This is a genomic window from Pseudomonas sediminis, from assembly GCF_002741105.1.
Taxonomy (GTDB): Bacteria; Pseudomonadota; Gammaproteobacteria; order Pseudomonadales; family Pseudomonadaceae; genus Aquipseudomonas; species Aquipseudomonas sediminis.
This window is the reverse complement of sequence record NZ_NIQU01000001.1, coordinates 956,292-1,186,977: the sequence shown is the minus strand read 5'-3', so window position 1 is coordinate 1,186,977 and position 230,686 is coordinate 956,292. Positions and strand designations below refer to the sequence as shown.

The window sequence follows — 230,686 nt, the reverse complement described above, 5'->3', positions numbered from 1 at the left end:
TGCTGGCCTTTGAGCAGGCTCCACAGCGCCTGTATCGAAGCCAGGCGCTCACGCTGGCCGCCGGGCGCCGACAGCGCCTGATGGCCGAGCGCAGTAGCCACGGGACCATGAATGGCTGGCAGCCCCCGTTGGGCAAAGGCCTCTAGCAGAATCGACAGATCGGAGAAGCCGATCAGCGGGCGTGGGCTGGCCTGGCTTAGCAGCGTCCAGTCGATATCCGCCACGAGTTGTGCGCAGCCGTAGCCGCCACGCAGGCACCACACGGCGCTGATATCCGCCAGGGTAAAGGCCTGGTGCAGGTCGTCCAGGCGCTGCTCCGGCGTGCCCGCCAGGTAACGATGGCGGGCGCGCGCGTGCTGGCCCAGGTGATAGCGCACGCCGAGCACGTCGAGCTGCGCCAGGGTCGCTTCCAGTACGTCTTCGGCAATCGCCGCCGCGGGGGCGATCAGCGCCAGGCGGCCGTCGAACACTTGGCTCATCCGCGCCCTCGGGTGCGGGTCTGGCCGGGCTCTGCGTTCTTTTCCAGGTACTGGATGATCATGCCGGCGACATCCTTGCCGGTGGTGGTCTCGATACCTTCCAGACCAGGGGAGGAGTTCACCTCCATCACCAGCGGGCCATGGTTGGAGCGCAGGATGTCGACACCGGCGACGTTGAGGCCCATGACCTTGGCCGCGCGCACCGCCGTCATACGCTCCTCCGGGGTGATCTTGATCAGGCTGGCGCTGCCGCCGCGGTGCAGGTTGGAGCGAAACTCGCCAGCCTTGGCCTGGCGCTTCATCGCGGCAATCACCTTGTCACCGACCACGAAGCAGCGAATGTCGGCGCCGCCGGCTTCCTGGATGTATTCCTGGACCATGATGTCCTGCTTGAGGCCGAGGAAGGCCTCGATCACCGACTCGGCCGCCTTGTGCGTTTCGGCCAGCACCACGCCCATGCCCTGGGTACCTTCCAGCACCTTGATTACCAGCGGCGCGCCACCCACCATCTGGATCAGGTCGGGAATGTCGTCGGGGGAGTGGGCGAAGCCGGTCACCGGCAGGCCGATGCCCTTGCGCGACAGCAGTTGCAGGGCGCGCAGCTTGTCGCGCGAACGGCTGATGGCCACCGACTCGTTGAGCGGGTAGACGTCCATCATCTCGAACTGGCGCAGCACCGCGCAGCCATAGAAGGTCACCGAGGCGCCGATGCGCGGGATCACTGCGTCGAAGCCGTCCATGGCCTGGCCGCGATAGTGGATCTGCGGTTTGTGGCTGGCGATGTTCATGTAGGCGCGCAGGGTGTCGATCACCACCATTTCATGGCCCCGCTGCTGGCCGGCCTCCACCAGACGGCGGGTGGAATACAGGCGCGGGTTGCGCGACAGCACGGCGATCTTCATTGGGCACCTGGAAGGGCAGAGGAAAGTGAGGGTTTGTCCTGCACATAGCTGAGTGCCGGATTGACCACCAGTTGGCCGGTGATCAGCGCCTTGGAGCCAAGTAGTACGCGATAACGCATGGTCTTGCGACAGGCCAGGGTGAATTCCACCGGCCACAGTAGATCACCGAGGGCCAGGTGGGTGCGGATCACATAGCGGCTCTGCGCCTGGCCATTGGAACTCTTGATACGTTTGACCGAGACCAGCGGCGCCTCACAACGGTGGCGGCGCTGCACCTGCGTGCCGAGGTAGGCAGTGAAGCGTACCCAGTCCTCGCCGTCACGTTGGAACGGCTGGATATCGCTGGCGTGCAGGCTCGAGGTGCTGGCGCCGGTGTCGATCTTGGCGCGCAGGCCGATGATGCCGAGCTCAGGCAGATTGATCCACTCACGCAGGCCGATCACGCTGAGCTGGTCGAAAGTCTTCAAGGTGAGAGTGTCCCCTGCGGCCGACAACGCCTATGATTCCGCGCATTCTAGTTGTGTCGTGTGACAACTGCATCTGCCGCGCGTGCGAATAGCAGAACCCTTCAGAGAGTGAGATGAGCGAAAAAGACGACGACAAGATCCGCCTGGACAAATGGCTGTGGGCGGCACGCTTCTTCAAGACGCGCGCCCTGTGCAAGGCGGCTATAGAAGGTGGCAAGGTCCATCATCGTGGCGAGCGTTGCAAGCCGGGCAAGGAGCCGAAGATCGGTGATGAGTACGTGCTGCGCACCGGCTTCGATGAGCGCACCGTGGTCGTGCTGGCATTATCCAGCGTCCGCCGTGGTGCGCCCGAGGCGCAACTGCTGTATCGCGAGACGGAAGAAAGTATCGCCCGCCGCGAGCAGGCCGCGGCCATGCGCAAAGCTGGCGCCGTGGGCATGCAGACCGATGGTCGACCGAGCAAGAAGCAACGCCGGCAGATCCATCAGTTCAACGAGCAGCAGGAAGGTGGCCTGCGCCACCCCTGGGCGGATGAGGATTAGGCGCAAGCCTGTTGGAGCGAGCTCTGCTCGCGAATGCGAACGACGGTAAAGCTTCGCGAGCAGAGCTCGCTCCCACTTTCTCGCTCAACGTCCGCTGACGATGCTCATGCGGCCCAGCAGTGGCAGTTTGGCCAGGCGCGAGGTGATTGGCAGGGTGACCTTCTCCAGCCATTCGCTGGCGTGATAACCCAGCGGGGTGTAGCAGCTCCAGGCCAGGGCCAGCAGGCTGAGGAATACGCCGCCGACGAAGGCATCCGCCCCCCAGTGAGCACCGGCCACCAGGCGCGGCAGGATGCCGATCACGGTAATGGCCCAGACCAGCAGCAGACGCCAGCCGCGGGCAAAGAAGCTCATGAAATAAGCCCAGATCAGCAGCACCGAGGCGTGGTCACCGGGGAAACTGCGGCTGGCGCTGTCCTTCAGGTCCCAGCGTTCTTCCCAGGCCGGGAACATCTCGGTCAGGCGCGCGCTGCCCTCTACTACCAGCGAAGGGCTGGCGTGCTGCCAGCCCATGTATTCGACCAGGTCGGCGAACAGCACGCGCATCAGCAGCATCACGATCAGGGCGACCAGAAAGGCGAACAGTGCTCGGCGTACCTGCGGCCCGGTAAATACCAGATCGGCCTTGAGCATGACCGCCAGCATCACTACGCCGACACCAGCATCGACCGGGCGCATGCTGCCGATGGCCCAGATGTGTGCCCACAGGCCGCCGGCATGGACCGGGTCGTTGAGCAGCTTGAACAGCCACACATCGAAGAAATTCCACAGCTCGCGGGTAGGCTGCCACAGCCAACTGACGAGCAGCACGACGGCCACGACATGGCAGACCAGCATGGCGCGTGGTTGCCAGTGACGATTGATGAACGTGCTCGACATGGGAAATCCCTTTGCAGATTTATGACAGGCCTGACCTCAGGCGCGCGGATGATAGGCAGTGCTGGCGCCTAAACAAGGGCGGCAGCACAGTCGTTCAGCCAAGGTTCAGCGGCTGATTCCTGCTGTGTGAACACGCTCACATGACGTTCGGGCCTTGGTTGTGCTGGCGTTTGTGCATAAAATCGCCAGCCTTTTATAGACCCTGGGCCAGCCGCCATGAACGACTTCAGTCAACGCTTTCTCTTCGACGACACCGACGTGCGAGGCGAAATGGTCGCGTTGCGCGAAAGTTACGCTCATGTGCTGGCCAAGCACGCCTACCCGCAGCCAGTGGCGCAACTGCTCGGCGAGATGATGGCCGCCGCCGCCCTGCTGGTCGGTACTCTCAAGTTCGACGGCCTGCTGGTGCTGCAGGCACGTTCGGAAGGCCCGCTGTCGCTGCTGATGGTGGAATGCTCGAGCGCTCGCGAGCTGCGCGGTATCGCCCGCTATGAAACCGAGCAGATCGGCGCCGATGCTGACCTGCAAAGCCTGATGCCCAATGGCGTGTTGGCCATCACCATCGACCCGACCCGGGGCCAGCGCTACCAGGGCATCGTCGACCTCGAAGGCGTCGACCTGGCCGAGTGCCTATCCAACTACTTCGCCAGCTCCGAACAGCTGCCGACACGTTTCTGGCTCAAGGCCGACGGCCAGCGTGCGCGCGGCCTGCTGCTGCAGCAACTGCCGCCACACCATCAGACCGAAGCGGAAGAGCGCGCCGAGAGCTGGAACCACGTGCTGACCCTGGCCGACACCCTGACCGCCGAAGAGCTGCTGGGGCTGGACAACCCGACCCTGCTGCATCGCCTCTACCACGAAGAGAATGTGCGCCTGTTCGATGAACAGCCGTTGCAGTTCCGCTGCAGCTGCTCGCGTGAGCGTTCGGCCACTGCCCTGGCTAGCCTCGGTCAGGCCGACGCCGAACTGCTGCTGGCCGAGCAGGGTGGCAGCGTGGTGATCGATTGCCAGTTCTGCAACGAGCGCTATGCCTTCGACGCCGCCGACATCGCCCAGCTGTTCGCCGGTGCCGGTAGCGAGGCGCCGTCGCAGACGCGGCATTGATGAACTTTTCTAAACGATAGCCGTTCTCTATCAGATCGGAGGCTGCCAAGCAGTTCGCTTTTCTGGCATACTCCCGCGACTTTTTTACCGTGTAGTGCAGTTGCCCCTGTACTACACAACGTTCGGAAGACTCGGCCAGCGGCCGACGGGGACCCTCATGACGCAAGCCAACAACGCCGTGTACACCGACATCAGCGCCGCGCAACTGGTCGAAGAAGCCATTCGCCGTGGTGAAGGGGAACTGGCCGCCAACGGCGCGCTGGTCGTACGTACTGGTCATCGCACTGGCCGCTCGCCGGCTGATCGTTTCATCGTTCAGGAGCCGAGCACCGAGGCGCAGATTGCCTGGGGCGCCATCAACCGTCCGTTCCCGGCCGACAAGTTCGATGCCCTGTGGGATCGCGTCGCCGCGTTCAACGCCGCTCAGGAGCACTTCGTCTCCCACGTTCACGTCGGTTCTGCCGAAGAGCACTACCTGCCGGTGAAGATGACCACCGCGACCGCCTGGCAGAACCTGTTCGGCCGTCAGCTGTTCATCAACCCGACCACCTACAACCAGGCTGGCAAGGCCGAGTGGCAGATCCTCAACGTCGCCAACTTCGAGTGCGTGCCCGAGCGTGACGGCACCAACTCCGATGGCTGCGTGATCATCAACTTCGCTGCCAAGAAAGTCCTGATCGCCGGCATGCGTTACGCCGGTGAAATGAAGAAAGCCATGTTCTCCGTGCAGAACTTCCTGCTGCCGGAAAAAGACGTGCTGCCGATGCACTGCGCTGCCAACATCGGTGAAGAGGGCGACGTGACCTTGTTCTTCGGCCTGTCCGGCACCGGCAAGACCACCCTGTCCGCCGACGAGTCGCGTTACCTGATCGGTGACGACGAGCACGGTTGGGGCGAAGGCGTGGTGTTCAACGTCGAAGGCGGCTGCTATGCCAAGTGCATCGACCTGTCCGAGAAGAACGAGCCGGTGATCTGGAAAGCCATCCAGTTTGGCACCGTGCTGGAAAACGTCGTGCTCGACGACAGCCGTACCCCGGATTACGCCGACGACAGCCTGACCCAGAACAGCCGCGCCGCCTACCCGCTGGAGTACGTCGAGAAGCGCAGCGAGAAGAACCTGGGCGGCGAGCCGAATGCCGTTATCTTCCTGACCTGCGACCTGACTGGCGTGCTGCCGCCGGTATCGATCCTCAACAACGAGCAGGCGGCCTACCACTTCCTGTCCGGCTACACCGCGCTGGTCGGTTCCACCGAAATGGGTTCGGGCGGCGGCATCAAGTCAACCTTCTCCACCTGCTTCGGCGCACCGTTCTTCCCGCGTCCGGCTGGCGTTTACGCCGAGCTGCTGATCAAGCGCATCAATGCCTTCGGCTCCAAGGTCTACCTGGTCAACACCGGCTGGACTGGCGGCGGCTACGGCGTCGGCAAGCGTTTCAACATTCCCACCACTCGTGGCGTGATCGCTGCCATCCAGAGTGGCGCGCTAATCGGTGCCGAGACCGAGCACCTGCCGATCATCAACCTGGACGTGCCCAAGGCCGTTCCGGGCGTCGAGACCAACCTGCTCAACCCGCGCAACACGTGGGCTGACAAGAATGCCTACGACGAAGCCGCCAAGGGCCTGGCCAAGCTGTTCATCGACAACTTCCAGAAGTTCGATGTCAGCGACGCCATCAAGAGCGCCGGCCCGCAGCTGTAAGCTGAGCCGCGCTCTCTGACAAAGCCGCCTTCGGGCGGCTTTGTCGTTGTTGGAGGCTGCGTCCAGCGTAGGGCGGGTGCACACAGCGAAGTAGGGTGTACTCGCCGCAGGCAGTACGCAATGGCTGCCACGTGCAGATTGCGATGCCGAGCATGGCACGGCGGCGGGCTGTTCGCTGGCGCTCCTGAGCCCGGCCTACACAGGTGCAACACGTCAGTGCGCATGGCGCACCCCACGCAACCGCGTTATGGTCAGGTGCCATTCAGCGGTCAAAGGAGTGACAGCGCATGTCCACCCTCAAACGCGTCTTCGGTTTCGATAAGCTGCGCCCCGGCCAGGAAACGGTGATCAGCGCCGTGCTCGCCGGTCGTTCGGCGGCGGCGATCTTCCCTACCGGCTCGGGCAAGTCGCTGTGCTACCAGCTGCCGGCCCTGCACCTGCCGCACCTGACCCTGGTCATCTCGCCGCTGCTGGCGCTGATGCAGGATCAGCTCGCCTTCCTGCATGCTCACGGCATTGCAGCGGCCAGCATCGATTCGGCGCAAAGCCGCGAGCAGGCGATGGAGGTGATGAATCGTGCGCGCAGCGGCGAGCTGAAGATTCTGATGATCTCGGTGGAGCGCCTGAAGAACGAGCGCTTTCGCAACTTCATCGCCCAGGTGCCGATTTCCCTGCTGGTGGTCGACGAGGCGCACTGTATCTCCGAATGGGGTCACAACTTCCGCCCGGATTACCTCAAGCTGCCCGACTATCAGCGCCAGTTCGGTATCGCGCAGGTGCTGCTGCTGACCGCCACGGCCACGCCTAAGGTGATCGCCGATATGCGCGAGAAGTTCGCCATCGCCGAGGCGGACGTGGTCACCACCGGTTTTTACCGGCCCAACCTCAACCTGCTGGTCGAGCCGGTGCCTGGCGGCGCCAAGATGCAGCGTCTGCAGCAATGGCTGGCGCCGCGACGCGGCCAGGCGAGCATCGTCTACGTCACCCAGCAGAAGACCGCCGAGCAGGTGGCCGAGCACCTGGCGCGCGATGGTCTGGCGGTCAGCGCCTACCACGCCGGTATGGCCCATGAGGTACGCGAGTCGATCCAGCGCCGTTTCATGGCCGGTGAGCTGGAATGCATTGTCGCCACCATCGCCTTCGGCATGGGCATCGACAAGCGTGACATCCGCAACGTGGTGCACTTCGACCTACCCAAGTCGGTGGAGAACTACAGCCAGGAGATAGGCCGCGCCGGGCGCGATGGTCAGGCTTCGGACTGCCTGGTGCTGGCCAGCCGCGATGGCCTCAGCGTGCTGGAGAACTTCGTCTATGGCGATACGCCAGAGCTCTCCGGCATTCGCGCCGTGCTCGACGACTTGCGTGTGGTCGGCACGGGCGGGCAATGGGAGCTGATGCTCAATCAGCTGTCCGAGCTGAGCAATATCCGTGCGCTGCCGCTCAAGACCCTGCTGGTGCAGCTGGAGCTGCGCGGCATCATCGCGCCACGCTATGCCTACTTCGCCGAGTATCGCTTCAAGCTGTTGCTGGACGACGAGGCCTTGCTGGGACAGTTCGAGGGCGAGCGGCGCCAGTTCGTCGAGGCGATACTGGCCTGCTCGAAACGGGCGCGCACCTGGTCGACGCTGGACTTCGACGCACTGTATCAACAGTACGGCGCCGAGCGCGCGCGGGTGGTCAAGGCGCTGGATTACTTCCAGGAAAGGGGTTGGCTGGAGCTGGAAAGCAAGCAGATGACCGAGGTCTATGCCGTGCTCGATGGCGACTTCGATGTCGATGCCCTGGCCAATGATCTGCACGCACATTTTCGCAGCCACGAGGCCAGCGAGATCGCCCGTATCCAGGCCATGCTCGCGCTATTCGAAAGCAACGAGTGCCTCAGTCGCCGCCTGGCGCTGTACTTCGGTGACGGGCAGGCGCCCGAGCATTGTGGGCACTGTTCGGTGTGCCGGGGCCAGGTCGCCACATTGCCTTCGCCATCGGAACTGCCGTCGCTGAGCGGTCGGGATGCGAAGGCGCTGTGCGCCGCCTTCGTCGAGAAGCACCTGCAGTACGCCGGACACGAACCGAGCCCCGAGTGCCTGACGCGTTTTCTCTGCGGCGTGACCACGCCCTTGTTCACCAAGCTCAAGGCACGCCAGCTGGCCGGCTTCGCTGCGCTTGAGGATTACCCCTATGCCGAAGTGCGCAACTGGCTATCGTAGGGATGATCGCCTGTGAAATGCCTGGTGCGCACGGCGCACCTTACTGGGCGACGCGTTGGCCTTCGGCCAGTGTCCAGTCCACCAGTTCGCGGGACAATTGATCGGCAGCCTTGCCGAACGCAGCCACTACTGCGGTAATCGAGGTATCGCCTGCTGCTTGGCTGACGCTGAAGCGGCGGCTGGCGATGATCTTCTGGCTGCGCGTATCCACCAGGTTGACCTCGAGGCGGATCAGCGCGTACGGGATGCCGTCACGGTATTCGCTATGGAAGCTGCGCAGATCGCTGACCAGTTCCAGGTCGGCCTGCAGGCGCTGGTCCTCGTTGCTCAGCGCCTGAATCCGGCCATCATCCTGAAATGCATCGAGCAGTCGCGCACGCAACAACTGTGGCGTGCGCTCGCTCCAGCGCACGCCCTGATAGGTGTTGACTCGTCCGGGTTCGGGCAGCACGACGATACGTGTACCGTCTAGCAACTGGTTGCTGACCGGGCTGTTGACCCGCAGCGACCAGTCGACACGCTGTGTCTGTGCCGGCAGCGTCGTGGCCGGTAGCAGGTAGATATCCAGCGGTTCGCTCTGCGGCAAGATCGAGCAGGCGCCGAGCAGGGCGGCCGCCAGCAACAGGGTAAGACGCTTCATGGTTGGAACTCCTTGATGCTGTCGCTGCGCAGCAGGTAGCCGCTGGGGTCCTGCTCCAGGCGGCGAGAGAAACCGCGCAGGGCGCCGAGGGTTTCGCGCAGCTCGCTGATCGTCGGGCCCAGATCGCTCAGGCCCTGCATGCCGCTGTCCAGTGCGCCGCGATTGTTCTGCAGCAACTGCTCGATGGTTTGGCTGCTGCGTTCCAGTGAGACCATCAGGCGTTCGGCGCTTTCCAGCACCTGGCTGCCCTGGCTGTCGAGCAACTGATTGGCGTTCTTCATCAGTGCGGCGGCTTCACGTGTGGCGGCGCTGGTCTGGCGCAGGGCTTCGCCCAGTTCTTCACGCTGGTCGGCGATGCCGGCGGTGGCCTGCTCGAGGTTTTCCAGGGTGCGTGACACACGCTCGGCGTTCTCGCGCGAGAGCATGCGGTTGGCGCGGTTGAGCAGGCGGGTGATGTTGCTGACCAGGTCCTCGCCGTTGGCCATCAGCCGTGATAACGGCGATCGGTCGGCGATGATGATGCCGGGTTGGCCGTCCTTGCCCTCCAGTGGTGGGCTCTCGGGGCTGCCACCGTGCAGCTGTATGACTGCCAGGCCGGTGATGCCGGTGATAGCCAGGCGGGCACGGGTGTCCTGCTTGATTGGGGTATTGCCGACGATACGGATGCGTGCGCGCACCGTGCGCGGATCATCTGGATCGAGCCCGAGGCTGACCACGTCGCCAACCTTGATCCCGCTGTACTGCACGGCGCTACCCTGCGACAGGCCGGTGACCGCTTCGTTGAAGATCACCTCGTAGTCGGTGAATGCACGATCCGCCCCGGCCTTGTTCAGCCACAGGCCGAACAGCAGCGCCGCGCCTACCGTGAGCACGGTGAACAGACCGATCAGCACATGATGGGCTTTGGGTTCCATTCATTGCCTCCCTGCCGCCGCAGCGGCCTTTGCGGCCGCGCGTCCACGCGGGCCGTGAAAATATTCCTGAATCCAGGGATCGTTGGTAGCGGCCACCACGTCCAGGCGGTCGGCTACCAGCACCTTCTTCTGCGCCAATACCGCGACCCGGTCGCAGATGCTGTAGAGCGTGTCCAGGTCGTGGGTCACCAGAAATACACTCAGACCCAGGCTGTCACTGAGGGTGCGGATCAACTGGTCGAAGGCCGCCGCACCAATCGGGTCGAGGCCGGCGGTGGGCTCGTCGAGGAACAGGATTTCCGGGTCGAGCGCCAGGGCACGGGCCAGGGCGGCGCGCTTGACCATGCCACCGGACAGGGAGCTGGGGTATTTGCTGCCGGCATCCTGGGGCAGACCGGCCAGGGCGATCTTGACCCGAGCCAGGCGTTCGGCCTCGGCGCGTGACAGGCCGGCATGCTCGATCAGTGGCAGGGCGACGTTCTCGCTGACGGTCAGCGAGGAGAACAGTGCGCCGCGCTGATAGAGCACGCCGAAGCGCCGCTCCAGTTGCGAGCGGCGCTCGGCCGGCAGGCTCAGCAGTTCTTCGCCGAACACGCGCACGGTGCCGGCATTGGGTTGGCGCAGGCCGACGATGCTGCGCAGCAGCACGGATTTGCCGGTACCGGAGCCACCGACCACGCCGAGGATCTCGCCGCGATAGAGATCGAAATCCAGGTGCTCGTGCACCACCTGGCTACCGAAGCGATTGCTCAGGTCGCGTACCTCGATGACGGTTTCCTGGCTCACCAGCCCATCTCCATCAGGAACAGCGCGGCCAGGGCGTCGAGCAGGATGACCACGAAGATCGACTGCACCACTGCCGAGGTAGTGTGTTCACCCACCGATTGTGCGCTGCCGCTGACCTTGAAACCTTCCAGGCAGCCGATCAGGGCGATCAGGAAGGCGAAGATCGGCGCCTTGAGCAGGCCGACCAGGAAGTGCCGCAGCAGGTCGCTTTCCTGCAGGATCGACAGGTACATGGCCAGCGGAATATCCAGTGACAGCGCGCAGACCAGTGCGCCGCCGAGCATGCCGCTGAGCATGGCGATGAAGGTCAATATCGGCAGGGCGATGAGCATGGCGAAAACGCGCGGCAGCACCAGCAGTTCGATGGGGCTCAGGCCGAGGGTGCGGATGGCGTCGATTTCCTCGTTGGCCTTCATCGAGCCGATCTGTGCGGTGAAGGCGCTGGCGGTGCGGCCGGCCATGAGAATCGCAGTGAGCAGCACGCCGAATTCGCGCAGGAAGGAGAAGGCCACCAGATTCACCGTGTAGATGCTGGCGCCGAAGTCGGCGAGGATGGTCGCGCCGAGAAAGGCCACCACGGCGCCCACCAGAAAGGTCAGCAGGGCGACGATGGGCACGGCATTGAGCCCGCACTGCTCCAAGTGCGCGGTCAGCGAGGTCAGGCGCCAGCGGGTCGGCCGCACCAGTATCGCCAGCATGCTGGTCAGGGTCAGGCCCATGAACCCGAGCAACGCGCGGCCCTGGTGCCACATGCTTTCGACCACTTCGCCGATGTGCCCGAGCACCTCACGCAGCACCGACGGCTCCGGCGGCGTCTGAGCCTGCTGGCTGTCGGCCATGGCATCGGCCACTGTCAGCAGCAGTGCGCGGCGTTGCTCGTTGAATTCGCTTTGTTTGCTGAGCTGGCGCAGGCGTTCGCTGCCGAACAGTTCCACCAGCAACGCGGCGCCGGCGGTATCCAGCGCGGCCAGGTCGCTCAGGTCGACGGACTCCTTGCCCTGCAGGCGTTCGCGTAGGGCCAGCACCTGGGGTTCGAGCTGGCTGTAGTGGGCCAGCGTCCAGTCACCACCCAGCCGCAGGCTGCTGGCGGCGTCCGTGCTGCTGGTCTGCTGCGAGGTCAGGTAGGGAGTGGTCATCGCCACAGCTTAGCGCTGCTCGGGCGCCTGAGGCCAGTCGTGGCGCTCACTCGAGGTTCTGCGCCTCTTCCCGAGCGACCCCGCAGGCCATTGCTGATGGCCCGTATCGCGCAGGCTTTGCAGCTGCTGCCAGCGCAGGGCGAGCGCGTGCCATGGAATCTGCTCCAGCATCACCTGCCCGATGTGGCACTGCTGCACTACGGCAAACTGGAAGACCATTAGCTGATGTTTTCCACCCCTCGGAAAGAGCCGCAAGCGGAGTCAGCGCAGCGCTGATGTGACGGGGGGGGTATAGCGAATGTCCTACAAGAAATTACATAATCGCGCCGCTTTCTTTCCTGGCATTGCGCCACTACCATTTTGCGATATGTGTCACGGATGAGCCACTGGGTGCAGTGTCACCCATTACATGAGGAATCGGCCATGAAGGAACAGCGCCACCTGCCCGCATTGCGTGCGCATATCGAGCAGCTATTGAGCAAAGGTTGGGTGATCGCCAGTCGCAACCCTCTGACTCTGCAGAACGGTCATCGCTGCTTTCTCGTCTCCCACGGCATGCTGATCAGCGACTCTTCTTCGCGCGCAGCCTGATAACTGTTTCCCGACCGCTGCGCCGTTATCCCGCCTGGCGCAGCGGCGTTTTTGGTTACCGGATATTGCGTCCGTAGCCTGCCGCATTTCCCCTCCTGCGCCCGTCACTGCCGGCCTCCGGCGGATTCCCTTGCTGTCTTTCTCGGTCGATAGCGAATCGGTCGCGGATGTAACGCCTTGGTCTCAGCGCGGTCAGTGCCTATAACCAACCGGTCACTGTTAGAGGAGCCACGTCATGCCTACTCGTCGCCGAGTCCTGCAAGGTAGCGCCAGCCTGGCAGCGTTAGCTGTCCTGATGCCCTGGTTACCGTCCTCCGTCTTCGCCGCCGAAACACTGCTGAGCCGGGCGATTCCCAGTAGCGGTGAACTGCTGCCGGTGATCGGTCTGGGTACCTCACGCACCCACGATGTGGCGATGAGCGACGAGGCGCTACAGCCCTTGCGCGAGGTGTTGCAGGCACTGGTCAACGGTGGCGCCAGCCTGGTGGATACCGCGCCGAGCTACGGGCGGGCCGAAGCGGTGTGTGGCGCTCTGGCCGCAGAAGGCGACATGCGCAAAAAGCTGTTCCTGGCCAGCAAGGTGTCCTCCACCGGGCGTTCTGCTGGCGAGCGGCAGGTCGAAGCCAGTTTCGCCGCGCTCAAGACCGACACCATCGACCTGATGCAGGTGCATAACCTGCAGGACACCAGCACTCAGCTTGGCCTGTTGCGCGAGCTGAAAGAACAGGGCCGGGTACGCTACATCGGCGTGACTCACTACCTGGATTCCGCCCACGAGCGCCTGCTCGAGGTCCTGCGCAAGGAACCAGTGGATTTCGTCCAGTTCAACTACTCCATCGGCGAGCGCAACGCCGAGCGCGAGCTGTTGCCCTACTGCGCCGACAAGGGCATCGCAGTTTTGATCAACCGGCCTTTTCAACGCTCGGCCCTGTTCGATCGGGTCAAGGGCAAGAGCCTGCCGGACTGGGCTGCGGTGGAGCTCGATGCCACCTCTTGGGCACAGCTGATGCTCAAGTACATCCTCGCCAACCCGGCGGTAACGGCGGTGATCCCGGCCACCTCCAACCCACGCTATATGGCTGACAACATCCTCGCCGGCCAGGGCCGCCTGCCCGACGCGGCGCAGCGCCAACGCATCATCGAGCTATTCGCCTGAGATGCAGGCGCTCACCCGGCGCCTGGCGCGTGCGATCAATGCCGAAGGTGAGGAGCTGGCTGCGGTGCTGGCCGGTTTTGCCTTGTTCTTCTGTCTGTTCGCCGGCTATTTCATGTTGCGGCCGATCCGTGAGGCGATGGGCATCACCGGTGGTGTGAACAATCTGCAGTGGCTGTTCACCGCGACCTTTGTCGTCATGCTGCTGGCGGTGCCGCTGTTCGCCTGGCTCAACTCGAAAGTCCCGCGTATCCATTTCATCGACTGGGTATACGGCTTCTTCTGCCTCAACTTGCTGGCCTTCGTCCTGCTGTTTCGCATCGACCACGACAGCGTATGGCTGGCGCGGGTGTTCTACGTGTGGATCTCGGTCTACAACCTGTTCGTCGTCTCGGTGGCCTGGAGCCTGATGGCCGACGTGTTCGATGGCGCCCAGGCGCGGCGGCTGTTCGCCTTCATTGCTGCAGGCGCTAGCGTTGGTGGGCTCTGTGGACCGCTGTTGAGCGCCTTGTTGATCGGCGCTATCGGTGAGTCCGGGTTGATGCTGATGGCCGCCGTGCTGCTCGGTGCGGCCATGGCGCTCAAGCGTTACCTGATGGAGTGGCGCGAGCGACAGGGCGCCGGGCGGTCTGCAGGGGCAGCCAACGAGAGCCCGCGCAGGCCGGTGTCAGGCAATCCGTTCAGCGGGCTGACGCGTATGCTCGGTTCGCGTTACCTGCTGGGTATCGGCGCGTTCATTTTGCTGCTCACCTCGGTGAGCACCTTTCTCTATTTCGAGCAGGCGCGCCTGGTGGCTGAGCTGTTCCCGGATCGCGCCGCCCAGGTGAAGGTGTTCGGTGTGATCGATTTCGTCGTGCAGGCCGGTGCCCTGGCTGCGCAGTTGTTCATCACCGGGCGGGTGGCGCAGAAGCTGGGCGTACGTGTGTTGCTGTCGCTAGTACCGGCACTGGTGTGTCTGGGCTTTATCGGCCTGGCGCTGGCGCCGACTTTCGCCATGTTGGCTGGGCTGATGATCGTGCGGCGTATTGGTGAGTATGCCTTCGTGCGGCCGGGGCGGGAAATGCTCTTCGCCCCGCTCGACGCCGAGAGCAAGTACAAGGCGAAGAACTTCATCGACACCGTGGTCTATCGCGGTGGCGATGCCCTCAGCGGCTGGGCCAAGGCCGGGCTGGACATGCTCGGCCACGGCGCCTGGCTGGTGGCCATGGTCGGTGCTCTCTGTGCAGCGCTGTGGGGAATGTTAGGTTGGTATCTGGGCGGACGCGCCGATAGGCAGGCGGAAAGACAGGACGGGTGACTGGGTAATCATCCCGCCACCGCGACGATCTCCTCGATCAGCCATTGCAGCGCGGCATCGCGTTGGCGTTGTGCCAGGCTGACTACCTCCAGATGGAAAGGCCCGAGGGTGAAGGGCAGGTCGAACAACTGCAGTGGCAGCAGCGTGGCGAAATGTCGGGCGAGGGCGGTGGGCAGCACTGCCGCCAGCTCGCTGCCAGCGACGATATGCGCCGCCTGCAGGTAGTTCGGTGTGGTGTAGAGAATCTGCCGCGACAGCCCCTGTTCCCCCAGCCATTGATCGACCATGCCGCGGGTCTGCCCACCATGCACCCAAAGGTGGCGCAGGCGCAGGAAGGTATCCAGATCCAGATTGCCCTGGCGCAGCAGCGGATGATCGCGGTGTACCGCCAGCTTGAGTGTCTCGCTCATCCAGTGGTGACGGGCGAAGCGCGCCGGCATCTCGTCGAAGCGGCCCAGCACCAGATCCAGCTCGCCCTTGTCCAGCGCCTCCATCGGCAGGCTCGGGCTGAGGTGGCGAATGTCGATGCCGATGCCCGGCGCTTTATGGCTGATGCGCTCGAGCAGGCGCGGCATGCATACCAGCTCCACGTAGTCGGTGACGGCGATGCAAAAGCGCTGGCGGCTTTCGCCCGGCTCGAAGGTCTCGCCGGCGCTCAGGCTCTGTTCCAATTGGCGCAGGGCGCTGCGGATCGGGGCTTCCAGCGCCAGTGCTCGTGGCGTCGGTTGCATGCGCCGGCCCACGCGCACCAGCAGCGGGTCGCCGAGCAGCTCGCGCAGGCGCCCCAGCGCATTGCTCACGGCGGGCTGGCTCAAGGACAGGCGCTCGGCGGCGCGCGACACGTTCTGCTCGCGCAGCAGAGCGTCCAGCACCCGCAGCAGGTTGAGGTCGAAATTGCTGAAATTCATCTGCTGAATACGTTGTATCACAAGACTAAATTTCAAAAATAGTAGCGGCTTGCTTATCGTGACCCAAGCTTCTGGGTGCCTTTAAAAACGTAGGCGAGGCAGTCAGCGCAAGGCGAAAACAGGCGAAAAAGCGGAGTTTACGGGTTGTAAATGAGCATTTTGAGCCTGTTTTTAACGCAGCGATGACAACGCAGGTAGTTTTTAAGGGGGCCCAGCCTGTTCGTGCACGAGAGGAACAACAATGAACAAAGTCGTCTCGCCGCTTCGCTGTGCCGCTGTGATCGGCGCCGGCACCATGGGCCGCGGTATTGTCATCAGCCTGGCCAATGCCGGCTTGCGCGTGCTGTGGCTGGATAACAATCCGCAGATGGTCGAGCAGGGCCTGGCGATGGCCGAGGAAACCTGGGCGCATAACGTCGCCAAGGGTCGTATCGACTCACTGGAAGCGGCAGCGCGACGCGCACGTATCGAAGCGGTGGACAGCTATGCGGCGCTGGCCGACGCCGACCTGGTGATCGAAGCGGTGTATGAAAACCTCGAACTCAAGCAGCGCATCTTCCGCGAGCTGGACGCGGTGATGAAGCCCGGCGCGATTCTCGCCAGCAACACCTCGGCGCTGGATATCGATGCCATCGCCGCCGTCACCACTCGGCCGGAAGCCGTGCTGGGCCTGCACTTCTTCAGCCCGGCGCACATCATGAAGCTGCTGGAGATCGTCCGCGGAGGCAAGACCGCGCCAGCCGTGCTGGACGCCGCTCAAGAGCTGGGCGAGCGCATGGGCAAGGTGGCGGTGGTGGCCGGTAACTGCCACGGTTTTATCGGCAACCGCATGCTGCACACCTACGTGCGTGAGGCGCGCATGCTGCTGCTCGAAGGCGCCTGGCCGCACCAGGTGGACGCGGCGCTGCAGGGCTCCGGCTTCGCCATGGGGCCGTTTCGCATGTACGACGTGGTCGGCATCGACCTGGAATGGCGTGCCCGTGAACTGTCCGGCCAGGGCCAGGACGACCCGGCGGTACAGGTGGACAACCGCCTGTGCGAACTGGGCCGCTTCGGCCAGAAGAGCGGCAAAGGCTATTACCTGTATGCGCCCGGCAGCCGCCAGGCCGAGCATGACCCGGTCGTCGACGGGCTGGTGCAGATGCAATCGGAGCGCCTGGGCTTCAGTCGCCGTGATATCGGCAACGAGGAGATTCTCGAGCGCTGCATGCTGGCACTGGTCAACGAGGGGGCGAAGATTCTCGAGGAGAACATCGCCGCCACTAGCCACGACATCGATCTGGTCTATCTCAACGGTTACGGCTTTCCCGCCGAGCGTGGCGGCCCGATGAGCTGGGCCGACGGCGAGGGTGTCGCTGCGATTCACCAGCGTCTGTTGCAACTGACCGAGCGCTTCGGCGCGCATTGGCAATCGGCGGCGCTGATCGAGCGGCTGGCTGCCGATAACAAGCGCTTCAGCGACGTGCAGGAGGGCCGGGTATGAGCTATCAGGCGCCTTTGCGCGATATGCGCTTCGTGCTGCACGAACTGTTCGACGCTGCCGGCCACTGCGAGCGTCTGGGTAACGGCCTGGATCGCGAGTTGATCGACGGTGTGCTGGAGGAGGCTGCGGCCTTTGCCGCAGGCGAGGTCGCGCCGCTCAATCGCAACAGCGATGAGGAGGGTTGTCACCTGGAAAACGGCCAGGTCAGCACGCCCAAGGGCTTTGCCGAGGCCTACCGGCAATACGTGGACAACGGCTGGGCAAGCATGACCGGGCCGGTGGAATATGGCGGCCAGGGCTTCCCACAACTGGTGGCCTTCGCCTTTCACGAGATGCTGATGGGCGCGTCGTTGTCGTTCCGCGTCTACTCCGGGCTGACCGAGGGCGCCGTGCTGGCGCTGCACAGGCACGGCAGCGAAGCGTTGAAGCAGCAGTATCTGGGCAAGCTGGTCAGCGGTCAGTGGACGGGCACCATGTGCCTGACCGAGCCGCAGGCCGGCACCGACCTGGCTCTGCTGCGCACCCGCGCCGAGCCGCAGGCCGACGGTAGCTATCGCGTCAGCGGTAGCAAGATCTTTATCAGCGGCGGCGAACAGGATCTGTCGGAGAACATCATCCATCTGGTGCTGGCGCGTCTGCCGGATGCACCTGCTGGCGTGAAGGGCATTTCGCTGCTGCTGGTACCGAAATTTGTCGCTGCCACCGACGGCACACCGGGTGAACGCAATGCGCTGAGCTGCGGCGCTATCGAGCACAAGATGGGCATCAAGGGCGCCTCCACCTGCGTGATGAACTTCGACGGCGCCACCGGCTGGTTGGTAGGCGAAGCCAACCAGGGCCTGGCCTGCATGTTCACCATGATGAACGACGCGCGCTTTCAGGTCGGCCTGCAAGGCTTGGGGATAGGCGAGGCAGCCTTCCAGGGCGCGCTGCGTTATGCCCGTGAGCGCCTGCAGTCGCGGGGACTGACCGGCGTGCAGGCGCCGGACAAGGCGGCCGATCCGATCATCGTTCACCCCGATGTGCGGCGCATGCTGCTGACGCAGAAGACCCTGGTCGAGGGCAGCCGCATGCTCGCCGCCTACACCGCGCACCAGCTCGACCTGGAGCATGGCGCCGAGTCGGCCGAGGCATGTAAGGCGGCCGGTAAGCGCGCGGCGCTGCTGATCCCTATCGTCAAGGCGTTCTTCACCGACATGGGCCAGGAAGTAGCCAGCCATGGCGTGCAGGTCTATGGCGGCCACGGCTTCATCCGCGAGTGGGGCATGGAACAACTGATGCGCGACAGTCGCATCACCCAGCTATACGAGGGTACCAACGGCATCCAAGCGCTGGACTATATCCGCCGCAAGTTGCTCGGCGACGGTGGGGCTGAGCTGTCTGCGCTGCAGGCCGAGTTCAGCGCGCTGTGCGATGCCCAGGCAGAGCGCCCGACGCTGAAGGGTATGGCGACCGTCGTGCAGGCACGTCTGGGTGAATGGCGCGAGCTAAGCGCAGAAGTGATTGCCGTCTGTCAGCGCGACCCGCAGGAGATCGGCGCTACTTCGGTGGATTTTCTCCAGTACTCGGCTTATGTGCTGCTCGCCGGTTTCTGGCTGCAAGCGGCGGCGCGGGCGCAGGATGTCCTGGAAACGGGCAGCGGCGAGGCGGCGTTCTACCAGGCCAAATTGCACAGCGCCGATTTTTATCTGCGCCGTGTACTGCCGCGAGCCAGTGCACACCGCGAAGCCCTGCTGGGTGGTTCGCAGTGCCTGATGGCCATGGATGAGGACAGTTTCGCGTTCTAACGCGGGTTATTGGTGCGCACGGCGCACCCTACGTCTTCAGGGTGCGCCTCGTACGTAGGGTGCGCTGTGCGCACCATCTGCCACCGATTGCACGATCTACCTCGGATTTCATCCGGGCTACAAAAAGAGGAGCACCCATGCACCCATTCAGCTTCGCCACCACCGCGCAGATTCTTTGCGAGTCCGGCGCCAGTCTGCGTCTGGCCGAACTCTGCCGCGAGCGCGACGCCCGGCGCGTGCTGATCGTCACCGATCCCGGCATCACCCGTCTCGGTCTGCTGGAACCGCTGCTGCCAGGATTTTCTCGCGCTGGCATGAACGTGCGGATATTCGATCAGGTACTGGCCGACCCGCCGGAAGCTGTGGTGCTGGCCGCTGTGGCGCAGGCTCGTGAGTTGCAGGCCGAACTGGTGGTCGGCTTCGGTGGTGGCAGCTCGATGGATGTGGCCAAACTGGTGGCGCTGCTGGCGTATCCCGACTGCGGCCAGGCGCTGAGCGAGATCTACGGTGTGGGCAATGCCCGCGGTCGGCGTCTACCACTGATTCAGGTGCCGACCACCGCCGGCACTGGCTCGGAAGTGACGCCAATCGCCATCGTCACCACCGGCGAGACCACCAAGATGGGTGTGGTTTCGCCGCTGCTGCTGCCGGATCTGGCTCTGCTCGATGCCGACCTGACTCTCGGCCTGCCGGCGACGGTCACCGCCGCCACCGGCATCGACGCCATGGTGCATGCCATCGAGGCCTACACCAGTGCGCTGAAGAAGAACCCGCTTTCCGACTTGCTGGCGCGCGAAGCGCTGCGTCTGCTTGCGGCCAACCTCGATGAGGTAGTGAGTAACGGCAGCAACCGCGAGGCGCGTCAGGCCATGTTGCTCGGTGCCTGCCTGGCTGGACAGGCCTTCGCCAACGCGCCAGTGGCGGCGGTGCATGCCCTGGCCTATCCCTTGGGCGGGCATTTCCATATTCCTCACGGGTTGTCCAACGCCTTGGTGCTACCGCAGGTACTGGCGTTCAACGCACCAGCGGCCGCGCCGCTGTATGCCGAGCTGGCGCCGCTGGTATTGGGCGAGCAGTTGCGGGCCGGCAGTGCAGCGGCGCAGACCGAGCAACTGATCGAGGCCCTGGCCGGCTTCAGTCAGCGCAGCGGCCTGCCGACGCGGTTGCGCGACGCCGGAGTGAGCGAAGCCATGTTGCCCACGCTGGCGGCGGACGCCATGCTGCAGCAGCGTCTGCTGGTGAACAATCCGCGCGAGATGAACGAGCAGCAGGCGCTGGCCATTTATCAGGCTGCTTACTGAAACCAGATTGCCATTGGTGCGTATGGCGCACCCTACGCTCGGCGTTATTTCGCCGTAGGGTGCGCCGCGCGCACCGAAGCCACCCCAAGGACCCTCGATGAGCCAACCCCAACACCTGCGTGGCGACTACCGTCACTTCCAGCCGATCACCACGCGCTGGCACGACAACGACATCTACGGCCACGTCAACAACGTGACCTACTACAGCTACTTCGACAGCGCGGTGAATGCCTACCTGATCGCCGAGGGTGGTCTGGATATCCATGGCGGGGAAGTGGTCGGCTTCGTGGTCAGCTCGGCTTGCGACTACTTCGCCTCCATCGCCTTCCCCGATGCCATCGAGGTGGGGCTGCGCGTCGGCAAGCTGGGTAACAGTTCGGTGCAGTACGAGCTGGCGATTTTCAAGGCCGGCGAGGATCAGGCCTGTGCCGCTGGGCGCTTCGTGCATGTGTTCGTCGACCGGACGAGCAATCGCCCAGTAGCGATCCCCGAGACCTTGCGTGCTGCGCTGGAGCGCTTGCTCACGACCTAGTCCGGCCTGCTAGGCTGTGGGCAGTCATTTGCCAGGGAGTGCCCATGTCCGATCTCGAGCGTGAGCAGGCGCAACAGCGTGCCGCTCGCATCGCGGCCTTCCGCGAGGAGCTGGCGGAGTTGCGCCAGGAGCAGGTGTTGCAACTGAGCGCTGCACAGGAACAGGCCGTCACCGACCATCATCGCCAGTTGCTGGCGCACTTTCGCCAGGCGCTGGATATCGACGCCGATGCTCGCGCACGCCAGCTCTCACTGGGGATGCGCCTGGCCTCACTGTTCGGCGCGCTGGCGCTGGCGGCAGGATTATTCTTTCTGTTCTACCAGTTCTGGGGACTTTTCGACGCCTTCGCGCAGGTCGCCATCTTGGTAGGCAGTACCCTGGGCAGCCTGCTGCTGTGCTTTTGGCTGCAGGCTCGCGACACTTCGGGTTATTACGCCAAGCTGGCCTCGGTGCTGGCATTCGTCTGCTTCGTGCTGAACCTGTCGATGCTCGGGCAGATCTTCAATATCACGCCGTCGGACAAGGCCCTGCTGCCCTGGGGAGCGTTGGCGCTGCTATTGGCTTATCAATGCCGCCAGCGTCTGTTGCTGGTGGTGGCATTGCTCTGCTTCGGCCTGTTCGTCGCGGCTCGCCTGGGTGATTGGGCGGGCTGGCACTGGTGGTCGCTGGGTGAACGGCCGGAGCTGTTCATACCGCTGGCGGCGCTGTTGCTCGTGCCGCAAGTGCTTGAGCAGCGGCGTTATTCGGGCTTTGCCGCCTGCTACCGAGTAGTGGGGCTGCTCTACTTGCTCGGTCCGGTGCTGGTGCTGTCCTACTGGGGAGGCGGCAGCTATCTCGACTGGTCGACGGGCTGGATCGAGGCGTTCTACCAGACGCTCGGTTTCGTCCTCGCCGGGTTGACGATATGGCTCGGCATTCGCCGCGGCTGGGGCGAGGTGGTCAACACCGGCCTGGTTTTCGCGTTGATCATGCTCTTCGCCAAGCTGTTCGACTGGTGGTGGCAGTTGCTGCCGCGCTACCTGTTCTTCCTCCTGCTTGGGTTGATCGCCGTGCTACTGCTGGTGATGTTGCAACGCTGGCGGCGCAACGCGCCGGGAGGTGCGCAATGAAGCGGGCAGCATGGCTTGGCCTTGGTGTGGTGCTACTGAGCAATGCCGTCGCCCTGGGCGGCGTCTGGTACAACCGCAGCGGCGAGCCCGAGGCGCAACTGCTGCTCAGCGAGCGTGAGTTGCAACGCGTCTACGGTGGCTGGTTGCGCGATGATGACGATGGCGTACTGCGTCTGCAACTGAGCTGGCAGCGCCCCGGTGATGGTTGGCAGTTGCCCTGGCTGGACGAGGCCAAGCTGCGCGAGCTGGGTTTCTCCGCTACCGATGAGCAAACCTTGAACAGACAGCCGGCACGCCAGGTCTGGCTGGTGCTGGAGCTGGATGGGCCGTTGTACCAAGGTCAGGTCGAAGAGGCGCGGCAGGCTCTGAGCGGGGCCGAAGCTGAATTGCACGCCAAGCCAGAGAGCGAGGTGTTACAGCAGGAGCGCGATGAGCGTCAGCGTCGCCTTCACTTCGTCGAGCAACAGGCCAGCCGTTTGATGCTTGTGGATGCGGGCGTGGATGCACAGGTGCTGCGCCAGCGTTGGCCGGATCGGCAGCGTCAGGTGTTACTGGCCGGGCGTATCGAGCCCTATCGCCACGCTGCAGAAGCCGGCTATGGCGCCACCATTCGCTTGGAGAATGACCGCCTGAGTGTGCCCTACGCCTATCGCGAGCTGGCGCGCGGCTGGGAGCGCAGCTACGAGCAAACAGGGTTCAAGGCGCAGGTCGAGGTGGCCTTCGGTCGTCGCCATGAACCCTGGGTGCTCAGCATCCGTCAGTGACGGCGCCAGTGTTTGTGGTGCTTCTTGTGCTTCTTGCCATGGTGTTTGTGATGCTTGCCGCGACGATCATCGTCGTAGCTGGCGTTGCCCATGTAGTTGCCCAGCGCGCCACCAGCGCCGCCGCCGACTGCTGCACCGACCACGCCACCGGTGTTACCACCTACCTGCTGGCCGACGACGTTACCGCCCGCTGCGCCCAGGGCGCCGCCAATGGCGGCTTCGGTGCGGCTGCGGCGATCCGCACCGACCATGCTGCCGGCAGCGCCACCGAGACCGGCACCGACCGCAGCGCCAGTGTTGCCACCAACCTGCTGACCAACCATCGCACCCACTGCGCCACCTAGTGCGCCGCCCAGGCCGGCCTCGGTATTGCCGGCAAAGGCAAAACCGCCGCTAGTCAGGCCAAGGGAAAGAAAGAAGAGTTGCAGAGACTTCATGGACACCTCGATAACAGAAACCGCCAGATGGCGAGCGTTACGCCATTGACCAGCGATTTCTGTACGAGGTTCCTGGCCGCCGGTCAGCTTGCTGCGCTGCTGCCCAGCAGATTGCCGCCGCTGGCAGCCTGCAGGCGGATGGCGACGAACTTGCTGGTCGGTGTGCTGCTGCCGACGCCGGCGCTTTCCAGCGGCACCAGCGGATTGGCTTCGGGGAAGTAGGCAGCGGCCTGGCCGGCCGGGATATCGAAAGCGAGCAGGGTGAAACCGCTCACCCGGCGTTCGATGCCATCGTTCCACAACGAGCGGATGTCCACCTTCTGACCTGGCTTGAAGCCCAAACGAAGGATGTCCGCCTCGTTGGCGAAGAGCACATCGCGCTGGCCGCGTACGCCGCGATAGCGGTCGTCGAGGCCGTACACCGTGGTGTTGTACTGATCGTGCGAGCGCAGGGTCTGCAGGATCAGATCCGGCGTCTCTCCGCTTTCGCGCACCTGCGGAGGCAGCAGGTCGTCGAGCAGCGCATTGGCCTTGAAGTTGGCCTTGCCGGATGCCGTTTTCCACTGCCGCGCGCCGGCCGAGTTGCCGAGGTAGAAACCGCCGGGGTGAGCGACACGCTGGTTGAAATCCTGGAAGCCGGGGATGGTGTCGGCGATCAGCTCGCGGATGCGGTCGTAATCGGCGATCAGCGCGTCCCAGTCCACCGGGTGGTTGCCCAGGGTGGCCTTGGCGATCCCGGCGACGATGGCCGGCTCCGAACGCATCTCGCTGCCGGAGAGCGGTTCGAGCTGGCCGTAGGAGGCGTGGATCATGCTGAACGAATCTTCCACCGTCACCGCTTGCGGGCCACCGGCCTGATGGTCGATGTCGGTACGGCCCAGGCACGGCAGGATCAGCGCGTCGCGGCCAACGGTGAGATGGCTGCGGTTGAGCTTGGTGCTGATCTGCACGGTGAGGTCGCAGCTCTGCAGCGCCTTGTGCGTACGCGGGCTGTCTGGTGTGGCCTGGGCAAAGTTGCCGCCGAGGCCGATGAATACCTTGGCCTGGCCGTCGATCATGGCGTTGATCGCCTCGACGGTGTTGTGGCCATTCTCGCGCGGTACCTTGAACTGAAAGCGCTTTTCCAGGGCGTCGAGCAGCGTGACCGGCGGGCGGTCGTTGATGCCCATGGTGCGGTCGCCCTGCACGTTGCTGTGGCCACGTACCGGGCACAGGCCGGCGCCGGGGCGGCCGAGGTTGCCGCGCAGCAGTTGCAGGTTGACGATTTCCTGGATGGTAGCCACTGAATGGTGGTGCTGGGTGATGCCCATGGCCCAGCAGATGATCACACGCTCGGCACGGCGGTACATGCGCGCCGCCTGTTCGATTTCCAGCAGGCTCAGGCCGGACTGGGCTTCAAGCGCCTCCCAGGTGGTTTCGTCGAGCAGCTTCAGGTAGGCCTCGACACCATCGGTGTGCTCGGCGATGAAGGCATGGTCGAACACCGCGGCCTCACCCTTGGACTGCGCCTCGCGCTCCCACAACAGCAGGAACTTGGCGATGCCGCGCATGGCGGCCATGTCGCCGCCCAGGGCGGGACGGAAGAACGCGGTGTTCAGCGGCTCGGAGCCGTTGGTGAGCATCTCCAGCGCGTGTTGCGGATGCTGGAAACGCTCCAGGCCGCGTTCCTTGAGCGGGTTGAAGCAGACCACCTGGGCGCCGCGTTTGACCGCTTCACGCAGCGGTTCGAGCATGCGCGGGTGGTTGGTGCCGGGGTTCTGGCCGAGGACGAAAATGGCGTCGGCATGCTCGAAATCGTTGAAGGTCACGCTGCCCTTGCCGATGCCCACGCTCTGGCCGAGGGCGACGCCGCTGGCCTCGTGGCACATGTTCGAGCAGTCGGGGAAGTTGTTGGTGCCATAGGCGCGCACGAACAACTGGTAGAGGTATGCCGCCTCGTTGCTGGCCCGACCGGAGGTGTAGAACTCGGCGTGATCCGGACTCGGCAGCGCCTTCAGATGCCTGGCGATCAGGGCGAAGGCTTCGGCCCAGGTGGTCTTCGTGTAGCGATCGGTGCTGGCGTCATAGCGCATCGGGTGGGTCAGGCGGCCCTGGTACTCGAGCCAGTAGTCGCTCTGCTCGCGCAGTTGGCTGACCGTGTAGCGGGCAAAGAAGGCCGGGTCCACGCGGCGTTTGGTGGCTTCCCAGTTGACCGCCTTGGCGCCGTTCTCGCAGAACTTGATATGGCCGTCTTCGGGCGAATCACCCCAGGCGCAGCCGGGGCAGTCGAAACCGCCGTTCTGGTTGGTCTTGAGCAACGCGCGCAAGTTCTTGAACGGCTGCTTGCTGTCCAGCCAGAAGCGGGTCACGGCGTTCAGTGCACCCCAGCCAGCGGCTGGGCCTTTGTAGGGCTTATAGCGAGGATTGACGGGTTGCAGGCTCATGGTCGTTCTTCTTCGTCAGGCGCAGGGCTGTAGACCCGCGGCGTGCTGTGATGGGGCAGGTGGATCAGGTTGAGGCGATGGCGCCGCGCCCAGTCCACGGTCAGTGCGGTGGGCGCGGACAGGCTCACCAGGGTGCCGATGCCGGCACGTACCGCCTTGTGCAGCAGTTCCAGGCTGCAGCGGCTGGTGACCAGGGCGAAGCCACCGTGAGTGTCGATACGTTCGCGGGCGATGGCGCCGATCAGCTTGTCCAGGGCGTTATGGCGACCGATGTCTTCACGGCACAGGCGAATCTCACCGCTGGCATCGATGAACAAGGCGGCATGCAGCGCGCCGCTGTGGCGTGCCAGTTGCTGCTGCTCACCGATGCGCTCGCGCAGGCCGCTCAGGTGTTCCAGCGGTGGCAGGGCGGCGCCTGGCAAAGCCGTCAGGGCTGGCAGGGCCTGCTCCAGCGCATCCACACCGCACAGGCCGCAACCGCTGGTGCCAGCCATTTGCCGGCGTTGCTGCTTGAGCGCCCAGAAGGCGCGACTGCTGACCTGCAAGCGGGCTTCGCGGCTGTCACCAAGACCGCGCAATTGGATGTCATAGATGTCGTCGATTGACTTGATCAGGTCGTTGCCAAGACTGAAGCCGACGGCAAAATCTTCCAGGTGATGGGGCGAAACCATCATCACCGCCTGGTTCAGGTCGTTGTAGCTGATCGCCAGGGCACATTCTTCGGCCAGTGCAGCGTGCTGCGCGCGACCGTCACCGAGTTCGGCGTAGGTATAGGCACTGGCAATGTGCGGCTGGGCGGCTGGCTTGGCCATCGAGGCGCGCTCTGTGACAGATTGACACAGCTAAGCCTAGGCCCATGGGCGGGGAGCGTCTAATCGTTGGCTTTGATGTGTTGATCGAGCAAATCTATCAAGCGTTCGCCAGCCACTCTCGTGCCTCTTCGAAACAGGCTTGCGCGAGCGGTGAGGCAGGGGCGCTACGGCGCATGATCAGGCCCTGAGGTGCCAGGGTATGAGCGTCCTCGATGGGTAGCAGGCGTAGATGACCGTCGGTCGGAGCGCCGTCGGTCGGCAATGGCATAACGCTGCAGCACAGACCGGCGCTGACCGCTTGAGTCAGGTGATGCACGGCATCAGCCTCCAGGCGTACCTGCGGGCTCAGGCCGCGAGCACGGAAGCTGTGATCGATGGACTGGCGAAAGTGCATGCCAGTCGAGAGCAGGCCCAGGGGCAGGTTGGCCAACTGCTCCCAGCGCAGACTGGCGCTGACGAAGTGGAAGTGGCGCTGATCGTAGAGCAGGCCCATTCGCGCCTCAGCCAGTTCCAGGCTGGCGAAATGCTCGCGGTCAAGGCGATCGAGATAGGACAGGCCCAGGTCGAGCTGATTGCGGACCAGCCCCTCCAGAATCTGATCGCTGCTCAGCGCGTGCAACTGGAAACGCAGCCCGGGGTGACGCTCGGCGAACAGACTGATCAGGCGCATCGGGTCGAAACTGGCCAGCGGCACCACGCCCAGGCGCAGCGTGCCCACCAGGTGCCCACGACAGGCTGCAGCTTCGGCGAGCAGGCCATCCTGTGCGGCCAGCACACTGCGTGCCCAGGCCAGGATACGCTCACCTTCGGCGCTGAAACCCTCGAAACGCTGCCCGCGACGGACCAGTTCCAGGCCCAGTTCATCTTCCAGCTGGCGCAAACGCATGGACAGCGTCGGCTGGGTCACGTGGCAGCGCGCAGCGGCCTGACCGAAGTGGCGGGTCTCGTCGAGGGCGACGAGGAATTTCAGCTGCTTTATGTCCATGGGGGCTCCTGGTTTGCCCGGATTCTAATGCGCGAACGCTAATCAGGGGTGTTTCCTGAACTAGACTTTGGTCTCCGGGCGGTTTGCCCGGTCATTCACAAGGAACGAGAGGAATCGCCATGAGTCTGTTTGCCTTTGTCAAAGACGCCGGGGTCAAGCTCTGGGAGTCGCTGGTGGGTCAGGAGGCACAGGCCGCCGAATCGCTCAAGGAGCATGTCGCCAAGGTTGGCCTCGGCAACCCCGACATCGAGGTCAGCGTCGAGGGCGACAAGGTCATCGCTCGCGGCGAAGTGGCCAGCCAGGAGGAGAAGGAAAAGATTCTCCTGGCGCTGGGCAATGTGGCCGGTGTCGGTGAGGTCGATGATCAGATCAGCGTGACCACACCCGCGCCCGAAGCTCGCTTCGTCACAGTGAAGAAGGGCGACACGCTGAGCGCTATTGCCAAGGCCGAGTACGGCAATGCCAATGCCTACATGAAGATATTCGAGGCCAACAAGCCGATGCTCAGTCACCCGGACAAGATCTATCCGGGACAGGTATTGCGGATTCCCGAGTAAACCCGTGCTCAGGTGCTGCGGGGGCTTGGCCTTGGCGATGATCGGCGTCATTCGCGATCGCCGGCAAGCCGGCTCCTACAGCGAGGGCGTCGCAGGCAGTCCGTGCACCAACTCCCGGTAGTCCTCCACTGCGGCGAACTCCTCGGTATCTTTAGGCCCGGCCTGACTGTCTGGCTGGCGCACGGCGAGCAGATGGGCAACACCGAACTGCCCGGCGCTGCGCAGGATCGGTAGGCTGTCGTCGATGAACAGGCTGCGGGCCGGGTCGAAGTCGACATCCTGGCGCAAGGCGAACCAGAACTGCTGATCCTCCTTGGGGAAACCGTAATCGTGGGAGCTGATCAGGCGCTCGAACCAGGGTGTCAGCTCGACGCGTTCCAGTTTCAGCGACAGCGAATCGCGGTGCGCGTTGGTGATCAGCACCACGCGCTTGCCAGCTTCGCGCAGGGCACGCAGAAACAGTTCGGCATCCGTACGCAGGGCGATCAGGTGCGCGACCTCGCGCTTGAGCTCGCGGATCGACAGGCGCAGCTCGCGGCTCCAGAAGTCGGTGCAGTACCAGTTCAGCGTACCGGCATGCTGGCGAAACAGCGGCAGCAGTTCGGCCTGGGCCAGCGCCAGGCTGACGCCATGGTGCTCGGCGTAGCGCTGCGGCAGGTGGGTGAGCCAGAAGTGGTTGTCGAAGTGCAGGTCGAGCAACGTGCCGTCCATGTCCAGCAGGACGGTGTCGATCTGCTGCCAGGGTAGTACGGGCATGCTCATCTCTCTGATCGGGAACAATTGTTCCGTGGCCTGTTTCGCCTTGATGCAATCTCGGCCACGGATAATGGCGAAAGCCGCTGTATGATAACCCGCTCGGTCCCGCCAAGGAGTCGCCTCATGCGCCAAAAACCCACGGTTCTCGCTCGCGAAATTGTCGCCAGCAGCCGTCTGTTTCGTGTCGAGGAAGTGCAGTTGCGCTTCTCCAACGGCACGGAGCGCATCTATGAGCGACTGGTCGGCAAGGGCTCGGGCTACGGCGCGGTGATGGTGGTGGCGATGCTCGACGCCGAGCACGCGGTGCTGATCGAGGAATATTGCGGCGGCACCGATGACTACCAGCTGTCGCTGCCCAAAGGCCTGATCGAGCCGGGTGAAGACGTGTTGGTGGCAGCCAACCGCGAGCTCAAGGAAGAGGCCGGTTTCGGCGCGCACGAACTGGAGTACATCACCGAACTGAGCCTGTCGCCCGGTTACATGAGCCAGAAGATTCAGGTGGTGCTGGCGCGCAATCTTTACGAAGAGCGCCTGCCGGGTGATGAGCCCGAGCCGATGCGGGTCGACCGCATCAGCCTGCGCGAGCTGTCCAGCCTGGCCCAGCACGAACAGTTCAGCGAAGGCCGTGCGCTGGCTGCGTTGTACCTGGTGCGCGATCTGCTGACTCAACGGGGGGACTACCGTCCGTGAGTCATCCCTTTATTCCCCAGGTGATCGAACTGGTTCGTGCGGCGGGCGCGGCGACGCTGCCGTACTGGCGCAGCGGTGTGGCAGTGACGGAGAAGGCCGATGCCTCGCCGGTGACCGCTGCCGACCTGGCCGCGCACCATATCCTGCTCGATGGCCTGCAGGCGCTGGCACCGGAGGTGCCGGTGCTGTCAGAGGAGGCCGCCGACATTCCGCTGGCTGAGCGCGCCGCCTGGACGCGTTGGTGGCTGGTCGATCCGCTCGATGGCACCAAGGAATTTATCGCCGGCTCCGAAGAGTTCACGGTCAATGTCGCGTTGATCGAACAGGGACGAGTGGTCTTCGGTGTGGTCGGCATTCCTGCCAATGGCCGCTGCTATTACGGCGGCGCTGGTTTGGGCGCCTGGTGCAGCGATATGCCGGGCGAGGAGCATTCGATCAGCGTGCGCCTGGCGCCCGCGCAGGGCTTTACCCTGGTGGCCAGCAAGCGCCATTCGAGCCCAGCGCAGGAAACTCTACTCGCAGGTCTGGCCCAGCGTTTCGGTGAGCCGGCGCTGGCCAATATCGGCAGCTCGCTGAAGTTCTGTCTGCTGGCTGAAGGCAATGCCGACTGCTATCCGCGCCTGGCGCCCACCTCGCAGTGGGATACCGCAGCCGCGCAGGGCGTGCTGGAAGGGGCAGGTGGTGAAGTGTTGGATCTGGCCGGCGAAGTGCTGACCTACGAGGCGCGTGAATCCTTCCTCAATCCTTCGTTCCTGGCCTTGCCGGCCGCCGCCGAGTGGCGTGGCGAGCTGATCGAGCTGGCGCGTAGTCTGTAGCCTTGACACTTTACCTGTAGGAGCGAGCTCTGCTCGCGAACCCTGGTGACCCAGAAGCTTCGCGAGCAGAGCTCGTTCCTACGGTTTGTGCGTCGTTGCTGCTTCGCTCAATCGAGCATATCGCTGTAACGAGCGTCCTTCCGGAACACCAGCGGCTGGTCGAAGCCAGGCACCTTCACTTCTTCGGTGGTGATGGAGATCGCCTGGTCGTCGATCATGTCGTTGCCGAAGTTGTAGATGATGTCCAGCTTGCCCTGCAGAGCAAGTTGGTCATACGCGGTTGCGGCGGCACGGGTGCTCTCGCGGCGTGCCAGGTAGGCGTCGAAGGCGGCCTGGCCGTGGCGTTTGCGCAGCATGCGCTCGGTCACGTGTGGGGCCAGCACCAGGGCGCTGGCGTTATTGCCGCCAAAGCCCTTGGAGTTGATGAAGGCCACGTCCAGCGCCTGCTCACCCATCTTACGGTCTTCGGTGGACAGGCTCAGGTGATCCTGGTGCACGTCGCCAGCGACTGCGTCGATGGTCTTCAGGCCCGGCACGATGCCGTACTTGAAGGCGCCGAGTGCGCCGATCACCTGGTCGCCGCTGGCGGTGGCCAAGGAGTGGCCAACGAAAGCCTTCACTGCGGTGACCGGCCATTGCTCGATGCCGAAGGCCGCCGCGACGCGGTCAAGGATTTCCGACTCGGTGACGCGGTTGGCCGGGGTGCTGGAGCCATGGGCGTGGACGAAGCTGCGGTTGCGCACGGCGTCCAGGCCGAGCAGTTGCACGGCGCTGGCCACGGCCTTGGCCACGGTCAGGTAATTGCCCGGGCCGGGGGCGGAAATGGATTTCTTGAAACCATCGGCGTTGATGAACACGTCCGGCACGGCGCCGTGGATATCGGCACCCAGCTCCAGGGCCAGCTCATCGTCCATCAGCACCACGAACTGACAGGCTTCGGCCAGGGTGAAACCGCAGTTGTCGCCGAACGGGCGGCTTGCGCGGCGGAAGTCCACCTCGCTCTTGCCTTCGATCTGGCGTAGGCCTTCCTCGGTGGCCAGTGCGCCCATGGCGCCGTAGCCCTCGATGCATTCCTGGTTGATCGGCGCCTCGCTGCTGCCGACGATGACCACGCGCGCCTTGCCGGAGGCGATCTGCTCGATGCCCTTCTGCAGGTTGTAGAGGAAGGTGGCGCAGGCACCGGTGATGCTGCCGGTGGTGCCGACGCTACCGAGCACGTAGGCGTTGATGAAGTCGGCCGGCATGGTGTTCAGGCCTAGAGCCAGCTGCTTGGCGGTGACGCGGCCGCCTTTGAGGCGCGACTGCATCATGCCGCCGAAGCCGTTCTCGTCGAGCTGACTCATGATGCAGCTGGCGAACACGGCGATCTCGTCCGGGGCGACGTGCTGGACGATGCGCTGCCAGTCGATGCCCACCGAGCGCAGGGCGTCGGTGACGCCGACCACGGTCATGGCCAGGCCGCGCGGGTGAAAACGGGCGTTGTACAGCTCGCTTGGCTCGAAGCCGGTGGGCAACTGGCCGGCGGATTTCACTGCCAGCGGGCGATAGCTGTCGACCTTGAATTCGCAACTGTCATGCAGGGTGACGCGTACTTCGTTGCCTTCGAGCTCTTCGACCGACCAGTTGGCCGGCAGCGGCTCGGGCAGTTGCTTGCGCTGGGTGATGAAGCTCAGGTTGGCGCCATTGACGGGGGCGAGGCTGATGCTCTTCTGCCAGTGGGCGGCGTCCGGGTCCAGGTGCTGCTTCTCGAGACGGCGTACCAAGGTGCCAGCGAGGATCTCCTTGGCGTAGCGGCTTTCGATGTCGGCGAGGCTCAGCGCCTGGCCGTCCTGATCCTGGTACTGGCCATCGACCACGCGCACCAGTTTCATCATCTGCGCCAATCCGGCCAGGGTTTCCTGGCGCGCCTGGGGTTCCAGCGACTCCTGCACGGTGCGACGGAAGCCATGGTGGAAGGAGCTGCGCCCGGCTGCGTTGTAACCCCCAAAACCCACGATCACAGGTAAGCGCGACATAAATCAAAAGCTCCTGAACAAGGCCAGCGCGACGCCAGGCCGGCGCCTTTGGGCGCGAGCGGGGTCATAGGGCGGTGGCATTTGGAAAATTTCGGCTGCTTAACCTGACGTGGATCATGACCGTCGAGTCACTACTTCGTCCAATGTCGTGGCAAGAGCGGGGCGTGTCGCGGATGGGAAGGTCGCCTGGACGTAGGGTGCGCCGTGCGCACCGCGGCCTTTAGCGGTTGGTGCGCGCGGCCTGAGCGACCCCGCGACACCCTACGGAGCTGGCGAGCCCGCCGGGTGGCGGGCTCGTATCGGTTCAGCCCTGGTAGCTGATATGCCCGTCGACCAGCGTGTAGCGCACCGCGCCCGGCAGGCAATGGCCGATGAACGGGCAGTTGCTGCCCTTGGAGTACCACTGCTCGCCGGCGATGGTCGAGGCCTGCGCATCGAACAGCACGATATCGGCGGCGCCGCCGACGTTCAGGCTGCCGGCTGGCAGGCGCAGCGCGGCGGCGGGGCCGTTGGTCAGGCGCGCCAGCAGTGTCGGCAGATCCAGCAGGCCGTCCTGCACCAGGCTCAGGGCCAGTGGCAGCAGCAACTGCACGCTGCTGATGCCCGGCTCGGTGGCGGCGAAGGGCGCCAGCTTGGCATCGCGCTCGTGCGGCTGGTGGTGACTGGAAATGGCCGAGATCACCCCGGCTTTCACCGCTTCGCGCAGACCGTCGCGGTCGGTGCGCGAGCGCAGCGGCGGTTGCACGTGATAAAGGCTGGAGAAGTCGATCAGCGCCTCGTCGGTGAGGATCAGCTGGTACAGCGCGACATCGGCGGTCACCGGCAGGCCGCGGGCCTGGGCGGCGGCGATCAGCTCGGCACCACGGGCGCTGGTGATCTGGCTGAAGTGCGCGCGCACGCCGCTCTGTTCCACCAGCAGCAGGTCGCGAGCCAGGGCCACGGTTTCGGCGGTTTCCGGGATGCCGGCCAGGCCGAGGAAGCTGGCGGTCGGGCCTTCGTGCGCCAGGCCGCCTTCGGCCAGATCGGCATCCTGCGAGTGGAAGATCACCTGCAGGTCGAAGGTGGCTGCATATTCCAGCGCACGGCGCAGGGTACGGCTGCTGCGGAAGTTGTCCAGGCCATTGCCGAAGGCCACGCAGCCAGCGTCGCGCAGGGCGACCAATTCGGCGAGCTGCTCGCCAGCCAGGCCCTTGCTCAGTGCGCCGATGGGAAAGACCTTGGTGTGCCCGGCTTCGCGGGCGCGGTCGAGGATCAGCTCGGCCACCGCCGAGGTGTCCAGCACCGGCTTGGTGAACGGTGGGCAGCACAGGCTGGTGACGCCGCCGGCCGCTGCTGCCAGGGTTTCCGTGGCGATGCTGCCTTTGCGGCTGTAGCCAGGCTCGCGCAGGGCCACCGACAGGTCGACCAGGCCGGGCGCTGCGATCAGACCTTGGGCGTCGAGACTGTTGTCGGCAACGAAGCCGGCCGGCGCTTGACCAGTGGCGACCAGCTTGCCGCCATCTATATAGAGGTCGGTGACCTGATCCAGGTCGCTGGCTGGATCGATCACGCGGGCGCCGAGGATTGCGGTACGCATCAGTTGGCCTCCTCGGCGTTGAGTTGACGTTGGGCGTTCTGCCCGCTCATGGCCATCGACAGCACGGCCATGCGGATGGCGATGCCGTAGGTGACCTGGTTGAGGATCACCGACTGCGGGCCGTCGGCCACTGCCGACTCGATTTCCACGCCGCGGTTGATCGGCCCCGGGTGCATCACCAGGGCATCCGGCTTGGCCAGCTTGAGGCGCTGCTCGGTCAGGCCGAACAGGCGGTAGAACTCACCCTCGCTGGGCAGCAGCCCGCCCTGCATGCGCTCGCGCTGCAGACGCAGCATGATCACCACGTCGACGTCCTTGAGGCCTTCGTTGGCGTCGCTGAATACGCGCACGCCGTAGCTTTCTTCCAGACCAATGGGCAGCAGAGTCTTCGGCGCGATCACGCGGATGTCCGGGCAGCCCAGGGTCTTCAGCGCCAGCATGTTCGAGCGTGCCACCCGCGAGTGCAGGATGTCGCCGACGATGGCCACCGAGAGGTTCTCGAAGTCGCCCTTGTGGCGGCGAATGGTGAGCATGTCGAGCATGCCCTGGGTCGGGTGCGCATGGCGGCCGTCGCCACCGTTGATGATCGCCAGGTTCGGGCACACATGCTCGGCAATGAAGTGCGCGGCGCCGGAGTCGGCATGGCGCACGACGAAGATGTCGGCGGCCATGGCCTCGAGGTTGCGCAGGGTGTCGAACAGCGTCTCCCCCTTGCTGGTGGAGCTGGTCGAGACGTTGAGGCTGATGACGTCGGCCGACAGGCGTTGGGCGGCCAGCTCGAAGGTGGTGCGGGTGCGCGTGGAGTTCTCGAAGAACACGTTGCACACGGTCTTGCCGCGCAGCAGCGGGACTTTCTTCACCGCCCGCGCGCCGACTTCGAGGAAGGAGTCGGCGGTGTCGAGGATTTCGGTCAACAGCTCGCGGGGCAAACCGTCGAGTGAGAGGAAGTGACGCAGCTGACCTTGGTCGTTCAGCTGCAGCGGGCGCTTGGCGGCGAGTGGCGTCATCGCGGGGGTCTCAGTTGGCGAGCGTCTGGAGTTCGAGGGTCAGCGGCGTGGGGCCGGACAATTTTACCCGCTCGTTGGCTGCCAGCGACAGGGTGGCACCGACCACGTCGGGACGAATCGGCAACTCGCGGGCATCGAGGTCGAGCAGGCTGACCAGGGTCACACTGGCCGGGCGGCCGTAGTCGAACAGTTCGTTCAGCGCAGCGCGGATGGTGCGGCCGCTCATCAATACGTCGTCGATCAGTACCAGGTGCTGGCCTTCGATCTCGAACGGCAGCTCGGACGGTTGCACCTGTGGGTGCAGGCCGTTCTGGGTGAAGTCGTCGCGGTAGAAGGACACATCGAGCACGCCCAGCGCGTCGTCACGATGCAGGGCCTGCAGCAGGGCCTGGGCGACCCAGACACCGCCAGTGCGGATGCCGATAAAACGCGGTTCGCTGATCTGGCGCCGATTCAGATGCTGGGTCAGGGCGCTGGCCATGGCCGGTAGTAGATCGTTGGGGTTGGGTAGCATGGCGAAACTCCTTGGTGCGTGCTGACTCGATCAGCCCGTGCAGTTTTCCTCTAACCAGCCCTGTAGCAACAAGGCTGCAGCAATGGCATCGACGGGGCGCTCGCGATAGCCGCCACTCTGGCCTTCGCGCAGGCGCTGGCCCTTGGCCTCGAAGGTGGTCAGGCGTTCGTCGTGGGTGTAGGCCGGCAGGTTGAAGCGGCCGTTGAGGCGGCGGGCGAATTTCTCGGCGCGGGCGCTCATCTCGCTGGGCGTGCCATCCATGTTAAGTGGCAGGCCGACCACCACGGCGTCCGGCTGCCATTCCTTGATCAGCGCTTCGACGCGGCTCCAGTCCGGCACGCCGTTCTGCGCCTTGAGCACACACAGTTCGCGGGCCTGGCCGGTGATTACCTGGCCGACGGCGACGCCGATCTGCTTGGTGCCATAGTCGAAGCCCAGCAGCAGGCGCAGTGGCTTGTCGCTCATCAGGCGTGCCCGACCTGTGAGGTCAGCAGGCTGAGGTTGACCCCCAGGCGCGCAGCTGCGGCATTCAGGCGTTGGTCGAACGGCAGGTCGAAGAGAATGTTGCTGTCGGCGGGGCAGGTCAGCCAGGCGTTGTCAGCCAGTTCGGCCTCCAGTTGCCCGGCATCCCAGCCGGCGTAGCCGAGGGTGATCAGGTAGCGATCCGGGCCGCTGCCGTCGGCGATGGCGAACAGCACATCCTGCGAGGTCGAAAGCCCCAGTTCGCCCAGCTCCAGGGTCGCCTGGAACTGCGGGCCAGCTGGATGCAGGACGAAGCCGCGGTCAGTCTGTACCGGGCCGCCGGCGAAGATCGGCAGGCTGTGGCACAGCGCCGCGGGCTCCTCATCGGGGCGTAATTGCTCCAGCACATCGGCCAGGTTGAGGCCATTGGGCTTGTTGATCACCAGGCCCATCGCGCCCTGCTCGTTGTGTTCGACCAGGTAGGTGACGGTCTGCGCGAAATTCGGATCGTCCATGTGCGGCATGGCGATCAGGAAGTGGTGCTTGAGCGAGGTAGGGGCTGAACTCTTCATGTCGGCTAGTTTGAAGCCGCAAGCTGCAAGCGACAAGCATCAGCAGAAGAACCTCCGTCGCGGTTCTCCGTATTGAGGCTTGTCGCGGCTCTGGCTAGTTGCTCGACAGGCGGTCGCCGCGCTCGAAGCGCCAGGTGCGGATGATTTCCAGGCGGTCGATATCGGCCAGGTCACCGGTGAAGGGCGCATAGGGCGCGGCCAGGCGGACGATGCGCTGCGCTGCCTGATCGAGCATGGCCTGGCCGGACGATTCCAGCACCTGGACCTCGTACAACGAGCCGTCACGGTTGATCGACACCAGCAGGCGCAGGCTGCCGTAGATGCGCTGACGACGAGCATCGTCGGGATAATTGAGGTTGCCGATGCGCTCGACCTTCTTGCGCCATTCATCCTTGTACCAGGCCCCCTTGTCGCGCATGGTCGAGGCAGCATTGAGGCGGTGGATCTTCGGGCGTTTGGCGTACTGCTGAACCTCTTGGGCAAGCTCCGCCTCCAGGCTGGCGATTTCGGCGGACAACTGAGCGGAGTCGAACACTGGCGCAGGCTGGGTTTGAGGCACCGGCTTGGTTTCTTCGCGTTTGACCGGAGTTTTTTGCTGCTGTGGTGCACGTGTAGCGACCGCGGCCTTGGGGGCTTCCTGTTTGGTGGCGGGCTGTTGCGGGGTGGCGGGCGGTGTGACCTTGCGCACCTCGCTGTCCTGGAAGGGCGCCTGTTCGGTGGTCTTGGGGGCGGCTGCGTGTTCCAGCGTGCCGCTGCCTTGCTGGTTGTCCTGCGCCAGGAAATCCGCTTCTTTGGGCTTTTCTTCGCTCTTGAAGGTGGAAAGCGTGATTTCCAGCGTCTTGCTGATTTCCGGCGGCGACTCCAGGGTAAAACCGACGCCGAGGATCAGTGCCGCGTGCAGTGCAGCCGCGAGAAACAGGGTGAATCCCAGGCGGTCCGCCGGTCGTGCGTTGGCGGAGGAGGTGGTCGGTGGGGAGGCTGCTGCGTTCATCGCGTATAGGGTCTGCTTTCGAATGTCGCGCAGTCTGCCGGGTAGCAGTGGGCGCCTGCAAGTTGCAGGCACCAGGCTGCCACCTGCGTCAAGCTTTTAACCCGCGCTTGCGTGCAATGCAGTCCATCAGTTGTTCGCCGATGCGGGTGTCGAATGCCGCATCGATCTCGCGGATACAGGTCGGGCTGGTGACATTGATTTCTGTCAGATGGTCACCGATCACATCGAGCCCAACGAAGATCAGGCCTTTTTCGCGCAGGGTCGGGCCGACTGCGGCGGCGATCTCACGATCACGTTCGGTCAGTGGGCGTGCCTCGCCACGGCCACCTGCGGCCAGGTTGCCGCGGGTCTCTCCGGCAGCCGGAATACGTGCCAGGCAGTAGGGTACCGGTTCCCCGTCTATCATCAGGATGCGTTTGTCGCCGTCCTTGATCGCAGGCAGGTAGGCCTGCGCCATGATCTGCTGGTGGCCGTGCAGGGTCAGGGTCTCCAGAATCACCGAGAGATTCGGGTCGCCCTCACGGTGGCGAAATATCTGCGATCCGCCCATGCCATCAAGGGGTTTGAGAATGATGTCACGGTGCTCATCGGCAAACTGGCGCACAATGTCGGGGCGCCGGCTTACCAGAGTCGCAGGTGTGTATTGAGGAAACTGGGTGGCGAAGAACTTTTCATTGCAGTCGCGCAGACTCTGCGGCCGATTGACCACCAGTACGCCGTCGCGCTCGGCCTGCTCGAGCAGGTAGGTGGAGTAGACGAACTCGTTATCGAAGGGCGGGTCCTTGCGCATCAGGATCACGTCCAGTTCGGCGAGCGGCGTGTCCTGTTCCGTACCAAGGGTGAACCAGCGCTGCGGATCGTTGAATACTTCCAGAGAGCGCAGGCGGGCGCGAGCCTGACCGCGAACCTGATAGAGATCCTGCTGCTCCATGTAGAACAGCGACCAGCCGCGTGCTTGAGCGGCCAGCAACATGGCCAGCGAGCTGTCTTTCTTGAAGGAGATGCTGGCAATAGGATCCATGACGATCCCGAGACGAAGGCTCATGGGGGATAAACTCCGTGAGATGAGGGTGAAGGCCGGGCTGACCGAGCCGAATGACGGCTCTCAGGGTGGCGCCGGCCGGGCCGCGTGGTCAAGGGCGGAGCTGCCCGGGAAGCCTTATAGATTGCATCTGGAGAGTGTGCTAAAAAGGCCCGACGATTGGGTCAAGACCCATCGAAGACTGGGCCTCAGGCATACTGATAACGCGAATATAACGACTCACCGAGGCGATGGTAGGGCAAACATGGAACAGCATACCGAGGGTTTGAAAGTGATGGTGATCGACGATTCGAAAACGATTCGTCGCACCGCTGAAACTCTGCTGAAAAAAGTGGGTTGTGATGTCATCACTGCGGTCGATGGCTTCGATGCCCTGGCCAAGATTGCCGACACGCATCCCAGCATCATCTTTGTTGACATCATGATGCCGCGTCTCGATGGGTATCAGACCTGTGCCCTGATCAAGAACAACAGTGCTTTCAAGTCCACGCCAGTGATCATGCTGTCCTCCAAGGACGGTCTGTTCGACAAGGCCAAGGGGCGTATCGTCGGCTCCGACCAGTACCTGACCAAGCCTTTCAGCAAGGAAGAACTGCTCGGTGCTATCAAAGCCCACGTGCCTGACTTCACCCCAGTGGAACAAGCCTCCTGACGTTCCGGCCTGACCGCCGTACGCCACTTCTTTATTGGGAAACACCATGGCTCGAATTCTGATTGTTGATGACTCACCGACCGAGATGTACAAGCTGACCGCCATGTTGGAAAAGCATGGGCATCAGGTACTCAAAGCGGAAAATGGCGCCGATGGCGTAGCTCTGGCTCGCCAGGAAAAACCCGATGCGGTGCTGATGGACATCGTCATGCCGGGCCTCAACGGTTTTCAGGCGACCCGTCAGCTGACCAAGGACGCCGAGACCAGCCACATCCCGGTGGTCATCGTTACCACCAAGGATCAGGAAACCGACAAGGTCTGGGGCAAGCGCCAGGGCGCGAAGGACTACCTGACCAAGCCGATCGATGAAGATACCTTGCTGAAGACTCTCAATGCGGTGCTGGCCGGCTGATGCCGTGCTGCTCGCGTACTAAATAAAAAGAAGGCCAAGGCTGGCATGTCCGTGCAGACTCCTTTCCAGATTCTCCTCGAGATCGACCAGCGTTGCCGAGCCCTGGCGGCCGGACTGCCGTCGCAGCAAGCGGCGGTACAGACCTGGAGCGGTATCGGCTTTCGCATGGGCGAGCGATTCTTCGTCGCGCCGATGGGGGAGGTGGGTGAGGTACTGCACGAGCCGCGCTACACCCTGCTGCCGGGTGTCAAAGGCTGGGTCAAAGGGGTGGCCAACGTGCGTGGCCGCCTGCTGCCGATCATGGACCTGTGCGGGTTCTTCGGTAATGAGCTGTCGCCGCTGCGCAAGTTGCGGCGAATTCTGGTGGTCGACTATCAGGAAATCTTCGCTGGCCTGACGGTCGATGAAGTTTTCGGTATGCAGCACTTCCCCGTGGATGCATTTTCAGAACAACTGCCGCCTCTCGAGGCGAGCATTGCGCCGTTTATCCACGGTGTCTTTCAACGAGAACAGCCCTGGTTGGTGTTCAGCCCTCATGCGCTGACGGCCGATCCTGGCTTTCTCGATGTGTCCTTTCAGTAGATTTTCGGTTGGGTCGGTTCTTCCGGCCCTTTGGCGTTACATGGGAACCGTAGTGCGGTCGGTCCAGGCGGGGGCCAGAAAATGAAAAAATTCAATGCAGGTAATTTGTTGGTCGGGGCGCGCAGTAGCACGCTGATCGCGACGCTGTTCGTCGTGCTGATCGTGTCCATCGTGTTGTTGTTTGCGAACTTCGCCTACATCAACACCCAGTCCAACTACGATACCGAGTACATCAGTCACTCCGGTGAGCTGCGCGTACTGTCCCAGCGTATCGCCAAGAACGCCACGGAAGCTGCGGCAGGTAAAGCCGAAGCGTTCGGCCTGTTGCGCGACGCGCGTAACGACTTCCAGCTGCGCTGGGGGTATCTGACCGATGGTGATGCCAGCAGTGGCTTGCCTTCGGCGCCCGCGTCGGTGCAGGCGCAGATGGCTGCGGTGCAGCAGGACTGGGATAGCCTGCGGCAGAATACCGACGCCATTCTGGCCAGTGAGCAGACCGTACTGTCCCTGCACCAGGTAGCCGCCACCCTGGCGGAAACCATCCCGCAGTTGCAGGTCGAGTACGAGGAAGTGGTCGACATCCTGCTGGAAAGCGGCGCGCCGGCTGCCCAGGTTTCTGTAGCCCAACGCCAGTCGCTGCTGGCCGAACGTATTCTCGGCTCGGTGAACAAGGTACTGGCCGGTGACGAAGACTCGGTACAGGCCGCCGACATGTTCGGCCGTGACGCCAGCCTGTTCGGCCGTGTACTGGCTGCAATGCTCGAAGGCAACGCGGCGATGGAAATCAGCCAGGTGACCGACGAGGAAGCCCTCGAGCGTCTGGCCGAGATTTCCGAGCTGTTCGAATTCGTATCCGGCTCGGTGGACGAGATTCTCGAAACCTCGCCAGAACTGTTCCAGGTACGTGAATCGGCGAACTCGATCTTCACCGTGTCGCAGACCCTGCTGGACAAGGCCTCCGAGCTCGCCGTCGGCTTTGAGAGCCTGGCCTCGGGCCGTGCCATCAACACCCTGTTCGGCTACGTGCTGGGTGGCCTGGCGCTGGGCTCGATCATCCTCATCGGTCTGGTGATGGTGCGTGAAACCAACCGCCGTCTGGCTGAGACCGCCGAGAAGAACGAGCGTAACCAGGCCGCGATTCTGCGTCTGCTCGACGAAATCGCCGACCTCGCAGACGGTGACCTGACCGTGGCCGCGACGGTAACCGAAGACTTCACCGGTGCCATCGCCGACTCCATCAACTACTCCATCGACCAGCTGCGCGACCTGGTAGCCACGATCAACCTGACCGCCGTTCAGGTAGCCGGTGCTGCCCAGGAAACCCAGGCCACGGCGATGCACCTGGCGGAAGCTTCCGAGCACCAAGCGCAGGAAATTGCCGGCGCCTCCGCGGCGATCAACGAAATGGCGGTGTCGATTGACCAGGTATCGGCGAACGCCTCGGAATCCTCCGCGGTAGCGGAACGTTCCGTAGCCATCGCCAACAAGGGTAACGAAGTCGTACACAACACCATCACAGGCATGGATAACATCCGTGAGCAGATCCAGGACACCTCGAAGCGAATCAAGCGCCTCGGTGAATCGTCCCAGGAGATCGGTGACATCGTTAGCCTGATTAACGACATTGCCGACCAGACCAACATCCTCGCACTGAACGCCGCGATCCAGGCCTCCATGGCCGGTGATGCAGGCCGCGGCTTCGCCGTGGTAGCGGACGAGGTACAACGCCTCGCAGAACGTTCCTCGGCGGCAACCAAGCAGATCGAGGCGCTGGTAAAAACCATTCAGACCGACACCAACGAAGCCGTTATCTCCATGGAGCAGACGACTTCCGAAGTGGTGCGCGGTGCTCGCCTGGCGCAGGACGCCGGGGTGGCACTGGAAGAGATCGAGAAGGTATCGAAGACCCTCGCGGCCCTCATCCAGAACATTTCCAACGCCGCGCGTCAGCAGGCCTCTTCGGCCGGCCACATTTCCAACACCATGAACGTGATCCAGGAGATCACCTCGCAGACGTCCTCGGGTACCACCGCCACCGCGAAGAGCATTGGTAACCTGGCCAAGATGGCCAGTGAGATGCGCAAGTCGGTGTCCGGTTTCACCCTGCCAGACGCCTGATAAAGGAGTGCGAAGGCTGGCGGCAGCCTTCGCTACATAGCCATGACTCAGGGCGAAGGTATGCAGTCAGCGGGCGTTTGGGCATTGCGCCCGGTGGCCGATATGTCGCAAGCCGATTTTCACGACTGGCAGACGTTGCTCGAGGCGCGTACCGGTGTGGTGATCAGCGAGCAGCGGCGCGCCTTTCTGCAGACCAACCTGAGTGCGCGCATGCGCGAACTGGGCGTCACGGATTACGCCAGCTATTACCGCCAGGTCACCGATGGCCCGCGTGGCGCGGTGGAGTGGTCGACCCTGCTGGATCGTCTGACCGTGCAGGAAACCCGCTTCTTCCGCCACCCGCCGTCCTTCGAGGTGCTTTCGCAGTACCTGCAGGAGCGTCTGGCGGCGGGCCTGGGCAAACCCTGGGAGTTCTGGAGCGTGGGTTGCTCCAGTGGTGAAGAGCCTTACTCGCTGGCGATTCAGGCCGCGGATGCGCTTCAAGGCAGCGAGTTGCCCGAGCATTTCGCGGTAACCGGCACGGATATCAGTCAGGGCGCGCTGAGCAAGGCACGCGAGGCGTGTTATTCGGTGCGACGCCTGGAGCAGGTGAGTGACGAGCTGCGCGAGCGCTACTTTCTCGCACAGGCCGATGGACGCTTCAAGGTAGTACCGAGCCTGGCTGCGCGTGTGTGCTGCGCCAAGCTCAATGTGCTGGAACTGGCCAAGGCGCCGATGTCCGGCATGGATGTGATTTTCTGTCAGAACTTGCTGATCTATTTCCGCCGCTGGCGTCGCCGCGACATCCTCAATCGCCTGGCCGAAAGCCTGGCGCCGGGTGGCCTGCTGGTCGTGGGCGTGGGCGAAGTAGCCGGTTGGCAGCACCCGCAACTGGTGCCGGTGGCCGACGAGCGAGTTCTGGCGTTTACCCGCAAGGGATAAGGCCAAGTTTATGAGTGGAGTGGCTATGGGTGATCGGCATGATTATGTCGCCCTGGAGTGGGTCAAAGGCGAGATCGGGGAAACCCTGAAGCAGGCGCGGCAAGCCCTGGAGGCGTTCGTCGAGAACCCGCAGGACCCTACGCGCATGCGCTTCTGCCTGACCTACGTGCACCAGGTTCACGGCACCTTGCAGATGGTAGAATTCTACGGCGCCGCGTTGCTTGCCGAGGAAATGGAGCAGTTGGCCAAGGCGTTGATGGAAGGTCGCGTAGCCAATCAGGGCGAAGCCCTGGAAGTGCTGATGCAGGCCATCCTGCAACTGCCGGTGTACCTCGACCGCATCCAGACCGCTCGCCGCGACCTGCCCATGGTCGTACTGCCGCTGCTCAACGACCTGCGTGCCGCCCGTGGCGAGAAGCTGCTGTCGGAAACCAGCCTGTTTTCCCCGGACATGTCCGCGCGCCTGCCAGCGCTGCCATCCGACAGCCTGGCACGCCTGCGTACCGCCGAGCTTCCCGTGCTGTTGCGCAAACTGCGGCAGATGCTGCAAATGGCCCTGGTCGGCGTGATCCGCAATCAGGAGCTGGCGACCAATCTGGGTTATATGGCGCGCGTCTTCGCGCGCCTGGAAACACTGTGCAAGGACGCCCCGCTGGGCGGCCTGTGGCAGATCGCTTCCGGCATGGTCGAAGGTCTGGCCAACGGCAGCGTGGTCAACGGGACGTCGGTGCGTACCCTGCTGCGTCAGGTCGATAAGGAGCTCAAGCGCCTGGTCGAACAGGGCGCCGATGGCATCAACCAGTCTGCGCCCGATGAGCTGACCAAGAACCTGCTGTTCTACGTCGCCAAGGCGCCGGCACAGTCCCCACGCATTCGTGCGCTGAAGGAACAGTACCGCCTCGACGAAGCACTGCCTGACAATGAGGTGGTGGACGAAGAACGTGCTCGCCTGGCCGGGCCAGACCGTGACGCCATGCGTTCGGTGGTCGCCGCGCTGTGCGAGGAACTGGTGCGTGTCAAGGACAGCCTCGATCTGTTCGTGCGCAGCGATCGTAGCCAGCCCGGTGAGCTGGACGCCCTGCTGGCACCGCTCAAGCAGATCGCCGATACCCTCGCGGTGCTTGGCTTCGGTCAGCCGCGCAAGGTCATTCTCGACCAGATCGACGTCATCCATGGTCTGTCCCTCGGCCAGCGCGAACCGAACGATGCGGTGCTGATGGACGTCGCTGGCGCGCTGCTCTATGTCGAGGCGACGCTGGCCGGCATGGTCGGCCCGAGCGATGACGGCCCGAACGAACAGAGCCATCTGCCGACCACCGACGTGGCGCAGATCCACCAGCTTGTCATCAAGGAAGCGCGCAATGGCCTGGAACAGGCCAAGGACGCGATCATCGAGTTCATCGCCTCGCAGTGGAACCACGAGCACCTGGCCCGTGTGCCCGAACTGCTGACCCAGGTCCGTGGCGGCCTGGCGATGATTCCGCTGCAGCGTGCTGCCGATCTGCTCAATGCCTGCAACCGCTACATCCAGGAACAACTGCTAGCGCGCAAGGCCGTTCCCAACTGGCAGAGCCTGGACACCCTGGCCGATGCCATCACCAGCGTCGAGTACTACCTCGAACGGCTGTCCGAGGACCATGGCACGCAGGGCGATCTGATTCTCGACGTTGCCGAGGAAAGCCTGGAAACCCTGGGTTATCCGCTCAAGGAAAAACCGTCGATCCTCGACCGTGTCGAGCCGCAGGAAGAAACCCTGGCACCGCTGGCTGACCCACTGCAAGAAATCGAGCTGCTGGGTGCCGAAGACGAACAACTCGAAGAGCCCCTGGCCGAGAGCGAGGCGCTGACATTCGATGTGGGCGAGCCGTCCAGCGATGAGGTTGCGGACCTGCAACTGCTGGACGCTGAGCCCGAGCAGTCGGACGCCCGTGAGACTGCCGACAGCTTTACCTTCGAGCTAGACGAGCTTGAAGAGCTACCCGCCCTGCAGGACGAAGAGACTGTTGCCGCACCGCTGCTTGACGCTGAGCCGGAGCTTGAGCTCGAAGAGCTGAGCCTGGACCAACTGGCCGAGCCGGCGCAGTGGGATGAGCTGGAACTGGCCGATCTGGAACTACCGGAAGTCGAGCTGCCCAGCGCACCGCAGGTGCAGGAACTGCCGGATGAACCGGCAGCGGAGAAGCCGCTGTCGATGGCCGATGTCATGGCCGCACCGGTCCAGGCGATCAATCCGCCTGCCGCCGATGTGCCGCCGAGCCTGTTGCCGCCGCCTGCCGATGAAGAGCCGGTGGACGAAGAGCTGCTGGAAGTCTTCATCGAAGAAGTCGGCGAAGTGCTGGAAACCATCGGTGAGTACCTGCCGCAGTGGCAGGCCGATACCGACAACAAGGACGCGCTGATCGAAGTTCGTCGCGCCTTCCACACGCTCAAGGGCAGCGGGCGCATGGTTCGCGCGCTGATCATCGGTGAGCTGGGCTGGTCCATCGAGAACCTGCTCAACCGCGTGCTGGACCGCAGCATCGAGCCGAACGCGCCTGTGCAGCAGGTGGTACTCGATGTCGTGGCCCTGATGCCGGCGCTGGTCGACGAGTTTGCCGCCAAGGCGCAGCGTCAGCGCGACGATGTCGATCTGCTGGCGGCCACCGCGCATGCCCTGGCCAAGGGGCTGACGCCCCCAAAATCTAACGCCCCGGCCACCCAGCAGGTAGCCGAGCCCGTGGGCGTTGACGACGCTACCGAGGTCGTCGAGCTGGACGAGTCGGCCAACGACCAATCGCTCGATGGTGAGCCCCTCGACCCGCAGTTGCTGGAAATTTTCCGCAACGAGGCGGAAACCCATCTGGATACCCTGGTGGGCTTTCTTGCCGACTGCGCACAGGAACTGCCGCAGCCAGTCACCGACGACCTGCAGCGTGCGCTGCACACCCTCAAGGGCAGCGCCTATATGGCCGGGATCCTGCCGGTGGCAGAAATCGCGGCGCCGCTGGAAAAGCTGGTCAAGGAGTTCAAGACCAACCTGATCCAGGTGGATCTGGCGGCTGCCGAGCTGTTGAGCAGCGCCGAGGGCGTGTTCCGTATCGGTCTCGACAATCTCGAGACCCAGCCTCTGGCACCCATTCCTGGCGCAGAGGCACTTCTTGCTCGCGTCCAGGCGTTGCATCAGGAGCGTCTCGCCAGCGCCGAAGACGAGCGTATGGCGCAGAGCGGCGAAAGTCGCGACCCGCAGATGATCAGCATCTTCCTCGCCGAAGGCATGGATATCTTGCTGGACGCCGAGGACCTGCTACGCAAATGGCGTGAGCATCCGTCCGAGCGCCAGGAGCTGTCCGCGCTGCTGGAGGAGCTGACGACCCTCGGCCGTGGCGCCGAAATGGCCGAGCTGCCGCAGATCGACGAGCTCTGCGAAGCCCTGCTGGATCTCTATGGCGCCGTCGAAGAAGGCAGCCTGGCGGTCAGCGAGCGCTTCTTCGACGAGGCGGAGAAGGCCCACGAAGCGCTGATCGGGATGATGGATCAGGTCGCTGCGGCCTTGCAGGTCACCCCGCAACCCGAGCGGGTGCAGGCGCTACGTGATCTGCTGAGCGAAGCCATCGATCCGCATACCTTGGCCTTGCTGACGCCTGGCGTCGAAGGGCTGGAAGTCATCGAGTTGGACCAGGCCACTGCCGAGTTGGAACAGGAAGCCGAGGCTGAGCCGGTGCTGTGGCAAGAGGCACCCGCCGAACCGGAAGTCGCCGAAGACATTGATCTGGAGTCGCAGTTCGAGGCCGAGCTGGGCTTCAGCCCTGTCGACGCCGATCTTGATGAGGAAATGGTCGAGATCTTCCTCGAAGAGGCTGTGGATATTCTCGATAGCGCTGGTCAGGCGCTGGAGCGCTGGCTCAGTGAGCCGGACAACACCATGCCGCTGTCCTCACTGCAGCGCGACCTGCACACCCTAAAGGGCGGTGCGCGCATGGCCGCGATTCGCCCGATTGGTGATCTTGGCCACGAACTTGAGTCGCTCTACGAGGGCTTGGTCGACCGCCGTTACAACCATTCGCCGGCGCTGGGCAATCTGCTGCAGCAAAGCCATGATCGCCTGGCGCAGATGCTCGATCAGTTGCAGGCCCGACTGCCGTTGGTCTCTGGTGACGACCTGATTCAGGCAATTCGTCAGTTCCGCCAGGGCGGTACGCCGCAGAGCCTGTCGGCGGCTGTCGCCCAGGTTGAGCCGGAGCTGGACGACGAACTCGTCGAGCCGATTGTGGTGGTGGAGCCGGATAGCTTCGAGCTGCCGCCCTTGGCGCTGGTCGAAGACGAAATCGTGCTCGACGAAGTGCCACAGGCAGAGCCAGAGGCAGTGTTGCCGCTGATCGACGAAGTCGAGCTGGTAATACCCGAAGACGAACTGCCTGTTGCCGAGCCCGAGCCGCAGGGTGCGACGCTGGCCAACTGGCATGAAGAGCGTGATCCCGAACTGGTGGAAATCTTCCTCGAGGAAGGTTTCGACATCATCGACAGTGCTGGCGCCGCTCTGCAGCGCTGGATGGGCGATGTTGACAACAGTCTGGAGCTGGAAGCCCTGCAGCGTGACCTGCACACCCTCAAGGGTGGTGCGCGCATGGCTGAAATTCGTGAAATCGGTGATTTGGCCCACGAGCTGGAATTCCTGTACGAAGGTCTCGGCGGTGGTCGCCTGAGGGCTAGCCAGGAGCTGTTCACCCTGTTGCAGGCCTGTCAAGACCGCCTGGCCGAGATGCTCGAAGCCGTGCGAGATAAGCGGGCAGTGCCGCAGGGCCATGCCCTGATCGAGACGATCAAACGCTTTCGTGCCAACCCTGACGAGCAACTGAGCATGCCGTCGGCGGTACAGCTCAGGGCGGTGGTCGAGAGCGACGAAGCCGAAGAGGCTGACAGCGACATCCTCGATATCTTCCTCGAAGAAGGCGATGACCTGCTCGAGGCGATGGAGGTGTCGATCGGGCGCTGGGAAGAACAGCGCGATGATGTCAGCGCCATCGACGAAATGCTGCGCACGCTGCACACCCTCAAGGGTGGTGCGCGTCTGGCTGGGCAGAAACGTCTTGGCGATCTGAGCCACGACCTGGAACAACATCTCAGCGAGGCTCTGCTGCAGGGCGCCCCCTGGCCGGAGAGCCTGTTGCTCGACGTGCAGTCCGGTTTCGAAGGGCTGCAGAATGAGCTCGACGTGCTGCGCCAGCGTCTTAGCGCCAGTCTCGGTGATGAGCCGGTGGCGGCCGATGCCGAGGTCGAGCCAGCGGCGGCGCCTATGAGCAATCTGCTCAACCCGATCGTTGCTGCCAGTGACGTGCCAAGCCAGTTGCAGGCGCCGAAGGTGCTGCCGTTCGTACAGCGTGCGCAGGAGGCCGCACTGGAGGCAGCGTCCCGCCGTGCGCCACAGGAGCTGGTCAAGGTGCCAGCCGAGCTGCTCGAAGGCCTGGTCAACCTGGCCGGTGAGACGTCGATCTTCCGCGGACGTGTCGAGCAGCAGGTGAGCGATGTCGGTTTCACCCTGAGCGAGATGGAAGCGACCATCGACCGCGTACGTGATCAGTTGCGCCGTCTCGATACCGAGACCCAGGCGCAGATTCTCAGCCGCTACCAGGCTGAGGCCGAGCGCGCCGGTTATGAAGATTTCGACCCGCTGGAGATGGACCGCCACTCGCAACTGCAGCAGCTCTCGCGCGCGCTGTTTGAATCGGCCTCCGACTTGCTCGATCTGAAGGAAACCCTGGCGGCGAAGAACCGCGACGCCGAGACCCTGCTGCTGCAACAGGCGCGGGTCAATACCGAGCTGCAGGAAGGCTTGATGCGCACCCGCATGGTGCCGTTCGACCGCCTGGTGCCGCGTCTGCGTCGCATCGTGCGCCAGGTTGCAGGCGAATTGGGCAAGCAGGTGGAGTTCGTCGTCGGCAACGCCGAAGGGGAAATGGACCGCACGGTGCTCGAGCGCATCGTCGCGCCGCTGGAACATATGCTGCGTAACGCCGTCGATCACGGCATCGAGCTGAGCGATGTGCGTCGCGCGGCTGGCAAGTCGGAGACCGGCACCATCCGCCTCAATCTCGGTCGTGAGGGCGGCGATATCGTTCTTACCCTGGACGATGACGGCGGTGGTATTCGCCTGGAAGCCGTGCGGCGCAAGGCCATCGAGCGTGGGCTGATGGACGCCGACAGCGACCTGAGCGATCACGAAATCCTGCAGTTCATTCTTGAGGCGGGTTTCTCCACTGCCGAGAAGGTCACGCAGATTTCCGGCCGTGGTGTCGGCATGGACGTGGTGCACTCGGAGGTCAAGCAACTCGGCGGTGCGATGAGCATCGACTCGACGCTGGGCCAGGGCACGCGCTTCACCATTCGCCTGCCGTTCACCGTGTCGGTCAACCGTGCGCTGATGGTGTACTCCGGCGAAGACCTCTACGCCATCCCGCTGAACACCATCGAAGGTATCGTGCGGGTGTCGCCGTTCGAGCTGGAGGCCTATTACGCGCCTGACGCGCCGCGCTTCGAATACGCCGGACAGGCCTACGAGCTGAAGTACCTGGGCGACCTGCTGAACAATGGCCAGCATCCCAAACTGGTGGGTCAGAGCCTGCCGCTGCCGGTGATTCTGGTGCGCTCCAGCGAGCACGCCGTGGCGGTGCAGGTAGACAGCCTGGCCGGCTCGCGCGAGATCGTGGTGAAGAGCCTCGGCCCGCAGTTCGCCGGGGTGCACGGGATCTCCGGTGCGACCATCCTTGGTGATGGCCGCGTGGTGGTGATTCTCGATCTGCTGGCGACCATTCGTGTGCTGCATGCACATCTGCAGAATCAGCTGATGCCGCGCCTGGCTTCGCGTCAGGCTTCGGCCAGCGAAGAGGTGGAGATCGACCGTCCGACGCTGGTCATGGTGGTCGACGACTCGGTCACCGTGCGCAAGGTCACCAGCCGTTTGCTCGAGCGTAACGGCATGAACGTGGTCACCGCCAAGGACGGGGTCGACGCTATTGCCCAGCTCCAGGAACACAAGCCTGACATCATGCTGCTGGACATCGAAATGCCGCGCATGGACGGCTTCGAGGTGGCCACGCTGGTGCGCCACGACGAGCGTCTGAAGGACCTGCCGATCATCATGATCACCTCGCGTACCGGCGAGAAGCACCGCGAGCGGGCCATGTCCATCGGCGTCAACCAATACCTCGGCAAGCCCTATCAGGAGTCCTTGCTGCTTGAGACCATCGCTCAGTTGGTGGATAGCCATCGGGTCAAACGGACATGACAGACAAAACCTCCGCGCGTATTGCAGTAATCGCCGACACCTCGCTGCAGCGCCATGTGTTGCAGCAGGCATTGGCTGGTGGCGGTTATCAGGTAGTGCTCAACAGCGACCCGGCGCGGCTCGACGAGGAGCAACTGGCAGCCTGCGAAACCGACCTGTGGTTGGTGGACCTGGCTCAGTCGGAAGATTCGCCGCTGGTCGACAGCCTGCTCGAGCGTGTCAGTGCCCCGGTGCTGTTCGGCGAGGGGCATGCGCCCGAGCGTCATTCGGAGAACTACCCACGCTGGGAGCGCAGCCTGTTCGGCAAGCTCAAGCGCCTGGTCGGTGATCCGACTCAGGCGGTCGGGCCCAGCCTGCAGGCACTGCTCGATGAAGCGCAGCGTCCAGCGCGTCTGGAGCTGCCGCAAGCGCTGGCCAATACGCCGCTTAAAGCTGGCGAGCCGGCACGCCAGGTCTGGCTGCTGGCTGCCTCGTTGGGTGGCCCGGCAGCGGTCAAGGCATTTCTCGATGCCTTGCCGGGTGGCCTGCCCATCGGTTTCATCTATGCCCAGCACATCGACGCCAGTTTCGAGGCGGCCTTGCCACAGGCGGTCGGTCGACACAGCCAGTGGCACGTCAACTCGGCACGTCATGGCGATCCGGTGCGTTGCGGTGAAGTGGTGGTGGTGCCGATCAGCAATGAATTGGGCTTTGCCGAAGACGGTGCGATGCAGATTGCCGAACGCGGTTGGCCGGAGCCTTACAGCCCTTCCATCGATCAGATGATGCTCAATTTGGCGCAGCAATTTGGTGGCCTGTGCGGTGTGATCGCGTTCAGCGGCATGGGCAGCGATGGCAGTGCCGCTGCCGCTTACGTCAAACGCCAGGGTGGCTTGATCTGGACCCAGCGCGCCGACAGTTGCGCCAGCCCGAGTATGCCCGACAGCCTGCGCGAGGGCGGCTATAGCAGTTTCAGTGCCGACCCGCGTGAGTTGGCCGTGGCCCTGGTCAATCACCTCGCCGAACATTGCAGTTGAGGACGTTTCAATGAGCCAAGCCGTCGCCACCCAGAACAGCGCCGCCAGCCTCACCGGCTTGCTGGTGCCGCTGGCCGACCGCACTTTGCTGCTGCCCAACGTGGCGGTGGCGGAGCTGATTCCCTATCGCGCGCCGCAGACGACCGAAGGTACTCCCGACTGGTTTCTCGGCCAGATCGCCTGGCGTGACCTGCGCCTGCCGCTGCTCTCCTTCGAGGCCGCCAGCGGTGGTCAGGCACAGGTTGCCAGTGGCGCTCGCGTTGCGGTGATCAATGCCCTGGGCGGTCGTCCCAAGGTCAAGTTCATCGCCTTGCTGGTGCAGGGTATTCCGCGCTCGCTGAAGGTCGGCAGCGACCTGGCGGCGGCGGATGTCGAACTGGCTCCGCTGGAACTTGGGGCTGCGCGCGTCGGTGACGACGTGGTGCGTATTCCTGATCTGGCGGCACTGGAGCAACTGCTCGCCGATGCTGGCCTGATCTGAAATAACCCAGCGCGATCGCATCGCCCATGAAAAAGCCCCGGCACTGGCCGGGGCTTTTTCGTTACTGCCTTGAGGTGATCAGCGCTGTGGTTGCTGCGCTGCGGACTTCTCTGCAGTCAGGTTGTCGTCTTTAGACGGAGCCTGCTCCCAGTAGTCGGCATTGGTGATGCCAAGCTTCTCGGGGTGGAAGACCGGGTCTTTGCCCTCGTCCAACTGCTGCTCGTAATCCTTCAGGCACTTGTAGGCGACCTTGTGCATGAGCAGGATGGCGATGATGTTCAGCCAGGCCATCAGGCCCACACCGAGGTCACCCAGATCCCAGGCGAAAGTAGCGGTATGCACGGTGCCATACACGGTAGCCGCGATGATGCCGAATTTCAGCAGCAGGGTGAGGATGGGGCGCTTCACCTTGCGGTTGATGTAGGCAATGTTGGTTTCGGCGATGTAGTAGTACGCCAGGATGGTGGTGAAGGCGAAGAAGAACAGGGCGATGGCAACGAAGGCGTTACCGAAGCCGGGCATCATGTTCTCCATCGCGGTCTGCACGTAACCCGGGCCTGCGGCTACGCCAGCGATACCGGTGAACAGCGCGCTACCATCGGGAGCCTGAACGTTGTACTGGCCGGTGATCAGCAACATGAACGCGGTTGCGGAGCAGACGAACAGGGTGTCGATGTAAACCGAGAAGCCCTGAACCAGGCCCTGTTTGGCCGGGTGGCTGACCGCTGCGGCCGACGATGCATGCGGGCCGGTGCCTTGGCCTGCTTCGTTGGAGTACACGCCGCGTTTCACGCCCCACTGAATGGCCATGCCGACGATGGCGCCGAAACCAGCTTCGAGGCCGAAGGCGCTCTTGAAGATCAGTGCGATGACGTCCGGCAGTTGGCTGATGTTGAGCAGGATGATCACCAACGCCACCAGGATGTAGCCCAGCGCCATGAACGGCACGACTACTTGGGTGAAGTGGGCGATACGCTTGACGCCGCCGAAGATGATCAAGCCGATCAGCACGGCCAGCACAGCTGCAGTCACGTTCGGGTCGATACCGAAGGCGGTATTCACGCTGGAGGCGATGGAGTTGGCCTGTACGCCTGGCAGCAGCAGGCCGCAGGCGAACACGGTAACCACGGCGAACAGCCAGGCGTACCACTTCAGACCCAGGCCGCGCTCGATGTAGAAGGCCGGGCCACCACGGTATTCACCGTTGAGCTTTTCCTTGTACACCTGACCCAGAGTGGACTCGACGAACGCCGAGCTGGCGCCGAGGAAGGCCACCATCCACATCCAGAAAACGGCACCCGGACCACCGAAGGTGATCGCGGTGGCCACACCGGCGATGTTACCGGTACCGACGCGACCGGCGAGGGTCATGGTCAGGGCTTGGAAGGAGGTGATGCCATGTTCATCGGTCTTGCCGGTGAACATCAGGCGAATCATTTCTTTGAAGTGGCGAACCTGGAGGAAGCGTCCGCGCAGGGAGAAGTAGAGACCAACGCCGAGACATAGATAGATCAGCGCCGGGCTCCAGACCAGACCGTTTAGGGTCGAGACCAGTTCGTTCATGCAATGCTCCTGGGCATGCGGCCGCCTTTTGGGCGGGGCCGAGGCCCGTTGTTTGTTATTGGAAGAGAACGACGCTGCGGGGCGCCGGCCTCGGCCGCGCGCGGGTTGCTGGTGAGCGGGTCGCGCGTGCGGCGCGCAGAGCATGACAAAGACTGTCGGTCTTGCAATCTCTTGAGGTCACAATTTGTTACGTCAAGGCGACATTTTGCGCTTACAGGTCGCCCCACAACTGCTGAGCGACACTCAGGGCCACTACTGGCGCCGTTTCCGTGCGCAAAACTCGGGGTCCGAGGCGCGCGGCGTGGAAGCCGGCACTCTTTGCCTGATCGACTTCAGTATCGCTCAAACCACCCTCCGGGCCGATCAAAAAAGCCAGGGAGCGTGGTGGGGCATGGCCGATCCAGGGCTCGGCGACCGGGTGCAGTACCAGCTTCAGGTCGGCTTCGATCTGCTGCAGCCAGGCGTCCAGTTCCAGCGGCGGATTGATTACCGGCAACACCGAGCGGCCACATTGCTCGCAGGCGCTGATCGCCACCTGACGCCAATGGGCCATGCGCTTGTCGGCGCGCTCGTCTTTCAGGCGTACCTCGCAGCGTGCGGAGACGATCGGGGTGATTTCGCTGGCGCCCAGTTCGGTGGCTTTCTGGATCGCCCAGTCCATGCGCTCGCCGCGTGACAGCCCCTGGCCCAGATGGATACGCAGCGGCGATTCGTTCAGCCCGGCGATAGACTCGCGCAGCTCGACACGCACACTTTTCTTGCCCACCTCGATCAGTTCACCGAGGTATTCCTGGCCGCTGCCGTCGAACAGCTGCACGGCATCACCCACCGCATGGCGCAGCACACGGCCGATGTAATGGGCCTGCGCTTCGGGCAGGTCGTGTTGGCCGAGGGAGAGCGGGGCATCGATGAAGAAGCGGGACAGGCGCATGACGTATCAACCTTGAGCAGAGGCGCGAATTCTAGCTGTAGGGTGCGCTGTGCGCACCGCTCCTGAGTCAGCCCGGATCGCGATGATCGGGGTAACGGTTGTCCACTGCCACGCTGACGGACTCTCGGGTGGCGATATCGATGCCCTCGCTGGCCACCTCGGCGAGGAAGTCGATCTCTTCGGGTGTGATCACGTAGGGCGGCAGGAAGTACACCACGCTGCCCAGTGGGCGCAGCAGCGCGCCGCGCTCCAGTGCGTGCTGGTAAACGCGCAGGCCTCGCCGCTCCTGCCAGGGGTAGGCTGCCTTGCTGGCCTTGTCCTGCACCATCTCGATGGCCAGAGCCATGCCGGTCTGGCGCACTTCGGCGACATGCGGATGGTCGGCCAGGTGCGCGGTGGCGCTGGCCATGCGCGCGGCCAGGACCTTGTTGCGTTCGATCACGTCGTCATCGCGGAAGATATCCAGCGTCGCCAGGGCGGCGGCGCAGGCCAGCGGGTTGCCGGTGTAGGTGTGCGAGTGCAGGAAGGCGCGCAGGGTGGCGTAGTCGTCATAGAAGGCGCCATAGACCTCATCGGTAGTCAGCACCGCTGCCATCGGCAGGTAGCCGCCGGTCAGCGCCTTGGACAGCACCAGGAAATCCGGGGTGATGCCAGCCTGCTCGCAGGCGAACATCGTGCCGGTACGGCCGAAACCGACGGCGATTTCGTCGTGGATCAGGTGCACGCCGTAGCGGTCGCAGGCCTCGCGCAAGAGTCTGAGGTAGATCGGGTGGTACATGCGCATGCCGCCGGCGCCCTGGATCAGCGGCTCGACGATTACCGCGGCGACCTCATGGTGATGCTCGGCCAGCGTTTGCTCCATGTGGGCGAACATGACGCGCGAATGTTCTTCCCAGCTCACGCCCTCGGGGCGCAGGTAGCAATCCGGGCTAGGCACTTTTAGGGTGTCGAGCAGCAGCGGCTTGTAGGTGTCGGTGAACAGCGACACGTCGCCCACCGACATTGCTGCCACGGTTTCACCGTGATAGCTGTTGCTCAGGGTGACGAAGCGCTTCTTCTCCGGTCGGCCGTTGTTGAGCCAGTAGTGGAAGCTCATCTTCAGCGCGACTTCGATGCCCGAGGATCCATTGTCGGCGTAGAACACCTTGTTCAGGCCTACCGGGGTGATCTGCACCAGGCGCTCGGACAGCTCGATGACCGGTTGATGGGTAAAGCCGGCGAGCATCACGTGTTCGAGGTTTTCCAACTGCTCGCGGATGCGCGCGTTGATACGCGGGTTGGCGTGGCCGAAGACATTGACCCACCAAGAGCTGACGGCATCCAGGTAGCGTTTGCCGTCGAAGTCCTCCAGCCATACGCCGGAGGCCTTGCGGATCGCGACCAGCGGCAGGCGCTGGTGATCCTTCATCTGGGTGCAGGGGTGCCACAACACGCCGAGGTCGCGTTGCATCCAGTGGTCATTGAGGCTCATGAAAAATCTCCCTGTGTTCGGCGGCACAGCCTACCAGAAGCGGCCTGTGAGACGCGGCCGATGCCGTTGGTCTGCCGCAATATGCCGTCTGCTCCTGAGGTGGCGAACTTTGCCATGCAGGCTTCGCACTAAGCTGACCGACTTGAATGCGTCGGGATGAGATATCGCATTTCTCGATGTTTCATAGCGAAATTTTCCGCTTTAAATCGATATATTTGCCGTTAGTCTTGCTCGGACACTGAATTAGGGAAGCCCCCCATGCAATGGCGCAATACCTCTGCTCGTTATGGTCTGGTCAGCGTCGTGCTGCACTGGCTGGTGGCGTTGGCCGTGTTCGGTCTGTTCGCCCTCGGCTTCTGGATGGTGGGGCTCAGCTACTACGACCCGTGGCGGCAGAGTGCACCGGACTTGCACAAGAGCATCGGTATCCTGCTGTTCGCGGTGATGCTGCTGCGCGTGCTGTGGCGTTTGCTCAATCCGGCGCCAGCGGCACTGAGCAATCACGGCCCGCTCACTCGCCTGGCCTCCAAGCTGGGTCATGGCGTGCTCTATTTCGGTCTGTTTGGTGTGATGATTTCCGGCTACCTGATTTCCACTGCCGATGGCCGTGGCATCGAGGTATTCGGCCTGTTCAGTGTGCCGGCCACCCTGACTGGTATCGCGCAACAGGAAGACATTGCCGGAGCGATTCACGAATACCTGGCCTGGGGCCTGGTGATTTTCGCTGGCCTGCATGGCCTGGCCGCACTCAAGCACCATTTCATTGACCGCGACAGCACCCTGCTGCGGATGTTCGGGCGCTGAAGCCATTCATAACCGGGCCAATGCCCACCTAGATCGACAACCTCGCAAGGAGAACACCCATGTTGAAGAACGCCCTCGCTGCACTGGTTCTGGGTTCCGCTCTGATCGGCGGCCAGGCCACGGCGGCTGACTACGCCATCGACAAGCAAGGCCAGCACGCCTTCGTCAATTTCAAGATCAGCCACCTGGGTTACAGCTGGCTGTACGGCACCTTCAAGGACTTCGACGGCAAGTTCAGCTTCGATGCTGCCAACCCTGAGGCGAGCAAAGTCAGCGTGACCTTGAAGACCGCCAGCGTCGACACCAACCATGCTGAACGTGACAAGCACATCCGCAGTGCCGACTTCCTCAATGCGAGCAAGCACGCTACTGCCACGTTCGAATCCACTTCGGTCAAATCCACTGGCGAAGGCACTGCCGACGTGACCGGCAACCTGACCCTGAACGGTGTGACCAAGCCGGTGGTGATCGCTGCCAAGTTCATCGGCGAGGGCAAGGACCCGTGGGGCGGCTACCGCGCCGGCTTCGAGGGCACCACCACCTTGACGCTGAAAGACTTCGATATCTCCATGGATCTCGGCCCGGCTTCGCAAACCGTGGAGCTGATCATTTCGGTCGAAGGTGTACGTCAGTAAGAAAAGGAGCGAGGCGAGTCATCGGTGCGCACGGTGCACCCTACGTAACGGACAAACCAGCGCACCAACAAAAACGCCACCCCATGGGGTGGCGTTTTTGTTTGCGTGGCAGCTTACTCTTCGCGGTTACGCGTCAGCAGTGCCGGCTTCTCGCTACGTGGACGAGTGCTGTTGCTCAACTCGTCGAGCTGCTCGGCGCTGGGGAAGCGATCCAGTCGCGAGCCCTTGTGCACGATGATCGGCTGCTTCTCGCGCGGGTTGCGCACGGCCGCTTCGGCGCGTGGCAGCTCGTCGCGGTCCAGCGAGGTGATGCGACCATCCGCCTGTCGGCCACGGCCCCCGCCGTTGCGGCCTTGACCACCCTGGCCACCTTGACGGCGATTCTTGCCGGGATTGCCTGGGTTACCGCCATTGTTGCCGCGGGGCTGCCTGTTGTTGCTGTTGGCTCTCTGACCTTGGCCCTGAGCAGCGCCATTGCCAGATGCACCGCCGCCTGAGCGGCGGCCACGACCTTGCGGCTTGTTCTGCACCGGGACGTAATCGGCGCGGTTACCGAAGTTGTCGATTTCGTCGTCGAGAAACTCTTCCGGGTCGCGATCAGGCGGCAGTGCGGGAACGGCCGAGGCTGCGCCACGATTCTGGTTGCGAGGCTGCTGGCCACGGCGGTTCTGGCCCTGGCCTTGCTGTTGCGGCTTGGCTTTTTGATCCTTGCCGCCATCCTTGCCCTTGTCTCTGCGCCCGCCGTTATTACGGTCGCCCTTGGGCTTATCGCCGCCTTCGGCCTTCTGCTTCTTCTGGCCGCCATTACGTGGTTGGCGCGGCTCGCGCACTTCCGGACGCTCCGCTTCCACAGCGCTAGCGTCGAAGCCCATCAGATCGCCATCGGGGATCTTCTGCTTGGTCATGCGCTCGATGCTTTTCAGCAGCTTCTCTTCGTCCGAAGCGACCAGCGAGATTGCCTCGCCACTGCGGCCGGCACGGCCAGTACGGCCGATACGGTGAACGTAGTCTTCCTCGACGTTGGGCAGCTCGAAGTTGACCACGTGCGGCAGTTGGTCGATATCCAGGCCGCGTGCGGCGATATCGGTGGCCACCAGGATGCGTACCTGGTTGGCCTTGAAGTCGGCCAGGGCCTTGGTGCGCGCGTTCTGGCTCTTGTTGCCATGGATCGCAGCGGCCGGCAGGCCATGCTTGTCGAGATACTCGGCCAGGCGGTTGGCTCCGTGCTTGGTGCGGGTGAATACCAGCACCTGTTCCCAGGCACCTTGGGTGATCAGGTGAGCGAGCAGGGCACGCTTGTGGCTGGCAGCCAGGCGGAACACGCGCTGTTCGATGCGCTCGACCGTGGTGTTTGGCGGCGTGACCTCGATGCGCTCGGGGTTGTGCAGCAGCTTACCGGCCAGGTCGGTGATGTCCTTGGAGAAGGTGGCCGAGAACAGTAGGTTCTGGCGCTGTGCGGGCAGTTTGGCCAGCACCTTCTTGACGTCGTGGATGAAGCCCATGTCGAGCATGCGGTCGGCTTCGTCGAGGACGAGAATTTCGACGTGAGACAGATCGATGGCTTTCTGATTGGCCAGGTCGAGCAGGCGGCCGGGGCAGGCCACCAGGACATCGACGCCCTTGGCCAGGGCCTGGACCTGCGGGTTCATGCCGACGCCGCCGAAAATGCAGGCGCTGACGAATTTCAGATCGCGGGCGTAGACCTTGAAGCTGTCATGCACCTGAGCGGCCAGCTCGCGAGTGGGTGTCAGCACCAGCACGCGCGGTTGTTTCGGGCCGTGCCGTTGTTCGCGATCCGGATGACCGCCCGGAAACAGGCGCTCGAGGATCGGCAGGGCGAAACCGCCCGTCTTACCTGTACCCGTCTGGGCCGCCACCATGAGATCGCGACCTTGCAACACGGCGGGAATGGCCCGCTGTTGCACCGGAGTGGGCTGGGTGTAGCCGGCGGACTCGACCGCACGGACTAGAGCCTCGGAGAGACCGAGGGAGGCAAAGGACATGAGCAATCCTGTACTAAGTGAGGGCGTGGCCCTGGGGGTGTAGAGCCTGGCTTGAATCACACGTGGGGGGCGTGATCCCGTCCGGTACTGCTGGCCTCTGGGAGCTAGCATCCGGGCGCAAGCCTGGCGGGAATATCCGAGTATAACAGAGCTGAGGCCGTGCGCAGCTACCAGCCTGTCGGTTGGTTCACGGCTTTAAGCGTTCAGGGCTGGCGTAACGCAGTTGTAACTGTGCGTAGGCGGGCTCGCGTTTGAAACGGCGCAGTTCGGCAGCGAAACCCGCGGCCAGGCGCGCCAGCTTGGGGTCGTGACGCAGCGCCAGGTACATGCGGTCATGGCCGACCGCTTTGCGGTTGTAATCGACCTGTTGTTGCAAGCCCAACTGCGTCGTCAGATAGAGGCCGGCGCGACGGTCATTGATGACCAGGTCGACGCGGTGGCGGATCAGTTTGCCCAGATTGGCCTCGTGAGTCGGAGCCTCTTCGCGACTGAACAAGGGCGAGTTGCGGAAGGTTTCGTCGTTGTACCAGTAGCCCGGCGAGATGCCGATCACCAGGTCGCGCAGGTCTTCCAGGCTCTCATAGGGGTAGGGGCGGTTACGTGCGTAGAACAGCACGAGTTCGACGTCACTCAGCGGCTCTTCGACGAAGAGCATGCTCGCCTCGCGCTCGGGCAGATGGAAAATATCCAGAATGCCGTCCGCATTGCCCAGTTCCAGCTCCAGCAGGCAGCGCTTCCAGGGCAGGAATTGCAGGTCCAGCGTTACCCCCAGGCGCTGCAGCACCTCGCGGGTTATTTCGTAGTCGAGGCCTGCGGCTTGGCCGTTGTCCTCGTAGACATAGGGCGCCCAGGCATCCGTGACCAGGCGCAGCGTTTCGCCGCGGGCGGCGAAAGCGCAACAGCATAGCAAAAGAGTGGCGATAATCTGGCGCTGGAATAATGACATCGCGCCAGGTTAGCGATTTTGCAGGTGCCTTGAAAGTGCGTCTTGCGCAGCCTCAGTCGACTACCCGATAGCAGGGCTCATAAGCGCTGCCACCCGGCAGTTTCATGCGGTGTTGCTCGACGAAGGCCTGCAGCAGGCGATCCAGCGGGCGCATGATGGTGGTTTCGCCGCGAATCTCGTAGGGGCCGTGCTCCTCGATCAGGCGGATGCCGTTCTCCTTGACGTTGCCGGCGACAATGCCGGAGAACGCGCGACGCAGGTTGGCAGCCAGCTGATGCAGTGGCTGCTCACGGGTGAGGTTGAGGCTGGCCATGGCTTCGTGGGTCGGCTCGAACGGGTGCTGGAAGCTCTCGTCGATCTTCAGCAGCCAGTTGAAGTGGAAGGCGTCGTTGCGCTCGCGGCGGAACTGACGCACGGCCTTGATGCCGACGGCCATTTCACGAGCTACTTCGGCCGGGTCGTTGACGATCATGCTGTAGCGCTGCTGCGCAGCTCCGCCCAGGGTGGCGCCGATGAAATCATGCAGCTGCTGCAGGTACGGGCCAGCACTCTTCGGCCCGGTAAGAATGACCGGGAAGGGCAGATCCTGGTTGTCCGGGTGGGTGAGGATACCCAGCAGGTAGAGGAATTCTTCGGCAGTACCGGCGCCACCCGGGAAGATGATGATGCCGTGGCCGACGCGAACGAAAGCCTCCAGGCGCTTTTCGATATCCGGCAGAATCACCAGCTCGTTGACGATCGGGTTTGGCGCTTCGGCGGCGATGATCCCCGGTTCTGTCAGGCCCAGGTAGCGGCCGGTGAGGTTGCGCTGTTTGGCGTGGCTGATGGTGGCGCCTTTCATCGGCCCCTTCATCACGCCTGGGCCGCAGCCGGTGCAGATGTCCAGGCCGCGCAGGCCCAGCTCGTGACCGACCTTCTTGGTGTATTTGTATTCCTCGGTGCTGATCGAATGGCCGCCCCAGCACACCACCATCTTCGGCTCGACGCCGCTGCGCAGGGTCTGTGCGTTGCGCAGCAGGTGGAAGACGTAATCGGTGATGCCTTCGGAGCTGTCCAGGTCGATGCGCTTGTGCTCCAGCTCGCTTTGCGTGAAGACGATGTCGCGCAGGGCGCTGAACAGCATCTCGCGGGTGCTGGCGATCATCTCGCCATCGACGAAGGCGTCGGCCGGGGCGTTGATCAGCTCCAGACGGATGCCGCGATCCTGCTGGTGAATCTTCACTTCGAAGTCCGGGTAGGCTTCGAGGATGGTCTTGGCGTTGTCGCTGTGCGAACCGGTATTGAGGATCGCCAGGGCGCACTGGCGGAACAGGCGGTAGACGCTGCCCGAGCCGGTCTCGCGCAGTTGCTGCACTTCGCGCTGGGAGAGGGTTTCCAGGCTGCCCTTGGGGCTGACGGAGGCGTTGATCGTGGTGCGTTTGAGCATGAGGGGCGATCCTTCGGCGGCAAGGCGGGAGGGTGGAGCGGGCAGGCTGCCCAGGGTGGGCAGCCTGTGAGTAAGCGGCCTGTTAGCGCGGCAGCTTGAGATTGTTCCAAATGGACAGGCTGGGCCCGGCCAGGTTCATGCTGTAGAAGTGCAGGCCGGGCGCGCCGCCTTGCAGCAGACGTTCGCACATCTCGGTGATGACCTGTTCGCCGAAGACGCGAATGCTGTCGGCATCGTCGCCGTAGGCTTCCAGCTGCTTGCGAACCCAGCGTGGGATTTCAGCGCCGCAGGCGTCGGAGAAGCGCGCCAGCTTGCTGTAGTTGGTGATCGGCATGATGCCTGGCACCACTGGAATGTCCACGCCCAGTTTCTGCACGCGCTCGACGAAGTAGAAGTAACTGTCGGCGTTGAAGAAGTATTGGGTGATGGCACTGTCGGCACCGGCCTTGGCCTTGCGCACGAAGTTGGCGATATCGTCCTCGAGGTTGCGTGCCTGCGGATGCATCTCCGGGTAGGCGGCAATTTCGATGTGGAAGTGATCACCGGTTTCAGTGCGGATGAACTCGACCAGTTCATTGGCGTAGCGCAGCTCACCGCTGGCCATGCCCATACCCGACGGCAGGTCGCCGCGCAGGGCAACGATGCGCTTGATGCCGGCATCCTTGTACAGGTTCAGCAGCTCGCGCAGCTCTGCTTTGCTGTCGCCCACGCAGGACAGGTGCGGTGCGGTGGGTACCTTGATCTCGCCATCGAGTTGCAGCACGGTATTGACGGTACGGTCGCGGGTCGAACCGCCGGCGCCATAGGTGCAGGAGAAGAAATCGGGGTTGTAGGTCGCCAGCTGGCGCGCCACATCCATCAGTTTTTCATGCCCGGCTTCGGTCTTGGTAGGGAAGAACTCGAAGCTGTAGCGGCGTTGTTGGCTCATAGGGTTTCTAGCCTTGGAGACTTAGGGTGGATGGCGTTTACCCATCCACCTTGCTGGAAGTCGGCGGTGGATAAGCCAGGGGCTTATCCACCCTACGCATTAGTAGCGGTAAGCGTCCGGCTTGAACGGACCTTCCACGGTCACGCCAATGTACTCGGCCTGCTGCTTGGTCAGTTGAGTGACCACGCCGCCGAAGCCCTTGACCATTTCCAGGGCGACTTCTTCGTCGAGCTTCTTCGGCAGCACTTCGACGGTCAGGCGCTCGGCCTTCTTCTCGGCGGACAGATCAGCGAACTTCTGCTCGAACAGGAAGATCTGCGCCAGCACCTGGTTGGCGAAGGAGCCGTCCATGATGCGGCTCGGATGGCCAGTGGCGTTGCCCAGGTTCACCAGACGGCCTTCGGCCAGCAGGATCAGGTAGTCGTCGTTGGTCGGATCGAAGCTGCCGGCACCGGTGCGGTGAATCTTGTGCACCTGCGGCTTGACCTCTTCCCACGCCCAGTTCTTGCGCATGAAGGCGGTGTCGATCTCGTTGTCGAAGTGACCGATGTTGCACACCACGGCGCGCTTCTTCAGGGCCTTGAGCATGCCGGCGTCGCAGACGTTGACGTTACCGGTGGTGGTAACGATCAGGTCGATCTTGCCCAGCAGCGCAGCGTCAACGCTGGCCTCGGTGCCGTCGTTGATGCCGTCGATGTACGGCGAAACCAGCTCGAAGCCATCCATGCATGCCTGCATGGCGCAGATCGGGTCGATTTCGGAAACCTTGACGATCATGCCTTCCTGACGCAGCGACTGCGCCGAGCCCTTACCCACGTCACCGTAGCCGATAACCAGCGCCTGCTTGCCCGACAGCAGGTGGTCGGTGCCGCGCTTGATGGCGTCGTTGAGGCTGTGGCGGCAACCGTACTTGTTGTCGTTCTTGCTCTTGGTCACGGCGTCGTTGACGTTGATCGCCGGGACTTTCAGTGTGCCGGCCTTGAGCATGTCGAGCAGGCGATGCACACCGGTGGTGGTCTCTTCGGTGACGCCGTGGATGCGCTCGAGCATCTGCGGGTATTTCTTGTGCAGGATCTCGGTCAGGTCACCGCCGTCGTCCAGCACCATGTTGGCGTCCCACGGCTGGCCGTCCTTGAGGATGGTCTGCTCGATGCACCACTCGTACTCTTCTTCGGTCTCGCCCTTCCAGGCGAATACCGGGATGCCGGCGGCGGCGATGGCGGCAGCGGCCTGATCCTGGGTGGAGAAGATGTTGCACGACGACCAGCGCACTTCGGCGCCCAGGGCGGTGAGCGTCTCGATCAGCACGCCGGTCTGGATGGTCATGTGGATGCAGCCGAGGATCTTCGCGCCTTTCAGCGGTTGGCTGGCGGCGTACTTGCGGCGCAGGCCCATCAGTGCCGGCATCTCGGACTCGGCGATGATCAGCTCTTTGCGGCCCCAATCGGCCAGGGAAATGTCGGCGACTTTGAAATCATTGAAAGACATGCAATAGCACTCCATTCGTTGTCTGCGAATGGGCGCCGTTGATGCGTATGGTTAACGCCCCATCCGAGCCTGACAGTCTGGAAGGCTGATTCGAATCTGCCGCGAAGCATTGTTGCAATGCAGGGCTTGGGGATTCGAAACAGATCTTTCAGGCTGCTGCAGCGCCCCTCGGACAGGTGGCGGGCACAACCGGAGCGGTGCCGGTTGCGTGAAACCGGCAAATTATAGCCGTGTGTGCGGCGCAGCCCAAGGCTTTCCGTCGCATTTGCCTGGCTATGATTGTCATAGCCAGCGATGCAACGACAAGCGCAGCGCTGCGGGCGCATCATGGGCGCCCAATCTGGCACGGAGGACACTGCATGAATTTCCATACTCGCAAGTGGATCAAGCCCGAGGATCTCAACCCCAACGGCACTCTGTTCGGCGGCAGCCTGCTGAAATGGATCGATGAAGAAGCAGCGATCTACGCCATCGTCCAGCTCGACAATCAGCGCGTGGTGACCAAATTCATTTCCGAGATCAACTTCGTCAGTTCGGCGCGTCAGAGCGACATCATCGAGCTGGGCATCACTGCTACCGAGTTCGGCCGCACCTCCATTACCCTGCGCTGCGAAGTGCGCAACAAGGTAACCCGCAAGAGCATCCTGACCATCGACAAGCTGGTGTTCGTCAATCTGGGCGAGGACGGTCAGCCGCAGCCGCACGGCAAGAGCGCGATCACCTACGCCAGAGATCGCTTCACGGACTGAGCGCCGCTGGCGCGGATGGCTGCCGGCTTGGCCGAAGCGCCGGCATCATTGGCGGGTGCGGCCATGGACGGTAACGGGGCGCTCGCTCAGGCTTGGCTTCCCGACCTTTCGAGTGAAGCCACACCATGACCCTTGCCTACTGGTGCGTACTGATCGCCATCTTTCTGCCCTACCTGGGCACTGCCACTGCCAAGTTTCTTGGCCCCGGCTACGGGCCGCGCGCCAATCAAGACCCGCGCGCCTTCCTGGGCACGCTGGAGGGTTGGCGCAAGCGCGCCAACAACGCCCAGCTCAATGGCTTCGAGGTGACTCCGGCGTTCGCCGCCGCAGTGATCATCGCGCACCAGGCCGGTGGCGCCGAGCAAGCGCTGCTCGACCAGTTGGCCATGGCATTCATCGTCAGCCGTGTGCTGTATTTCATCTGCTACCTGGCCGACTGGGGTCCTGTTCGCTCGCTGGTGTGGTTCGCCGGGATGGGGCTGATTGCGGCGTTGTTCGTGGTGTCCGCTAGCTGAACACCGGCTGACTGCCGGGTAGGAAAGGCATCCGTTGTGACAAGAGGTCGCTTGGCCCGACCGGGGCTAGCCGCGATACTGACGGCCCCTTGTCGCCTGGAAGTCGTGTCGATGACCTTGAAGAAACTCCTGCTGCTCACCTGCGTCTGCCTGACCCTGGCTGCTTGTGGTGGGGTCGACCCCGACTCGCCGTTGGGCAAGCGCCAAGCCGCGTTCAAGGAGATGCTCAAGGTCAGCGAAGACCTCGGTGGTATGTTGCGCAATCGTATTCCCTACGACGAAGCCGCATTCATCAGCGGGGCAGCCGAGCTCGAGCGTCTGTCGCACGAGCCCTGGCAGCACTTTCCGCAGGTACGTGACGACGAGCGCAGCAAGGCCAATCCAGAGGTCTGGCAGCGCCAGGAGCAATTCCAGAAGATGGCGCGTGAGCTGGAGCAGGCCACCGTCTCACTGGTTCAGGCGACGACCGCGCCGCCGCTACGCCGCTCCGCGCTGGAGCCGGCAGTGCAGGCCGTCGAGGACAGTTGCGAGGCCTGCCACAAGGCGTTTCGCGCTTACTGATCGGCGCGCGCTTCGGCCTCGGCCTGTTCCAGTTCGGCGCGCGCCTCGGCCAATTTGGCCTGACGCTTGGCGATCTTTTCCTGATCGCCCTTGCCCATGGCTTCGCGCAGATCCATCTCGCGCTCCTGCACTTCCTCACGGGCTTCCTTGACGCTGGCCAGGCGATCACTGTGCAGGGTGGCGTCGTCGCAATTCATTTCCACATTGCCTAGCGCCCTTTGTAATCCATCCAGTTGCTGCGTGTTACCGTTCTTGCGCGCGGCCTCGATCTTTTCTTCGATGACCTGGCGCTTGGCCGCACAGCCACCGTCGCCTTCCGCAGCGAGGATGGGCGTGACGTTGAGATTGGCGGCCAGCAACAGGCCGAGCAAAGCGGTTTGACGAATCATGGTCTGTCCTCGTGTAGGTCTACTTCGAAGTGACCCTGGTTACCGCGCGAGGTTCGACCCGAGTGAGTCATCTGCTGACCTGGGTCAACCGCGCGGAGAGTTTTCCTGCGGCAGGAAACCGACGGTGCCGGCCTCCTGCAATTGCGTGCCCAGGCGCTGAACCTCGGGGTGGCTGAAGAACGCCAACAGGCGCTCTGCGCTCTTCTGGCTCACGCCGGGTTGCTGCATCCAGTCGGCGTGGCTGCGGCCCAGTAGCGTGGCCCAGTCATCCTCCGCGCCTATCTGGATACCAGGTGGTGCGCCGAGGGCCTGCAGCCATTGTTGCAGTGAGCGCCGCTGGGCCTGGGCGAAGGCCTGCTGCAACTGCGAGGCGCGCCGTGGACCGATACCTGGCAGTTGTTGCAGGTGTTCGCTGTCGAATTCCAGCCAATCGAGCAGGCCATGCAGTTTCTGCCCCGCCAGTAACGTGCTCCAGGTGCCTGGTCCCACGCCGGGCAAGTTCAGCCCCTGTTTGCCGGCGAGCCAGTTCAGGCGTGCCTGGAACTGTTGCTGGCACTCGTCGCTGAGTCGCCAGCAACTCATGGCATGGTATCGATTAGGGTCAGGTGCCTGCACCGCTGCGCGCTCCTGGCTGCGCCAGATCACCTGTTCGAGGCGCGGTATGGTCAGGCCAGCCAGGCGTATCGCCACCTGATCGCCGGGGCGAATGTCCAGCTCTTCCCAGGCTTGCAGCGAGCCGAGCGCGACCCGGCTGATGCGCCGCTCGTCGAGATCGACCGGCTGCAAGCGCAGGATCGGCGTGATGCGCCCAGTGCGGCCGATACTGAAATCCACCGCCTGCACCACGGCCAGCGCCTGGGCGGCCGGGTATTTCCAGGCAATCGCCCAGTGCGGCGCTTCTGCCTGCCAGCGCGCGCCGGGTGGCCGCATGCCCTGACGCAGGACCACACCATCGCTGGCAAATGGCTGCGGCTGATCGAACCAGCGCTGGCGCCACCTGTGGGCTTCCTTGGCGTTTTGCAGGGGCTTGGTGTAGTGCAGGCTGTCGGCGAAACCCAGTTTCTGCAGGGTATGCAGGCGCTCTGGCATGTTCGCCGGGCCATCCGGCCAATCCCAGACGAACAGGCCGATGGCATCGAGCTGTTGCGGTTCGAGCGTTTGTCGCGCCATCAGACCTGCCACCTTGCCACGGGCTCCAGCACCTCCGTCGCGACCCTGCACGTGGTCGTCCAGGCGCCAGTAAAGCTCGCCTTGCAGCACTGCATCGAGTGGCTGTTGCAGGCGCGTGGGGATGGCCGGTAGCTGTCTGGCACGGGCCGTCCAGTCTTGCCCATGGCGCCCATCGCCGCGGCTGATGGCTTGTTGTAATGAGCCGTTTCGATAGACCAGGGTGATCGCAACGCCGTCGACCTTGGGCTGAATCCACAGATCGTCGCGGCTGTTGATCCATTCGGCCACTGCCGCGTCGTTCAGTTTGCGCAGTCCCGTCTGCGGCACCGGATGGGCGATCGTTCCGCTGCTGCCAGCCAGCGGGTCCGCCAATGCCGCATGGGCAGTCGGGAAGCACTGATGCCAGGATTGCAGGCGCTCGCGTGCCTGGTCATAGATTTCATCGGCCACTAGCGAGCGGCCGTGATTGTGGTAGGCGTCGTCCCATTCGGCTATTTGCAGGCTGAGCGCGGTGAGCTCGGAATTGGCGCGACTGGAGGGCCAGTCGGGGCAGGGGCTGGCCTGGGCGGTGAGGGGGAAAAGCAGCAGAGCGATCCAGCGCTTCATGTTGAGCATCCTTGCTCCGATTGGTCGAGTGGCCTGGGCCTGTGATTGCAGTACCAAGTCGAGATACTGGGTAGTCTAGACCAGTGTGGGCTGCTCACCAGGCTGGTGTAGATGCGCAAACATGATCAGGGCACGGTAAGGCGCGGGCCATGTCTACTACCCTGTTCGACGGCGGCCCGCTCAGGGTTGGTAAGGAACTCGTTCATTCAGAGGGACGTTCATATGCAGGATATGCGTTTTACCAAGCGAGTCACTCCGCTGCTGGCCATGGCCATGCTGATCGGTTGTGGTGAAAGCGCTGACAAGCAAGTCGCAAAGGCCGACGCTGTCAGCGAGGAAGCGGTTGCCGCGCCTGCCGAGGCATCTCCAGCAGTGGCAGCATCCAATGGCGGCAGTGCGGCCTGTCTCGATGTGCCCGCTCTACGTACGGTCGACAATACCTGGACGATCACCACCGACGGCCAGCGCGACGTCAATACGGTTGCAGAGCTGGCCGACTATCGTGGGCAGAGTGCTTATCGCACTCATACCGAGAACAGCGTGGGAACGGTGGCGGACGCCTACGGCAATGTCGTCGATGGCGTCGTCCATTGGTATGGAAGTGTGATGACCCAGCCGGCCATCAATGAAAGCTATAACCAGCCGAGCTTTTCCGTGCCTGCGGATTTGCCCCAGGACCAGACCCATTCGGTCAGCTTCGACGCGATCACGGTGCAGCCAGGGGCGGAGCCCTTCGCCATGAAACTGACCAACACAGTGACGTACCGAGGGCGTGAACGCATCGAGACGGAGTTCGGCGCCTTCGATACCTGCAAGATGGAGTTCTCGACCGAGGGCGCCATGGTGCCGAAAACTACCTGGCAGCAGTGGATCATCGCCTCAGGCAAGTTCGCCGGCTTGCCCTTGCGCATGAGCAATGTGCAGGGCACCACGCAGGCCAGCAGTATCGAGGTGAGCTGGTAAGCCGCTGCGATCTGCAGGCATGAAAAAACCGATGCCGTTGCCGGCATCGGTTTTTTGTTTTCGCGTAGCGCTGCGGGCTTACAGGCCAGCGGCGGCGCGCAGGTCGGCAGCCTTGTCGGTGCGTTCCCAGGTGAAGGTGGTGAAGCTGTCGTCGCCAACGGTTCTGGACTGCGGCGTGCGGCCGAAGTGGCCGTAAGCTGCGGTGTCCTGGTACATCGGGTGCAACAGGTCGAGCATCTTGGTGATGGCGTACGGGCGCAGGTCGAACACGTCACGCACCAGTTTGATGATCTTCTCTTCAGCGATCTTGTGGGTGCCGAAGGTGTTGATCGAGATGGAGGTCGGCTGGGCCACGCCGATGGCGTAGGACACCTGGATCTCGCAACGCTCGGCCAGGCCGGCGGCGACGATGTTCTTGGCCACATAGCGGCCGGCGTAGGCAGCGGAGCGGTCGACCTTGGATGGGTCCTTGCCGGAGAACGCGCCACCGCCGTGACGGGCCATGCCGCCGTAGCTGTCGACGATGATCTTGCGCCCGGTCAGGCCGCAGTCGCCCACCGGGCCGCCGATGATGAACTGGCCGGTCGGGTTGATGTGGAACTGGGTGTCCTTGTGCAGCAGTTCGGCCGGCAGCACGTGCTTGACGATCAGCTCCATCACGCCTTCGCGCAGGTCGTCGTATTTCACTTCCGGGTTGTGCTGGGTGGACAGCACCACCGCGTCGATGGCTGCGACCTTGCCGTTCTCGTAGCGGCAGGTGACCTGGGATTTGGCATCCGGGCGTAGCCACGGCAGCAGGCCGGACTTGCGCGCTTCGGCCTGACGCTCGACCAGGCGGTGCGAGAAGCAGATCGGCGCCGGCATCAGCACGTCGGTTTCATTGCTGGCATAACCGAACATCAGGCCCTGGTCGCCTGCGCCCTGATCTTCCGGCTTGGCGCGGTCGACGCCCTGGTTGATGTCCGGGGACTGCTTGCCGATGATGTTGAGCACGCCACAGGTGGCGCCGTCGAAGCCGACGTCGCTGCTGGTGTAGCCGATGTCGCAGATCACGTCGCGAACGATCTGCTCCAGGTCGACCCAGGCGCTGGTGGTGACTTCACCGGCAACGATGGCCACACCGGTCTTGACCAGGGTTTCCACGGCCACGCGGGCGTGTTTGTCCTGGGTGATGATGGCGTCGAGCACCGCATCGGATATCTGGTCGGCGATCTTGTCCGGATGCCCTTCGGACACGGACTCGGAGGTAAACAGGGAATATTCGCTCATCTATCGGTTCCTTTCTTGCCGGAGGCTGAAGGCGCTGTGCGCATCGGGTTTGGCAAAGTGCCGTAATTGAATCTGAAAGCCGTTTTTCAGGCCTATGTAGAGGCTTTCGCCAGGCGTCAGGCCGGCGGCCGTCGCCCAGCGCGCCAGGTCTTCCTGTTCGAAGCCGAGCCAGAGGTCGCCGCACGCTTCGCGCGCCCAGCTCTGGTCGTGGCTGCACAGTTCGCTGAGCAGCAGGCTACCGCCGGGTGCGACCAGGCCAGCCAGCTTGCGAAAGGCCTCGGCCGGGGTGGCGAAGTGGTGCAGCACCATGTTCAGTACCACGCAATCGGCCGTGACTGGCGCGTCCTGCAGCGCATCGGCCAGTTTCAGCTCGACGTTATGCAGGCTTTCAGCGGCGCAGCGCTGGCTGGCCAGTTCGAGCATAGCCGGGCTGTTGTCCAGTGCCGTGACTTGGGCGAAGCGCCGCGCCAGTTCGGGCAGGAAGGCGCCATCGCCCGGGCCGATTTCCAGCGCGCTGGCGCTGGGGGCGAATTGCAGGGCATCGAGCAGCGCCAGCAGGCTGTCGCGGTACTGCGGCAGGCCGGCGATCAGGTCCTGCTGGGCCTGGAAGTTGCTGGCCATGCGTGCGAAGAAATCGCGACTGACGGTGGCGCGCTGCTGGTGAACGGTGGCGATGCGTGCCTGTACATCGCCGGGCAGCGGCAGTTCGTCGATATCGTCCAGCAGGGCGGCATGCAAGCGGCCATTGGGCAGGGCGCGGCGATAGAAAATCGCGTTGCCTTCGCGGCGCGTGGCCACCAGCCCGGCCTGGGCCAGTACCTTGAGGTGATGGCTCATGCCCGACTGGCCGATGGCGAAGATTTGCGCCAGCTCCAGCACACCGAACGAATCGTTGCTCAGGGCGCGCAGCACGTTCAGGCGCAGCGGATCGCCGCCGGCCTTGCACAGGGCGGCGAGCTCGTCGCAGGGGTCGAATTCCAACTGGGGGGCGCGTAGGGTCATGGTGGCGCAGTCTAGTCGGTCATTTTTTATGCAGCAATACCAATATCAAAAAGTTTTGATATTGGTATTGCTGTTACTCCGACGTTTGAGTCAACGCCAGGAAAGCCGCGGGTGCCGGGCTCAGGCTGGCACCTAGGCGCCACAGCACATGCAGCTCGCGCTCGATCTGCAGGTCCTGTACCGGCAGATGGCGCAGTTCGCCGCTGGCCAGTTCGCGCTCCACCACTCGCTGCGACAGCCAGGCAATGCCCTGGCCGTCAGCGAGCAGACGCTTGAGCGCCTCGGTGCTGCCGATGGCCATGCCGGCACGTGGTTCGAGGCCGTGCACGCGGTAGGCCTGCTCGACGCTGACGCGCGCGCCGGAGCCCGGCTCGCGCATGTACAGCGGGTAATCCTGCAGTTTCTCGGCGGCGAGCGTCTGGCTGGCGGCCAGCGGATGGTGCGGCGCAACCACCGGCAGCAGGGCGTCGCGCGCCAGCAGGCGATGGGCGTAGTCGGTGCGGACGAATGGGCCTTCGACGAAGCCCAGGCTGATGTGGCCTTCGTCCAGTTGCCGGGTGACGGCGTCGGTGTTGCTCACGTCGAGGCTGACGAATATCTGCGGATGCAGGGCGCGGAAGCGGGTGAGCAGGGGCGGCAACAGGTAGGAACCGAGGGTGGCGCTGGCGCCCAGGTGCAGTTCGCCTTGTTCCAGTTGGGCGAAGTCCCGCAGGTCGCGTTCGGCGGCGCGTTCCAGGCTGAAGATGCGCTGGGCGTAGTCGAGCAGGCGCAGACCGCCCTCGGTCAGTTGCACGCCGCGCGGCAGGCGGTCGAACAGGCGCAGGTCGAGGTTGGCTTCGAGGTCGCGAATTTCCCGGGTCACCGCCGGCTGGCTGATGTGCAGGCGCTCGGCGCCAGCGCTAATGCTGCCGGCCTCTGCTACGGCAAGGAAGACCTTCAGGTGATGGAGGTTCATGGTTCATGCATAAGTGAAAGGCATGGGTAGAATGCTGAATATGTATTTTTAATATGGCAAGCCAATTCTTAACCTTGCGCTATCACTCATGTCACGGGACAACCCGATTCATGCCGCGCCCTTTCAGTCGTTTGCCCGAGCCGCTCGCATTCATTCGTCACTTCACGCCCAACTGGTTCGCCATGACCATGGGCACCGGTGTGCTGGCACTGGTTATCGCCCATCTTCCCTGGCGTCTGCCTGGTCTGGCGCTACTGGCCGAAGGCCTGTGGTTCTTCGCTGTCAGCCTGTTCGTCCTGTTCATGGCACTGTTTCTGCTGCGCCTGGCACTGTTTCGCGACACCGTATGGCCGATGCTGCTGCACCCGGTGCAGTCGATGTTTCTCGGCGCGATCCCGATGGGTCTGGCGGTGCTGATCAAGGGCCTGTTGCTGTTCGGCGTCCCGCGTTGGGGCGAGGGCGTCTATGCGCTGGCGCATGCCTTGTGGTGGCTGGATGCGGCGCTGGCGCTGCTCGGCGCCCTGCTGGTGCCCTATCTGATGTTCACCCGCCAGCATCACGCACTGGAAAAGCTCACGGCAGTCTGGCTGCTACCTATCGTCGCACCCGAGGTCGCTGCCAGCACGGCGGGAGCGTTGGCACCGCACCTGGACGCTGCGGCCGCGCAGCAACTGCTGGTCGCCGGCTTCATCCTCTGGGGATTGTCGCTGTCGCTGGCGTTCTCGCTGATCACCCTGGTGCTGCTGCGCCTGGCCCTGCACAAGTTGCCGGATACCGATTTTGCCGCCACCAGCTGGCTGCCGCTGGGGCCGCTGGCGACCGGCTGCCTGGGGCTTCTGAGCATGGGCCAGGCCGCGCCGCTGGCGTTCGTCGGCACACCCTTGGCCAGCGCTGCCGAGCTGGCCCGTGACCTTGGCCTGATCGGTGGCCTGGCGCTGTGGGGCGCGGGGCTGTGGTGGCTGGTGATCGCCACTCTGTTCACCCGCCACTACATCCGCGACAACATGCCCTTCAACCTGGGTTGGTGGGGCTTCACCTTTCCGCTCGGAGTCTTCGCCCTGGCCACCTTCGAGCTACAGGCGCTGACCGGGCTGACCTTCTTCACTCTGGTCGGCGTGGCGCTGGCGATCCAGCTAGCGGCGGTATGGTCGCTGGTGTTCAGTCGTACGCTCGCTGGCGTCTGGCATGGCGAGCTGTTTCAGGCGCCGTGCCTGGGTGGGCCGGGTAGTCCGGCGGTGAGTGTGCTGAGCGAGCAGACAGGTTGATTTGGTCTCTACGACCATCTGTCATTGCCCCGCGGGGGCCGGCTGGGCGAAAATAGGCGTCTTTTTTCGCCCCCTTCATTCAGAAGCAGCCCCCGTAGGAGATTCAGCGATGCCCAGCCGTCGTGAGCGAGCCAATGCCATTCGTGCCCTCAGCATGGATGCTGTGCAGAAAGCCAACAGCGGCCACCCCGGTGCCCCCATGGGTATGGCGGATATCGCCGAAGTGCTGTGGCGCGATTTTCTGAAGCACAATCCGAGCAACCCGAACTTCGCCGATCGTGACCGTTTCGTGCTGTCCAACGGCCATGGCTCGATGCTGATCTATTCGCTGCTGCACCTGACCGGCTACGACCTGTCCATCGATGACCTGAAGAACTTCCGCCAACTGCACAGCCGTACCCCGGGCCACCCGGAATACGGCTACACCCCGGGCGTCGAGACCACCACCGGCCCGCTCGGCCAGGGCATCGCCAACGCCGTCGGTTTCGCTATCGCCGAGAAGGTGCTGGGCGCGCAGTTCAACCGTGAAGGGCACGATATCGTCGACCACAACACCTACGTGTTCCTCGGCGACGGCTGCATGATGGAAGGCATCAGCCATGAAGTCTGCTCGCTGGCCGGCACCTTGGGCTTGGGCAAACTGGTCGCTTTCTATGACGACAACGGCATTTCCATCGACGGTGAAGTCGAGGGCTGGTTCACCGACGATACGCCGAAGCGCTTCGAAGCCTACGGCTGGCAGGTGATTCGCAACGTCGACGGCCACGACGCCGAAGAAATCAAGATCGCCATCGATACCGCCCGCAAGACCACGGATCAACCGACCCTGATCTGCTGCAAAACCACCATCGGTTTTGGTTCGCCGAACAAGCAGGGCAAGGAAGAGTGCCACGGTGCGCCGCTGGGCAACGACGAAATCGCCCTGACTCGCGCCAACCTGGGCTGGAACCATGGCCCGTTCGAAGTCCCGGCCGAAATCTACGCCGAGTGGGACGCCAAGGCTGCCGGTGCTGCCGCCGAAGCCGCCTGGAACGACAAGTTCGCTGCCTACGCCGCTGCCCATCCCGAGCTGGCTGCCGAGTTCAAGCGCCGCATCGATGGTGAGCTGCCGGCCGACTTCGCCGAGAAAGCCGCTGCCTACATCAAGGACGTCGCCGAGAAGGGCGAGACCATCGCCAGCCGCAAGGCCAGCCAGAACGCGCTGAATGCCTTCGGCCCGCTGCTGCCGGAGTTCCTCGGTGGTTCGGCCGACCTGGCCGGCTCCAACCTGACCCTGTGGAAAGGCTGCAAGGGCGTCTCCGCTGAAGACGCCTCCGGCAACTACATGTTCTACGGCGTGCGCGAGTTCGGCATGAGCGCGATCATGAACGGCATCGCCCTGCACGGCGGCTTTGTGCCGTACGGTGCGACCTTCCTGATCTTCATGGAGTACGCGCGCAACGCCGTGCGTATGTCCGCGCTGATGAAGAAGCGTGTGCTGTACGTGTTCACCCACGACTCCATCGGCCTTGGCGAAGACGGCCCGACCCACCAGCCGATCGAGCAATTGGCCAGCCTGCGTGGCACGCCGAACCTCGACACCTGGCGCCCGGCCGATGCCGTGGAATCCGCCGTGGCCTGGAAATACGCCATCGAGCGCGCCGACGGCCCCAGCGCCCTGGTGTTCAGCCGCCAGAACCTGCCGCACCAAGCACGCGACGCCCAGCAACTGGCCGATGTCGCGCGCGGTGGCTACGTGCTGAAGGACAGCGCCGGCGAGCCGGAACTGATCCTGATCGCCACCGGTTCGGAAGTCGGCTTGGCCGTTGCCGCCTACGACAAACTGACCGCTGCCGGCCGCAAGGTGCGCGTGGTGTCGATGCCGTCGACCAGCGTGTTCGATGCCCAGGACGCTGGCTACAAGCAGGACGTGCTGCCGCTGCAGGTTGGTGCGCGCATCGCCATCGAGGCCTCGCATGCCGACTACTGGTACAAGTACGTGGGCCTGGAAGGTCGCATCATCGGCATGACCAGCTTCGGCGAGTCGGCCCCGGCTCCGGCTCTGTTCGAGCACTTCGGTTTCACCGTCGACAACATCGTCGCCACCGCCGAAGAACTGCTGGATGCCTGAGTTGAGAACGACGCTGTAGCGGTGGATCGGGGCGCGTAGCTGGCGCTCTGTTCATCCATCGTTGCAGCGCCCGGTGGTTCGATAAAACGCGATCCACCCTACGTTCATCCGAGACCTCTTATGTCCAATCGCCCCTATCGTGTCGCCCTCAACGGCTATGGCCGCATCGGCCGTTGCGTGCTGCGCGCGCTGCACGAGCGTGGCAATTCAGCGAGCCTGGAAATCGTCGCGCTGAACGACCTGGCCGATCAGGCCAGCATTGAGTATCTGACTCGCTTCGACTCCACTCACGGGCGTTTTCCCGGCGAGGTGAAGGTCGATGGCGACTGCCTGCACATCAACGGCGACTGCGTGAAGGTGCTGCGCCAGAGCGAGCCCGAGGCCATCGACTGGGCGGCGCTGGACATCGACCTGCTGCTGGAATGCTCCGGGCAGTACACCACGCGTGCCGATGCCGAGCGGTTCCTCGCTGCCGGTGCGCCGCGCGTGTTGCTGTCGCAGCCGATGGCCAGTGAGGCGGATATCGACGCCACGGTGGTCTACGGCGTCAATCAGCAGTGCCTGAGCGGTGCCGAGCGACTGGTCTCCAACGCCTCCTGCACCACCAACTGCGGGGTGCCGCTGCTGAAACTTCTCGATGAGGTGGTGGGTCTGGAGTATGTCTCCATTACCACCATCCACTCGGCGATGAACGACCAACCGGTGATCGATGCCTACCACCACGAAGACCTGCGCCGCACGCGCTCGGCCTTCCAGTCGGTGATCCCGGTATCCACCGGCCTGGCGCGCGGTATCGAGCGCTTGCTGCCGGAACTGGCCGGGCGTATCCAGGCCAAGGCCATTCGGGTGCCGACGGTCAACGTCTCGTGCCTGGATATCACCCTGCAGACCGCACGCGATACCTCTGCAGAAGAGATCAACCGCGTGCTGCGTCAGGCGGCGGAAAGTGGCCCACTCAAGGGGTTGCTGGCCTATACCGAACTGCCGCACGCCAGCTGCGACTTCAACCACGACCCGCACTCGGCCATCGTCGACGGCAGCCAGACCCGCGTGTCCGGCCCGCGTCTGGTCAACCTGCTGGCCTGGTTCGACAACGAGTGGGGGTTTGCCAACCGCATGCTCGATGTTGCCGAACATTTTCTCGCTGCATCTACTTCCTCCGTACAACCAGCCCCCGTGAAGGACTGATTTATGACCGTTCTGAAGATGACCGACCTCGACCTCAATGGTAAGCGCGTGTTGATCCGCGAAGACCTCAACGTCCCGGTGAAGGACGGTGTGGTCAAGAGCGACGCGCGTATCCTTGCGTCCCTGCCGACCATCAAGCTGGCGCTGGAGAAGGGCGCTGCCGTGCTGGTCTGCTCGCACCTGGGCCGCCCGGAAGAGGGCGTCTACAGCGAGGAAGACAGCCTGGCACCGGTCGCGGCCTACCTGAGCAAGGCGCTCGGCCGCGACGTGCCGCTGGTCAAGGACTACCTCGGTGGTGTCGAGGTCAAGGCCGGCGAGCTGGTGCTGCTGGAGAACGTCCGTTTCAACAAGGGCGAGAAGAAGAGCACCGACGAGCTGGCCCAGCAGTACGCTGCCCTGTGCGACGTGTTTGTCATGGACGCCTTCGGTACCGCTCACCGCGCCCAGGGTTCGACCCACGGTGTGGCCAAGTTCGCCAAGGTCGCTTGTGCCGGCCCGCTGCTGGCTGCCGAGCTGGACGCGCTGGGCCAGGCCCTGGACAAACCGGCGCGGCCGATGCTGGCCATCGTCGCCGGCTCCAAGGTGTCGACCAAGCTGGACGTGCTCAACTCCCTGGCCGATATCTGCGACTCGCTGATCGTCGGTGGCGGCATTGCCAACACCTTCCTCGCTGCTGCCGGCCTGCCGGTGGGCAAGTCGCTGTACGAGGCCGATCTGGTCGACACCGCCAAGGCCATCGCGGCCAAGGTCAGCGTACCGCTGCCGGTTGACGTGGTCGTGGCCAAGGCCTTCGCCGAAGACGCCGAAGCCACCATCAAGGCAGTCGCCGACGTGGCTGAGGACGACATGATCCTCGACATCGGCCCGCAGACTGCGGCGATGTTCGCTGAAATGCTCAAAGCCTCGCAGACCATTCTGTGGAACGGCCCGGTCGGCGTGTTCGAGTTCGATCAGTTCGGCAACGGCACCAAGGCCCTGGCCCTGGCCATTGCCGAGAGCCCGGCGTTCTCCATCGCCGGTGGTGGCGACACCCTGGCGGCGATCGACAAGTACGGCGTGGCAGAGAAGATTTCCTACATTTCCACCGGTGGCGGCGCGTTCCTCGAGTTCGTCGAGGGCAAGGTACTGCCGGCTGTGGAAGTGCTCGAGCAACGCGCACAATAAACACCAGCTAGGGTGAAAGGAGTCACCCAGCACCACGGCGGATAAAACCCTGACGTGAACGGGTGGTCTGTAGAAAACCGGATCATCGAACAAGGAGTCACGATATGGATAAGTTAGCCGCCTTGAGCGTCATTGGTATGTTGCTGGCAGGTTGTGCCGGCGGTGGTCGTGAAGCGGCCTGCGAGGTGTTCAGCCCGGCGCAGATCGAAACCCCGACCACTCAGGATGATCAGCGTGTCGAGCAAAACAGTGGTGAGCCCACTGGCGCGGCACCGGAACAGCGTTGCTGACGAGGAGAAACAATGATCGGTATCAGACTCGCGGGGCTCGCTGTCACCGCCCTGCTGCTTGCGGCCTGCAGCAGCCAGCCGGAGGTGCCGGATCAGTGGAATCGCTGGGTGTGCGACAGCCAGACCGAAGTGCTGTGGCGCTTCGCCAATGGCAGCGTCGACCAGGTGGATGTACGCCTGGGCAGTGATGACATCGTCTACCGCCTGACTCAGGAGCCGGCAGCATCCGGCGCGCTGTACAGCGACGGACGCCTGTCCTTCCATACCAAGGGTGAGGAAGGCCTGGTCTACTGGACCGCGACCGATGACCTGATCGGCCGCGGCTGTAAGGCCCCGTAACACCTTCGGCGCTGCCGAGACGGGCCGCGGGCACAGGCTCCGGCACGACGAAACTTGAACAACGCCTGCCCCTGCGGCAGGCTTGCACGATTAACGACCTCCAAACCGGGAGACAGAAACACCATGGCACTTATCAGCATGCGCCAGATGCTCGACCACGCCGCCGAATTCGGCTACGGCGTGCCGGCCTTCAACGTCAACAACCTCGAGCAGATGCGCGCCATCATGGAAGCTGCCGACAAGACCGATTCGCCGGTCATCGTCCAGGCCTCCGCTGGTGCCCGCAAGTACGCAGGTGCGCCGTTCCTGCGCCACCTGATCCTGGCTGCCATCGAAGAATTCCCGCACATCCCGGTGTGCATGCACCAAGACCATGGCACCAGCCCTGACGTGTGCCAGCGCTCCATCCAGCTGGGTTTCTCCTCGGTGATGATGGACGGTTCGCTGAAAGAAGACGGCAAGACTCCGGCCGACTATGACTACAACGTCGCTGTCACCCGGCAGACTGTTGCCTTCGCCCACGCCTGCGGCGTGTCCGTGGAAGGCGAGCTGGGTTGCCTGGGCAGCCTGGAAACCGGCATGGCCGGTGAAGAAGACGGCGTCGGCGCCGAGGGCGTGCTGGATCACAGCCAACTGCTGACCGATCCGGAAGAAGCCGCTGCCTTCGTCAAGGCCACTCAGGTCGATGCCCTGGCCATCGCCATCGGCACCAGCCACGGCGCCTACAAGTTCACCAAGCCGCCAACCGGCGACGTGCTCTCCATCGAGCGCATCAAGGAAATCCACAAGCGTATCCCCAACACCCACCTGGTGATGCACGGTTCTTCCTCCGTTCCGCAGGAATGGCTGAAGGTAATCAACGAATTCGGCGGTGACATCAAGGAAACCTACGGTGTGCCGGTCGAGGAAATCGTCGAGGGCATCAAGCACGGCGTGCGTAAGGTCAATATCGACACCGACCTGCGTCTGGCTTCCACCGGCGCGATCCGCCGCATGATGGCCGAGCACCCGAGCGAGTTCGACCCGCGCAAGTTCTTCGCCAAGACCATCGTTGCCATGCGTGACATCTGCATCGCCCGCTACGAAGCCTTCGGCACCGCCGGCAATGCCTCCAAGATCAAACCGATCTCCCTGGAAGGCATGTACCAGCGCTACGCCAAGGGTGAGCTGAACGCCAAGGTCAACTGAGCCTGATGCGTGACCCGGAGCCCCGCCATGTGCGGGGCTTCTGCTTTTTATGGACGGGGCTCGGCGTGAGCAACGCGGCGAGAGGTAAAACCCTGTAAAACTCCCGAAGCGTGAGGGCAGGCGGGGTGCGCCATAATTCGTGGACTGTCGTTCCGGGAAACTGCCACCCATGTCCAGCAAGCCACGTCTGTTGCTCGCTTTTCTCCTCGCCGTGTTGCTGGCCTCGCTGCTCGCCTCGATCTTCCAGACCCAGACCAACCTCGCTGCCTTGCAGGCGCTCGGCGCGCCGATGCCGCTGGATGTGCGCGTTGGCACCACCTGCCTCGATCTGATCGGTTTCGCACCGACCTTCGCTTTGCTCAGCGCCCTGGGTTTTCTGCTTGCCTTGCCATTGGCTGCCTGGTTGGCGCGGCGTATGCCGCCGCTGCGTTGGCTGATTTTCGTACTGTCGGGCGCTGCAGCCATCTGGACGGCACTGGCGCTGGCCAATGCTGTAGCGCCGATGCCGACGCTGATCGCCGCCGACCGCAGCCCGTTCGGCACGCTCGGGCTGATGGCTTGCGGCAGCGTCGGTGCATTGCTGTTCGGCCTGCTCGGCCGGCGGGTGCGCTACCGCGTGCAACCGACTTCTTCCGAATCTCTGTGACAAGGCGTTGCCCATGTTGAGAAGTACCCGCGCGCTGATGCTCTGCGCCCTGTTCGTCAGTACGCCGCTGCTGGCCCTGGATTACCGCATCGAAACCTTCAGCGAAGGGCTGGAGAACCCATGGGCCGTGGCTTTCCTGCCGGACGGGCGCCTGCTGGTTACCGAGCGCGTCGGACGCCTGCGCATCATCGAGGCCGATGGCAGTGTCGACCCGGAGCCGGTGGCAGGCCTGCCTGAGGTCTTCATCGCTGCCCAGGCCGGGCTGATGGAAGTGGCGCTGGACCCGGACTATAGCGATAACCGCTGGCTGTACCTGACCTATGCGCACGGCTCGCAGGAGGCCAACAACACGCGTCTGGCGCGTGCCCGCCTGGTGGATGACGAACTGCACGACTTCGAGGTGTTGTTCACCGCCCAGCCGCTCAAGGCCGGCGCCGCGCATTATGGTGGGCGCATCGCCTTTCTCGCCGACAAGACCCTGGTGCTGACCCTGGGCGACGGTTTCGACTGGCGTGAAGAGGCGCAGAACCCGGCCAACCACCTGGGCAAGATCGTGCGCCTGAACCGAGACGGCAGCGTACCGCAGGACAACCCGCTGATCGGCCAGGAAGGTGCCGCGCCGGAGATATACAGCCTCGGCCATCGCAACGTGCAGGGCATCTTCTTCGATGCCGAGCACAATCGCCTGTACAGTCACGAGCACGGCCCACGCGGGGGGGACGAGCTCAATCTGATTGAGGCCGGCAACAACTATGGCTGGCCGCTGGCGACCTTCGGTATCGATTACACCGGCGCGCGCATAAGCCCTTACACGGAGCTACCGGGGCTGACCGCGCCGCTGCTGCACTGGACGCCCTCGGTCGCGCCGTCGAGCCTGACGCTGTATCGCGGCGAGTTGTTCCCCGACTGGCAGGATGACCTGTTCGCAGCCACCCTGGCCGAGCGCAGCGTACGGCGCATCCGTGTGCGCGACGGCATGCTGGCCGGCGAGGAAATCCTCTTCGAAGAGCTGGGCGAGCGGATTCGCGATGTACGCAGCGGGCCGGATGGCGCGCTCTACCTGCTTACCGATAACCCGCAGGGCCGCTTGCTGCGGGTGGTGCCCAGCGAGTAGTGCGGCATCCGTTACACTGACGGTCCAGATGAACGCGGGATCGTATCGTTGAAGTATCTACAGGGTTATCCGGTCGCCTTGCAGCAGCAGGTCCGTCAGCTGATCGCCGATGATCGGTTGGGCGACTACCTGGCGCAGCGCTATCCGGGGCGGCATGAAGTGCAGAGCGACAAGGCGCTGTACGGCTACGTCATGGCGCTCAAGCAGGAGCACCTGAAGAACGCACCGGCCATCGACAAGGTGCTCTACGATAATCGACTCGACCTCACGCACCGCGCTCTGGGCCTGCACACGGCGGTCTCGCGCGTGCAGGGCGGCAAGCTCAAGGCGAAAAAGGAGATTCGCGTTGCCTCGCTGTTTCGCGAGGCGGCGCCGGCCTTTCTGCAGATGATCGTGGTGCACGAGTTGGCGCACCTGAAAGAGAGCGATCACAACAAGGCGTTCTACAAGCTGTGCGACCACATGCTGCCGGGCTATGCGCAGATCGAGTTCGACCTGCGCATGTTCCTGACCTGGCGCGAGATGAGTTTGTAGGGTGTGCCGCGCGCGCCGATGCCTCGGCGATAGGGAAAAACGGTGCGCACGGCGCACCCCACCTGTCCGACCCGGTATTTGATGCCAGGCGCGGTATCAGCCGTGCAGGCGCACGTTGAGCTGATCGACCACTGGCGCCCAGTCGGCGTCTTCGAGAATTTCCTCGCGCAGCAGCGCAGCCTGCGCTGGCGTCCAGAACGGGGCATCGGACAACTTACATGCGTCCGGCAGCGGCGAATGGGTGCTGATGAAGGCGTTGATACTGGCGGCATCGTCGGGCAGGCCGAGTTGTTTGAACAGGGCTGGCAGGCTGTGGATGGGCTTTTCCATGACGGGCTCTCCAAAACGTGAGGTTCATCGTTAATTACCCAACCCAGGCGCAGATAGTTCCGCTCAATGGCACCTCTAAAAACTACCTGCGTTGCCATCGCGGCGTTAAAAACAGGCTCAGAATGCTCATTTACAACACGTAAACTGCGCTTCTTTGCCTGTTTTTGCCTTGCGCTGACTGCCTCGCCTACGGTTTTAGAGGCGCCCTCAATCGACCGTCAATACCTCGAAGGCCTGCAGCCGCTGGCCCATCGGCAGGGTAATTTCGTCGCCTGGGTGCTTGCCGAGTAGCAGGCGTCCCAGCGGTGCAGCATTGCTCAATACCTGAATGTTCTGCCCGGCATGCTGCAGCTTCATGCTGGCACCTTGCGGACCGAGAAACAGCCACTGCTCATGACCGTCTTCGCTGGCCAGCAGAATCAGCGCGCCCAGTTCGATACCTTGCACCTCGTCGAACGGCCGCGGGCGCAACTGGCGCCAGGTGATCAGGGTCTGGCGCAGTTCTTCGACGCGGCGCGCCTGGCCGCTGGCCAGGTAGGCCGCTTCCAGGCCCAGGGTGTCGTACTTGTTCTCGGCGACGTTCTCTTCGTGGGTGGCCGCTTCGTGGGCGCTGAGAGCGGCGAGGCTGGCCTGTTCTAGGTCGGCTTGCAGGTGGGCGAGCACGTCTTGCAGCAGCTGATTCTTGTCCATGGCGGGCTATCGGATTTGGGGTGATGAGAGGGGCAGCGGCCCCACTTCAAAGCTGTTGGGTGGCCAGCTGTACGCGGTTGCGACCTTCGGCCTTGGCCCGGTACATCGCAGCATCAGCCAGGCGAATCAGCAGAGTGGCATCGTCGCCGCCGTGGCTCAGGGCGATACCGATGCTGGCGCCGACACGTACGGCACGATCTTCCAGGTACATAGGCGTGTCCAGGCCTTCCAGTAGGCGTTTGGCCAGGTCTTGGGCATCCTCGGCCGATTGCACGTTCTCGCAGATCACCACGAACTCGTCACCACCCAGACGCGCTGGCAGGTCGGCATCGCGGATGTACTGGCGCAAGCGACCGGCGATCTCGGCCAGTACCTGGTCGCCGAAGCCATGGCCGTGTTGATCGTTGATGGGTTTGAAACCGTCGAGGTCGATCAGCATCACCGCGAGCAATTCATTGCGTCGCAGGCTGCGCGCCAGTGCCTGCTCCAGATGTTGCTGCAGGGCGGTGCGGTTGGCCAGGCCCGTCAGTGGGTCCTGCAGGGCCAGCTCACTGAGGCGTTGGTTGGCCTGCTCCAGCGCCATGGTGCGCTCGGTGACGCGTTTGGCGAGGATCTGTTCGTTGAGTTGCAGCGCGGCCTCGCGCTGGCGTTTGAGTTCGTTGAAACGGGCTGCCAGGGCGAAGGACAGCAGGATCATCTCCAGCCCCGAGCCAATCTGCATGGCGTACAGGGTCAGGAAGTTCGACGGAATCAGGGCGAAGTTGCGCAGCGCCAACAGCACTGCGCCGGTCAGCAACATCAGCCAGGCCAGGGCGAACAGGCGAGCGCCGGGTACGCGGTAGCCGACGCAGACGAAACTGGTGAGCAGTAGCGTCAGGGTGGCGATCAGGCCGGTCAGCGACATCAGCTGCAGCGCGCGCTGCAGTGGTAGCAGCATACTGACCAATACGGCCCCACCGATGGCGATGGACAGCATCAGCAGGCCCTTGTCCCAGCGCGGCAGCCACTGGCGGGTATCGAGGAAGCTGCGCGCAAAAACCACTGATAGCAGCGCCGCCGTCGTCAGGCTTACCGGCAGCATGCGGTTGCTCCAGGGCGCAGCTTCGGACCACAGATACTGCGCGCCAAGGCCATTGAGCGACAGCACGCTGAGGGCGAAGGCGCACATGAACAGCACGTAATTGAGGAAAGGCCGCTCGCGCAGGGCGAGAAACAGCAGCAGGTTGTACAGGCCCAGTGCGATCAGTACGCCAAAGTAGATGGCGTGCACCAGATAGCCGTTCTGGCTGTGTTGCTCGAAATCGCGGGCAGACATCAGGGCGCCGCTGAGGGTCATGCTGCCACGCGAGTCGACGCGCAGGTACAGCGTGCGTTGTTCGCCGGGCTGCAGAGTGATCTCGAATACCGGGTTGCGATGGCCGACGCTGCGCTGCACGTAGGGCACGGTGTCGCCGCTGCGCGACTCGCGCACGCCATCGGTGCCGATGTCGTACAGACGCACCTCGTCCAGCGAGGCGTAGTTCAGCTCCAGGCGCCAGACGCTTGTTTGCTGGGCATCCGATTGCAGCGCCAGGCGCAGCCAGATCACCCCCGGCACGTAGCCGAAGCTGAGGTCACGGCGGTCCAGCGAGGGTTGGAAAGGGGCATCGACAGCGCGAACGTCGTCCAGGCTCAGGGTGCTCTGGGGATCGGCGAGAAAGTCGACCAGGCCGTAGAGATCCTGTGCTGCGCTGCTATCGTCCAGGCGCGCACTGGCGAGGGTGGCCTGGCTGGCCAAAAGCAGGCTGCACACCAACAGCAGACCCGGCAGCGAGACCAGGTAGGCGAGGGCGGTGTGTCGATTGGCTGGCATGGGCAAGGTCTGGGAGCTCGGCGTCGTCAGATAGTGGCAGAAAGCCCCATGAACCTGCTAGTGGCGATCCTTCTGCAGATGCACGGCCAAGGTACGCAGCGGCGCGAGTTGGCGGCAGATCAGCGCCAGTTGCGTCTGCACCAGGCGCTGGCGTTCGTCTACGTCATCGGCAATCTGCTCCAGGCTCTGTGCCAGCGCCTGTTCCTCGTCGCTGTGGATGGCCAGCGGCTGCTCGCCGCGCAGGCCGGTAGCGATTGCATCGAGGCTGACCGCCAGCGCTTCGGCCTGTTCTAGCAGTTGTGCCTGAGCCGCCTGCGGCAACTGCTCGCCACGATGGGCGCCGAGCCCGGACAGATAGCTGAGCAGGGTGTGCGATAGCACCAGAAAGCGAAAGCCGAGGTCGGCGTCCTTACGGAAGTGGCCGGGCTCCATCAGCATGTTGCCGAGAGTGGTGGATAGCGCGGCGTCGGCGTTATGCGCGTTGCGCCGGGCCAGGCGGTAGCCGAGGTCGTCACGCTTGCCGCGCGCGTATTGGGCGATGATCTGCCGCAGGTAGGCGCTGTTGCAGCTCAGTGTGCTTGCCAGCATGCGCCCCAGCCGTCGACCCTGCCAGTCCGGCAGGATCAGGAATACCGCCAGCCCGGCCAGCATACCGCCGAGCAGGGTGTCGACCAGGCGCGGCAGGAACAGACCATAGCCATTGCCGATCTGGTTGAAGCAGAACAGTACCAGCAGGGTGATCGCCGCCGTGGCCAGGGTATAGCGGGTGCTGCGTGTGGCGAAGAAGGCGACCCCGGCGATCACGGCGAACAGTGCCTGGATACGCGGGTCGGGGAACAGATCGAACAATGCCCAGCCGAGGCCCAAACCGATCAGGGTGCCGACGATACGCTGCACCAGCTTCAGGCGCGTGGCGCCGTAGTTCGGCTGGCAGACGAACAGGGTGGTCAGCAGAATCCAGTAACCCTGGGTCGGGTGGATCAAATGCAGCAGGCCGTAACCGGCCGCTAGGGCAATGGACAGGCGCAGCGAGTGGCGGAACAGCAGCGAAGTGGGAGTCAGTTGCTGGCCGATCCGCTCGATGACCTCGCGCAACGAATGCGGCTCGCGGTCCAGCAGGCTGCTGTCCTGCTCATCGGCCAGAGCGTCGGGGTTACTGGCGTTGCCGAGCAGCAGGTCGAGGCTGGCGAGGTTGCCGGCCAATGCACCGAGCGAGCGTAGCAGGCGGCGCCAGGCCGGGTTGCTCTGCAGGTGCAGGTGATCGAGCGAGGCATGCAGATCTTCCAGGGCCTGGCTGCATAGTTCGCGGTATTCGAAGGGCTGGCGCAACTCGATGGCGCTGCCCAGGCGCTGGCAGGCCTCGCCGTGCAGGCGCAGCAGGCGCTGGCAGCGAAACAGCACATCGCTGTGGAAAAAGGCTTCAGCCAGTTCGTTGTAGGGGTAATGCGACGAGCTGGCGCGCTCGTGAATGTCCTGGGCGAGGAAGTACAGCTTCAGGTAGCGATTGACCTTCGGCGCCGGCCGACCGCCACCGACCCGGTGCAGAATGATCTCCTTGGCCGCGTTGAGTGCTGAGACCACGCGGCCATTCTGCTGAGCCAGCTCCAGGCGGCGTTGCTCCACATCCAGCTGGCGCACGGGTTCGAACAGCGCCGCTTTGAGCTTGAGGTACTTGCCCAGTTCGCGAAACAGTCGGGCCAGGGCGAGCTGCACCGGCTGATGAGCGAACAGCGCGTGCCAGACCACCGAAAGCAGGCCGTACCAGGCGGCACCTGCTACCAGCAGCAGTGGCTCCAGCCAGAGGCCGGCGACGCCGCCGCGCTGCTCGACGCCGATCATGCTGTATACGGCGAGGATCAACGTGCCCGAACCCAGTGTGGCGAAACGCTCGCCGAGCGCGCCGAGCATGGTCAGACAAAAGGCGGAAAAGGCCAGGGCGATAACGAACAGCCAGGGATAGGGAAAGAGGAACTCCACCGCATAGGCTGCTGCGCTGAAGCAGGCCAGGGTGGCCAGCACCGCGCCGAGGCGGCCTTGCCAACTGTCGTCGGTCTCGGTCAGGGCGCTGGCGATGATGCCGAGAAACAGCGGGATCAGCCCATGCATCCAGCCCTGCCACCAGCACAGCGAAAGGGCTCCGGCCAGGGCGATGAATACCCGCAGACTGGCGCTGAACTTGTCCAGTGCCCAGAGGCGGCGCAGTGATTGACGGAGGCGAAGGCGGGGCATACGAAGCCTGATCTGAAGCGATGCATGAAGCCTACCGGAACTCATCGGTCACTGGATATCGGTAGCGGTACGCAGATCGTGTTGATTATTTGGACCGATTGGTTCTAAATTCGGCATATGACGACACGTGGACGCCCCAAAAACTTCTGCCCGGACCGGGCCCTGGAAAATGCCATGCAGCTGTTCTGGCAGCGCGGTTATGAAGCCGCGTCGCTGCAGGACCTGCAGGCGGCCACCGGGCTGTCCAAGAGCAGCCTCTATCAGACCTATCCGAGCAAGCAGGCTTGGTTCGTCGCGGCCTTCAGCCTGTATGTGGCGCAGCGCCGCGCTCTGCTGCTGGAGCAGTTGCAGGCCAGCGCCTCGCCGCTCGCCTTTATCCGCGAGCGCCTGCTCAGCGTGCTGGAGGACGACGGCCCCGATGGCGTGCCGCGGGGCTGCATGCTGGTCAACGTCGCCAATGAATTCTCCTTGTCGGAGCCGGCTCTGGTGCCGGTGCTGCAACAGGCCACGACTGGCATCTGCCAGATTTTCCAGCAGGCGCTCGAACGCGCCGTGGCCTGCGGGGAGCTGAGCAACGCTCAGGGCCTCGCGGCCCGTGCCGGCTACCTGCAGTGCGTGATGAGCGGGCTGCGTACCCAGGTGAAATCCGCAGTGCCAGCGGACTCGATTCGCGCCACCGTGGCGGTGGTGATGGCCAGCCTGGAGTGCGTATGAACGGTGTTGCGCAGATTTTTCTTCGTCCAATTCTGGACTGACTGGTTTTTAAAGGAGCTGATATGCGGGAATTGTTCGAGCTGTGCGGCGCCGACCCTGAGCTGGTGTTTTCGCCCTACTGCTGGCGCGTGCGCCTGGCGCTGGCGCACAAAGGGCTGGACTGGCAGAGCCGGCCGACACGCTTCACCGACAAGGAGCTGATCGCCTTTTCCGGGCAGAAGCTGGTGCCGGTACTGATCGATGACGGTGAAACCGTGCATGACAGCCTGGCCATTTTCGCCTACCTCGACCAGCGTTATCCGCAGCAGCCTCTGCTCGGTGACGCGTTGGCTACCGAGCGCGCCCGGCTGGTCGAGCGCCTGAGTTTTCACATGGTGCGCGTGCCGCTGTTGAAGATGTTGATCCCGCGAGTCTGGCAGGTGATCGACCCTGCTGATCGCGACTATTTCCGCAGCAGCCGGGAGAAGGCGCTGGGCATGAGTCTGGAGGCGTTCGCCGATCCGCAGGGTGGTGAGCGGCTGTTCCGTGAGGGCGTGGCGCCACTGGAAATGTGGCTGCGTGATCAGCCCTTCCTCGAAGGCCAGGTGCCCGGCGGCTGCGACTACCTGCTGGCCGGCATGTTGTTCTGGGCATGGTGCCTGGGCGCGCAACCCTGGGCCGACGATTCGGCGCTGGGCGCCTGGTTCGCGCGCATCCTGCAGACGTATGAAGCGACTCACGGCCCGGTCAAGCGGGCCGTGATTCACGTGGAGGAAAAGCAATGATCGACCTGTACTACTGGACCACACCCAACGGCCACAAGGTCAGCATCTTTCTCGAGGAGGCCGGGCTCGACTACCGTATTGTCCCGGTGCACATCGGCAAGGGCGAACAGTTCGCGCCGGAGTTTCTCAAGATCGCGCCGAACAATCGCATTCCCGCCATCGTCGATAACGCGCCGGCCGATGGCGGCGAGCCCATCGCCCTGTTCGAGTCCGGGGCAATTCTCGAATACCTGGCGGACAAGAGCGGGCAGTTCCTGCCGCGCGAGACGCGGGCACGCTTCGACGTGCTGCAGTGGCTGTACTGGCAGATGGGCGGCCTCGGGCCGATGGCAGGGCAGACTCATCACTTCGTGCGCTACGCACCGGAGCCGATCCCCTATGCCATCGACCGCTACGTGAAGGAAACCGCGCGCCTCTATGGCGTGCTCGATCGCCAACTGGCCGGGCGTGACTACGTGGCGGGGGACTACTCCATCGCCGACATGGCCATCTATCCCTGGGCCAAGCTGTGGAAGATGCAGCAGCAGAAGCTGGAGGATTTCCCCAACATGGCCGCCTGGCTCGAATGCATCGATGCACGCCCTGCGGTGCAGCGTGCCTACGCGCTGGTAGAGCAGGTGAATGCCGATCCGCAGGCATTGCTCACGGCCGAGGCGCGGCGCCTGCTGTTCGGCCAGTGACGGACGGGCGAACTTTCTCGCGGATTTTCCTGTGATACGGCTCACGCTTTCCTAGACTTCAGACTGTTGGCCCGCAATGGTTGGAGATGGTGATGCGAATCGGCGTACCCAAGGAAATCAAGAACCACGAATACCGCGTCGGTCTCACGCCGCAGTCGGTGGCCGAGCTGAGCGCGCTCGGTCATGAGGTGTGGATCGAAACCCATGCAGGCGCCGCCATCGGTTTCGCCGATGAGGATTACCTTGAGGCCGGTGCGCATGTCGCGAAGAGCTCGGCCGAGGTGTTCCAGCAGGGGCAGTTGATCGTCAAGGTCAAGGAACCGTTGGCGGTGGAACGCGCCAGGTTGCGTTCCCACCATACGCTGTTCACCTACCTGCACCTGGCGCCGGACCGGGCGCAGACCGAAGAGCTGATGGCCGGCGGTGCCACCTGTATCGCCTATGAAACGGTGACCGATGCACAGGGGCGCCTGCCTTTGTTGGCGCCGATGTCAGAAGTGGCCGGACGCATGTCGATCCAGGCCGGCGCCGGTTGCCTGGAAAAGGCCCGCGGTGGGCGCGGCGTCCTGCTGGGCGGTGTGCCGGGCGTGGCGCCGGGCAAGGTGGTGATTCTCGGTGGCGGCGTGGTCGGTAGCCATGCCCTGGCCATGGCGGTTGGCCTTGGCGCCGATGTCACGGTGCTGGACAAGAGCGTCGACGCACTGCGCCGGCTCGATGCCCAGTATGGCAATCGCATCAACACGCTCTATTCCACCCGCGCGGCGGTGCGCGAGCAGGTGTTGGCTGCTGATCTGGTGATTGGCGGGGTACTGATTCCCGGCGCCGCCGCACCCAAGCTGATCACTGCGGAGATGGTGCGGCAGATGAAGGTGGGCGCAGTGCTGGTGGATGTCGCCATCGACCAGGGCGGTTGCGCCGAAACCTCGCGCGCCACTACCCATGCCGAGCCCACCTATGTGGTCGATGATGTGGTGCATTACTGCGTGGCCAACATGCCGGGTGCGGTGGCGCGCACCTCGACCCTGGCACTCAACAACGCCACGCTACCGTTCGTCGTGGCGCTGGCGCAAAAGGGTACGCGACGAGCCTTGCAGGAGGATCCCCACCTGCTCGCTGGCCTCAATGTCGCGCGCGGCATCATCACCTGCGCCAGTGTCGCCGAGGCGCACGACCTACGTTTTCAGTCGCCGGCCAGCGTGATCGAGCAGCTCTGAGGCAGGGCGGGCCCCGGTGCGATAGGTAGTCTGGCGGCTAATTACAGCGGCCAGACCCAGAGCAGCAACGGGATGCTGACCAGCACCACCAGGATCTCCAGCGGCAACCCCAGGCGCCAATAGTCGCCGAAGCGAAAACCGCCAGGGCTTAGAATCAGGGTGTTGTTCTGATGGCCGATGGGCGTGAGGAACGAGCATGAGGCGCCGATGGCCACTGCCATCAACAGCGCGTCCGGGCTGACGCCGAGTTGGCTAGCGGCGCTCAGCGCAATCGGGCACATCACCGCTGCGGTTGCCGCGTTGTTCATGAAATCCGACAGGGTCATGGTCACCACCAGCAACAGGGTCAGAGTGATGATGGCGTTGCCCTGTGCCAGATTTTCCATCAGCACCCGTGCCAGCAGGTCGGCCGCGCCTGTGCTGGACATCGCCCCAGCCACCGGGATCAACGCGCCGAGCAGTACGATCACCGGCCAGTCGATGGACTCGTAGACGGCCCGCAGCGGCACCAGGCGCAGCAGCATGTAGGCCAGCACCCCACAGGCGAATGCGATCGCCGTGGGCAGCAGACCAAAGGCCGCCGCGACGATGGCCAGGATCATGATGCCAAGGGCCAGGTTGGCCTGACGTGGATCGGGAATGTTGATGGTGCGTGCGGCCAGCGGCACACAGTCGTAGTCGTTGGCGAACTCACCGATATCCTCGGCGCTGCCCTGCATCAGCAGCACGTCACCACCCTGGATCAGAGTCGAGCGCAGGCGTTTGATCGAGCGATGGCTCTGCCGTGAGATGGCCAGCAGGTTGATGGAGTAGCGGCTGCGTAAGCGCGTGCTGCTGGCGGAGCGACCGATCAGCGAGGAGTCAGGTTTGACCAGCAGCTCCTGCATTGCACGATCTTCGTCGTTGCTGGCTTTCTTCTCGGTATCACCGTTCTTGTCATCCTGTTGCTCAGCTTCCCTGGCTTCGCGTTCTGCTTCCAGAAGCAGGTCCAGCTTGCCGAGCACTTCGCCCAGCTCTGCTGGATCGGCCTCAATCACCAGCACGTCATCGGCCTGCAGCACGCGTCGCGGGTTGGGGGCAGTCAGGCGCAGCTTGTTGCGCACCATGGCCACCACCTGTGCGTCGGCTTCATCGAGCAGCTGTTCGATCTCGCGCAGGGTCTTGCCCTCGGCCTTGCCACCTGCCTTGACCCGCGCCTCGGTCAGGTAATGGCCGGTGTCGAAGCTGGCGGCGCTGCCCACTTCGCGCTTGGGCACCAGGCGCCAACCGAGCAGGCTGATGAACAGCACGCCGGCCAGCGCCACGGCCACGCCGACCGGGCTGAAGTCGAACATTTCGAAGGGGCCACCGCCATGCTGGGCGCGGAAGCTGGAGACGATCAGGTTTGGCGGTGTGCCGATCAGTGTGGTCATGCCGCCGAGGATGGTGCCGAAGGCCAGCGGCATCAGCACGCGCCCTGGCGGCAGCTCCAGGCGCGCGGAAATCTGCAGGGCGATGGGCATCAGCAGGGCGAGGGCGCCGACGTTGTTCATGAACGCCGAGAGCAGCGCCCCCAGGCTGGTCAACGCGGCGATAGACACTAGAGCGCCCGCGCCGCTGGGCAGCAGGCGTTGCGCCAGGCGATTGACCGCGCCAGTGCGCTGCAGGCCATGGCTGAGCACCAGCACGCAGGCAACGGTGATCACTGCCGGGTGACCGAAACCAGCGAAGGCGTCGCGGTCTGGCACGATGCCGACGATCACGCAGGCCAGCAGCGCCCCCAGTGCGACCACATCGTGGCGCCAGCGGCCCCAGATGAACAAGCCCATGCTGGCGATTAGAATGGCGAAGATCAGGCCTTGTTCGAACGTCATGATGCGGCGTCATCCCTGTGATTGCAGCGTTGCATAGGCTGTTCACAGCAGAGTCTGCGCCGCGCCGGCAGTTCCCGGCGCGCCTTCAAATGGTGCGCAAAATTTTGTCTCAGACGTATTGCGCGGCGGCGTAGCCCGAAGCCCAGGCCCACTGGAAGTTGAAGCCGCCGAGGTGACCGGTGACGTCCAGCACTTCGCCGATGAAATAAAGCCCCGGCACCTTGAGCGATTCCAGCGTCTTCGACGACACCTCGTCGGTGTTCACCCCGCCCAGGGTTACCTCGGCGGTACGGTAGCCCTCGGTACCGGCCGGCACCAGTTGCCAGTCGGCCAGGTGCTCGGCGATCGCCTTGAGCTCGCCAGGCGTGTACTGCTTGAGGGGTTTGTTGCTGAACCAGGCGTCGACCAGCAGGGTCGCCATCTTCTTGGTGAACAGCTCGGCCAGCAGGGTTTTCAGCTCGCTGTTGCCGCGCTCGCGCTGTTGCGTCGCCAGCCATTCAGGCAGGTCGATGTGCGGCAGCAGGTCGATGTGCACGGTATCGCCCGGCTGCCAGTAGGACGAAATCTGCAGGATCGCCGGCCCGGACAGGCCGCGGTGGGTGAAGAGGATGTTCTCGACGAAGCTCTGGCCATTGCAGCTTACCCGGCAATCCTCCACCGAAGTGCCGGACAGCTCGGTGCACAGCGCCTTGAGTTGTGGATCGGTGAGGGTGAACGGCACCAGCCCGGCGCGGGTTGGTAGCAGTTCGTGGCCGAATTGTCTGGCCACCTGATAGCCGAAGCCGGTGGCGCCCAGGGTCGGAATCGACAGCCCGCCGGTGGCGATCACCAGCGACTGGCAGGCCACGGCGCCGAGATCGGTTTGCAGGCAGAAGCCGGCGTCGGTTTTCTCGATGCCTTGCACGGCGGTGTCGAGGCGGATCTCTGCGCCTGCTTCTGCGCACTCGGCCAGCAGCAGTTCGAGGATGTCGCTGGACTTGTTATCGCAGAACAGCTGGCCGAGTTTCTTCTCGTGATACGGCACGCCATGCTTGGCCACCAGGCCGATGAAGTCCCATTGGGTGAAGCGCGCCAGGGCGGATTTGCAGAAGTGCGGGTTGCCGGAGAGGAAGTTGCTCGGCTCGCAATACATGTTGGTGAAGTTGCAGCGCCCGCCGCCGGACATGAGGATCTTCTTGCCGGCCTTGTTGGCGTGGTCGAGCACCAGCACGCGGCGACCACGGGCAGCTGCACTGGCTGCGCACATCAGGCCGGCGGCCCCTGCGCCGATGATCAATACGTCGGTTTGCAACACGGGATGTCCTCAGGTGAATCTGCTGACGCAGCCATCGCCGCGCGAAAACCGCTGAAGTTTACCCGAACCGCTCTGTGCCGACGCTTCTGTCAGCGCGCTACTGGCAAGAAGGGCACACTGCGAATGACTGTCTCAGATATGAGACAGTGACGAGTGGCGTTGTGCCTGCTATCACTAGGGTTTGTACGAAAAGTCGTCGAGCGAAGGTCAGGCGAGGCAAAAACGGGTGAGGAAGCGGAGTTTACGAGCTGTAAATGAGCATTCCGAACCCGTTTTTAACGAAGCATCACCGAGCGCAGGCACTTTTCGTACAGAGCCTAGAACTGATCATTTCGGATGGATTTCCACTCATGACCGTCGTGCGTGCCTGGCTATTGCTCTTGCTGCTGTCGCCGGCATCGGCCTCGGCTGAGCTTTTGCGTCTGGTGGCCGACCCCTGGCCGCCGTTCAATGATCAACGCTTGCCCGGCAAGGGGCTGGCCAGTGATCTGGTGGAGCAGGCGCTGGCCCGCGCTGGCTACACCACCAGTTATGTGGAGGTGCCCTGGGAGCGTGCTGTGTTAGGGCTCAAACGCGGGGATTACGATGTGCTGATCAACGCCTGGTATAGCGCCGATCGCACCGAGTACGGTTATTTCTCCCAGCCCTATCTGGTCAATCGCATCCGCTTCATGCAGCGCAAGGGCAGCAACATTCGCTTCGAGACCCTTGCTGACCTCTACTCGCACAGCATCGCGGTGGTCAGGGGGTATGCCTATTCCAAGGAGTTCGACAGCGACCCGCAGTTGCTCAAGGTCGGGGTCGGCAGTTTCGAGATCGCCGCGCGTATGCTGCATGCCGGGCGCGTGCAACTGGCACTGGAGGATGAGCTGGTCGCGCGCTACATGCTCGGGCGCACACTGAGCAGCATTCGTGATGAGCTGGAGTTTCTGCCACTGCCGCTGAGCGAGAACGGTCTGCATATCCTGATACGCCGTAGCCATCCACAGCATCGCGATATTGCCCGGCGTTTCGATGCGGCGATTCAATCCATGAGCGAAGACGGCAGCTATGCCGCGACATTGAAGCGCCACGGTCCCTGATCAGCTCAGTACGGTGCGGGCACGGCCCTGCTGCTTGGCGCGATACAGGCGAATGTCGGCCTCGTGCAGCAGGCTTTCTAGGTCTTCGGGTTCACCCTGGTAAAGGCCGGCGCTGAACGATAGCGCAGGCGCACCAACGGCGTAGTGCAGGCCGGCGCACTGTCGGCGCAGTTTATCCAGTGCCTGCACCACATGCTCCGCGCCGTGCAGGGTGAGCAGGGCAAATTCCTCACCGCCCAGGCGGCCCAGCAGCATGTCGGGGAAGGCAGTGCTCATGGCTCGGGCGAACACCACCAGGGCGCTGTCGCCGCTGGCATGACCGAAGCCATCGTTGATCTGCTTGAAGTGATCGAGATCGAGCATCGCCACGCTGACCTCGCGACTTTCCCGTTGCGCCTTCTGCAGTATCTGCATGCCTTGCTCGTAGAAGGCGCGGCGGTTGTTCAGGCCGGTCAGGGCATCGAACTGCGCGGCCTTCTTCAATGCGCGCAGCAGGTCGCGTCGCTCCAGGGTCGACATCACCCGGCAATTCAGCTCTTCAGGGCAGAAGGGTTTGCGCAGGAAGTCATCGGCGCCGTGCTTGATGAACTGCGCACTGAGCGAGCCCTTGGGGTCGGCGGACACGCCGATGATGATCAGGTCATTGAGGCGCAGTTTCTGCCGCAGCAGTTTGACCAGCTCGAAACCGCTGACGCCGGGCATGGCATGGTCGAGGACCAGCAGGTCGAGGTCAGGGTGCTCGTTCAGCTGGCGCAGCGTCTCCTTGCCGTCGCTGGCTTCGATGATCTGGTAGTGGTGCGGCTCGAGAATGTGGCGAATGTAGTGGCGCTGCGCGGTGGAGTCGTCGGCGATGAGAATCTTGATGTGACTGTTGTGATCGAGCCGGTGCAGCAGGCGGAAGGCATACTCGTAGGAGTGCTGGCTTTCCTTGAGCACGTAGTCGACCACGCCTTTCATCAGCAGATCATCACGGCGCTGCTCGTTGTAACTGCCACTGAGCACGATGCACGGCAGGTTATAGCGCATCACCAGGTCGACGCTCTCGCCGTCCGGTGCATCGGGCAGGTGCAGGTCGACGATGGCGGCGAAGAACAGCGCGGCCGAGGTTTCCAGCATCACTTCGGCTTCTGCCAGCGAGGCACAGAAGATCGGCTCCAGATCGGTTTCCTGGCGAAACAGATGTTCGAGGATCTTCAGTACCAGTGGACTGTCTTCAATGACCAGAATATTGCGCATGGGTAACTCCGGCCCAGGCCTTTTGATGCTTTATATCAGCCTAAGAGCCTGTTCGCGATCTTGCGAGCCAGAGCATCCGGCAGGAAAACGAGCGTCCGAGCCTGCTTTCAACGCAGTAGCGCCGACGCGCAGCAGGTCGTGTGCAGGCTCTTACAGTAGACGCACGCGCAGTGTTCTGCCCTTGATCTTGCCCTCAGTGAGGCGCTTGAGTGCCTGACGGGCGACATCGCGGTCGACGGCGACATAGGCCTGGTAGTCGAACAGGGCAATCTTGCCGACCTGACTACCGGGCAGCCCGGCGTCGCCGGTCAGGGCACCGAGAATATCGCCGGGGCGCAGCTTGTCCTTGCGTCCGGCGCCGATGCACAGCGTATGCATCGGCGGCAGCAACGGCTCACCCGTTGCCTTGGCCGCGGGTAATGGGTACCAGGCCAGCTCCTTGCCTTGCAGGGTTTCGATGGCCTGGGCGCGACCGGCTTCAGCGGGCGCCACCAGGCTCAGTGCCAGGCCTTTCTCGCCAGCGCGACCACTACGGCCGATACGGTGGATATGCACCTCGGCATCACGCGACAGCTCGACGTTGATCACCATTTCCAGTCCAGCGATATCCAGACCGCGCGCGGCCACGTCGGTGGCCACCAGCACGCTGAGGCTGCGATTGGCGAACAGGGCGAGAATCTGATCGCGCTCGCGCTGTTCCAGATCGCCATGCAGGGCCGCAGCGGAAATCTTCTCGGCCTCCAGCTGCGCGGCCAGCTCGTCGCACTGCTGGCGCGTGGCGCAGAAGGCCACGGTTGGTTGCTTGCGGAAATGCCGCAGCAGGGTGCTGACCGCTTCCATGCGGTGGCTCGGCGTTATTTCGTAGAAGCGCTGCTCGATCTGTCCGTCATCATGCTGAGCCTCCACTTCGACCCGCTCCGGGCTACGCAAGAAACGTGCGGCAAGTTGCTCGATGGCGGGCGGATAGGTGGCGGAGAACAGCAGGGTCTGGCGGCGTGCCGGGGTCTGTTCGATGATTTCGCTGATGCTGTCGATGAAGCCCATGTCGAGCATGCGGTCAGCTTCGTCGAGCACCAGGGTATTGAGCCCATCGACTTTCAGCGTGCCCTTGCGCAGGTGCTCCTGTACCCGCCCTGGGGTGCCGACAATGACATGGGCACCGTGCTCCAGCGAGCCGATCTGCGGACCGAAGGGCACGCCGCCGCACAGGGTGAGCACCTTGATGTTGTCGGCGGCGCGGGCCAGACGGCGGAGTTCCTTGGCCACCTGGTCGGCCAGTTCGCGCGTCGGGCACAGGACCATGGCCTGGCAGCCGAAGTAGCGTGGGTTGAGCGGGTGCAGCAGGCCAATGCCGAAGGCTGCGGTCTTGCCGCTGCCGGTCTTGGCCTGGGCGATCAGGTCGCGGCCCTTGAGAATCTGCGGCAGGCTGGCGGCCTGGATCGGCGTCATCTCGGCATAGCCGATGGCGGCGAGGTTGGCCTGCATGGCGGCGGAAAGGGGCAGGCTGGCGAAGGCGTTGGCGGTCACGGCTGGGGCTCGGGCATGTAGAAACAGGCCGGCAGTGTAGCAGGCCCGATCATTCGTCCGCTGAAACCTCGATATTGCGACCGCTGCGGCCATCTTTCGCATCCAGTTGCAGGAAGATCGCCGCCGCCAGCATCGACAGCAGGCCGACGCTCAGGTAGGTGGCCTGGAATGCCTGCAGCACATGCCCACTGTCGCCCAGCTCACGGCTGAAGCCGCTGAGCAGTGCTGCCGCCGAGGCAACGCCGAGGCCCATCGCCAGTTGCACCACTACCGACAGCAGGCTGTTGCCGCTGCTGGCGTCGCGGTTGTCCAGGTCGATCAGGGTCACGGTATTCATCGCGGTGAACTGCAGTGAATTGCAGGCACCGATCAGGCCCAGCTGGATGATCAACTGCAGCGTCGAGGTTTCGGCATCGACCAGTGCCAGGCTGGCGATCAGAGCGCCGAGCAGCAAGGTGTTGCTGGTGAGAATGGTGCGGTAGCCGAGGCGTTCGATCAGCGGTTTGGCCATTGGCTTGGCCGCCATCGCCGCCAACGCCAGCGGGATCAGGCTCATGCCGGCCTGGGCCGGCGAATAGCCCATCGCCAGTTGCAGCAACAGCGGCGTGAGGAAAGGCAGCGCGCCGCTGCCGAGGCGGGCGAAGAGGTTGCCGATGATGCCCACGGCGAAGCTGCGGGTGTGAAACAGCGCGGGTGAGAACAACGGGTGCTCGATGCGCCCGGCGCGCAACCAGTAAGCGGCCAGGCAGGCCATGCCGCCGAGCAACAGCAGCACCACGCGCATGGTCGGCAGGTGCAGCTCGCCGAGCCCTTCCAGCGCCACGGTGATCAGCAGCATCGCCGCGCCGAACAGCAGGAACCCGGCGGTATCGAAGCGGCTGCGTTCCGGTCCGCGCAGATCCGGCATATGCCGCAGCGCCGCCCAGCAACCGAGCAGTCCGACCGGCAGGTTGATCAGGAAGATCCAGTGCCAGCTCGCCACTTCCACCAGCCAGCCGCCCAGGCTTGGACCGATCAGCGGGCCGAGCAGGCCGGGCAGGGTGATGAAGCTCATGATCCGCACCAGCTCCGAGCGCGGATAAGCGCGCAGTACCACCAGGCGCCCGACCGGCATCATCAGCGCGCCGCCAAGGCCTTGGATGACCCGTGCGCCGATCAGCATGCTGAGCGACTCCGACAGCGCGCAGAGCAGCGAACCGAGGCTGAACAGGGCGATGGCGCCGAAGAAGATACGGCGCGTCCCAAAACGGTCGGCGACCCAGCCTGAGGCCGGGATCAACAGGGCCACGGTGAGCATGTAGGCGATCACCACCGACTGCATGCGCAGCGGATCTTCGTTGAGATCACCCGCCATGGCCGGTAGTGCGGTGTTGAGGATGGTGCCGTCCAGCGTCTGCATGAAGAAGGCGATGGCGACTATCCAGGGCAGCAGGCGGGCGGTGCGTGGATCGAGCAGGGCAGGGGTGGTCATGCTGTTCTCATGGTTTGTGTCCTTCACTCTAGGCTGCTGGTTCAGCAGGGGCAACTGCGGCAGGCTGCGGGCAGGCGCGAGTCAACGGGAGTGCTACGCTGGGTTGACTGGCACATCGCCCGGCAAGGGCTAAGGATGGCTTCATGCGCTGGTTATCTCTGTGGTTTTCGCTGGCCTGTCAGCCATTGCTGGCAGCCGAGTGGTTTCCGTATCCGGTACGTGCCGATGGCCGCCTGCTGGATTACCGGCCTCTGCCGGTGGCCAGCCAGCCCTGGCGGATCTGCGCGCTACTGCCCCATGGCAAGGACCGCTACTGGTGGGGCGTGGCCTGGGGCCTGGATCAGGAGGCCAACCGTCTGGGCGTACGCCTGGGCATCTATGAGGCCGGTGGCTACGAGCATGCCAATGTGCAGGTGGAGCAGTTCGAGCATTGCGTGGCCGAGGGCGCCGATGCCTTCGTCGTCGCCAGCATCAACACCTATGACCTGTGCAGTGCGGCAGAAGTGCAGAGCAAGGCAGGTCGCCCGGTCATCGATCTGGTCAATCGCCTGGAGTGCCCAACGCTGAGCGCACATTCGCGGGTCGATTTCGCCGACATGGCGCGCACCACGCTCGAGTATCTGGTGCGCATCAGCGATGGTCGGCCGATTCAGGTCGGCTGGCTACCAGGTCCAGCCGATGCCGGCTGGGTGCAGGATGCCGAGCGTGGTCTGCGCGATGCCTTGCCGGGAACCCGGGTGACCCTGGTCCATGGCGGTTATGGTCCAGTGGATCGCAGCCGGCAGGCGCAGTTGGCGCGCGAGCTGTTCAAGCAGCATCCGCACCTCGATTATCTGATTGCCAATGCCGAAGCAGCAGCCTTCGCTGCGCAACTGGTGCGTAACCTCGGCTCCGAGGCACAGGTGCTGTCGCTGTACGCCACCGAGCGGGTGCTGGAGCAGATACGCGAGGGGCAGGTGCTGGCCGCGCCCACCGACTCACCGGTGATTCAGGCGCGTATCGCGCTGGATCTGGCCGTTCGTGGCCTGCAGGGCGAAAAGCTGCCGCAACTGGTGAGCCCGCAGATCGAAATGCTCGACGCGGAGGCGCTGGATCGCTTCGACCTCGGCCGGCTGATGCCGCCCGAGGGGCACTGGATGATCCGCCAGGAATTACCCGACTAACCTGTCGTGCTGGCTGCGCAGCGGCGTGCCGCGCACTGGGCGCTCACCGGCGACGAAGTAGGGCGCGGTGCTGCGCGGCAAGGGCTGGCGACCGCGAATCCAGTCCGCGATCTTCTCCGCCATCATGATGGTGGTGGCGTTGAGGTTGCCGGTGATGATCTCCGGCATGATCGACGCATCCACCACGCGCAAGCCCTGCACGCCGTGCACGCGGCCCTGGCTATCCACGACTGCCATGTCGTCCTCGCCCATCTTGCACGAGCAGGACGGGTGGAAGGCGGTTTCCGCATGCTCGCGGATGAAGGCATCGAGCTCGTCGTCGCTCTGCACATGCGCGCCAGGGCTGATTTCACGGCCACGGTAAGGGTCCAGTGCCGGCTGCGCCATAATCTCGCGGGTGAGGCGAATGCCGTCGCGGAACTCCTGCCAGTCCTGCTCATGGCTCATGTAGTTGAACAGGATGCTCGGGTGTTGGTGCGGGTCCTTGGACTTGAGCTGGATACGCCCGCGGCTGGGCGAGCGCATCGAGCCGACGTGAGCCTGAAAGCCGTGCTCGTTCACTGCGTTGCTGCCGTTGTAGTTGATCGCCACCGGCAGGAAGTGGAACTGGATGTTGGGCCAGGCGAATTCCGGGCGGGTGCGGATGAAGCCTCCGGCCTCGAACTGGTTGCTGGCGCCGATGCCGTTGCCGGCGAACAGCCATTGCGCGCCGATGCCTGGCTGGTTGAGCAGCTTGAGCGCCGGGTACAGCGACACCGGCTGGGTGCAGGCGTACTGCAGGTACATCTCCAGGTGGTCTTGCAGGTTCTGGCCGACGCCAGGCAGTTCATGTACCAGCGCGATGTCCAGCTCACGCAGCAGCGCGGCAGGGCCGACGCCGGAGCGCTGCAGGATCTGCGGCGAGGCGATGGCACCTGCGCACAGCAGCACTTCGCGGCGGGCACGGGCGGTGATGGTGTCATTCGAATTACCGATCAGATAACTGACGCTACTGGCGCGCTTGCCGTCGAACAGGATGCGGTCGGTGGTGGCATGGGTGACGATGGTCAGGTTGGCGCGCGCCCGTGCCAGATCCAGATAGCCCCGCGCGGTACTGGCGCGGCGGCCTTCCCGGGTCACGGTACGGTCCATCGGGCCGAAGCCTTCCTGCTGGTAACCGTTGAGATCATCCGTGCGCGGATAGCCGGCCTGCACGCCAGCCTCGACCATGGCGTGGAACAGCGGGTTGTTACCGGCCTTGGGCGTGGTCACGCTCACCGGGCCATCGCCGCCGTGGTAGTCGTTGGGACCGATATCGCGGGTTTCCGCCTTGCGGAAGTACGGCAGGCAGTCGAGGTAGGTCCAGTCTTCCAGGCCTTTGGCCGTGGCCCAGTTGTCGAAATCCAGCGCGTTACCGCGGATGTAGCACATACCGTTGATCAAGGATGAGCCGCCCAGGCCCTTGCCGCGCCCGCACTCCATGCGGCGGTTGTTCATATACGGCTCGGGTTCGGTCTCATAGGCCCAGTTGTAGCGTCGGCCCTGCAGCGGGAAGGCCAGGGCGGCCGGCATCTGAGTGCGGAAGTCGAGGCGGTAATCGGGGCCGCCAGCTTCCAGCAGCAGCACGCTGACACCTTCGTCTTCGGTCAGACGGGTGGCCAGGACGTTACCGGCCGAGCCGGCGCCGATGATGATGTAGTCGAATTCCTGGGTCATGCTTCCTCCTGTTGCCCGGCTGCGAACCGGGAAAACCTGGATGAATGTCCCCGGATGGCATCCGGGCTGCGGGGGCGGCGATTCTTGGTAGGAGCGGATTCATCCGCGATGTCTTTCGCGGCTGAAGCGGTGCGCCGCCCGGCCGCTCCCACAAAACGGTGTTCAGAACACTGACGCGTAATCGCCCATTTCCAACTGCACCGACTTGATGCGGGTGTAGTGGCCGAGGGTGACCAGGCCGTTCTCGCGGCCGACGCCGGACTGCTTGTAGCCGCCCACCGGCATCTCGGCCGGCGACTCGCCCCAGGTGTTGATCCAGCAGATGCCGGCTTCCAGCTTGTGGATCACCCGATGCGCGCGGTTCAGATCGCGCGTCACCACGCCGGCAGCCAGGCCGTAGTCGGTGTCGTTGGCGCGGCGGATCACTTCCTCTTCGCTGTCGTAGATGAGGATGCTCATCACCGGGCCGAAGATTTCCTCGCGGACAATGGTCATGTCGTCCCGGCAATCGGTGAATACGGTCGGCGCCACGTATGCGCCCTTGGCGTAGTCGCCATCGGTGACGCGTGAACCGCCGATCAGCAGGCGCGCGCCTTCTTTGCGGCCTTGCTCGATGTAGCCGAGCACGCTTTCCATGTGCGCGTAGCTCACCAGCGGGCCGAAGTTGGTGGTGTCGCCGAGTGGATCGCCGAGGCGGATGCGCTTGACCCGCTCCAGCACCTTGGCCTCGAAGCGCGCTTGCAGCATGCGCGGTACGAACACGCGGGTGCCGTTGGTGCACACCTGGCCGGAGCTGTAGAAGTTGGCCATCACCGCGATGTCGGCGGCGCGGTCCAGGTCGGCGTCCTCGAACACGATCAGTGGCGATTTACCGCCCAGCTCCATAGTCACTTCCTTGAGGCTGGAACTGGAGGCGCTGGCCATCACTTTCTTGCCGGTGACGGTGCCGCCGGTGAAGGAAATCTTCTCGATACCCGGGTGCTCGGTCAGCCACTGGCCGACTTCGCGACCGCTGCCGGTGAGCACGTTGAACACGCCGTCGGGCAGGCCGGCTGCGGTGTAGATCTCGGCCAATTTCAGTGCGGTCAGCGAGGTGACTTCGCTGGGCTTGAAGATCATCGCGTTACCGGCGGCGAGGGCCGGAGCAGACTTCCACAGGGCGATCTGGATCGGGTAGTTCCAGGCGCCGATGCCGGCGACCACGCCCAGTGGCTCGCGGCGGGTGTAGACGAAAGAAGTCTCGCGTAGCGGGATCTGCTCGCCCTCGATGGCCGGGATCAGGCCAGCGTAGTACTCCAGCACGTCGGCGCCGGTAACGATATCGACGTAGCGGGTTTCCGACAGTGGCTTGCCGGTGTCGAGGGTTTCCAGCTCGGCCAGCTCGTCGTTGCGCTCACGCAGGATGTCCACGGCCTTGCGCAGGATGCGCGAGCGCTGCATGGCGGTCATCGCTGCCCACACCTTCTGCCCTTCGGCGGCACTGGCCACGGCGCGGTCGACATCCGCCTGGCTGGCGCGCTGCACCTTGGCCAGCACCTCACCGGTAGCCGGGTTGATGCTGTCGAAGGTTTCTCCACTGCTGGCGGCGACGTACTGGCCACCGATGTAGAGCTGCTGTTCGGCGAAATGGGGCATGGGCTGTCCTCTGCACTTGGCAATCTGCTAAGAGAACAGCCTATTTTATTTAAATTGAACGATCAATCAACAAAAACGACAGCGCGCAGCCAAACGCGACATGCACGCGGGCGAACGGTCGTCCGTAGGGTGGGCTTTAGCCCACCAGGGTTGAAGGATCGAGCTCCTGAGGCTTCGCCGCCGACAACCCTAACGGGCCTTGGCCAACTGCAGGTCGAGATAGTCGTAAGCGATGCGGCGCGCCTGCTCGGTGTCGAAGGCCTCGCCGGACAGCGCGCCACGCAGCCAAAGACCGTCGATCAGCGAAGCCAGGCCGCGGGCGGCGAAGCGTGCCTGGTCTTGCGGCAACGCGCGATGGAACTGGCCACACAGGTTGGAGTAGAGGCGGTGATCATTGACCCGCTGTAAGCGGCGCAGGGCCGGCTGGTGCATGCTGCTGGCCCAGAACGCCAGCCAGGTCTTCATCGCCGGGCCGCTGACCTGACTTTCATCGAAGTTGCCATCGATCATCGCCTTCAGGTGTGCTCGCGTGCTGTCCTCGCGCAATGCGCGACGGCGTTCCCCCACGGCATTGCTGAGCGCCTGCATCAAATGGCGCATGGTCGCTTCGAGCAGCCCGTTCTTGTCGTTGAAGTAGTGGCTGATGATGCCGTTCGACACCCCCGCCAGGCGGGCGATATAGGCGATGCTGGCATCGGCCATGCCGACCTGGTCGACCGCTTCCAGGGTGGCGGCGATCAGTTGCGAACGACGAATGGGCTGCATGCCGACCTTGGGCATGGGGGTCTCCAGCGGGTGAAGTTGGGCCCGAGTCTAGGCGGATTTTGATCGTTCGATCAATCAAGCGAGGTGGGGGAGCGGGGGCGGGGCGCCGATTCCGCAGGCTGTCACGGGGCGACCTTGGCCGTGCACACCGCCTTATCATCGGTGCCTGCGGTGCACACGCGACCTTGCAACATCCTACGGAAACGACAAAGCGGGCCGAAGCCCGCTTTGTGATGCGACTGGGGGAGGCTTACTTCAGCCACTCGGCAACGCGGTCCGGGTTCTTGGCGATCCAGTCCTTGGCGGCCTGGTCAGGCTTGGCGCCTTCGCGGATGGCCAGCATGACTGCACCGACTTCTTCGCCGCTCCAGGAAATCTTGCTGAGGAAGGCGGCAGCGTCGGCGGCCTTGCCCTTCAGTTCCGGGTTGGCCACAGTGTCGACACGCTCGTCGTCGCCGAAGACTTTCTTCGGATCTTCGAGGAAGCGCAGTTTCCACTTGGCGAACATCCAGTGCGGAATCCAGCCGGTGACCACGATCGGCTTCTGCGCTTTCTCGGCACGGGTCAGGGCGGTGGCCATGGCCGGGCCCGAGCTCGGCATCAGCTTGATGCTGGCCAGGTTGTATTCCTTGATCGCGTCTTCGGTGCGGCGCATCACGCCGGCACCGGCGTCGATACCGGTGATCTTGCCGTCGAAGTCCTTGGAATATTTTTCAAGGTCTTCGATGGTCTTGGCTTGTACGTAGTCCGGCACGATCAGGCCGATCTTGGCGCCGGAGTAGTTGGTGCCGAGGATTTCCACCTTGTCCTTGAGCTTGTCGTAGTACTCGCCGTGGGTAGCCGGCAGCCAGGCGGAGAGCGTGGCATCGAGGTCGCCACGGGCCACGCCCTGCCACATGATGGCGGGTTCGACCGGTTTCAGCTCGACGGTGTAGCCGAGTTTGCTTTGCAGGATTTCACCGGCGACATGGGTGACGGCGACGCTGTCGTCCCAGCCGTTGACGTAGCCGATCTTCAGGGTGGGTTTGTCGGCGGCCAGGGCGCTGCCCATGCCGATGGCCAGGGCGGCAGCGCCGAGGCAGAGGTGCTTAAATACGCGCATGTTGTTGTGCTCCATCAGTGAGTGGCAGTTGCAAAATCGTTGACTGGCTCGTTCTCATTGCGGGCCTTGCGAATCCGTGTTGCGCAGCAGATAGCGGTTTCGCGGGCAAAGTCTCCCCGTCACGGCCAGAAATCAGCCGCTAGTGGTTTACGAGGAGATTTTCAGGCTCGAACCCTGAGGTTCGAGCCCGAATCGGGTCGTGGCCTGTTACAGCCCGACGTGTTTCTTCACGGCGGCAACGCCGTCCTGACCGTCAAAGGTGGTCACGCCGCTCAGCCACTGGTCGAGGATCGCCGGGTTGGCCTTGATCCACTCCTTGGCGACGGTCTGCGGGTTTTCCTTCTCCAGCACCTTTTCCATCAGTTGGCTTTCGATATCGACGGTGAACTGCAGGTTGTTCAGCAGTTTGCCGACGTTCTCGCAGCGCGCTTCGTAATCCGGCGGTACCACGGTGTAGACCTTGGCCGCGCCGTAGTCGGGGCCGAACACGTCGTCACCGCCGGACAGGTAGGTGATGTCGTGCTGGGTGTTCATCGGGTGCGGCGCCCAGCCGAGGAAGACCACCGGCTCTTTCTTCTTGATGGCGCGCGATACCTGCACCAGCATCCCGGCTTCGCTGGACTCGACCATGCGGAAGTCGCCGAGGTCGAACTGGTTGTTCTTGATCATGCCGTCGATCAACAGGTTGCCATCGTTACCCGGCTCGATGCCGTAGATCTTGCCGCCCAGTTGATCCTTGAACTTGGCGATGTCCTGGAAGCTCTTCAGGCCAGCCTCGGCTGCGTAGGTCGGCACGGCCAGGGTGTACTTGGCGCCTTCGAGGTTGGCCTTGGGCAGCACCTTGACACCGTCATCCTTGAGGAAGGGCTCGATCACCGAGTCCATCGACGGCGCCCAGTAGCCGAGGAAGACATCGACCTGGCCGCTCTTCACGCCAGTGAAGGCGATAGGCACCGAGGCCATGATCTTGCGTGGCTGATAGCCCAGACCTTCGGCCAGGGTCATGGCCACACCGGTGGTGGCGGCGATGTCGGCCCAGCCAATTTCGGCGAAACGTACCTGCTTGCAGCTCGCCGGTTCAGCGGCCATGGCGCCCTGCATCAGTGCGCAGGACAACAAGCCGATGACGGCGGTGGTCTTGATCGTTTTCATCTGCGGTTCCCTGTGAAGTGAAAAAACGGATTAGCTGGACTGGCGCTGCAGTTTGCCACTGAACCAGGCGAATAGGCCGCGTTTGGCGGTCTGCGGCGTGCCGAAGCTTTCGGTGATGCGGTCGAGGATGATCGCCAGCAGCACCACGGCCATGCCGCTCTCGAAGCCTAGACCGATGTCCAGTCGCTGGATACTTGCCAATACATCGTTACCCAGGCCACCGGCGCCGACCATCGAGGCGATGATCACCATCGACAGGGCCATCATGATGGTCTGGTTGACCCCGGCCATGATCGACGGCATGGCATTGGGCAGTTGCACCTTGAACAGCAACTGGCGGCTGGTGCAGCCGAAGGATTGGCCAGCTTCGACGATTTCCTTGTTCACCTGGCGGATACCCAGGCTGGTCAGGCGCACGGCTGGCGGCATGGCGAAGATCACCGTGGCGATGATGCCTGGCACGCGACCGAGGCCGAAGAGCATGGCAGCCGGGATCAGGTAGACGAACGCCGGCATGGTCTGCATGAAGTCGAGAATCGGCCGGATGATGGTGGCCACGCGCTCGCTCTTGGCAGCCCAGATGCCCAGTGGGATACCCAGCAGCAGGCTAATCAGGGTGGCAGAGAAGGTCAGGCCGAGTGTGACCACGGTCTGATCCCAGAAACCGGTCATGACGATCAGGATGAAGGCCACGGCGGTGAAAATCGCGAAGCGTGCGCCGATGCGCCACAGGCCGAGAGCGACGAAGATGGCGATCAGCAGCCAGGCTGGCGGCAGCATCAGCACCTTCTCGATGGCCTCGGAGAAACCGGCGACCACGCTGCCAATGCTGTCGAAGGCACCGCTGTAGTTGTCCAGCAGGTGCTGGACGACGTCGTTGACCCAGCTACCCAGGTCGAGTTTCTTGTCACTCATTGGATTCCCCCTGCAGTCGGGTCAGCAGGCGGCCCTTGCTGATGGCGCCGCAGTAATGGCCGTCGGCGTCTACCACCGGGATCGGACCTTCGTTGTCCACCAGGCGGGTGATCACATCTTCCAGCGGCATGTCTTCGGGCACCGGCACGACCTGCTTGAGCGCATCCGCTTCGAGTGGTCGGGGTTCGTCGCCGTCGACCATCAGGGCGATCTTCTCCAGGCTGATGGAACCCTGGAAGTTGTTCTGTTCGTCGACGATGAAGGCGTAGTGCTTGTCCAGCGCCTGCAGCTCCTTGCAGATTTTCGCGGCGTCCGGCGCGCTGCCGTTGTAGACGTAGGTCGGCACGCTGTCGGCCTTGAGCTGGCCAGCGGTGAGGTAGCGGCTGGTATCGACGGTGTCGAAGAAGTTGCGCACGTATTCGTTGGCCGGCTTCTCGATCAGCTCCTGCGGGGTGCCGACCTGGATCAGCTTGCCGCCTTCCATGATGCCGATGCGGGTACCGATGCGCATGGCTTCTTCGATGTCGTGGGAGACGAAGATGATGGTGCGGCGATGGGTCTTCTGCAGCTCCAGCAGCACGTCCTGCATCTCGCGGCGCTTGAGCGGGTCGAGGGCGGAGAAGGCCTCGTCCATGATGATCATCGACGGGTTCACCGTCAGTGCACGAGCCAGGCCGACGCGCTGCTGCATGCCGCCGGAGAGTTCGTGCGGGTACTTGTGGGCGAAGGTGTCCAGGCCGACCTGCTTGAGCACTTCCATGGCGCGCTTCTCGCGCTCCTTGCGGCCGGTGCCGGCCACTTCCAGGCCGAAGGCGGCGTTATCCAGCACACTGCGCGAAGGCATCAGGGCGAAGGACTGGAAGACCATGCTCATGTCGCGGCGGCGCAGGTCGATCAGTTGCGACTGCGGCAGCTTGGCCACGTTCTGGCCATCGATGTAGACGTCACCGCCGCTGGGCTCGACCAGACGGTTGATCAGACGGATCAGGGTGGATTTGCCAGAACCGGACAGGCCCATGAGCACGAAGATTTCGCCCTCTTCGACACTGAACGACACATCGCTGACGCCGATCACGGCGCCTTTCTCGGCCAGAATCCTCTCCTTGCTCCAGCCTTCCTTGAGCAGGTCGATGGCTTCTTGTGGGTTAGGGCCGAAAACCTTGTACAGGTGTTCGACCACGATCTTTCCAGACTGCATGGGACGTTTCCCCTTCAATCGGCATCCAGTTCGCGCTGGCACGGCTGGGTACGCATCGTCGAAGCGTAGAACAGCGGTGTCAGGCTTCTGATACCTGTTTGGGTGTTTGCTGGGTTTCGGGGCTGGCGAGCGCTTCGCTGCGGGCGTCGGATGTGGCGCTCGGGCACGCTGCAGCGGACGCGGCTGGTGGCAGAAACTGCCCACTGCGTCGTTGCAACCTGTTGATGAGTGACCACTGTCTTGCCGTGCTGCAAACCGCTTTCCAAACCCTCTGGCAGTGTTTCGAAGCCCATTCCTTTGGGGTTTCATGCGTCGTCCTGGCGCATGCGTACATCCGAAATTTCTTGTTGGGCTGGCGCCCTATCGATGGTGGGCCAGCGCTTATCTGTTCTTCGGTCCGGGGCGGTGGGCCCCAGTCTGCCGGTCCCCTCGGGAGGCGGCAGCGACGTCATCGGCTGACTCAACGATATAGTCTTGGGGTCTGCGCAATTATCGGTTTGCGACCCTGACGTGTTGGGCGACGACATGGCCCGTCACACCCCGTGTTTTTCCATGTTTTCGCCGTTTTTCGGGCTCCTGAAAGCACTGCGTGATGCCGTTTTGAATAGCGCTCGATGTGAGCATCGAGAAGCGCTTTCGAGAACGTGCTTTAAAAACCTTAACAGACTTTTTCGTCCCTTGGCCAAGGCTGAAAGCCGCGCCGGTGCTGGTTTTCAGACCTTTAAGCGAGGCGCAGGCGGCGTAGCGCGGGGGCTGTGGCGATGTTGAAAAAAATTTACAGTCAGAGGTGGAGGCGTGCCGAAAAGCGTTGAAAAATCCAAAGTCGGCGCAATGTGACCGATCGGTCATGGCCGGCCAGGCTTGCGAGCCTGGCCGTGATTCTCGACACGACAAGGGAAATCCCTTTCGAGCCATGAAGTGTTCTCTGCTTTCTGCCATTTTTATTGATTTTTCTCGGCTATTTCGTCGAATTTATCAGTCATTTTTCGCTAGCGATACGTCGAATACCTTGCTGATGGGGTCGCCTTGATAGCGAGTCACACCTTCCAGCCAGGACGCAACCATCTGCGGGTTGTCTTCGATCCACTGCTTGGCCACGCGGCGGCGATTGGTATTGCCTTCCAGCACGGCGCTCATCAAATGGTTTTCTGCGGCGATGGTGAAGGTCATGTTGCGAAACAGCTTGGCCAGATTGGGACACTGCTGGCTGAAACCGCCGCGTGCCACCGTGTTGACCTGCGCTGCACCGTAATTGGGGCCGAAATAATCATCGCCACCGGCCAGATAGCTCATCTTCAGACGCTCGTTCATCGGGTGCGGTTCCCAGCCCAGAAAAACTGCCCATTTGCCCAGGCGCTGAGTGCGTTCGACGTGGTTGAGCATTCCGCTTTCGCTGGATTCCACCAGGGTGAATCCCTGCAAGCCGAATACGTTGTCGCGGATCATGCCTTTGACCATCTCGTTGCCTTCGTTGCCGGGCTCGATGCCGAAGATCTGCCCGCTGAGCTCGTCCTTGAAACGATGGATGTCGGCGAAGTCCTTGAGCCCCGCTTCATAACCTGGTGCCAGCACTGCCAGGGTGTAGCGCACCGTGGGCAGGTTGGTGTGCAGTTTTTCGATCTTGCCGCTGTCCAGGTGCGGCTGTACCTGCTCGCTCTGTGCCGGCATCCAGTTGCCAAGGAACACGTCCAACTGGCCTTCGGACAATCCACGATAGGTATCGGGCAGTGACATGCGGCGGATCTGCGTGCGATAGCCGATCTCTCCCAGTATCAGGCGAGCCACGGCGGTGGTCATGGTGATGTCGGTCCAGCCTACATCGCTCAGGCGTACCAGCTCGCAGCGCTCGGATTCTGCGGCGTACAAGGTGGTGGAAGAGGTGAGGGCGATCACGAGCAGCCAGCGAGCAAATCTGTTCATGGGGTGTGCCTCTGTTCGGGCGGCTGAAGCCGCTGGAAGATTCCTGGGGCGGACGATTGGCTATTTCACAGCAAGAGGTGGGCCGCCCTCTGGGCGAGAAGCGACACTGGCATGCCGAGAAAAGACCTTGATACGGCTGCTCGCTGCGGCGCGATTGAATATGTACGAGTCGGTTGGAGATCTGGACGTGCTGACGAAAGTTGGATCATCGCGAACCTGTTGCGGATTCGTCAGGTCGCTTGTCTCTATCAGGTCTGGCGGCTGGCACTTTGGCGAGCGTTGACCTGTGCTGGTGCAGTGATTCCGGCTAGGCCACCGCTTCGCGAGATTTTGGTGCGACGCGTGCGGTCATCGACTCCTTCGGTCGTGACCGATCGGTCGCTGCTGTTACCGTCCGTCCGTTACTGGTAATCAGGGAAGCCGTAGCAGGCCACTCAATCCGTGCTACCGAAATGCTCAAAGCCTTGTGGCAAGAGGCTTTGAGAGCGTTTCGCAAGCTCTTGGATTCGCGTCAAGAAGCCCGTCTGGCGCGCCACGCATGGAAGGCTCTGTTTTTATTGAACGCTTGATCAATTTAGGCATGACCTTTGCGTAGAGATGCATAGCCACCGGGTTTTCAGGCCTGGCCAGGATATAACAGAGGCCCACTTCAATTGGGCTCACACCGTGCTTAGCGTGAGAGGGTTCCATCAATGTCGCAGTTCAGCCAAGGGGCGCATCCCCAGAACCGTGTCGCCCAGTCCATCGGCTTCCTGCTCCTGGACAACTTCACCCTGATTTCTCTCGCTTCGGCGGTAGAGCCCCTGCGCATGGCCAACCAGCTTTCCGGCAAGGAACTGTTTCGCTGGCATACCCTGACTCATGATGGCCTGCCGGTCTGCGCCAGCGATGGCTTGCAGATCACCCCGGACGCGGCCATGCAAAGTGCGCCGGCGCTGGATGCGGTGATCGTCTGTGGTGGCGTGGATATTCAACACAGCGTCAAGCGTGAACATGTCAGCTGGCTGCAACTGCAGGCGCGCCAGGGGCGCCTGCTCGGTGCTGTGTGCACCGGCAGTTGGGCGCTGGCCAAGGCCGGTCTGCTCGACGGCTACGATTGCAGCGTGCATTGGGAGTGCCTGGCCTCGATGCAGGAAGCTTTCCCGCGTGCCGCCATCACCACTCGCCTGTTCTCCATCGATCGCAATCGCCACACGTCGTCCGGCGGCACCGCGCCGATGGACATGATGCTGCACCTGATCGGTCAGCAGCATGGCCGCGAGCTGGCAGCCGGCATCTCCGAAATGTTCATCTACGAACGTATTCGTAACGAGCAGGATCACCAGCGTGTACCGCTCAAGCACATGCTTGGCAGCAACCAGCCGAAGTTGCAGGAAATCGTCGCGCTGATGGAGGCGAATCTTGAGGAGCCGATCGATCTCGACGAGCTGGCCTGCTTCGTCGACATCTCCCGTCGTCAACTCGAGCGCCTGTTCCAGAAGTATCTGCACTGCTCGCCGTCGCGCTACTACCTCAAGCTGCGCCTGATCCGCGCACGCCAGTTGCTCAAGCAGACCAGCATGTCGATCATCGAAGTGGCCTCGGTTTGCGGCTTCGTCTCAACCCCGCATTTCTCCAAGTGCTACCGCGAATATTTCGGTATTCCGCCACGCGATGAGCGCGCCGGTCAGCAGGGCAACAACCTGGTGGTGCTGTTGCCGATCCCTGAGCAGCAAGCTCATTCCGGTGCCATGTTGGCGCTCAACCGTGCCCAGGGCGAGTCGACTTTCGCCAGCGTACGTATTTAGGTCGAGCTGCAATGAAAGCGGGGCGCCAGTGGCGCCCCGCTTTCATTGTGTCGTTGCTGTAGGGTGTCCGTCCGTAGGGTGCGCCATGCGCACCGAGGAATATCAAGCCGGCTTGGGCACCAGCGCTGGCAGTAGGTGCTTGCTGATGGCTTCGCGCACGTTGGGCAGTAGGGTGGCGCTGCCGCCGAGCAACTCCTCCACCAGATGACGCAAGGCCACGGCACGTTCGGCGCTGAGGCCGCTGACGGCCAGCTCGCAAGCCTGCTCGGGCGTGACGCCTGCTGGAATGCTCAGGCCCAACGCGATCAGGCGTTCGCGGAAGTCTTCCTGGTCGATCAGATCGGCATGCATCATGGTCGTGGCTCCTTGGCTTGGGGCGTCAACGCAGGACGCCTTCTTCGATCAGTAGCTTGAAGATAGCCTCTGCTCCTTCCTGTGGCGAGACATCCTTGAGGATCTGGCCGCCGCCACCACTGGCTTTGGCTGTAGCTGCCTTCATCCGTTCCGCGCCGGTCTTGGCCTTGATCACCTTGAGACGCTTGGGCCGCGGCTTGGCCGGCTGCAGGCTGGCCTCGGCCAGCAGCGTGTCATCCACCACCGTCACTTCATGTGCTTCGATCTGTCCGCGTCGCGCTGGGCCGAAGGCGCTCTGGCGCGCGACCGGAGCCGCGTTATCGACGCTTGCGACGCACGGCAGGCGTACCTTCAGGCGCCGCCGCTGACCACGTGGCAGTGCTTGCAGAACCTGAGCTACGCCGTTCTCGACCTTCTCCACTTCGGCCAGGCCGACGACCATCGGCCAGCCCAGCCGCTCGGCGAGCAGGAACGGCAGCATGCCCGAGCCTTCGCCGGTTTCCGCCTGGCTGCCGGTGAGCACCAGCTGCGTGCGGCTGCCTTGCAGGTAGTCGACCAGCAGCGGCAAGGCGTCGGCGCCTTCGGGCTGCTCCAGCACGTCGAGCTGTTCCAATCCCATGCCCAGGTAGCCGCGCAGGGCTTCGGCCTGGGGATCGCCAGCGTGCAAAAGCTGCAGATTCTGTCCGGCCAGACGCAGGCCGAGCTCCACCGCGCGCGCGTCCTGCTCGGCACGCCGTGGGCGAGCGGAGGTCGGGTGGGCGCCGACCGAGACCAGGGCGACGATATTCAGATCAGTCATGGTGGCAACCTCGAACCGTGGTAGCGGCTTTAGCCGCGATCTGGCCAAGCACGCAATCTGTCGCGGCTGAAGCCCCTCCCACGAGGGAGCATTCGTGAGAGTTAGGCCGCATCACGTTTTCCTTCCTGGCGCCAGGTCGCGACGCGCTCCATCAGCGCTGCGAGGATCGCTGCCGAGTCACCGATCACCGAGAGGTCGGCACGTTTGATCATGTCGCAGCCGGGGTCCATGTTCACTGCCACCACCTTGTCGCAGGCACCGATGCCCTGCAGGTGCTGGATGGCGCCGGAAATACCGACAGCCAGGTAGACGCGAGCGGTGACCCAGGTGCCGGTGGCGCCGACCTGACGGTTGCGCGGCATGAAGCCATCGTCGACCGCCACGCGCGAGGCACCCTCGGTGGCGCCCAGGGCAATGGCGGCCTGATGGAACATCTTCCAGTCCTTCACGCCGTTGCCGCCGGAGAGGATGAATTCGGCTTCGGCCATGGGAATCTGTGCAGGGTCTACGGCCACCGGGCCGAGATCTTCGACACGCGGCAGGCTGTGCGCGACTTTTTCGGCCAGCTCCAGCAAGCGGACTTCATGGCGGGTGTCGCTGACCGGCTCGGCGCATTCGGCGGCGGCCAGGATCAACCGTGGCAGTGCGCGCTGGATATCCTGCTGGCCACTGCCGGCACGGCCGATGGCCTGCTCGCCGGCGACCTGCCAGACGCGCGTGGCCGGGCGCTCACCGAGCTTGGCGGCCAGGCGTCGGCCCAGTTCGCCGCCGCCGGTGCGGCTGTCGGGCAGCAGCCAGTGGCGCGGCGCCAATTGGCTCTCCACGGCGCTCAGCGCCAGTACGCGGGCTTCCGGGGCGTAGCCGTCGAAAGCGTCGCCCTGGACGCGCAGCAGGCGGTCGACGCCGGCTGTGTCGAAGGCGCCTTCCTTGTCTTCGCCGAAGATCACGGCAACTACCGCGCCGCTATCGCCGGCCAGCTTGCGTGCCAGGCCGAGCAGATCCTTGTCATGGCTGGAGAGACGTCCGCCGACCATATCCGGCACCACGCAGATGTGGAAGGCTGGTTGTTCGATAATGTGCAGCGGTAGTTGCACCTCGACGCTGGCGTTGCTGCGTTTGCCGACAGTGCCCTGTTGGGCGCCGCTGCGATCGATGCGCTTGAGCCCGGCCGGGCCGACGAAACCGGCGGCAATGACGTGCGGGTTCTTGCGGACGATGCCATTGGGCCCCATCCAGCTGGTTTCGGCCTTCTGCATCGAGGCATGCAGTGGATGCAGGCGGTTGCGGGCGATCCACTCGGCGCGTGGGTCGCGGCGGATTATGTCGCTCATGCCTGGGCCTCCTGGATGCGCTTGGATTGTTGCTTCATCACTGTACCTCCGCCAGTTCGCGCTTGGCGGCAGGGCGCTTGGCCGCCACCTCGGTGGCTTCGATCAGCACTTCAGCGACCAGCTCGGCGATGTCCTTGATCTCCGGGCGTGGGGCGACCACGCCTTCGAGCATCGCGGTGCATTGCGGGCAGCCGACGGCTACCAGTTCGGCACCGGTTTCCTTGATGTCGACCATGCGCATGTCGGGGATACGTTGCTTGCCGGGGATGTCGGTGATCGGCGCGCCACCACCGCCGCCGCAGCAGCGCGAACGGAAACCCGAGCGTTCCATCTCCTTGACCTCGATGCCGATGGCCTTGAGCACCGCACGCGGCGCTTCGTACTCGCCGTTGTAGCGGCCGAGGTAGCAGGGATCGTGATAGGTGACGCTGGCGGCCTTGCTTTGGCCGAGATTCAGCGAGCCCTTGCGCACCAGCTCTTCGATGAAGGTGCTGTGGTGCAGCACCTGATAGTTGCCGCCGAGAGCGCCGTATTCGTTCTTCAGCACGTGGAAGCTGTGCGGGTCGCAGCTGACGATGCGCTTGAAGCGGTACTTGGTCAGGGTGGCGATGTTGCGCCTGGCCAGGTGCTGGAAGGTCGCTTCGTCACCCAGGCGGCGAGCCACGTCGCCGCTGTCGCGCTCTTCCAGGCCGAGTACGGCGAAGTCGACGTCGGCAGCCTTGAGGATCGTCACGAAGGCCCTAAGCGTTCTTTGATTGCGCATATCGAAGGCGCCGTCGCCGACCCAGAACAGCACGTCGGTTTCGCCCTTGTCGGCAAGCAGCGGCAGGTTCAGGTCGGCAGCCCAGTTCAGGCGACCGCCCGGGTTGAAACCGCCTGGGTTGTCGGTAGCAATGAGGTTTTCCAGCACTTCGGCGCCCTTGTTCGGCGTCGAGCCTTTCTCAAGCGTGAGGTGACGGCGCATATCGACGATGGCGTCGACGTGCTCGATCATCATCGGGCACTCCTCGACGCAGGCGCGGCAGGTGGTGCACGACCAGAGGGTTTCGGCATCCACCAGCGCCTTGCCGTTCAGATCGACGATTGGCTGATGCGGGCCGCCGCTGTGTTCACCGAGCGGCTTGCCTGGGTAGGGCGAGCCGGCGAAGTTGGCGTCATTGCCGCCGGCCAGGCCGATGACCATGTCCTGGATCAGCTTCTTCGGGTTAAGCGGCTGGCCGGCGGCGAAGGCCGGGCACATGGCCTCGCACTTGCCGCACTGCACGCAGGCGTCGAAGCCGAGCAGCTGGTTCCAGGTGAAGTCAGTGGGCTTTTCCACTCCCAGCGGGGCTTTTGGGTCATTCAGGTCCAGCGCTTTCAGGCCGGTGGAGCGACCGCCACCGAAGCGCTCGGCACGGCGGTGCCAGGCCAGGTGCAGGGCGCCAGCGAAGGCGTGCTTCATCGGCCCGCCCCAAGTCATGCCGAGGAACAGCTCGGATACACCCCAGGCCACGCCGACGGCGAGGATGATGGCCAGCACCCAGCCACCGAAGTCGGGCGGCAGGATGCCGGCCACCGGCAGCGTGGCGATAAAGAAGCTGGCCGCGAACATCAGCAGGCTTTTCGGCAGGCGCATCCACGGGCCTTTCGACAGGCGCGAGGGCGGGTTCAGGCGGCGCTTGGCGACGAATAGGGCGCCGGTGAACATCAGCACCGTGGCCGCCAACAGGGCGAAACCGAGGATGCGGTTGTGCAGGCCGAAACCGTGCACGACTATGGCCAGCACTGCCGCGAGAACGAAGCCACCGGCGGTGGCCACGTGGGTCTTGGACATGTACTTGTCGCGCTCGACCACGTGGTGCAGGTCCACCAGGTAGCGACGCGGCATCTTCAGCAGGCCGCCGATCCAGTCGACCTTGGCCGGCCGACCGCGACGCCACATGAAGAAGCGCTTGGCCGCCCCGATGACCGCGAGGGTCAGGGCGGCGAAGAGCAGAATGGGGAGCAGGGTGTTTAACATCGAGGACATCCTCAAGCCCGAGGGTGGGGCTGATGGAAGAGGCTCTGGCCGCGATGCTGCTTACCTAGTCGCGGCTAAAGCCCCTCCCACACCGGTTCAGCGGTTAGATCAGAAGTCCTTGCACAGGCGCAAGGCGTCATAGATCGCCGCGTGAGTGTTGCGCTGGGCCACGCAGTCGCCGATGCGGAACAGCAGGTAGCCGTCGCCCGGCTCGCTCAGGCACGGCTGCGGCTTGATCGCGAACAGCGCGTCGACATCGATCTGGCCCTTGTTACGCGAGCCCTGCTTGAGTGCGTAGTACAGCGACTCGTCAGGCCGCACGCCGTTCTCCACCACCACCTGGTCGACCACGCGCTCTTCCTTGGCGCCGGTGTATTCGTTCTCCAGCACCGCTACCAGTTTGTCGCCTTCGCGGTAGACCTTCTCCAGCATCAGGTCCCCGGTCATGATCACTTCTTTCGGATACAGGCTGCGGTAGTAGGTCGGGAAGCTGGTGCCGCCAATGGCCACGCCTGGCTTGATGTCGTCGGTGACGATCTCCACCTGTGCGCCCTTGTCGGCCAGGTAGTCGGCGACCGACATGCCGGTGAATTCGCAGATGGTGTCGTACACCAGCACGTTCTTGCCCGGCGCCACTTTGCCCGAGAGCACATCCCAGCTGCTCACCACCAGGCCTTCGTCAGCGCCCCAGTGCTCGTTCTGCTCCAGGAAGGGATGGCCGCCGTTGGCCAGCACGATGATGTCTGGACGCAGATCGAGCAGGGTGGCCTCGTCGGCCGCAGTACCCAGGCGCAGATCGATGCCCAGGCGCGCCAGCTCCAGTTGATACCAGCGGGTGATGCCGGCGATCTGGTCACGCTGCGGCGCCTTGGACGCCAGGGTGATCTGCCCGCCCAGTTGTTCCTGCTTTTCAAACAGGGTCACGTCATGACCGCGTTCGGCGGCGACGCGAGCCGCCTCCATGCCGGCTGGGCCGCCACCGACGATCACCACCTTGCGCTTGGCGCCTGTGGTCTTCTCGATGATGTGCGGTACGCCCATGTATTCACGGCTTGTGGCGGCGTTCTGGATGCACAGCACGTCCAGCCCCTGGTATTGGCGGTCGATGCAGTAGTTGGCGCCGACGCACTGCTTGATCTGGTCGATCTGGCCCATCTTGATCTTGGCGATCAGGTGCGGGTCGGCGATGTGCGCGCGAGTCATGCCGACCATGTCCACGTAGCCGCCTTCAAGAATGCGCGTGGCCTGGTTCGGATCCTTGATGTTCTGCGCGTGCAGCACCGGTACCTTGACCACTTCCTTTATGCCTGCCGCCAGGTGCAGGAAGGGCTCCGGCGGGTAGCTCATGTTCGGAATCACGTTGGCCAGGGTGTTGTGGGTGTCACAGCCCGAGCCGACAACGCCGATGAAATCGATCATGCCGGTGGCGTCGTAGTAGGCGGCGATCTGCTTCATGTCCTCATGGGACAGGCCGTCCGGGTGGAATTCGTCGCCGCAGATGCGCATGCCGACGCAGAAGTCGTCACCGACTTCCTTGCGCACGGCCTTGAGCACTTCCAGGCCGAACTTCATGCGGCCCTCGAAGGTGCCGCCCCATTCGTCGGTACGCTTGTTCACGCGCGGCGACCAGAACTGGTCGATCATGTGCTGGTGCACGGCGGACAGCTCGACGCCATCCAGGCCGCCTTCCTTGGCACGGCGTGCGGCCTGCGCGTAGTTACCGATCACCCGCCAGATTTCCTCGACCTCGATGGTCTTGCAGGTGGCGCGGTGCACGGGTTCACGGATGCCGGACGGCGACATCAGGGTCGGCCAGTGGAAACCGTCCCAGCGCGAGCGACGACCCATGTGGGTAATCTGGATCATGATCTTGGCGCCGTGCTTGTGCATGGCGTCAGCGAGATTCTGGAAGTGCGGAATGATGCGGTCGGTGGACAGGTTGACCGAACTCCACCACTGCTGCGGGCTGTCGATGGCCACCACCGAGGAGCCGCCACAGATGGCCAGGCCGATGCCGCCCTTGGCCTTCTCCTCGTAGTACTTCACGTAGCGCTCGGTGGTCATGCCGCCGTCGGTGGCGTAGACCTCGGCGTGCGCGGTGGAGAGCACGCGGTTGCGGATGGTCAGCTTGCCGATCTGGATCGGCTGGAACATTGCTTCGAAGGCCATTACGGCATCCTCACGGTAAGCGCTCTAGCGTTGTGGGAGGCGCTTCAGCGGCGAGGGTGTCGCCGCTGCAGTCCGGCCTTTCCACGGAATTCTTATGGGTGACTCAGAGTGGCCGGGTGACGAACAGGCCGTCGTCATGGCCTTCTTCGGAACCGCTGTACTCCTGCACGGTGACGGTGCGGATCGGACTGCCCTTGGCGGCCAGAATCTGGTCGATGGCGCCGGAGAACCAGCCGGTGAACATGTAATCCACCTTGCGATTGACCTTGCCGTACACGTAAACGAAGGCCGAATGCTTGAGCTTGACCTCGGCATGGCCAGTCTCCAGGTCGAGCTTCTGCGTTTCGAACAGGCCCCAGCCACGCTGCGACAGGCGCTTCATGTAGTGCTCGAATACGGCGGCACCTTCAAGGCCGTGGCATTCGGCTTCCTTCTCGCACCAGTGCCAGGCGGACTTGTAGCCGGCCTTGTAGAGGATCTCGGCGTACTTGTCGGCGCCGAGCACTTCCTCGATGCCCATGTGGTTGTTGACGAAGAAGTGGCGCGGCACGTACAGCATCGGCAGCGCGTCGGTCGTCCAGACGCCGGTTTCATCGTCGACCTGGATGGGCATTTCGGGGGCGTGGGTGGACATGTGTTCAATCTCCAGAATTCGGTTGTCTTGCATTCTTAACGGTGCGGGTGAATGCCTGTGGAGCCGTAGCGAGCACGCTGAGAGCAAGGAGACCCGGAGCGACAAGCGAGAGCAGTACGCATGTACGGCGAGCTTGTCGCGAGGACGCGACGCAGCTATCGGTGTGCGCAGTAGGCTCCGGAGGTATTCATCACTCGCCCCAGACGTCTTTCAGTACCCTTACCCAGTTCTCGCCCATGACCTTGCGCACCACGCGCTCGGGCATGCCGCGTTTGAGCAGGGTCTCGGTCAGGTTGGGGAATTCGCCCACGGTGCGGATGCCCAGTGGGTTGACGATCTTGCCGAAGCTGGTCAGGCGGCGGGCGTAACCCTTGTCGTGGGTCAGCCACTCGAAGAATTCCTTGCCGTGGCCCTGGGTGAAGTCGGTGCCGATACCGATGGCGTCTTCGCCGACGAGGTTCATCACGTACTCGATGGCCTCGGCATAGTCGTCGATGGTCGAGTCGATGCCCTTGGCCAGGAACGGCGCGAACATGGTCACGCCGACGAAGCCGCCGTGGTCGGCGATGAACTTCAGTTCTTCATCGGACTTGTTGCGCGGGTGTTCTTTCAGGCCCGAGGGCAGGCAGTGCGAGTAGCAGACCGGCTTCTTCGATTCGAGGATGACTTCCTCGCTGGTTTTGGAACCGACGTGCGACAGGTCGCACATAATGCCGACGCGGTTCATCTCGGCGACGATCTCGCGGCCGAAGCCGGACAGGCCGCCGTCGCGTTCGTAGCAGCCGGTACCGACCAGGTTCTGGGTGTTGTAGCACATCTGCACGATGCCCACGCCGAGCTGCTTGAACACCTCGACGTAGCCGATCTGATCTTCGAACGCGTGGGCGTTCTGGAAGCCATAAAGGATGCCGGTCTTGCCCTGCTCCTTGGCTTTACGGATGTCGGCGGTGGTGCGCACCGGTATGACCAGGTCGCTGTTCTCGCGGATCAGGTTGTTGCTGGCGACGATATTGTTCACCGTAGCCTGGAAACCTTCCCACACCGACACGGTGCAGTTGGCCGCGGTCAGGCCGCCCTTGCGCATGTCTTCGAACAGTTCGCGGTTCCACTTGGCGATGATCAGACCGTCGATGACGATGCTGTCGGCGTGTAATTCGGCTGGGCTCATCAGGCTTGTCCCCTAAACGGATGCGCCGAGTCGGTCGTCGGCGCTTTGGGGAGAGCTTATCCCTGGGGGGCAGGGCGACCCGGTGCAAAAACGACTGGGGGTTTGCCGAAAGCGTCAAGCCGAGGTCGCGAACGGATATGTGGCTCTGCATGTGGCATCCCGTTCCTACGGGCAGGTGTGCATTCAGGCTGGCCGCTCGTGGCGATCCTGGCTGGGGCTGACGGCGAAGCGCCTGCGGTAGCTGCGCGAGAAGTAAGAGGCCGAGTCGAAGCCGCAGGCAAGGCTCACCTCCAGCACGCTGAGATCGCTCTGGCGCAATAGCTGGCGCGCCTTGTCCAGGCGCAGATCGAGGTAGAAGGCCGACGGTGTGGTCGCCAGGTGGTGGCGGAAAAGGCGCTCCAGCTGGCGCACGGTGATGCTCACCAGCTCGGCCAGTGCCTCGCTGGACAGCGGTTGCTCGCACTGGCGCTCCATCTCGCCGACCACCCGTACCAGCTTCTTGTTGTGCAGGTCGTAGCGGCTGGCCACCTGCATGCGCTGGTGGTCCAGACGGGTGCGGATGCGGCTGACCACGAACTGTTCGGATATCTGCACCGCCAGCGGCTCGCCGTGTTCCTGGCCGATCAGGCCGAGCATCAGGTCGAGACTACTGGTGCCGCCAGCGCTGGTGATGCGCCGGCCGTCGATCTCGAACAGTTCCTGGGTGACCAGCAACGTCGGGTAGCGTTCGCGAAAGGCATCGATGGCTTCCCAGTGCAGGGTCAGGCGCTGGTGCTGGAACAGTCCCGCTTCAGCCAGCACGAAGCTGCCGGTGTCGATGCCGCCGAGGATCGCCAGTTCCGGCTCGCGTCGTTGCAGCCAGTGCGCCAGATGATGGTCGTAATGGGCCAGCGGCTCGAAGCCGGCGACCACGAACAGCACCTGGCTGTCAGCGGGCAACTCCAGGCTGTCGTCGACGTTAAGCGACATGCCGTTGCTGGCCTGCACGGCATTGCCGTCTTGGCTGAGCAAGCGCCAGCGATACAGCTCGCCGCGAAAGCGATTGGCCACGCGCAGCGGTTCGATCGCCGACATCAGGCCCATCATCGAAAAGCCGGGCAGCAGCAGGAAGCAGAAGGTCTGGGGCATACAGGTCACGACACGGGTGCAGGATTACGGGCATACCGAGAAATTAATGGGCCAGTATGGTTTTCATGCAAGAAAAAGTCGGCATAGATCAATAAATAGTCGTTCAAGTGCGAATGTTGCATCGAATCGAAGCGTAAGGTGTTTTCATCGGGAGACGAAAGTCCCCGAGCACGGTGGGGGTTCTGTCCGTTGGCAGGCCTCTAGAAGAACGAAATAGAACCGCTGTGACACGATGAGGAGCACCCAGATGAAAGGTCTTACCGCGCTGGCCGCGTGCTGCACCCTGAGCCTTTTCAGTACCTCCCTGCTGGCCGACGACGCCAGTTGCAAGAACGTTCGAATTGGCGCCGTCGGCTGGACCGACGTGGTCGCCACTACCGCTGTCGCCAGCGAGCTGCTGAGTGGCCTCGGCTACGAAACCAAGCAGACCCAGGCGTCGCAACAGATCATCTTCGCCGGTATCCAGAAAGGTCAGATCGATGCCTTCCTCGGCTACTGGAAGCCGATCATGGACGACAACATCAAACCCTTCCTCGATGCCGGTGCAGTCAAGGTCGCGGCCGAGCCGTCGCTGGATGATGCGGTGGCGGTGCTCGCGGTACCGAGCTACACCGCCGACAAGGGCCTGAAGACCCTGGCCGACATCGCCAAATTCAAGGACGAGCTGGACGGCAAGATCTACGGCATCGAAGCTGGCTCGGGCGCCAACACGGCGATCCAGAAGATGATCGACTCCGACCAGTTCGGTCTGGGTGGCTTCAAACTGGTGGAGTCGAGTGAAGCGGGCATGCTCGCCGCCGTCGGTCGCGCCGTACGCAACGAGAAACCGGTGGTGTTCTTCGGCTGGAAACCGCACCCGATGAACCTGTCGATGCAGGTCACCTACCTGACCGGCACCGACGACGTGTTCGGCCCCAACGATGGCGCCGCCACGGTGTCCACCGTCACCGCGCCGGACTACGCCGAGCGTTGCCCCAACGCCAACCGCCTGCTCACCAGCCTGCGCTTCACCAGTCAGCAGGAAGCCGAGCTGATGCAGCCGATCATGGACCGTAAGCCGGCCGCGCAGGTGGCGCGTGACTGGATCAAGGCTAACCCGCAGGTGGTCGATGCCTGGCTCGAGGGCGTCACCACGCTGGACGGCAAGCCCGCCAACGCCGCGCTGGTTGCCGGCAACTGATAGCACGGCGCCGGTTGATCCGGCGCCAACTCCCTTTTTTGCATAACGCCTGCGGCCCCGCCGTCGGCACTCGTTCGCCTCTGGAAAGGACAGTCGAAAATGAATTACGAGGTTATCGTCACCTGCGCGGTGACCGGCGCTGGCGACACCGTCGGCAAGCACCCGGCGATCCCGGTCACGCCAAAGGAGATCGCTGCCGCTGCCATCGAGGCGGCCAAGGCCGGTGCCACCGTCGCCCACTGCCATGTGCGCGACCCGCTGACCGGCAAGCCGAGCCGCGATGTGGCGCTGTACCGTGAGTTGGTCGAGCGCATTCGTGAAAGCGATACCGACGTGATCATCAACCTCACCGCCGGCATGGGCGGTGATCTGGAGATTGGCCGGGGTGAGCAGCCATTGGAGTTCGGCGCCGGTACCGACTTGGTCGGGCCGATCACCCGTCTGGCACATGTCGAGGAACTGCTGCCGGAAATCTGCACCCTGGACTGCGGCACGCTGAATTTCGGCGATGGCGACTTCATCTACGTCTCCACCCCGGCGCAACTGCGCGCCGGCGCCAAACGCATCACCGAGCTAGGGGTGAAGGCCGAGCTGGAAATCTTCGATACCGGCCACCTGTGGTTCGCCAAGCAGATGATCAAGGAAGGGCTGCTGGACGATCCGCTGATCCAGCTGTGCCTGGGCATTCCCTGGGGCGCGCCGGCCGACACCACGACCATGAAGGCCATGGTCGACAACCTGCCGCCAGGCATCACCTGGGCTGGCTTCGGCATCGGCCGCATGCAGATGCCGATGGTCGCCCAGGCCATGTTGCTCGGCGGCCACGTGCGGGTGGGGCTGGAGGACAACATCTGGCTGGATCGCGGCGTGCATGCGAGCAACGGTCAACTGGTCGAGCGCGCCATCGAGATCATCGAGCGCCTTGGTGGTCGCGCCCTGACCCCGGCCGAGGGGCGGGAAAAGATGAAGCTCAAGCGTCGCGGCTGAAGCACCGCGCTCCTCTCGTGGGAGGGGCTTTAGCCGCGACAGCCTTAGCCCGGACGCAATCCGGGGCATTCCCTAACGCCAATTCCCCGGACTGCATCCGGGCTACCGGAGTTCAACCATGACCTTCGTCACCGATATCAAGACTTTCGCCGCCCTCGGCACCGGCGTCATCGGCGCTGGCTGGATCGCCCGTGCCCTGGCCCACGGCCTTGACGTCATCGCCTGGGACCCGGCGCCCGGCGCCGAGGCTGCGCTGCGCACGCGTTTGGCCAATGCCTGGCCTGCGCTGGAAAAACAGGGTCTTGCGCCCGGCGCCGCACTGGATCGCCTGCGCTTCGTCAGCACTATCGAGGACTGCGTGCGTGATGCCGATTTCATCCAGGAAAGCGCGCCCGAGCGTCTCGAACTCAAGTGCGAACTGCACGCCAAGATCAGCGCTGCAGCCCGCCCCAAGGTGTTGATCGGCTCCAGCACCTCGGGCCTGTTGCCCAGCGAATTCTACGCAGATGCCACTCATCCTGAGCGCTGCGTGGTCGGCCATCCCTTCAATCCGGTGTATCTGCTGCCACTGGTGGAGGTAGTCGGCGGGGCGAAGACCGCGCCCGAAGCGGCGCAGGCGGCGATCAGTGTGTACGAGTCGCTGGGTATGCGCCCGCTGCATGTACGCAAGGAGGTGCCAGGATTTATCGCCGATCGCCTGCTCGAAGCGCTATGGCGCGAGGCGCTGCATCTGGTCAACGACGGCGTGGCGACCACCGGCGAGATCGACGACGCGATCCGCTTCGGTGCCGGTCTGCGCTGGTCGTTCATGGGCAGCTTCCTGACCTACACCCTGGCCGGCGGCCCGGCCGGTATGCGCCACTTCATGGCGCAATTCGGCCCGGCGCTGAAACTGCCCTGGACGTACCTGGAAGCGCCGGAACTGACCGATGGGTTGATCGATGCGGTGGTCGAAGGCACGGCCGAACAGCAAGGTGAGCGCAGCCTGGATGCCCTGGAGCGCTATCGCGATGACTGCCTGCTGGCGGTTATGGAGGCGATTCGCCAAACCAAGGCCAAGCACGGCTTCGAGTTCGCCGAGTAACCGAGTCATTCCCGGTGCGCACGGCGCACCCTACAGACCGACTCCAATCTAGCTCCCCTCTCCCACTTGTGGGAGAGGGGCTGGGGGAGAGGGCCTCATCGGAAGCCGAGCATGAATCTGCCAACCTATCGCACCACCATCTCCCCTGACTGGGTCGACTACAACGGCCACTTGCGTGACGCCTTCTACCTGCTGATCTTCAGTCGTGCCACCGATGCGCTGATGGACGTGCTGGGCCTGGATGAAGCCGGTCGCGCCCGCACCGGCCACACGCTGTACACCCTGGAGTGTCACCTGAACTTCCTGGCGGAGGTGAAGGAGGGCGAGCGGGTGGAGGTGCGCACCCAGCTGCTGGCGCACGACGCCAAGCGCCTGCATATCCACCATGGTCTTTATCGGCCGGGCGAAGACGTCAGCCTCGCGGAAAGCGAACAGATGCTGATGAACATCGACAGCGCGGCCGGCCGCGCGGCGCCATTCGACGAGCAGGTGGCCGAGCGGGTGACGCAACTGGCTGCCGAACAGCAGAACCTACAATGCCCTGCCTGTGTCGGGCGTGTTATCGGCCTACGCCGGGCCTCGTAGGGTGTCGCGGGGCCGCCCAGGCTGTGCGCACCAGCGTCACTGCCCGCGCAGCAACCCTTATTTGGGCTTATACGCGCAATACCCCGGCCTCGGGCCGACCTTGGGATGATGGCGGCAGGTGTCCGGGCGTTTGTCGTAGACGGTGCACAGGCGTGTCTTGCGATCCAGGAACAGGCAGTCGTTGTTGGACATGCGGATCAGGGTGAAGATGCCCGACTTCTGGTTGAAGCGCTCGACGATGCCGTCCATCTGCAGGCGCTTGGCGATGTTCTTCGGCGGCTCGCTGCGCTCGAACTCGTCCACCAGCTCCAGGCGGATCAGGTCATTCAGGCGTACCTCAACCGGCATGGTGCAGCAGGTGGACATGCAGCTGTGGCACATGTCGGCAGTGTATTTGGCCCAGGTTTCCAGGCGGTCGATTTCTGCAGCGGCTATCAGGCGGGGCTTTATCATGGTTTTGGCTATCGTGCGGTCTGCGCCGCTGCTGTCACGGGGCGGCGATGATAGCGGGCGCGTGGCGTTTGTGAAGCACCGGCTGGCGGCTGATCGCTTTCCGTTGTGCCTGTGAACGGCTTGGCAGTCGTCTCTCTGGGTGTTGGTTGGTGCGACTCCTTATACTGATGCCCGTCTCGGGCACGGCAGGAGCGCGAGGCGACCTCTTTCTCAGGGTTGGGACATACGCATGCAATGGATTTTCATGCTGGTCGGTTTGGTGCTCGGTGCGGGCGTCAGTGAATCGGTCACGGGCGCGCTTCTTGGTGGGTTGATCGGCCTCAGCCTGGGCCAGGCGATACGTCTGCAAGGGTTGGAGTCGCGCAACGTACAACTTGCCGCGCAGCTCAAGGACTTCGCCGAACGCTTCGAGCGCGGCACGCGTGCCATGCACGAGCGTCTGGTGAAGGTGGAGCAGGGCGAGCGCAGTGAACCGGAGCCTGTCCCGGTCCCCGTGTCTGCTGAACCTGTTGCCAGTTCTGCGCCCGAACCACTACCGGAGCCGCTCTTTGCCGAAGAGCCGCAGCCGGAGCTGGACTGGACGCTGGACCCATTGCCGGAAATCGAAACGCCACCTCCTGTCAACGAGCCCGTACCGCTGGCGGCCCAAGTCGCCCACGAGCCTCAACCGACAGCGCAGCAAAGCCCCTGGCGCGAGCAAACGCCGCGTGAGCCGAACCTGATCGAGCGCGGTATCGCGGCGGCCAAGGCTTGGCTGTTCGGCGGCAACACCGTGCTGCGTGTCGGCGTGGTGCTGCTGTTCCTCGGCCTGGCCTTCCTTCTGCGCTATGCCACCGAAGGCGTCGAGGTGCCGGTCGCGCTGCGTTACATGGGCGTCGCCGCCAGTGCCCTTGCCTTGCTCGGTCTGGGCTGGTGGCTGCGCCGGCGCAATCGCAACTACGCCCTGGTGTTGCAGGGCACCGGCATCGCCGTGCTTTACCTGACGGTGTTCGCCGCGATGCGCCTGCATCCGCTGCTCGATCCGGGCATGGCGCTCGGCCTGCTGGTGGCGGTGACGTTGTTCTCGGCGATTCTCGCCGTGCAGCAGAATGCCCTCGGCCTTGCGGCTGCGGCCGCACTGGGTGGCTTCGCCGCGCCGATTCTCACGTCCACCGGCAGCGGCAACCATGTCGCGCTGTTCTCCTATTTCGCTCTGCTCAACGCCGGTATCTTTGCCATCGCCTGGTTCAAGGCCTGGCGTCTGCTCAACCTGATCGGTTTCGTCGGCACCTTCGGCATCGGTTTCGCCTGGGGGCTGCGTTCCTATACACCGGAACTGCTGTGGAGCACCGAGCCGTTTCTGCTGCTGTTCTTCCTGATGTACGTGGCCATCGGCCTGTTGTTCGCCCGCCGCACCCTGCGTGACGCGGCGGATGCGCCCGAAGCGCGTGACGAGCTGCTGCGCTGGTCGCTGCGCCGTGGTGATTACGTCGATGCCACCACGCTGTTCGGCCCTCCGTTGGTCGGCTTCGGCCTGCAGGTGGCATTGGTACGACACATCGAATTCGCCGCCGCTTTCAGTGCCCTCGGCCTGGGCCTGTTCTATCTGCTGCTGGCACGGGTGCTCAAGGCGCGTGCTGGCGACCGCGCGCTGTTGCTGGTGGAAACCTGCCTGGCGCTTGGCGTGGTGTTCGCCAGCCTGGCTATTCCGCTCGGTCTCGACGCGCGCTGGACGGCGGCGGCCTGGGCCGTGGAAGGCGCTGGTATCTTCTGGCTGGGTCTGCGTCAGGGCCGGCCGCTGGCGCGTGCTTTTGCCCTGCTGCTGCAGGTGGGAGCGGCCCTGGCGTTTATCAGTGGCCTGGATTATGGCTACGGCAGCCTGCTCGACGGTTCGCCACTGGGTGCGCTGATGCTCGGTGCGGCGTTGCTGTTCAGCTACTGGCAGCTGCGTCAGGCTCCACAGGCTGCCAGCGCCTGGGAAAACCGCCTGCTGCCCTGGCTGGGTTTGGCCGGGCTAGCGTTTGTCTATCTGATCGCGCCGCTTATGTTCGAGGCGCCCGGCACCGCTATTGCCTGGGCGCTGGCTGGGCTGGTGACCCTGTTCATCGGCCTGCGTATCGCCGCGCCAAGTTTCGTTTACAGCGCTTTCGCCATCCAGTTGTTCGGCGGCCTGCTGTTCCTCGGCCAGATGGCGCTGGATTCGCTGTTGGGCAGTGGCAGCTTCAGCGCGGGCTGGTTCGGCCTGCTGGCGGCGTCGATGGTTGGCTTGGGGCTGATCGCCGGCATGTTGCTGGCAGCGCGTGATCCGCACATCCGCGAGAACCGCCGGCTGCTCGGCGCACTGTCGGCGATCATGCTGGTGGGCCTGGTGTTCATCAACCTGGCGGTGCTGTTCGTCCTGCCCTGGGTCGCAGCCGCGGCGGTGTGGGGCGGTACGGGGCTGCTGATTCTGTGGCTGGCGCTTTATCTGCAGCAGCGCGCGGCCTTACTGTTCAGCCTGGTGTTGCAGGTATTCGCTGGCCTGACCTTCCTTGCCGCTGGGCCGTTGCTGCTGTCGGGTATCAGTGGCGAGGGCCTGTCACCGCTGGCACACACCGGTTTCTGGACCCCTGCTGTACTCGGCCTGGCCGCGCAGATCGGCGCCTGGCGCCTGCACGGCCTGGCGCGCAGCGGGCGGGAAACCGGGCTCGATGGCGTCAGTCTGCAGCGCCTGGGTCAGCTCTTGCTGGCCTGGGGCGCGGCCTGGTGGGCACTGGCTTTGGCCAGTGAGGTGATGCGTTTCGTCAGCGTTGAGCTGCAGGCCAGCGTGCTGCTGGTACTGGCCGCTGTGTCGAGCCTGGTCTGGATGCTGCTCGCGCTGCGCACGGGCTGGCGCGACCTGGCCGTGCTGTGCAGCCTGCTGGCGCCGGTGGCAGGCCTGATTCTGGCCTATGCCTGGCATCCGCTGTATCACCCGGCGGCGAACTATGGCTGGCTGGGTTGGATCGCCGTGCTTGCTGCGCATCTGTTGATGCTGAGGCGTTTGAGCGCGCTGCTACCGAACATCGCCGCCAGCGTCGCTCATGTGCTCGGTTGCTGGTTGCTGCTTGGCGTGCTGGCGTTGGAGCTGCGTTATCTGCTGCTGAGCCTGTCCGAGCACTACAACGCCTGGCGCTGGTTGGGCTGGGCGTTGATACCTACCGCCTATCTGTGGGCCATGGCCCAGGCGCGTCGCCTGCCCTGGCCGGTGGCCAGTTTCGAACGTGAGTACAGGCTATGGGCGGCGGCGCCGCTGGCAGCATCGATGCTCGCCTGGTTCTGGCTGGCCAATGCCAACAGCGCTGGCGACAGCGATCCCCTGCCTTACCTGCCGTTGATAAACCCGCTGGAGCTGGGTCTGCTGTTGTGCCTGGGCGCGCTGTTCGTCTGGGCCCGCGATGCGCTACCGCGCTTCGGTCTGCAACCTGCGCGTGCGCAGCAAGTGGTGCAGGGCGTCGCTGGGCTGTCGTTGTTCGCTCTGCTGACCGTGATGGTGATGCGTACCGCGCACCAGTGGGGCGGCGTGCCCTGGCACAGCTCGGCACTTTACGACTCAATGCTGGTGCAGGCCGGCCTGTCCATCGTCTGGACCCTGATCGCCCTGGCGCTGATGCTGTTCGGTCACCTGCGTGCGCGTCGCGAGCTGTGGCTGGTCGGCGCCGCGCTGATCGCGCTGGTGGTGGCCAAGTTGTTCTTCGTCGAACTGGGCAACCGCGGCGGCCTGGAGCGTATCGTGTCGTTCATTGGTGTCGGTGTGCTGCTGTTGGTGGTGGGCTATTTCGCCCCACTACCGCCGCGCAAGGCCGAAGAGCCGGCCGCTAACGAACAGGAGTCTGCCGTATGAACTTCATTCGTTGGGGCCTGCTCCTGGGTTTGTCGTTGAGTGCGCTCAGCCTGGCCAGTGAGAAACCTCAGGACTATCGGCATGGCGCAGCGCTGCAACTCGCTGGTGAGGGACCTTGGTATCGCCTGGAGCTGCCCTTCACCGTTCACCTCGCCGCCGGGCATGGCGATTTGCGCGATTTGCGTGTATTCGACAGCAACGGCCAGATGCAGGCCTACGCGTTGATTCCGGGGCGTAGCGAAACCGTGCAGCAGGAACAGGAGCATGGCGTGCGCTGGTTTCCGTTGCGAGGCCGCGCCGATACCCAGGACATACCTGCGCTGCGCGTCGAGCGCAGCACCACTGGTACGTTGATCGAGCTGCGCGGCGATGCTCCGGTCGAAAGCGAGCAGCAACTTCGGGGTTGGTTGCTCGATGCCAGTACCATCGATGCGCCGCTGGTGCGTATGAATCTGGACTGGAGCGGCGCCGAGGAAGGATTCCAGCGCTTCAGCATCGAGGCCAGTGATGACCTGCAGCACTGGCGCAGTTGGGGGGAAGGGCAGGTGGCGCGTCTGAGCTTCGCCGATGAGCGCATCGATCAGCGCCAGGTCGAACTGCCTGGCCAGCGGGCCCGGTATCTGCGTCTGCTGTGGCGCAATCCTGCCCAGGCCCCGCAACTGCAGGCCGTTACCCTGCGCAGTCAACGGCAGGCTCATCAGGCCGCGCCGCTGGTGTGGTCCGATCCCATGCCGGCGCAGACCAGCGCTGAGGGGCAGTACCAGTGGCAGCTGCCCTTGTCATTGCCTCTGGAGCGACTGCGGATCGAACTGCAACAGAGCAATACGCTGGCGCCACTGCGCTTCGAGGCGCGCAGCAGTGATCAGGGCGCCTGGCATCAGCTGACAAGCGGGGTACTCTATCGTCTGCCTGAGGCTGGGCGTGAAGTGGTTAACGATGAGTTGAGTCTGCCCGGTTGGCCGGTGCGCCAGTTGCGTGTGCAGGTGGATGCCCGGGGCGGCGGCTTGGGTGTGGATACGCCACGCTTGCAGGTCGCGCTGCGTGCCACGCAACTGGTGTTTCTCGCCCGTGGCGAGCCGCCTTATCGGCTGGCTTTGGGTAGCTCGAGCGCGCAGTCGGCAGCCTTGCCACTGCATACCCTGATCCCTGGTTATCAGCCGGAGCGACTTGTCGGCCTTGGCCGTGCCGAGTTGACCGAGGCGTTTGCCTCTGCGCTCGAGCCACAAGCCGGCTCCGGCCAGGACTGGCAGCGTTGGGGACTCTGGGCTGTACTGTTAGTGGGCGTTGGGTTGCTGGCCGCGATGGCCGCCAGTGTGCTGCGCCGCCCGCCGGACGTCTGAGAGACATGGACCAATAAAGCCCAGCTGCGGCAGGGCTTTTGCAGTATCTTAGGCACCCCGCGCCAATCCAGCATTGAAGGTCAGGAAGGCCCTTGCGTATTTCGATTCGCGTCATCGCCCAGTCGTCTTGTGTCGCGTGTGTACGTGATTCAAGTGCTGCCTTGCCGGGAATACGGAGGCGTCGCTGATGCAGGCCTGCATGGCTTCCGGCTGGAGTTTCTCGGCACCGGTATTGGTGACGCTGCTGGTGTGCCTCGGCGTGATCCTGCTGGCGCACTGGGTGACCCGCCAGCGCGACTTTCCCGGACGTGAGAGTTTCATCCTGCTGCATCTGGCCAGCCTCTGGTGGATGGTTACTGCAGCGCTGGAAATGACCTTCCTCAGCGCCGACTGCAAGATGTTCTGGGCCAGCATGGCCTGGCCCGGCATCATTTCCACGCCCACCTTCTGGGCCGTCTTCCTCTGGCAATACGTCAATAGCATGCGCGCGCCTCTGGCACGTAGCAGCATCCTCGGCTTGAGTCTGGTACCGCTGCTGGTCTGGGGGCTGGCGCTGAGTAACCCCTGGCATGGTCTGTTCTACGGGGCAGGCAGTGCGCCGGTCGACGCCAGCCTGGGTGCGCCGGTGCGCTACGAGCATGGTCCGTTGTTCTACGCTACGGCCGTCTATGTCTATCTGTTCATGGCCTTCTGCATGGGGGTGGTGACACGTGCGGCAGCATTGAGCCAGGGGCTGCATCGCCGCCACTATCTGGCCTTCGTGCTGGTCACCGCGGTGCCGTGGGTGGCCAACGTCGGTTATGTGGGGTTCGGCTTGACCCTGTTCGGCTTCGACCCGACGCCCTTCAGTTTCGCGTTCACCCTGATCGCTTTTTCCTGGCTGATCGTCGGGGTACGCCTGTTCGACCTGTTGCCGGTGGCCCGCCATCTGCTGCTCGAAGCCTTGCTCGATCCGGTGCTGGTGATCGACCCGCGTGGACGTGTGATCGAGGCCAACCCGGCAGCGCTGAAACTGGCAGGCCTGCAATCGGGATGGCAAGGCACCGAGTTGGCGCAATGGCCGGTGTTCGGCGCCGATCTGCAGCAGTTGCTGCAAGAACACAACGGTCCCGAGCAGGATCTGCCGCTGACGCTGACCAGTGCCGCGCGCTACTACGAGGTGCGCGTGCGCGCCATCCAGCGCGCCACTCGGCACGGCCCGACCCTGCTCGGCCATATGCTCTACATCCGTGACGTGACCCAGCGCCACCTCAGTGAGCTAAAGCTGGCCGAAGCGCTGGCGCTGAGCGAGGAGCGCCTGCGCACCATCTCCAGCCTGCACGAACAACTGCGCGAACAGGCCCTGTGTGATCCGCTGACGGGGTTGTACAACCGGCGTTACCTGGATGAGTTCTTCGAACGCGAACTGGCCAGGGTGCAGCGCGAGAACCTGCCATTGGCGCTGGCCCTGATCGATCTCGATCACTTCAAGCGCCTTAACGACGAATGCGGCCACCTGGTCGGCGACGACGTACTCAAGGCGGTAGCCCAGCACCTGCTGGATAACCTGCGCAGCACTGATGCGGTGTTTCGTATCGGTGGCGAGGAGTTTTTGCTGATCCTGCCGGGCGCCGATCCACGTGAGGCCAGTGAACGCCTGCAAAGCATCTGCACGCAACTGGCCGCTCAGGATGTCGCGACCCGTGGTGGTGACCAGCATGTGACGCTGTCAGCCGGCCTGGCCCATTGGCCTGAGCAGGGGCAGGCACTCGACGAGCTGCTGCAGGCTGCCGACGCCGCGCTTTATCAGGCAAAACGCGACGGACGCAACCGCGTCTGCGACCTTTTGCCCGGCGCGGATCTCAGCCATCCATCCCGGCAGGCAGCATTGCGCGGCGACTCGGGTTAAACTGCGCGCGATTTTTCCCCTTTCCGGAGCCGTCCATGTCCCGCGTCACCCTGAGCCGCTACCTGATCGAGCAGACTCGCAGCCATAACACCCCGGCCGACCTGCGTTTCCTTATCGAAGTCGTGGCGCGGGCCTGTAAGGCGATCAGCCATCAGGTGTCCAAGGGCGCCCTCGGCGGCGTGCTGGGCAGCCTGGACAGCGAAAACGTGCAGGGCGAAGTGCAGAAGAAGCTCGATGTGATTTCCAACGAGATTCTGCTCGAAGCCAACGAGTGGGGCGGCCACCTGGCCGGCATGGCGTCCGAGGAAATGGACAACGCCTACCAGATCCCCGGCAAGTATCCGAAAGGTGCCTACCTGCTGGTATTCGACCCGCTGGACGGCTCCAGCAACATCGACGTCAACGTTTCGGTCGGCACCATCTTCTCCGTGCTGCGTTGCCCTGAGCGCAATGGCCAGACCGGCGACCTGGGCGAGGAGGCCTTCCTCCAGCCGGGCACTCAGCAGGTCGCGGCCGGCTACGCCATCTATGGCCCGCAGACCATGCTGATGCTGACCCTCGGCGACGGCGTGAAGGGCTTCACTCTGGATCGTGAACTCGGCAGCTTCGTGCTCACCCACGACAACATCAAGGTGCCGGAGTCGACCAAGGAATTCGCCATCAACATGTCCAACCAGCGCCACTGGGAAGCCCCGGTGCAGCGTTACGTTTCCGAGCTGCTGGCCGGTGAAACCGGGCCACTGGGGCGTAACTACAACATGCGCTGGATCGCCTCGATGGTGGCCGATGTGCATCGCATCCTCACCCGTGGCGGCGTGTTCATGTACCCGCGCGATGCTCGCGAGCCGGACAAGCCGGGTAAGCTGCGCCTGATGTACGAGGCCAACCCGATGTCGATGATCATCGAGCAGGCTGGCGGCGCTGCAACCGACGGTAGCCAGCGCATTCTCGATATCCAGCCCACTTCCCTGCACCAGCGTGTACCGGTGTACCTTGGCTCCAAGGAAGAAGTGCTGCGCATCACCGCGTACCATCGCAGCTGATGCAGGCCTGGCAGCCGCTGCTCGACTGGTGGTTCGGTGTTGATCACGGCACCGCCACCGAGGTGGCTGCGGCGCGCCAGGCGTTGTGGTTCGGCAAGCGTGACAGCCAGGACCGTGAAGCCGAGGTGCGCTTCGGCGCGTGGGTCGAGCAGGCACTGATTGGCGAGCTGCAAGGCTGGGCGGACGATCCGCAGGGCTGGCTGGCGCAACTGATCCTGCTTGATCAACTGCCGCGCATGATCTTTCGCGACACACCACGCGCATTTGCGGGAGACCAACGGGCTCGCCCGCTGCTGCGCGATGGTCTGGAGCGCGGCTGGGACCGCCGGCTGACGCCGATCCAGCGTGTCTTTGCCTATCTGGTCTTCGAGCACGCCGAAGATCTGCCGTTGCAGAAGCGTGCGGTTGAACTGTTTGCTGATCTGCTCAGCGAAGCCGCTGCCAATGAGCGTCCATTGTTCGCTAATTTCCTCGATTACGCCGAGCGCCATCAGCGCGTGATCGCTCGCTTCGGTCGTTTTCCCCATCGCAATGCGATTCTCGGTCGCGCATCCAGCGACGAAGAGCTGGCCTTCCTGCGGGAACCCGGCTCGCGTTTCTGAACTCCAAGCGGGCAAGTCGTCGCCGGCTATGCCAAGCTTGCTGGCACCTTCCCATCAGGAGCTTCATCCATGTCGATGCGTATCGTCGCGTTGCTCGCCTGTTGCCTGCTCGCCGCTTGCGGCAAGGTCAATCAGGAAAACTACTCCAAGCTCAAAGCCGGTATGAGCAAGCAGGAGGTGGAAAGCCTGCTCGGCGCGCCCCGCGAATGTGCCGGTGCGTTGGGGATGACCAGTTGCACCTGGGGCGACGACAAGGCCTATATCAGCGTCCAGTACGCCGGGGACAAGGTCATGCTGTTCTCCGGTAAGGGACTCAAGTAAACAGGAGCCTCCATGCGTTCGATCCTAATCGCCAGTGCCATTCTCGCCCTCGCCGGCTGCGCCAACTCCGGTACCGGCAGCATTCAGAAGCCGCCACCACAGACCATGCAGGTCGACCTGCAGCGCTACCAGGGCACCTGGTACGAGCTGGCGCGCCTGCCGATGTTCTTTCAGCGCAACTGCGCGCAGTCCGAAGCGCACTACGGTTTGCGTGACGACGGGCGCATCGACGTCACCAACCGCTGCCGTGATAAGGACGGTGAATGGATCGAGGCCAAGGGCGTCGCCGAGCCACAGGTCGAAGGAAAGACCGACAAACTCTGGGTGCGCTTCGATAACTGGGCCAGCAAGTTGCTACCGATCAAGGGCGACTACTGGGTGATCTACCACGACGAGGATTATCGTGTAGCGCTGGTCGGCCACCCGAAGCACAAGTACCTGTGGCTGCTGTCACGCACCCCGGAGATCGATCAGGAAACCCGCGACAAGCTGCTCAGCGTGGCGCGTGAGCAGGGTTACGTGACCTCGGATCTGATCTGGCGCCAGCCCGATTGATCCAACTGTAGCCCGGATGCAATCCGGGGATGTCTGCCCTGGATTTCCCGGATTGCATCCGGGCTACGCTTTCACTCCCAGTCCAGTCGCGCGAGTTTCCACTCGTTGCCGTCCAGCCACCATTCCAGCTTCACCGAGTAGTGCCGCGCGCTGTCGGGAATCAACCCTTCGGCGCCGCTAAGACCCACCTGCGCTTCGGTATAACCCTTGCTGCTGATTGCCGAGTCGATCCAGCTGTTCTTGCCCAGTGCGATGACCTTGATGTTCTTGTGGCGCAGGAACAGCAGGGTCATGGTGCGTTTGGCCCATTCACGGTCCAGCTCCTGGCGGGCCAGGAAATCATCATGTAGCAGGTCCAGCACCGCACCGGTGCTCTTGGCCTCGATATTGTCCTGCAACTGCTGTACGGCCGCCTCCAGCGCTGCCTGTGGGTCGTCACGACCACCGCAGCCGGCGAGCAGAAGGGTGAAGGACATAAACAGCGACCAAGCCAGATGACGCATCGACATGCTGAACTTCCTTTTCATGGTTATGATGCCGGGCAGAGTGGAACACGGCAGTTGTAGCCCAGCCAACAGGAGCCAACCATGCAGACTTTGTATCCGGAGATCAAACCCTACGCCCGCCATGAGCTGGCGGTCGAGCAACCGCACGTGCTTTACGTCGACGAGAGCGGCTCTGCGGATGGGTTGCCGGTACTGTTCATCCATGGTGGCCCTGGCGCCGGCTGCGATGCGGCCAGCCGCCGCTACTTCGATCCTGCTCTGTATCGCATCGTCACCTTCGACCAGCGTGGCTGCGGCCGCTCCACGCCGCACGCGAGCCTGGAGAACAACACCACCCAGGCGTTGATCGCCGATATCGAGCGTATTCGCGAGCACCTGGGCATCGACAAGTTCGTGCTGTTCGGCGGCTCCTGGGGTTCCACCCTGGCGCTGGCTTATGCGCAGACGCATCCGCAGCGCGTGCATGGGTTGATCCTGCGCGGCATCTTCCTGTGCCGGCCGCAGGAGCTCAGCTGGTTCTATCAGGAGGGCGCCAGCCGCCTGTTTCCTGATTATTGGGAAGATTACGTGGCGCCCATCCCGGCGGAGGAGCGCGGCGACCTGATACAGGCCTTCTACAAACGCCTGACCGGTGCCGACCAGATCGCCCAGATGCATGCGGCCAAGGCCTGGTCCACCTGGGAGGGGCGCACCGCCACCTTGCGTCCCAACAGCCAGGTGGTCGACCGATTCAGCGATGCCCATCGCGCACTGTCCATCGCCCGCATCGAATGCCACTACTTCGTTAACGACGCCTTTCTCGAACCCAACCAGTTGCTCCGTGACATGCCGAAGATCGCCCACCTGCCGGGCATCATCGTGCATGGCCGATACGACGTGATCTGCCCGCTGGATAATGCCTGGGCGCTGCATCAGGCATGGCCCAACAGCGAGCTGCAGATCATCCGTGATGCCGGGCACTCTGCAGCTGAGCCCGGCATTACCGATGCCCTGGTGCGCGCCGCGGATGAGCTGTCGCGACGCCTGCTCGACCTGCCGCCGGAGGATGCGTGAAGCTGCTGATCCAGCGCGTCACTGAGGCGCGGGTGGAGGTGGAAGGGGAAGTGGTCGGGCGCATCGATCAGGGCCTGCTGGCGCTGGTCGGCATCGAACCGCAGGACGATCAGGCCAGTCTGTCGCGCGCGCTGCACAAGCTGCTGAACTACCGCGTGTTCAGCGATGAAGCGGGCAAGATGAATCGTTCGCTGACGGATATGCAGGGTGGCCTGTTGCTGGTCTCGCAGTTCACATTGGCGGCTGACACCAAGAGCGGCATGCGCCCCAGCTTCTCCAGCGCTGCACCGCCTGCGCAAGGTGCTGCTCTGTTCGACGGTTTGGTCGAAATGGCCAAGGCCCAGCACCCGCAGGTCGCCACCGGGCGCTTCGGCGCCAATATGCAGGTGCACTTGGTCAACGATGGGCCGGTGACCTTCCTGTTGGAGGTTTGAGTATCAGCAGATATGTTCCAAAAATGAGAGTGAATGGGAATGGACGACCGCCGTATCAATCGTTTTACCTATGAGCACCAAGGCTCTGGGCAGCAGTACCAACTTGTAGGTATCCTCGACCGCGGGGCTGGCGCTTTACTGGATTTCCTTTCGGTAACAATTCTGTCGGTTGCAGGTATTCTGGGCGCGGCATTGTTGATGCATTTCACCACCGGTTATGGCGGTCTGTTCGCTCTGCTGAGCAAAGTAGCGCTAGTGCTGTCGGGGCCAGTCTATTTTCTGTTCTGTTGGCACCTTTGGGGTAAGACCCCAGGAATGAGGGCCGTTAGCGCCGAACTGGTGGACGCTCGCACATTAGAGCGACCGCTGTGGTGGCGGCTGGCTCTACGCTATTTGGTTTTCGTGGCATTGATTGTCGTGCTTGGTGGCTATGCCTTTCTCTTGTTGGCTGTCTGGATGACAGTGGATAAGCGCAAGCAGGGGCTGCACGATCGCGTTGCTGGCACTTTGGTCATTCTGCGTATGCCCTTGGCGCTGCGGGAGGATCACTGCGATATGTCGGATCAGGCTTCAGATGCTGTTACCTGAGTCGTAGTAAAGGCTACGGCTTCTAGAGTGGATGACTCGGAGCTTATCTACCGCTCAGGGCATCAAAATAATCTGGCCAGCAACGCCGGCACGGCCGTCTCCACTCGCAAGATTCTCTCGCCGAGTTGCACCGGCTGCAGGCCTGCGGCTTCACGCAGCAGCTCGACTTCGTAGGGAATCCAGCCACCTTCCGGGCCGATGGCCAGGGTCACTGGTTCCTCTACTGCACGCGGGCATGATGGGTAATCACCGGGGTGGCCGGTCAGGCCGAGCGTGCCTGCTGCCAACGCCGGCAGGCGATCCTCGACGAAGGGCTTGAAGCGTTTCTCGATGCTCACCTCGGGCAGCACCGTATCACGCGCCTGTTCCAGGCCCAGAATCAGTTGTTCGCGAATGGCCTCGGCCTCGAGAAATGGCGTCTGCCAGAAGCTCTTCTCCACGCGATAGCTGTTGACCAGCACCAAGCGCGGTACGCCCATGGCGCTAACGGTTTGCAGCACGCGCTTGAGCATCTTCGGGCGGGGCAGGGCGAGGATCAGCGTCAGCGGCAGCTTGGCCGGTGGGGGTTGGTCGAGGCTGACCTGCAGTTCGGCGTGCTCGGCATCCAGAGCGATCAGTCGACCTTCGCCCATCAAGCCGTCAAGGCGACCGACGCGCAGGCGGTCACCGGTTTCGGCGCGATGCACTTCATGCAGATGCTTCAGGCGCCTGCCACTGAGACGCACCCGGTCGCCGTCGACGAAGTCGGCGTCTTCCAGCAGCAGCAGATTCACGGTAGTGGTGCGGGTGGTTGGTCTTCGGGCTCGGCCTCGGCTTCTTCCTCGGTCTGTTCCTCGTCGCGCTTGCGCTTGACCATGGCACCAGCCAGCACGCCGGCCTCGAACAGCAGCCACATAGGTACTGCCAGCAGCGTCTGCGAGAACACGTCCGGCGGCGTCAGCACCATGCCGACCACGAAGCAGCCGACGATCACGTAGGGGCGGCTCTTGCGCAGTGTGGCGACGTCTACCAGCCCGACCCAGATCACCAGAAATGTGGCGATGGGGATCTCGAATGCCACGCCGAAGGCGAAGAACAGGGTCAGGACGAAGTCCAAGTACTGGCCGATGTCGGTCATCATCGCCACGCCTTCCGGCGTCACGCTGGCGAAGAAGCCGAACATGATCGGGAACACCACGAAGTAGGCGAAGGCCATGCCGGCATAGAACAGGAAAATACTGGAGACCAGTAGTGGCACCGCGATACGCCGTTCGTGGGTATACAGCCCTGGCGCGATGAAGCCCCAGATCTGGTGCAGGATCACCGGCATACCGAGAAACAACGCACACATCAGCGTCAGTTTGAACGGCGTGAGAAACGGCGAGGCGACGCCCGTGGCGATCATCGTCGCGCCTTCCGGCAGGTAGGCGCGCAGCGGCGCTGCTACCAGAGCGTAGATATCCTGAGCGAAGTAGAACAGGCCGGCGAAGATCAGCAGGATGATCACTACACAGCGCAACAGGCGAGTACGCAGCTCGGCCAGGTGCGAGACCAGGGGCATTTCCTGGTCGGCTTGTGGATTATTGCTCATGGCTGGGGATTCTTGTCCTGAACGCTCTGGGCCGTTTCGGTGGTCGCTTTGGCGCTGTTCTCGGCTGGCGGGCTGTTACTGCTGCCGGTGCCGAGAATGTCCTGCTTCATCGCCTTCATCTCGCGCTCCAGCTCCAGAATCCGCTCGTTGTGCAGCTGGCGACGAATTTCATCAGCACCGATCTCGCGCTCCACCTCGGCCTTGATCGAGTTGAAGCTGCGCTTGATCCGGCCGATCCACAGGCTGGCCGTGCGCACGGCGCCGGGCAAGCGCTCAGGGCCGAGCACCACCAGAGCCACGAGGCCGACCAGTAATAGCTCGGTAAAACCGATGTCGAACATGGCTTAGTCTTTCTTCGCCGGCTCTTCGACCTTGCGTGCCTGGGCATCGATGGTCTGGCCCTTGGGCTCTTCCACGGCGGGCTTTTCAGCTTCGCTGCTATCCATCGATTTACGGAAGCCCTTGATCGCGTCGCCCAGATCCGAGCCCAGGCCTTTCAGGCGCTTGGTACCGAAAAGCATGACCACGATGAGCAGGATGATCAGGAGTTGCCAGATGCTGATACCGCCGAAACCCATGATGAGTTCTCCGTTGTGAAAGTTATTCGGATTGCGGTCGCGCGGCTTTTTCCGCGTGGCCGGAGAGGCCGAAACGGCGATCCAGTTCATCCAGCACGGCCTGAGGATGCTGGCCGAGGGCGGCGAGCATGACCAGGCTGTGGAACCACAGATCGGCGGTTTCGTAGATCAGGTCCTTGCAGTCACCGCTGGTGGCGGCGTCCTTGGCGGCGAGGATGGTTTCCACCGATTCCTCACCGACCTTTTCCAGAATCTTGTTCAGGCCCTTGTGATAAAGGCTGGCGACATAGGAGCTGTCGGCCGCTGCGCCCTTGCGCGCTTCCAGTACCTCGGCCAGGCGGCTCAGGGTGTCACTCATGGCTGTGTCCTGCATAGATGGCGTGCGGGTCTTTCAGCACGGCGTCGACGGTTTTCCAGTCGCCATTCTCGTATACGCGATAGAAGCAGCTCTCGCGACCGGTGTGGCAGGCGATGCCGCCCAGTTGCTCGACCATCAGCACGATGACGTCGGCGTCGCAGTCCAGGCGCAGTTCGTGCAGCTTCTGCACATGGCCGGACTCTTCGCCCTTGCGCCACAGCTTGCCACGTGAGCGCGACCAGTAGATGGCGCGGTTCTCGGCGGCGGTGAGAGCGAGGGATTCGCGGTTCATCCAGGCCATCATCAGGATGCGGCCGCTCTGGTAATCCTGGGCTATCGCTGGCACCAGGCCGTCTTCGTTCCAGTGGATTTCGTCGAGCCAATCTTTCATCGGTGTTCCAAGTCTGCCGGGCCCTTGGGCCCGTGAATTCACCAAGTGTGCCAGTGCCGCGGCCAACTGGCTATCGGCGCAGCACCAGATAGAGTCCGCCGCCGACCATCAGCCAGGCGGGCCAGGCGGCCAGCAGCGGTGCCAGGCCTTGAATGGTACCGGCAGCGATCAGTGCGGCGCCGAGCAGGCGTAGTGGCCATCGGTCGCTGCTGGGGTGCTGCTCTTCGCGTTGCTGCGAGCGCTGCAGGCGCTCCAGGGTGTCGCGGGCGATCTGCGACAGGTGCGGCACCTGCTCGGCCTGTTGCTGCAGATTGCGCAGCAGGTGCAGCGGGCTGATGCGTTCGCGCATCCAGCGTTCGAGATAGGGCTGGGCGGTGCTCCACAGGTCCAGGTCTGGATACAGCTGGCGGCCGAGGCCTTCGATGTTGAGCAGGGTCTTCTGCAGCAGCACCAATTGCGGCTGCACTTCCATGTTGAAGCGCCGTGCGGTCTGGAACAGGCGCAGCAGCAACTGGCCGAAGGAGATGTCTTTCAGCGGCCGCTCGAAGATCGGCTCGCAGACGGTGCGGATGGCAGCCTCGAACTCGTTGACCTTGGTCTCCGCCGGCACCCAGCCGGAGTCGATGTGCAACTGCGCGACCTTGCGGTAGTCACGCTTGAAGAAAGCCAGCAGGTTGCGCGCCAGGTAGTCTTGGTCCTCGTCGGTAAGGCTGCCGACGATGCCGCAGTCGATGGCAATGTACTGCGGGCTCCAGGGCGTGCGCGTGCTGACGAAGATGTTGCCAGGGTGCATGTCGGCGTGGAAGAAGCTGTCGCGGAACACCTGGGTGAAGAAAATCTCCACGCCGCGCTCGGCCAGGAGCTTCATGTCGGTGCGCTGGTCGGCCAGGGTGGCCAGGTCGGTGACCGGAATGCCATAGATGCGCTCCATCACCAGCACCTGCGGACGGCACAGGTCCCAGTACACCTGCGGTACGTAGAGCAGCGGCGAACCGTCGAAATTGCGCCGCAGTTGGCTGGCGTTGGCCGCCTCGCGCAGCAGGTCGAGCTCGTCGAAGATGGTCTTCTCGTAGTCGCTGACCACTTCCACCGGGCGCAGGCGGCGGGCATCGGCCGAGGCCTTCTCGGCAATGCGGGCGATCAGGAACAGCCAGGCCAGATCCTGGCGGATCACCGGCTTGAGGCCTGGGCGTACGACCTTGACCACCACTTCCTCGCCGGTCTTGAGCTGCGCGGCATGCACCTGCGCGACCGAGGCAGAGGCCAGCGGCTGGCTGTCGAAGCGGGCGAACAGTTCGCTCACCGGTGCGCCGAGCTGACGCTCGATCAGGGCGATGGCCTGGGCTTCGGGGAACGGCGGTACCTGATCCTGCAGGCGCGCCAGTTCGTCGGCGATGTCTGGCGGCATCAGGTCGCGGCGAGTGGACAGCAGTTGGCCGAACTTGATGAAGATAGGTCCGAGGTCTTCCAGCGCCAGGCGCAGGCGTGCGCCGCGCGACAGTTGCGACGGTTTGCGCGGCAGCCAGCGCCACGGCAGCAGCCAGGACAGTGCGCGCAGCCAGAATGGCAGCGGCAGTTCGAGGAGCAGGTCGTCCAGTTGATAGCGGATGACCACGCGCTGGATACGCAGCAGACGGCGAACGGCAAGCAGCTTCATGCGTCGGACTTATTGGCAGAAGTGAGGCGCTCGATGCGTGCTTCCAGGCGGTCGAGGGCGAGTTTGAGATGGTCCAGCTCGGCAAAGCGCACATCGGCTTCGCGCTGGCCCACCAGCGTGCGTGACTCTTCGGCCAGGTAGTCGGCCAGGTCCTGCTTGAGGCTGGCAGCGCCGTTGCTGGCCAGGTTAACCCGGCTGCGCAGATGGCCGGCGAGCAGGGTAGTGGCCACCGGGCCGAGCCAGCGGGAGACTTCGTATTCCCAGTCCAGCTCCAGATCCTGGAGGATGCCGGCCAGTTGCAGCAGCACCGCGCTGTCGCCATCGAGCGAGACCTCCGGTCGGTGCAGCACGGCGGTCTTGTCGCGGCTCAGTGCCAGGCGCGCCAGGCTGGCGGCGGGTGCGGTGAGCGTGCAGTCTGGCGGTGCATGCCATTGCGACGCCAGTTGCAGGCCGTCACCGCTGGGCAGGATGAACAGCTCCAGAGCGGGGCTCTGGCAGTGCACGGCGATGACCTTGCCGCTCAGCGCCTGCAGGCGCGGCAAGGCCGTGCCGTCGAGGCCGAGAACCCGGTTGAGGCCCGTTTCGACGCCGGCCAGCAGCCCGGTTAGCAGCATCAGGGCTTGATGCCGCGGTGCAGGGCGACGATGCCGCCGGTCATGTTGTGGTAGGTGACGCGTTCGAAGCCGGCATCGACCATCATCGCCTTGAGGGTTTCCTGATCCGGGTGCATGCGGATCGACTCGGCGAGGTAGCGGTAGCTTTCCGAGTCATTGGTTATCAGCTTGCCGGCCAGTGGCATGAAGCTGAACGAGTAGGTGTCGTAGACCTTGGCCAGCAGCGGGTTGCCGGGCTTGGAAAACTCCAGCACCAGCAGGCGACCACCGGGCTTGAGCACGCGCAGCATGGAGGCGATGGCCGCATCCTTGTGGGTGACGTTGCGCAGGCCGAAGGCGATGGTGACCACGTCGAAGTGATTGTCGGGGAACGGCAGCTTCTCGGCATCGGCCTGAACGAACTGCACGTTGCCGGCCACGCCCTTGTCCAGCAGGCGGTCGCGACCGACCTTGAGCATGGAGTCGTTGATGTCGGCCAGCACCACTTCACCGGTCGGGCCGACGATGCTGGCGAACTTGCGGGTCAGATCCCCGGTACCGCCGGCGATGTCCAGCACACGGTTACCGGGACGCACGCCGGACAGTTCGATGGTGAAACGCTTCCACAGGCGGTGCAGGCCGCCGGACAGCACGTCGTTCATCAGATCGTACTTGGCCGCCACCGAGTGGAAGACTTCAGCCACCTTTTCCGCTTTCTGGCTTTCCGGTACGTCCTGGAAACCGAAGTGGGTGGTGGGTTCCTGCTCCTGGGCCTTGCGTGGATCGCTCATGTCGCTCTCACCGGGTAGAAAACCGCACCATTCTAAAGGCGCCTGGCGCCTTTGTCTTGCCTGGGTGCCCGCTTGCCCGATGGGCTGGTAGAGTGATGTGACCTCATGCCGCAGCCGCGCGGCACGCTGCCAGTTCAAGGAGTTTCCATGTCCCGTATTCGTGTCGAACGATCCCATTCCCTCGGTCGCGAAGGCGCCCGCGAAAAGGCCGAGCGCCTGGCCGAACGCCTGGCCAGCGAGTACGACGTGCGCTATCGCTGGAACGGCGACACCCTGGAGTTCAAGCGCAGCGGTGCCGACGGCAGCATCGCGGTGGGTGAAAACACTGTGCGTGTCGAGCTCAAGCTCGGTCTGCTGCTATCGCCCATGGGCGGCATGATCCAGCGCGAGATCGAGCAGGTGCTGGACAAGTCGCTGGCCTAAGATTGGTAGCAAGCCGGTAGGGTACGCTGTGCGCACCTTTTGCTGGGGTGCTTGAGCATGCGTACTCTCGCTTGCTCCTAGTATGCGATTTCTAATTTTTCTCCTTAGGGTGTACCCAAGCCTGCATTCCGTGGGCGTTTCCGCTAACTGTCAAAGCGCGTGAGGTGCACCATGTCGAAAGTATCCGTGAAGAAAAAAGTAGAAACCGTGGTCGAAGACAAAGCCGGTCTGTTCGACGACGTGAAGGGCTATGCCCGCAAGATCTACCTCGCTGGCCTGGGCGCTTACGCCAAGGCGGGTGTCGAGGGGGCTGAATACTTCAAGGAACTGGTCAAGGCCGGTGAAGGCGTCGAGAGCAAAGGCAAAAAGCTGGTCGACGAGCAGGTAGAAGCCGCCAACAGCCAGATCGAATCGGTCAAGCAGTCGGTCAATTCCAATGTCACCAGCGTTAAAGGCAAGGTCGAAGTTCAACTCGACAAGATCGAGAAGGCTTTCGATACTCGTGTGGCTTCCGCTCTGAACCGTATCGGCATTCCGTCCAAGCAGGATGTTGAAGCACTCTCTGCTAAGCTGGATGAGCTGAGCGCGTTGCTCGAGCATGTCGCGCGTACCAAATAAGGAGATCAGGATGGCTGTTAAGAAGAAAACCGAGAAACAGACCAGCTCCTGGATCGGCGAGGTCGAGAAATACTCGCGTCAGATCTGGTTGGCAGGCTTGGGCGCTTACTCCAAGGTCAGCAAGGACGGCACCAAGCTGTTCGATACGCTGGTCAAGGACGGCGAGAAGGCTGAGAAGCAGGCCAAGAGTGAAGTCGACAAGCAGGTTGGTGCGGTGAAAGCCGGCGTCGGCTCCAAGGTCGGTTCCGCCAAGTCCAAGGTCGATGAAGTCCGGGGCAAGGCGATCGGCAAGTGGGGTGAGCTGGAAGAGGCTTTCGACAAGCGTCTGAACAATGCCATCTCGCGTCTGGGCGTGCCCAGCCGCAACGAGGTCAAGGCATTGAACGACAAGGTCGACAGCCTGACCAAGCAGCTGGAAAAAATTACCGGTGTATCGGCGAAATCGGTGGCCAAGCCAGCAGCCAAGGCTGCGCCTAAGCCTGCCGCGAAAGCAGCCGCCAAACCGGCTCCGAAAGCAGCTGCCAAACCCGCTGCAAAACCGGCCGCCAAACCTGCTGCTAAAGCTGCAGCCAAGCCCGCAGCCAAACCGGCCACTGCAAAAGCTGCCGCAAAACCTGCGGCAGCGGCCAAGCCAGCAGCCAAACCTGCGGCCAAGCCCGCGGCGAAACCGGCAGCCAAGGCCGCAGCGAAACCCGCTGCCAAGCCAGCAGCAGCCGCCAAGCCCGTAACCAAGCCTGCGGCCAAACCGGCGGCGGCGAAGAAACCCGCAGCGAAGAAGCCGGCTGCGCCCAAGGCAGCAGCGCCGAAACCGGCTGCACCGGCTCCGGCACCTGCCGCTGCTGCGACCCCGACCGCTGCACCGGCTCCGGCTGCCACTCCGGCAACCCCAGCCACCTCGTCCTGAGTGTCTCAGGATCAAAAACGCCCGGCCTAGTGCCGGGCGTTTTCATTTCCGGCCCAAGGTGTGCGCCAAGCGCAGCAACCTAGGGTGCGCGTCAGGCTTCCAGATAACGCTGTGCCAGGTGCTCGACGGTGCCGCGTGACGGCTGGTTCAGGTGCGGCGCGACCAGCATCATGATCTGGTACACCACCAGGCGCACTTCACCCTGCTGGTCGAGGATGCGCTGGTAGTCGAGGGAGAACAGCAGGGTCAGAGTGATCTGCTCGACCAGTTGGCCGAGAGCCTGAGTGCCGCTGTTCAATTGCCCATCGGCCATCAGGCGGGCGAGCAGGGCGGCCAGGGTGCGTTTCAGCGCGTTCAGCCAATGGCGAATGCCTCGTGCCAGTTTCGGCAAACGTCCCGCCAGGTTGGACATATCCTGGAACAGAAAGCGGTATTGCGACAGGCGCTCGACGATCAGGTGCAGGAACAGCCAGTAATCTTCGACGTCCAGCTGGGCCTCTGCGGGTGGGTCGAGCAGCGGCGCCATCTCGCTCTGGAAGCGCTCGAACAGTTCCAGTACCAGCGGCTCCTTGCCATGGAAGTGGTAGTAGAGATTGCCTGGGCTGATGTCCAGCTCGTTGGCGATCTCCAGGGTCGAAACATTGGGCTCGCCCTGCTCGTTGAACAACTGCAGGGCGGTTTGCAGAATGCGTTCGCGGGTTTTCATCCTTGGCTTCTTGTTCGACTGCGCGAGGGCTGACGATAACCGGCCAGCGTGCTGGCGGCCACCGCTTTCAGCGGATATGCACGTAGGTGCCGGGTGCCGCCTCCATGGTCGGATGCTTCTGGCTGCCCAGGGTCATCAGCGTCGCGCGTTGCTCGCCGGAGCGCGCCTGAATCCACTCCAGCCACTGCGGCCACCAGCTACCCTGCTGATGCTGGGCGTCGTGATACCAGGCGCGCGGGTCGGAGGTGAGCTTGGCGTTCTCGTAGTAGTTGGCCTTGGGGTTGCCCGGCGGGTTGAGAATGCTCTGGATATGGCCGCTGTTGGAGAGGATGAAGCGGCGGTTGCCGCCGAGCAGCAGGGTCGAGCGGTAGACCGCGTCCCAGGGCGTGATGTGATCGTTGATGCCGGCCACGCTGAAGCTGTCGACAGTGACCTTGGCCAGGTCCACCGGCGTACCACAGACTTCCAGGCCGCCGCTGCGGCTGAGCGGGTTGTGCTTGAAGAAGTCGATCAGGTCACCATGCAGTGCAGCGGGCAGGCGGGTGTTGTCGTTGTTCCAGTAGAGGATATCGAAAGCCGGCGGCTGCTTGCCGAGCAGGTAGTTGTTGATCCAGTAGTTCCAGATCAGGTCATTGGGGCGCATCCAGGCGAATACCCTGGCCATGTCGCGACCATCCAGCACGCCTTGCTGGTAGGAGCGACGCTTGGCCGACTCCAGGGTTTCCTCGTCGGCGAAGAGCATAGCCGGGCTGTCGATCTGACTGTCGAGCAGGCTGACCATATAGGTAGCGCTGGCAACCTTGCGTAACTGCCGGCGCGCCTGCAGGTGGCCTTGCAGGGCGGCGATGGTAAGGCCGCCGGCGCAGGCGCCGAGCAGGTTGACGTCTTTGCTGCCGGTGATCGCGCGGCAGGCGTCGACGGCCTCCTCGACCGCCTGCACGTAGCTCGACAGGCCCCATTCGCGATGCCGTGGATCGGGGTTGCGCCAACTGATCATGAAGGTCTGCAGGCCGTTCTTCAGTGCGTACTGGACGAAGCTCTTGTCGTTGGACAGGTCGAATATGTAGTACTTGTTGATCTGCGGCGGCACGATCAGCAGCGGGCGCAGGTACTGCTTTTCGCTCATCGGCTTGTACTGGATCAGCTCCAGCAGCTCGTTGCGAAACACCACTGCGCCGGGGGTGCAGGCCAGGTTACGACCGACCTCGAAAGCATGCTTGGTCACCTGGCTGGGCATGCCGTCGTTGTGCAGCAGGTCGTCGAGCAGGTGGCGCAAGCCCTTGAATGCACTACTGCCGCCGGTATTGAACAGCTCCTTCAGCGCCTGCGGGTTGAGCGGGCTATTGGAGGGCGACAGCGCGTCGCTCATCAGCGCGGCGAGGAAGCGCGCGCGGGCGCGATCATCGGCTGACAGATCGCTGTCGTCGATCCATGCCGCCAGTTGCTTCTGCCATGCCAGATAGGCCTGCAGGCTACGGCGATAGAAGGGGTTGAGGTGCCAGGTTGGATCGGCGAAACGGGCATCCTGCGGATTGACCTTGTGCAGGGTGTCGCCGAGCAGCACCCGGCCAAGCTGGCCGCCGAAGGCCAGCAGGTGACGACCACTGCGTACCGGGTTCTTCAGGCCCTGGGCGGCCAGCAGGCGCATGGTGGACAACAGATCGCGGCCGCGTACGCCCACTACCGCGCTCTGGGCATTCATGAAACTGGCAGGTGCCGGCAGTGAGGCCGGGTTCGACTTGTCTCGCATGGTGTAACACTCCATCGTCAAACCGCCTGGCAGGTCGTTGAGCACGACCCGCAAGAGACTTTCATGGCGCGGACTGCCTGACGCGCGCCTTGTGCTTGTGCAACCTGTGCAGCAAGCCCTGTACCAGGCGCGCGGGAAGTGCATTCCAGAGCGCCGCGTCGAAAATCGAAGGGGCCGTTATCGGCCCCTTCGTCGCGCATGCCCTACATTGCGCACTAAGCTGGTGCGGGTCAATGCTGGCGCACAGGTGTCGGCTGCGGGTGCATCACCGCGCGGTGCCGTTCCTCTTCGAGAAACTTCATGATGATCGGTGCCACCGCTTCGGCGCGGGTCACCAGGAACAGGTGGCCGTCGTCGATCACGTGCAACTCGGCGTTGGGAATGCGCCAGGCCAGCAGGCGCATGTTGATCAGCGGGATCAGCGGGTCGTCGTCGCCGGCCATCACCAGCGTCGGTTGGCGGATCTTGTGCAGCCAGTGGATGCTGGTCCAGCCGAGGCCGGCGAACAGCTGCCAGTAGTAGCCCATCTTGCCGCCCGAACGCACCTTGCTGGCATGCGCCATGGCCAGCTTGGGGTCGCGACGGAAGGCGCCGCCGTAGATATCCGGGGCGATGCGAACGCCGTAGGACGGCTGCACGTAGCGCCGCGGGCTGGCCATGCGCCAAAGCACCTTGGGCTTGCCTGGCACCATCACCGCGCCGGCCGAGGTGGCGGCGAGGATCAGCTTCTTGCAGCGCTCGGGGTAGTCATGGGCGAACTGCTGCGCGAGTGCGCCGCCCCAGGACACACCGATGGCGTTGACCTGACCGTAGTCGAGATAGTCCAGCATGCGCGCCGCCAGCTTGGCCAGACCGGGAAACCGGTAAGGGGTGGCCGGGGTCGATGAGCCACCCACGCCAGGAACGTCGAAGGCGATGATTTCCAGCTCCGGGTCCAGGGCGGCGACGAAGGGCATCACCAGCTCCAGGTTGGCGCCGATGCCGTTGAAGATCAGCAGCGGCACCAACTGGCTGTTGCCCGGACGCACCGCGGTGCGGATGGTCTGCCCATCGAGGTCGATGGTGCGGAATACGAATGGTTGCGGCATGGGCGCAGCCCCTATGGAGTTAAGCGCTGGAGGCGACGATCCTGGCCGCTTCCAGAATGACCAGGGCAATCCTGGTTCGTCACGCCCGGCCAGGCCGTCGTGACGTGCGGCACTTCCCAGTGCCGCGGGCAGTGTGGCGCCAGAGGCGCAGCATCAACGTTCGTGTACGTAGGTGCCCGGGGCGGCTTCGCCGGCCGGGAATTTCTTGTTGCCCAGGGTGGTGGACGCGTTCTTGGTCTTGCCTGAGCGCTCGGCCAGCCAGGTCTGCCAGTGCAGCCACCAGGAGTCGGCGTGCTTGGTCGAGCTTTCCTGCCAGGCCTTCGGGTCCAGCGGCATCTCGCTATTGGTCATGTAGCGCGCCTTGGGGTTGCCCGGCGGGTTGAGGATGCTCTGGATGTGGCCACTGTTGGATAGCACGAACTCGCACTTGCCGCCGAACAGGTGAGCCGACTTGTAGCAGGAGTCCCACGGCGTGATGTGGTCGGTGGTGCCGGCGACGACGAAGAAGTCGCAGGTGACCTGCTTGAGGTCGATCGGTGTGCCGCAGACTTCCAGCGCGCCCGGGCGGGTCAGCGGGTTGGTCTGGAACATCTCGATGAACTCGCCGTGCAGGGCGGCTGGCAGGCGTGTGGTGTCGTTGTTCCAGTAGAGAATGTCGAACACCGGTGGCTCGTTGCCGAGCAGGTAGTTGTTGACCCAGTAGTTCCAGATCAGGTCGTTGGGGCGCATCCAGGCGAACACCTTGGCCATGTCGCTGCCTTCCAGCACGCCGGCTTGGTAGGAACGGCGCTTGGCCGCTTCCAGGGTTTTCTCGTCGGCGAACAGCGCCACCTGGGTGTCGAGTTGGGTGTCGAGCACGCTGACCAGCAGGGTCAGGGCGTTGACCTTCTGCTGGCCGAGAGCGGCGTAATGGCCGAGCAGGGAGGCGGTGGTCAGGCCGCCAGAGCAGGCGCCGAGCATGTTGACGTCCTTGCTGCCGGTGATGGCGCAGATGACGTCGATGGCTTCCTTGAGCGCCTCGATGTAGGTGGACAGGCCCCACTCGCGCTGCGCCTTGGTTGGGTTGCGCCAACTGACCACGAAGGTCTGCACCTGGCTGCGCAGCAGGAAACGCGCCAGGCTCTTGTCTGGCGACAGGTCGAAGACGTAGAACTTGTTGATCTGCGGCGGCACCACTAGCAGCGGGCGTTCGTGCACGCTCTCGGTGATCGGCTTGTACTGGATCAGCTCCAGCACGTCGTTGCGAAAGACCACGGCGCCGTCGGTGGTGGCCAGGTTCTTGCCGACCTCGAAGGCCTCCATGTTCACCTGGCTGGGCATGCCGCCGTTGTGCACCATGTCCTTGGCCAGGTGCGAGAGACCGTCGAGCAGGCTCTTGCCGCCGGTTTCGAAGAAGCGTTTGACCGCGGCCGGGTTGGCCATGCTGTTGGACGGCGCCATGGCTTCGGTCATCAGGTTGATCACGAAGTGGCCGCGACTGGCGTCCTGCTCGGACAGCGAGCTGTGCTCGATCCAGTCGTGCAGCTCCTTGCGCCAGGCCAGGTAGGTCTGCAGGTAACGACGATACAGCGGGTTCTGGCTCCAGGCCGGGTCGGCGAAGCGGCGGTCACCGTCTTCAGGCTTGAGCGCGGACTGGCCGAGCATGACGTTCTTCAGTTCGAGGCCGAAATGGGCGACATGCTTGGCGCTGTGGAAGGGTTGCTTGAGTGCCTGGGTGAGCACCATGCGGGCAGATGTCAGGAGATCCTTGCCGCGGATGCCAATCACTGGGTTGAGCCCCAGGGTGTTTTCCGAGGCCTGGCGTTTCAGGTCTTCGTTATTCTTATCACTCATCTACGACGCTCCATTGTCCTGAGACGAATACCGGCCTGTGGGGGCGCGCGGCGACACAGGGCCTGGTACTGCTCGGGTTAACCGGGGGCGGATCGAGTCCGCATCTTTCGTTGCATCCGGCACAGCCAAATGCAGGGAACCTGCCAGTTCCTTGGTTACCCGAGTTTTTGAAGTTAAGCAAGCTGGTCAGTGGGGCAGGAGTATGCCGCGATAGATTAGAAAACGCGCTCTAACTGTCGCTAACGTGACTCTATGTGATGGGCGCGAGCGCTCTGCGTCGAGGCTTTTGCAGCCGCTCAGAGCATCAGGCGGACGACCGACTCGCTGGGGTCGCGAGATTTTCCAGCAGCGCTGAGTTCGGCCAGGTAGTCGCTCCACAGCGCGTCCTGGCGTGTGGCCAGTTCGTACAGGTATTCCCAGGTGAACAGGCCGCTGTCGTGGCCATCGTCGAAGCACAGTTTCAGTGCGTAGTTGCCAGCCGGTTCGATGCGCTCGAGACCGACGTTGAGTTTGCCGGTCTGCAGGATCGGCTTGCCATGCCCCTGCACTTCGGCCGAGGGCGAATGCACGCGCAGAAACTCGGCACTGAGCCGATAGCTCTGCTCACCATAACGCAGCTCCAGGGTTTTCGAGGCCTTGTGCAGTTTGATCGCGCTGGGGATGGGCATGGCTGATTTCCGCTATCGGTAGCCCGGATGCAATCCGGGGGCTTTTCAGGGGCCCCGGACTGCATCCGGGCTACGGGGCTTACAGGATATAGCGCGACAGGTCTTCGTCCTGCGCCAGCTCACCGAGGTGGCCGTTGACGTAGGTTGCGTCGATGCGAATCGGTTCGCCGTTCTGCTGGCCAGCCAGATCACCGGCACTGAAGGAGACTTCCTCCAACAGGCGTTCGAGCAGGGTGTGCAGGCGACGGGCACCGATGTTCTCGGTTTTCTCGTTGACCTGCCAGGCGATCTCCGCCAGGCGCTTGATGCCGTCTTCGGCGAATTCGATGCTCAAACCCTCGGTTTGCAGCAGCGCACTGTACTGCTCGGTAAGCGAAGCGTGCGGCTCGCTGAGGATGCGCTCGAAGTCCTGCGGGCTCAGCGCCTTGAGCTCGACGCGAATCGGCAGTCGGCCTTGCAGCTCGGGCACCAGGTCGCTCGGCTTGCTCAGGTGGAAAGCGCCCGAGGCGATGAACAGGATATGGTCGGTCTTGACCATGCCCAGCTTGGTGTTGACCGTGCAGCCCTCGATCAGCGGCAGCAGGTCGCGCTGCACACCCTCGCGAGAAACATCGGCGCCGCCGGTGTTGCCGCGCTTGGCCACCTTGTCGATCTCGTCGATGAAGACGATGCCGTGTTGCTCGACGGCTTCCAGTGCGCGGGCCTTGAGTTCTTCCTCGTTGACCAGGCGCGCGGCCTCCTCGTCGCGTACCAGCTTGAGGGCATCGGCGACCTTGAGCTTGCGGCTCTTCTTCTTGCCCTTGCCCATGCTGGAGAACAGGTTCTGCAGCTGGTTGGTCATCTCCTCCATGCCCGGCGGGGTCATGATCTCGACGCCCATGGGTGAGTCGGCCACTTCGATATCGATTTCCTTGTCGTTCAACTGACCTTCGCGCAGGCGCTTGCGGAACAGCTGACGGGTATTGGAATCCTCGCTGCGCGCAGGCTCATCACCGAAACCCTGGCGTGCAGGTGGCAGCAGCGCGTCGAGGATGCGCTCTTCGGCGGCATCTTCGGCACGGTGACGAACCTTGGTGATCTCCTGTTCGCGCAGCATCTTCACGGCGGCATCGGCCAGGTCGCGGATGATCGACTCGACGTCGCGGCCGACGTAGCCGACTTCGGTGAACTTGGTCGCCTCGACCTTGAGGAACGGCGCGTTGGCCAGCTTGGCCAGGCGACGGGCGATTTCGGTCTTGCCGACACCGGTTGGGCCGATCATCAGGATGTTCTTCGGCGTCACTTCCTGGCGCAGTTCGGCCGGCAGCTGCATGCGCCGCCAGCGATTGCGCAGGGCGATGGCGACGGCGCGCTTGGCGTCGTCCTGGCCGATGATGTGGCGGTTGAGTTCGTGGACGATCTCGCGGGGCGTCATGGACATGGAATCTGGCTCGCTATCGGGAAACTGTGAGCGCCTGTTCGTCGGCATCGGGAACAGGTTCTGAGGCAGTGGACGCTACTCGGCAGCGTCCAGTTCCTCGATGGTCTGATGATGGTTGGTGAACACGCAGATGTCGCCGGCGATGCCGAGTGCGGTCTGCGCTACCTCAAGGGCCGACAGGTCGGTCTTCATCAGCAAGGCGCGCGCGGCGGCCTGAGCGAAGTTGCCGCCGGAGCCCATGGCGATCAGGCCTTCCTCGGGTTCGACCACGTCGCCGTTGCCGGTGATGATCAGGGAGGCATCCTTGTTGGCTACGGCCAGCATGGCTTCCAGGCGGCTCAGGCTACGGTCCGTACGCCAGTCCTTGGCCAGCTCGACGGCGGCGCGTACTAGGTGGCCTTGATGTTTCTCGAGCTGGCCTTCGAAGCGCTCGAACAGGGTAAAGGCGTCGGCGGTGGCACCGGCGAAGCCGGCCAGTACCTGGCCGTGGTAGAGGCGGCGCACCTTCTTGGCGTTGCCCTTCATGACGGTGTTGCCGAGGGAAACCTGGCCGTCGCCAGCCATCACGACCTTGCCGTGGCGGCGCACTGAAACGATGGTGGTCAAGGGTGAATCTCCACGCTGCGGGGCGAACTTGCCCGGATGGAAACTCAGATGGGGTGCCCGCCGCAGATTTTCAACCGGCGGCGGGCTCAACAGGCTGTTGAAAAACTACCTGCGTTGTCTTGCCGTCGTTAAAAACAGCCTCAAAATGCTCATTTACAACGCGTAAGCTGCGCTTTTTCGGCTGTTTTTGCCTCGGCCAGCCTGCCTCGCCTACGTTTTTCAACGGCCTGTCGGACGATCAGCGGACCTGGCGCTGCTGTAACAGCAGATTGCTGTAGCCGTTGCCAGCGAGGGTCTTCTGCGCGGCCGCGAGTTGCTCGCGACTGGCGAAGGGGCCGACTAGAACCCGGTGCCAGGTCTCGTCGCGCACCTTGCCAGTTTCCACGCGTACGTTCTGGCCGAGCAGGATGATCTGCGCGCGCACAGTGTCGGCATCATCACGCTTGCGGAACGAGCCAGCCTGGAGGAAGAACTGCGTGGTGACGGGCGCGCTGGCCAGTACCGGCGGCGCAGGCGGCGGCACCTGGCCGTTGAGCGCAGCTTCGGCGCGAGCGGTGTCGATCTTCGCGGCTTCTTCCGGGGTGACCGGTTTCTGTTCGGGCACGGGTGGCGGCGTTTCTTCCAGTGCCTGCGGCAGGATCACTTCCGACTCCGGCAGCAGGGTGTAGAAATCGTACTTGGGTCTGGACGGCTCGGGTTGCGTCGGCTTCGGCTCCGGTTTGGTACTGCGGACCTGCTCGCCCTTGTCGCGCTTGATCTCGTCACGGCCCGGTTCGAGGCTGAACAGAAACATGAAGAAACCGCCGACCACCAGGCCGCAGGCCAGCCAGATCCACCCTGGTACGGGTTTCTTCGCTGGGGCTTGATAGCGACTGGCGCCGCGTTTCGGTGCCGGCTTCTTGCGCGCTGCCATTTACATCCGCTCCAGGGTTTCCAGGCCGAGCAGCTCCAGGCCCTGCTTGAGAGTGCGGCCGGTGAGGGCGGCCAGACGCAGACGGCTGTCGCGGGTGGCTTCGTCCTCGGCGCTCAGGATCGGGCAATTCTCATAGAAGCTGGAGAACAGGCCGGCGAGGTCATACAGGTAGGCACAAAGAATGTGCGGCGTGCCCTTGTCGGCGACGTTGCCGAGCAGCTCGTTGAATTGTGCCAGCTTGGCGGCCAGGGCTTGCTCCTGATCGGCAACTAGGGCGATTTGCCCGCCGATCTCGTCCACGCCCTTGCCCAGCTTGCGGAACACACCGGCCACGCGGGTATAGGCGTACAGCAGGTAGGGTGCGGTATTGCCTTCGAAGCTCAGCATCAGGTCGAAGTTGAAGCTGTAGTCGCTGGTGCGGTGCTTGGACAGGTCGGCGTATTTCACCGAGGCGATGCCGACCACGCGTGCAATTTTGCGCAGTTCGTCTTCGGCGAGGTCCGGGTTCTTGTCCTTGACCAGGCTGTAGGCGCGCTGTTCGGCTTCGTCGAGCAGTTGCACCAGTTTCACGGTGCCGCCGTCGCGGGTCTTGAACGGGCGACCGTCCGGACCGTTCATGGTGCCGAAGCCCATGTGTTCCATTTCCATGCTGGCGGGGACGAAGCCTGCCAGGCGCGCGCAGGCGAAGACCATCTGGAAGTGCAGGGCCTGGCGCTGGTCGACGAAATACAGCACACGGTCGGCCTTGAGCGTGCCGGCGCGGTAGCGGGTGGCGGCAAGGTCGGTGGTGGCATACAGGTAGCCGCCGCCGGCCTTCTGCACGATCAGCGGCAGCGGGTTGCCTTCGGCATTCTTGAACTCGTCCATGAATACGCACTGCGCGCCGTTGTCTTCGGTCAGCAGACCCTTGGCGGCCAACTCGGCAACCACTTTCGGCAGGTCGTCGTTGTAGGCGCTCTCGCCTTTGACGTCGGCCATGCTCAGCTTGACGCCGAGGCGGTCGTACAGCGCCTGGCAGTGCGACAGGGAAATGTCGTTGAAACGGTGCCACAAGCGCAGGCACTCGGCGTCGCCGGCCTGCAACTGGACCACCAGCTCGCGGGCGCGGTCGGCGAACTCGCTGGATTCGTCGAAGCGCTTTTTGGCGGCGCGGTAGAAGTCTTCCAGGTCGGCCAGCTCGCTTTCGGCGGCCGCCGGGTTTTCCTGCATGTAGGCCAGCAGCATGCCGAACTGGGTGCCCCAGTCGCCGACATGGTTCTGGCGAATCACGCCGTCACCGAGGAACTCCAGCACGCGCGCCACACCGTCACCGATGATGGTCGAGCGCAGGTGGCCAACGTGCATTTCCTTGGCCAGGTTGGGCGCAGACAGGTCGACCACCACGCGCTGCGCTGCGCCGTTCTTGCGCACGCCGAGCTTGGCATCGGCCAGCGCTGTTTCCAGGCGCTGGGCCAGGGCATCGCTGTTCTGGAAGAAATTGAGAAAGCCCGGGCCGGCGATTTCCACCTTGGTGACTTGTTCGTCGGCCGGCAGGGCAGCGATCAGCTTCTCGGCCAGGTCGCGCGGCTTCATGCCGGCCGGTTTGGCCAGCATCATGGCGATGTTGCTGGCGAAGTCGCCGTGGCTCTTGTCCTTGGTGTTCTCCACCTGAATGGCCGGTGTCAGGCCGGAAGGCAGCACGCCTTCGGCGGTCAAACGGTCGAGGGCTTGCTGGATCAGGTGGCGAATGCTGTCTTTCATGTTCGGCTCGGGTTGCCTTGGGGCTTTGGTCGAAAACTGCGCATTATAAGAGCAGCGGCAAGCTGCAAGCCACAAGCAGGCATCACCCTGTTACAGCGCGTCGCCTCAGAACAGATCGATCGGGTCTACGTCCAGCGACCAGCGTACCGCACGGCCGCTGGGCATTTGCTCAAGAGCATGCAGCCAGTGGTTGAGCAGGCGGTGCAGCGGTGCGCGAGCGTTGCCCTGGACCAGCAGTTGCGCGCGGAAGCGGCCGGCGCGGCGCTCCATCGGCGCGGGTACCGGGCCGAGCAGTTCGATGCCGGTCAATCCCAGCTCACCCAGCAAATGCTCGGCCTCACTGCAGGCCTCATCGAGAAAACCTTCTGCCTGGCCGGGCTTGTGCGCTTCGGCGCGCAGCAGAGCCAGATGGCAGAACGGCGGCAGGCCGGCGCTGCGGCGTTCGCTCAGGGCCTGTTCGGCGAAGGCGAAGTAGCCCTGCTCGGTCAATTGCACCAGCAGCGGGTGGTCGGCCAGGTGGCTCTGGATGATCACCTTGCCCGGCTCCTCGGCACGCCCAGCGCGGCCAGCGACCTGCACGATCAACTGCGCCATGCGCTCGCTGGCGCGAAAGTCAGCCGAGAACAGGCCGCCGTCGGCGTCGAGGATCGACACCAGCGTCACCCGCGGGAAATGGTGACCCTTGGCGAGCATCTGCGTGCCGACCAGGATGCACGGCTCGCCCCTGTTTATGGTGGCGAACAGGCGATCCATCGCGCCCTTGCGCGAGGTGCTGTCGCGGTCGATGCGCAGCACCGGGTAGTCGGGGAACAGCACCGCCAGGCGCTCTTCGGCGCGTTCGGTGCCGGCACCGACTGGACGCAGGTCGACGTGCTGGCATTTCGGGCAGTTGCTCGGCTGCCGTTCGACATGGCCACAGTGGTGGCAGCGCAGTTCCTGATAGCGCTGGTGCACGGTGATGCGCGCATCGCAACGCGGGCACTCGGATAGCCAGCCGCAATCGTGGCAGAGCAGGGTCGGGGCGAAACCGCGGCGGTTGAGAAACACCAGCACCTGCTGACCAGCCGCCAGGGTTTGGGCGATGGCCTGCTGCATCGGCCCGGAGATGCCCGAGTCCAGCGGCCGGCTCTTTACGTCCAGGCGCAGGAAGCGCGGCTGGCTGGCACCGCCGGCGCGCTGGGTCAGCTTGAGCAGGGCGTAACGGCCGCTGTAGGCGTTGTGCAGGCTTTCCAGTGAGGGCGTGGCGGAGCCGAGCACGATCGGCACGTCTTCCTGGCGGGCTCGTACCAGAGCCAGGTCGCGGGCGTGGTAGCGCAGGCCTTCCTGCTGTTTATAAGAGGCGTCGTGTTCTTCGTCGACGATGATCAGCCCAGGGTTCTTCATCGGCGTGAACAGGGCCGAGCGGGTGCCGATGATGATGTCGGCCTCACCATCGCGCGCCGCCAACCAGGCGTCCAGACGCTCGCGGTCGTTCACCGCCGAATGCAGCAGGGCGATACGAGCGTTGAAGCGGCGAGCGAAGCGGTCGAAGGTCTGCGGGCCGAGATTGATCTCGGGGATCAGCACCAGCGCCTGCTTGCCGGCCTCCAGGCACTGGTGGATCAACTGCAGGTAGACCTCGGTCTTGCCGCTGCCGGTAACACCCGCGAGCAGGAAGGCATTGAACTGATCCCAGCCCGAGGCCACGGCATTCACGGCGGCGCGCTGCTCGGCGTTCAGCGGCAGTTCCGGTTGCGCCAGCCAGTGTGCGGGCTTGGCATGCGGCTGGGTGCGGCGCACCTCGACCCGCACCAGTCCCTTCTCATGCAGTAGCTGCAGGCTGTCGCGGTTGAGTTGCAGCTGACTGAGCAGGCTGTGGGCCACGCCATGAGGGTGTTGCGCCAGCGCCTTGAGCGCGTCGCGTTGGCGTGGCGCGCGGGCAAGGCGTGGGTCGTCGACGCTGGCGCCTTTGCTGGCCAGCCAGTAACGCTCCTGGCGGGTTTCGGCTGGCTCGCCCTGACGCAGCAGTACCGGCAACGCCCAGCTCAGGGTGTCGCCGAGGCTGTGCTGGTAGTACTGCGCTGTCCACAGGCACAGCTTGAATAGCGACGCCGGGAGCGGTGGGCGGGTGTCGAGCAGCTCCAGGGCGGGCTTGAGCTTGCCCAATGGGACCTCGCTCTGGCTGTCGACCTCAACCAGCACGCCGATCATCTCGCGCCGGCCGAAGGGCACGCGCAGGCGTACGCCTGGCTGCAAGGCACTGCGCGACACGCCGACGGGGGCGAGGTAGTCGAACAGGCGGCGCAGCGGCGAGGGCAGGGCAAGGCGCAGGATCAGGTCGGGCAAGCCAGGAGCTCCTTTGACAGGTCGGCGATCTTAGCACGCGACGACCGGCGCCTTGCGCGGCTTGCATCGACTCACGCGTCTGGTAAGATGCGCGGCCTATTTCTGTGCGGTGCCTGACATTGGTCGGGTGGCGGCACGACTACCCTGAGGAAAGCACGATGAAAGCCGATATCCATCCGAACTACGTCGAAATCGACGCTACCTGCTCCTGCGGTAACGTGATCAAGACCCGCTCCACCCTGGGCAAGAACCTGAGCCTCGACGTATGCTCCGAGTGCCACCCGTTCTACACCGGTAAGCAGAAAGTGCTGGACACCGGCGGCCGTATCGATCGCTTCAAGCAGCGCTTCGGCGTATTCGGCGCCAAGTAAGCGACCGAACGAAAGCGGAATCTGGCATGCGCCACTCCGTGATACTGAAAAAGGCGTCCCTGGTGGGCGCCTTTTTCATTTCTCTGCTTTGCGTCGATCTGGCTCAGGCCTTCTGTCCGCTGCGCACAGATCTGCCTCAGGTTGCCGTGCGTCAGGTGGTTGATGGCGACACCGTGCGTCTGGCCGATGGGCGCAGCATTCGCCTGATCGGTATCAACGCGCCGGAGCTGGGCCGCAAGGGCCGCAGTGACGAGCCCTACGCAGTGCAGGCCAAGCGTCGTCTGCAGGCGCTGGTCGATGCCGGTGACGGACGTGTCGGTCTGCTCTACGGCGCACAGCGCAAGGATCGTTACGGCCGTACCCTAGCCCATCTCTATAACCGCCAGGGGCGTAATCTCGAAGCGCAACTGCTGGGCGAAGGCCTCGGCTTCATGGTGGCGGTGGCGCCCAACAGCGCGCTGGTGGCCTGCCAGGCGCAGGCCGAGCGCCAGGCGCGCAGCAAGCGGCTTGGCGTGTGGCGTGACGAGCAGGTTAAGACGGCTGGCCAGTTGCGCGGTGGCGGCTTCGCCTTGCTCGGTGGGCGAGTCACCAGTGTGCAGCGCAACCGCGGCGGCCTCTGGATCGACCTCGATGGCAGTCGGGTGCTGCGCGTGGCGCCGGAACTGCTGGGTGAGTTCGACGTGCGTGCCTTGGAGAAACTCAAGGGGCGGCAGGTGGAGGCGCGCGGCTGGGTCATCGATCGCCAGAGTCGCGGCGGCTTGAAATCCGGGCAGGCGCGCTGGATGCTGCCGCTTACCCATTCGGCGATGCTGGAGGTGTTGCCATGATTCGTGCATTGACGCTGTGTCTTATCTGCGGCTGGTTGGCGGGCTGTGCGGTCAATCCTGCAACGGGTCGCAACGATTTCGTGATGATGAGCGAACGCCAGGAGTTGGAGCTCGGTGCGCGTTATAACCAGGAAATCCTCAAGCAATACCCGCGCTATCAGGACGCCAAGTTGCAGGCCTATATCCAGCGCGTTGGCGAGCGGGTAGCGCGCAGCAGTCATCGCAATCAGCTCAACTACGTTTTCACTCTGGTGGACAGTCCGGACGTCAATGCCTTCGCGTTGCCGGGTGGCTACATCTATATCCATCGTGGCCTGCTCGCCTACCTCAACTCCGAGGCAGAGCTGGCCGCCGTGCTGGGGCACGAGGTCGGCCACGTGACGGCGCGTCATAGCGTGCGCCAGCAGAGTCAGTCCACGGCCTGGGGCTTGCTCGGCCAGGCCGCCGCCATCGGTACCGGTGTCGGCGCGCTGGGCGATCTGACCAGCGTCATGGGCAATGCTTTCGTGCGCGGCTACGGCCGCGACATGGAGTTGGAGGCCGATGGCCTCGGCGCGCAATATCTGGCGCGTGGTGGCTACGATCCGCAGGCGATGATCGAAGTGGTCAAGGTGCTCAAGGGGCAGGAGGATTTCGCCCGCGAGCAGGCGGCCAAGCGTGGAGAGGCGCCAGCGGCGGGTGGTTACCACGGTTTGTTCGACACGCACCCGGATAATGACCGTCGTTTGCAAGAGGTGATCGGCCCGGCGAGTGCGCTGGTGGGTGGCAACCAGGAAGTGGGGCGTGACAAGTTTCTGCAGATGCTCGACGGCCTGGTGTTCGGCGATTCGGCGGCCAGTGGCATTCGCCGCGGACGCCATTTCTATCACGGCGAACTGGATTTCACTCTGACCTATCCGCAGGGCTGGCAACTGGTCAATCGTCCCGATGTACTTATCGGCCATACCCAGGATGAGCAAGCCTTTATCGCCATGACGCTGGAGGCAGCGGACAAGCAGCTTTCGCCCGCCGAGTATCTGCGCCGGCGCGTTGGCAATCAGCGTCTGGTCGCGGGTGAGGAGCTGCGTCTGGGGGCGCTGCAAGGCTATACGGCGGTGTTGCAGGGGCAGTCGGCGCGTCGCGTGGCGGTGATCTATCGCGGCGAGAGTGCTTACCTCTTCGTGGGGGCGGTGAAGGGGCGCGCTTCGCTGGAAACCGAGGACCAGCGTTTCCTCGAGGTCATCCGCAGTTACCGACCGCTGAAGGCGGCCGAACGCAAGCTGGCCGAGCCGGTGCGCTTGCGCTTGGTACGGGCCAAAGCGGGGCAGAGCCTGTCCACTCTGGCCAAGGACTCGCCGCTACCAACTGACGGCGAGGCCCAGTTGCGTTTGCTCAATGGGCTCTATCCAAGCGGTGAGCCGCGCTCTGGCGAGTGGCTGAAAACGCTGCGCTAGTGCGGCGCTTCAATCGCGACCGAACGGTCTTGTGCAGGTGTATACAACTTGCGTATCCTCGGCCGCCTGCCCGTTCAACAGCCAACAAAAGCGGAAATGCCACTATGTCAGATCTAAAAACTGCCGCTCTCGAATATCACGCCCAGCCCCGCCCCGGTAAGCTGAGTGTCGAGTTGACCAAAGCCACTGCTACCGCCCGCGACCTGTCGCTGGCCTACAGCCCGGGTGTCGCCGAGCCGGTTCGCGAAATCGCGCGTGATGCCGAGCTGGCCTACCGTTACACCGGTAAAGGCAACCTGGTAGCCGTGATTTCCGACGGTACCGCCATCCTCGGTCTGGGTAACCTCGGCCCACTGGCTTCCAAGCCGGTGATGGAAGGTAAAGGTGTACTGTTCAAGCGTTTCGCCGGCATCGACGTGTTCGATATCGAAGTCGATTCGGAAAGCCCGCAGGCCTTCATCGACACCGTAAAACGCATTTCCATCACCTTCGGCGGCATCAACTTGGAAGATATCAAGGCCCCCGAGTGTTTCGAGATCGAGCGCGCGCTGATCGAACAGTGCGACATCCCGGTCTTCCACGATGACCAGCACGGCACCGCTATCGTGACCGCTGCCGGTATGCTCAACGCCCTGGAGATCGCTGGCAAAACGCTCGAAGAAGCGAAGATCGTCTGCCTGGGTGCCGGCGCTGCTGCTATCTCCTGCATGAAGCTGCTGGTGAGCATGGGTGCCAAGGTCGAGAACATCTTCATGATCGACCGCAAGGGTGTGATCCATGCCGGTCGCGACGACCTCAACCAATACAAGGCCGTGTTCGCCACCGAGACCGACAAGCGCACGCTGTCCGATGCGCTCGACGGTGCTGACGTGTTCGTCGGCCTGTCCGGTGCCAACCTGCTGAGCCCGGAAGACCTCAAGCGCATGGCGGCCAATCCGATCGTCTTCGCTTGCTCCAACCCGGACCCGGAAATCAAGCCGGAACTGGCGCATGAGACCCGCAGCGACGTAATCATGGCTACCGGTCGTTCCGACTACCCGAACCAGGTCAACAACGTGCTGGGCTTCCCCTTCATCTTTCGTGGTGCTCTGGACGTTCGTGCCACCCGTATCAACGAAGAGATGAAGATCGCTGCAGCGCTGGCGCTGCGTGACCTGGCCAAGCTGCCGGTGCCGCAGGATGTCTGTGACGCCTACGGCGGTATCGAGCTGTCGTTCGGGCGTGAGTACATCATTCCGAAGCCGATGGATCAGCGTCTGATCACTGTGGTTTGCGATGCCGTGGCCAGGGCTGCCATTGAGTCCGGCGTAGCGACCCTGGCGTACCCGAAGCACTATCCGCTGACCTCGGTGGATGATGTGTTCAACGGCTAAGCCGGCTGAATGCACAAACAAAAAACCCGCCTAGGCGGGTTTTTTGTTGTCTGTCGCTTTCTCCCGGATACGAGCTTTTGCTCGTGTGGGCGAAGTGCCGATCAGAACAGATCGATCGGCGCCATTTCATCGGCCGGTAGCGGGCTGCCAGGAGCGCCCATGCCGGGCTCGAACTCACTCATCGGTGGTGGCGAGTCTTCGCTTTTGAACAGCTCGAAGTAGGCGTCCGGCGTACCAGGTGCGGCAGCGCGGCCACTGACCGGGTCGACGCGCAGCGTCAGCAGGCCCTTGGGTTCTTTGGGTAGATGGTTGGGGCGGTCCTTGAGTACCGCGCCCATGTAGCCCATCCAGATGGGTAGTGCGACGGTGCCGCCATACTCGTGGCGGCCGAGACTTTCCGGCTGATCGAAGCCGGCCCAGACAGTGGTTACGTAGTCGGCGTTGTAGCCGGAGAACCAGCTGTCCTTGGACTCGTTGGTGGTACCGGTCTTGCCCGCCAGGTCGTTACGACCCAGTGCAAGGGCGCGGCGACCGGTGCCGCGCTTGATTACATCCTGCAGCATGCTGGTCATGATGTAGGCCGTGCGCTCGTCGATGATCTGCTCAGCTACCTTGGGTTCTTCCAGGGGCAGATCGTCGGCCGCGTTAACCGTAAGGTTGGCATTCTCCTCGGTCGGCTCGCTGCCTGGGGCGCGCGCCGGGTTGGCGCGGAACAGCGGTTTACCGTTGCGGTCATCTATGCGTTCGATCAGGTAGGGCTCGATCTTGTAGCCGCCATTGGCGAAGGTGGCCCAGCCCTCGGCGATTTCCATCGGCGTCAGGCTGGCAGTGCCAAGGGCCAGCGACAGGTTGCGCGGCAGGTCCTGCGGGGCGAAGCCGAAGCGCTCGATATAACGCAGGCTGCGGTCGATGCCCATGTCCTGCAGCAGGCGGATGGAAACCAGGTTGCGCGACTTGTACAGCGCTTCGCGCATACGAATCGGGCCGAGGAAGGTGTTGTTATCGTTCTTCGGTCGCCATTTCTGCGACAGGTAGTCGTCAGAGAGAATAATTGGCGCATCGTTGACCAGCGTCGCAGCGGTGTAACCGCTATCCAGTGCCGCACTATAAATGAAGGGCTTGAAGCTCGAGCCTGGCTGGCGCTTGGCCTGTACGGCGCGGTTGTAGTTGCTCTGGTCGAACGAGAATCCGCCGACCAGTGATTGAATGGCGCCGCTGTATGGATCGAGGGAAACCAGTGCGCTCTGCGCCGCTGGGACCTGGACGAAAAGCAGGCTGCCATCTTCCTGGCGCTGCACGCGCACGATATCGCCCACCTGAGCGACATCGCCGGGCTGCTGCGGGCGTGGGCCAAGGCTGTTGGTATTGAGGAAGGGGCGCGCCCACTTCATGCTGTCCCAGGCCACGGCCTGTTCTTCGCCGTTGCGGGTCAGCACCAGGATGCCGCTTTTCTCGACCTGGGTAACCACTGCCGGCTCCAGGCCGCCGATGCTGCGAAACTTGCCCAGTTCAGCGAGCCAGGTTTCACGTGTCATGCCTGGCAGGCGGCTTTCAGGGCCGCGGTAGCCATGGCGTTGATCATAGGCGATCAGTCCATCACGTAGTGCGCTGTTGGCCACTTCCTGCAGATGGCTGGGCACGGTGGTGGTGACGTTGAAGCCTTCCGTATAGGCCTCGCTGCCATAACGGCCGACCATTTCGGCACGCGCCATCTCGGCTATATAAGGTGCGCTGAGTTCTGGTGCAGGAACGTGATAGCGTGCGTCGACCACCTCGGCAAGCGCTTCCTCGTAGCTAGCCTGGTCGATGCGACCCAGGCGATACAGGCGGCCGAGAATCCAGTCGCGGCGCTCCTTGGCGCGAGTCGGGTTGACCAGTGGGTTGTAGCGCGAGGGGGCTTTCGGCAGGCCGGCGATCATCGCCATCTGTGCCAGGTTGAGGTCGCGGATCGACTTGCCGTAGTAGACCTGTGCGGCAGCTTCGATGCCGTATGCGCGGTGGCCGAGGTAGATCTTGTTGACGTAAAGCTCGAGGATCTCGTCCTTGCTCAGCTCGCGCTCGATTTGCAACGCCAGGAGAATTTCGGTGGCCTTGCGCGAGAAGCTGCGCTCGCTGGTCAGGAAAAAATTCTTCGCCACCTGCATGGTGATGGTGCTGCCGCCGCTCTGAATCTGGCCGCTTTTCAATAATTGCGTGGCAGCGCGCATCAGGCTGGTCACATCGACGCCATAATGATTGGCGAAATTATCGTCTTCGGCGGCCAACAGGGCGCTGATGAATTCCTTGGGGATCTCGTCGAAGCGAATGGGCGAGCGGCGCATCTCGCCGAACTCGGCGATCAGCTTGGCATCGCTGCTGTAGACGCGCAGGGGGATCTGCAGCTGGACCTGGCGCAGCGACTCGACGGACGGAAGGGTCGGGCTAAGATAAAGAAACGCGCCGCTGAAACTGAGCAACAGCCCACAAAAAACGGCAACGCAAGACCACCAGAAGAACTTCAGCAGGCGTATCAAAATGTTCGGAATTCCAAGTAAAAGAATGAGTTAAGCAGGGGCTGAGGCAAAAAGGGAAAAGCTGATCACATTATAAGCGTTTTTTTTCCCGGGGAGCCATTTGCGCTTCTGTCAAGACTGATATTTAATGTGGAAAAACATAAATAGTCCGTAAGTCGCGGATGCCAATAGGAAAACGGTCGTGCTAGGGCTCTTCACTAAGAAAGCGAATACGCTGCTGGGGATCGATATCAGCTCGACTTCGGTCAAGCTCCTCGAACTGAGTCGCTCGGGAAGCCGCTACAAGGTAGAGGCTTATTCCGTCGAGCCGCTTCCACCTAACGCAGTGGTAGAGAAGAACATCGCCGAGCTGGAGGGGGTCGGTCAGGCGCTCTCGCGCGTTTTGGCCAAGGCCAAGAGCGGTGTCAAGACGGCCGCGGTTGCTGTGGCTGGTTCGGCGGTCATCACCAAAACCATCGAAATGGAAGCCGGCCTTTCCGAAGATGACCTGGAAAACCAGCTGAAGATCGAGGCTGACCAATACATTCCCTACCCGCTGGAAGAAGTCGCCATCGATTTCGAAGTGCAGGGCCCGGCGCCGCGTAATCCTGAGCGGGTTGAGGTGCTGCTGGCTGCATGCCGTAAGGAGAACGTGGAGGTCCGCGAAGCAGCCCTCGCGCTCGCCGGGCTTACCGCGAAAGTGGTCGATGTCGAGGCTTATGCCCTCGAGCGCGCTTACGGTTTGCTGGAGGCGCAGTTGGGTGGCGGTCACGACGAGTTGACTGTCGCGGTGGTGGATATCGGCGCGACGATGACCACGCTCAGTGTTCTGCACAATGGCCGCACCATCTACACCCGCGAGCAGCTTTTCGGTGGCAAGCAACTGACCGAGGAAATTCAGCGCCGCTATGGCCTGTCGGTCGAGGAAGCTGGTCTTGCCAAGAAACAAGGTGGTCTTCCAGATGACTACGACAGCGAGGTTTTGCAACCGTTCAAAGAAGCTGTCGTTCAGCAGGTTTCGCGCTCGCTGCAGTTCTTCTTCGCCGCTGGGCAATTCAATGATGTCGACTACATCCTCCTGGCTGGTGGTACTGCGTCCATTCCTGATCTCGATCGACTGATCCAGCAGAAGATCGGTACGCAGACGCTAGTTGCCAATCCCTTTGCCGATATGGCGCTGAGCAGCAAGGTCAATGCCGGTGCGCTGGCCAGTGATGCGCCGGCACTGATGATTGCCTGTGGTCTGGCGATGAGGAGTTTCGACTGATGGCGCGGATTAACTTACTTCCCTGGCGTGAACAGCTGCGCGAGGAGCGCAAACAGCGGTTTTTGGTAAGCCTGGTCGGTGTCCTCGTTGTGGCTGCTGGCTTGGTCTTTCTGGGTGATCAATTTCTCAGTTCGGCGATCAGTAACCAGAATGCGCGAAATGACTTCATAAAGAAGGAGATCGCAGTTCTCGATGCGCGTATCAAGGAAATCAGTGAGCTGAGAACGCGTCGCCAGCAATTGCTGGAGCGCATGAAGATCATCCAGGACCTGCAGGGCAATCGACCAATCATCGGTCGTGTGTTCGACCAGTTGGTGAGAACGCTTCCGGACGGTGTGTATTTTACCAGTGTGAAAATGACGGGTAAGAGCATCGCCATCATTGGTGCGGCAGAGTCGAATAATCGCGTCTCGAATCTGATGCGTAACTTGGATGGTTCGGAGTGGTTGGCCGCGCCCAATCTGACCGAAGTCAAAGCTGTCACAGCAGGGGCTTTGGATCAGGCGAATGTGTTTCAGCTGACTGTCCAGCAGACACAGCCTGATCAGGAAAAGGCGGAGGCGGCTAAATGAGTATTAAGAATTCCCTGGACAGCCTGCGTAGCATTGATATCAATGAACTTGATTTGAACAATGTTGGGTCGTGGCCTGGCGCGGTTAAATTCATTGCTGGCCTACTGCTGCTTATTATCGTTCTGGTGTTGGGTTACAACTTCCACCTCAAAGATATGCAAAGCATGTTGGAGCAGCGTCAGCGAGAAGAAGTGACGCTGAAGGAGCAGTTCTCCAGCAAAGCATTTCAGGCTGCGAATCTGGAAGCTTACAAAGAGCAGATGCAGGAAATGGAAGTTTCCTTTGGCGCTCTTTTACGTCAACTGCCAAGCGACACCGAGGTTCCTGGGTTGCTGGAGGATATCACTCGTACCGGCTTGGGCAGTGGCTTGGAATTCGAAGAGATCAAGCTGTTGCCGGAAGTGGCTCAGCAGTTCTATATCGAGCTGCCGATTCAGATCAAAGTCACCGGTAGCTATCACGACCTTGCTACTTTCGTAAGCGGTGTCGCTAGTCTGCCGCGTATCGTCACCTTGCATGACTTCCAGTTGGCACCCGCCAGTACTGAAAACTCCAGCCGCCTGAACATGCAGATCATGGCCAAGACCTATCGCTACAATGATAAGGGGGCTCAACAATGAGTTTCTCTCGTTTGGTTCTGGTGACAGGTTTCGTTTTCTTGGCCGGGTGCGGTGTCGGTAGTGATTTTTCCGACCTGCGCACCTATATGGATGAAGTACGCGCAAAGCCTAAAGGCGCTATTGAGCCGCTGCCGACGTTTCAACCCTATGAAAGCTTCACCTACCGTGCTGCGTCCTTGCGTAGCCCCTTTCAGCCTCCGGTTAAAATCGATGTCGTCACTCGGCAGAAGGGGGCGCCGGAGATTAAGCCGGATGAAAGTCGTGTCAAGCAATTCCTCGAGGGTTTCAATATTGAAACATTCGAGATGGTTGGCACGCTGAGGAATGATCGCCAGTTATTCGCTCTGGTTAACGGCGCGGGTGGTGTTCATCGTGTAAAAGTTGGCGACTATCTGGGGCGTAACCACGGCAAGATTCTCGTGATCGATGACTCCAAGATCGATGTTATGGAAATTGTTCCAGATGGCGAAGGTGGCTGGCTTGAGCGACCACGCAGCCTTTCCTTGAAGGAGCGCTCCTGAGGGGGCGGGGTAAAAAATGAATATAAATAATCTGTCTGCCACACGGGATACGAAAATGAACGGCTCTCTTTCGCGTCTTAGCGTCGCCCTGTTGGCGGCGCTGCTGTCGCCCGCGGTATTGGCGGCCAATCTCCAGGATTTGAATGTCGCCAGCTTGCCCGGTGATCGGGTTGAGCTGAAGCTGTCCTTCGATGAGCCGGTAACGGCTCCTCGCGGCTATACCATCGAGCAGCCTGCGCGTATTGCTCTGGACCTGCCGGGGGTATCGAACAAGCTCGGCTCCAAGAATCGTGAGCTGGGTGTCGGCAATGCGCGTAGCGTCACCATCGTCGAAGCCAAGGACCGTACCCGTCTGATCGTCAACCTCACCAATCTGGCGCCATACAGCACGCGAGTCGAGGGTAACGATCTGTATGTCTTGGTTGGAGATGCCTCTGCAGCCGCAGCGCGACCCTCTGCGTCGGCGCCAGCGTCGGTAACGGCTGCTCCGCCCAAGAAAACCTACGGGGCGCAGGCGAAAGCAATCAGCAATATCGACTTTCAGCGTGGTGAGCAGGGCGAGGGTAATATTGTCATTACCCTTTCCGATGCCTCGATAAGCCCTGATATCCAAGAACAGGGTGGGAAGATTCGTCTGGATTTTGCCAAGACTGAGCTGCCTGAGTCCCTGCGTGTACGCCTGGATGTGAAAGATTTCGCAACGCCCGTGCAATTCGTCAGCGCCACGGGTAGTGCTGATAAAACCAGTATTCTGGTCGAGCCGGTCGGTTTGTATGACTTCCTGGCCTATCAGACCGAGAACAAGCTGACCTTGAGCGTCAAGCCTCTCAGTCAGGACGATGTCGAGCGCCGTAAGGCGGAGCGTTTCGCTTACACCGGGGAGAAGCTGTCGCTTAACTTCCAGGATATTGATGTGCGTTCCGTTCTGCAGTTGATCGCCGATTTTACCGATCTGAATCTGGTGGCGAGTGACACTGTCGCCGGCAACATCACCCTGCGTCTGCAGAATGTGCCTTGGGATCAGGCACTTGATCTGGTGTTGAAGACCAAGGGTCTGGATAAGCGTCAGATTGGTAACGTCCTGCTGGTGGCCCCGGCGGACGAAATCGCTGCTCGTGAGCGCCAGGAGCTGGAGTCGCAGAAGCAGATTGCCGAACTCGCTCCGCTGCGTCGTGAGCTGATTCAGGTGAACTATGCAAAAGCTACCGATATGGCCAAGCTCTTTCAGTCGGTCACAAGTGCCGATGGTACTCCTGATAGTCGTGGCTCCATCACTGTTGATGATCGTACCAACAGTATCATCGCGTATCAGACCCAGGAACGCCTAGACGAGCTACGCCGTATCGTTGCGCAGCTCGATATCCCGGTCAGGCAGGTCATGATCGAAGCGCGTATCGTTGAGGCCAACGTCGATTATGATAAGGCTCTTGGCGTGCGCTGGGGGGGATCGGTGCGTAATGGTCGATGGGATGTCAGTGGCAAAGATGGTGCGCAGATTTTCGATGAAGACACTGGACAGCGTAAATTTTTGGGTACCGACACGATTGGTAATACCACGGTGGACGATGGTCTTGCCAACTTGCCCTTCGTCGACATGGGGGTGCAGAACAGCACGTCTGGTATTGCTATAGGTTATTTGGGGAGCAATATCGTTCTTGATCTTCAGCTGTCTGCTATGGAAAAAACTGGCAACGGCGAGATCGTATCGCAGCCGAAAGTTGTTACCTCTGACAAGGAAACGGCAAAGATCTTGAAAGGGCAGGAGGTTCCTTATCAGGAGGCCAGCTCGAGTGGCGCTACCACTACGTCATTCAAAGAGGCAGCGCTGGCTCTGGAAGTTACTCCGCAAATTACTCCGGATAATCGCATTATCATGGAGGTCAAGGTCACGAAAGATGCGCCTGATTTCGCGAATTTGGTCAATGGAGTCCCTCCGCTCAACAAGAACGAGGTCAACGCCAAGGTTTTGGTCAACGATGGTGAAACCATCGTGATTGGCGGTGTGTTCTCCAACACCCAAACGAGTGCGGTCGAGAAGGTGCCATTTTTGGGTGATCTACCGTTCTTGGGGCGTGTGTTCCGTCGAGATATCATTCGGGACAACAAAGCCGAGTTGCTGGTTTTCATCACTCCGCGCATCATGAACAACCAAGCCATTGCCGTGAACCGATGACCTAAGTGCGGAATGTAATCCTCGTTGGCCCGATGGGAGCTGGAAAGAGCACCATCGGGCGTTTGCTTGCTAAAGAACTGCGTTTGTCTTTTAAGGACTCCGACAAGGAGATCGAGCAGCGTACCGGTGCCGACATACCCTGGATATTCGATGTCGAGGGTGAGCAGGGCTTTCGTGAGCGGGAGCGGGCGGTGATCGCCGAGCTCTCGATGCAGGACGGTCTTGTGTTGGCCACTGGCGGTGGGGCAGTCATGCGCCCGGAGAATCGTCAGGCTCTGCATGCGGGTGGGCGAGTCGTCTACCTGCATACTTCTGTGGAACAGCAGATCGACCGCACGTCGCGTGATCGCAATCGCCCGTTACTGCGCACGGCCAATCCGTCTCAGGTGCTCAGAGATCTGATGGCCATGCGTGATCCTCTATACCGAGAGGTCGCCGATATCATCATCGAGACGGATGAGCGTCCGCCACGCATGGTGGTTCAGGAAATTCTCTTGCGCCTGGAAGCCCTCTCGCCCCGTTAAAGCGCGGGGCGAACTGCGCTATCCTAGTGGCCTTTTTCTCCTGGGGGCCTCATGCAGACTCTTCACGTCGATCTCGCTGAACGCAGCTATCCCATTTATATCGGTCAGGGGTTGCTGTCTCGCCCTGCACTGCTCACACAGCACATAGCTGGTCGGCAGGTGGCAATCGTGACCAACGAAACCGTCGCGCCGTTGTATCTGCAAGCGCTGCTACAGGTGCTCGAAGGCTATAGCGTTACCTCTGTGGTGTTGCCCGACGGTGAGGCGTTCAAAAACTGGGAAACCTTGCAGCTGATCTTCGATGGCCTGCTGAGCGCTCGACATGATCGGCGCACCACTGTCGTGGCGCTTGGGGGGGGGGTGATTGGTGATATGGCGGGCTTTGCTGCGGCCTGTTATCAGCGTGGTGTCGATTTCATCCAGGTCCCGACGACTCTGCTTTCGCAGGTTGACTCCTCGGTGGGTGGCAAGACTGGCATCAATCATCCGTTGGGCAAAAACATGGTAGGTGCCTTCTACCAGCCCAAAGCCGTTGTGATCGACACGAGCAGTCTTGATACCTTGCCTGTTCGCGAGTTGTCGGCTGGCCTTGCCGAAGTCATCAAGTATGGTCTGATCTGCGATGAGCCCTTCCTGGCATGGCTGGAGCAGAATATGCCAGCCTTGCGTGCACTTGATCAGCAGGCGCTTACCTATGCTATCGAGCAATCCTGTGCGGCCAAGGCGCGTGTCGTCGGTGCGGACGAGCGTGAGTCGGGAGTGCGCGCCACTCTCAATCTCGGTCACACCTTTGGGCATGCCATCGAGACCGAGCAAGGGTATGGTGTGTGGCTGCATGGCGAGGCCGTTTCCGCTGGAACGGTGATGGCGTTGGAAATGTCCTATCGCCTGGGCTGGCTATCGGCAGCGGATCGAGACCGAGGTGTACGCCTGTTGCAGGCGGCCGGGCTGCCAGTGGTGCCGCCGCAGGATATGACGCCTGCGCAATTCCTCGAGCATATGGCAGTGGACAAGAAGGTGCTCGATGGTCAGCTGCGTCTCGTGTTGCTAAAGCGTTTGGGTGAGGCTGTAGTGACTGCCGATTACCCGCGTGAGATTCTCGACGCCACGCTGCGTAGCGATTACGCCGCGCTGGCTCAGTCGTCCAACTCTTGAAGAGTGATTCATGACCAGTTTGCATGCTGACGAAGCTTTCCTGGCGCATTACCAGTTCAGTCACGACCCCTTTGCGCCACGAGTGCCTGGCTTCAAGTTCTTCCCGGCGCAGCGCAAGCCGGTGCTGGGGCAATTGCATCACCTGGCGCGTTACAGCCAGCTGTTGCTCGCCGTGGTCGGTCCCGAAGGCAGTGGCAAGACGCTGCTGCGTCAGGCATTGGTTGCCAGCACTAACAAGCAGGCGGTGCAGAGCATTGTCGTTGCGCAGGGTGTCACCGGTAGCGAGGCGCTGCTGCGCCAGGTCGCTCAGGGGCTGTCCATAGCTCAGGCCGATGTGCGTTCGATTCTGGCGCAGGTAGGGCAGTTGGCGTTGACCGGGCAAGAGGTTTATCTGCTGGTCGACGACGCTGATCAGCTGGATGACGCGGCGCTCAAAAGCGTCTTGGCGCTTGCAGCGGGCAATGCCGAGGGGCGTCCGCATATCTTTCTGTTTGCGGAGCAGGATCTGTTGGCGCGCTTGGAAGCGTTGGCAGGTGGCGAGGAGTGTTATCACGCGATCGAGCTTCAGCCGTACGCTGAAGAGGAAACGCGCGACTACCTGGCTCAGCGGCTCAATGGCGCCGGCCAGAGTATTGATCTGTTGACCGAAGAGCAGATCGAGGACATTCATGTTCGTGCTCAGGGGTGGCCCGGAGCAATCAACCACGAGGCGCGTGAACTGTTGGTCGAGCAGATGCTCGCACAGCGCTCGGCTGGTCGTGGTACGGGCGGCGGTTTTGCCCTGCCGAAAAAGCATCTGTTGGCGCTGGCCGTCGTGTTGGTCGGCGTTGCTGCTGCCTGGTTCATGCAGGGACGGGAATCTGCCCCGCCTGCGCCGGTGGCCAGCAACTCGTCGCTACCTTTGCAGTCGTCCACGCCGGCCGCAGAAGCTGAAGAGCCGGCGCAAGCGCCTGCTACAGAAAGTCGCGCGCCAGCTATCGAGTTCGCGGGAGCCAGTCAGCCACTACCGTTGCCGTTGGTGGGTGAGTCCCAGAGCGTGATTCGCCAGCCGTTGGCTGAGGCGGCTGGCGAAGAATTGGATAACTTCGAGCCCCCGGCCTCACCCGAACCCTCGACAGTGACTTTGCCATCTGCCCCAATCGCTGCTGCACCTGCACCTGCACCTGCACCTGCACCTGCACCTGCACCTGCACCTGCACAGCAGCCTGAACCGGCTACACCCAAACCAGCGACTCCGGCCCCCGCTCCCGCTCCCGCTCCGGCTGCGACGCCCAAGCCTGCGCCCGCTACGGCAGCGGCCAATGCACATGCGGGGAGTTGGTACGCGCAGCAACCGGCGTCCCGCTATGCCTTGCAGGTGGTCGGTTCGCGTTCGGAGGCCAATATTCAGGCGTTGGTGCGTGAGGGCGGTAGCGAATATCGTTATTTCAAGAAGGTCCACCAGGGACAGCCGCTGTATGTGCTGACCTATGGTAGTTTTGCCAGTCGCGACGCCGCTCAGGCGGCCGTGAAAACTCTGCCGGCCAAGCTGCAGGCCGGTAAACCCTGGCCTCGTACGTTGGGCAGTATCCAGCAGGAAATGAGCCGTTAGACGCTCTGTCCCAAGATGACCGCCTGGTCGTTAGCACGACCTTGCGGTCTTATCCTTCGTTTTTGCGACATAAACTTTCACCCTCTCGTCACGAAAATTTGTGACGAGATGGGTGGATATGTACAATGACCTCCCTTTTGCCCATGCAAAGCTGGCCCGTGCCCGCTTTTCGGGTTCAAGTCATTGAATTAGAAAGCAATTTGCCTGAAGTTTAGGCAGCCTGGTGAGAGTTTCCCCTATGAAAGCAGGTTTGTACCGTCCTGATGAGTTCAAGGATAACTGCGGCTTCGGCTTGATCGCCCATATGCAAGGTGAGCCTAGTCATCACCTGCTCAATACCGCTATTGAGGCCCTCACCTGCATGACTCACCGCGGCGGTATCAACGCCGACGGCAAGACCGGTGATGGCTGTGGCCTGCTGATCCAGAAGCCCGACCAATTCCTGCGCGCGATCGCTCAGGAGCAATTCGGCGTCGAACTGCCTGCGCAATATGCGGTGGGCATGGTGTTCTTCAATCAGGATTCGGCCAAGGCCGAAACCGCGCGCGAGAACATGAACCGCGAGATCCTCGCGGCCGGCCTGCAACTGGTGGGCTGGCGCAAGGTGCCGATCGACACCAGCGTGCTGGGTCGCCTGGCGCTGGAGCGTCTGCCGCAGATCGAGCAGGTGTTCATCGGTGGTGATGGCCTGTCCGACCAGGAATTCGCAATCAAGCTGTTCAGTGCCCGCCGTCGCTCGTCTGTCGCCAATGCCAACGACAGCGACCACTACATCTGCAGCTTCTCGCACAAGACCATCATCTACAAAGGTCTGATGATGCCGGCGGACCTGCAGCAGTTCTACCCGGACCTGGGTGACGAGCGCCTGCAGACCGCCATCGCGGTCTTCCACCAGCGCTTCTCCACCAACACCCTGCCGAAGTGGCCGCTGGCACAACCTTTCCGTTATCTCGCGCACAACGGTGAGATCAACACCATCACTGGCAACCGCAACTGGGCGCAGGCCCGTCGCACCAAGTTCGCCAACGAGATGATTCCCGATCTCGACGAGCTGGGCCCGCTGGTCAACCGTGTCGGTTCCGACTCCTCGAGCATGGACAACATGCTCGAGCTGATGGTCACCGGTGGCATCGACCTGTTCCGTGGCCTGCGCATGATCATTCCGCCGGCCTGGCAGAACGTCGAGACCATGGACGCCGACCTGCGCGCGTTCTACGAATACAACTCCATGCACATGGAGCCCTGGGATGGCCCGGCCGGCGTGGTACTGACCGATGGCCGCCATGCCGTGTGCCTGCTCGACCGTAACGGGCTGCGCCCGGCGCGTTGGGTCACCACCAAGAACGGCTACATCACCTTGGCGTCGGAAATCGGCGTGTGGGATTACCAGCCCGAGGACGTCATCGCCAAGGGCCGTGTCGGCCCAGGGCAGATCCTCGCGGTCGATACCGAAACTGGCCAGGTGCTGGATACCGAGTCCATCGACAGCCGCCTGAAGTCGCGCCACCCCTACAAGCTGTGGCTGCGCAAGCATGCCCAGCGCATCAAGGCGACGCTGGAAGACCGCGATCATGGTTCGGCCTTCTACGACCCGGATCAGCTCAAGCAGTACATGAAGATGTTCCAGGTCACCTTCGAGGAGCGTGACCAGGTGCTGCGCCCGCTCGGTGAGCAGGGCCAGGAAGCCGTCGGCTCCATGGGCGATGACACGCCGATGGCCGTACTCAGCCAGCGCGTGCGCTCGCCGTACGATTACTTCCGCCAGCAGTTCGCGCAGGTCACCAACCCGCCGATCGACCCGCTGCGTGAAGCGATCGTCATGTCCCTGGAAATCTGCCTGGGCGCCGAGCGCAACATCTTCAGCGAGTCGCCGGAGCACGCTACCCGCGTGATCCTCAGCAGCCCGGTGATTTCGCCGGCCAAGTGGCGTGCGCTGATGAACCTGGATCGCCCGGGCTTCGACCGTCATGTCATCGACATGAACTACGACGAGTCGCTGGGCCTGGAAGCCGCCGTGCGCAACATGGCCGATCAGGCCGAGGAAGCTGTGCGTGCCGGCAAGGTGCTGCTGGTACTGACCGACCGCCACATCGCTCCGGGCAAGCTGCCGGCGCATGCCGCGCTGGTCACTGGTGCCGTGCATCACCGCCTGACCGAGAAAGGTCTGCGCTGCGACTGCAACATCCTGGTGGAAACCGCCACTGCGCGTGACCCGCACCACTATGCCGTGCTGCTGGGCTTCGGTGCCTCGGCGGTCTACCCGTTCCTGGCTTACGAAGTGCTGGGCGACCTGATCCGCACCGGCGAAGTGCTGGGCGATCTGTACGAAGTCTTCAAGTACTACCGCAAGGGCATCTCCAAAGGTCTGTTGAAGATCCTGTCGAAGATGGGCATCTCCACGGTCGCGTCCTATCGCGGTGCGCAACTGTTCGAGGCGGTCGGCCTGGCTGACGAAGTCACCGAGCTGTGCTTCCGGGGTGTGGCCAGCCGCATCCAGGGTGCGCGTTTCGTCGATATCGAAAGCGAGCAGAAGCTGCTGTCCTTCGAGGCCTGGAACAACCGCAAGTCGATCCAGCAGGGCGGCCTGCTCAAGTTCGTCTACGGCGGCGAGTACCACGCCTACAACCCTGACGTGGTACGCACGCTGCAGGACGCCGTGCAGCAGGGCAACTACGAGAAGTACAAGGAATACTCGAAGCTGGTCGACACCCGTCCGGTGTCGATGATCCGTGACCTGCTCAAGGTCAAGGAGTCCAGTGCGCCTATCAGCCTGGACGAAGTCGAACCGCTGCAATCGATCTTCAAGCGCTTCGACGCCGCGGGCATCTCCCTCGGTGCGCTGTCGCCGGAGGCGCACGAGGCGCTGGCTGAGGCGATGAACCGCCTGGGCGGTCGCTCCAACTCCGGTGAGGGCGGCGAAGACCCGGCCCGCTACGGCACCATCAAGAGCTCGAAGATCAAGCAGGTGGCTACCGGCCGTTTCGGTGTGACCCCGGAATACCTGGTCAACGCCGAAGTGCTGCAGATCAAGGTGGCCCAGGGTGCCAAGCCCGGCGAGGGCGGCCAGTTGCCGGGCGGTAAGGTCAACGGTCTGATCGCCAAGCTGCGCTACGCGGTGCCGGGCGTGACCCTGATCTCGCCGCCGCCGCACCACGACATCTACTCGATCGAAGACCTGGCGCAGCTGATCTATGACCTCAAGCAGGTCAACCCGAAGGCACTGGTGTCGGTCAAGCTGGTGGCGGAAGCCGGTGTCGGCACCATCGCTGCCGGTGTGGCCAAGGCCTACGCCGACCTGATCACCATTTCCGGTTACGACGGCGGTACCGGCGCTTCGCCGCTGACCTCCATCCGTTATGCCGGCGCGCCGTGGGAGCTGGGTCTGGCCGAAACCCACCAGACCCTGCGCGGCAACGACCTGCGCGGCAAGGTGCGGGTACAGACCGACGGCGGTCTGAAGACCGGCCTGGACGTGATCAAGGCAGCCATCCTCGGCGCCGAGAGCTTCGGCTTCGGCACCGCACCGATGGTGGCTCTGGGCTGCAAATACCTGCGCATCTGCCACCTGAACAACTGCGCCACCGGCGTGGCCACGCAGAACGACAAGCTGCGCAAGGATCACTTCATCGGCACCGTCGAGATGGTGATGAACTTCTTCACCTATGTCGCCGAGGAAACCCGCGAGTGGCTGGCCAAGCTGGGCGTGCGCAGCCTGGAAGAGCTGATCGGCCGCACCGACCTGCTCGAAGTGCTGCCGGGCGAAACCGCCAAACAGGGCAACCTGGATCTGTCGCCGCTGCTGGCCAGCGCACACATCCCGGCTGACAAGCCGCAGTTCTGCCAGGTGCCGAAGAACCCGCCGTTTGACGAAGGCCTGCTGGCCGAGAAGATGGTGGAAATGGCCAAGGACGCCATCGCCGGTAAGACCGGTGGTGAGTTCGAGCTGAGCATCGGCAACTGCGACCGCTCCATCGGTGCGCGCATTTCCGGTGAGATCGCTCGTGTGCATGGCAACCAGGGCATGAACGGCGCGCCGATCACCTTCCGCTTCAAGGGTACTGCTGGTCAGAGCTTCGGCGTGTGGAACGCCGGTGGTCTGCACCTGCGCCTGGAAGGCGACGCCAACGACTACGTCGGCAAGGGCATGACCGCAGGCAAGATCGTCATCACCCCGCCTGCGGGCAGCCCGTTCGCCACCGAGGACAGCGCCATCATCGGTAACACCTGCCTGTACGGCGCTACCGGCGGCAAGCTGTTCGCCACCGGCACCGCGGGTGAGCGTTTCGCTGTGCGCAACTCCGGCGCTCATGCCGTGGTGGAAGGCACTGGCGACCACTGCTGCGAGTACATGACCGGCGGTTTCGTCTGCGTACTGGGCAAGACCGGCTACAACTTCGGCTCGGGCATGACCGGCGGCTTCGCCTACGTGCTCGACATGGACAACGGCTTCTACGACCGCGTCAACCACGAGCTGGTGGAAATCCAACGCATCAACAACGAAGCGATGGAGGCCTACCGCAGCCACCTGGAAAGCGTGCTCGCCGAGTATGTCGAGGAAACCGGTAGCGAGTGGGGGCAGAACCTGCTGGAGAACCTGGACGATTACCTGCGCAAGTTCTGGCTGGTGAAACCGAAAGCGGCCAGTCTGAAGTCGCTGCTGTCCAGCACCCGTGCCAACCCGCAATAAGAATGCGCCTGAAGTGGTTTGATGAGGTAATGCAATGACTGAACGTCTGAATAACGACTTCCAGTTCATCGAAGTCGGGCGCAAAGACCCGAAGAAGAAACTGCTGCGTCAGCGCAAGAAGGAATTCGTCGAGATCTACGACAACTTCAAGCCGGCGCAAGCTGCAGACCAGGCGCATCGCTGCCTGGGCTGCGGCAACCCGTATTGCGAGTGGAAGTGCCCGGTGCACAACTTCATTCCGAACTGGCTGAAGCTGGTCTCGGAAGGCAACATCCTGGCCGCCGCCGAGCTCTCGCACCAGACCAACACCCTGCCGGAAGTCTGCGGTCGCGTGTGCCCGCAGGATCGCCTCTGCGAAGGTGCCTGCACCCTCAATGACGGCTTCGGCGCGGTGACCATCGGTTCGGTGGAGAAGTACATCACCGACACCGCCTTCGCCATGGGCTGGCGCCCGGACATGTCCAAGGTCAAACCGACCGGCAAGCGTGTCGCGGTGATCGGTGCCGGCCCGGCCGGCCTGGGCTGCGCCGACGTGCTGGTGCGCAACGGCGTGACCCCGGTGGTGTTCGACAAGAACCCGGAAATCGGTGGCCTGCTGACCTTCGGTATCCCCGAGTTCAAGCTGGAAAAGACCGTGCTCAGCCGCCGCCGTGAAGTCTTCACCGGCATGGGCATCGAGTTCCGCCTGAACACCGAGATCGGCAAGGACGTGACCATGCAGCAACTGCTGGATGAGTACGATGCCGTGTTCATGGGCATGGGCACCTACACCTACATGAAGGGCGGTTTCCCGGGTGAAGACCTGCCGGGCGTCTATGACGCGCTGGACTTCCTCATCGCCAACGTCAACCGCAACCTCGGTTTCGAGAAGTCGCCGGAAGACTTCATCGACATGAAGGGCAAGCGTGTCGTGGTGCTGGGCGGTGGTGACACCGCGATGGACTGCAACCGCACCTCGATCCGTCAGGGCGCCAAGGCCGTGACCTGCGCCTACCGCCGTGACGAAGAGAACATGCCGGGCTCGCGCAAGGAAGTTAAGAACGCCAAGGAAGAGGGTGTGAAGTTCCTCTTCAACCGCCAGCCCATCGCCATCGTCGGCGACGGCAAGGTGGAAGGCATCAAGGTGGTCGAGACCCGTCTCGGCGAGCCGGATGCCCGTGGCCGCCGCAGCCCTGAGCCGATCCCGGGTTCCGAGGAGGTCATCCCGGCGGAAGCCGTGCTGATCGCTTTCGGTTTCCGTCCGAGCCCGGCGCCCTGGTTCGAGCAGTTCGAGATCCAGACCGACAGCCAGGGCCGCGTCGTGGCGCCCGAGCAGTCGCAGTTCAAGCACCAGACCAGCAATCCGAAGATTTTCGCCGGTGGCGACATGGTGCGTGGTTCCGATCTGGTAGTGACGGCGATCTTCGAAGGCCGCAACGCCGCCGAAGGCATCCTCGACTACCTCGGCGTCTGATTCGTCTCGTACCTGCGCGACTGCGACCTCCCCGGTCGATAGTCGCGCGGGTCGATGGCGAAGCTCTCCAGGCGTGAGCGCAGGGTCGTTGGCTTCAGCTCCAGCAATCGCGCGGCGCCGTCCTTTCCCGATATCCTGCCCGCACAGGCCTTCAGTGCTGCGATCAGGTTTTCGCGCATCTGCCGGCGTTGCTCGCCCTGAGTGAAAATCCGCATTTCCTGTTCGACCGGTGGCTGTGACGGTGCGTCGTTGCCGTTGTCGTTGGGCAAGTCCAAACGCAGCCGGGTGCCGGGAGAAATGATCACCGCGCGCTCGATCAGGTTCTCCAGTTCACGAATGTTGCCCGGCCAGGAATAGGCTTGCAGGCGTTGGATGTCGGCCAGGCGCAGGCTCGGCTCGGCGCGGTTGAGCTGACGACAGGCGCGGCCGAGAAAGTGCTGGGCCAGGGGCGGAATGTCTTCCGGGCGCTGGCGCAGCGGCGCCGACTCGATGGGGAAGACGTTGAGGCGAAAGTAGAGGTCTTCGCGGAAGCGGCCGGCGCGCACTTCCTGGCGCAGGTCGCGGTTGGTGGCAGCGATCACGCGTACATCCACCTGACGGGTACGGTTGTCGCCGACCCGTTCCAACTGTTGTTCCTGCAGCACTCGCAGCAGCTTGCTTTGCAGCTCCAGGGGTATTTCGCCGACTTCGTCGAGAAACAACGTGCCGCCATCGGCCAGTTCGAAGCGCCCGACGCGGTCGTTCAACGCGCCGGTGAAAGCGCCGCGGATATGGCCGAAGAATTCGCTCTCGAACAGTTCGCGCGGCACCGCCGCGCAGTTCACCCGGATCAGTGGGCGACGACTGCGCCCGCTGTTGTCATGAATGGCGCGGGCGATCAGCTCCTTGCCGGTGCCTGACTCGCCGGTGATCAGCACGTTGGCGCTGGTGGGGGCGACCAGCTCGATCTGATGGATTACCTGCTGCATGGCGGCGCTGCGCCCGACCAGGTCGTGCTGGGCGTACTCGCCACGAATTTCCTCCTGCAGGTAGGCATTCTCCAGCTCCAGGCGTTGCTTGAGTTGCTGCACCTCGCTCAGGGCCTGGCGCAGCCGGCGCTCGGTCTCCAGGCGTTCGCTGATGTCACGAAACACCACCACGGCGCCGACCAGTTCACCGTCGTCGCGCAGCGGCGTGCTGGTGTAATCCACCGGGATCGGCTTGCCGTCCTTGTTCCAGAACACCTCGTCGGCCACCTGGTGCACTTCGCCGTCGTTGAAGGCGGCATAGATCGGACAGGTGTGGCCGTCGTAGGTGCTGCCGTCGGGATGGTGGTGGTGAATCAGGTCGTGAATGTTGTGGCCGATCAGGTCGTCGGCACGCCAGCCGAGAATGCGCTCGGCTGCCGGGTTGACGAAGGTGGTCTCGCCATTACGGTTGACGCCGTAGATGCCCTCGCCAGCGGCGCCGAGGATCAGCTGATTCTGCCGCTCGAACTGGCGGAAGATGCGCTCCACGCCCTGCCATTCGAGCAGCCCCTGACGTTGGTAGCGCTCGGCTTCAGCGAGCCCGCGCAGGGCGTCGAGGCGGCGGCGCTGTTGGATCAGCAGGCCGAGCAGGGTGGTGCCGTCATGCTCCAGGCGGCTGCCGTCGATTTCCACCTCCAGGCGCTCGCCATCGCGACGTAGCAGCCCGAGGCCGTCGCGCCAGGCAGCGCCGCGCACCTGCACTTCCTCGGTGAAGGTGACCAGTGCTCCCAGGTCATGCGCCCAGAGACGGCTGGCGCGCTGTGCGAGCAGTTCATCCAGCGGCCAGCCGAGCAGGGCGCAACAGGCTGGATTGGCATGCAGGATGCGGTCGTGGATTGGATCGATGACCAGGCTGGCGCTCTGCATGTGTTGCAGCAGCAATTGGCTGGCGGCATTTGGATCAGGCATCTCGGGCCTCGCGGGATTGAGCTTGTATCTTGTTATCCAAAGGCCGTGCCATTTGACGAAATATCGTTTCTGGCGCTGACGAAATCTCGTTAATGACGAAATATCGTTTTTAAGGAATTTGATTAAAGTCGTTATTTTTCAATTGTTTAATTTGTTTTTTGAGCTGGTACAGCTCCTGCAATAGCTGACATGAACCGGCCAGCAATGGCTCAGCCCAGTCAGCGCCCGCCTCACCAATCTGGGGCAGGCCATCGCAGGAGTGATCACGATGAGCGTCAACAGTCTGGACGATCCATTCAGCCCCGACAGCGAGCTGTCCCATGCCGCCGGGTGTGCTTGCCAGCGTTGCACGCCGAGTGCCGCTGCGCTGCCCGATAGCAGCGAAGCTATGCTCGATCGCGCGGTGGAGAACGCCATCGTGCGCGGCGTGTTCGGCCACAACGATTTCTCCCGACGCAGTTTCATGGGGATGATCGGTGGCGGCGTCGCGGCGGCGATTCTGGGCAGCATGATCCCGCTGGATGCGGTCAAGGCGGCGGTCAAGGACAGCCTTGGCCCGCTGGAAAAGACCAAGCTGAAGATTGGCTTCGTGCCCATCACCTGCGCCACGCCGATCATCATGGCCGAGCCGATGGGCTTCTACGCCAAGTACGGGCTGGAGGTGGAAACGGTGAAGACCGCGGGCTGGGCGGTGGCGCGCGACAAGTCTCTGGCCGGCGAATACGACGCCTCGCACATGCTCTCGCCGATGCCACTGGCTATCAGCCTGGGGCTGGGTTCGACGCAGACGCCTTTCGTCATGCCGGCGCTGGAGAACGTCAACGGCCAGGCCATCGTGCTCGGCATGCAGCATCAGGACAAACGCGATCCGAAGCTGTGGAAGGGCATGCGCTTCGGTGTGCCGTTCGAATATTCGATGCACAACTTCCTGTTGCGCTATTACGTCGCCGAGCATGGCCTGGATCCGGATCGCGATATCCAGATTCGCGTGGTGCCGCCACCGGAGATGGTCGCCAACCTGCGTGCCGGCAACCTCGATGGCTTCCTCTCGCCGGACCCGTTCAACCAGCGCGCGGTGTGGGAGAAGGTCGGTTTCATCCACCTGCTGACCAAGGAGCTGTGGCCGGGCCATCCGTGCTGCGCCTTCGCCTGCAGCCAGCGCTTCGCCAGCGAGAACCCCAACACCTACGGCGCACTACTGCATGCGCTGATCGATGCCACGCAGTACTCCTCCAAGGCCGAGAACCGCAAGGCGGTGGCCGAGGCGATCTCCACCCGCAACTACCTCAACCAGCCGGTGCCGGTGGTGCAGCAGGTTCTTAGCGGGCGCTATGCCGATGGCCTCGGCAACATCCATGACGAGCCACGGCGCATCGACTTCGATCCGTTCCCCTGGCAGTCGATGGCGGTGTGGATCCTCACCCAGATGAAACGCTGGGGCTATCTGCAGGGGGATGTCGACTACCGCAACATAGCCGAGCGGGTGTTCCTCGCGGCTGACGCCGGCAAGGTGATGAAAGAACTTGGCCTGCCGGTACCGGCCGATGCCTACAAATCCTTCAGTGTGATGGGCAAGCCCTTCGATCCGGCCGATCCGGACGGTTATCTGGCCAGCTTCGCCATGCGGAGGTCGTGATGAAAGCGTCCATTTCCCTGCGCGCGGCGATTCTTTCCGTTGTGCTGCTGGTGCTGCTGCTGGTGGTCTGGGAGGTGCTCTGCCGCGTGCCCGCCAGCGCCGCAGTCAGTGCTGATGACGAATACGCCATGCTGATGGGCGAAGCCGAGCAAGAGGCCCGCGTGCCGCCACCTTCGGTGGTGCTGGCGCATGCCTATGCCGAGCTGAGCCAGCCGTTCTATGACAACGGGCCTAACGACAAGGGCATCGGCATCCAACTTGCGCACTCGTTGTACCGGGTGTTGACCGGCTATCTGCTGGCGGCGCTGGTGGCGATCCCCGTTGGTTTCGTCATTGGCATGTCGCCGTTGATGTACCGCGCGCTCAATCCCTTCATCCAGATACTGCGACCGATCTCGCCGCTGGCCTGGATGCCGTTGGCGCTGTTCGTGATCAAGGATTCGCAGACCTCGGCGATCTTTGTGATCTTCATCTGCTCGGTGTGGCCGATGTTGCTCAACACCGCCTTCGGCGTCGCTGGCGTACGTCGCGACTGGATCAACGTCGCCCGCACTCATGAGCTGAGCCCGCTGCGCACGGCGTTCAGCGTGATCCTGCCGGCGGCCATGCCGACCATCCTCACCGGCATGCGCATCTCGGTCGGTATCGCCTGGCTGGTGATCGTCGCCGCCGAGATGCTCGTCGGTGGCACCGGTATTGGTTACTACGTGTGGAACGAGTGGAACAACCTCAACCTGGCCAGCGTGATCTTCTCGATTCTGATGATCGGCGTGGTCGGCATGCTGCTCGACCTTCTGCTGGGCAGCGTCGCCCGTCTCGTCAGCTACCAGGAGTGATGTCATGTCCCGCTATTTTCTCGATGCCCGCCGCCTGGCCAAACGTTTCCCGCAACCCGGCAGCGAGCCGCTGACAGTCTTCGAGGACGTCAGCTTCGGTCTCGACCAGGGCGAGTTCGTCTGCATCATCGGTCACTCCGGTTGTGGTAAATCGACCATCCTCAACGCCCTGGCCGGGCTCGACAGCTTCAGCGAAGGCACGCTGGAAATGGCTGGCAAGGAAGTCGCCGGGCCCAGCCTCGAACGTGGCGTGGTGTTCCAGAACTACAGCCTGCTGCCCTGGCTCAGCGCGCTGGAGAACGTCGAATTCGGCGTGCGTGCGCGGTTTCCCCTGTGGACGAAGGAGCAGCGCCGTGCACACAGCCGCAAGTACCTGGAGATGGTCGGCCTGGGCGGTTCCGAGGCTCGCAAGCCGGCGCAGCTGTCCGGCGGCATGCGCCAGCGCGTGAGCATCGCCCGCGCCTTTGCCACCCAACCAAAGTTGCTGCTGCTCGATGAACCCTTCGGCGCGCTGGATGCCCTGACCCGCGGGGTGATCCAGGACGAGCTGATCAAGATCTGGAGCGCTACTAAGCAGACGGTGTTCATGATCACTCATGACGTCGACGAGGCGATCATGCTCTCCGACCGCATCCTGCTGATGACCAACGGCCCGCAGGCGCGCATCGCCGAGTCGGTACGCATCGATCTGCCTCGGCCACGGCAGCGCGACCAGGTGATTCACCACCCGGCGTACTACCGCATCCGCAACCACCTCGTGGACTTCCTGGTGAACCGCTCACACGAATTGCGCGGCCGCACCGTGGCCGACGAGCAAGGCTTCCCGCCCGAAATCAACCCCGCCCTGGACGAGCCGGCAGCGGCCGCCAGAGTCGTACCTCTGACCCCCGTGAAGGAGTTTCACCATGGATAAGCAAGAAATGCGTAGCACCATCATCGCCGCCAAGGAGCGCCTCGGCCTGGATTGGGCGGAAATCGGCAAGGGCATCGGCATGTCGCCGGTGTGGACCACTTCGGCCTGCCTGGGCATGAACAGCATGCCCAAGGTGAATGCCGACGCACTGTGCGAGACCCTCGAGCTGCCGGAGGAAGTCTCCGCTGCGCTGCAGGCGTTCCCGCACAAACATTGGGACAAGGCCGTGCCCACCGATCCGCTGATCTATCGCTTCTACGAGATGATCAACGTCTATGGCGAGACCATCAAAGAGCTGATCCACGAAGAATTCGGCGACGGCATCATGAGCGCCATCGACTTCAGCATGGATATTTCCCGCGTCGCCGACCCCAAGGGTGACCGCGTGCAGATCGTGCTAAATGGCAAGTTTTTGCCCTATCGCAGCTGGTGAATTGTCGCGGCATATCGTCGCGATGGACAAAAGGCACGGCACCCGCCGTGCCTTTTGTTTTGCGCTCTGCGAAAATGCCCGCACTTTTTTCTAGGACTCTGCCATGACCGCCCTGAAGAACGACCGTTTCCTGCGTGCCCTGCTCAAGCAACCCGTGGACGTCACGCCGATCTGGATGATGCGCCAAGCCGGTCGCTATCTGCCGGAATACCGCGCGACCCGGGCCAAGGCCGGCGACTTCGTGAGCCTGATGAAGAACCCGGAGCTGGCCTGCGAGGTCACCATCCAGCCGCTGGATCGCTACCCGCAACTGGATGCGGCGATCCTGTTCTCCGACATCCTCACTATCCCCGATGCCATGGGCCAGGGCCTGTACTTCGAGACGGGCGAGGGCCCGCGTTTCAAGAAGGTAGTCAGCAGCCTGGCCGACATCGAGGCACTGCCCGTGCCGGACCCGGAGAAGGATCTGGGCTACGTGATGGACGCCGTGCGCACCATTCGTCGTGAACTCAATGGCCGCGTGCCGCTGATCGGCTTCTCCGGCAGTCCGTGGACGCTGGCCACCTACATGGTCGAAGGCGGCTCGTCGAAGGACTTCCGCAAGACCAAGGCCATGCTCTACGACAACCCGCAAGCCTTGCACGCGCTGCTCGACAAGCTGGCGCAGTCGGTCACGGCCTACCTCAACGGGCAGATCCTGGCCGGTGCGCAGGCGGTACAGATCTTCGACTCCTGGGGCGGCGCGCTGTCGGCAGCGGCCTATCAGGAGTTCTCCCTGGCCTACATGAAGAAGATCGTCGACGGCCTGATTCGCGAGCACGACGGGCGTCGTGTGCCGGTGATCCTGTTCACCAAGGGCGGTGGCCTGTGGCTCGAATCCCTTGCTGACACAGGCGCTGAGGCGCTGGGCCTGGACTGGACGTGCGACATCGGCAGCGCCCGCGCCCGTGTCGGTGCCAAGGTTGCCCTGCAGGGCAACATGGACCCGGCGGTGCTCTACGCCAAGCCGGCGGCGATTCGTGCCGAGGTGGCGCGCATCCTGGCCGCTTACGGTGCAGGCAGCGGCCATGTGTTCAACCTTGGCCATGGCATCACTCCGGAGGTCGACCCGGCTCACGCTGGCGCCTTCTTCGAGGCCGTGCACGAGCTGTCGGCGCAGTATCACCAGTGATGCATAAAAAAGCCCGGCAATGCCGGGCTTTTTAAATTAGAAGCCTGCGCGGTATTTGGTATCGACCTTGCGCTTTTCCAGCGTGTACTGAGCGATATCGAGTTGACCACTGCCTAGCTGATCATCCAGCTCCTGCATCTCACGCTCATGCAGTTTGGCGACGTGGGCTTTGGTCACGTTGTAATTGATGGCGCGAGACGCATCGTAGCCGCTGATAGGATCCCAGAGGATGGACAGCGGCCAGAACAGCAGGTTGACCACGCCAAAACCGTATTCGCGGCCGTAGAACGATCCGCCGCCCGGCAACAGACCGAGCGCTGCACCGGTGCCTGGACTTTTCTCCTGAACGGCCAGGCCACGGGCTTCGTAGGAGTCGAGTTCAGCTTTCTGTACGGAGTTCAGTCCGTTGGCGCAGCCTGTAGTAATTACGAGAAGACTGCCGATCAAAAGTGTACGCAGGTACTGCATTACATGTCCTTGATTTTAATAGATGTCCTGAGGTGCGCGGTGGCGCGCGCGCAAACTATCATGCGTGGTGGCGTTTAGCTACCAAATGTGGGTTTCGCTCCACGCCTCGCGCTTGTCACAGCCTTTGCATAGAATCCAAAGTCATTCAGGCTCAGGGAGATGTGCGATGCGACGTGTGGTGTTCAACCAGAAGGGGGGCGTTGGTAAGTCCAGTATCGCTTGCAACCTGGCTGCGGTAAGTGCGGCGCAGGGGTATCGCACCCTGTTGATCGACCTGGATGCCCAGGCCAATTCGACCCATTACCTCACCGGGCTGACCGGCGAGGAGATTCCCATGGGTATTGCCGACTTCTTCAAGCAGACCCTGGCTTCCGGGCCTTTTGCCAAGAAGGGCAAGGTGGATATCTACGAGACGCCGTTCGACAACCTGCATGTGGTCACCGCCACGGCTGAGCTGGCCGAGCTGCAGCCCAAGCTCGAGCAGAAGCACAAGATCAACAAGCTGCGCAAACTGCTCGACGAGTTGGCCGAAGATTACGACCACATCTACCTGGATACCCCGCCGGCACTGAATTTCTATACGGTTTCAGCCTTGATCGCCGCAGACCGCGTGTTGATTCCCTTCGACTGCGACAGCTTCTCGCGCAACGCGCTGTACGGTCTGCTGGCCGAGATCGAGGAATTGAAGGAGGACCATAACGATGGTCTGGAGGTGGAGGGCATCGTGGTCAACCAGTTCCAGCCGCGCGCGACCTTGCCGCAGCAGTTGCTGGATGAGCTGATCGCCGAAGGATTGCCGGTGTTGCCGGTAAACCTGATGAGCTCGGTGAAAATGCGCGAGTCGCACCAGGTGTGCACGCCGCTGATCCATCTGGATGCACGGCACAAGCTGACCCAGCAGTTCGTCGAACTGCACGATCTGCTCAATCAGGCTTGAAGGTTTGTCAGCGATAAATCAAGGCGCCCGTGGGCGCCTTGTTCGTTAGCGCACCACGAACACGTCGCAGGGCGCCTTGTGCAGGAAGTGCTGCGCCAGGCTGCCCAGGAGCGCCTGAGAGAAGGCGCTACGGCCGTGGCTGCCGAGTACCAGCAGTTCTGCTCGACGCGTCTTGATCTGCTCCTGCAGGCTGCGCAGGATGCCGCCTTGCAGCACTTCATGGCTCAGTTTCGGGCCGTCCGCTGGAAGTTTCTGTGCTTCGTCGAGCAGTAGCTGATCGATCAGGCCTTGCTGGGTCTGCAGTTGCAGTTCTACCTGCTGCGGCGTGCCCTTGTCCGGTTCGAATACATGCAGGGCGTGCAACTCGGCATGGCCAGGCAGCAATTGATAGGCCTGGCCGAGTGCGCTGCAGGCGCACAGGGAAAAATCGATGGCGGCCAGCGCCCGCTGATAAGGATGGGAGTCGTTGCGTGCGACCAGCAGCAGCGGCACCGTGCAGCGTCGGGCGATACGGTCGAGGCTGGTGCCGGAGAAAAAGTCATGGCGCTGGTGGTGCCCGCCCAGCACCAGCAGATCGCAGCCGCTGTCCTGAACCTGTTGCAGGACGACCTCCGACGGTTTGCCGCTGAGCATGCGCAGCTCGGTGCCGGGCGGGGCGTATTGGGTCAGGCTGCGATCCAGCGCCTGGCGCGCTTTCTCATGCTGGTCGCTGCTCTGGCTTGGGTCGAGCACATGCAGCATGGTCAGGCGGGCGTTATGCTGCTGGGCCAACTGGGTGGCGCGGCATAGCGCCATGTCAGCGGTGTCGCGCAGGTCATGGGCGATGAGGATGTGCTTGAACATGGTGACGGCTCTCCTGCCGATACCCCTCGGCAATTTTATTGTGCCTGTTCAGATAGCCGCTCTTTTGACCTATGGCAAGGTCAGGGACTGTTACCGAGTGCGAATGCAGGCAGCGGCGTCATTCAGCGTAAACGCAATTGGTAGTGGCCGCGACTTTCTGCGACTACTTCTCCATCACCGTCGGTCAGTTGCAGCTCCAGCAGGTAATCGGCCTTGCCCTGGTGGCTGGCCTGTTCTTCCAAGCGAGCGATTTCCTCGGCCGAAAGGCGCGCCTCGACCTGGATATCACCCGTGGCGGGGCGACGAAAACGCAGGCTCATTTCCTTGATGATGGGGTAGAAGCGCTGGGCGTCGAAGCTGGTCAGAAACAGCGCGCCGCCGGGTATTTCCGCCAGGGTGAAGAGAGCGCCGGCGTACATGCTGCCGATATGATTCTGGTTGCCTTGCAGGGGCATGCGCAGGCGCACGAAACCTGGTTCCAGCACCTCGGACTTGAGGCCGCTGCGTTTGACGAAGGCGATCTGTTCTTCGGTGAGTTGGCGGGCGATTTCAACGGGCAGCGGCATGGCGAAACTCCTTGAGCGGACGTTTTGCCAGACTAAGGGGCCGGTGGCGCGCTGCAATTGACCGCAGCGCCCGCGGCGAGTGACCGAAGCGCTCAGATACCCTGCTGACGCAGCCATGCCTGCAGTTGCGGCAGCGGCATGGCGCCACTCTGGCGGGCGACTTCGACGCCGCCTTTGAACAGGATCAGGCTGGGAATCGAACGGATGCCCAATTGCCCGGCCAGGTTCGAGTTGGCCTCGCTGTCCAGTTTGCCCAGGCGGCAGCGCCCTTGCAGTTGTGCGGCCGCCTGCTGAAAGGTTGGCGCGAAGGCCTGGCAGGGACCGCACCAACTGGCCCAGACGTCCACCAGCAATGGCAGGTCGCCCTTCAACTGACTGGCGAAGTTGGCTTGGGTCAGGGTGATCGGCGCAGCGGGCAGCACTTCACTCTTGCAGCGACCGCAGCGTGGGGCGTCGTTCCGACGCTCGGCAGGAATACGGTTGAGCCCGTTGCAGTGCGGGCAGGGAATCAGTAGCGGATCGGACATGAGGCGAGGCTCCGTGGGGCATGTGCATTAAATGGAGCCAGCGCCTGCGGATATCAAGTCAGAGCGGGGTCAGCGGGAAGAACCAGGGGATGACCACTGTAGCGACGCCCCACAGCAGCAGGTTCAGCGGAATACCGATCTTCATGAAGTCGGTGAAGCGGTAGCCACCGGCGTTGTAGACGAAGGTGTTGGTCTGGTAACCGATGGGCGTGGCGAAGCTGGCGCTGGCGGCGAACATCACAGCGACGACGAAGGCGCGTGGGTCGACGCCCAGATGTTGAGCCATGCCAATGGCGATGGGGGTCACCAGTACGGCCACGGCATTGTTCGACAACACCTCGGTGAGGATGGACGTGAATAGGTAGATGAAGCTCAGCATCAGCAGCGGCCCGGCCCAGGGCAACCAGCCCATGACGTTCTCCACCATGAGTTTGACCAGACCCACCTTGTCCATGGCGATGCTGATGGCCAGCATGCCGAAGATCAGGCTGAGGATCTTCCAGTCCACAGCCTTGTAGGCGTCCTCCACGTCCAGGCAGCGCGTAGCCAACACGGTCACTGCGCCGATGATCGCCAGCCCTTCGATAGGCATCACACCGAAGGCCGCTAGCAGCATCACAGCGAGGGTCGAGATGATCGCGATGGGCGCCTTGTCGCGGCGGAAGGCGCGTTCCTGCACGGCGTTGAGGCTGATCAGTTCGCCGTTGTCGGCGAAGCGTTTGATCTGCGCCGGTGTGCCTTCGACCAGCATCACGTCGCCGAATTGCAGTTCGAAATCATCCAGGTTGCCCTGCACGTTCTCGTCCTGGCGGTGCACGGCGAGCACGGCGATGCCGTAACGTGCGGTGAGGTCGAGATCGCGCATTGGGCGGTGGCTGTAGCGCGAGTTACGCCCGACGATGGCCTCGGCGAGGATCACATCGTGGCTGCTGATGGTCTCGAAGGCGTCACCACGGTTGAAACTCAGGTGGCCGCTTTCGCGCAGCTCCACCACATCCTTGACCTGGCCGTGCAGCACCAGGCGGTCGCCACTGGCCAGCAGGGTTTCGGCGCTGGGTGCGGTCAGCTCCTGCTCTTCACGGAACAGCTTGAGCACCTGCAGGCCGCTGCCGCCATTGAGGTTGGCCTCGTGCAAGGTCTTGCCGATCATCGGCGAGTTGTGTGGCACCAGCAGTTCGGTCATGAAGGTGCGCGGCAGATCAGGGCGCAGCTGGCGTGACAGGGTCTCGCGCTCCGGCAGCAGGTGGCGGCCGATGGTCAGCAGATACAACATGCCAAAGGCCGCCATGACCAGGCCGACACCGGTGATCTCGAAGATGCCAAAGGGCGCGAGGCCGGCCTTGCGCGCGACGCCGTCGACCAGAATGTTGGTCGAGGTGCCGATCATGGTCAGGGTGCCGCCGAGGATGGTGGCGTAGGACAGCGGGATCAACAGCTTCGACGGCAAGGTGCCGGCGCGACGCGCCAGAGCGATGGCCACCGGGGTGAGGATGGCCACGACTGGCGTATTGTTGAGGCAGGCGGAGACCACCAGTGCGGTAACGGTGAGGCCAGTGAGCACGCGAATCGGGCTGGTGCCGACCAGATTGCCCAGCCAGTTGCCGAGAGCGTCGATGCAGCCGGTACGCTCCAGCGCGGCGGAGAGCACGAACATGCAGGCGATGGTCACGGGGGCAGAGTTGGACAGCACGCTGAGTACTTCGCCCGGCGTTAGCAGTTGGCTGACCAGCAAGGCGGCCACGGCGATAGCGGCGACTATGTCCGGGCTCCATTTCTCGCGAACGAAGGCATACAGCACCCAGATCAGCAGGGCGCCGACAAACAGCAGGGGCAGGGAATCCCAGAACATGAACATCCTTAGATCCTGCATGTGATTCAGGTGGCTGACGCGGCGTTTGGGCTCGCGGCGCTGGCTGACGAAATCAGGGGCAGAATCTTTGCGTCGAATCTCGTGTGAGGTATCGGGCACGCACTGGGCGGCCTGGCAAGGCGCCAAGATAGAGGGGTTCTTTTAGATAGTCTAAGAATGTTTGGGCAGATTGATATGCCTTTTCGATTTAACAGATAAGTGCAGTCGAAAGGCCGGCCAACGTCAGTGAGCTGCTGCACAACAGGGCGGCAGCACTATCACTCACGACGAACAGCTGATCTCCAGATGCTTGCCCCACTCCGGCGGACGCTCTGCATAGCCTTCGAACCCCGGCTGCTCGTCAAACGGTCGTGACAGTACCGAGTGCAGCTCGCGCACTGGAGCGTAGTCGCCTCGCTCTGCCGCTTCGATGGCGTGCTGGGCGAGGTAGTTGCGCAGGATGTACTTGGGATTGACCGTGTGCATGCGCGCCTGGCGTTCGCTCTGCTGCCCGCCTTCCAGTTCGCAGCGGGCCAGATAGTCGCGGCTCCAGGCATCGAAGCCGGCGAGGTCGACGAAATCATCGCGTACGACCTTGAGCGACTCGGCGGGTGCCTGGTCGCCGAGGTGGCGGAAGAACAAGGTGTAGTCGGTGGATTTACCGGCCTGCATCAGTTGCAGCAGACGCTGGATCAGCGCTTCGTCCTCCTCCTCGGCGCTGGTGAAGCCCAGGCGCTTGCGCATCAGGTCGAGGTAATGCGCCTGGTATAACGGCAGGAACAACTCCAAGGCCTCGCGCAATTGTTCGACCGCGGCGAATGGCGTCATGGCCTGAGCCAGTGCGGCGAGGTTCCAGTGGGCGATGGGCACCTGATTGCTGAAGCTGTAGCGGCCGGTGTCATCGGAGTGGTTGCAGATGTGGTTGGCGTCGAAGTCGTCGAGGAAGGCGTAAGGGCCGTAGTCGAAGGTGATGCCGAGGATCGACATGTTGTCGGTGTTCATCACGCCATGGCAGAAGCCATAGGCCTGCCAGTGGGCGATCATCGCGGCGGTGCGTTCGATCACCTCGCGCAGCAGGGCCAGCCAGGGCTCGTCCTGCTCCAGGCAGGCGGGGAAGTGGCAGGCCATGACATGTTCACCGAGGGTCTTCAGGTGCTCGTGCTGGCGCGTGTAGTAGAAGTATTCGAAGTGGCCGAAACGTATGTGGCTCTGCGCCAGGCGCAGGACCATGGCGGCGCTTTCCTGCTTCTCGCGCCACACCGGCGTGCTCGATCCGGTTACGCACAGCGCGCGCGAGCTGGGGATGCCGAGGGCGTGCAGGTGTTCGCTGGCGAGAAACTCGCGGATCGAGCTGCGCAGCACCGCGCGGCCGTCGCCCATGCGCGAGTAGGGCGTCATGCCGGCGCCTTTCAGATGCAGATCCCAGTGCTGGCCAGCCTCGTTGAGCACTTCGCCCAGCAGCAGTCCGCGACCGTCGCCCAATCGTGGGGTGTAGCCCCCGAACTGGTGACCGGAATAGACCATGGCACGTGGCTCGGCCTCCTCCCAAAACTTGTGTCCGGCGAACAGTTCGGCGAACTCGGGGCGCTGCGCTTCGCTAGCGGCGAGATCGAGCAGAGCCAATGCCGACTCGCTCGCCACCACCAACCTTGGCTGCTCGATCGGTTCGGGCAGTATTTCGGTTGAGAACGCATCACCGAGGCGGGCGAAGCGGTTGTCGAAGCTCAGTGTATCGAGACTTTTCACCAGGGTTCCTAACTGCTCAGGGCGCCGCGGGCGGCTTGGGTGGTTGCTGCAGGCTGGCTGCGCCGGCAGCTGCGGCCTTGGTCAGATCCTTTTGATCGAGTTTTTGCTCACCGTGTTCAAGGTTCTTCACATACACCTCGACCTGACGGAAGGCGATGTTGATGCCGTTCTTCGGGAACTCGCGGTCGATGAAGCGGTTGATCTCGTCGGTGGCCGGGTTGCGGTCGCCTAGGTCGCGCACGTGGATGCGCAGCTCATGGTCCAGCGTGCTCTCGCCAAAGTTGAGGAAGTACACCAGCGGCGACGGCTCCTTGAGCACCCTGGGGTTTTCCTGCGCCGCTTGTAGCAGCAGCTTGCGCACCAGGTCGAGATCCGAGCCATAGCCCACGCCGACCTTGAGGGTGACGCGGGTGACCGTGTCGCTCAGCGACCAGTTGATCAATTGGCCGGTGATGAAGGTCTTGTTCGGAACGATGATTTCCTTGTGGTCGAAATCCGTAATGGTGGTAGCGCGGATACGAATCTTGCTCACCGTGCCGGACAGATTGCCGATGGTCACGACGTCACCAATACGCACCGGGCGCTCGAACAGGATGATCAGGCCAGAAATGAAATTGGCGAAGATTTCCTGCAGGCCGAAACCCAGGCCGACCGACAATGCCGCCACCAGCCACTGCAGCTTGTCCCAGCTGACGCCGAGTGTCGACAGCGTGGTGACGATACCAATGGCCACCAGTGCATAGGACAGCAGGGTGGTGGTGGCATAGGCGCTGCCTTGTGCCAGACGCATGCGCGAGAGCACCAGTACCTCGAGCAGGCCCGGCAGGTTGCGCGCCAGGGCTACGGTGATGGCGACGATGATCAGCGCGCCGATTACGTCCATTAGGCTGATCGGCACCAGCGTCGCGTTGTCCCCGGTACCGCTGCTGTACTCGTAGAGATTGATCGTATCGAGGTAGGTGAAGACGCCGATCAGGTCGGCCCAGACCCAGTACAGGCAGAGCAGGAAACCGCCGAGCAGAGCCAGGCGAATCAGGCGCAGGGACTGCTGGTTGACCTGCTCGATATCGAGCGTCGGCTCCTCGATCACTGCCTCGCCTTCTGCGCCGTCCTTGACCTGCGCCTGGCGTTTGGCCAGGGCACGCTGATAGGCCAGGCGTCTTGCTGCGACGCTCAGGCCGCGCACCAGCGTAGCCTCGACGATAAGCAGGATGATCAGCAGGTACAGGGTATCGATCAAGCGGTCGGTGAGCTTGAGCGCCGTGTAGTAATAGCCGAACGCAACCGCACCGATCAGCGCCAGCGGCAGCAGGTTGAACAGCACGCCGACACTGGTGCGCAAGGCGGAGGTATTCTCGCGCAGCGGAGCGCTGAACAGCAGGTGGAACAGCAGCCAGGCCATCAGGGCGTAGCAGCTGAGGACCACGGCGATGCCGATGACGTCGTTGGCCAGGCTCGCTGGCTGGTGTTCGGCAATGCTCACTACGGCCACCAGCGCCATCACCACCAGGCCCAGGCGACGCAGGTGCTGACGGAAGAAGGCGACGTTGGCCGGTGGCCAATGGAAGTGCATGATGGCCACGCCATCCGGAGACAGAATCCGGTGAAGGGTGTAGAACACCAGCCAGGCTTCTGCCATCTCGTAGAGTGCAGCGCCCAAGTAGAGGTTCTGCCCGCGGGCATCATGCAGCAGGGCATAGCCGCAAAGCGCCAGGAATAAAGTAACCGGCAGCGCGAGGATGACGTTTAGCCCCAGCGCCATTGGTGTATGCAGCTGGCTGTCGTGCTTGTAATGGCCGATGTCGCCATGCAGCGCGCTGAGCTTGTCGAACAGATACTGGCGCCGCCAGAGGATCAGCGCGCAGAGCAGAATCAGTGGCAGAAATACAAGGGGGCGCTCGATCAGTCCGGCCCCCAGTTCACTGATGGCCATACCCCAGGGCATGTCGGCCAGTTGCTGCTTGAGGTAGCGAGGCGCTGACTTGAGCCACTCGAGATCCAGGGGTTTGTTACTGGGAATCCAGAACATCTGCTCATCGATAGTCGCGCGCAGGCTACTGGCGGTGCTTTGCAGCTCCTTTTGATTGAGCTGCAGGGTGATCGATTCATTGAGCAGCGCATTCAGCGAGCGATTCAGGCGGTCGAGTAATTCACGCCGGGTGTTGAGCTGCTCGCGCAGTGCACTGCGCAGTTCCGGGGTGACCTCCTCGCTCGGCTGACCGCTGAGCAGGTTATCCACATAGCGGGCAGGGTCGCTGATTTCTTCGCGCTGCTTGTTCAGCTCGAACTGATAGAGGCGAATGTCGGCGATCTCGTCGGCCAGTGAGCCGTCTTCGAGCTTCAGTTTCGGTAGAGCCTGTTTCTGCTGGTAGAGAATCTTCGAAAGCAGCAGACTGCCTTGCAGCACCCGAATCTGCTCATCCAGTGCCTGATCAGCCTGAGCCAGGTTGTCCAACTGCTGACGCGTTTGCAGGTTCTGCTCGGTCAGGCTGTTGAGGCGGTCGGTTGCGCGTAGTAGGTAGTCGGAGAGCTTTAGGTTAAGGGTGCTCTCCTTGGCCAGCAGCTTGTCCGAACTGGCGCGTTCAGCCTCCAGGGACTGCTCGGCCACGGTCTGCTCCGACTCAGCGCGGCGTCGATCATTGATCAGGCTCTGCAGTGCCTGACGCTCCTGTTCGGCGCGGTTGATGCGTTCCTCAAGCAGGGCGCGTTGGGCGCCACCCAGGTCCTGCAGCAGGCTGTTGCCTGCCAGCTCCTGACGCCGTACTTGCGTCTGCGCTGCGAGTAATGCCAGCTCAGCATTGAACTGGTCACGGCGCTCCGGGCTCAGGAGCTTGCCGTCATAGCGGCCAGTCTTGAGCGCATCATTGATGATCTGGCTACGCGCCTGATTCTGGCTGATCTCGGCTTGCGCACGCTCGGGGCGTGTCTGTGCAGTGATGACCAGGCTGTTGGCTTCGATGATTGCCTTGTTCCACTCGGTGAGCTGGGTGGAGCGGTCGGTGAGCAGTTGTTCCAGTTGCGCCAGGTTGGTGCGCGCGTGACGCTCGGTGATCGGTACTTCCGAGCTGGCCTTGAGTCGGCTCAGCTCGCGCTGGGCCTCGTTGATCAGGCGCGGCGCTTCATCCAGTTGCTTGCGCAAATCGCTGAGACGCTGATCAGCGCTCTGGCGGTCCTGCAGCATGCGCAAGGTCTGCTCAAGGGTCTGTTTCAGTGCCAGTTGTTCTGCTTCCGGCAGCTTGCGGTCTGCCAGACCGTCAAGACTCTGCTGCACACTTTCGGCTTTTGGTGGCTCCTCGGCAAATACCTGCGCGGCACCGAGACACAGGGTTAACACAACGGCAGTGAGGGAGAGGCGCAACAGATGCATGGTCGATTGATCTACTGAGTGAGCGGTAACGATTGAGAATACCTGCGGCACAACGAAGACGCGGGCCTTGAGGCCCGCGCGTGAAGCTGATGCTAGCAGAGTATCAGCAGGTAGTTTTCAACAGCCTGCTAGAAGTGCAGCCCTGGGCCAGGGCGTGTGCCCTCGGGGAATCTGACGCCGACTTTGCGCACCTTGTTCCCTTCCATGGCGGCAACCGTCCAGGTCAGGCCCTGCCACTCCACCTGGTCGCCGACTACCGGCTCGCCGCCGATTTCGTGGGCGATGAAGCGGCCCAACGGCTGATTGCCCTCCAGTTCGTCGAGCTTCAGGCCGTAGAGTGCGGCGACTGCGCTTAGCTCGGCGTCGCCCTCCAGTACGAAATCACCGAAGAAGCGCAGGTCCTGGCCTCGTTTCGGCGCCTGGCTGAACAGCTTGCCGAGGGCAGGCAGATCGTGTTCGTGACCGATCACGCAGAGCAGGTCACCTGCTTGCAGGCGCGTACTACCCGACGGGTGGAGCAGCTCGCGGCCTCGGAACAGTGCGGCGATACGGGTGCCTTCTGGCATGTTCAGCTCACGCAGGGCGGCGCCGATGCACCATTTTTCTGCGCCCAGGCGATAGACGAACAGCTCCCACTGGCTGGTCGGGTGCACTTCCAGGCCGGCGCGTGACACCGGTGCGGGCTCTGGCGGTACGGTCACGCGCATCAGCTTGGCGGCCAGCGGCAGGCTGGTGCCCTGCAGCAGCAGAGAGATGATCACGATGAAGAACGCCACGTTGAAGAACAGCTGCGCGTTGGGCAGGCCGGCCATCAGCGGGAACACCGCGAGGATGATGGGCACGGCGCCGCGCAGGCCAACCCAGGCGATGAATATCCGCTCGCGGTCGTGGAAGGCACGAAACGGCAGCAGGCCGAGGAAGATCGACAGTGGCCGCGCGAAGAGAATCATCCACAGAGCCAAAGCCAGCGCCGGCAGTGCGATGGGCAGCAGCTCGTGCGGCGTGACCAGCAAGCCGAGAACCAGGAACATGCCGATCTGCGCGAGCCAGGTCAGGCCGTCGAGCATATGCAGGATGCCGTGGCGCGAGCGGATTGGCCGGTTGCCCAGCAGCAGGCCACACAGGTAGATGGCCAGGATGCCGCTGCCGCCGACGGCGGTGGTGATAGCGAAGATGATCAGGCCGCCGCTGACTACCAGCAGCGGATAAAGGCCGGTGGCCAGTTCCATGCGGTTGATCAGTTTGAGCAGCAGCCAGCCGCCACCCAAGCCCAGCAGCGCGCCGAGGCCAAACTGCTGTACCAATTGAATCGGCAGGTCCCAACTGAAGCCGGTTTGGCCGCTGGCGAGCATGGCGATCAGGGTAACGGTGAGGAATACCGCCATCGGGTCGTTGCTACCGGACTCGATTTCCAGCGTAGAGCTGACCCGCTCATTGAGGCCGCGTCCACCGAGCAGGGAGAATACTGCCGCCGCATCGGTGGAGCCGACGATGGCGCCGATCAGCAAGCCTTCCAGCAGCGTCAGGTTGAACAGCCAGGTAGCAGCCAGGCCGGTAAGCCCCGCGGTGATCACCACACCCACCGTCGCCAATGACAGGGATGGCCACAAAGCCACGCGGAAACTGGAGACCCGTGTGCGCATGCCGCCGTCGAGCAGGATGATCGCCAGCGCCAGGTTACCGACCAGATAGGCGAGGGGATAATTGTTGAAGATGATGCCGCCGGGGCCGTCGGTGCCGGCAAGCATGCCGACGCCAAGGAAGATCACCAGGATGGGAATGCCAAAGCGCGACCCGAACGCGCTGACCAGAATGCTGGCTGCTACCAGCATTGCGCCGATCAAGAACAGATTATTGATGGCGCTGGCATCCAATGGCGCGTACTCCTGGCTGGGTCATCGGGGGCGCCGCTATGCATGGCGCGTGCCAGGGATTCTAACCGTAGCCTTCGTACCGCTGTCAAAAAGGTTATTACATTTTTCTAACGCGCCCCGAGGCGCCCTGTCGCAAGACGCCTCGGAGCGCACTCGCCGACCTCAGAACCAGGCGTCCTGCATGCCCAGGCAGGTGTCGTCGCGGGCCTCGAGAATACTCAGGTCGTGGTGGCAACTCGGCACTTCCCAGGTCAGGAAGTAACGCGCCGCCTGCAACTTGCCGCGATAGAAATCCTGCTCCTCGGCATTGTTGCTGCTGACCAGGCCCTGCTCGGCACGGATCGCCTGCTCCAGCCAGCGCCAGCCGATCACCGTATGACCGAACACCTTAAGGTAAAGCGCCGAGTTGGCCAGCCCCTGGTTGACCTTGCCGCTCATCAGATCGCCGAGCAGGGCCAGAGTCACCGCCTGCAGCCGCGCCATCAGTTGTTCCAGCGGCTGGCGCAGGGCAGTGAGCGATTCATGCTCGCTGGCACGCTGGCAGCAGTCGTTGATCAGCTTGAGCAGTTGCTTGAGAGCGGCACCGCCGTTCTGCGAGACCTTGCGCCCGAGCAGGTCGAGCGACTGGATGCCATGCGTGCCTTCGTGGATCGGATTGAGGCGGTTATCGCGGTAATACTGCTCCACCGGGTATTCGCGGGTATAACCGTGGCCGCCGAGAATCTGGATCGCCAGTTCGTTGGCCTTGAGGCAGAACTCCGATGGCCAGGATTTGACGATGGGCGTGAGCAGGTCGAGCAGTTCCAGTGCGCGGCTGCGCTCTTCGGCGGTTTCCAGGGTATGGGTGTCATCGAACAGCCGTGCGGCGTACAGGCCGAGGTCGAAGGCACCTTCGACGTAGGCTTTCTGGGTCAGCAGCATGCGTCGCACGTCAGCGTGTTCAACGATGGAAATCTGCGGGCTGCTCGGGTCCTTGCCGTCCGGCTGGCGGCCTTGCGGGCGGTTACGCGCGTAGTCCAGCGAATACAGGTAGCCGGCGTAGCCAAGCATGATTGCGCCCATGCCGACGCCAATGCGCGCCTCGTTCATCATCTGGAACATGTAGGACAGGCCCGCATGCGGTTTGCCCACCAGATAGCCGACGCACTCGCCGTTGTCGCCGAAGTTCAGCGCCGTGGACGTGGTGCCGCGCCAGCCCATCTTGTGGAACAGCCCAGCCAGGGTCACGTCGTTGCGTGCGCCGAGACTGCCGTCGTCATTGACGTGGAACTTGGGCACCAGAAACAGGCTGATGCCTTTGACCCCGGGCGGTGCGTCCGGCAATTTGGCCAGCACCATGTGCACGATGTTTTCGGAGATCGGCTGGTCGCCGCCGGAGATAAAGATCTTGTTGCCTTTGATCCGATAGCTGCCGTCGGCATGCGGTTCGGCGCGGGTTCTGATGTCCGATAGCGACGAGCCGGCGTGCGGCTCGGTCAGCGCCATGGTGCCGAAGAAGCGGCCGTCGATGATCGGCTGCAGGTAGCGGGATTTCTGCTCCTCGTTGCCGAAGGCTTCGATCAGGTTGGCCACCCCCATGGTCAGCATCGAGTAGGAGCTGGTGGCGATATTGGCCGACTGGAAATGCGCGAAGCAGGCCTGTGACAGCAGGTTGGGCAACTGCATGCCGCCATGCTCGAAGTCGCGGGTGGCGTTGAGGAAGCCTGCTTCGTGGAAAGCACGCAGCGCCGGCTCGATCTCGGGAATCAGCACCGCGCCGCCGTCGACGTACTGCGGCTCGTGTTCGTCGTTCTTGCGGTTGTGCGGGGCGAACAGCTCTTCGGCAATGCCGCGCGCGGTGCTGATCGCCGCGTCGAAGGTCTCGCGGTTGTGATCGGCGAAGCGCGGACGCTGGGTCAGGGCTTCGGCGTCGAGCACCTCATAGAGTTCGAACGCCAGGTTGCGGGAGCTGAGCAGGGTCTCGGACATGGAACGGGCCTCCAGATGATCGTCCGAGTCTAGGCAGTCTGCCTCCTGACTGCCCAGCATCATCATTGGCGGTGATAAAGCGCTACATCGTCTCGCCAGTACCCCTCCCATAGGAGCGGCTTCAGCCGCGATTCAGCCTCTAGAATGGCGGGTTGCACCCGCCTTACTAGGGCATACCAGGCTGTCAGGCGAAGCCTCGCGCCAGCTCGCGGGTCAGTTCGGCCGCCGGCATTGGCCGGCAGTTGGCGATATTCTGCCCGGCCCAGAGCGGCGAAAAATCCCCGTTGCCCTGCGCCTCGGCCGCCGCCCTTAATGGAGCGATGGCGGCCGTGGCCAGTGGGAACGCTGGCGCCTGCGAGCTGAGCTGCCCCAGCTCGCGCATCAGGCGATTGACGATACCGCGCGCGGGGCGACCGCTGAACAGGTTGGTCAGCGCCGTATGGCGCGCCGCCGGGCTCTGCAGGGCGGCGCGGTGGATGGCGCTGGTGTTGGCCTCGGGGCACAGCAGATAGGCGCTGCCGATCTGCACGCCGGCTGCGCCTAGTGCCATCGCCGCGGCCACGCCTCGTGCATCGCTGATGCCGCCGGCAGCTATCACTGGCAACGACAGGGCATCGACCAGTTGCGGCAGCAGGGCGAAGGTGCCGAGCTGGCGGCTAAGGTCGAAATCAAGAAAATGCCCGCGATGGCCACCTGCTTCCAGGCCCTGAGCGATCACCGCATCAACGCCCCGTTCCTGTAACCACAGCGCTTCGTCCAGGTTGGTGGCGCTGGAGAGAATCTTCGCCCCGCTGCTGCGGACGCGCTCTAGCAGGTCCGGTTGTGGCAGGCCGAAGTGGAAGCTCACAACCGCAGGGCGGAACTCTTCCACCAGTGCGGCCGCTTCATCGTTGAAGGGCAGGCGGCCCGGCCCGCTGGCGATGCTTGCCGGGTTCACGCCCAGCTCGTCATAGTAGGGCGCCAGCGCTTCGCGCCAGCCAGCCTCGCGGGTCGCGTCCGGCTCGGGCGGCACATGGCTGAAGAAGTTGAGGTTGAACGGCCGCTCGGTCAGCTCGCGCATCGCCTGCAGTTCCTGGCGCAGGACGGCAGGCGTGAGCATCGCGCAGGGAATCGAGCCGAGGCCGCCGGCCTGGCACACGGCGGCTGCCAGGCGATGATCCTGCGAACCGGCCATCGGCGCCTGGATCAGGGGAAGTTCGCTACCGAGCAGCTTTTGCAGGGGCATGGCGGGGTTCTCGCTGTCCATGGAAGAGCGGGCAGACTAGGCCGTGAAGGTGCAGTGGAGCAAGCCACGATGCGAGTGGCCAGCGGCCTGTTAAACTGCGCGCCTGATTCGAGGACTGATCCATGAACTACCGCCACGCCTTCCATGCCGGCAACCACGCCGATGTACTCAAGCACCTGGTGCTGACTCGCCTGATCGGCCTGCTGTCGAAGAAAGAGGCACCGTTCGCCTACCTCGACAGCCACGCAGGACTCGGCCTTTACGATCTGCAAGGTGATCAGGCCAGCCGCACCGGCGAGTACCTGGAAGGCATCGGTCGTCTTTGGCAGGCTACGCAGTTACCGGATGCGGTAGAGGCCTACCTAGAGGTGGTGCGGGCGATGAACCTGGATGGCGAGCTGCGCTATTACCCTGGCTCGCCCGAACTGGCGAGGCTGCTCAGCCGTGAGCAGGATCACCTGCAGCTCAACGAAAAACATCCCGAGGACGGCCGCCTGCTCAAGGACAACATGCGTGGCGACCGCCGCGTTGCCGTGCACCTGGGCGAAGGTTGGCACGTACCACGGGCGCTGATGCCGACCCGCGAAAAACGCGTGCTGCTGCTGATCGATCCGCCGTTCGAGCAGACTGACGAGCTGCAGCGCTGTGTCGAGGCCTTGAACGAAGCGCACGGGCGCATGCGCCAGGCCATCGTCGCGATCTGGTACCCGATCAAGGATGAGCGTCAATTGGCGCGTTTCTATCGCGATCTGAGCAAGAGCGCCGCGCCCAAGCTGCTGCGTGCCGAGCTTTACGTGCACGCGCCGGACGATGCCACGCGCCTGAGTGGTTCAGGTCTGGTGATCAGCAACCCGCCATGGGGGCTGGAGGACGAACTCAAGCAGCTGCTGCCCTGGCTGGCAGACGCACTTGGCCAGAGTCAGGGCGGCTGGCGCCTGGACTGGCTGATCGAGGAAAAGTCGGCCGGTTGAGCGAGCGGGGCGGTGCGCATGGCGCACCCTACGGCTACGCAGCTGTAACCTGGAGACAACGTCGTCGCTGACGGCTGCTCAACCCGGCTTGTGATTGGGCTCGATGTGGTAGCTCAGGTTGCGCCGCGGGCTGAGGTATTCCAGCACCTCCAGCGGTAGTTGCGAGGGGCGCAGGCTGCGGGCGATGGCGAGTTTCGGCTCCTGGGCGAGGTCCACGATCAATGCTTCCTGCTTGGGAATGTCGGCGTCGTAAATAATCAGCGTCGGCTTCAGTGCCTGAGTCGGGTTCATGCCCAGCACCAGCGCATAACGCTCATCGTCCAGTTGCACCAGGCTGCCCGGCGGGTAGATGCCCATCACGCGAACGAAGGCCTTCAGCATCACTTCGTCGAAGTGTTCGCGCTGCTGCTTGAACATCAATGCCAGGGCCTCGTGCGGGCTCAGCGCCTGGCGTAGGTCGAGGGGGTTGCATAGGCCGTCGAAGTGATTGGTGATGGCCACCAGGCGACTCAGGCGGCCGATCGCTGCTTCGCGCAGGCCACGCGGATAGCCGCTGCCGTCACAGTGCTCGTGATGTTCATGAATGATGCGCAGCACCTCATCATCGAGCATCAGCTTCTGCCCCATGCGTAGGCCGAAATCGGTGTGCATATGCAGCAATTGCTGCTCCGGGCGGGTGAGTGGCTCGGGCTTGAGTAGCACCTTGCTCGGCACTTCCAGCTTGCCGATGTCGTGCAGCAGCGCGCCGAGTCCGATGCTGTGGCAGGCCTCGCTGTCGAGGCCGAGCTGGCGCCCGAGCAGCAGAGACAGCACGGTGACGTTGAGGGCGTGGAAGTAGCTGTCCTCGGCGGCCTTGCCGGTGATGCTGTGGAGTACGACGCCAGGAGCCCCGAGCAGCGTTTCGACCATTTCGCCGACGATGGCGCCGGCCTGCCGCATGGCATCTTCCGGGCGGCTGCGCAGGGTCTGGTTGAGCGTCTTGATGCGTTGGCTGGCTTCGATGAAGCGGCGGTCCACCTCGGCCAGACGGCTGCGCAAGTGGCGCAGCTTCTGTGCGCGCTCCTGACGCTCCTGGGCTTGCGGGTCGACGGGCGCTGCGATGGGAGCGGGCGCCGGTATGTCTGCGACGAGCTCCAGGGGCGGGCAGTCGCTGCGTGCCGGGTCATAGCGCAGTTGCTTCAGATTGAGGGCATGCAAGGCGCGAATCTGTGCCTCGTCCTTGATCTTGAAATTGCTGAAGGCGAAATCATGCTCCCACCAGCTCAGGTCCAGATGAACGTAGAGGCCGACGCAGAGCTGATCAGGCGTGATGGTGGGCAGAGTGGCGGGCATGCCGAGCTCGTCGAAAGATGGCTAATTGCCCGCAGTTTAGTCCGGCTGATGGCCTGACGGTATCAGTTGTTCAGGCCATCACGTCGATGCTGTTGCCCAGGTTGGGCGGATTGCTGGGGGCGCTGGCCGGTGCAGCCGACTGCACCAGCCCGGTGATGTTGGCTGCCTGCAGCTCCAGCGTCTTGCGCAGCAGCAGAAGCGACATCTGCGCGGAGATCTGCGCCGATGCCTGGCTCGATACCTGACTGGAAATGCTGCTCAGCTCCACGACCCGTTACCCGTGCTCAAGACTCAGGGGGTAGACATACGCCTGTTCCGCCAAGGCCGCAATAGCCGCCCGGATTCTTCGCGAGGTATTGCTGATGATAGGTCTCGGCGTAATAGAAGGTTGGCGCCTCGGCGATTTCCGTGGTGATGTGGCCCATTCCGGCCTTGTCCAGCTCTGCCTGGAAGCGTGCCTGGCTGGTTTTGGCGGCTCTCAGTTGCGCCTCGTCCTGGCAGTAGATCGCCGAGCGGTACTGGGTGCCCTGGTCGTTGCCCTGGCGCATGCCCTGGGTCGGGTTGTGCACTTCCCAGAACACTTTGAGCAGCGCTTCGAAGCTGGTTTGCTGCGGGTCGAACACGACCAGCACCACTTCGGTGTGTCCGGTCAGGCCGGAGCAGACCTCCTCGTAGGTGGGGTTGGGCGTGAGGCCGCCGGCATAGCCGACCGCCGTGCTGAACACACCGGGTTGCTGCCAGAAGCGGCGTTCTGCCCCCCAGAAACAGCCCAGACCGAACACCGCCTGCTGCAGGCCGGCAGGGAAGGGCGCCTTGATCGGATTACCGTTGACATAGTGGGTGTCGGCTACCGGCAGCGGCTCGGCGCGGCCGGGTAGCGCCTGCTCGGCAGTCGGCAGGACATTCTTGTTAACGAGAATCTGGGAACGCAGAACCATGGCGGTCTCCTCGAAATGGGTCAATGGTGGACTACGCGCGACGCGGCGTATTACGTCCGTTGGTCGGTCTGGCGACTGGCGTCGGTCTGTGGTCGGCAGGGGTAGCGGCGCAGGCTGACGATCAGTTCGCGGCCGGAAATCGGTTTGTCGAACAGGTAGCCCTGGCCGACGTCGCATTGCTGGCGGCGCAGGAACGCGAGCTGGGCGCCGGTCTCGATGCCTTCGGCCACGACCTTGAGCTTGAGGTTGTGGGCCATGGCGATGACTGCCGAGGTGATCTCCATGTCGTCCTGGTTGTCCGGGATGTCTTTGATGAAGCTGCGATCGATCTTGATCACGTCGATGGGGAATTTCTTCAGGTAGCTGAGCGACGAATAGCCCGTGCCGAAGTCGTCCATGGCCAGGGTCAGGCCCAGGCTCTTGAGACGACCCAGTTGGTGGCGGGTGTCGTCGGTGGCTTCCAGTAGCAGGCTTTCGGTGAGTTCCAGTTCCAGCAACCTGGGGTCGAGCTGTTCTTCATGCAGGATGGCGGCGATGGAGCCGACCAGATCCGGGTCGGAGAACTGTTTGGGCGACAGATTGATCGCCACCTGCAGTTGACCCAGGCCAATGGCGGCGATCTGCTTGCTCATGCGGCAGGCCTGGCGCACCACCCACTTGCCGATGGGGATGATCAGGCCGGTTTCCTCGGCAACGCCGATGAATTGATCCGGGCGAATCATGCCCTTCTCCGGATGCTGCCAGCGCAGCAGCGCCTCCATGCCCAGCAATTGCCCGCTTCTGAGGCAGAGTTTGGGTTGGTAGAAGACTTCCAGCTCGTTCTGAGTCAGCGCGCGGCGCAGGTTGTTCTCGACGAACAGCTTGTAGTTGGCCTCGGCGTTCAGCGCTTCGGTGAACAACTGCACCTGATGTTTGCCGTTGGCCTTGGCTTTGTGCAGGGCGAGACCGGCGTGCTTCATCAGGGTCTGCGGGTCGTCACCGTGTTCCGGGGCGATGGCCAAGCCCACCGAGCCGGTGATGCTGATCAACTGGTTATCGACGAACAGCGGCTTGTCCAGGGTTTGCAGTACCTGATGAGCGACGCGCAGGCCCGCGTCCTGATCGCAACCGTCGAGCAGGATGGCGAATTCATTGCTGGCGAAGCGTGCCAGGGTGCCCTTGGCACCAAGACTGTTGCGCAGGCGCCGAGCTAAGGCCGAGAGCAGCTTATCGCCAGTCTGGTGGCCGAGGCTGTCGTTGATCCGCTTGAAGTTGTCGATGTCCACCAGCAGCAGCCCGAGCGACTGAATATTGCGGGCGAAGCGCTCTTCAAGGCTGCGGATGAACGACGGGCGATTGCCCAGGTTGGTCAGGTTATCGGTATAGGCCAGGCGTTCGATGCGCTGCTGCGCCAGCTTGGCCTCGGTAATGTCTTCGTAGATGCCGATGTAGTGAGTCAGTTCGCCATCGTCGCCATACACCTTGGAGATCGACAGATGGCCCCAGTACGGCTCCTGATTCTTGCGCCGACTGCGGAATTCGCCTTGCCAGCTGCTGTGCTCGGCCAGGCTGGACTGGGCGTCGAACAACAGGTCGCTAAGATTGGCCATGGCCGGTAGCTCGGACAGGCGGTGACCGCAGACTTCGTCGCTGCTGTAGAGGGTGATGGCGGTGAAACTGGGGTTGACGTATTCCACCCGGCCGTCGCGGTCGACCAGAAGAAAGGCGCTGGCGCTCTGCTCGACGGCGCGCTGGAACAGATACAGCGCGTGGGTGGCGGAGCGCTTCTCCTGATTGACCAACACCTGGGCGAACTGGTCGGCCAACTCGCCGGCGAAGGCAATCTCGTCGGCCTGCCAGAAACGTTTGGGGCCGATATGTTCGAGGCAGAGCACGCCCACCACTTCACCTTCGATGCGGATACTGGCATCCAGCATCGAGGTGATGCCCAGCGGTTGCAGGTAACCGGGGGCCAGCTCGCGGGTGCGCAGGTCATGCTGGGCATCGTGGGCGTCGATCGCTCGACCGCTTTGCAGGGCCTCCAGGTAGTGCGGGAAATGATGCGCATCGATCGAGGGCAGTTGCTCGTGTCGGTTCAGGTCGCGGCGGTACAGCGACACCGAATCGAGGCTATTGCCGCCCAGATGCCAGATTCCGGCCCGGGCCACACCGTAAACCTCGCAGGCCGCCTGGGTGATGAGTTCGGCGGCTTCCTGGCGCGGATCGCTGGAGACATAGCGTTGGCGTGCCAGGCGCACGATCAGTTGCTGCTGAGTATGCGAGCGTGCCAGATGCTGCAGATGGTCGTTCTGGGTGCGCTGATATTGCTGCAGCGAGCTACGCAGCTGCTGATTCTGCGTGTGCAGCTCCTGTTCGGCAGGGGCGTAGTGGTCGAGGCTTTCATCGGCTACCAGCAGATAGCCGCGCAGCAACTGGCGGTTGCGCTGTTTGAAGGGTTCGCCCATCTCCAGCAGGGTCAGCGCACCGTGCGGTGTGTGCAGGGTGTAGCGCACCAGATAATGCGGGCCTTGCAGCAGTTGCTGCTGGATGGCGTCGTGCAGACGGTAGCGCGCCTCGGGCTCCATCAGACAGGCGTAGGGGGCATCCACCAGCGCGCAGAGATCGCTGGCACTGATACCCAGCCGGCGTTCACAGGCCGGGTCGAGAAACAGCAGGGCCCAGCTCGGCTCGTTCAAGCGCTCGAAACGCAACATGCCGAGCCGCGAGGGCACTGGCAACTGCGTCACAACCTCGGCTGCCGAGCGTGTGCTGGCATCGGGATGGCTTTTCATTGGGCGTTGGGCTTCCAGTATGCTGACCAGGCGAGGCATCCGTTCTCGGTACAAGGCCGCTGCGTCAGAAGACGCATTGGCGTGGACGGAGGCTAGGGCTCAGGCCTACTTCACTATAGCGTTCGGCAAGGGTGCATCATGCAAGCGAGACTGACAAGAAAACTCATGGCCATGGTGCTTGGCGGAGCACTTTTTACGGCCATGCCCGCAGTTGCCGGCGCCGAGGACGCGGCGACATTGCGGGGCGACGAGCAGGCGGCTTATCTGGACGGGCTCAAGCGTCTTTATCTGGCCGATAACGAGCGCAATGCGTTGCTCGCGCACAGCAACGCATTGCTGGAAACCTACGCCCTGCGCGCTGGCTATCAGGTTGGCCAGGCGCAACGGCAGGATCTGCTGTACCGCTTCAATGTCGGTAATGCCGGTGAGCTTGTCCTGCGTGAGGAGAGTCGTGGTGCGCAGGGCACCGCCATCTCGGTGCGCAATCAGCGTGTTCCGGTATTCGGTATTGATCCGTTCATCCGCTACGAATGTCCGACCGGTGGTATCCGTTGCGTGTTGTTCAACCCGGCCGACGGCAGCCCGTTGCTGAGCATCGTGCGTGATCACCAGGGCGCCGGTGAGTTGGCCAAGGCACTGAGCTTTCTGATTCGCAACGTGCAGAAGGGCTGAACAAGAGCGCTCAGCAGCTCTCGGCGTCCTCGTCGCGAGCGGAGGTTTCAGGCAGACGACAGGCAAAAAAAACCCCGCCTAAGCAGACGGGGTTGAGGATGCGAGCGTGGCGTGCTCGAAACGATTTACAGCAGGATGGTGCGGATATCGGCCAGCAGCTGCGACAGACGCTGAGTGAAGCGTGCGGCGGCAGCGCCGTTGATCACCCGATGGTCGTAGGACAGCGACAGCGGCAGCATCAGCTTGGGCTGGAAGGCCTTGCCATCCCAGACCGGCTGGATGGTGGCTTTGCTGACACCGAGAATCGCCACTTCCGGCGCATTGACGATCGGCGTGAAGCCGGTGCCGCCAATGTGGCCGAGACTGGAGATGGTGAAGCAAGCGCCCTGCATGTCGTCAGCCGACAGTTTCTTGCTGCGCGCTTTCTCCGCCAGAGCGGCAGCCTCAGCCGCAAGCTGCAGCAGGCTCTTCTGATCGACGTTCTTGATCACCGGCACCAGCAGGCCGTCCGGCGTATCGACGGCGAAGCCGACATGCACGTACTTCTTGCGGATGATCGCCTTACCGCTCGGGGCCAGCGAACTGTTGAAGTCCGGCAGCTCCTTGAGCAGGTGGGCGCAGGCCTTGAGCAGCAGCGGCAGCACGGTCAGCTTGACGCCGGCCTTTTCCGCCACGGCCTTCTGCGCGACGCGGAAGGCTTCCAGGTCGGTGATGTCGGCCGAGTCGAACTGGGTCACGTGCGGCACGTTGAGCCAGCTGCGGTGCAGGTTGGCAGCGCCGACCTGCATCAGGCGGGTCATCGCCACTTCTTCGATTTCGCCGAACTTGCTGAAGTCCACGGTCGGGATCGGCGGGATGCCGGCGCCGCCAGTGGCAGCGGCTGCAGTCGCCTGCGGTGCGGCCTTGGCCTTGTGCATCATCGCCTTGACGTACACCTGTACGTCTTCCTTGAGGATGCGACCTTTCGGGCCGGTACCGGCGATATCCGCCAGTTCCACACCGAAGTCACGGGCCAGCTGACGCACGGCAGGGCCGGCATGCACCTTGGCGCCATCGCGCTTGGGCGCATTGGCGACTTCGGCAGCAGCAGCCGACAGCGAGGCGATGGCGCGTACTTCAGCAGCCACTTCCGGTGCGGCACCTTCCGGTACGCGGTGCACTTGCTGACTGGCTTGCGCCGGCGCGGCGGCCGGTGCTGCACCCGCTACCTTGAGCTTGAGAATCAGATCGCCGGTGCCGACTTCGGCGTCCAGCTTGACCAGCACTTCTTCCACCACGCCGGCAGCCGGCGAGGGGATTTCCATGGAGGCCTTGTCGGACTCCAGGGTAATCAGCGACTGGTCGGCTTCGATGCTGTCGCCGGCCTTGACCATGACCTCGATGACCTTGACCTTGCCGTCGGTGCCGATATCCGGCACGTGCACGTCCTGCACGCTGCTGCCGGTTGGCGCGGCGGCAGGGGGCGGTGCAGCAGCGGGAGCAGCTTCTGCCTTCGGCGCGGCCGATTGAGCCGGTGCTGCAGTTGGGGCAGCGCCTGCCACTTTCAGCTTGAGGATCAGGTCGCCGGTGCCGACTTCGGCGTCCAGCTTGACCAGCACTTCTTCCACCACGCCGGCAGCCGGCGAGGGGATTTCCATGGAGGCCTTGTCGGACTCCAGGGTAATCAGCGACTGGTCGGCTTCGATGGTGTCACCCACCTTGACCATGACTTCGATGACCTTGACCTTGCCATCGGTGCCGATATCCGGGACGTGCACATCCTGCACGCTGCTGCTGGTCGCAGCAGCGGCAGGAGCCGCCGCCGGAGCGGCTGCTTTGGGCGCTTCGGCAGGTGCGGCTTCGGCTTTCGGCGCAGGCGCCGCTTCGGCGGCCCCTTCAACTTCCAGTACCAGCAGCTCGTCGCCTTCTTTCAGGCGGTCACCGATCTTGACCTTCAGTTCCTTGATCACGCCGGCTTTGGGCGAGGGCACTTCCATGGAGGCCTTGTCGGACTCCAGGGTCAGTACGCTCTGGTCGGCTTCGACACGGTCGCCGACCTTCACCAGCAGTTCAATCACCTCGCCTTCACCGCCGAGGTCGGGTACGCGAATCAATTCACTCATCGCTACGCTCCTTAGCAGTCCAGGGGGTTGGCTTTGTCGGCATCGATACCGAACTTGGTGATGGCGTCAGCCAGCACCTTGGCTTCGATTTCGCCACGGTCTACCAGGGCTTCCAGCGCGGCGAGCACGACCCAGTTGCGATCCACTTCGAAGAAGTGGCGCAGCTGCTTGCGGCTGTCGCTGCGGCCGAAGCCGTCGGTGCCCAGAACCTTGTACTCCTTGCTCGGAACCCACTGACGAACCTGCTCGGCGAACAGTTTCATGTAGTCGGTCGAGGCGATGACCGGGCCCTTGCGGCCGCCCAGGCACTGCTCGATGTAGGTCTGCTTGGGCTTCTGACCCGGATGCAGGCGGTTGCTGCGCTCCACGGCCAGGCCGTCGCGACGCAGTTCGTTGAAGCTGGTGACGCTCCACACATCGGCGCCGATGTTGAACTCGTCGCGCAGGATCTTCGCCGCCTCGACGACTTCACGCAGGATGGTGCCGGAACCCAGCAGTTGCACGTGGTGCGCGGCTTCCTTCTTGTCCTCTTCGAGCAGGTACATGCCCTTGATGATGCCGTCTTCCACGCCTTGCGGCATGGCCGGCTGCTGGTATGACTCGTTCATCACGGTGATGTAGTAGAAGATGTCCTGCTGCTCTTCGGCCATCTGGCGAATGCCTTCGCGGATGATCACCGCGAGCTCGTAGCCGTAGGTCGGGTCATAGGTGCGGCAGTTGGGGATGGTTGCTGCCAGCATGTGGCTGTGACCGTCTTCGTGCTGCAGGCCTTCACCGTTGAGGGTAGTACGGCCGGCGGTACCGCCGATCAGGAAACCACGGGTGCGGCTGTCGCCAGCGGCCCAGGCCAGGTCACCGATACGCTGGAAGCCGAACATCGAGTAGAAGATGTAGAACGGCAGCATCGGCTGGTTGTGGCAGGAGTACGAGGTACCGGCGGCGATGAAGGAGCTCATGGCGCCGGCTTCGTTGATGCCTTCCTCGAGGATCTGACCTTTCTTGTCCTCTTTGTAGAACATCACCTGGTCTTTATCGACCGGCTCGTACAGCTGACCGACCGAGGAGTAGATGCCGAGCTGACGGAACATGCCTTCCATACCGAAGGTGCGGGCTTCGTCCGGGATGATCGGAACGATGCGCTGGCCGAGTTCCTTGTCCTTGACCAACTGCGCGAGGATGCGCACGAAAGCCATGGTGGTGGAGATTTCGCGGTCGCCCGAGCCGTCGAGGATGGCCTTGAGGGTATCCAGCGGCGGGGTCGGGATGCTGAAGCTCTGCTGGCGACGCTGAGGTACGAAACCGCCCAGCGCGTTGCGGCGCTCGTGCAGGTACTTGTACTCGGGGCTGCCCGGCTCCGGGCGCACGAACGGCAGGTTTTCCAGGTCTTCGTCCTTGACCGGGATATCGAAGCGGTCGCGGAACTGACGCAGGCTGTCGACATCGACCTTCTTGGTGTTGTGCGCGGTGTTCTTCGCTTCACCGGCGCCGGTACCGTAGCCCTTGATGGTCTTGGCCAGGATCACGGTCGGCTGGCCGCTGTGGTTCACGGCCTGGTGATAGGCCGCGTAGACTTTGTACGGGTCGTGGCCGCCACGGTTGAGCTTCCAGATCTCGTCGTCGGAGAGATCCTTGACCATCTCCTTGAGTTCCGGGGTGTTGAAGAAGTTTTCGCGAACGTAGGCGCCATCTTTGGCCTTGTAGTTCTGGTATTCACCGTCGACCACTTCGTCCATGCGACGCTGCAGGGCGCCGTCCTTGTCCTTGGCGAACAGCGGATCCCAGAAGCGACCCCAGACCACCTTGTTGACGTTCCACTGGGCACCGCGGAATACGCCTTCGAGCTCCTGAATGATCTTGCCGTTGCCGCGAACCGGGCCGTCGAGGCGCTGCAGGTTGCAGTTGATGACGAAGATCAGGTTGTCCAGCTTCTCGCGGCCAGCCAGGGAGATAGCACCGAGGGATTCTGGCTCGTCGCACTCGCCGTCGCCCATGAAGCACCAGACCTTCTGCTTGCCGGCCGGGATGAAACCGCGCGCTTCCAGGTACTTCATGAAGCGCGCCTGGTAGATCGCCTGGATCGGGCCCAGACCCATGGATACGGTCGGGAACTGCCAGAAGTCCGGCATCAGCCAGGGGTGCGGGTAGGACGACAGACCTTTGCCGTCCACTTCGCGACGGAAGTTTTTCATCTGGTCTTCGCTGACGCGACCTTCCATGAAGGCGCGGGCGTAGACGCCAGGGCTGGCGTGGCCCTGATAGAACACCAGGTCGCCACCGTGTTCTTCGGTCGGGGCCTGGAAGAAGTAGTTGAAACCGATGTCATACAGCGTCGCGGAAGAGGCGAAGCTGGAGATGTGGCCGCCCAGATCCGGGTCGTCCAGGTTGGTGCGCATCACCATGGCCAGGGCGTTCCAGCGCACCAGCGAGCGGATACGGCGCTCCATGAACAGGTCGCCGGGCATGCGAGCTTCATGGGTTACCGGGATGCTGTTGCGGTAAGGCGTGGTGATCGCGTAGGGCAGTTGCGCACCGCTGCGGGTGGCCAACTCGCCCAGACGGGTCATCAGGTAATGGGCACGGTCTTCACCCTCACGGTCGAGGACGGATTCAAGGGCGTCCAGCCATTCCTGGGTTTCGATCGGATCGAGGTCTTGCATGGCTTGCTCCAGGGCGGAAAGGCTTCCAGAATCGGAGGCCAGTTGGGTCTCACCGGCTTTTTGGGCGGGCGAGTTGAAATTCTTGGATTTACCGGGGGTAGGACCGGCCGCTTGTAGTTTTACTACATTTCGACGACGGATTCAGCCCTCTGGATACAATTCTTTCGTAGTAAAACTACAATCCGCGGCACCGCCGGCCGCGCGTGCCCCGCTGGAGCGGGGCTGCGGGCGATTGCACCGTGCGTCCGGCAGTCCGCCAAAAGGATAGACCATGAGCCTGCCGTTGCTGGTCGAGTTGCCCCCTTCCCTTATTCCCCTGGCCGAACGTGCCGAGCAGTCACTGCAAACCGCCTTGGTCGAGCACGAAGCGCTGGCTGAACGTGTTGCTGGCTGGCCGCAACAGCGCCGCGATGCCTGGCGGCAGGTTTCGGCGCTGAGCGATTTCGTCGCCGAACAGGCGCAGCGTGATCCGCAGATGTTCGTCGCCCTGGCGGAATCTGGTGAGCTGGAACGCAGTCTGGCGCCGGGCGAGTTGCGCCAGCAACTGGAAGTGCAACTGAACGAATGCGCCGATGAGGATGCCCTCGGGCGCTGTCTGCGACGCTTTCGCAATCGCCAGCAACTGCGCATTATCTGGCGCGACTTCAGTCGCCAGGCGGCGCTTGGTGAAACCTGTCGCGACTTGTCCGATCTTGCCGATGCCTGCATCGATCTGGCCTATCACTGGCTCTACCCGCGCCATTGCACGCAGTTCGGTACGCCCGTAGGGCGGCGCAGCGGCCAGCCGCAGCACATGGTCATCCTTGGCATGGGCAAGCTGGGCGCGCACGAGCTGAATCTTTCCTCTGATATCGATCTGATCTTCGGCTACCCGGAAGGGGGTGAGACCGAAGGCGTGAAGCGCCCGCTGGATAATCAGGAGTTCTTCATTCGTCTGGGGCAGAGGCTGATCAAGGCGCTGGATGCGATCACCGTCGATGGTTTCGTGTTCCGTACCGACATGCGTTTGCGCCCGTATGGATCGAGCGGCGCGCTGGTGTTCAGCTTCAATGCACTGGAGCAGTACTACCAGGATCAGGGCCGAGACTGGGAGCGCTACGCCATGATCAAGGCGCGCGTGGTTGGTGGTGATCAGGCTGCGGGTGCCGAGCTACTGGAAATGCTGCGGCCCTTCGTCTATCGCCGCTATCTGGATTTCTCCGCCATCGAGGCGCTGCGCGCGATGAAGCTGCTGATTCAGCAGGAAGTACGGCGCAAGGGCATGAGCGAGAACATCAAGCTCGGTGCCGGTGGTATTCGCGAGATCGAGTTCATCGCCCAGGCGTTTCAGTTGATCCACGGTGGGCGCGACCTCAGCCTGCAACAGCGACCGCTTCTCAAGGTGCTCACCACGCTGGAGGGGCAGGGCTATCTGCCGCCAGCGGTGGTCGCGGAGATGAAGGAAGGCTACGAGTTCCTCCGTTATGCCGAGCACGCCCTGCAGGGCATTGGTGATCGGCAGACGCAGATGCTGCCGGCCGACCCGCAGGATCAGGCGCGAGTCGCTGCGATCATGGGTTTCGCTGACTGGGCGAGTTTTCATGAGCGCCTGATGCATTGGCGTGGCCGCATCGAATGGCATTTCCAGCAGGTGATCGCCGACCCTGACGAAGACGAATCGGATGCTGGCGAGGCCAGCATCGGCGCTGAGTGGCTGCCGCTTTGGCAGGGTGCGCTGGACGAAGAGGCGGCCGCGCAGCAACTGCTGGAGGCCGGTTTCGTTGACGCCGTGGCCGCTTGCCGACGTCTCGCCGATTTGCGCAACGGTCCACAGGTGCGCGCCATGCAGCGCCTGGGGCGTGAGCGTCTGGATGCCTTCATTCCGCGTCTGCTGGCGCAGACCGTCGAGCACGACAAGCCGGATCTGGTGCTGGAACGGGTGCTGCCGCTGGTGGAAAAGGTCGCACGGCGTTCGGCCTATCTGGTGTTGCTGAGCGAAAACCCGGGGGCGCTGGAACGGCTGATCAGTCTTTGCGCGGGTAGCCCGTGGATCGCCGAGCAGATTGCCCGCTATCCGCTGTTGCTCGACGAGTTGCTCAACGAAGGGCGGCTATATTCGCCGCCGCTGGCGCCGGAGCTGGCGGCCGAGCTGCGCGAGCGGCTGATCCGTATTCCCGAGGAAGACCTGGAGCAGCAGATGGAGGCGCTGCGTCACTTCAAGCTGGCTCACAGCCTGCGCGTGGCCGCATCGGAAATCGCCGGCACGCTGCCCTTGATGAAGGTGTCGGACTATCTGACCTGGCTGGCCGAGGCGATTCTCGATCAGGTGCTGGCGCTGGCCTGGCAGCATACGGTGCAGCGTCATGGCCGGCCGTATCGTGCCGACGGCACGCCGTGCGATCCGGATTTCATCATTGTCGGTTACGGCAAGGTCGGCGGCCTGGAGTTCGGCCATGGCTCGGACCTGGATCTGGTGTTCATCCATGACGGTGACCCGCAGGCCGAAACCGATGGCGCCAAGCCCATCGATGGTGCGCAGTTCTTCACCCGTCTGGGCCAGCGCATTATTCATTTGTTGACCACCCAGACCACCTCTGGTGCGTTGTATGAGGTCGATATGCGCCTGCGACCATCGGGCGCAGCCGGGCTGCTGGTCAGCTCGCTGGGCGCCTTTAAGCGTTATCAGGAAACCGAGGCCTGGACCTGGGAACATCAGGCGCTGGTGCGCGCACGGGTGCTGGTGGGATGTTCGCGCCTGGCTGGCGAATTCGCTCGCGTGCGCGCCGAGGTGCTCGGTCGCCAGCGCGATATCGAGGCGCTGCGTGTCGAGGTCAGCGAGATGCGCGCGAAGATGCGTGACAACCTTGGCAACAAAAATACCGCGGCCGGAACGGCGCCGAATGCCTTCGAGGCCACGTCCTCCTTCGATCTGAAGCAGGACGCCGGTGGTATCGTCGATATCGAATTTATGGTGCAATACGCGGCTCTGGCCTGGTCGTGGCAACACCCGCAGCTACTCGAGTTCACCGATAACATTCGCATTCTGGAAGGTCTGGAACGGGTGGGTTTGATGGGCGTCGAGGATGCCGCCTTGCTGCGCGAGGTCTACAAGATCTATCGCTCGGCCGCTCATCGCCAGGCGCTGCAGAAGCAGCCTGGGGTGGTGCCGGGTGATCAGTTTCAGGATGAGCGCCGCGCCGTGATGCGCCTGTGGCGTGAGCTGGGACTGAGTTGAATGACGGGGGCTGCGGCCCCACCTAATTGTTCGAACCGTGAAGCGAATTTGAGGAGCAGGCAAGATGTCGATGTCCGACCGTGATGGCGTGATCTGGTACGACGGCAAACTGGTGCCGTGGCGCGAAGCCAACACCCATGTGCTGACCCACACCCTGCACTACGGCATGGGCGTGTTCGAAGGCGTACGTGCCTACAACACCCCGGACGGCACTGCGATCTTCCGTCTGCAGGCGCACACCGACCGTCTGTTCGACTCTGCGCACATCTTCAACATGCAGATCCCTTTCACCAAGGAAGAGATCAACGAAGCCCAGCGCGCCGCCGTGCGTGAGAACGGCCTGGAAAGCGCCTACCTGCGCCCGATGGTGTTCTTCGGTAGCGAAGGCATGGGCCTGCGCGCCGCTGGCCTGAAGGTGCATGTGATCGTCGCTGCCTGGCACTGGGGCGCCTACATGGGTGAAGAAGCGCTGGAAGCCGGCATCAAGGTGCGCACCAGCTCCTACACCCGCCACCACGTCAACATCGCCATGACCCGCGCCAAGGCCAACGGCAACTACATCAACTCGATGCTGGCCCTGCAGGAAGCCATATCCGGTGGCGCCGACGAAGCAATGCTGCTGGATCCGGAAGGCTACGTGGCCGAAGGCTCGGGCGAGAACATCTTCCTGGTCAAGGACGGCGTGGTGTACACCCCGGAAGTGACCTCCTGCCTCAACGGCATCACCCGCAGCACCATCCTGACCCTGGCTGAAGAGCATGGCATCAAGGTGGTCGAGAAGCGCATCACTCGCGATGAGGTGTATATCGCCGACGAGGCTTTCTTCACCGGTACTGCCGCTGAAGTCACGCCGATCCGCGAAGTGGATGGCCGCAAGATCGGCGCTGGTCGCCGTGGCCCGGTCACCGAGAAGCTGCAGAAAGCTTATTTCGATCTGGTCACCGGCAAGACCAGTGGCCACGCCGAATGGCGTACGCTGATCAAATAAGCGATTGCTCGAAGGCTCGACGGGGAGGCGAAAGCCTCCCCGGTCGTTTCTGGAAAGAATATGAAGATACTGATCGTTGGGCCAAGCTGGGTAGGCGACATGGTGATGGCGCAGACGCTGTTCCAGTGCCTGAAGCAGCGCCATCCCGAGTGCGAGATCGACGTGCTGGCGCCGGACTGGAGCCGGCCAATCCTTGAGCGTATGCCCGAGGTGCGCGCCGCGCTGAGCCTGCCGCTGGGCCACGGCGTGCTCGACCTAGCCACGCGTCGACGCATCGGCAAGTCGCTGGTCGGCCAGTACGACCAGGCGATCCTGTTACCTAACTCGCTCAAGTCCGCCTTGGTGCCCTGGTTCGCCGGCATCCCCAAGCGCACCGGCTGGAAGGGCGAGATGCGTTATGGTCTGCTCAACGATATCCGCACGCTGGATAAAGACCGCTATCCGTTGATGATCGAGCGCTTCATGGCGCTGGCCCATGAGCCAGGTGCTGCGTTGCCGCAACCTTATCCGCAGCCGCGTTTGCAGATTGATGAGTTCAGCCGTGAAGCGGCCCTGAGCAAGTTCGGTCTGCCACTGGATCGTCCGGTACTGGCGCTGTGCCCAGGTGCGGAGTTCGGTGAGGCCAAGCGCTGGCCGGCCGAACATTACGCCAAGGTGGCCGAGATCAAGATCCGCGAGGGTTGGCAGGTCTGGCTGTTCGGCTCGAAGAACGATCATGCCGTCGGCGAAGACATTCGCATGCGCCTGATTCCAGGGCTGCGTGAGGAAGTCAGCAACCTGTCAGGGCAGACCAGCCTGGCTGAGGCCATCGACCTGATGTCGGCCGCCACTGCCGTGGTGTCCAACGATTCCGGCCTGATGCACGTGGCAGCGGCGCTGAACCGTCCACTAGTGGCGGTCTATGGTTCCACGTCGCCAGGTTTCACCCCGCCGCTGGCTGATCGCGTCGAGATTGTTCGCCTGGGGTTGGAGTGCAGCCCTTGTTTCGAGCGTACCTGCCGCTATGGCCACTACAACTGCCTACGCGAACTCAAGCCGCGCCCGGTGATCGAGGCGCTGGATCGGCTGGTCGGCGAAACCTTGACCCTGGTCGAGGGCGACTGATTTGCGGGTTCTGATCATCAAGACCTCATCGCTGGGCGACGTGGTGCATACCCTGCCGGCGTTGACCGACGCGGCTCGCGCCATTCCCGGCATCCGCTTCGACTGGGTGGTGGAAGAAGGCTTTGCCGAGATTCCCGCCTGGCATCCGACAGTGTCCCAGGTGATTCCGGTGGCCATTCGCCGTTGGCGCAAGCATCCGCTGCGCACCTGGAAGAGCGGTGAGTGGGCGCGTTTCAAGCAGCGCCTGCGCGACACCCGCTACGATCTGGTGATCGATGCCCAGGGCCTGCTCAAGAGTGCCTGGCTGACGCGTTATGTGTCGGCGCCGGTGGCCGGGCTCGATCGTGACTCGGCACGTGAGCCCCTGGCCAGTCGTTTCTACGACCGCCGCTACGCGGTGGCCAAGGATCAACATGCGCTGGAGCGTGTGCGCCAGTTGTTCGCCAAGGCGCTCGGTTACACGCTGCCGTCCGGCACCGGTGACTACGGTCTTAACCGTGCGGCGATGATGGATGCCGCAGCGCAGCCGTACTTGGTGTTCCTGCATGGCACCACCTGGGCCAGCAAGCACTGGCCGGAAGCCGATTGGCGTGCGCTGGCCGAGCGCATGGACGAGCTGGGCTGGGCCGTGCGCCTGCCCTGGGGCAACGAGACCGAGAAGGCGCGTGCCGAACGCATCGCCGCCGGCCTCACGCATGCCGCCGTGCTGCCGAAGCTGAACCTGGCCGGCGTGGCCAAGGTGATTGCCGGTGCCAGCGCCTGCGTCTCTGTCGACACCGGCCTAGGCCACCTGGCCGCTGCGCTAGATGTACCCAATATTTCGCTGTATGGCCCGACGTTGCCCGGCAAGGTGGGCGCCTACGGTCGTAGCCAGATTCACCTGTGTGCCAGTGGCCCGGGCGCCGGCAGCGGTGACCGTGACAAGCCTTGCTTCGATGGCCTCGGCGCCGAGCGTGTCGGCCTGGAACTGGAGGCGCTGCTGCTCGCGCCTCCCGGCACCTTTTAAGGAGCGGCTATGCAACTGGCCTTCGTTCTCTACAAATACTTCCCCTTCGGTGGGCTGCAGCGCGATTTCATGCGCATCGCCCTGGAATGCCAGGCGCGTGGCCACGCCATTCGCGTCTATACACCGATCTGGGAAGGGGAAAACCCCGGCGGCTTCGATGTGCGCGTGGCACCGGTGCGTGCGCTGTTCAATCATCGCCGCAACGAGAAATTCAGCGCCTGGCTGCAGGCTGACCTGAAGCGCGACCCGGTCGATCGGGTGATAGGTTTCAACAAGATGCCGGGCCTGGATGTTTATTACGCTGCCGACGGCTGTTTCGAGGACAAGGCGCAGACCCTGCGTAACCCGATCTATCGTCGCTGGGGGCGCTACAAGCACTTCGCCGAGTACGAGCGCGCGGTGTTCGCGCCGGAGTCGAAGACCGAGATTCTGATGATCTCCGAAGTGCAGCAGCCGCTGTTCATCAAGCACTACAAGACCCCGCTGCAGCGCTTCCACTTGTTGCCGCCCGGCATCGCCCAGGATCGCCGCGCGCCGGCCAATGCCGCCGACATCCGTGCCGAGTTCCGCCGTGAGTTCAAGCTGGCTGACGACGACCTGCTGCTGGTGCAGATCGGCTCCGGTTTCAAGACCAAGGGTCTGGATCGCAGCCTCAAGGCACTGGCCTCGTTGCCGCGTGAGTTGCGTAAGCGTGCGCGGCTGATCGCCATCGGCCAGGACGATCCCAAGCCCTTCCTGCTGCAGATCAAGGCGCTGGGTTTGTCCGATCAGGTGCAGATCCTCAAGGGCCGCAGCGACATCCCGCGTTTTCTGCTCGGCGCTGACCTGCTGATCCATCCGGCCTACAACGAGAACACCGGCACCGTGCTGCTGGAGGCTCTGGTGTCCGGCCTGCCGGTGCTGGTCACCGATGTCTGCGGCTACGCGCATTACATCGCCGAGGCCGACTGCGGCCGCGTGCTGCCCAGCCCCTTCGAGCAGGAACAGCTCAATCGTACCTTGGCCGACATGCTGGCCGATCCGAAGCAGCGCGGCTTCTGGGGGCGTAATGGCCTGGCCTATGCCGACAGCGCTGACCTGTACTCGATGCCGAAGAAGGCCGCTGATGTGATCCTCGCGGAGAGACGCGCGTGAAGCTGATTCTTGCCGAGCCCTTCAAGCGCCTGTGGGCGGGCCGCGATGCTTTCGATGCTGTCGAAGCGCTGCAGGGGCAGGTCTACCGTGAGCTGGAAGGCCGCCGCACCTTGCGCACCGAAGTCGACGGGCGTGGCTATTTCGTCAAGATCCACCGTGGCATTGGCTGGGGCGAGATCGTCAAGAACCTGCTCACGGCCAAGGCTCCGGTGCTCGGTGCAGCGCAGGAGTGGCAGGCGATCCAGCGTCTGACCGAAGCTGGGGTGCCAACCATGACCGCTGTTGCCTACGGCGAGCGCGGCAGTAACCCGGCGAGCCAGCACTCGTTCATCGTCACCGAAGAGCTGGCTCCGACCGTCGATTTGGAACAACTCAGCCTCAACTGGGCGCTGCAACCACCCAAGCCGGCGCTCAAGTGGGCGCTGATCGAGCGAGTCGCGCGGATGACCGGTGACATGCACCGCGCCGGGGTCAATCACCGCGACTGCTATATCTGCCACTTCCTGCTGCACACCGACCGGCCGATCCAGGCCAATGATTTGCGCCTGTCGGTGATCGACCTGCACCGCGCCCAGGTGCGAGACGCAGTGCCACGCCGCTGGCGTGACAAGGACCTGGCCGCCCTGTACTTCTCGACGTTGGATATCGGCCTGACTCGCCGTGACAAGCTGCGCTTTCTGTGCACCTACTTCCAGCGCCCGCTGCGCCAAGTGCTGCGCGAGGAGGCGAGCCTGCTGACCTGGCTGGAGCGCAAGGCAGCGAAACTGTATGAGCGTAAACAACGTTATGGAGGTCGACTGTAAATGTCGGGAGAGAAGACATTTATCCGTGCGGGGATGAAAGTGGCGGTGGTGTCGTGCTCGGCTCTGGGAGACACAACCTTGTTTCTACGCCTTGCTTGGCGTCTGCAGGCCGCTGGTGCTCAGGTCACGGTCGTCTCTGCTTCTTTGTCGGCCGTGCGCGAGTATTTACCAGGCCTAGAGATCATTGGAGAGACGCAGCCAGATGTTGCTGCGCTGGCTGAAAGCAATGATCTGGTGATTTGCTACATCGACTGGTTGATCAAGGCGTCTCAAGCCGGAGTTGAACTGTTGTCATTGAGCAATGTTGCTTACTTATCTGGTAAAAAGCTTCCGGCCAGATTTCAGCTCGATCAACGTTCCGTGTTAATTGATGGGGTTCTAATTCCCGCTGCCCACAATGTCATTTGCCGCGATCCGAAAGCTGGAAAAACCATGGTGCAGTGGATCGATCTCTATGCCGAGGAAGTACTGGGGCTTGATCCGACGGCTCCTCTGATGGGGTTTCAATTCTTGCCCACTGTGGCTGGTGATGCTGGATTTCGTATCGCGATTTTCCCAACTACGCCGCATGCCAAAAAAAATTATTCGAGTCGTGGCTATCGGCGTCTGGCTCGGAGTTTGGTTGCTAAGGGGTGGCAGGTCGAGTTTGTTGGCACCCCTGCCGAAAAGGATGTATTGCAAGCGCAGTATGAGGGTTTCACCGTACATGCTTTCACCGACTTGAAGGGACTGGTGGATTTTCTCTGTAGCTGCTCCATCGTGATCAGCAATGATTCGGGTGGCGGACATTTGGGGTCGTTATTGGGGCTGCGAACCTTCACCATCACTCGACGTCGTTTGGACTTTACTTGGCGGCCTGGTTTCAATTCTCTCAATAGGGTTATTAATCCGCTGTTCACCTTCAAGTGGATGGGAAAAACTGTTTGGCGACCGTTTATTCCATTGAACCGCGTTTTACGGGAAATTCCCACGGTGGTGAGGCGATAACCATGTCAGCTTGGAAGCATGAGGTTGATGGAGATCCGCTGTTTTTGAGCGCTTTTGATAGCTTGGAAGCGGTTTTCCTGCTCGAAGGTGAGCGCCTGACCTCTGATCCATTGTCCGAGGTCGTTCGTGTAGAAATTTCCGGCGTTCGCTACTACGTCAAGCGTTACTGGGGAGCGGGGAAGGGACTGCGTCACTATATTGGGCGCCCGCGAGTCAAGGCGGAGTGGCAGAACCTCAAGTTGTTCGCCAAATGGGGTATTCCGACCGCGCCTATCGTAGCGCATGGGCTGGAGCGACGAGGCGGCGCATTTATACGCGGGGCTTTAGTGACGCGTGAGCTGGAAAACACACGTGATATGGCTGAGATGGCCAGTCACGGAGATGCTCGGCTTGCCAATCCACATTGGGTTGCAGGTATCAGTCAGCAATTGGCGCAGCACACCCGTACCTTGCATGACCACCATTTCACCCACAATGATTTGAAATGGCGCAACCTGCTGGTTAACGAGGCGGGAAAGCTGTTTTTTATCGATTGCCCTACCGGCAGCTTCTGGTGGGGGCCACTGTTGCATTACCGCATCATCAAAGACCTAGCCTGTCTGGACAAAGTGGCCAAACGGGTGCTTTCACGCACGCAGCGGTTGCGCTTTTATCTGCAGTATCGTGGTCGTGCTCGGTTGAGTCAGAGTGACAAGCAGCGTGTGCGACGTATCCTGAAATTCTTCGAGGGCAGGGAGTGACCGATTTTATTGCAGCGCATGATCGTGCATTGCTGGAACGTCACGGTCTGGCCAGCTTCGAAGCGCTGTGGGCGCTGCAGTTGGAGGCGGTGGATGAGCCCAACACTGAGCGTGGTGGTTGGAGTAGTGTCTATCGGCTTGAGCTGGATAACGCTGCCTATTACCTCAAGCGGCAGAGCAATCACTTGACGCGTAGTCTGCTCCGTCCGCTTGGTGAGCCTACCTTCGCTCGCGAGTTCCGCAATATCCAACGCTACTCTGTGTTGGGCATTCCTTCACTGCAGGCAGCGTTATTCGCGCAGCGCCGTTTCTCTGGCGAGCAGCGTGCCGTGCTGCTGACCCGTGCGCTGGATGGTTGGCAGGATCTCGAACACTGGTTGATGCAGTGGCCAGGATTAGGCGAGGTACATCGATCCGGCATTCTCCGTGCGTGTGGCGAGCTAGCGCGCTGCCTGCACCAGGCAGGGCAGGTACACGGCTGCTTTTACCCCAAACACATTTTTCTGCGCGAAGGCGCTGCGGGTTTTCAGGCGCAACTGATCGACCTGGAAAAAACTCGTCCTTTGCTATTTGGTAGGCGTGATCGGATCAAAGATCTAGAGCCGTTGCTGCGTCGGGCCGGAGTCTGGAAAGCAGCAGATATACGTAAGTTACTGGCAGCCTATCTCGGTAGCGAAGTGGGGCTGGAGCACTGGTTTGCACTATTGGGCGCGCGTCGATCACACAAGGAGTCGCGCTGATGCAGCTGGAGCAACTTTCTCATGTTGGGCGGGCTCCCTCGCTACCGCTAACACTGCAACTGGACGGTGACTCATTGCAGCTGGAGTCTCTACTACGCGTATTGCCGGGGCAGCGCTACGTTGGCCTGGCGCGGTGGCGCGGTCGTTCGGTACTGGCTAAGTTGCTGGTAGGGGCGAAGGCAGATCGTCAATTTCAGCGTGAGCTGAGAGGCGCGCGCCTTCTGGTCGAGCAGAACCTCCTCTCGCCGGCATTGCTATCCGAGGGGTTCATCGATGGGGTAGGTGGCTGGCTGCTGTTCGAATACCTGGAAAAGGCCGAGAGCCTTTGGCAGGCCTGGTGGAGCGTCGAGCGTTTACCGCTACTGGCTGATGCCCAACAGGCAGTACTAGGCGAGGCTCTAGCAGTTATCGGACATATGCACTCCCGCGGTCTTTGGCAGGCTGATCTGCACTTGGACAATCTGTTGCGGCAAGACGGCGAGTTGTTTCTTATCGACGGGGGAGGCGTGCAGGTCGAACAGGCGGGGCAGCCGCTGTCGCGTGCGCGGGTGTTGCAAAACCTTGGGGTGTTCTTTGCTCAGTTACCAGCGGAATTAGATCCCTTTATCGAAGAGTTGCTGATCCACTACCTGCTGGCCAATGGTGAGCATGCACTGCCGCTGGAAGCGCTGCTGGTCGAGGTGAGTAAAGTGAGGCGCTGGCGGCTGCGCGATTATCTGAGCAAGGTCGCGCGCGATTGCAGCCTGTTTTCCGCGAGTATTGGGGCCTTTGGCCTACGTGTGGTGCGCCGCGAGTGCGCAGCAAGCCTGGAGCCCATACTGGAGGCTCCGGATGTTGCGCTGGCGAGCGGGCAGGCTTTGAAGCTTGGAGGCAGTGCTACGGTTGCGCATGTCGCACTCGAAGGCCGTCCGCTGGTGGTCAAGCGCTACAACGTGAAGAACTGGCTGCACTGGCTCAAGCGCTTCTGGCGCCCGAGTCGCGCCTGGCACAGCTGGCGTGAGGGTAATCGCCTGCAACTGCTCGGCATCGCCACGCCGACGCCGTTGGCCGTGCTCGAGCGGCGCTGGTGCTGGCTGCGCGGTCGCGCTTACCTGATTACCGACTATTGCGGTGGGCAGGATATAATCGCGCGTTTCGAGGCATATAAGCAGGCAACGCCCCCGGAAACCGAGCTGCTGGCGCTGGATCGACTGTTCGCTGCCCTGCTGCGCGAACGCATCAGCCACGGTGATTTCAAGGGGCACAATCTGTTCTGGGATGATGCGCAGGGCGCCTGGTCGCTGATCGACCTGGACGCCATGCGACAGCATCGTAGTACGCGCAGTTTCGCCCGGGCCTACGCCCGCGACCGCGCCCGTTTTCTGCGCAACTGGCCGGCGGATTCTGCTCTGCACCAGTTGCTCGACCAACGTTTACCGCAGGTGCCTGGCACCTGCCCGAATTAGAGGCTCAAACCTGTGGCACTGACCATTCTCGGCCTGTCTGGCGCCCTCAGTCACGACCCGTCCGCCGCGCTGTACATCGACGGCAAGCTGATCGCGGCGGTGGAAGAGGAGCGCTTCGTGCGCGACAAGCACGCGAAGAACCGCATGCCCTACGAATCGGCCAAGTTCTGCCTGGAACAGGCCGGGATCAAGCCGTCCGACGTCGACGTGGTGGCGATTCCCTTCGCTCCCATCAGCATCTTCGAGAAGGCCCGCTGGCAGTACGCCAAACGTTACGCCTACGCGCCGGATCGTGCCCTCGATGCGATCCTGTTCGGTAACCGCCGTTACAAACGCTACAAGAAGCGTATCGAGTGGTGCCTGGTGCAACTCGGCTTCGACCTGAAGAAGGTCAAGATCGAGCCGGTCGAGCACCACCTGGCGCACGCCTCCAGCGCCTACCACTGCTCTGGCTTCAAGGAGAAGACCGCGATCCTCGGTATCGACGGCAAGGGCGAGTACGCCACCACCTTCTTCGGCTATGGCGAGAATGGCAAGATCCACAAGATCAAGGAATTCTACGATCCGGATTCGCTCGGCGGCCTCTATGGTGCGATCACCGAGTACCTGGGCTTCGAGATGCTCGATGGCGAGTTCAAGGTCATGGGCATGGCTCCCTATGGCGATGCCGCCAAGTACGATTTCTCGCGTCTGGCCAAGTTCGAGAACGGCGAGCTGATCATCAACACCGAGTACGCCAACGTCATCGGTTTCCGTCGCTACAAGGAAAACGGCAAGGGCTACTATTTCTCGCCCAAGCTGATCGAATGGCTCGGCCCGAAGCGTGAGGGCGATATCGCCGACGACCCGTACATCCATTATGCGGCCAGCATGCAGGCGTTGTTCGAGAAGCTGGCGCTGCAGATGATGGAGTACTACCTGGGCGACATCCTCAAGGAAACCGGCAAGATCGCCTTCGCCGGTGGCTGCGCGTTGAACGTCAAACTGAACCAGAAGATCATCGCCCGCGATGACGTCAAGGAGCTGTTCGTCCAGCCGGCTTCTGGCGATGCCGGCACCGCCGTCGGCGCTGCCGCCTACGTCTCGCATAAGCGTGGCGTGCCGGTGGAGAAGATGGAGCACGTCTACCTCGGTCCTTCGTACAGCAACGAGGATGTCATCGCTGCCTGCGCCAAGCACCCGAACCAGCCGGTGTTCAAACGCATCGACAACACGGCTGAGCGCATCGCAAAAATCATGGTCGACGGCAACCCGGTAGCCTGGTTCCAGGGGCGTATGGAGTTTGGCCCGCGCGCCCTCGGTGGCCGCTCGATCATCGGTTGCCCGAGTATTCCGGGCGTGGCCGACCGCATCAACGAGCAGATCAAGTTCCGTGAGCGCTGGAGACCCTTCTGCCCGTCGATGCTCGACACCGTGGCAGCGAAGATGCTTAAGGTCGACCACCCGAGCCCGTTCATGACCTTCACCTTCGAGGTGAACGAGGAGTGGAAGGAGCGCGTTGGCGAAGTGGTGCATGAAGATGGCACCTCGCGCGCCCAGGTGCTGGAGCGCCGATTCAACCCGCGCTGGTATGACCTGATGCTGGAGCTGGAGAGGCTCACCGGCAACGGCGTGTCGCTGAACACCTCGCTAAACCGTCGCGGCGAGCCGATGATCTGCTCGCCGACCGACGCGCTGAACATGTTCTACGGTTCGGACCTGCAGTACCTGATCATGGAAGACGTGCTCGTGGTCAAGGACGGCAAGGATTGGTATGACAACGTCTGAACGGGCTGCTGACCAGCGGCAGCGCTGGGTTCTGCAGTTCTGCCATGGTTATGACGGTCCATTTTTGGACTGTGCACGACAGTACGCCGCCCTGTTCGCTGATACAGGCTACAAGGTTTGTACTGTCTATCTGACAGGAAAACCGAGTGAAATCGTCCGGCTTGGCTCAGCTTCGGACGAGGTGATTTTCTTTGATTACACGAGTGCTGATGTACGGGGTCTCAAGCTTGCGGCGATCCGAGATATGCGTCGCTTGGTTGCCACGCGTAATTTCAAGCTGTGTATTGCCCACCGAGGTAAGCCGATTTATGTCGCGTTGTTGGGCAGCACCCTGCCAGTGATTGGTGTACACCATGCGTTTGGCGACTATCAGCGCTTCTCGCGTAGGCTGTTCGCCAGCCTTTTCAAAGCACGCCTGTGGTTGTTAGGCGTTTCCGATGCTGTGCGTGATGACATTCGTGCCAGTCTACCGGGCTGGGATGCGTCGCGTATTTCTACGCTATATAACCGTCTGGATATCGAGGCTATTCAAGCCCAGCTTCATGACCGCGACTTCGCTCGCGAAGTGTTGAAATTGCCGGCTGGTGCTTGGGTCGTAGGCAATGTTGGCCGCCTACATCCGGATAAGGATCAAGCGACCTTGATTCGTGGTTTCGCTCAGGCTTTGTCTGGATTGCCTGCTGGTAGTTTGCTGGCAATCATGGGTAGCGGTCGACTCGAGGAGGCTTTAAAAGAGCTAGCTGCCGAGCTGGGTATTGAGCAGCAAGTTCGTTTTCTTGGTCAGGTTGCCAACGGCCGGCGTTATCTCCGTGCGTTTGATTGTTTTGCTCTGACCTCTGATCACGAGCCTTTCGGCATGGTGCTGGTCGAGGCTATGGCCGCTGGCCTACCGCTTATTTGTACAGATTGTGGTGGTGGTCGTGAGGTCGTCGATGGTGTCGGTGAGTTGTTCCCATTAGGGGATACGGATGGTTTGGCTTTGGCACTGCAGCGTGTCGCTAGGCTTGACGGAATAGCCCGTGCTGCATGCGCTGCACGTATGACTCAGCGTCTGCAGGAGCATTTTTCCGACCAGGCTGCGTTTAAGGCGTTCTGGAGTCTGCCGTGGCCGGTGCTCATGCGATTGCGTGATTGAGTCGAGACGAAAAGCGATGGTTGTGCTCTGACCCTGGTGCTTCATGCATCATTCGAGGCCCATGCTGACGTTGGGCTGTTAAATGGGAAGCGATTGATTGCATTGAGTTGGCTTCGGCCCTTTATCGTGATGATGATCGGCTACATGCTCTGAGTGAGAACGATTTTTTCAATTTTTGTGGCTGTTTTGTATCCGCTCTAATTAGAGCACTCGAGCGGCTTTTCAAATTGGTTCACTGATTCATACGCTTGAGATCAAGCGTCAATAGCTCTTAGGGAAGTCCTATTGAAAGTCCTGTTCCTGGTGCAGAAAGAGCAGCGCGCGATTCTAGATCGCCTGTACGACGGTATCGCTGCGCAGTGCGAGTGCGATATTCGCTGGTTGAGCAGCGACGAGCAGGCCGATCTGCGGGGTTATTTTCACAAGCACGTAGATACTGCGCGCTATGATCGCATCCTGTTTTTCCTGCGCTTCAAGAAGGAAATGCGTCAGTGGCGTTTCATTCGTACCGTGCCGAATCTGGTGATTTTGGAGCACGACGCGTACCAGAATTACATTCCCTGCAAATACACCGGTCTGTTCAGTGCGCACTATCGGCGCATGCCTTGGGTGCGGATCATTAGTTCGGGCGCGGATGTGGCCAAGCGTCTGCAAGACGAAGGATTCGATGCCGTGTTTGTACCCAAGGGCTACGATCAGACGCTGCTTTCCTACTGGGAGCGAGAGCGGGACATCGAGCTGGCGTTCGTCGGCAGCACCAAGAGTGTCGCCTACTCAGGGCGTAAAGCGCTGCTGGACGAGCTAGGGCTGGTTGAGAACCTCCTAGTGACCAAGACCCGCTCGGGCGAAGAGTACTGCGAGACCTTGAATCGAATCCGCTTCTTCGTCAGTGCAGACGTCGGTATGGGGGAGTACATGATCAAGAATTTCGAGGCCATGGCCTGTGGCTGTGTTTTGTTGGCCTACGATCAAGGAGACAGGGAAAACTCTGCGCTGGGATTTCGAGATATGGAGAATCTTGTGCTCTATCGTGACGTTGCAGAGCTGCGTAAGAAGTTGTCTCTGCTGCGTAACGATCCTCAGTTGGCCGCACGTATTGCTGACGCGGGAAGGTTGCTCGCTGAGCGGCAATACAGTTTTCAGATGATTGGCCAGAAGATCGTTGAGGCGATGGCGCTGCCGTTGCGGGCATCCACATTAAGTAAGGGTTGGTTCTCTTGGTTCAGGTAAAAACAAGAGGTTTTGTTGCCTCAGTTCTTTTTTATGTTTTGAGTGGCGTCTCGGTTTATGAGTGATAATCCCAAGCACGACGATTTAACCGGGAAACCTCTGGTTTCGGTGATCATCGCTTCCTATAACCATGCCCCGTACATTGAAGCCAGCATCCGTAGTGTTCTGGCACAGAGCTATCCGAATATCGAGTTGCTGGTTGTTGACGATGGTTCCAAGGACGACAGTGTTGAGCGTATCCGTGTATTGCAGGCGGAGTACGATTTCGATTTCCAGCAGCAGTCCAATCAGGGGCTGAGCCGTACTCTCAACGCTGCTATCGCCCGCGCCAAGGGCTCGATTATCGTGCCCTTTGGTTCCGACGACATCATGCGTCCTGAGCGTATCG

200 protein-coding genes and 1 riboswitch (2 of these 201 only partly in view) are annotated in these 230,686 nt (G+C 62.9%); of the genes, 101 read left to right on the top strand and 99 right to left on the bottom strand.

Translation table 11 applies throughout. The annotated features are described in order from the left end of the window. The 3 genes in view from CDO35_RS05450 to rimB are tightly spaced (each overlapping or abutting the next) and all read right to left on the bottom strand, a layout consistent with a single transcriptional unit that may run on beyond the window. Positions 1–479: the 5' portion of a S66 peptidase family protein gene (locus tag CDO35_RS05450; protein WP_099522925.1), read on the bottom strand. The gene continues 418 nt to the left of window position 1, outside the view; only the first 479 of its 897 coding nucleotides appear in the window; its start codon is at positions 477–479; the stop codon falls past the left edge of the window. Next, complete coding sequence (rimK, locus tag CDO35_RS05445) at positions 476–1,381, bottom strand: 30S ribosomal protein S6--L-glutamate ligase (protein ID WP_099522924.1); 906 nt, start codon at positions 1,379–1,381, stop codon at positions 476–478. Before rimK ends, CDO35_RS05450 begins: the two co-directional genes overlap by 4 nt. Then, entirely contained in the window at positions 1,378–1,848 is a 471-nt protein-coding gene (gene rimB, locus CDO35_RS05440; protein WP_099522982.1) for a retropepsin-like aspartic endopeptidase RimB, read from the bottom strand. The genes rimK and rimB overlap by 4 nt, the downstream gene beginning before the upstream one ends. Positions 1,849–1,961: 113 nt before the next feature. On the opposite strand from rimB, the gene CDO35_RS05435 reads away from it, so the two are divergent. Beyond that, positions 1,962–2,390, top strand: a complete 429-nt coding sequence (locus CDO35_RS05435; protein ID WP_017678397.1) for an RNA-binding S4 domain-containing protein — start codon at positions 1,962–1,964, stop codon at positions 2,388–2,390. A gap of 84 nt (positions 2,391–2,474) precedes the next feature. On the opposite strand, the gene CDO35_RS05430 is transcribed toward CDO35_RS05435, so the two are convergent. Continuing rightward, the gene (locus tag CDO35_RS05430) at positions 2,475–3,269 is read right to left on the bottom strand and encodes a phosphatase PAP2 family protein (RefSeq protein WP_099522923.1); all 795 of its coding nucleotides are present in this window, start codon (positions 3,267–3,269) and stop codon (positions 2,475–2,477) included. Positions 3,270–3,485: 216 nt separating this feature from the next. Between CDO35_RS05430 and hslO the strand changes: the two genes are divergently transcribed. The 3 genes from hslO to CDO35_RS05415 all read left to right on the top strand — a co-directional run bounded on the left by hslO (position 3,486) and on the right by CDO35_RS05415 (position 8,276). Continuing rightward, positions 3,486–4,373 carry an Hsp33 family molecular chaperone HslO gene (hslO, locus tag CDO35_RS05425; RefSeq protein WP_099522922.1) on the top strand — a complete coding sequence of 296 codons (888 nt, stop codon included), beginning with the start codon at positions 3,486–3,488 and terminating at the stop codon, positions 4,371–4,373. Positions 4,374–4,530: 157 nt separating this feature from the next. Then, the gene (locus tag CDO35_RS05420; protein WP_099522921.1) at positions 4,531–6,072 is read left to right on the top strand and encodes a phosphoenolpyruvate carboxykinase; all 1,542 of its coding nucleotides are present in this window, start codon (positions 4,531–4,533) and stop codon (positions 6,070–6,072) included. A gap of 287 nt (positions 6,073–6,359) precedes the next feature. Continuing rightward, positions 6,360–8,276 (top strand): RecQ family ATP-dependent DNA helicase, encoded by a 1,917-nt coding sequence (locus CDO35_RS05415; protein ID WP_041976156.1) that lies wholly within the window; start codon positions 6,360–6,362, stop codon positions 8,274–8,276. Between the two features lie 40 nt (positions 8,277–8,316). Here CDO35_RS05415 and CDO35_RS05410 read toward each other — a convergent pair whose 3' ends face one another. The 4 genes from CDO35_RS05410 to CDO35_RS05395 are packed head-to-tail and all read right to left on the bottom strand — an operon-like array spanning position 8,317 to position 11,752. Next, positions 8,317–8,916 (bottom strand): ABC-type transport auxiliary lipoprotein family protein, encoded by a 600-nt coding sequence (locus tag CDO35_RS05410; RefSeq protein ID WP_099522920.1) that lies wholly within the window; start codon positions 8,914–8,916, stop codon positions 8,317–8,319. Then, positions 8,913–9,830, bottom strand: a complete 918-nt coding sequence (locus CDO35_RS05405) for an MlaD family protein (protein ID WP_017360615.1) — start codon at positions 9,828–9,830, stop codon at positions 8,913–8,915. The genes CDO35_RS05410 and CDO35_RS05405 overlap by 4 nt, the downstream gene beginning before the upstream one ends. Next, the gene (locus CDO35_RS05400; protein ID WP_099522919.1) at positions 9,831–10,616 is read right to left on the bottom strand and encodes an ABC transporter ATP-binding protein; all 786 of its coding nucleotides are present in this window, start codon (positions 10,614–10,616) and stop codon (positions 9,831–9,833) included. Beyond that, complete coding sequence (locus tag CDO35_RS05395; RefSeq protein ID WP_099522918.1) at positions 10,613–11,752, bottom strand: ABC transporter permease; 1,140 nt, start codon at positions 11,750–11,752, stop codon at positions 10,613–10,615. Before CDO35_RS05395 ends, CDO35_RS05400 begins: the two co-directional genes overlap by 4 nt. A 96-nt stretch (positions 11,753–11,848) precedes the next feature. Between CDO35_RS05395 and CDO35_RS23075 the strand changes: the two genes are divergently transcribed. The 4 genes from CDO35_RS23075 (at position 11,849) to CDO35_RS05385 (ending at position 14,793) form a co-directional block, all read left to right on the top strand. Continuing rightward, the gene (locus CDO35_RS23075; RefSeq protein ID WP_256672402.1) at positions 11,849–11,974 is read left to right on the top strand and encodes a hypothetical protein; all 126 of its coding nucleotides are present in this window, start codon (positions 11,849–11,851) and stop codon (positions 11,972–11,974) included. A gap of 201 nt (positions 11,975–12,175) precedes the next feature. Then, positions 12,176–12,343: a hypothetical protein gene (locus CDO35_RS22930; protein ID WP_166432379.1), complete on the top strand. Its 168-nt coding sequence runs from the start codon at positions 12,176–12,178 to the stop codon at positions 12,341–12,343. Positions 12,344–12,578: 235 nt separating this feature from the next. After that, positions 12,579–13,499: an aldo/keto reductase gene (locus CDO35_RS05390; protein WP_099522917.1), complete on the top strand. Its 921-nt coding sequence runs from the start codon at positions 12,579–12,581 to the stop codon at positions 13,497–13,499. A 1-nt stretch (position 13,500) separates the two neighbouring features. After that, the gene (locus CDO35_RS05385; protein WP_099522916.1) at positions 13,501–14,793 is read left to right on the top strand and encodes an NTP/NDP exchange transporter; all 1,293 of its coding nucleotides are present in this window, start codon (positions 13,501–13,503) and stop codon (positions 14,791–14,793) included. A gap of 8 nt (positions 14,794–14,801) precedes the next feature. Here the strand turns inward: CDO35_RS05385 and CDO35_RS05380 are convergent, their stop codons facing one another. Then, a complete protein-coding gene (locus CDO35_RS05380; protein WP_099522915.1) occupies positions 14,802–15,701 on the bottom strand; it encodes a LysR family transcriptional regulator in 900 nt (299 codons plus the stop codon). 241 nt (positions 15,702–15,942) lie between these two features. Here CDO35_RS05380 and CDO35_RS05375 point away from each other — a divergent pair, with 241 nt between their 5' ends. From CDO35_RS05375 to CDO35_RS05350, 6 genes are all read left to right on the top strand, one after another. Then, positions 15,943–17,184 carry a 3-hydroxyacyl-CoA dehydrogenase gene (locus CDO35_RS05375; protein WP_099522914.1) on the top strand — a complete coding sequence of 414 codons (1,242 nt, stop codon included), beginning with the start codon at positions 15,943–15,945 and terminating at the stop codon, positions 17,182–17,184. Beyond that, positions 17,181–18,971 carry an acyl-CoA dehydrogenase C-terminal domain-containing protein gene (locus CDO35_RS05370; protein WP_099522913.1) on the top strand — a complete coding sequence of 597 codons (1,791 nt, stop codon included), beginning with the start codon at positions 17,181–17,183 and terminating at the stop codon, positions 18,969–18,971. Before CDO35_RS05375 ends, CDO35_RS05370 begins: the two co-directional genes overlap by 4 nt. 137 nt (positions 18,972–19,108) lie before the next feature. After that, positions 19,109–20,272: an iron-containing alcohol dehydrogenase gene (locus CDO35_RS05365; RefSeq protein ID WP_099522912.1), complete on the top strand. Its 1,164-nt coding sequence runs from the start codon at positions 19,109–19,111 to the stop codon at positions 20,270–20,272. A gap of 97 nt (positions 20,273–20,369) precedes the next feature. After that, on the top strand, positions 20,370–20,804 hold the full coding sequence (locus CDO35_RS05360; protein ID WP_099522911.1) for an acyl-CoA thioesterase: 435 nt from the start codon (positions 20,370–20,372) through the stop codon (positions 20,802–20,804). A gap of 44 nt (positions 20,805–20,848) precedes the next feature. Further along, positions 20,849–21,913: a DUF2157 domain-containing protein gene (locus tag CDO35_RS05355; RefSeq protein WP_099522910.1), complete on the top strand. Its 1,065-nt coding sequence runs from the start codon at positions 20,849–20,851 to the stop codon at positions 21,911–21,913. Then, positions 21,910–22,677, top strand: coding sequence for a DUF4824 family protein (locus CDO35_RS05350; RefSeq protein ID WP_099522909.1), 768 nt, complete (start codon positions 21,910–21,912; stop codon positions 22,675–22,677). The genes CDO35_RS05355 and CDO35_RS05350 overlap by 4 nt, the downstream gene beginning before the upstream one ends. Here CDO35_RS05350 and CDO35_RS05345 read toward each other — a convergent pair. The 4 genes from CDO35_RS05345 to CDO35_RS05330 all read right to left on the bottom strand — a co-directional run bounded on the left by CDO35_RS05345 (position 22,671) and on the right by CDO35_RS05330 (position 27,334). Next, positions 22,671–23,114, bottom strand: a complete 444-nt coding sequence (locus CDO35_RS05345; RefSeq protein WP_099522908.1) for a glycine zipper domain-containing protein — start codon at positions 23,112–23,114, stop codon at positions 22,671–22,673. The two genes, CDO35_RS05350 and CDO35_RS05345, sit on opposite strands and share 7 nt — an antisense overlap. An 83-nt stretch (positions 23,115–23,197) precedes the next feature. Continuing rightward, a complete protein-coding gene (locus tag CDO35_RS05340) occupies positions 23,198–25,537 on the bottom strand; it encodes an FdhF/YdeP family oxidoreductase (protein WP_099522907.1) in 2,340 nt (779 codons plus the stop codon). After that, positions 25,534–26,349 (bottom strand): formate dehydrogenase accessory sulfurtransferase FdhD, encoded by an 816-nt coding sequence (gene fdhD, locus CDO35_RS05335; RefSeq protein ID WP_099522906.1) that lies wholly within the window; start codon positions 26,347–26,349, stop codon positions 25,534–25,536. Before fdhD ends, CDO35_RS05340 begins: the two co-directional genes overlap by 4 nt. A 97-nt stretch (positions 26,350–26,446) precedes the next feature. After that, positions 26,447–27,334: a LysR family transcriptional regulator gene (locus CDO35_RS05330; protein ID WP_099522905.1), complete on the bottom strand. Its 888-nt coding sequence runs from the start codon at positions 27,332–27,334 to the stop codon at positions 26,447–26,449. A 119-nt stretch (positions 27,335–27,453) separates the two neighbouring features. Between CDO35_RS05330 and lysM the strand changes: the two genes are divergently transcribed. Beyond that, positions 27,454–27,891, top strand: a complete 438-nt coding sequence (lysM, locus tag CDO35_RS05325) for a peptidoglycan-binding protein LysM (RefSeq protein WP_099522904.1) — start codon at positions 27,454–27,456, stop codon at positions 27,889–27,891. 75 nt (positions 27,892–27,966) lie between these two features. On the opposite strand, the gene yrfG is transcribed toward lysM, so the two are convergent. Continuing rightward, entirely contained in the window at positions 27,967–28,647 is a 681-nt protein-coding gene (gene yrfG / locus CDO35_RS05320; protein ID WP_099522981.1) for a GMP/IMP nucleotidase, read from the bottom strand. Positions 28,648–28,770: 123 nt separating this feature from the next. Here yrfG and nudE point away from each other — a divergent pair, with 123 nt between their 5' ends. Together nudE and cysQ are read left to right on the top strand one after the other, a co-directional pair. Further along, complete coding sequence (gene nudE / locus CDO35_RS05315; RefSeq protein ID WP_099522903.1) at positions 28,771–29,337, top strand: ADP compounds hydrolase NudE; 567 nt, start codon at positions 28,771–28,773, stop codon at positions 29,335–29,337. Then, the gene (cysQ, locus tag CDO35_RS05310) at positions 29,334–30,152 is read left to right on the top strand and encodes a 3'(2'),5'-bisphosphate nucleotidase CysQ (RefSeq protein ID WP_099522902.1); all 819 of its coding nucleotides are present in this window, start codon (positions 29,334–29,336) and stop codon (positions 30,150–30,152) included. The genes nudE and cysQ overlap by 4 nt, the downstream gene beginning before the upstream one ends. A gap of 107 nt (positions 30,153–30,259) precedes the next feature. Here the strand turns inward: cysQ and CDO35_RS05305 are convergent, their stop codons facing one another. From CDO35_RS05305 to gshB, 8 genes are all read right to left on the bottom strand, one after another. Further along, positions 30,260–32,167 (bottom strand): beta-ketoacyl synthase, encoded by a 1,908-nt coding sequence (locus tag CDO35_RS05305; protein ID WP_099522901.1) that lies wholly within the window; start codon positions 32,165–32,167, stop codon positions 30,260–30,262. Between the two features lie 304 nt (positions 32,168–32,471). Beyond that, on the bottom strand, positions 32,472–33,743 hold the full coding sequence (locus CDO35_RS05300) for a dihydroorotase (protein WP_099522900.1): 1,272 nt from the start codon (positions 33,741–33,743) through the stop codon (positions 32,472–32,474). After that, the gene (locus CDO35_RS05295) at positions 33,743–34,750 is read right to left on the bottom strand and encodes an aspartate carbamoyltransferase catalytic subunit (protein ID WP_011920651.1); all 1,008 of its coding nucleotides are present in this window, start codon (positions 34,748–34,750) and stop codon (positions 33,743–33,745) included. The genes CDO35_RS05300 and CDO35_RS05295 overlap by 1 nt, the downstream gene beginning before the upstream one ends. Positions 34,751–34,760: 10 nt before the next feature. Next, the gene (pyrR, locus tag CDO35_RS05290; RefSeq protein ID WP_099522899.1) at positions 34,761–35,264 is read right to left on the bottom strand and encodes a bifunctional pyr operon transcriptional regulator/uracil phosphoribosyltransferase PyrR; all 504 of its coding nucleotides are present in this window, start codon (positions 35,262–35,264) and stop codon (positions 34,761–34,763) included. Between the two features lie 30 nt (positions 35,265–35,294). Beyond that, the gene (ruvX, locus tag CDO35_RS05285; protein ID WP_099522898.1) at positions 35,295–35,732 is read right to left on the bottom strand and encodes a Holliday junction resolvase RuvX; all 438 of its coding nucleotides are present in this window, start codon (positions 35,730–35,732) and stop codon (positions 35,295–35,297) included. Beyond that, positions 35,729–36,298, bottom strand: a complete 570-nt coding sequence (locus CDO35_RS05280) for a YqgE/AlgH family protein (protein ID WP_099522897.1) — start codon at positions 36,296–36,298, stop codon at positions 35,729–35,731. Before CDO35_RS05280 ends, ruvX begins: the two co-directional genes overlap by 4 nt. A 94-nt stretch (positions 36,299–36,392) precedes the next feature. Further along, positions 36,393–37,289: an energy transducer TonB gene (locus CDO35_RS05275; protein WP_099522896.1), complete on the bottom strand. Its 897-nt coding sequence runs from the start codon at positions 37,287–37,289 to the stop codon at positions 36,393–36,395. 88 nt (positions 37,290–37,377) lie between these two features. Further along, entirely contained in the window at positions 37,378–38,334 is a 957-nt protein-coding gene (gene gshB / locus CDO35_RS05270) for a glutathione synthase (RefSeq protein WP_099522895.1), read from the bottom strand. Between the two features lie 241 nt (positions 38,335–38,575). Here gshB and pilG point away from each other — a divergent pair, with 241 nt between their 5' ends. From pilG to CDO35_RS05230, 8 genes are all read left to right on the top strand, one after another. Beyond that, entirely contained in the window at positions 38,576–38,983 is a 408-nt protein-coding gene (gene pilG, locus CDO35_RS05265; protein ID WP_017678433.1) for a twitching motility response regulator PilG, read from the top strand. Positions 38,984–39,029: 46 nt separating this feature from the next. Continuing rightward, entirely contained in the window at positions 39,030–39,395 is a 366-nt protein-coding gene (gene pilH, locus CDO35_RS05260; RefSeq protein WP_099522894.1) for a twitching motility response regulator PilH, read from the top strand. Positions 39,396–39,440: 45 nt separating this feature from the next. Then, positions 39,441–39,977: a chemotaxis protein CheW gene (locus CDO35_RS05255; protein ID WP_099522893.1), complete on the top strand. Its 537-nt coding sequence runs from the start codon at positions 39,441–39,443 to the stop codon at positions 39,975–39,977. Between the two features lie 81 nt (positions 39,978–40,058). Next, positions 40,059–42,095 (top strand): methyl-accepting chemotaxis protein, encoded by a 2,037-nt coding sequence (locus tag CDO35_RS05250; RefSeq protein ID WP_099522892.1) that lies wholly within the window; start codon positions 40,059–40,061, stop codon positions 42,093–42,095. A 60-nt stretch (positions 42,096–42,155) separates the two neighbouring features. Then, entirely contained in the window at positions 42,156–43,016 is an 861-nt protein-coding gene (locus tag CDO35_RS05245; protein ID WP_099522980.1) for a protein-glutamate O-methyltransferase, read from the top strand. A 25-nt stretch (positions 43,017–43,041) separates the two neighbouring features. Then, the gene (locus CDO35_RS05240; protein ID WP_099522891.1) at positions 43,042–50,277 is read left to right on the top strand and encodes an Hpt domain-containing protein; all 7,236 of its coding nucleotides are present in this window, start codon (positions 43,042–43,044) and stop codon (positions 50,275–50,277) included. Continuing rightward, positions 50,274–51,293 (top strand): chemotaxis protein CheB, encoded by a 1,020-nt coding sequence (locus tag CDO35_RS05235; RefSeq protein WP_099522890.1) that lies wholly within the window; start codon positions 50,274–50,276, stop codon positions 51,291–51,293. Before CDO35_RS05240 ends, CDO35_RS05235 begins: the two co-directional genes overlap by 4 nt. A gap of 10 nt (positions 51,294–51,303) precedes the next feature. Then, entirely contained in the window at positions 51,304–51,774 is a 471-nt protein-coding gene (locus tag CDO35_RS05230) for a chemotaxis protein CheW (RefSeq protein WP_099522889.1), read from the top strand. A 78-nt stretch (positions 51,775–51,852) separates the two neighbouring features. On the opposite strand, the gene CDO35_RS05225 is transcribed toward CDO35_RS05230, so the two are convergent. The 3 genes from CDO35_RS05225 to CDO35_RS05215 all read right to left on the bottom strand — a co-directional run bounded on the left by CDO35_RS05225 (position 51,853) and on the right by CDO35_RS05215 (position 55,739). Continuing rightward, positions 51,853–53,337, bottom strand: coding sequence for an alanine/glycine:cation symporter family protein (locus CDO35_RS05225; RefSeq protein WP_099522888.1), 1,485 nt, complete (start codon positions 53,335–53,337; stop codon positions 51,853–51,855). A 211-nt stretch (positions 53,338–53,548) separates the two neighbouring features. Beyond that, on the bottom strand, positions 53,549–54,268 hold the full coding sequence (locus CDO35_RS05220; protein ID WP_099522887.1) for a 16S rRNA (uracil(1498)-N(3))-methyltransferase: 720 nt from the start codon (positions 54,266–54,268) through the stop codon (positions 53,549–53,551). 67 nt (positions 54,269–54,335) lie between these two features. Next, positions 54,336–55,739 carry an adenosylmethionine--8-amino-7-oxononanoate transaminase gene (locus CDO35_RS05215; RefSeq protein ID WP_099522886.1) on the bottom strand — a complete coding sequence of 468 codons (1,404 nt, stop codon included), beginning with the start codon at positions 55,737–55,739 and terminating at the stop codon, positions 54,336–54,338. Positions 55,740–55,997: 258 nt separating this feature from the next. On the opposite strand from CDO35_RS05215, the gene CDO35_RS05210 reads away from it, so the two are divergent. Then, positions 55,998–56,543, top strand: coding sequence for a cytochrome b (locus CDO35_RS05210; RefSeq protein ID WP_099522885.1), 546 nt, complete (start codon positions 55,998–56,000; stop codon positions 56,541–56,543). Between the two features lie 59 nt (positions 56,544–56,602). Continuing rightward, on the top strand, positions 56,603–57,178 hold the full coding sequence (locus tag CDO35_RS05205) for a YceI family protein (RefSeq protein WP_099522884.1): 576 nt from the start codon (positions 56,603–56,605) through the stop codon (positions 57,176–57,178). A gap of 113 nt (positions 57,179–57,291) precedes the next feature. On the opposite strand, the gene rhlE2 is transcribed toward CDO35_RS05205, so the two are convergent. The 5 genes from rhlE2 to ahcY form a co-directional block, all read right to left on the bottom strand. Continuing rightward, on the bottom strand, positions 57,292–59,181 hold the full coding sequence (gene rhlE2, locus CDO35_RS05200) for an RNA helicase RhlE2 (RefSeq protein ID WP_099522883.1): 1,890 nt from the start codon (positions 59,179–59,181) through the stop codon (positions 57,292–57,294). 187 nt (positions 59,182–59,368) lie between these two features. After that, positions 59,369–60,127, bottom strand: a complete 759-nt coding sequence (locus CDO35_RS05195) for a substrate-binding periplasmic protein (RefSeq protein WP_099522882.1) — start codon at positions 60,125–60,127, stop codon at positions 59,369–59,371. A gap of 52 nt (positions 60,128–60,179) precedes the next feature. Then, entirely contained in the window at positions 60,180–61,553 is a 1,374-nt protein-coding gene (gene ppnN / locus CDO35_RS05190) for a nucleotide 5'-monophosphate nucleosidase PpnN (protein ID WP_099522881.1), read from the bottom strand. 82 nt (positions 61,554–61,635) lie between these two features. Then, positions 61,636–62,481 carry a methylenetetrahydrofolate reductase [NAD(P)H] gene (gene metF / locus CDO35_RS05185; RefSeq protein ID WP_099522880.1) on the bottom strand — a complete coding sequence of 282 codons (846 nt, stop codon included), beginning with the start codon at positions 62,479–62,481 and terminating at the stop codon, positions 61,636–61,638. 99 nt (positions 62,482–62,580) lie between these two features. Next, entirely contained in the window at positions 62,581–63,969 is a 1,389-nt protein-coding gene (ahcY, locus tag CDO35_RS05180) for an adenosylhomocysteinase (protein ID WP_243699041.1), read from the bottom strand. A 23-nt stretch (positions 63,970–63,992) separates the two neighbouring features. Continuing rightward, a riboswitch (S-adenosyl-L-homocysteine riboswitch) is annotated at positions 63,993–64,145 on the bottom strand. Positions 64,146–64,328: 183 nt separating this feature from the next. Here ahcY and CDO35_RS05175 point away from each other — a divergent pair. The 3 genes from CDO35_RS05175 to CDO35_RS05165 all read left to right on the top strand — a co-directional run bounded on the left by CDO35_RS05175 (position 64,329) and on the right by CDO35_RS05165 (position 65,794). Continuing rightward, complete coding sequence (locus CDO35_RS05175; protein ID WP_099522878.1) at positions 64,329–64,718, top strand: acyl-CoA thioesterase; 390 nt, start codon at positions 64,329–64,331, stop codon at positions 64,716–64,718. Between the two features lie 125 nt (positions 64,719–64,843). Next, the gene (locus tag CDO35_RS05170) at positions 64,844–65,233 is read left to right on the top strand and encodes an MAPEG family protein (protein ID WP_099522877.1); all 390 of its coding nucleotides are present in this window, start codon (positions 64,844–64,846) and stop codon (positions 65,231–65,233) included. Between the two features lie 111 nt (positions 65,234–65,344). Next, complete coding sequence (locus tag CDO35_RS05165) at positions 65,345–65,794, top strand: c-type cytochrome (protein ID WP_099522876.1); 450 nt, start codon at positions 65,345–65,347, stop codon at positions 65,792–65,794. On the opposite strand, the gene CDO35_RS05160 is transcribed toward CDO35_RS05165, so the two are convergent. Next, positions 65,788–66,183, bottom strand: a complete 396-nt coding sequence (locus CDO35_RS05160; RefSeq protein WP_099522875.1) for a DUF1090 domain-containing protein — start codon at positions 66,181–66,183, stop codon at positions 65,788–65,790. The genes CDO35_RS05165 and CDO35_RS05160 overlap by 7 nt on opposite strands. Before the next feature lie 84 nt (positions 66,184–66,267). Continuing rightward, positions 66,268–67,959: an NAD-dependent DNA ligase LigB gene (ligB, locus tag CDO35_RS05155; RefSeq protein ID WP_099522874.1), complete on the bottom strand. Its 1,692-nt coding sequence runs from the start codon at positions 67,957–67,959 to the stop codon at positions 66,268–66,270. Between the two features lie 267 nt (positions 67,960–68,226). Between ligB and CDO35_RS05150 the strand changes: the two genes are divergently transcribed. Continuing rightward, positions 68,227–68,922 carry a hypothetical protein gene (locus CDO35_RS05150; protein ID WP_158233720.1) on the top strand — a complete coding sequence of 232 codons (696 nt, stop codon included), beginning with the start codon at positions 68,227–68,229 and terminating at the stop codon, positions 68,920–68,922. A gap of 78 nt (positions 68,923–69,000) precedes the next feature. Here the strand turns inward: CDO35_RS05150 and metK are convergent, their stop codons facing one another. The 3 genes from metK to CDO35_RS05135 all read right to left on the bottom strand — a co-directional run bounded on the left by metK (position 69,001) and on the right by CDO35_RS05135 (position 72,148). Further along, a complete protein-coding gene (metK, locus tag CDO35_RS05145) occupies positions 69,001–70,191 on the bottom strand; it encodes a methionine adenosyltransferase (RefSeq protein ID WP_099522872.1) in 1,191 nt (396 codons plus the stop codon). Further along, the gene (locus CDO35_RS05140; RefSeq protein WP_099522871.1) at positions 70,192–71,193 is read right to left on the bottom strand and encodes an ArsR/SmtB family transcription factor; all 1,002 of its coding nucleotides are present in this window, start codon (positions 71,191–71,193) and stop codon (positions 70,192–70,194) included. A gap of 73 nt (positions 71,194–71,266) precedes the next feature. Next, a complete protein-coding gene (locus tag CDO35_RS05135) occupies positions 71,267–72,148 on the bottom strand; it encodes a LysR family transcriptional regulator (RefSeq protein ID WP_099522870.1) in 882 nt (293 codons plus the stop codon). Positions 72,149–72,258: 110 nt separating this feature from the next. Between CDO35_RS05135 and CDO35_RS05130 the strand changes: the two genes are divergently transcribed. The 10 genes from CDO35_RS05130 (at position 72,259) to CDO35_RS05085 (ending at position 81,986) form a co-directional block, all read left to right on the top strand. Further along, entirely contained in the window at positions 72,259–73,413 is a 1,155-nt protein-coding gene (locus CDO35_RS05130) for a TDT family transporter (protein WP_099522869.1), read from the top strand. 109 nt (positions 73,414–73,522) lie between these two features. Further along, complete coding sequence (gene tkt / locus CDO35_RS05125) at positions 73,523–75,523, top strand: transketolase (RefSeq protein WP_099522868.1); 2,001 nt, start codon at positions 73,523–73,525, stop codon at positions 75,521–75,523. Positions 75,524–75,643: 120 nt separating this feature from the next. Next, positions 75,644–76,711, top strand: a complete 1,068-nt coding sequence (gene epd, locus CDO35_RS05120; RefSeq protein WP_099522867.1) for an erythrose-4-phosphate dehydrogenase — start codon at positions 75,644–75,646, stop codon at positions 76,709–76,711. 3 nt (positions 76,712–76,714) lie between these two features. After that, positions 76,715–77,875: a phosphoglycerate kinase gene (locus CDO35_RS05115; protein WP_099522866.1), complete on the top strand. Its 1,161-nt coding sequence runs from the start codon at positions 76,715–76,717 to the stop codon at positions 77,873–77,875. Positions 77,876–77,979: 104 nt separating this feature from the next. Continuing rightward, the gene (locus tag CDO35_RS05110) at positions 77,980–78,165 is read left to right on the top strand and encodes a hypothetical protein (protein WP_074936669.1); all 186 of its coding nucleotides are present in this window, start codon (positions 77,980–77,982) and stop codon (positions 78,163–78,165) included. 12 nt (positions 78,166–78,177) lie between these two features. Further along, the gene (locus CDO35_RS05105; RefSeq protein WP_099522865.1) at positions 78,178–78,504 is read left to right on the top strand and encodes an MliC family protein; all 327 of its coding nucleotides are present in this window, start codon (positions 78,178–78,180) and stop codon (positions 78,502–78,504) included. 123 nt (positions 78,505–78,627) lie between these two features. Next, positions 78,628–79,692, top strand: coding sequence for a class II fructose-bisphosphate aldolase (fba, locus tag CDO35_RS05100; RefSeq protein WP_037003821.1), 1,065 nt, complete (start codon positions 78,628–78,630; stop codon positions 79,690–79,692). A 169-nt stretch (positions 79,693–79,861) separates the two neighbouring features. Further along, positions 79,862–80,338 (top strand): hypothetical protein, encoded by a 477-nt coding sequence (locus CDO35_RS05095; RefSeq protein ID WP_099522864.1) that lies wholly within the window; start codon positions 79,862–79,864, stop codon positions 80,336–80,338. Between the two features lie 13 nt (positions 80,339–80,351). Next, positions 80,352–81,452 (top strand): PQQ-dependent sugar dehydrogenase, encoded by a 1,101-nt coding sequence (locus CDO35_RS05090; protein WP_099522863.1) that lies wholly within the window; start codon positions 80,352–80,354, stop codon positions 81,450–81,452. Positions 81,453–81,491: 39 nt separating this feature from the next. After that, positions 81,492–81,986, top strand: a complete 495-nt coding sequence (locus CDO35_RS05085; protein WP_166432383.1) for a YgjP-like metallopeptidase domain-containing protein — start codon at positions 81,492–81,494, stop codon at positions 81,984–81,986. A gap of 96 nt (positions 81,987–82,082) precedes the next feature. On the opposite strand, the gene CDO35_RS05080 is transcribed toward CDO35_RS05085, so the two are convergent. The 4 genes from CDO35_RS05080 to yccS all read right to left on the bottom strand — a co-directional run bounded on the left by CDO35_RS05080 (position 82,083) and on the right by yccS (position 87,087). After that, on the bottom strand, positions 82,083–82,316 hold the full coding sequence (locus CDO35_RS05080; RefSeq protein WP_099522861.1) for a DUF2789 domain-containing protein: 234 nt from the start codon (positions 82,314–82,316) through the stop codon (positions 82,083–82,085). Positions 82,317–82,523: 207 nt separating this feature from the next. Further along, positions 82,524–83,006: a GreA/GreB family elongation factor gene (locus CDO35_RS05070; RefSeq protein WP_099522860.1), complete on the bottom strand. Its 483-nt coding sequence runs from the start codon at positions 83,004–83,006 to the stop codon at positions 82,524–82,526. Positions 83,007–83,052: 46 nt separating this feature from the next. Then, entirely contained in the window at positions 83,053–84,858 is a 1,806-nt protein-coding gene (locus tag CDO35_RS05065; protein ID WP_099522859.1) for a diguanylate cyclase, read from the bottom strand. Positions 84,859–84,915: 57 nt separating this feature from the next. After that, positions 84,916–87,087, bottom strand: coding sequence for a YccS family putative transporter (yccS, locus tag CDO35_RS05060; protein WP_099522858.1), 2,172 nt, complete (start codon positions 87,085–87,087; stop codon positions 84,916–84,918). Between the two features lie 174 nt (positions 87,088–87,261). On the opposite strand from yccS, the gene CDO35_RS05055 reads away from it, so the two are divergent. From CDO35_RS05055 to ald, 4 genes are all read left to right on the top strand, one after another. After that, positions 87,262–87,801 (top strand): TetR/AcrR family transcriptional regulator, encoded by a 540-nt coding sequence (locus CDO35_RS05055; protein ID WP_099522857.1) that lies wholly within the window; start codon positions 87,262–87,264, stop codon positions 87,799–87,801. A gap of 62 nt (positions 87,802–87,863) precedes the next feature. Next, the gene (locus CDO35_RS05050) at positions 87,864–88,565 is read left to right on the top strand and encodes a glutathione S-transferase family protein (protein ID WP_099522856.1); all 702 of its coding nucleotides are present in this window, start codon (positions 87,864–87,866) and stop codon (positions 88,563–88,565) included. Next, on the top strand, positions 88,562–89,245 hold the full coding sequence (locus tag CDO35_RS05045; RefSeq protein WP_099522855.1) for a glutathione S-transferase N-terminal domain-containing protein: 684 nt from the start codon (positions 88,562–88,564) through the stop codon (positions 89,243–89,245). The genes CDO35_RS05050 and CDO35_RS05045 overlap by 4 nt, the downstream gene beginning before the upstream one ends. A 92-nt stretch (positions 89,246–89,337) precedes the next feature. After that, positions 89,338–90,459, top strand: a complete 1,122-nt coding sequence (ald, locus tag CDO35_RS05040) for an alanine dehydrogenase (protein WP_099522854.1) — start codon at positions 89,338–89,340, stop codon at positions 90,457–90,459. Positions 90,460–90,500: 41 nt separating this feature from the next. Here ald and CDO35_RS05035 read toward each other — a convergent pair whose 3' ends face one another. Continuing rightward, on the bottom strand, positions 90,501–92,312 hold the full coding sequence (locus CDO35_RS05035; protein WP_099522853.1) for an SLC13 family permease: 1,812 nt from the start codon (positions 92,310–92,312) through the stop codon (positions 90,501–90,503). 109 nt (positions 92,313–92,421) lie between these two features. Continuing rightward, positions 92,422–93,606, bottom strand: coding sequence for a BaiN/RdsA family NAD(P)/FAD-dependent oxidoreductase (locus CDO35_RS05030; RefSeq protein ID WP_099522852.1), 1,185 nt, complete (start codon positions 93,604–93,606; stop codon positions 92,422–92,424). A 350-nt stretch (positions 93,607–93,956) separates the two neighbouring features. Between CDO35_RS05030 and CDO35_RS05020 the strand changes: the two genes are divergently transcribed. After that, positions 93,957–94,688, top strand: a complete 732-nt coding sequence (locus CDO35_RS05020; RefSeq protein ID WP_099522851.1) for a substrate-binding periplasmic protein — start codon at positions 93,957–93,959, stop codon at positions 94,686–94,688. On the opposite strand, the gene CDO35_RS05015 is transcribed toward CDO35_RS05020, so the two are convergent. From CDO35_RS05015 to mdtD, 3 genes are all read right to left on the bottom strand, one after another. Then, a complete protein-coding gene (locus CDO35_RS05015) occupies positions 94,689–95,924 on the bottom strand; it encodes a GGDEF domain-containing response regulator (protein WP_099522850.1) in 1,236 nt (411 codons plus the stop codon). It lies immediately after the preceding gene. Between the two features lie 150 nt (positions 95,925–96,074). Then, positions 96,075–97,451: an ATP-dependent RNA helicase DbpA gene (gene dbpA / locus CDO35_RS05010; protein WP_099522849.1), complete on the bottom strand. Its 1,377-nt coding sequence runs from the start codon at positions 97,449–97,451 to the stop codon at positions 96,075–96,077. A gap of 49 nt (positions 97,452–97,500) precedes the next feature. Then, positions 97,501–98,922 carry a multidrug transporter subunit MdtD gene (gene mdtD / locus CDO35_RS05005; protein WP_099522848.1) on the bottom strand — a complete coding sequence of 474 codons (1,422 nt, stop codon included), beginning with the start codon at positions 98,920–98,922 and terminating at the stop codon, positions 97,501–97,503. A gap of 143 nt (positions 98,923–99,065) precedes the next feature. On the opposite strand from mdtD, the gene torT reads away from it, so the two are divergent. Continuing rightward, positions 99,066–100,085, top strand: a complete 1,020-nt coding sequence (gene torT, locus CDO35_RS05000; protein WP_099522847.1) for a TMAO reductase system periplasmic protein TorT — start codon at positions 99,066–99,068, stop codon at positions 100,083–100,085. Here torT and betA read toward each other — a convergent pair. From betA to CDO35_RS04960, 8 genes are all read right to left on the bottom strand, one after another. Continuing rightward, positions 100,074–101,780: a choline dehydrogenase gene (betA, locus tag CDO35_RS04995; protein WP_099522846.1), complete on the bottom strand. Its 1,707-nt coding sequence runs from the start codon at positions 101,778–101,780 to the stop codon at positions 100,074–100,076. The genes torT and betA overlap by 12 nt on opposite strands. A gap of 162 nt (positions 101,781–101,942) precedes the next feature. Then, positions 101,943–103,415 (bottom strand): betaine-aldehyde dehydrogenase, encoded by a 1,473-nt coding sequence (betB, locus tag CDO35_RS04990; protein ID WP_099522845.1) that lies wholly within the window; start codon positions 103,413–103,415, stop codon positions 101,943–101,945. Positions 103,416–103,604: 189 nt separating this feature from the next. After that, positions 103,605–104,195 carry a transcriptional regulator BetI gene (gene betI, locus CDO35_RS04985; protein ID WP_099522844.1) on the bottom strand — a complete coding sequence of 197 codons (591 nt, stop codon included), beginning with the start codon at positions 104,193–104,195 and terminating at the stop codon, positions 103,605–103,607. A 235-nt stretch (positions 104,196–104,430) separates the two neighbouring features. Beyond that, positions 104,431–105,282, bottom strand: a complete 852-nt coding sequence (locus CDO35_RS04980) for a glycine betaine ABC transporter substrate-binding protein (RefSeq protein ID WP_099522979.1) — start codon at positions 105,280–105,282, stop codon at positions 104,431–104,433. Between the two features lie 207 nt (positions 105,283–105,489). Continuing rightward, positions 105,490–106,434, bottom strand: a complete 945-nt coding sequence (locus CDO35_RS04975) for a choline ABC transporter substrate-binding protein (protein WP_099522843.1) — start codon at positions 106,432–106,434, stop codon at positions 105,490–105,492. A 30-nt stretch (positions 106,435–106,464) separates the two neighbouring features. Further along, complete coding sequence (locus CDO35_RS04970; protein WP_099522842.1) at positions 106,465–107,349, bottom strand: ABC transporter permease; 885 nt, start codon at positions 107,347–107,349, stop codon at positions 106,465–106,467. After that, the gene (locus tag CDO35_RS04965) at positions 107,342–108,547 is read right to left on the bottom strand and encodes a quaternary amine ABC transporter ATP-binding protein (RefSeq protein ID WP_099522841.1); all 1,206 of its coding nucleotides are present in this window, start codon (positions 108,545–108,547) and stop codon (positions 107,342–107,344) included. Before CDO35_RS04965 ends, CDO35_RS04970 begins: the two co-directional genes overlap by 8 nt. 975 nt (positions 108,548–109,522) lie before the next feature. After that, positions 109,523–110,467, bottom strand: coding sequence for an ABC transporter substrate-binding protein (locus CDO35_RS04960; RefSeq protein ID WP_099522840.1), 945 nt, complete (start codon positions 110,465–110,467; stop codon positions 109,523–109,525). Between the two features lie 692 nt (positions 110,468–111,159). On the opposite strand from CDO35_RS04960, the gene gbdR reads away from it, so the two are divergent. After that, positions 111,160–112,254, top strand: coding sequence for a choline metabolism transcriptional regulator GbdR (gene gbdR, locus CDO35_RS04955; protein WP_099522839.1), 1,095 nt, complete (start codon positions 111,160–111,162; stop codon positions 112,252–112,254). A gap of 102 nt (positions 112,255–112,356) precedes the next feature. On the opposite strand, the gene CDO35_RS04950 is transcribed toward gbdR, so the two are convergent. From CDO35_RS04950 to CDO35_RS04910, 8 genes are all read right to left on the bottom strand, one after another. Next, positions 112,357–112,608, bottom strand: coding sequence for a hypothetical protein (locus CDO35_RS04950; protein ID WP_099522838.1), 252 nt, complete (start codon positions 112,606–112,608; stop codon positions 112,357–112,359). A 25-nt stretch (positions 112,609–112,633) separates the two neighbouring features. Beyond that, complete coding sequence (gene etfB, locus CDO35_RS04945; protein WP_099522837.1) at positions 112,634–113,407, bottom strand: electron transfer flavoprotein subunit beta; 774 nt, start codon at positions 113,405–113,407, stop codon at positions 112,634–112,636. Positions 113,408–113,508: 101 nt separating this feature from the next. After that, entirely contained in the window at positions 113,509–114,738 is a 1,230-nt protein-coding gene (etfA, locus tag CDO35_RS04940) for an electron transfer flavoprotein subunit alpha (protein ID WP_099522836.1), read from the bottom strand. 37 nt (positions 114,739–114,775) lie between these two features. Beyond that, positions 114,776–116,737, bottom strand: a complete 1,962-nt coding sequence (gene dgcB / locus CDO35_RS04935) for a dimethylglycine demethylation protein DgcB (protein ID WP_099522835.1) — start codon at positions 116,735–116,737, stop codon at positions 114,776–114,778. A gap of 108 nt (positions 116,738–116,845) precedes the next feature. Then, on the bottom strand, positions 116,846–118,906 hold the full coding sequence (gene dgcA / locus CDO35_RS04930) for a dimethylglycine demethylation protein DgcA (RefSeq protein WP_099522834.1): 2,061 nt from the start codon (positions 118,904–118,906) through the stop codon (positions 116,846–116,848). A gap of 103 nt (positions 118,907–119,009) precedes the next feature. After that, positions 119,010–119,540, bottom strand: a complete 531-nt coding sequence (locus CDO35_RS04925; protein WP_099522833.1) for a DUF5943 domain-containing protein — start codon at positions 119,538–119,540, stop codon at positions 119,010–119,012. 190 nt (positions 119,541–119,730) lie between these two features. Beyond that, a complete protein-coding gene (locus tag CDO35_RS04920) occupies positions 119,731–120,708 on the bottom strand; it encodes a dipeptidase (RefSeq protein ID WP_099522832.1) in 978 nt (325 codons plus the stop codon). A gap of 183 nt (positions 120,709–120,891) precedes the next feature. Then, on the bottom strand, positions 120,892–121,836 hold the full coding sequence (locus CDO35_RS04910; protein ID WP_099522830.1) for a GlxA family transcriptional regulator: 945 nt from the start codon (positions 121,834–121,836) through the stop codon (positions 120,892–120,894). A gap of 247 nt (positions 121,837–122,083) precedes the next feature. Here CDO35_RS04910 and choX point away from each other — a divergent pair, with 247 nt between their 5' ends. From choX to CDO35_RS04890, 4 genes are all read left to right on the top strand, one after another. Next, entirely contained in the window at positions 122,084–123,016 is a 933-nt protein-coding gene (gene choX / locus CDO35_RS04905) for a choline ABC transporter substrate-binding protein (RefSeq protein ID WP_099522829.1), read from the top strand. 99 nt (positions 123,017–123,115) lie between these two features. Further along, positions 123,116–124,003 carry a 3-dehydrocarnitine:acetyl-CoA trimethylamine transferase CdhC gene (cdhC, locus tag CDO35_RS04900; RefSeq protein ID WP_099522828.1) on the top strand — a complete coding sequence of 296 codons (888 nt, stop codon included), beginning with the start codon at positions 123,116–123,118 and terminating at the stop codon, positions 124,001–124,003. A 118-nt stretch (positions 124,004–124,121) separates the two neighbouring features. Beyond that, positions 124,122–125,087 (top strand): L-carnitine dehydrogenase, encoded by a 966-nt coding sequence (locus CDO35_RS04895; protein WP_099522827.1) that lies wholly within the window; start codon positions 124,122–124,124, stop codon positions 125,085–125,087. A gap of 111 nt (positions 125,088–125,198) precedes the next feature. After that, positions 125,199–125,672 carry a thioesterase family protein gene (locus tag CDO35_RS04890; RefSeq protein ID WP_099522826.1) on the top strand — a complete coding sequence of 158 codons (474 nt, stop codon included), beginning with the start codon at positions 125,199–125,201 and terminating at the stop codon, positions 125,670–125,672. 57 nt (positions 125,673–125,729) lie between these two features. On the opposite strand, the gene CDO35_RS04885 is transcribed toward CDO35_RS04890, so the two are convergent. Continuing rightward, positions 125,730–126,125, bottom strand: coding sequence for a YkgJ family cysteine cluster protein (locus CDO35_RS04885; RefSeq protein WP_099522825.1), 396 nt, complete (start codon positions 126,123–126,125; stop codon positions 125,730–125,732). Between the two features lie 229 nt (positions 126,126–126,354). Between CDO35_RS04885 and CDO35_RS04880 the strand changes: the two genes are divergently transcribed. The 7 genes from CDO35_RS04880 (at position 126,355) to CDO35_RS04850 (ending at position 135,715) form a co-directional block, all read left to right on the top strand. After that, the gene (locus CDO35_RS04880) at positions 126,355–129,966 is read left to right on the top strand and encodes a DUF2339 domain-containing protein (RefSeq protein WP_099522824.1); all 3,612 of its coding nucleotides are present in this window, start codon (positions 126,355–126,357) and stop codon (positions 129,964–129,966) included. Then, positions 129,963–131,306, top strand: a complete 1,344-nt coding sequence (locus CDO35_RS04875) for a DUF3999 domain-containing protein (protein ID WP_099522823.1) — start codon at positions 129,963–129,965, stop codon at positions 131,304–131,306. Before CDO35_RS04880 ends, CDO35_RS04875 begins: the two co-directional genes overlap by 4 nt. Positions 131,307–131,493: 187 nt before the next feature. Then, a complete protein-coding gene (locus CDO35_RS04870; RefSeq protein ID WP_099522822.1) occupies positions 131,494–133,194 on the top strand; it encodes a histidine kinase N-terminal 7TM domain-containing diguanylate cyclase in 1,701 nt (566 codons plus the stop codon). Between the two features lie 35 nt (positions 133,195–133,229). Beyond that, entirely contained in the window at positions 133,230–134,237 is a 1,008-nt protein-coding gene (locus CDO35_RS04865; RefSeq protein WP_099522821.1) for a class 1 fructose-bisphosphatase, read from the top strand. After that, on the top strand, positions 134,237–134,839 hold the full coding sequence (locus CDO35_RS04860; protein WP_099522820.1) for a DUF924 family protein: 603 nt from the start codon (positions 134,237–134,239) through the stop codon (positions 134,837–134,839). The genes CDO35_RS04865 and CDO35_RS04860 overlap by 1 nt, the downstream gene beginning before the upstream one ends. Positions 134,840–134,908: 69 nt before the next feature. Continuing rightward, positions 134,909–135,160 carry an outer membrane protein assembly factor BamE domain-containing protein gene (gene bamE / locus CDO35_RS04855; protein ID WP_099522819.1) on the top strand — a complete coding sequence of 84 codons (252 nt, stop codon included), beginning with the start codon at positions 134,909–134,911 and terminating at the stop codon, positions 135,158–135,160. 12 nt (positions 135,161–135,172) lie between these two features. Next, positions 135,173–135,715, top strand: coding sequence for a lipocalin family protein (locus tag CDO35_RS04850; RefSeq protein WP_099522818.1), 543 nt, complete (start codon positions 135,173–135,175; stop codon positions 135,713–135,715). A gap of 71 nt (positions 135,716–135,786) precedes the next feature. Here the strand turns inward: CDO35_RS04850 and CDO35_RS04845 are convergent, their stop codons facing one another. Further along, positions 135,787–136,224, bottom strand: a complete 438-nt coding sequence (locus tag CDO35_RS04845; RefSeq protein ID WP_099522817.1) for an LPS-assembly lipoprotein LptE — start codon at positions 136,222–136,224, stop codon at positions 135,787–135,789. Positions 136,225–136,302: 78 nt separating this feature from the next. Between CDO35_RS04845 and pip the strand changes: the two genes are divergently transcribed. Genes pip through CDO35_RS04830 form a run of 3 tightly spaced genes read left to right on the top strand, consistent with a single transcriptional unit; the run spans position 136,303 to position 138,296 of the window. Continuing rightward, positions 136,303–137,274: a prolyl aminopeptidase gene (gene pip, locus CDO35_RS04840; protein WP_099522816.1), complete on the top strand. Its 972-nt coding sequence runs from the start codon at positions 136,303–136,305 to the stop codon at positions 137,272–137,274. Further along, on the top strand, positions 137,271–137,708 hold the full coding sequence (gene dtd / locus CDO35_RS04835) for a D-aminoacyl-tRNA deacylase (protein WP_099522815.1): 438 nt from the start codon (positions 137,271–137,273) through the stop codon (positions 137,706–137,708). Before pip ends, dtd begins: the two co-directional genes overlap by 4 nt. 33 nt (positions 137,709–137,741) lie before the next feature. Further along, a complete protein-coding gene (locus tag CDO35_RS04830) occupies positions 137,742–138,296 on the top strand; it encodes an RDD family protein (RefSeq protein ID WP_099522814.1) in 555 nt (184 codons plus the stop codon). Between the two features lie 62 nt (positions 138,297–138,358). Here the strand turns inward: CDO35_RS04830 and CDO35_RS04825 are convergent, their stop codons facing one another. The 9 genes from CDO35_RS04825 to ubiE all read right to left on the bottom strand — a co-directional run bounded on the left by CDO35_RS04825 (position 138,359) and on the right by ubiE (position 144,234). Beyond that, positions 138,359–139,069: a 16S rRNA (uracil(1498)-N(3))-methyltransferase gene (locus tag CDO35_RS04825; protein WP_099522813.1), complete on the bottom strand. Its 711-nt coding sequence runs from the start codon at positions 139,067–139,069 to the stop codon at positions 138,359–138,361. Further along, entirely contained in the window at positions 139,066–139,866 is an 801-nt protein-coding gene (tatC, locus tag CDO35_RS04820) for a twin-arginine translocase subunit TatC (protein WP_099522812.1), read from the bottom strand. Before tatC ends, CDO35_RS04825 begins: the two co-directional genes overlap by 4 nt. Next, entirely contained in the window at positions 139,863–140,207 is a 345-nt protein-coding gene (tatB, locus tag CDO35_RS04815; RefSeq protein ID WP_099522811.1) for a Sec-independent protein translocase protein TatB, read from the bottom strand. The genes tatC and tatB overlap by 4 nt, the downstream gene beginning before the upstream one ends. 3 nt (positions 140,208–140,210) lie before the next feature. Beyond that, positions 140,211–140,444, bottom strand: coding sequence for a twin-arginine translocase TatA/TatE family subunit (gene tatA, locus CDO35_RS04810; protein ID WP_099522810.1), 234 nt, complete (start codon positions 140,442–140,444; stop codon positions 140,211–140,213). Positions 140,445–140,466: 22 nt separating this feature from the next. Further along, positions 140,467–140,802, bottom strand: coding sequence for a phosphoribosyl-ATP diphosphatase (locus CDO35_RS04805; protein ID WP_099522809.1), 336 nt, complete (start codon positions 140,800–140,802; stop codon positions 140,467–140,469). Next, entirely contained in the window at positions 140,795–141,193 is a 399-nt protein-coding gene (hisI, locus tag CDO35_RS04800; RefSeq protein ID WP_099522808.1) for a phosphoribosyl-AMP cyclohydrolase, read from the bottom strand. Before hisI ends, CDO35_RS04805 begins: the two co-directional genes overlap by 8 nt. A gap of 70 nt (positions 141,194–141,263) precedes the next feature. Continuing rightward, the gene (ubiB, locus tag CDO35_RS04795; RefSeq protein WP_099522807.1) at positions 141,264–142,850 is read right to left on the bottom strand and encodes a ubiquinone biosynthesis regulatory protein kinase UbiB; all 1,587 of its coding nucleotides are present in this window, start codon (positions 142,848–142,850) and stop codon (positions 141,264–141,266) included. After that, positions 142,847–143,464, bottom strand: coding sequence for a ubiquinone biosynthesis accessory factor UbiJ (locus tag CDO35_RS04790; protein ID WP_099522806.1), 618 nt, complete (start codon positions 143,462–143,464; stop codon positions 142,847–142,849). The genes ubiB and CDO35_RS04790 overlap by 4 nt, the downstream gene beginning before the upstream one ends. After that, complete coding sequence (ubiE, locus tag CDO35_RS04785) at positions 143,464–144,234, bottom strand: bifunctional demethylmenaquinone methyltransferase/2-methoxy-6-polyprenyl-1,4-benzoquinol methylase UbiE (protein WP_099522805.1); 771 nt, start codon at positions 144,232–144,234, stop codon at positions 143,464–143,466. Before ubiE ends, CDO35_RS04790 begins: the two co-directional genes overlap by 1 nt. Before the next feature lie 147 nt (positions 144,235–144,381). Here ubiE and CDO35_RS04780 point away from each other — a divergent pair, with 147 nt between their 5' ends. The 3 genes from CDO35_RS04780 (at position 144,382) to CDO35_RS04770 (ending at position 146,179) form a co-directional block, all read left to right on the top strand. Next, on the top strand, positions 144,382–144,657 hold the full coding sequence (locus CDO35_RS04780; RefSeq protein WP_099522804.1) for a polyhydroxyalkanoic acid system family protein: 276 nt from the start codon (positions 144,382–144,384) through the stop codon (positions 144,655–144,657). Positions 144,658–144,828: 171 nt separating this feature from the next. Next, the gene (locus tag CDO35_RS04775) at positions 144,829–145,275 is read left to right on the top strand and encodes a phasin family protein (protein ID WP_099522803.1); all 447 of its coding nucleotides are present in this window, start codon (positions 144,829–144,831) and stop codon (positions 145,273–145,275) included. Between the two features lie 10 nt (positions 145,276–145,285). Then, positions 145,286–146,179 (top strand): phasin family protein, encoded by an 894-nt coding sequence (locus tag CDO35_RS04770; RefSeq protein WP_099522802.1) that lies wholly within the window; start codon positions 145,286–145,288, stop codon positions 146,177–146,179. 91 nt (positions 146,180–146,270) lie between these two features. On the opposite strand, the gene CDO35_RS04765 is transcribed toward CDO35_RS04770, so the two are convergent. The 10 genes from CDO35_RS04765 to CDO35_RS04720 form a co-directional block, all read right to left on the bottom strand. Further along, on the bottom strand, positions 146,271–146,885 hold the full coding sequence (locus CDO35_RS04765) for a TetR/AcrR family transcriptional regulator (protein ID WP_099522801.1): 615 nt from the start codon (positions 146,883–146,885) through the stop codon (positions 146,271–146,273). 67 nt (positions 146,886–146,952) lie between these two features. Then, complete coding sequence (gene phaC, locus CDO35_RS04760; RefSeq protein WP_099522800.1) at positions 146,953–148,635, bottom strand: class II poly(R)-hydroxyalkanoic acid synthase; 1,683 nt, start codon at positions 148,633–148,635, stop codon at positions 146,953–146,955. A 230-nt stretch (positions 148,636–148,865) separates the two neighbouring features. Then, positions 148,866–149,723 (bottom strand): poly(3-hydroxyalkanoate) depolymerase, encoded by an 858-nt coding sequence (phaZ, locus tag CDO35_RS04755; protein WP_017678527.1) that lies wholly within the window; start codon positions 149,721–149,723, stop codon positions 148,866–148,868. 153 nt (positions 149,724–149,876) lie between these two features. Then, on the bottom strand, positions 149,877–151,556 hold the full coding sequence (gene phaC, locus CDO35_RS04750) for a class II poly(R)-hydroxyalkanoic acid synthase (protein ID WP_099522799.1): 1,680 nt from the start codon (positions 151,554–151,556) through the stop codon (positions 149,877–149,879). 296 nt (positions 151,557–151,852) lie between these two features. Continuing rightward, positions 151,853–152,224: a gamma-butyrobetaine hydroxylase family protein gene (locus tag CDO35_RS04745; RefSeq protein ID WP_099522798.1), complete on the bottom strand. Its 372-nt coding sequence runs from the start codon at positions 152,222–152,224 to the stop codon at positions 151,853–151,855. A 79-nt stretch (positions 152,225–152,303) separates the two neighbouring features. Then, a complete protein-coding gene (hslU, locus tag CDO35_RS04740) occupies positions 152,304–153,644 on the bottom strand; it encodes an HslU--HslV peptidase ATPase subunit (protein ID WP_099522797.1) in 1,341 nt (446 codons plus the stop codon). Between the two features lie 75 nt (positions 153,645–153,719). Further along, positions 153,720–154,250: an ATP-dependent protease subunit HslV gene (gene hslV / locus CDO35_RS04735; RefSeq protein ID WP_004372920.1), complete on the bottom strand. Its 531-nt coding sequence runs from the start codon at positions 154,248–154,250 to the stop codon at positions 153,720–153,722. 238 nt (positions 154,251–154,488) lie between these two features. Continuing rightward, complete coding sequence (locus CDO35_RS04730) at positions 154,489–155,163, bottom strand: SPOR domain-containing protein (RefSeq protein ID WP_099522796.1); 675 nt, start codon at positions 155,161–155,163, stop codon at positions 154,489–154,491. Continuing rightward, positions 155,164–156,903 (bottom strand): arginine--tRNA ligase, encoded by a 1,740-nt coding sequence (gene argS / locus CDO35_RS04725; RefSeq protein ID WP_099522795.1) that lies wholly within the window; start codon positions 156,901–156,903, stop codon positions 155,164–155,166. It abuts the gene before it with no gap. 105 nt (positions 156,904–157,008) lie between these two features. After that, positions 157,009–159,228, bottom strand: coding sequence for a primosomal protein N' (locus CDO35_RS04720; RefSeq protein ID WP_099522794.1), 2,220 nt, complete (start codon positions 159,226–159,228; stop codon positions 157,009–157,011). Between the two features lie 158 nt (positions 159,229–159,386). Between CDO35_RS04720 and rpmE the strand changes: the two genes are divergently transcribed. The 4 genes from rpmE to CDO35_RS04700 all read left to right on the top strand — a co-directional run bounded on the left by rpmE (position 159,387) and on the right by CDO35_RS04700 (position 163,232). Then, positions 159,387–159,599, top strand: a complete 213-nt coding sequence (gene rpmE, locus CDO35_RS04715) for a 50S ribosomal protein L31 (protein WP_003459015.1) — start codon at positions 159,387–159,389, stop codon at positions 159,597–159,599. A gap of 26 nt (positions 159,600–159,625) precedes the next feature. Continuing rightward, on the top strand, positions 159,626–160,426 hold the full coding sequence (locus CDO35_RS04710; RefSeq protein ID WP_099522793.1) for a thermonuclease family protein: 801 nt from the start codon (positions 159,626–159,628) through the stop codon (positions 160,424–160,426). Next, the gene (locus CDO35_RS04705; protein ID WP_099522792.1) at positions 160,423–161,859 is read left to right on the top strand and encodes a M48 family metalloprotease; all 1,437 of its coding nucleotides are present in this window, start codon (positions 160,423–160,425) and stop codon (positions 161,857–161,859) included. Before CDO35_RS04710 ends, CDO35_RS04705 begins: the two co-directional genes overlap by 4 nt. 104 nt (positions 161,860–161,963) lie before the next feature. Next, entirely contained in the window at positions 161,964–163,232 is a 1,269-nt protein-coding gene (locus CDO35_RS04700; protein WP_099522791.1) for a malic enzyme-like NAD(P)-binding protein, read from the top strand. Positions 163,233–163,333: 101 nt separating this feature from the next. Here CDO35_RS04700 and CDO35_RS04695 read toward each other — a convergent pair whose 3' ends face one another. Beyond that, entirely contained in the window at positions 163,334–165,742 is a 2,409-nt protein-coding gene (locus CDO35_RS04695; protein ID WP_425048526.1) for a penicillin-binding protein 1A, read from the bottom strand. A 184-nt stretch (positions 165,743–165,926) separates the two neighbouring features. Here CDO35_RS04695 and CDO35_RS04690 point away from each other — a divergent pair, with 184 nt between their 5' ends. From CDO35_RS04690 to CDO35_RS04645, 10 genes are all read left to right on the top strand, one after another. Beyond that, positions 165,927–166,991, top strand: coding sequence for a pilus assembly protein PilM (locus CDO35_RS04690; RefSeq protein ID WP_017678539.1), 1,065 nt, complete (start codon positions 165,927–165,929; stop codon positions 166,989–166,991). After that, entirely contained in the window at positions 166,991–167,563 is a 573-nt protein-coding gene (gene pilN / locus CDO35_RS04685) for a type 4a pilus biogenesis protein PilN (RefSeq protein ID WP_099522789.1), read from the top strand. The genes CDO35_RS04690 and pilN overlap by 1 nt, the downstream gene beginning before the upstream one ends. Then, a complete protein-coding gene (gene pilO, locus CDO35_RS04680; protein ID WP_099522788.1) occupies positions 167,560–168,183 on the top strand; it encodes a type 4a pilus biogenesis protein PilO in 624 nt (207 codons plus the stop codon). Before pilN ends, pilO begins: the two co-directional genes overlap by 4 nt. Beyond that, positions 168,180–168,704 carry a type 4a pilus biogenesis lipoprotein PilP gene (gene pilP / locus CDO35_RS04675; RefSeq protein ID WP_099522787.1) on the top strand — a complete coding sequence of 175 codons (525 nt, stop codon included), beginning with the start codon at positions 168,180–168,182 and terminating at the stop codon, positions 168,702–168,704. Before pilO ends, pilP begins: the two co-directional genes overlap by 4 nt. 55 nt (positions 168,705–168,759) lie before the next feature. Beyond that, the gene (locus CDO35_RS04670) at positions 168,760–170,877 is read left to right on the top strand and encodes a type IV pilus secretin PilQ (RefSeq protein ID WP_099522786.1); all 2,118 of its coding nucleotides are present in this window, start codon (positions 168,760–168,762) and stop codon (positions 170,875–170,877) included. Between the two features lie 5 nt (positions 170,878–170,882). Continuing rightward, complete coding sequence (gene aroK, locus CDO35_RS04665; protein WP_099522785.1) at positions 170,883–171,401, top strand: shikimate kinase AroK; 519 nt, start codon at positions 170,883–170,885, stop codon at positions 171,399–171,401. A gap of 51 nt (positions 171,402–171,452) precedes the next feature. Then, positions 171,453–172,556: a 3-dehydroquinate synthase gene (aroB, locus tag CDO35_RS04660; RefSeq protein WP_099522784.1), complete on the top strand. Its 1,104-nt coding sequence runs from the start codon at positions 171,453–171,455 to the stop codon at positions 172,554–172,556. A gap of 10 nt (positions 172,557–172,566) precedes the next feature. Continuing rightward, entirely contained in the window at positions 172,567–174,147 is a 1,581-nt protein-coding gene (locus CDO35_RS04655; RefSeq protein ID WP_099522783.1) for an SPOR domain-containing protein, read from the top strand. A gap of 238 nt (positions 174,148–174,385) precedes the next feature. After that, complete coding sequence (gene gltB, locus CDO35_RS04650) at positions 174,386–178,834, top strand: glutamate synthase large subunit (protein ID WP_099522782.1); 4,449 nt, start codon at positions 174,386–174,388, stop codon at positions 178,832–178,834. 34 nt (positions 178,835–178,868) lie between these two features. Beyond that, positions 178,869–180,287: an FAD-dependent oxidoreductase gene (locus CDO35_RS04645; protein ID WP_041976377.1), complete on the top strand. Its 1,419-nt coding sequence runs from the start codon at positions 178,869–178,871 to the stop codon at positions 180,285–180,287. Here CDO35_RS04645 and CDO35_RS04640 read toward each other — a convergent pair. Beyond that, positions 180,272–182,203, bottom strand: a complete 1,932-nt coding sequence (locus CDO35_RS04640) for a sigma 54-interacting transcriptional regulator (protein ID WP_099522781.1) — start codon at positions 182,201–182,203, stop codon at positions 180,272–180,274. The two genes, CDO35_RS04645 and CDO35_RS04640, sit on opposite strands and share 16 nt — an antisense overlap. 268 nt (positions 182,204–182,471) lie before the next feature. Between CDO35_RS04640 and CDO35_RS04635 the strand changes: the two genes are divergently transcribed. The 5 genes from CDO35_RS04635 (at position 182,472) to hemE (ending at position 187,192) form a co-directional block, all read left to right on the top strand. Next, positions 182,472–183,839, top strand: coding sequence for a CmpA/NrtA family ABC transporter substrate-binding protein (locus CDO35_RS04635; protein ID WP_099522780.1), 1,368 nt, complete (start codon positions 182,472–182,474; stop codon positions 183,837–183,839). Further along, entirely contained in the window at positions 183,839–184,675 is an 837-nt protein-coding gene (ntrB, locus tag CDO35_RS04630; protein ID WP_092379626.1) for a nitrate ABC transporter permease, read from the top strand. The genes CDO35_RS04635 and ntrB overlap by 1 nt, the downstream gene beginning before the upstream one ends. 4 nt (positions 184,676–184,679) lie before the next feature. Then, entirely contained in the window at positions 184,680–185,588 is a 909-nt protein-coding gene (locus CDO35_RS04625) for an ABC transporter ATP-binding protein (protein ID WP_099522779.1), read from the top strand. Further along, positions 185,581–186,021 carry a cyanase gene (cynS, locus tag CDO35_RS04620; protein ID WP_074936561.1) on the top strand — a complete coding sequence of 147 codons (441 nt, stop codon included), beginning with the start codon at positions 185,581–185,583 and terminating at the stop codon, positions 186,019–186,021. The genes CDO35_RS04625 and cynS overlap by 8 nt, the downstream gene beginning before the upstream one ends. A 103-nt stretch (positions 186,022–186,124) precedes the next feature. After that, positions 186,125–187,192, top strand: a complete 1,068-nt coding sequence (hemE, locus tag CDO35_RS04615) for a uroporphyrinogen decarboxylase (protein ID WP_099522778.1) — start codon at positions 186,125–186,127, stop codon at positions 187,190–187,192. A 36-nt stretch (positions 187,193–187,228) separates the two neighbouring features. Here hemE and CDO35_RS04610 read toward each other — a convergent pair whose 3' ends face one another. Next, positions 187,229–187,660 carry a hypothetical protein gene (locus tag CDO35_RS04610; protein WP_021487809.1) on the bottom strand — a complete coding sequence of 144 codons (432 nt, stop codon included), beginning with the start codon at positions 187,658–187,660 and terminating at the stop codon, positions 187,229–187,231. A 166-nt stretch (positions 187,661–187,826) separates the two neighbouring features. On the opposite strand from CDO35_RS04610, the gene CDO35_RS04605 reads away from it, so the two are divergent. Then, positions 187,827–188,597 (top strand): ParA family protein, encoded by a 771-nt coding sequence (locus tag CDO35_RS04605; RefSeq protein ID WP_099522777.1) that lies wholly within the window; start codon positions 187,827–187,829, stop codon positions 188,595–188,597. A 45-nt stretch (positions 188,598–188,642) separates the two neighbouring features. Here CDO35_RS04605 and CDO35_RS04600 read toward each other — a convergent pair whose 3' ends face one another. The 9 genes from CDO35_RS04600 to CDO35_RS04560 form a co-directional block, all read right to left on the bottom strand. Further along, positions 188,643–189,440 carry a universal stress protein gene (locus CDO35_RS04600; RefSeq protein WP_099522776.1) on the bottom strand — a complete coding sequence of 266 codons (798 nt, stop codon included), beginning with the start codon at positions 189,438–189,440 and terminating at the stop codon, positions 188,643–188,645. Between the two features lie 122 nt (positions 189,441–189,562). Then, on the bottom strand, positions 189,563–190,006 hold the full coding sequence (locus CDO35_RS04595; RefSeq protein WP_099522775.1) for a PaaI family thioesterase: 444 nt from the start codon (positions 190,004–190,006) through the stop codon (positions 189,563–189,565). Positions 190,007–190,098: 92 nt separating this feature from the next. After that, positions 190,099–190,533, bottom strand: a complete 435-nt coding sequence (gene trxC, locus CDO35_RS04590) for a thioredoxin TrxC (RefSeq protein WP_099522774.1) — start codon at positions 190,531–190,533, stop codon at positions 190,099–190,101. A 58-nt stretch (positions 190,534–190,591) separates the two neighbouring features. Then, a complete protein-coding gene (locus CDO35_RS04585; protein WP_099522978.1) occupies positions 190,592–192,382 on the bottom strand; it encodes an SLC13 family permease in 1,791 nt (596 codons plus the stop codon). 282 nt (positions 192,383–192,664) lie between these two features. Further along, positions 192,665–194,128: a protein adenylyltransferase SelO gene (selO, locus tag CDO35_RS04580; protein ID WP_099522773.1), complete on the bottom strand. Its 1,464-nt coding sequence runs from the start codon at positions 194,126–194,128 to the stop codon at positions 192,665–192,667. Positions 194,129–194,144: 16 nt separating this feature from the next. After that, positions 194,145–197,495 (bottom strand): mechanosensitive channel MscK, encoded by a 3,351-nt coding sequence (gene mscK, locus CDO35_RS04575; protein WP_099522772.1) that lies wholly within the window; start codon positions 197,493–197,495, stop codon positions 194,145–194,147. Positions 197,496–197,623: 128 nt separating this feature from the next. Next, positions 197,624–199,369, bottom strand: a complete 1,746-nt coding sequence (locus CDO35_RS04570; protein WP_099522771.1) for a potassium/proton antiporter — start codon at positions 199,367–199,369, stop codon at positions 197,624–197,626. Positions 199,370–199,531: 162 nt separating this feature from the next. Continuing rightward, positions 199,532–201,337 carry an acyl-CoA dehydrogenase gene (locus CDO35_RS04565; RefSeq protein WP_099522977.1) on the bottom strand — a complete coding sequence of 602 codons (1,806 nt, stop codon included), beginning with the start codon at positions 201,335–201,337 and terminating at the stop codon, positions 199,532–199,534. Positions 201,338–201,521: 184 nt separating this feature from the next. Then, complete coding sequence (locus tag CDO35_RS04560; protein WP_099522770.1) at positions 201,522–202,562, bottom strand: NAD(P)H-dependent flavin oxidoreductase; 1,041 nt, start codon at positions 202,560–202,562, stop codon at positions 201,522–201,524. A gap of 122 nt (positions 202,563–202,684) precedes the next feature. Between CDO35_RS04560 and CDO35_RS04555 the strand changes: the two genes are divergently transcribed. Then, positions 202,685–203,533 (top strand): 23S rRNA (adenine(2030)-N(6))-methyltransferase RlmJ, encoded by an 849-nt coding sequence (locus tag CDO35_RS04555; protein ID WP_099522769.1) that lies wholly within the window; start codon positions 202,685–202,687, stop codon positions 203,531–203,533. A 78-nt stretch (positions 203,534–203,611) separates the two neighbouring features. Here CDO35_RS04555 and CDO35_RS04550 read toward each other — a convergent pair whose 3' ends face one another. The 4 genes from CDO35_RS04550 to CDO35_RS04535 all read right to left on the bottom strand — a co-directional run bounded on the left by CDO35_RS04550 (position 203,612) and on the right by CDO35_RS04535 (position 208,574). Next, on the bottom strand, positions 203,612–204,865 hold the full coding sequence (locus CDO35_RS04550; RefSeq protein WP_099522768.1) for an HD-GYP domain-containing protein: 1,254 nt from the start codon (positions 204,863–204,865) through the stop codon (positions 203,612–203,614). A gap of 70 nt (positions 204,866–204,935) precedes the next feature. Beyond that, entirely contained in the window at positions 204,936–205,133 is a 198-nt protein-coding gene (locus CDO35_RS04545; protein ID WP_061238377.1) for a putative motility protein, read from the bottom strand. A 16-nt stretch (positions 205,134–205,149) separates the two neighbouring features. Further along, positions 205,150–205,803 carry a peptide-methionine (S)-S-oxide reductase MsrA gene (msrA, locus tag CDO35_RS04540; protein WP_099522767.1) on the bottom strand — a complete coding sequence of 218 codons (654 nt, stop codon included), beginning with the start codon at positions 205,801–205,803 and terminating at the stop codon, positions 205,150–205,152. A 50-nt stretch (positions 205,804–205,853) separates the two neighbouring features. Further along, positions 205,854–208,574: a putative bifunctional diguanylate cyclase/phosphodiesterase gene (locus CDO35_RS04535; RefSeq protein WP_099522976.1), complete on the bottom strand. Its 2,721-nt coding sequence runs from the start codon at positions 208,572–208,574 to the stop codon at positions 205,854–205,856. A 165-nt stretch (positions 208,575–208,739) separates the two neighbouring features. Here CDO35_RS04535 and CDO35_RS04530 point away from each other — a divergent pair, with 165 nt between their 5' ends. After that, positions 208,740–209,246: a hypothetical protein gene (locus CDO35_RS04530; protein ID WP_099522766.1), complete on the top strand. Its 507-nt coding sequence runs from the start codon at positions 208,740–208,742 to the stop codon at positions 209,244–209,246. Between the two features lie 125 nt (positions 209,247–209,371). Here CDO35_RS04530 and aceF read toward each other — a convergent pair whose 3' ends face one another. Together aceF and aceE are read right to left on the bottom strand one after the other, a co-directional pair. Beyond that, positions 209,372–211,348, bottom strand: coding sequence for a dihydrolipoyllysine-residue acetyltransferase (gene aceF / locus CDO35_RS04525; protein WP_099522765.1), 1,977 nt, complete (start codon positions 211,346–211,348; stop codon positions 209,372–209,374). Between the two features lie 11 nt (positions 211,349–211,359). Further along, positions 211,360–214,005, bottom strand: a complete 2,646-nt coding sequence (aceE, locus tag CDO35_RS04520) for a pyruvate dehydrogenase (acetyl-transferring), homodimeric type (protein ID WP_099522764.1) — start codon at positions 214,003–214,005, stop codon at positions 211,360–211,362. Positions 214,006–214,276: 271 nt separating this feature from the next. Here aceE and glnE point away from each other — a divergent pair, with 271 nt between their 5' ends. From glnE to CDO35_RS04450, 14 genes are all read left to right on the top strand, one after another. Beyond that, positions 214,277–217,219 carry a bifunctional [glutamate--ammonia ligase]-adenylyl-L-tyrosine phosphorylase/[glutamate--ammonia-ligase] adenylyltransferase gene (gene glnE / locus CDO35_RS04515; protein WP_099522763.1) on the top strand — a complete coding sequence of 981 codons (2,943 nt, stop codon included), beginning with the start codon at positions 214,277–214,279 and terminating at the stop codon, positions 217,217–217,219. A 64-nt stretch (positions 217,220–217,283) separates the two neighbouring features. Then, on the top strand, positions 217,284–218,207 hold the full coding sequence (locus tag CDO35_RS04510; RefSeq protein WP_099522762.1) for a branched-chain amino acid transaminase: 924 nt from the start codon (positions 217,284–217,286) through the stop codon (positions 218,205–218,207). Between the two features lie 60 nt (positions 218,208–218,267). Next, entirely contained in the window at positions 218,268–219,311 is a 1,044-nt protein-coding gene (waaF, locus tag CDO35_RS04505; protein ID WP_099522761.1) for a lipopolysaccharide heptosyltransferase II, read from the top strand. Position 219,312: 1 nt separating this feature from the next. Beyond that, a complete protein-coding gene (gene rfaC, locus CDO35_RS04500) occupies positions 219,313–220,317 on the top strand; it encodes a lipopolysaccharide heptosyltransferase RfaC (RefSeq protein ID WP_099522760.1) in 1,005 nt (334 codons plus the stop codon). Positions 220,318–220,326: 9 nt separating this feature from the next. Then, complete coding sequence (locus tag CDO35_RS04495; protein ID WP_099522759.1) at positions 220,327–221,451, top strand: glycosyltransferase family 4 protein; 1,125 nt, start codon at positions 220,327–220,329, stop codon at positions 221,449–221,451. Continuing rightward, on the top strand, positions 221,448–222,254 hold the full coding sequence (gene rfaP, locus CDO35_RS04490; RefSeq protein WP_099522758.1) for a lipopolysaccharide core heptose(I) kinase RfaP: 807 nt from the start codon (positions 221,448–221,450) through the stop codon (positions 222,252–222,254). The genes CDO35_RS04495 and rfaP overlap by 4 nt, the downstream gene beginning before the upstream one ends. Then, positions 222,255–223,241, top strand: coding sequence for a glycosyltransferase family 9 protein (locus CDO35_RS04485; protein WP_099522757.1), 987 nt, complete (start codon positions 222,255–222,257; stop codon positions 223,239–223,241). It begins immediately after the preceding gene. A gap of 2 nt (positions 223,242–223,243) precedes the next feature. Continuing rightward, entirely contained in the window at positions 223,244–223,981 is a 738-nt protein-coding gene (locus CDO35_RS04480) for a lipopolysaccharide kinase InaA family protein (RefSeq protein WP_099522756.1), read from the top strand. Next, positions 223,978–224,721: a lipopolysaccharide kinase InaA family protein gene (locus CDO35_RS04475; protein ID WP_099522755.1), complete on the top strand. Its 744-nt coding sequence runs from the start codon at positions 223,978–223,980 to the stop codon at positions 224,719–224,721. The genes CDO35_RS04480 and CDO35_RS04475 overlap by 4 nt, the downstream gene beginning before the upstream one ends. Beyond that, positions 224,721–226,166 carry a lipopolysaccharide kinase InaA family protein gene (locus CDO35_RS04470; protein ID WP_099522754.1) on the top strand — a complete coding sequence of 482 codons (1,446 nt, stop codon included), beginning with the start codon at positions 224,721–224,723 and terminating at the stop codon, positions 226,164–226,166. The genes CDO35_RS04475 and CDO35_RS04470 overlap by 1 nt, the downstream gene beginning before the upstream one ends. A gap of 12 nt (positions 226,167–226,178) precedes the next feature. Further along, on the top strand, positions 226,179–227,933 hold the full coding sequence (locus tag CDO35_RS04465; RefSeq protein WP_099522753.1) for a carbamoyltransferase family protein: 1,755 nt from the start codon (positions 226,179–226,181) through the stop codon (positions 227,931–227,933). After that, a complete protein-coding gene (locus CDO35_RS04460; protein WP_099522752.1) occupies positions 227,920–229,068 on the top strand; it encodes a glycosyltransferase in 1,149 nt (382 codons plus the stop codon). The genes CDO35_RS04465 and CDO35_RS04460 overlap by 14 nt, the downstream gene beginning before the upstream one ends. A gap of 285 nt (positions 229,069–229,353) precedes the next feature. Then, positions 229,354–230,298, top strand: a complete 945-nt coding sequence (locus tag CDO35_RS04455) for a glycosyltransferase family protein (RefSeq protein ID WP_099522751.1) — start codon at positions 229,354–229,356, stop codon at positions 230,296–230,298. Positions 230,299–230,355: 57 nt separating this feature from the next. Beyond that, positions 230,356–230,686 carry the beginning of a glycosyltransferase family 2 protein gene (locus CDO35_RS04450; protein WP_099522750.1) on the top strand. Its footprint extends 566 nt past the window's final position, so the window shows 331 of its 897 coding nt (coding positions 1–331); its start codon is at positions 230,356–230,358; its stop codon lies off the right edge, out of view.

Coding starts and splice junctions, on each gene's coding strand:
- CDO35_RS04845 (WP_099522817.1), bottom strand. CDS start 136,224: ATGTCGATGCGTCATCTGGCTTGGTCGCTGTTTATGTCCTTCACCCTT.
- CDO35_RS05230 (WP_099522889.1), top strand. CDS start 51,304: ATGAGCCAAGCCGTCGCCACCCAGAACAGCGCCGCCAGCCTCACCGGC.
- CDO35_RS05305 (WP_099522901.1), bottom strand. CDS start 32,167: ATGTCGCGCTTACCTGTGATCGTGGGTTTTGGGGGTTACAACGCAGCC.
- fdhD (WP_099522906.1), bottom strand. CDS start 26,349: ATGGCCAAGCCAGCCGCCCAGCCGCACATTGCCAGTGCCTATACCTAC.
- ppnN (WP_099522881.1), bottom strand. CDS start 61,553: ATGCTCAAACGCACCACGATCAACGCCTCCGTCAGCCCCAAGGGCAGC.
- pilO (WP_099522788.1), top strand. CDS start 167,560: ATGAGTATTAAGAATTCCCTGGACAGCCTGCGTAGCATTGATATCAAT.
- CDO35_RS05105 (WP_099522865.1), top strand. CDS start 78,178: ATGATCGGTATCAGACTCGCGGGGCTCGCTGTCACCGCCCTGCTGCTT.
- dgcA (WP_099522834.1), bottom strand. CDS start 118,906: ATGGCCTTCGAAGCAATGTTCCAGCCGATCCAGATCGGCAAGCTGACC.
- hisI (WP_099522808.1), bottom strand. CDS start 141,193: ATGAAAGATTGGCTCGACGAAATCCACTGGAACGAAGACGGCCTGGTG.
- ubiE (WP_099522805.1), bottom strand. CDS start 144,234: ATGAGCGATCCACGCAAGGCCCAGGAGCAGGAACCCACCACCCACTTC.
- CDO35_RS05250 (WP_099522892.1), top strand. CDS start 40,059: ATGAAAAAATTCAATGCAGGTAATTTGTTGGTCGGGGCGCGCAGTAGC.
- CDO35_RS05360 (WP_099522911.1), top strand. CDS start 20,370: ATGAGCCAACCCCAACACCTGCGTGGCGACTACCGTCACTTCCAGCCG.
- CDO35_RS04555 (WP_099522769.1), top strand. CDS start 202,685: ATGAACTACCGCCACGCCTTCCATGCCGGCAACCACGCCGATGTACTC.
- CDO35_RS04850 (WP_099522818.1), top strand. CDS start 135,173: ATGCGTTCGATCCTAATCGCCAGTGCCATTCTCGCCCTCGCCGGCTGC.
- CDO35_RS04925 (WP_099522833.1), bottom strand. CDS start 119,540: ATGTCCACCCACGCCCCCGAAATGCCCATCCAGGTCGACGATGAAACC.
- CDO35_RS04560 (WP_099522770.1), bottom strand. CDS start 202,562: ATGCCCCTGCAAAAGCTGCTCGGTAGCGAACTTCCCCTGATCCAGGCG.
- CDO35_RS05365 (WP_099522912.1), top strand. CDS start 19,109: ATGCACCCATTCAGCTTCGCCACCACCGCGCAGATTCTTTGCGAGTCC.
- hemE (WP_099522778.1), top strand. CDS start 186,125: ATGACCGCCCTGAAGAACGACCGTTTCCTGCGTGCCCTGCTCAAGCAA.
- metK (WP_099522872.1), bottom strand. CDS start 70,191: ATGAGCGAATATTCCCTGTTTACCTCCGAGTCCGTGTCCGAAGGGCAT.
- rhlE2 (WP_099522883.1), bottom strand. CDS start 59,181: ATGTCCTTTGCCTCCCTCGGTCTCTCCGAGGCTCTAGTCCGTGCGGTC.
- cdhC (WP_099522828.1), top strand. CDS start 123,116: ATGAATTACGAGGTTATCGTCACCTGCGCGGTGACCGGCGCTGGCGAC.
- gltB (WP_099522782.1), top strand. CDS start 174,386: ATGAAAGCAGGTTTGTACCGTCCTGATGAGTTCAAGGATAACTGCGGC.
- CDO35_RS04830 (WP_099522814.1), top strand. CDS start 137,742: ATGGGAATGGACGACCGCCGTATCAATCGTTTTACCTATGAGCACCAA.
- CDO35_RS05130 (WP_099522869.1), top strand. CDS start 72,259: ATGCCGCGCCCTTTCAGTCGTTTGCCCGAGCCGCTCGCATTCATTCGT.
- CDO35_RS04710 (WP_099522793.1), top strand. CDS start 159,626: ATGCGCCACTCCGTGATACTGAAAAAGGCGTCCCTGGTGGGCGCCTTT.
- CDO35_RS05330 (WP_099522905.1), bottom strand. CDS start 27,334: ATGGACATAAAGCAGCTGAAATTCCTCGTCGCCCTCGACGAGACCCGC.
- CDO35_RS04550 (WP_099522768.1), bottom strand. CDS start 204,865: ATGCCCGCCACTCTGCCCACCATCACGCCTGATCAGCTCTGCGTCGGC.
- CDO35_RS04610 (WP_021487809.1), bottom strand. CDS start 187,660: ATGCAGTACCTGCGTACACTTTTGATCGGCAGTCTTCTCGTAATTACT.
- CDO35_RS04865 (WP_099522821.1), top strand. CDS start 133,230: ATGTCCCGCGTCACCCTGAGCCGCTACCTGATCGAGCAGACTCGCAGC.
- CDO35_RS05165 (WP_099522876.1), top strand. CDS start 65,345: ATGACCTTGAAGAAACTCCTGCTGCTCACCTGCGTCTGCCTGACCCTG.
- CDO35_RS05050 (WP_099522856.1), top strand. CDS start 87,864: ATGCGGGAATTGTTCGAGCTGTGCGGCGCCGACCCTGAGCTGGTGTTT.
- aceE (WP_099522764.1), bottom strand. CDS start 214,005: ATGCAAGACCTCGATCCGATCGAAACCCAGGAATGGCTGGACGCCCTT.
- CDO35_RS05195 (WP_099522882.1), bottom strand. CDS start 60,127: ATGTCATTATTCCAGCGCCAGATTATCGCCACTCTTTTGCTATGCTGT.
- betA (WP_099522846.1), bottom strand. CDS start 101,780: ATGACCCAGGAATTCGACTACATCATCATCGGCGCCGGCTCGGCCGGT.
- CDO35_RS04890 (WP_099522826.1), top strand. CDS start 125,199: ATGAATCTGCCAACCTATCGCACCACCATCTCCCCTGACTGGGTCGAC.
- ligB (WP_099522874.1), bottom strand. CDS start 67,959: ATGAAGCGCTGGATCGCTCTGCTGCTTTTCCCCCTCACCGCCCAGGCC.
- yrfG (WP_099522981.1), bottom strand. CDS start 28,647: ATGCCCGTACTACCCTGGCAGCAGATCGACACCGTCCTGCTGGACATG.
- CDO35_RS04895 (WP_099522827.1), top strand. CDS start 124,122: ATGACCTTCGTCACCGATATCAAGACTTTCGCCGCCCTCGGCACCGGC.
- glnE (WP_099522763.1), top strand. CDS start 214,277: ATGAGCCTGCCGTTGCTGGTCGAGTTGCCCCCTTCCCTTATTCCCCTG.
- CDO35_RS05150 (WP_158233720.1), top strand. CDS start 68,227: ATGGCCATGCTGATCGGTTGTGGTGAAAGCGCTGACAAGCAAGTCGCA.
- pilP (WP_099522787.1), top strand. CDS start 168,180: ATGAGTTTCTCTCGTTTGGTTCTGGTGACAGGTTTCGTTTTCTTGGCC.
- CDO35_RS04860 (WP_099522820.1), top strand. CDS start 134,237: ATGCAGGCCTGGCAGCCGCTGCTCGACTGGTGGTTCGGTGTTGATCAC.
- betB (WP_099522845.1), bottom strand. CDS start 103,415: ATGCCCCATTTCGCCGAACAGCAGCTCTACATCGGTGGCCAGTACGTC.
- phaC (WP_099522800.1), bottom strand. CDS start 148,635: ATGCGAGACAAGTCGAACCCGGCCTCACTGCCGGCACCTGCCAGTTTC.
- etfA (WP_099522836.1), bottom strand. CDS start 114,738: ATGAGCGACATAATCCGCCGCGACCCACGCGCCGAGTGGATCGCCCGC.
- betI (WP_099522844.1), bottom strand. CDS start 104,195: ATGCCCAAGGTCGGCATGCAGCCCATTCGTCGTTCGCAACTGATCGCC.
- CDO35_RS05355 (WP_099522910.1), top strand. CDS start 20,849: ATGTCCGATCTCGAGCGTGAGCAGGCGCAACAGCGTGCCGCTCGCATC.
- CDO35_RS04670 (WP_099522786.1), top strand. CDS start 168,760: ATGAACGGCTCTCTTTCGCGTCTTAGCGTCGCCCTGTTGGCGGCGCTG.
- pilH (WP_099522894.1), top strand. CDS start 39,030: ATGGCTCGAATTCTGATTGTTGATGACTCACCGACCGAGATGTACAAG.
- CDO35_RS04635 (WP_099522780.1), top strand. CDS start 182,472: ATGAGCGTCAACAGTCTGGACGATCCATTCAGCCCCGACAGCGAGCTG.
- CDO35_RS05225 (WP_099522888.1), bottom strand. CDS start 53,337: ATGAACGAACTGGTCTCGACCCTAAACGGTCTGGTCTGGAGCCCGGCG.
- CDO35_RS04565 (WP_099522977.1), bottom strand. CDS start 201,337: ATGTCCGAGACCCTGCTCAGCTCCCGCAACCTGGCGTTCGAACTCTAT.
- rpmE (WP_003459015.1), top strand. CDS start 159,387: ATGAAAGCCGATATCCATCCGAACTACGTCGAAATCGACGCTACCTGC.
- CDO35_RS23075 (WP_256672402.1), top strand. CDS start 11,849: ATGGCCCGTATCGCGCAGGCTTTGCAGCTGCTGCCAGCGCAGGGCGAG.
- hslU (WP_099522797.1), bottom strand. CDS start 153,644: ATGTCCATGACGCCCCGCGAGATCGTCCACGAACTCAACCGCCACATC.
- CDO35_RS05245 (WP_099522980.1), top strand. CDS start 42,156: ATGCAGTCAGCGGGCGTTTGGGCATTGCGCCCGGTGGCCGATATGTCG.
- CDO35_RS05015 (WP_099522850.1), bottom strand. CDS start 95,924: ATGCGCAATATTCTGGTCATTGAAGACAGTCCACTGGTACTGAAGATC.
- CDO35_RS04975 (WP_099522843.1), bottom strand. CDS start 106,434: ATGAAAACGATCAAGACCACCGCCGTCATCGGCTTGTTGTCCTGCGCA.
- tkt (WP_099522868.1), top strand. CDS start 73,523: ATGCCCAGCCGTCGTGAGCGAGCCAATGCCATTCGTGCCCTCAGCATG.
- CDO35_RS04950 (WP_099522838.1), bottom strand. CDS start 112,608: ATGATGCATGCCGATCTGATCGACCAGGAAGACTTCCGCGAACGCCTG.
- phaC (WP_099522799.1), bottom strand. CDS start 151,556: ATGAGTGATAAGAATAACGAAGACCTGAAACGCCAGGCCTCGGAAAAC.
- etfB (WP_099522837.1), bottom strand. CDS start 113,407: ATGACTGATCTGAATATCGTCGCCCTGGTCTCGGTCGGCGCCCACCCG.
- CDO35_RS04700 (WP_099522791.1), top strand. CDS start 161,964: ATGTCAGATCTAAAAACTGCCGCTCTCGAATATCACGCCCAGCCCCGC.
- rimK (WP_099522924.1), bottom strand. CDS start 1,381: ATGAAGATCGCCGTGCTGTCGCGCAACCCGCGCCTGTATTCCACCCGC.
- CDO35_RS04470 (WP_099522754.1), top strand. CDS start 224,721: ATGCAGCTGGAGCAACTTTCTCATGTTGGGCGGGCTCCCTCGCTACCG.
- cynS (WP_074936561.1), top strand. CDS start 185,581: ATGGATAAGCAAGAAATGCGTAGCACCATCATCGCCGCCAAGGAGCGC.
- CDO35_RS05140 (WP_099522871.1), bottom strand. CDS start 71,193: ATGACCCTACGCGCCCCCCAGTTGGAATTCGACCCCTGCGACGAGCTC.
- CDO35_RS05430 (WP_099522923.1), bottom strand. CDS start 3,269: ATGTCGAGCACGTTCATCAATCGTCACTGGCAACCACGCGCCATGCTG.
- CDO35_RS04640 (WP_099522781.1), bottom strand. CDS start 182,203: ATGCCTGATCCAAATGCCGCCAGCCAATTGCTGCTGCAACACATGCAG.
- CDO35_RS04920 (WP_099522832.1), bottom strand. CDS start 120,708: ATGAGCCCAGCCGAATTACACGCCGACAGCATCGTCATCGACGGTCTG.
- tatC (WP_099522812.1), bottom strand. CDS start 139,866: ATGAGCAATAATCCACAAGCCGACCAGGAAATGCCCCTGGTCTCGCAC.
- CDO35_RS05095 (WP_099522864.1), top strand. CDS start 79,862: ATGTCCAGCAAGCCACGTCTGTTGCTCGCTTTTCTCCTCGCCGTGTTG.
- fba (WP_037003821.1), top strand. CDS start 78,628: ATGGCACTTATCAGCATGCGCCAGATGCTCGACCACGCCGCCGAATTC.
- CDO35_RS04970 (WP_099522842.1), bottom strand. CDS start 107,349: ATGAGTGACAAGAAACTCGACCTGGGTAGCTGGGTCAACGACGTCGTC.
- CDO35_RS05395 (WP_099522918.1), bottom strand. CDS start 11,752: ATGACCACTCCCTACCTGACCTCGCAGCAGACCAGCAGCACGGACGCC.
- CDO35_RS05280 (WP_099522897.1), bottom strand. CDS start 36,298: ATGAAGAGTTCAGCCCCTACCTCGCTCAAGCACCACTTCCTGATCGCC.
- pyrR (WP_099522899.1), bottom strand. CDS start 35,264: ATGCTACCCAACCCCAACGATCTACTACCGGCCATGGCCAGCGCCCTG.
- CDO35_RS04595 (WP_099522775.1), bottom strand. CDS start 190,006: ATGCCGCTGCCCGTTGAAATCGCCCGCCAACTCACCGAAGAACAGATC.
- CDO35_RS04530 (WP_099522766.1), top strand. CDS start 208,740: ATGGCCATGGTGCTTGGCGGAGCACTTTTTACGGCCATGCCCGCAGTT.
- msrA (WP_099522767.1), bottom strand. CDS start 205,803: ATGGTTCTGCGTTCCCAGATTCTCGTTAACAAGAATGTCCTGCCGACT.
- CDO35_RS05350 (WP_099522909.1), top strand. CDS start 21,910: ATGAAGCGGGCAGCATGGCTTGGCCTTGGTGTGGTGCTACTGAGCAAT.
- metF (WP_099522880.1), bottom strand. CDS start 62,481: ATGAGCCAACAACGCCGCTACAGCTTCGAGTTCTTCCCTACCAAGACC.
- CDO35_RS05070 (WP_099522860.1), bottom strand. CDS start 83,006: ATGGACAAGAATCAGCTGCTGCAAGACGTGCTCGCCCACCTGCAAGCC.
- epd (WP_099522867.1), top strand. CDS start 75,644: ATGTCCAATCGCCCCTATCGTGTCGCCCTCAACGGCTATGGCCGCATC.
- CDO35_RS05090 (WP_099522863.1), top strand. CDS start 80,352: ATGTTGAGAAGTACCCGCGCGCTGATGCTCTGCGCCCTGTTCGTCAGT.
- CDO35_RS05055 (WP_099522857.1), top strand. CDS start 87,262: ATGCAGCTGTTCTGGCAGCGCGGTTATGAAGCCGCGTCGCTGCAGGAC.
- CDO35_RS04705 (WP_099522792.1), top strand. CDS start 160,423: ATGATTCGTGCATTGACGCTGTGTCTTATCTGCGGCTGGTTGGCGGGC.
- CDO35_RS04765 (WP_099522801.1), bottom strand. CDS start 146,885: ATGAAAACCCGCGAACGCATTCTGCAAACCGCCCTGCAGTTGTTCAAC.
- CDO35_RS05205 (WP_099522884.1), top strand. CDS start 56,603: ATGTTGAAGAACGCCCTCGCTGCACTGGTTCTGGGTTCCGCTCTGATC.
- CDO35_RS04585 (WP_099522978.1), bottom strand. CDS start 192,382: ATGTTCTGGGATTCCCTGCCCCTGCTGTTTGTCGGCGCCCTGCTGATC.
- CDO35_RS04730 (WP_099522796.1), bottom strand. CDS start 155,163: ATGGCAGCGCGCAAGAAGCCGGCACCGAAACGCGGCGCCAGTCGCTAT.
- CDO35_RS05435 (WP_017678397.1), top strand. CDS start 1,962: ATGAGCGAAAAAGACGACGACAAGATCCGCCTGGACAAATGGCTGTGG.
- CDO35_RS04485 (WP_099522757.1), top strand. CDS start 222,255: ATGTCGGGAGAGAAGACATTTATCCGTGCGGGGATGAAAGTGGCGGTG.
- phaZ (WP_017678527.1), bottom strand. CDS start 149,723: ATGCCGCAACCATTCGTATTCCGCACCATCGACCTCGATGGGCAGACC.
- CDO35_RS05035 (WP_099522853.1), bottom strand. CDS start 92,312: ATGACGTTCGAACAAGGCCTGATCTTCGCCATTCTAATCGCCAGCATG.
- ald (WP_099522854.1), top strand. CDS start 89,338: ATGCGAATCGGCGTACCCAAGGAAATCAAGAACCACGAATACCGCGTC.
- tatB (WP_099522811.1), bottom strand. CDS start 140,207: ATGTTCGACATCGGTTTTACCGAGCTATTACTGGTCGGCCTCGTGGCT.
- CDO35_RS05115 (WP_099522866.1), top strand. CDS start 76,715: ATGACCGTTCTGAAGATGACCGACCTCGACCTCAATGGTAAGCGCGTG.
- yccS (WP_099522858.1), bottom strand. CDS start 87,087: ATGCCCCGCCTTCGCCTCCGTCAATCACTGCGCCGCCTCTGGGCACTG.
- waaF (WP_099522761.1), top strand. CDS start 218,268: ATGAAGATACTGATCGTTGGGCCAAGCTGGGTAGGCGACATGGTGATG.
- CDO35_RS05340 (WP_099522907.1), bottom strand. CDS start 25,537: ATGAGCCTGCAACCCGTCAATCCTCGCTATAAGCCCTACAAAGGCCCA.
- gshB (WP_099522895.1), bottom strand. CDS start 38,334: ATGAGCCTTCGTCTCGGGATCGTCATGGATCCTATTGCCAGCATCTCC.
- CDO35_RS04645 (WP_041976377.1), top strand. CDS start 178,869: ATGACTGAACGTCTGAATAACGACTTCCAGTTCATCGAAGTCGGGCGC.
- gbdR (WP_099522839.1), top strand. CDS start 111,160: ATGTCGCAGTTCAGCCAAGGGGCGCATCCCCAGAACCGTGTCGCCCAG.
- CDO35_RS05215 (WP_099522886.1), bottom strand. CDS start 55,739: ATGAGCCTCAATGACCACTGGATGCAACGCGACCTCGGCGTGTTGTGG.
- nudE (WP_099522903.1), top strand. CDS start 28,771: ATGCGCCAAAAACCCACGGTTCTCGCTCGCGAAATTGTCGCCAGCAGC.
- CDO35_RS05160 (WP_099522875.1), bottom strand. CDS start 66,183: ATGATTCGTCAAACCGCTTTGCTCGGCCTGTTGCTGGCCGCCAATCTC.
- CDO35_RS04960 (WP_099522840.1), bottom strand. CDS start 110,467: ATGAACAGATTTGCTCGCTGGCTGCTCGTGATCGCCCTCACCTCTTCC.
- CDO35_RS05080 (WP_099522861.1), bottom strand. CDS start 82,316: ATGGAAAAGCCCATCCACAGCCTGCCAGCCCTGTTCAAACAACTCGGC.
- CDO35_RS05170 (WP_099522877.1), top strand. CDS start 64,844: ATGACCCTTGCCTACTGGTGCGTACTGATCGCCATCTTTCTGCCCTAC.
- torT (WP_099522847.1), top strand. CDS start 99,066: ATGCGCTGGTTATCTCTGTGGTTTTCGCTGGCCTGTCAGCCATTGCTG.
- ubiB (WP_099522807.1), bottom strand. CDS start 142,850: ATGAAGCTGCTTGCCGTTCGCCGTCTGCTGCGTATCCAGCGCGTGGTC.
- choX (WP_099522829.1), top strand. CDS start 122,084: ATGAAAGGTCTTACCGCGCTGGCCGCGTGCTGCACCCTGAGCCTTTTC.
- bamE (WP_099522819.1), top strand. CDS start 134,909: ATGTCGATGCGTATCGTCGCGTTGCTCGCCTGTTGCCTGCTCGCCGCT.
- CDO35_RS04605 (WP_099522777.1), top strand. CDS start 187,827: ATGCGACGTGTGGTGTTCAACCAGAAGGGGGGCGTTGGTAAGTCCAGT.
- pilN (WP_099522789.1), top strand. CDS start 166,991: ATGGCGCGGATTAACTTACTTCCCTGGCGTGAACAGCTGCGCGAGGAG.
- CDO35_RS04780 (WP_099522804.1), top strand. CDS start 144,382: ATGTCCCGTATTCGTGTCGAACGATCCCATTCCCTCGGTCGCGAAGGC.
- CDO35_RS04875 (WP_099522823.1), top strand. CDS start 129,963: ATGAACTTCATTCGTTGGGGCCTGCTCCTGGGTTTGTCGTTGAGTGCG.
- CDO35_RS04870 (WP_099522822.1), top strand. CDS start 131,494: ATGCAGGCCTGCATGGCTTCCGGCTGGAGTTTCTCGGCACCGGTATTG.
- CDO35_RS05220 (WP_099522887.1), bottom strand. CDS start 54,268: ATGCGCCTGTCCCGCTTCTTCATCGATGCCCCGCTCTCCCTCGGCCAA.
- CDO35_RS04625 (WP_099522779.1), top strand. CDS start 184,680: ATGTCCCGCTATTTTCTCGATGCCCGCCGCCTGGCCAAACGTTTCCCG.
- dgcB (WP_099522835.1), bottom strand. CDS start 116,737: ATGTTAAACACCCTGCTCCCCATTCTGCTCTTCGCCGCCCTGACCCTC.
- CDO35_RS04655 (WP_099522783.1), top strand. CDS start 172,567: ATGACCAGTTTGCATGCTGACGAAGCTTTCCTGGCGCATTACCAGTTC.
- CDO35_RS05110 (WP_074936669.1), top strand. CDS start 77,980: ATGGATAAGTTAGCCGCCTTGAGCGTCATTGGTATGTTGCTGGCAGGT.
- CDO35_RS05410 (WP_099522920.1), bottom strand. CDS start 8,916: ATGAAGCGTCTTACCCTGTTGCTGGCGGCCGCCCTGCTCGGCGCCTGC.
- CDO35_RS04790 (WP_099522806.1), bottom strand. CDS start 143,464: ATGCTGCTAACCGGGCTGCTGGCCGGCGTCGAAACGGGCCTCAACCGG.
- CDO35_RS04980 (WP_099522979.1), bottom strand. CDS start 105,282: ATGCGCGTATTTAAGCACCTCTGCCTCGGCGCTGCCGCCCTGGCCATC.
- CDO35_RS04495 (WP_099522759.1), top strand. CDS start 220,327: ATGCAACTGGCCTTCGTTCTCTACAAATACTTCCCCTTCGGTGGGCTG.
- CDO35_RS05415 (WP_041976156.1), top strand. CDS start 6,360: ATGTCCACCCTCAAACGCGTCTTCGGTTTCGATAAGCTGCGCCCCGGC.
- CDO35_RS04880 (WP_099522824.1), top strand. CDS start 126,355: ATGCAATGGATTTTCATGCTGGTCGGTTTGGTGCTCGGTGCGGGCGTC.
- CDO35_RS05275 (WP_099522896.1), bottom strand. CDS start 37,289: ATGAACGCAGCAGCCTCCCCACCGACCACCTCCTCCGCCAACGCACGA.
- CDO35_RS04965 (WP_099522841.1), bottom strand. CDS start 108,547: ATGCAGTCTGGAAAGATCGTGGTCGAACACCTGTACAAGGTTTTCGGC.
- CDO35_RS05295 (WP_011920651.1), bottom strand. CDS start 34,750: ATGACGCCACTCGCCGCCAAGCGCCCGCTGCAGCTGAACGACCAAGGT.
- CDO35_RS05370 (WP_099522913.1), top strand. CDS start 17,181: ATGAGCTATCAGGCGCCTTTGCGCGATATGCGCTTCGTGCTGCACGAA.
- CDO35_RS04805 (WP_099522809.1), bottom strand. CDS start 140,802: ATGAGTGACACCCTGAGCCGCCTGGCCGAGGTACTGGAAGCGCGCAAG.
- CDO35_RS05045 (WP_099522855.1), top strand. CDS start 88,562: ATGATCGACCTGTACTACTGGACCACACCCAACGGCCACAAGGTCAGC.
- CDO35_RS04600 (WP_099522776.1), bottom strand. CDS start 189,440: ATGTTCAAGCACATCCTCATCGCCCATGACCTGCGCGACACCGCTGAC.
- CDO35_RS04775 (WP_099522803.1), top strand. CDS start 144,829: ATGTCGAAAGTATCCGTGAAGAAAAAAGTAGAAACCGTGGTCGAAGAC.
- CDO35_RS05420 (WP_099522921.1), top strand. CDS start 4,531: ATGACGCAAGCCAACAACGCCGTGTACACCGACATCAGCGCCGCGCAA.
- trxC (WP_099522774.1), bottom strand. CDS start 190,533: ATGTCCGATCCGCTACTGATTCCCTGCCCGCACTGCAACGGGCTCAAC.
- CDO35_RS04745 (WP_099522798.1), bottom strand. CDS start 152,224: ATGCCCATCCCCAGCGCGATCAAACTGCACAAGGCCTCGAAAACCCTG.
- CDO35_RS05390 (WP_099522917.1), top strand. CDS start 12,579: ATGCCTACTCGTCGCCGAGTCCTGCAAGGTAGCGCCAGCCTGGCAGCG.
- CDO35_RS04535 (WP_099522976.1), bottom strand. CDS start 208,574: ATGAAAAGCCATCCCGATGCCAGCACACGCTCGGCAGCCGAGGTTGTG.
- CDO35_RS05255 (WP_099522893.1), top strand. CDS start 39,441: ATGTCCGTGCAGACTCCTTTCCAGATTCTCCTCGAGATCGACCAGCGT.
- mscK (WP_099522772.1), bottom strand. CDS start 197,495: ATGCATCTGTTGCGCCTCTCCCTCACTGCCGTTGTGTTAACCCTGTGT.
- CDO35_RS05135 (WP_099522870.1), bottom strand. CDS start 72,148: ATGAACCTCCATCACCTGAAGGTCTTCCTTGCCGTAGCAGAGGCCGGC.
- CDO35_RS04910 (WP_099522830.1), bottom strand. CDS start 121,836: ATGCCCCAGACCTTCTGCTTCCTGCTGCTGCCCGGCTTTTCGATGATG.
- CDO35_RS05380 (WP_099522915.1), bottom strand. CDS start 15,701: ATGAATTTCAGCAATTTCGACCTCAACCTGCTGCGGGTGCTGGACGCT.
- CDO35_RS04460 (WP_099522752.1), top strand. CDS start 227,920: ATGACAACGTCTGAACGGGCTGCTGACCAGCGGCAGCGCTGGGTTCTG.
- CDO35_RS04480 (WP_099522756.1), top strand. CDS start 223,244: ATGTCAGCTTGGAAGCATGAGGTTGATGGAGATCCGCTGTTTTTGAGC.
- CDO35_RS05300 (WP_099522900.1), bottom strand. CDS start 33,743: ATGCGTACCGCAATCCTCGGCGCCCGCGTGATCGATCCAGCCAGCGAC.
- aceF (WP_099522765.1), bottom strand. CDS start 211,348: ATGAGTGAATTGATTCGCGTACCCGACCTCGGCGGTGAAGGCGAGGTG.
- tatA (WP_099522810.1), bottom strand. CDS start 140,444: ATGGGTTTCGGCGGTATCAGCATCTGGCAACTCCTGATCATCCTGCTC.
- CDO35_RS05020 (WP_099522851.1), top strand. CDS start 93,957: ATGACCGTCGTGCGTGCCTGGCTATTGCTCTTGCTGCTGTCGCCGGCA.
- CDO35_RS05385 (WP_099522916.1), top strand. CDS start 13,501: ATGCAGGCGCTCACCCGGCGCCTGGCGCGTGCGATCAATGCCGAAGGT.
- CDO35_RS05345 (WP_099522908.1), bottom strand. CDS start 23,114: ATGAAGTCTCTGCAACTCTTCTTTCTTTCCCTTGGCCTGACTAGCGGC.
- CDO35_RS05210 (WP_099522885.1), top strand. CDS start 55,998: ATGCAATGGCGCAATACCTCTGCTCGTTATGGTCTGGTCAGCGTCGTG.
- argS (WP_099522795.1), bottom strand. CDS start 156,903: ATGAAAGACAGCATTCGCCACCTGATCCAGCAAGCCCTCGACCGTTTG.
- CDO35_RS05065 (WP_099522859.1), bottom strand. CDS start 84,858: ATGCCAGCCAATCGACACACCGCCCTCGCCTACCTGGTCTCGCTGCCG.
- pilG (WP_017678433.1), top strand. CDS start 38,576: ATGGAACAGCATACCGAGGGTTTGAAAGTGATGGTGATCGACGATTCG.
- CDO35_RS04885 (WP_099522825.1), bottom strand. CDS start 126,125: ATGATAAAGCCCCGCCTGATAGCCGCTGCAGAAATCGACCGCCTGGAA.
- CDO35_RS05240 (WP_099522891.1), top strand. CDS start 43,042: ATGGGTGATCGGCATGATTATGTCGCCCTGGAGTGGGTCAAAGGCGAG.
- CDO35_RS04510 (WP_099522762.1), top strand. CDS start 217,284: ATGTCGATGTCCGACCGTGATGGCGTGATCTGGTACGACGGCAAACTG.
- pip (WP_099522816.1), top strand. CDS start 136,303: ATGCAGACTTTGTATCCGGAGATCAAACCCTACGCCCGCCATGAGCTG.
- CDO35_RS05175 (WP_099522878.1), top strand. CDS start 64,329: ATGAATTTCCATACTCGCAAGTGGATCAAGCCCGAGGATCTCAACCCC.
- ahcY (WP_243699041.1), bottom strand. CDS start 63,969: ATGTCTTTCAATGATTTCAAAGTCGCCGACATTTCCCTGGCCGATTGG.
- CDO35_RS05405 (WP_017360615.1), bottom strand. CDS start 9,830: ATGGAACCCAAAGCCCATCATGTGCTGATCGGTCTGTTCACCGTGCTC.
- ntrB (WP_092379626.1), top strand. CDS start 183,839: ATGAAAGCGTCCATTTCCCTGCGCGCGGCGATTCTTTCCGTTGTGCTG.
- lysM (WP_099522904.1), top strand. CDS start 27,454: ATGAGTCTGTTTGCCTTTGTCAAAGACGCCGGGGTCAAGCTCTGGGAG.
- hslO (WP_099522922.1), top strand. CDS start 3,486: ATGAACGACTTCAGTCAACGCTTTCTCTTCGACGACACCGACGTGCGA.
- mdtD (WP_099522848.1), bottom strand. CDS start 98,922: ATGACCACCCCTGCCCTGCTCGATCCACGCACCGCCCGCCTGCTGCCC.
- CDO35_RS22930 (WP_166432379.1), top strand. CDS start 12,176: ATGAAGGAACAGCGCCACCTGCCCGCATTGCGTGCGCATATCGAGCAG.
- CDO35_RS04770 (WP_099522802.1), top strand. CDS start 145,286: ATGGCTGTTAAGAAGAAAACCGAGAAACAGACCAGCTCCTGGATCGGC.
- CDO35_RS05375 (WP_099522914.1), top strand. CDS start 15,943: ATGAACAAAGTCGTCTCGCCGCTTCGCTGTGCCGCTGTGATCGGCGCC.
- aroB (WP_099522784.1), top strand. CDS start 171,453: ATGCAGACTCTTCACGTCGATCTCGCTGAACGCAGCTATCCCATTTAT.
- CDO35_RS05235 (WP_099522890.1), top strand. CDS start 50,274: ATGACAGACAAAACCTCCGCGCGTATTGCAGTAATCGCCGACACCTCG.